This is a genomic window from Halosolutus amylolyticus (genome assembly GCF_023566055.1).
In the GTDB taxonomy this organism is placed as follows: Archaea; Halobacteriota; Halobacteria; order Halobacteriales; family Natrialbaceae; genus Halosolutus; species Halosolutus amylolyticus.
Map to the genome: position 1 here is coordinate 279,569 of NZ_JALIQP010000001.1, position 227,535 is coordinate 507,103.

The following is a 227,535-nucleotide window of genomic DNA, read 5'->3' on the forward strand; positions in this document are numbered from 1 at the left end:
TCGAGGATCGCGGTGAAGTCGGCCTCGGCGTCGGGGCTGATCTCCTCGGAGAGGGTGTCGCGAACGTCCGTGATCGGCGGCGTCCGGAGGTTGAACGCCTCGGCGTCCTCCCAGTGGGCTTCGTACGTCTCGTAGGTGTCGTCGACGAACCCGTCGTCGTCGGTGACGAGACCCCCGACGCGATCGCCCGCGTGGACGATGGCGACGACGCGATCGTCGGTGACGAGCAGGGAGTTCTCGGGTGCTTCGTCGAGGGTACGGAGTGCAAGCGATTCCGCCGAGATGAGGTCGGCGGCGTTCGACGCGACGATAAAGTCGTCCATGACGTCTTTGAGCGTGCGTTCGTCGGCGAGCATGTGAACCGATGGGAGGTCGCCGTCGAAGTCCGTGGCTACCGAGACGAACTCTTCGATCGCGTCCCGTGACGGGTTGACCATGTACACGTCTCCGGTCGCGTCCTCGAGAACCGACCCGAGGATATCGTCAATCTGGTGGTTGAGTAAATTCGAAGTCATGCCTATACAGAAGTAAACGCGACCGTCTTACTTATTTTTGGTGGCCGTTTGCACACGACAACTTCTCGTCTCGCCCTCAAAGCGGTAATTTTTGTCCCAAAAACAATCAGAGATCCAACCGTAGGGACGGGTACACGTGGACAGTCGTCACGCCAATAGCGGTGCGAATCGGTACAGGTGACACGCCAACGATAGTTAATTTCACCCGGATAATGATATTCGAGATGATGCCAATAGCTAAATACAGTCGATTTGTTAGTACAGGATCGTATGGGTGCTAGACACAATCGACTGTGGTGGGTACTGCGCGATGCCGTCGACCGGTTTGGAACGGATCGAATACGATCGTGTTCGGTGCAGGCAAAGCGTGTCAGTACGTACGGCGGACCGTAGGTCTCAGACGGTCTGCTGGAACGACGTACCGGCGCGACCGAAGGACGGCTTCGCGGTCGCGGCGAAACTGAGTTACAGCAGTCCGTATCAGCGTCCGAACGAGCGAGCGAGCTGTTTGGACCAGTAGACGTCGCCGTTGTAGATCACTGACGATTCCGATTCTTTGAGCAAGGTCGCGAGTTCCGGTTCCGTGAGCCGGAAGTTCGACTCGGTCCCACAGAGATAGGCGTACTCGTTGTCCTCGGTGTGTGGGAAGTAGTACGAACCGGTGACGCGCGTCGAGTAACAGTCGAACGTGACGAGATACTCCTCGTCGGCCGTCTCGATCGGGTCGATCCGGACGGTGGTCGGCGTCCGGAGTTCACCCTGCGTGAGCGAGTGGGTCCCGTCACCGACGACCGCGTAATCTTTCCCCATCATGATGCGCCTGCGCGCGAGCCGCATCGCGCGTTCGATACTGAACCCGTGGACGAGGAGTTTGGCGAACGTCGACCCGACCTTGATGGCGTGATCGTTGAGCACTTTCCTGAACGTCACCGCGCCCGCGACACTGCCCTTCTCGATCAGGTTCATCCCCTCGTAGAACGAACCACAGGCGTTCAGGAAGAACGTCTGGACGTTACACGTCGAGAGACTCGACGCCGAGAGGTAGCCGTCGGGACAGCGCAGCCCTCCGGTTTCGCAGTGGCCGATGTAGTGGACGAAGTCGTGCTCGTCCTCGAAGACACGGGCGAGTTCGGCCGTCTCGAGCGACTCCGCGACGGTCACGTCCATCGTCAACTCCTCGGAGCGCCGCCGATAGATCTCGGCGACGTGATCGTGCTCGCCGGCCATCTCCGGATCGTTCAGCACGACGCAGATCGAGGTCGAGTCGCTCGATCGCTCCAGGTAGTCGAGCCGGTTCCGGTAGGCCTCGGGTGCGGACTTGAAGACGTCGATCGGAACGCCGTCCGCGAGCCAGCCGTGGACGCGGCCGTGGCGGAGTTCGGGTTTGACGATGTCGACCGAGGCGACCTGGCCCGCGCTGGCACGGTCCCCGGTGGTCGATTCGGCACCCCGATAGAAGTCCTCGAGCGATCGTTCGACCAGTTCCTTGCCCTCCAGTTCGGACGTCCGCGGGAGGTAGATCAGGCTCATCCGATCGAGCAGGAACGGGAGCGTCTCGACGCTGTCGGCGGTCGGCCTGACGTACGTCGAGCAGTGCCACTCCGGCATCCGGTGGTCGATCGCCGCGAAGGGTACCTCGAGGTACGTCGCGAGTCGTTCCTGCGGAGACGCCTCGTATAGCGCCGTCGCGTCGAGGTCGAGGGCCTCGAGCAGGCCCAGTTCCGACAGGGAGGTCCCGTACGGGCCCGCGTTCCGGATCAGGCAGTCGAGGAAGAACGTCTTCCGGAGCAGCCGTTCGACGTCGCGCTCGAGATCCGGCATCGGGGCCAGTTCCGTCTCGACCGCGACGTCGGGGAGGCGGAGTCGCGCCCTTTCGCAGTCGTCGGCGACCCGCACCGCGGCCTGGAGGTAGTACGCAACCGGCGCGGTGACGAACATCGACTCGTATTCGGGCGGGACGACGAGTTCGATCCCGGTGTCGGGCGTGTCCGAGCGGATGCAGTCGCTGATCTCGAGGTCCGTCCCCCGTTCGATCAGCGGCGGATGGCCGCGGAGCGTCGGATAGGTGCGGTCCGGGCCGTCGGTCTTGTGCGAGGAGGCGAGGTGCGTGATGGCGGCGGCCACGCCCGCGGGGGAGTCCGGGACCGTCATCGTCCCGGCCGGGAACTCGTGGCGACTGCGAAAGCCGAGGATCGTTCGGCTTCGATCGGGAAACGAGACGACGGTCGACTCGAAGTCGTCGGTCTTCTCGATCGTCGCCGCACCGGAAAAGCGGAGGTACGTCTTGATCTCGGTGTCGACGTCGACCACGTACTGGCCGGGTGGGAGCGAGAGCGGTTCGCCGCCCGGATCGAGTTCGTACCGTTCCGACGATCCGAGGGCGAAGGCGTAGACGACGGCGTGTGGAAAGCGGAGTTCGTCCGTCGTGACGACCACCGTTTCGTCGACGGGACGAGGCATATCCGGGCTCTGCCCGGCGGCGACGTGGTCGGCACCGCGAACCGACAGTTCTGCGTTGTCTGCGTCCGTCACGCGGAGGACATCGTCGCCGACCTCCCACTCTATCATTCGGTACGCTGAATGTAACTCCGACCAGTTAGATGTATCGGGTAGTGGTAAAAAACAGCTTTCAACCCACTGAACGTGGCACCAGCGGCGTCTCCTCGGACGGGCGAGTTGTGGCTCGACTTGCCGAAGACAAGTACACTTATACAGTCGCCAGCCGCCACATCGGACATGGAACACGAGCACGTCCGGGACGTCGATCCCGCCGTCGCAGACGCTCTCGAGGGAGAGGTAGATCGCCAGCGAAACTCCTTGCAGATGATCGCCAGCGAGAACCACGCCAGCCGCGCCGTCATCGACGCCCAGGGAAGCGCGCTGACGAACAAGTACGCCGAGGGGTATCCCGGTTCGCGCTACTACGGCGGCTGCGAGTACGCCGACGAGGTCGAACAACTCGCGATCGATCGCGCGAAAGAACTGTTCGGTGCCGAGCACGTCAACGTCCAGCCCCACTCGGGCACCCAGGCCAACCAGGCCGTCTACTTCGCGATGCTCGAACCGGGCGACAAGATCCTCTCGCTGGACCTGACCCACGGCGGCCACCTCAGTCACGGCCACCCCGCGAACTTCGTGGGGCAGCTCTACGACGTCGAGCAGTACGAGGTCGACCCCGAGACGGGCTACCTCGACTACGAGGGACTGGCCGAGCACGCCGAGGAGTTCGAACCCGACGTCATCGTCTCGGGCTACTCCGCGTACCCGCGCGAAATCGAGTGGGAGCGCATCCAGGACGCCGCCGACAGCGTCGGTGCGCTCCACCTCGCGGACATCGCCCACATCACGGGCCTGGTCGCCGCCGGCGTTCACCCCTCGCCCGTGGGCATCGCCGACTTCGTCACCGGTTCGACCCACAAGACGATTCGGGCCGGTCGCGGCGGCATCGTGATGACCAGCGAGGAGTACGCCGACGATATCGACTCGGCGGTCTTCCCCGGCGGGCAGGGCGGTCCGCTCATGCACAACGTCGCCGGCAAGGCCGTCGGCTTCAAGGAGGCCCTCGAACCCGAATTCGAGGACTACGCCGAACAGACCGTCGCGAACGCGACGGCGCTGGGCGAACGGCTCTCGGAAAACGGCTTCTCGCTCGTCTCTGAGGGAACGGACAACCACCTCGTGCTCGTCGACCTGCGCGAGAGCCACCCCGACACCTCTGGCGGCGACGCCGAGGAAGCGCTCGAGGACGCCGGCATCGTTCTCAACGGGAACACGGTCCCCGGCGAGACCCGATCGGCCTTCGACCCCAGCGGCATCCGGGCCGGCACGCCCGCGCTCACGACCCGCGGCTTCGACGAGGACGACTGCCGGGAGGTCGCCGACCTCATCACGCGCGTCGTCGACGCCCCCGAGGACGAGTCCGTCGTCGAGGCAGTCCGCGAGGACGTCCAGGCGCTGTGTGACGAGAACCCGCTGTACGAGTAGCCCAGCGGACGTGTTTCCCTCCCCCTGTCAATCGCTGGCCGGGCTTCTCCGCCGTCGCAACCGCAACCCGACGTTCAGGATCGCGTACCTTTTTGTGCCGATTCGTGGTATCGTTTGACATGGCTGGTGAGACAGCGACGGCGATGTACCGGCACAGGACCGACGCGGTTTCGACGACCGTCGGCGAGGGGCCGCCGATCGTCTTCGCACACGGCACGCTGATGGATCGGACGATGTTCGATCCGCAACTCGACGCGCTCTCCGACGGCTATCGCGCGACGGCGTACGATCTTCGGGCCCGGACCGATCGGTACGCGCCGGGGTACGACCTCTGGGATCTCGCGGACGACTGCGCCGCAGTACTGGACGGACTCGGACACGATAGCGCCGTCCTCGCCGGGATGTCGATGGGCGGGTTCATGGGCCTGCGGTTCGCGCTCGCCTACCCCGATCGGGTCGACGGCCTCGTACTCATCGACTCGATGGCGGCGCCGCACGAACCGCAGGAACGGGAGACCTACGGCGCGCTGGTCGACCCGCTCGAGGGCTCCCGGACGGGCGTCTCCGAGGCGCTGGCCGAGGGCGTGACCCAGTACCTCTTCGGCGAGACGACGCGTGAAGAAACCCCCGAACTCGTCGCGGAGTGGGTTCGACGCTGGCAGACGTATCCGGGCGATGCGGTCTACCACGAACTCCACTCCTGGCTCTCGCGGCCCGATCTCAGCGATCGACTCGCCGAGATCGACGTCCCGGTTCTGATCGTCCACGGCGAGGAGGACCCGTCGATCGATCCCTCGCGCGCCGAACCGATGCTGGAGGAACTGCCGGACGCCCGGATGGAACTGATCCCCGGGGCGGGACACACTTCGAACCTCGAACGGCCGGAACCCGTCAACGAGGCGATCCGATCGTTCCTCGACGAACACCACTGACCCCCCGACTATAACCCACGATCGTGCATATTATCCGGCGTTCGTCGTCGGAAGTGAGCACGAATCCGAGAGTTAATTAGTCTCGCGGCCGCCGTCTCGAGTATGACCGAGATCATCGACGGCAACGCCGTCGCGAGCGAGATCCGTGACGACCTGACAGGCGCGATCGAGACCCTCGCGGACGCTGGCGCACGGCCGGGCCTGGCGACGGTGCTGATGGGCGACGATCCCGCCAGCCAGACCTACGTGAACATGAAACAGCGCGACTGCGAGGAGGTCGGGATCGAGAGCCACCACGTCGACGTCGACGGCGACGCGCCGCCCGAGGACCTGTACGACGCGATCGCGGCCCTCAACGACGATCCCGCGGTCCACGGCTACATCGTCCAGGCCCCCGTCCCTGACCACGTCGACTACCGCGACGTGATCCGGCGCGTGGACCCGATCAAGGACGTCGACGGCTTCCATCCCGAGAACGTCGGCCGCCTCGTCACCGGCGACGCCCGCTTTCGCCCCTGTACGCCCCACGGCGTCCAGAAACTGTTCGAGGCCTACGACGTCGATACCGAGGGGAAAGACGTGACGATCGTCGGCCGATCGGACATCGTCGGCAAGCCGCTCGCGAACCTGCTGATCCAGAAGGCCGAGGACGGGAACGCGACCGTGACGGTCTGTCACTCCCGGACGGTGGACCTCGCGGCGAAGACGCGCGCGGCGGACGTCGTCGTCGCCGCCGCTGGCGTCCCGGAACTGATCGACGGGTCGATGATCTCGGAGGGAACTGTCGTGATCGACGTCGGCGTCAACCGCGTCGAGGCCGACACCGAGAAGGGGTACGAACTCGTCGGCGACGTCGAGTTCGAGAGCGCGAAGGGGAAGGCGAGTGCGATCACCCCCGTCCCCGGCGGCGTCGGCCCGATGACTCGTGCGATGTTGCTCTACAACACGGTCAAGGCCGCGAGCCTGCAGGAGGACGTCGCCGTCGACCTGCCCTGAGTACTCGCCCCATCCGCATCTCGTTGCTCCACTCTCGGTTCGATCGCCGTTCCCGTTCGCTTCTGCCGTCGGTTCATACGGTTTACTGTACGTCAGTTTCGGCGCAACCGCGATCCGGGCGGCGGTTGCGCCGGTACATCGTTACAGCAATCCGTATCACTCGAGAGTCCCGAATTCGAGGCCGTCCAGCCGATCCTGGGCCTGCGCGAACGCGAGTTCGTCCCCGCGGAGGCCGTTCGCAAGGTCCCGCGTCGCCTCGATCAGTCGCTCGGCCAGCCGGGGATCGACGTCGCCGTCGAGCATCCGGATGCGCTTTGCGTGCTCGCCGAGCGTCTCGAGAGCCCCTCGTTCGGCGGTCGTGAGCGATCGGTCCTCGGCCCACGTTCGCACGTCACCGCGATACTCCTGTACCGCGGTCGCGTACGCGAGCCCGCGCGGTGCACGAATCGTGGCCGGGACCTCCTGGTGTGGTGGCCGCTCGCCGTCGTCAGCGTCGCGCAACAGCGAGAGGAAGTACAGTTCCTCGCGTTCCTCGAGACGGATGTCCCGTTCCAGCACGTCGGCGACGTGAAGCAGTTCGGACGCGGCGAGGTAGGTGTCGTCGAGGTCGCGAAGGTCCCCGGCGTTGACGAAGCCGCGACGGCGGACGTAGTCGCGACACGCCTCGCGGGCGCGCTCCGCGAGGTCGTCGGTGGGGACGTCGTCGATGGCGTTCCGGACCGACGTGAGGTCGAACTCGACCTGCAGGTCGGTGTGTTCGGTCCGCTCGTCGATGCCGACGCTCCGGAGGCTGCCACAGGCCGGACAGCCGACGCTCCCGGTCTCGTAGTAGGACCATCGCGTGCCACACTCCTTGCACTCGCGCTCCCCCCGAATCTTCATGCGCGGGGCTACGTGCGGGACGGCAAAAGTCCCACCGGAGTTGCGCGACCGACTCCCGCTATCGGGGTCGATCGTGGCTCGTACCTTCGAGTTCGAGGGACGGATCGCGACCGATGACGGTCACGGTCGTTCGAACGAATCGCAATAGGTGATTAACGGGTAGCAGTTGCAGGCCACAGTCCAACCAGCGAGACCGTACACACATCGAATATGTCCCATCGAAGACTCGATCGACGGACGTTCGTCACTGCAGCAGGTACCGCGAGCGCGCTCGTACTCGCCGGTTGTGCGGACGATACGGAAGGAAACGGCGGTCCCGGAGAAGATGAAAACGGCGAGGAACCGGGCGCAGACAACGAGACGGGAGACGAGAACGAAACGGAGGACGGGGAGGACGAGACGTACACGTTGACGGTGACGGTCGAGGACAGCGAGGAAGAACCCGTCGAAGGAGCGACCGTCCGACTCGAGGAGAGCGGCATGATGGCGGATGACGAGGAGACGGACGGCAACGAGACCGAGAACGGGAACGAATCCGACGACGGCGGCATGGACGACAACGAGTCGGACGACGGCGGCATGGACGACAACGAGACGGACGACGGAGAAGACGACGAGATGGCCGCCGGCGAGATGGAGGACGAAACCGACGAAAACGGCGAAGTCGAGTTCGAGGAACTCGAAGACGGCGAGTACACCGTTACCGCCGAAAACGAGGGCGAGGAGGCCGAGGACGACGTCGAGATCGACGGCGACGACGAGGAGGTCACGTTGACGCTCGGCGAAGCGGCCGACGGCGAGAACGGCAACGAGACGAACGACAGCGATAGCTGAGCACGGCAGCGCCGATCGAGACCGGGGCGGCACCGTCACGATCGGAATCCGTTGGACGCCGGGTCGGTTCCGGTTTCGATACGGGGTCGTCTCGATACGGAGAGCCGTGCCCGTTCGGCACCAGGACCACCCGCTGACGGCGTAGGTAGAGCGCGATGTTCACGGTCGGCGAACCGTTGTCGCTGGGAAAACCTCGACTTACGAGTGAAACGGACGCCGACGGTCGCCGCGGCCTCACCGCAGGCCCACCAATGAGCGACTACCGGGTCGTTCCGGCAACCGTTTTTTGCCCCGCGAGCGATACGATCGAGTATGCGCGACGAAGACGAAATCCGCGAGCAGTACGAGTTCCTCAAGGAACACCTCGAGAGCGACGAGATGCGCCACGACGGCGTCGAACAGATGTTTACCTACTACAAGCGGGCGATCGGCTGGGTGCTCGAAGAGGAACACATCTGACGGCCGACGACCCCGTCGCCCGGGCCGATCGAGCCACGTGTCGATACATTTAAGTACTGCCAGCAAAATCTATCACGTGACGCTTCGCTTGGAGGGCCGAAGCGTCAGCGGGGACCAATTCAGGGCGGCAAGCGATCGCGTGACACTTTTCCGTCACGCGATCTGCTTTCCTGTTTACTGCGCTGTTGACGTCCGAGCGATTGCACCGTCTTCGTGAGGTTCACGACCCGACGAGGCCACCGCATACGCGCGCTAATAGATAAACATACCGATATGAAATCAACGTACTGTAAACATGACCACGGTGTTATGTGTATATGCAAGGGTGATCCGTCACGGCTGTTATCATTTGCACTCGGCCGAAACGGCCCTTGTCGATAGTAATAACACAGTTTCGATCGAAACAACCCGATAGCCTTATTAAAATTCGACAGTAAGTACGATTGGTACTTTCCCAATGTACGACCTGACAGGATTCCAGCGGGACTTGCTCTACGTCATCGCTGGCGAGGAGGAACCCCACGGACTGGCGATCAAGGAGGAACTCGAACAGTACTACGAGAAGGAGATCCACCACGGGCGACTCTACCCCAACCTCGACACGCTCGTCGACAAGGGACTCGTCGAGAAGGGCCGACGCGATCGTCGAACGAACTTCTACACGCTCACCCGCCGCGGACGACGCGAACTCGAGGCGCGTCGCGAGTGGGAGTCACAGTACGTAGACCTGTAAGGCGTGATCGCGTCACGAACGCGGATCGTCCTCGTGGATCGGGCCGTCGAGGCGTCGTGAGCGGTGCGGACGGGGTGTGCTCCGAGACGTAACTGCTGTAACTGCTGGTTCTGTGCACGCGGTGTGGCGGGGATGGGCCGAATCGACTGCCGGTCTGCAGTGGAATCTGCAAGCCAGTCCGCTATCGGTCCACCAGTCCTTCAACGTGACATGACGCCCGCGATTCGCGGCGCCGTACCGTTCGTCCGAGGGGTCGTGGCCGGGATCCAGGAGAAGAACGTCCCGTTCATGGCCGCCAGCATCGCTTACCAGGCGTTCATATCGCTGATCCCGTTGCTCGTGCTCGTGTTCTTTCTCGTCTCGATCGTCGGCGACGAGCAACTCGCGACCGAAGTCGGGGCCGCGACGGAGGGCTTTCTCCCCGAGAGCGGGCAACTCCTGCTCGAGAACGCGATCGAGGACTCGCCCGCGACCGCTGGCTCGTCGATCATCGGGCTGGTCGTCGTCCTGTGGGGGTCGCTGAAAATTTTTCGGGGCCTCGACACCGCGTTCTCGGAGATCTACGGCTCGACGGCGGAGAACTCGTTCGTCGATCAACTCAGGGATGCGCTGATCGCGTTCGGCGCGATCGGGATCGCACTGCTGGCCGCCGGCGGGGCGAGCGTCGTGTTCGCGTTCTTCCCCGACAGTCTCTTCGTGGGATTCCTGAACCCGATCCTGCTCGTCGTCGGCCTCACGCTCGCGTTCCTGCCGATGTACTACCGCTTCCCCGACGTCGACCTCTCGGTCCGAGAGGTGCTCCCCGGCGTCGTCGTCGCGGCCGTCGGCTGGGCGATCCTCCAGTCGCTGTTCCAGGTGTACGTCTCGTTCGCCAGCGACTCGGAGTCGGCCGGTCCGGTCGGCGCGATCCTGCTGGTGCTGACGTGGCTGTACTTCGGGGGCCTGATCCTGCTCTCAGGGGCGGTCGTCAACGCGACGTACGCCGGCCGGATAGACCTCGACGACGCCGATACCGGGACCGGCACCATCGACTCCGCCGATCGGGAGCCGTCGGCCGCGTCGATCGACCGGGAACGCGATCGACTCGCCGAGCGGGCCACGGACCTCACGCGGGAACGGAACAAACTGCGCCAGGACCTGGCGGCCCAGCGCGACCGGCGGTACGAACTCGAGGACCGCGTCGATCGACTCGAACGGACGACGCGCGAACTCGAACAGGAGAACGAGGCCCTTCGGCAGCGGCTCGAAACCCGTCGCGATCCACCGTGGAAGCGATCGGTCCGCGCGGTACTGGGCCGAATCGGGGTCCTTCGCGTCGGGACGATCGAAACGCGGTCCGAGTAGCGCGAAGCGTCGCTCCCGAGGAGCGATCGACGTGCGGGCGGAGGCGCTGCGACCCGGCGGGATCGGGAGTCGGGACACCTTAGTAACTCGCCGTCACAGCCTGTATCGTGTCGTATCCGGTACGGGCCGCTCGCCAGCGGATCGAAGACGAGCACGCGGCGGTCGTCGCGGGGATCGACCACTGTGCGGACCAGGTCGCCGCCCCGTGGGATACTGCTCGAACGACCGATCCCAGCCGGGTCGCCGACTCGCTCGGCAGCGCCCTCGAGACGACCGGACTGCTCGAGCGACTCACGGTCGTGCTCGCCGACGCGGTCGACGCGACCGGCCACGACCTCCAGGCACGGCCCGTCCCGGGACCGCCGTACGTCGTCGTAACGAGTCGCGGACCCGTGCTCCGGGCCACGATCGAACCCGGCAGGCTGGTGATCCGGTTCGACGTCTTCGAGGTCGTGCGCGACCCGGGGCCGGCCTATCACCGTCTCGACGGGATTGCCGTGGACGTAGCCCTCGAGTGACGTTTAGTTCGAGCGGCGTGCGGCGACGGATTCACGTGTCGGGACCGTGTGACCGATCGGCATGGTTTTTTGTCGCGGGGCAACCACTGTGAGCCGATGCATCCACGCGCAGCCAGTTTCGCCGAGCAGGCACGCGAGGCGCACGGGTTCGATCCGGCGGTCGAGGAGTTCACAGAGGGGACCAAAACGGCGGCGGACGCGGCCGACGCGATCGGTTGCGACGTCGGCCAGATCGCCAGTTCGCTCGCGTTCGACGTCGACGGCTCGCTCGTCGTCGCGGTGACCAGCGGCGCGAACCGGGTCAGCGAGGGCGCGCTCGGCGAGCACTTCGGGACGACGGCGGATGCCGTCTCGATGGCCGATCCCGATCGAATCAGCCAGACGCTTGGCTGGTCGATCGGCGGCGTCCCGCCCTTCTGCCACGAGGAATCGGTGCCGGTGATCATGGACGAGACGCTACTCGGCTACGATACCGTCTGGGCAGCCGCCGGGACGCCGGAGGCCGTGTTCCCGATCGATCCCGAGACGCTACGCGAGTACGCCGGCGCGACGCCTATTTCAGTGACAGCCTGACGTCCTCCCAGGGCTAACGCCGTAGATTTTCGCCCCGCTGTAAGACCGACGCTTCGGCGTGTTGCTAACGGCTCGTGCGCACTCGCCCAGATACTATTATCTCTAACTCTATCGTTGGCCAGATTTAATAATATCGTTAGTTCTATTAGTAACTGATCGCAAGAGGCTGTCGTACCCATGACCGAAGACACGCACTCCGCATCCCGTCGAAAGTTGCTCGCAACGTCCGGATCGATCGCGCTGCTCGGCGTCGCCGGCTGTCTCGGCGACGACGAGGACAGTGCCAACGACGACGACGATCACGACGACGACCACGGACACGACGACCACGACGAAGACCACGATCACCTCGAGATCGAAACGTTCGACGTCGTCGATCGGAACACCGGTGAGGTCGTCGTCGACGTCCACGGCGATCACTGGCACGGCGATCCGCTACTCGTTCCGCTCGGCGACCACCGCTCGTTCGAGGCGCACGTCGAGGACGATCACGGCGACGAAATCGTGTTCGGCGACGACGAAGAGTACACGCTCGACGTGCGACTGGTCGACGGTGCCCAGGAGATCGTCGAACTGGAATCCCACGGCAACCATCTCGACATCACTGGCGCGGAAGCGGGCCGGACGGAGATCGTCTTCCAGCTCCGGCACGGCGATCACGCCGACTGGGAGTCGCCGATGCTCGAAACGGAAGTGGTCGAAGATATCGACGATCACGACCACGACGAGGACCACGATCACGACCACGACGAGGACCACGATCACGACCACTGATCTGGCGACGACACTGGCGACGTAGACGGCAGGCCTCCGGTGCTGACACCGTCGAGTGACCGTCAGTGAGGGCGAGGGCGTACCGCACGGATCGTCGCCCGCGATTTCCGGTGAGTCGCGCACCGGCACGGCGGGCTTCCGGACGTGCCGCTGGACGGCACGCTCGAAATCGAGGGCGTGTTCGAAGCCGACGCGGACCCGATCGGGCATCTCGTCCCGACCGTTCCCGAGGGACTAGTAACTGCCCGCCGTTATTCGGCCACTTATTGTTAACCTGGACAACCCCTACGGTCATGAGTTAATAAAATTGGTGGGGAGGATAATAGCACTTTTAGTCGGTCGGCCGTAGATACGGGTATGAAGCTAACACGGCGATCGGTGCTCCAGGGGAGTGCCGGCGCGCTCGCTGCGGGTGGATTCGCTGGCTGTCTCGACGACGTCGCGCAGGGAGCCGACGGCGTCGAATCGGGGTACGCGGCCTTCTTCACGCTCTGGGACTGGACGCAGCAGGTAAGCGGAGACGCGGCCGACTTCGAGAACCCGGTTCCGACGGGGAACATGGGTCACGGCTGGGAGCCGGAGGGGGACCTCGTCACGGACATCGCCGCGACTGACGCGTTCGTCTATCCCGACACGCCGGAGTTCTCGTGGACCCAGGACGTGGCAGCGACGCTGGAAGCCGATTACGACACCGTCGCGGTGATCGACGTGCTCGACGGACTCGAGGGCGAGATGCTCGAGTGGGATCACGATCCGGCCCACGACGACCACGAGGACGGCGGGCACGATGAACACGACGACCACGACCACGAGGAGGAAGACCACCACGAGGACGACGGCCACGACCACGAGGAGGAAGACCACCACGAGGAGGAAGACCACCACGAGGACGACGGCCACGACCACGAGGAGGAAGACAACCACGAGGACGACGGCCACGACGACCACGACCACGGCGGCAACTACGACCCGCACGTCTGGGTCGACCCGGTCCTCGCCCAGGACCTCGTGGCGAACATCGCGGACGGACTGGCCGAAGCAGATCCCGACAACGCAGACACGTTCGAGGACAATGCGGCCACCTACACCGATCGGCTCGCGGACCTCGACCAGCAGTTCCAGACCCTCGTCGACGACGCCGAACGGGACGTCGCGGTCCTCGCGGGTCACGACTCCTACACGTATCTCGAGGACCGGTACGGGTTCGAACTGCACTCGCCGAAAGGCGTCTCGCCGCAGGACGAACCGACGCCCGCCGAAATCTCCGAGACGATCGACCTCATCGACGAGGAGGGGATCGACACGATCCTCTACGACCCCTTCGAGTCGTCCGGCGCGGACGACCTTCCGACCCTCGCGGCGACGATCCTCGAGGACAGCGATGCGACCGATGCGATGCCGGTCTCGCCTGCCGCGGGGACCCTCGCGGAGTGGGCCGACGACGACTGGGGGTACGTCGAACAAATGCAAGAGATAAACGTCCCGGCGTTCAGAGAAGCACTTGGAGCACAGTGACCGCAGTCGTTACCATCGATGACGTAACGTTCGCCTACGGCGAGCAGCCTGCAGTCCGGGACGTCTCGCTGATCGTCGAGGAAGGCGACTTCCTCGGGCTGATCGGCCCCAACGGGTCGGGCAAGACGACCCTCCTGCACCTCATGCTCGGCCTGCAACGCCCCGACAGCGGCTCGATCGAACTGTTCGGCGAGCCGGTCACCGAGTTCGACGAGGGCGAGCGAATCGGTTACGTCTCACAGCAGGCGACCAGCCGCGGCGGGACGATGCCGGTGACCGTCCGCGAGGTCGTCACCATGGGCCGGTTCGCCCACGCGGGCCACGGGCGACTGACCGACGAGGACCGCGCGATCGTCGACGACGCGCTCGAAACCGTCGGCATTACCGAGCTGGCCGATCGCCGGGTCAACCAGCTCTCGGGCGGTCAGCGCCAGCGGGCGTACATCGCCCGTGCGCTCGCCTCCGAGGCGGACCTGCTCGCGCTCGACGAACCGACCGTCGGCGTCGACGCCGAGTCGCGGGACGCCTTCTACCAGTTGCTGGAGTCGCTCAACGAGTCCGGGATCACGATCATCCTGATCGAACACGACATCGGCGTCGTCACCGACCGGGCGAACCGGATCGCCTGTATCAACACCGAACTGTACCACCACGGCGACACCGAATCGTTCGTCGAGAGCGACGCGCTGGCCGAGGCCTACGGCTCGACCGGACAGGTCGTCCACCACCACCACTGACATGCGCCGGAACACGAAACGCCGGATCGAACTCGTCGGAATCGGCCTCACCGGGCTGCTTGCGGCCCTGATGCTCGCCTTCCTCGTCCTCGACTACCTGCGAGCGTATCCGTACGCGTCCGCGCTGTACGAGCAGTTTCGCCTCGCCGGCCTGATGCTGGATTCGGCCCTCGGGACGAACGTCTTCTACCATCCGTTCATGTGGCGATCGCTCGCGACCGGCGTGTTAGTCGGTATCGTCGCGCCGCTCGTCGGAACCTACCTCGTCCACCGCGAGATGGCGCTCATCGGCGAGACGCTCGCCCACACGGCCTTCGCCGGCGTCGCGATCGGTCTCCTGTTCAGTTCGACGACCGGCTGGGGCGGCTCCCTGCTGCTCTCCGCGCTCGTGGTCGGGATCCTCGGCGCGCTCGGCGTCCAGTGGCTCGCCGAACGGACCGACACCTACGGCGACGTGCCGATCGCGATCATGCTCACCGGGAGCTTCGCCGTCGGAACGCTCATCATCAGCTACGGCCGCGGGCTGACGGGGATCAACATCAGGGGCTTCCTCTTCGGGAACCTCTCCGTCGTCACGCCGGCCGGCGCGCGGATGATGGCCGTTCTCAGCGTCCTGGTCGTCGCCGTCGTCCTCGCGACTTACAAGCAACTCCTGTTCATTACGTTCGACGAGCAGGCGGCCCGCGTCGCCCGCCTCGACGTCACCTGGTACAACACGCTACTGATCGTGATGACGGCCGTCGTCGTCGTCGGCGCGATGCAGATCCTCGGCGTCATCCTCGTCGCCGCGATGCTCGTCGTCCCCGTCGCCGCCGCGACCCAGATCGCCGGGAGCTTCCGCGAGACGCTGTTGCTCTCGATCCTGTTCGGCCAGCTCTCGATCGTCGGCGGCTTCGCCATCGCGATCTCCCAGAGTCTTCCCGCCGGCGGCTCGATCGTCGTCGTCGCGATCGGGTTCTACCTGCTCGCGATCCTGGCATCCGGTCGCTCGGCGGCGGCGATCTCGACGCACTAGCCCGGGTCGATCGTCCCCAGTCGGTAGGAACAGGGCGCACGTTTAACACCTTTCTCGGCCAATTTCCACCCGATGGGACGGTTATCCGAACTCTTTGCACCCGAGACCGTCGCCGTAGTCGGGGCGACAGATCGCGAGGGCGCCGTCGGCCGGGCGATCCTGGAGAACCTGCAGGACGACTTCGGCGGCGAGGTCGTCCCGGTCAACCCCGCCCGCGACGAGGTGCTCGGTCTCGAGTGTTATTCGGACGTGACGAGTGCACCGCCGATCGACCTCGCGGTGGTCGTGGTACCACCCGACGTCGTGATCGAGACACTGCGCGAACTCGGCGAGACCGGCACCGAGAACGCCGTCGTGATCACCGCCGGCTTCTCCGAGACGGGCGGCGAGGGGGCCGAACGCGAGCGACGGCTCCGTGAGGTCGCCGCCGAGTACGACCTCAACGTGGTCGGTCCCAACAGCCTGGGGATCATGTCGACCCCCGCCGACATGAACGCGACCTTCGGCCCCGAGAACGCCCTGGACGGGTCGATCTCCTTTATGAGCCAGTCGGGCGCGTTCATCACGGCCGTCCTCGACTGGGCCAACGAGCAGGGGATCGGCTTCCAGGACGTCGTCTCGCTGGGCAACAAGACGGTTCTGGACGAGACCGATTTCGTCCGCGAGTGGGGCGACGACCCCGAGACCGACGTCATCATCGGCTATCTCGAGGGGATCGACGACGGCCACGAGTTCGTTCGTGCCGCCCGCGAGGTCACCGACGACACGCCGATCGTCCTCGTCAAGTCCGGCCGGACGGACGCGGGCGCGCAGGCGGCCTCCTCGCACACCGGTGCGATCGCCGGGAGCGAGCGCGCCTACGAGACCGGCCTCGAACAGGCCGGCGTGATCCGGGCCCGATCGGTCCAGGAACTGTTCGACTACGCGCGGGCGCTCTCGGGGCTCCCACAACCGGATTCGAACGGCGTCGCCGTCGTCACCAACGCGGGCGGACCGGGGGTCCTGACCACCGACGCGATCGGCGACTCCTCGCTCTCGATGGCCGACTTCGCCGACGAGACGGTCGACGCGCTCGCGGAGGCGATGCCCGACGAGGCCAACGTCTACAACCCGATCGACGCGATCGGCGACGCCGACGTCGAGCGGTTCGGCGAGGCGCTGGACGTCGCGCTCGCCGATCCCAACGTCGGCAGCGCGGTCGTCGTCAGCGCGCCGACAGCGGTGCTCGAGTACGACGACCTCGCCGAAACCGTCATCGAGAAGCGCGAGGCCCACGGGAAACCCGTCGTCACCTGCCTCATGGGCGGCCAGCGCGCCCGCGCCGCCGAGGAGGTGCTTCGGGACGGCGGCATCCCGAACTACTTCGATCCCGCGCGTGCGGTAGCCGGACTGGACGCGCTGGCCCGGTATCGCGACGTGCGCGAGCGGACGATCGACGACCCCACCGAGTTCGACGTCGATCGGGAGCGGGCCCGCGAAATCCTCGGCCGGGCGGCCGAGCGCGACACGAACCGCCTCGGCGTGGAGTCGATGGATCTCCTCGACGCCTACGGCATCCCGACGCCGGCCGGCGAGATCGTCGACGATCCCGATCGCGCCCGCGAGGTGGCCGCGGGAATCGACGGCGACGTCGTCATGAAGATCGTCAGCCCGGACATCTCCCACAAGTCCGACATCGGCGGCGTGAAAGTCGGCGTCTCGGAAGCGGACGTGTACGACGCCTACGAGGACCTCGTCGCGCGGGCGCGCAATTACCAGCCCGACGCGACGATCCTCGGCGTCCAGGTCCAGGAGATGCTCGACCTCGAGGCGTCGACCGAGACGATCGTCGGCATGAACCGCGACCCGCAGTTCGGGCCGCTACTGCTGTTCGGACTCGGCGGCATCTTCGTCGAAATCCTGGAGGACACCTCGGTCCGCGTCGCACCGATCGGCGAGGACGAGGCCCGGGCGATGGTCGACGAGATCCAGTCGGCTCCGCTGTTGCGCGGCGCCCGGGGCCGTGAACCGGCCGACGTCGATGCGATCGTCGAGACGGTCCAGCGGCTCTCGCAGCTGGTGACCGACTTCCCCGCGATCCTCGAGATGGACATCAACCCGCTCGTCGCGGGGCCGGACGGCGTACAGGCGATCGACCTCAGACTCACTGTCGACACGGAGGAACTATGACCGACCCAGACACCACCGACGACGCCCAGACCGACGGACAGCACGACGACAGCGCGACCGACGACCCCGACGCCGTCATGATCAGTTCGCTCGAGGAGAGCACCGGCAAGACCGCGATCACGCTGGCCCTGGCTCGCCTCGCGGCGGCCGACGGCGACAGCGTCGGCTACATGAAGCCGAAGGGGACGCGACTGGAGAGCAACGTCGGCAAGACGCTGGACGAGGACCCCCTGCTCGCCCGCGACCTCCTCGACCTCGACGCCGAGATGCACGACCTCGAGCCCGTCGTCTACTCGCCGACGTTCGTCGAACAGGCGATCCGCGGCCGCGAGGATCCCGACGACCTGCGGGATCGAGTGAAAGAGGCCTTCGAGACCGTCGCCGCGGGCCACGATCGACTCTTCGTCGAGGGGGGCGGCCGGTACGACATCGGCGGCATCGTCGACCTCACCGACGCAGACATCGCGGACGCGCTCGACGCCCGCGTCCTGCTCGTCGCTCCCTTCGAGGTTCCCGGCGACGTCGACGACCTCCTCGCCGCCGTGCGGACGTTCGGCGATCGACTCGACGGCGTGATCTTCAACGACGTCCCCGACGCGGCCTACGATCAACTCGAGACCGACGTCGTCCCGTTCCTCGAGGGGCGCGGCGTCTCGGTGTACGGCGTGCTCCCGAACGAGCGGGCGCTGTCGGGCGTCACGGTCGCCGAACTCGCGGACGAACTCGGTGCCAGACGGCTCGTCGAGGCCGGCGACGACGCCTACGTCGAGCGGTTCTCCGTCGGTGCGATGGGCGCGGACAGCGCCCTGCGTCACTTCCGCCGGACGAAGGACGCGGCGGTCATCACCGGCGGCGATCGCGCGGAGATTCACGCGGCCGCACTCGAAGCGCCCGGCGTTCGCTGTCTCATCCTGACCGGTGGGCACCGACCGTCCGGCGCGATCGTCGGCCAGGCGACCGAGAAGGGCGTCCCGATCCTGTCCGTCCAGACGGACACGCTCACGACCGTCGAACGGGCCGAAGACGTCGTCCGCAGCGGCCGTACCCGGGACGAAGAGACGGTCGATCGGATGGAACAGTTGCTGACCGATCACGCCGCAGTGGACTCGATCCTCGAGCGCGATCGCTCGTAGCCGCTGTACCGCGGTCCAGACCGGACCAATGCGTCGGCCGATGCTGTCCGGGAGGGCTGGAGGGTCGCCTCGGCGGCGGATCGACGCAGTGGCCGCTCGACGCGGCGATCGACGGTCGAGGACGATCGACCGGTGGTCGTATCGATGCGACTGGCGTAGCGGTACTGGATCTCGAACGGCACCAAATAGCTCCCCCGGAACGTCCGATCCGGGCAAATCGGCCGTCCGGGGTCGCGCCGGTTGTCAGAGGCACCCCGGCACTCGATCCGTTCACCCCCCAGTCCTATACCCTCATTCGTCGAAACGATTTCTACCGGATGAGTAATCATATATAATTCTTTCCTACATTTAAGTATTCTACCGCCGAACGGGGACGGACGCCGATGCCCGCTCCGCCCCGCGATCTCCGGTTAGACGGTCGGTTCGGGACGGCGAATAGTGCGCTCGCACGATCGGCCGGTCACGGGTCGGGACGACATTCTGGCCAAGAATTATTTACATCATCGTTACATGAGTGCCGACAATGGGTACCGAGGGGGATGAGCGGGCAGTACTCGAGACGCTTCATCGGCGGCACGCGCTGTTGCAGCGACTCGCTTCCGAACCGGCGCGCCCGCCCGGTCTCGCCGACGACCTCGGGTCGGCACGATCGACGATCGAGCGAGGGCTGGCGGAACTCGAGGCAGTCGACCTGATCGAGCGCGTCGACGGGCAGTACCGGACGACGCTGGCTGGCGAACTCGCGCTCGCGGAGTTCGACCGCCTCGTCGATCGGGTCGGGGACGTCGCCGGAGCGCGGTCGCTCCTCGGTTCGCTGCCGGCCGACGCGACGATCGACCCACAGTTCATCGACGGTGCGATCCTCGCCCTGGCGGATCGAGACGGCAGGGGACCGATCGGCGTCGAGACGGGACGGGTCGACACCCTCCAGGTCCACCCGGCAACGGCGCTCGATCGGGTTCTTGGGGCCGGGGCCCACCACCGCGTCTACGTGCCGTCGCTCGACACCGCGCTCGTACAGACCTGCGCCGAGTCGATCCGTTCGGGGTCGACGGCCACGGCGATGCTGTCGAGCGACGCCGTCGAGGGCCTGCTCGCCGACGCACGGGACGCGACCGCCGACGCGATCGCGACCGGGCGACTGCGACTCTTCGAGACGACGATCGAACTGCCCTACGCCCTCGTCGTCGTCGAGTTCGAGGACGGCGGCGCGGCTCAGCTCCCGTTCGACCACGATCGCGATACCGACGCCATCGCGATGCTCGTCGTCTGCGAGAACGGGTCGCTCTGTGGGTTCGTCACGAACGACGACGCGGCCGCGCTCGAGTGGGCCACCAGGAAACTCGCGTCCATCAGAGCGACCGCGAACGAACTGGCACTCACGGATCGTACCTGACGGCCGCCGGGACGGTACCGTTCGAACGGCGTGACTGTCACGTCTGACCAAGAACTAAGAGTCAGGCGCGCGTGGGCCCTGATATGGACGACACACCCCAGGAAATCACCTCCCTCGTCGGTCGTGAGGTCTACTCGAACAACGGCGTCTTCGTCGGCGAAGTCGAGGATCTTCGCCTGAACGTCGACGGTCGAACGGTCACGGGGCTCGCACTCGGCAGCCTCAACACGGAACTGTTCTCGGACGAAGCACGGAGTGGACAGGGCGTCATCGTGCCCTACCGCTGGGTCCGATCGGTCGGCGACGTCATCCTGATCAACGACGTCGTCGAACGCGTCCGCGAACCGGACGAGGAAGAGAGCGAACTCGTCGCCTAACTGCCGTTCGATCCTTCCGTCCCCTCGACGCCCATCGCGTCGAACAGCGTCCGCTTGACGGCTTCTTCGGTCAGTTCCAGGAGCGTATCCCGCGTGTCCTCCGAGATCTCGATCCCGGTGAAAATGCCCAGCGGGATCTCCGCGCTGGCCTGGGTCGAGTGGCCCGCGGTCTCGCCGATCTCGCCGTAAGCGTCGTCGAGCACCTTCCCAATGTTGATGCGGATGTCCTTCGATCGCCCGGCGAGGAAGATCGTCTCGTCGGCGATACCGAACACCGCCGTCGTCGTGACGCCCTCGAGATTGAGCAGGTGGCTCGCGGCCTGGGTCAGCGCCTCGCGATCGCGGACGAAGCCCGCGTTGGAGACGAGGTGGCTCCCCTGGACGTCCCGGTTGGCGATCGCTTCGGCGAGCACGTCCAGCGTCTCGGGGGACATCGACGGCGACTCGACCTGCTCTAGCGTGTCGTGGTTCGCGAACGGGTAGAGATACGCCGCGGCGGTGAGGTCGGCGGGTGTCGTGTCGCGTTTGAAATCCAGCGTCTCCGCGCGGATGCCATAGAGGAGGGCCGTCGCGACCTCCTCGGAGACGTTCATGTCGAACTCCTGGATGTACTTCGTCATGATCGTCGACGTCGAGGACATGTTCGGCCGGATGTCGACGAACTCGGACTCGTACTCCTCGTCCGGTTCGTGGTGGTCGATGACGATGTCGATCGGGAGATCCATCTCGGTCGACGTCGCGTGATCGACGAGCGCGACGGTGTCGTAGATCGATCGATCCTCGACCTCGTCCCACTGGACCAGGTCGATTCCCAGGAGGTTGACGAACGCGCGATTCTCCTGGTGGCCGACGTCACCGAGGTAGATGATGTCCGACTCGATCCCGAGGTGGTCGGCGACCGCCTGCAACGCCGCGGCGCTGGCGATCGAGTCCGGATCCGGACTGTCCTGGGTGACGATCGCCAGTCGCGTTCCCGTCTCCTCTAGCAACTGGGCGAGTTTCCCCGCGTTGTACTCGAGTTCCCCCGACTCGAGCGCCCGCAGGGCCGACTCGGCGATGACCGACGACGGGTTGATGACGATGTCCGCGCCCAGTTCCTCGAGTTCGTCCCCCGAGACGGGATCGCTCGCGCGCGCGACGACGAACTGGGTCCCGTTCTGCGTCCGGATGTTCTCGACGGCGTGTTTGTTGGCCTCCACGTCGGACGCGAGAATCAGGACGACGTCGCGATCGGCGACGAGGTCGGCGGCCTCGGGTTCCTGGATGTCCGCCGTCCGCGCGTCCAGATCCTGGTCCCGGAGCGATTCCACGCGACTCTCGTCCCGATCGACGATCAGGACGTCTTTCCCCTGTTCGACGAGTTCCTCCGCGACGGCGTAGCCGACGCTCCCACAGCCCAGAATAGCGTAGTCAGAGATCGACGAGATCGTAACCCCCGTACTCATTGACAGAGTGGTCGGACCGGCCGCACTTAACGCTCCCGAAGATTGGTACGTTTCGAGACCGATCGCCGATCGTGGGGGTTTGTCCCGCCCTGTCACGCCGTCTGCCAAGGGAAACGTATTTCAATCCACATCCGAAAGTCGGTAGTACAGGGCCGGTAGCTCAGTCCGGCAGAGCGTCTGACTCTTAATCAGACGGTCGCGTGTTCAAATCGCGCCCGGCCCGCTTTTGCCACGAGCAAATCCGCGAGTGGCAAAACGGCCCCGCGATTTGAAGTAGACCAGAAAGGCGCAGCGGAGCGAGCATTTCTGGGCGTAGTTCATAATCGCGCCCGGCCCGCTTTTGCACCGAGCAATCACGTGAGGAGCAAAGCGGCTAGCGTGATTTGAGCTAGCTGAGTCGCAGCCCGCACAGCCGAACGGAGTGAGGCGAGCAGGAACGTCTTCCCGTAGTCACAATCACTCCCGGCCTGTTTTTTCCGCGCAAGCTCGCGAGTAGCATACCGGTCACGAGCGTCGTGATTCGTCTGTGCGCCTGGGCGGAAACGAGTGCACGCGTGACAGTGCACGGGGCAGAGACGGCACGTGATACGCGGGTGTGTGTTACGAGGATACACGCTCGGACGCGACCTGCACGTCACGTCGAACGGGAACATCGTTCGAGTGAACTGAATCGACTCGCACACCGGTTCGAGAAGTGGTGATGCCGGGGCGTTCCTTTACAGATCGGTATCCGCAGAGTGGCTCTTCCATCCAGTAATCCTCCAGATTCGTTCACCACCCTCGCGGATGTAAACGTCCCCATTTCCCACCCTGCGTCGGGTAAGACCACGATGCGATACTCACCGTTCAGCTGCTCAACATCCGACTGGATTTTAGGAATCGCATAGTGAATCAACGGATATGGACTTCACCACCGTTCAGGGCGATATTGCGAACCAGGAGGCCGACGCCCTCGTGAACGCAGCGGGTACCAGTCTCCGAATGGGAAGCGGCGTTGCCGGTTCGTTGCGTCGAAACGCAAACGGGCCGATCAACCAGGAAGCGATGGAGAAGGGACCGGTCGAACTCGGCGACGTCGCCGTGACCGACGCCTACGATCTCGATGCCGACTACGTCATTCACGCAGCCGCAATGCCACACTACGGTGATGGCCGTGCGACCGACGAGAGCATCCGAACCGCGACGCGACAGTCGCTCCAGAAAGCCGACGAATTGAGCTGTGAATCGATCGTGATGCCGGTCCTCGGCACCGGTGCCGCCGGATTCGACTTCCGCGACGGAGCCCAACTCGTCTGTGAAGCGGTCTGGAACTACGAACCGTCGTCGGTAACCGACGCTCGCGTGATCGCGTATTCCCAGCGAGAACACGACGAACTCGAATCGATCGCTGACGAGATTCGATCGACGTCGAAAGAGTCATAGAATCGTCCAGGCATCCCGTGCGGCCGCTCCACTTCGTCCCGTCCCGGGAACGGTCACGACTGTGAGACGACCCAGCACGATCGCGATCAGGGAGACACCGAACGGTGCCTGCCACGAGAGAGTCCCCAACGCACTGTCGACCAGCGGTCAGGCCGCCGACGGTATTAACACTGCTTCGCGTTCCGAGCGCGCGATCCATCCGCTGGCACTCGTAGAGGTAGTAGATGAGCGCCGTGATGGCGGTGTGAAGGCCACACCGCCACCCAGGACCGCCCACGTGGCAAAGCGCCTCTAGAAGACGGATCCGAGAACCGCCCACGAGACGAGCAACGAACGAATCGATACACAGCCCGGCCCCGCGTCACCAGTCGCGTACAGGGACAACCGACGGCGAAGACGGGCGGCGAGGACCGATCTCGTCGAGGAGTGCGCCCGCTTAGGCTGACGAGAACGATGAGTGCGCCGTGGTCGTGATGATGCGGCCGGCACGCGACTTCGAGACTCGACTGGATCGCCGACACGATCGGTCCGAGGATGGCCCCGGCCAATCACCGTCGGCGTCGCCGAAGTCAGGATGGCCCACAGTGTTGCACGCGTCTCCGACGACTCCGTCATCTGGCCGCACTCACGAGGGAACCGACGACACGGTTGTGGTTCTCACCAGTCGCTGTGGTGCATCTGAATATGAATAGGAGCGGCGAATCGAATTTCCCAGAGGATCTCTCACTCCAGTACTGATCGACACGCAGGCGAGCTTATCTGCCGTGTTCGGAATGGGTACGGGAGGGACCTCGCCGCTGTGGCCGCTGTAATGCCGATCGGCGGAATCGAACCGCCGTCAGACCACGATCGGTTGCGTTCGGCTGCTGAATGAAGTATGAGTGGTGGCGGCGAATCGAGTTTCCCAGAGGGTCTCCCACTCCAGTACTCACCGAAACGCAGGCGGGCTTATCTTCCGTGTTCGGGATGGGTACGGGAGGAACCCCGCCGCTGTGGCCGCCTTAACGCCGATTCACGGAATCGAACCGTGATCATGCCAATATCGGTGGCGTAAGACCGTTATGTACGTGTAGTCCAGTTAGCGCCCGGACCCGTTCTCGAATCACGGATCCAATGCGATGTAGTATGAGTGTGTGGCTCGATCGGTTAGTGCTCGCGGGCTCAACACCTCGTTGCCTCGGTGCGTACACCCCGAGTCTATCGAACTCGTCTTCTACGAGTGATCTCGGTGGTTCCTCTTTTCCAGGTGGGTTTCGAGCTTAGATGCGTTCAGCTCTTACCCCGTGGTGCGTAGCTGCCCGGCACGTGCTCTTTCGAACAGCCGGTACACCAGTGGCACCCATTCGTAGTTCCTCTCGTACTATACGAACGTTCCCGTCAGGAACCGTAACACCCCCAATAGATAGCAGCCGACCTGTCTCACGACGGTCTAAACCCAGCTCACGACCTCCTTTAATAGGCGAACAACCTCACCCTTGCCCGCTTCTGCACGGGCAGGATGGAGGGAACCGACATCGAGGTAGCAAGCCACCCGGTCGATATGTGCTCTTGCGGGTGACGACTCTGTTATCCCTAAGGTAGCTTTTCTGTCAGCAATTGCCCGCATCAAGCAGGCTAATTGGTTCGCTAGACCACGCTTTCGCGTCAGCGTCCGTCGTTGTGCCGGACACTGTCAGACTTCCTTGTGCTCTTGCGCTCTATCCCGAGTCTCCGACTCGGGTGAGGAAATCTTGGGGCGCGCCCGATATCTTTTCAGGCGCGTACCGCCCCAGTCAAACTGCCCGGCTACCAGTGTCCTCCGCCAGGAGTGAGAGTCGCAGTCACCATCGGGTAGTATTTCAATGCTGCCTCGGTGGCCCGCTGGCGCGGGTACCTGTGTAGCGGCTCCTACCTATGCTGCACAATGGCGACCACGTCTCAGTGACAGCCTGCAGTAAAGCTCTATAGGGTCTTCGCTTCCCCTTGGGGGTCTCCAGACTCCGCACTGGAACGTACAGTTCACCGGGCCCAACGTTGGGACAGTGGCGCTCTCGTTGATCCATTCATGCAAGCCGCTACTGAAGCGGCAAGGTACTACGCTACCTTAAGAGGGTCATAGTTACCCCCGCCGTTAACGGGTCCTTCGTCCCCTTGTAAGGGGTGTTCAGATACCCGCACTGGGCAGGATTCAGTGACCGTACGAGTCCTTGCGGATTTGCGGTCACCTATGTTGTTACTAGACAGTCGGAGCGCCCGAGTCACTGCGACCTGCCCCTTTGCGGGGCAGGCATCCCTTATTGCGAACGTACGGGACTAACTTGCCGAATTCCCTAACGTCGGTTACTCCCGACAGACCTTGGCTTTCGCCGCCACGAGTACCTGTGTCGGATCTCGGTACGGACAGTGTGCTCACCTTTTCACGGGCTCTAGGTTGACCTGACTTGCGCGATCCCGCCATTCGAACGCTTCGTGCCATTACGGCTTCCACGCTCTTCGACGGTTCGACCGGGCGAAAGCCCGGCTCAGGCGGCCCCAAAGCGTCGGCTTTGAGTGCACACTGGCATAGGAATATTAACCTATTTCCCTGTTGTCACACTCGAATTGCGGTGTGACTTAGGACCGGCTAACCCTCAGCTGATCAGCATTGCTGAGGAACCCTTACTCGTTCGGCCGTCGGGGTTCTAACCCGACTAACGCTGCTACTATGACCAGGATTTTCGTTTCTGAACGGTCCACACGACCTCTCGGCCGTGCTTCCACCCGAACAGAACGCCAACCTACGGGATCATCCTTTCACGGATGCCGCCAGGTCTCGGTGGTGGATTTGAGCCCCGATCATTTTCAGCGCGCCGAACCTCGGCCGGTAAGCTGTTACGCTTTTCTTAGAGGGTAGCTGCTTCTAAGCTCACCTCCCGGCTGTCTAGGGCTCGGCACCACTTTCGATCGCACTTAATCCACACTTGGGGACCTTAACCCAGCTCTGGGTTGTCTCCCTCACGGTACACAGGCTTACCCCGCGCACCGGACTCCCTGCGTCGAACGGCGTTCGTAAGTTCGGAGTTGGACAGGGGGGCGCACTCCTCTCGGAGTGCGGTCCCCCAATCCGTCGCTCTACCTCACGAACTACCTCGGCAGAGGTGATGCTTCGACATCTTTCGGTTGGAACCAGCTGTTTCCGGACTCGATGGGCCTTTCACCCCTAGACGTAGATCACGAGAGGGTATTGTAGGACACCAACTCTAACAGGCCTCCACGTGCCTTTCGGCACGCTTCACCTTGTCCACGCCTAGATCGTCCGGTTTCGGGTAATGCCCGTTTGACTCCCCGCGCTTGAACACGGCGGCCCTCGTCGTAAGACTGCGGCCATGTCGGTTTCCCTGCGCCTTCCCGGATAATCCGGTTAGACTCGTCAAACAGGCATACTCCCTGGTTCGTTTTTCAAAACGTACGACGGAACACCGGCTTCCCGTGCGTTCTACTACAGGTTCGCACCTGATTCGTTTTGCACGGGACCTTGTGTGCCCCGTCGCTCCATCGCCAACTGATTTCACGCCCTATTGCACCTCCCTTCTTGGGGTGCTTTTCAGCGTTCGCTCACGCTACTTGTTCGCTATCGGTCTCGAGGAGTGTTTAGTCTTCGCGGTCGATGCCCGCGGAATTCTCGAGGGATATCCAACCCCCGATACTCTGGAGCTGACGCACAGCGTACTCGTCGACGGTACGGGACTGTCACCCTGTTTCGTGCTCTGTTCCAAGAGACTTCGCGTCGAGTTTCGGCTGATGAGAGTCAGTCCGAACACCACATTGCCCGTGAAGGCTTCGGTTTGGACTGCGTCGCGTTCATTCGCCATTACTAACGACATCGCGTTTGCTTTCTTTTCCTGTCGATACTAAGATGTTTCAATTCTCGACGTTCCCCATTGCGCGAAGCAATTGCGGTGGGGATTCCCATTCGGAGATCCTGAGTTCTTCGCCTCCGTGCGGCTCCCTCAGGCTTTTCGCAGCTTGGCACGTCCTTCTTCAGCTCTCGAGCCGAGCGATCCACCAGCTGGCACAGTAGCCACGTTCATCGGATCGGCGATTGCGCAATGCAATCACGTAGTGACCCGGGAACGGGTCCAGTGGACGCCTGGACTACACGTACACACGGTCTCATCTGCAGGCCTGTAGACAGCAGGCCTGCATTAACCCTTCCCACCCACGCTTGCGCGGGATGGTGCATCGGTTATGTTCGGATTAGATCGAAATCGTCTGCCCCACTTAAGGGGCACGATTCGATCCGCTCCGAGACATGGACCCACAGGGATTCGAACCCTGGGCATCCTCCTTGCAAAGGAGGCACTCTACCACTGAGCTATGGGCCCACCCCTGCTGGAGTGACCAGCAGGGAGCAAACGTTAGCCTCGACAGTTCAAAGGTGCCCGATCGGCCGTGCGTGGTCGATCGAACGTGTGGGCCACTCGCTGTGACCGCAAATCGCGAAGGTGGGTCAGGCGCGTCGGCCTGATCCCGGTCTGTGGAGGTGATCCAGCCGCAGATTCCCCTACGGCTACCTTGTTACGACTTAAGCCCCCTTGCGGAGCCCAGATTCGACCGACGTTGCGTCGGCCTCATCCGGACCCCACTCGGGTGCTTTGACGGGCGGTGTGTGCAAGGAGCAGGGACGTATTCACCGCGCCCTTCTGAGGCGCGATTACTACCGAATCCAGCTTCATGCGGGTGAGTTTCAACCCGCAATCCGAACTACGACCGAGTTTCGGAGATTAGCGCCCCCTCTCGGGGTTGCATCCCACTGTCTCGGCCATTGTAGCCCGCGTGTCGCCCAGCACATTCGGGGCATACTGACCTACCGTTGCCCATTCCTTCCTCCAGTTTGGCACTGGCAGTCCTCCTAATGTACCCATCGACCACAAGGGTCATGCTGGCAATTAGGAGTGTGGGTCTCGCTCGTTGCCTGACTTAACAGGACGCCTCACGGTACGAGCTGACGGCGGCCATGCACCTCCTCTCAGTGGCTCCAGTAAGCTCATCAAACTGACCTTCACTGCACACTGTCGGTGCTGGTGAGATGTCCGGCGTTGAGTCCAATTAAACCGCAGGCTCCTCCGGTTGTAGTGCTCCCCCGCCAATTCCTTTAAGTTTCATCCTTGCGGACGTACTTCCCAGGCGGTCTGCTTCACGGCTTCCCTACGGCACAACACAGGCTCGTAGCCTGTGTCACACCTAGCAGACATCGTTTACAGCTCGGACTACCCGGGTATCTAATCCGGTTCGTGACCCGAGCTTTCGTCCCTCACCGTCGGATCCGTCTTCCAGAGGCGCTTTCGCCACCGGTGGTCCGTCCAGGATTACGGGATTTCACTCCTACCCCGGACGTACCCCTCTGGTCTTCCGGTCCCAAGCCAGTCAGTTTCCACCGGACGCCTCCCCGTTGGGCGGGGAGATTTCCCGACGGACTTGACTGGCCAGCTACGGACGCTTTAGGCCCAATAATAGCGGTCATCACTCGTGCTGCCGGTATTACCGCGGCGGCTGGCACCGGTCTTGCCCAGCACTTATTCGTACACCACCTTACGGTGTACAAAAGCGAGGACTATATGCCCTCGCACCTGGAGTCCCCTTATCGCACTGGCGTGCAGTGTAAAGGTTTCGCGCCTGCTGCGCCCCGTAGGGCCCGGTATCTTGTCTCAGATACCGTCTCCGGGCTCTTGCTCTCACAACCCGTACCGATTACTGGCACGGTGGGCCGTTACCCCACCGTCTACCTAATCGGCCGCAGCCACATCCTACAGCGCCGGGGCGTTTCGAGCTCTCCGCAGTTCCAGCGTGAGAGCCGTATGCACTATTAGCCTCAGTTTCCCGAGGTTATCGTGCTCTGTAGGGTAGTTTGGCCACGTGTTACTGAGCTATCTGCTACGAGTCTGAACTCGTGCAACTAGCATGGCTAAATCGGACTCCAATAGCAATGACCTCCGGCAGGATCAACCGGAATGCTATATTACTCCCAGTCCAAGACTGGGAGGGTCTGTTGGCGGTGAATGTTCGTACACACTCACACAGTTGGGTCCACACGTTCGATGACACAGATCGCGGACCGATCGGGCGTCACCGAACTGTCGAGGCTAACATCAGATCCCATCTGTACGGCGGACCGCAGGGGTAGGATCCTCATTTCCTTCGGATCTAAACGTAGGCCGTCTGGGGTACATAACCCCTTCGAACCTCGTTCGATCCGAGCGACGGAACGCGTCGAGCGTCCCGCCGTTCACATCACATCCGAATCCCCTCGTATACTTAAGGGCAACGGATCGTTTCCGCGCCGGAAATCGCATCCGGCGAGGACGTTCGCGATCCAGTCTGAGTGCCCAGGCACGTATAAGGGCAACGGATCGTCGTAACCGGCTGCGCCGGCCACGAGCACGATCCGAATCGAACGCCCGTACACGAATAAGACCGTCGGATCGAACCGACGATCGGAACGAGGGTGGATGCAGTGCCTGCCTCCGCGCTGGGACACAGCCGGAGGGAACGTGGCGGCGTGCGCCACGTCGTTCGCATTAGTTTCGAACGCCCGGTTCGCATATAAGGCCGTCGAACGAGAGCCGCATCGGAATCCGGTACCATGAGACGGTTTTGCACTGGACAGTCACCCGAGTGATACTTATAAAGAAACCAGTAACTCGACGAATCAGTACGATGGAAGTCGACGCAGGCACGGAGTATCACGCGGGCGGAGGTCGGCCGGTCATTCCGCCCTCGCAGACACGGTCGGGCCGAATGATACCCGCGCGGTTCGCACTCGGGCGTGCACGCGCAAGAAGGCTTCGTGTCGACTGGGCCCAGAGGGGCTCGGGTTCGACCGATAGCGTGTCACGGGCGACGATCGGCCCGAACTGGTTCGGGGACGGGTCGAGACACCGGCAATCGGCACTTCGCATCGATGCCGATAAACCGTGTGCGTCACAAGGGGCAGATGAATGGTCCGGGACCCGATCGGTGCGGAGTCGATGCCGCCAGCGGAAGAGATCTGCGCTGCGCTCGACGATCCCGATTGCCGTGAGATTATCCGGAATCTCGAGGAACCAATGACGGCTTCAGAGCTCACTTCCCGGTGTGAGATCCCACAGTCGACGCTGTATCGAAAGCTCGAGTTGCTGACCGACGCGACGTTGCTCGAGGAGTCGACCGAGATCAGGCGCGACGGTCATCACGCGAGCAAGTACTCGGTCGCGTTCGACGAGATCACGCTGGTACTCGACGAGGACCGATCGCTCGCGGTAGAGATCGAACGGCCCGCCCGGACGGCCGACGAGCGCCTCGCCGAGCTGTGGTCGGAGGTGCGCAAGGAGACATGAGCCCGCACCCGAGCGGGACGGCCGAAACGGCGCTCGCGCTGGCAATCGTCAAGACGCTCGTGCTCGTGGTCGGCAGCGTCATCACCTTCTTCGCGTTCAAGGCCTACCGCCGCACGCGACAGCGTGCGCTCGGATATCTCGCGGCCGGGTTCGGAATCGTAACCCTCGGGCTCGTTCTGGCGGGGATGCTCTACGAAGTGCTCGGCGTTCCCCTCCCGATGGGCGTCCTGCTGGAGAGTCTCCTCGTCCTGATCGGCTTCCTGGTGATCGCCTATTCGCTGTACGTCCAGTAGCCCTCGCAGTCAGCGTCGTCCGTGACCGCAGCGAACTCGTTCTATCGCTCTTCGGAGACGGAACGAGATCCCCCCGAGGGGTGGGCGTACCGTACTGCCAGAAAAGCGAGACGGGCTATCGATCGGCCGTCCAGGGTCGGCGATCGATCGGGAACGGAGGTCAGCGGTTCAGCGTGTGGATCGCGTGTCCGAGCGCGTTCTCGGCGGCCTCCATTACCGACTCCGACAGCGTCGGGTGGGTGTGGACGGTCGCCGCGACGTCCTCGACGGTCGCGCCGAGTTCGATCGCCAGTCCGAGTTCGGCGATCAGTTCCGATGCCTCGGGCCCGACGATCTGGGCACCGAGGACGTACCCCTCGGACTCGTCGGCGACGATCTTGACGAAGCCGTCTGCGTCGCCGGTCGTCAGCGCACGACCGCTGGCCCGGAAGGGGAACTTCCCGACGATCGTCTCGAAGCCGGCATCCGCGGCCTCGGACTCGGTCATCCCGGCGGTAGCGATCTCGGGATCGGTGAAGATCGCGGCGGGCATCGCCTGGTAGTCGATCGCCGCGGGTTCGCCGGCGATCACTTCAGCGGCGACCTGTCCCTCCATGCTCCCCTTGTGGGCGAGCATCGGTTCGCCCGCGACGTCGCCGACCGCGAAGACGTGGTCCACGTTCGTGCGCGCGCGCGAATCGGTTTCGATGAAGCCCCGATCGTCGGTTTCGACGCCGACCGCCTCGAGATCGAGCGTGTCCGAGACCGGTTCGCGGCCGACGGCGACGAGGACGTGCTCGGCGTCGAGTTCGAGCGGTTCCGCTTCGACGGCTTCAGCCTGCCCACCGTCTGCCGCGGCCTGCTCGGCGGGCTCTGCTTCGACGCGGATCCCGTCGCCGTGGTCGTACCACTCCGAGGCGGTGTAGCCGAAGTGGAACTCGATCCCGAGGTCAGTCGCTCGCTGCTTGACGGGCCGTTTGAGATCGTCGTCGTAGCCCGGGAGGATGCCGTCGAGCATCTCGATGACGGTCACGTCGGTCCCGAGTTTGGCGAAGACGCTCGCCAGTTCCATCCCGATGTAGCCGGCCCCGACGACGACCAGCGAGTCGGGCACCGAGTCGAGCGCGAGGGCCTGCTTCGAGTCGAGTACGGGTTCGTCGCCGTACTCGAAGCCGGGGATCTCGATCGGGCGCGAGCCGGTCGCGACGATCGCGTGCTCGAACTCGATGCTCTCCGAGCCCTGGCCCTCGCCGCTGTGGGAGATGCGGGCGGTGTTCTCGCCGTCGAAGGTGGCAGTTCCCTCCAGCAGGTTGACGCCGTTCGCCTTGCAGAGCTTCTCGACCCCGCCGGTGAGCTGGTCGACGACGCCGTCTTTCCAGTCGACCATCTTCGCGAGGTCGACGGCGGGATCGGCGTGGATCCCCATCTCTTCCGCGTTGCCGGCCTCGTGGGCGACGTCGGTCGCGGTGATCAGCGCCTTCGAGGGGATACAGCCGTGGTTCAGGCAGGCCCCGCCGTAGGCGTCCTTTTCGACGAGCGTTACGTCCAGATCGAGCTGTCCGGCACGGATCGCGGCCACGTAGCCGGCGGGGCCGGCCCCGATGACCAGCACGTCCGTTCCGGTGGTGACGTCTCCGACGACCATCAGTTCGCCCCCGCTCTCGTAGTCTTCGTAATCGTACTCATATTCGTACTCGTAGGTTGGTCTTCCATCACTCGAGCAATAGCAGTTCGGGGTTCTCGAGGTACTCCATCACGGTGTTCGTAAACTGTGCGCCGACCGCGCCGTCGATCAGCCGGTGATCGAACGACAGCGACAGGGTCAGCACCGATCGCGGCTCGATCGTCTCCTCGCCGTTCCGTTCGACGACGCGCGGCTTGCGCTTGATCTCGCCGACCGCGAGGATGCCCGACTCGGGGTAGTTCAGGATCGGCGTCGCGTACTCGCCGCCGATGCCGCCGACGTTCGTGATCGTGAACGTCGACCCCCGGAGTTCGTCGGGGCTGATCGATCGCTCGCGAGCCTTCTGGACGAGTTCGTTCATCTCCGAGGACAGTTGCAGGAGGCCCTTCCGATCGGCGTCCTCGAGGACCGGTACCATCAGTCCGACGTCGGTCGCGGTGGCGACTCCGATGTTGTAGTAGTCGCGGTAGACGACCTCCTCGTTTTCGTCGTCGATAACCGCGTTCATCTCGGGGTACTCCTTCAGGGCCGCGACGACGGCCTTCATGATGAACGGCATGTAGGTCAGCCGGATACCCTGGTCCTCCGCGCGGGACTTGAGCCGATCGCGGGCCTCGACGAGTGCCGTCACGTCCACCTCGTCGTGGTGGGTGACGTGGGGCGCGGTGTACTTCGACTCGACCATCGCGTCGGCGATCGTCTTGCGGACGCCGCGGAACGGTTCGCGCCGTTCCCGCTCGCCGGGGGCGAACTCGGTCCCCTTCTCGGCGTCGCCGACCGGTTCGCCGGCCTCGATCGCCTCTCGATCGGCCTTTTGAGCCTGCCGCTGGGCCTCGGCGTACTCTTTCACCGCTTCCGGCGTGACGAACGCCTCGCCGTCGCGCTCCTCGTCGGTCGGGACGGCGTCGATGTCGACGCCCTCCTCCTCGGCGAGGCGTCGAGTCGCGGGCGCGGCCAGGGTTTTGTCCCGATCGGCCGACTCGATCCCTGCTGGCGGGGCCTGGATCCGCTGAGCGCTACCCGCGGTACCGGTCGCTGTGCCGCCGGACTCGGTCGCGGACGTGTCCACGGTCGATTCGGATTCCGCCGTCGCGCCGTCGTCCGGCGCGGCGGTCTCCGTACCGGCCGCGACTGTACCGCCGCTCGCTGCGGCCTCGACGTCCGCCGCGGTGATCCGACCGCCGGGGCCGCTCCCCTCGATCGTCGAGAGGTCGATTCCCTCCTCGCGGGCCATCCGACGCACGCGCGGGGGTGCGAAGACGCGATCGTCGGGCGTTTCGACCTCGGCGGTCTCCGCGCCGGGATCGCCGGCGACGTCGCCCTCGTCGGTGGCCTCGACGTCCTCGTCGACGGCGGGTTCGGCCGCGGCTTCGTCCGCACCGCCTTCGGCCTCGCCCTCGACGTCGAACGTGACGAACACGTCGCCGACGGGGATCACGTCGCCTTCCTCGTAGTGCAACTCTTTGACGGACCCGTTGACCGGTGCGGGAACCTCCACGAGGGCCTTGTCGGTCTCGACCTCGGCGATCGGCTGATCTTCGCTGACCTCGTCGCCCGGCGCGACGAGCCACGAGACCAGTTCGCCCTCTGCGACGCCCTCACCGACGTCGGGGAGTTTGAACTCGCGGACCATGTTAGAACTCCACGGCGTTCCGGATGCCGTCCTCGACCCGCGCGGCCTCGGGCAGGTAGTAGTCCTCGAGCGCGTACAGCGGGAACGGCGTGTCGAAGCCGGTGATGCGCTCGATCGGTGCCTCCTGGTGGAGCAGAGCGTTCTCCTGGATCGTCGCGGTGATCTCTCCAGCCAGTCCGCCCGTCTTCGGGGCCTCGTGGACGACCGCCGCGCGGCCGGTCTTCTTGAACGACTCGACGATGGTGTCCTCGTCCAGCGGCGAGAGCGTTCGCAGGTCGACGACCTCGACGTCGATCTCGCCCGCGAGGTTCTCCGCGGCCTCGATGGTCGGCCGGGTCATCGCGCCCCACGTGAACACCGAGATGTCCGACCCCTCACGGCGGACGGCGGCCTCGCCGATCGGCACCTCGTAGGGTTCGTCGGGCACCTCCTCGCGGAACGCGCGGTAGATGAGTTTCGGTTCGAGGAAGACCACCGGATCCGGCGATCGGATCGCGCTCGTAAGCAACCCCTTCGTGTCGTACGGCGTGGAGGGGATGACGACCTTGAGCCCGGGCTGGTGGACAAACATCGCCTCCGAGGACTCGGAGTGGTGTTCGGGCGCGCGGATCCCGCCGCCGTAGGGGGCCCGGACGACCAGCGGACACGTGTATCGCCCGCGCGAGCGCGTCCGCAGGCGCGCGGCGTGAGAGACGATCTGGTCGAACGCCGGGTAGATAAAGCCCAGGAACTGGATCTCGGGCACGGGGCGCATCCCGTAGGCGGCCATTCCGATCGCGGTCCCGACGATGCCCGACTCGGCCAGCGGCGTGTCGATCACGCGGTTCTCGCCGAACTCGTCGTACAGTCCCTCGGTGGCGCGGAAGACGCCGCCGTTCTTCCCGACGTCCTCGCCCATGACGACGACGTCGTCGTCGCGTTCCATCTCGCTGTGCAATCCGTCGCGTACCGCCTGTACCAGGGTGAGATTTTCCGATTCTGCAGCCATGTTAGCCCTCCAGTAGCGCGTCGTCTCCGTGGCGTTCGCGTACCGATTCGAACCACTCGAGCTGTTCCTGTAATCGTTTGGGCATGCCGTCGTAGACGTGCGCGAAGATTTCCTCGGGGTCAGGTCGTTCGACGGACTCCGCCTCGTCGATCGCCTCGGCGACCTCGTCCCGGATCCGCCCCTCGATCGCGTCGACGCGCTCGTCGTCCAGGAGTCCGTGATTCCGCAGGAACGTCTCCATCCGCGGGATCGGGTCCTTCTGTTTCCAGCGCTCGACCTCCTCGTCGTCGCGGTAGACCGAGGGGTCGTCCGCCGTCGTGTGCGCGCCAAAGCGGTACTGGACGGCCTCGATCAGCGTCGGTCGAGTCGCGCTGCCGGGCGAGTCGTCCTCGAACGCATCCGGGTTCTTGGCCTTCTCGACGGCGTCGCGGGTGACCTTGTACACCGCGAGCGGGTCCATCCCGTCGACCTGGACGCCCTCGAAGCCGTAGGCGGTGGCCTTCTGGGCGATCGTCTCGCTGGCCGTCTGGCGCTCCCGCGGGACGGAGATGGCCCACTGATTGTTGTTACAGAAGAACACGTTCGGCGTGTCGAAGACGCCGGCAAAGTTCAGCCCCTCGTGGAAGTCGCCCTCGGACGTCGCGCCGTCGCCGAAGTAGCAGAGGAACGCCTTCTCCTCGTCGCGGAGTTTCGAGGCCCAGGCCGCGCCCGTCGCGTGCGGGATCTGGGTCGCGATCGGGACGGCGACGGTGAAGATGTTGGCCTCGGGGGGGATCTGGTTGCCCTGCTCGTGGCCCATCCAGTACAGCAGGGTCCGCTTGAGCGACATGCCGCGAACGAGGGAGACGCCGTGTTCGCGGTAACTGGGGAAGAGCCAGTCTTCCTGGTCCAGCGCGTGGGCGCTGCCGATCTGGGACCCTTCCTGGCCGGACAGCGGCGGATACGTTCCCATCCGCCCCTGTCGCTGGAGGCTGACCGCCCGCTCGTCGAAGTGGCGTGCCAGGCGCATCTGCTCGTACATCTCGACGAGTTCGTCGTCCGCCAGGTCGGGGACGTCGGCACCGTCGAGAACCCGGCCGGTGTCGTCGAGGATCTGTACTCGCTCTCGGGGGTCGCGCTGTATCGTACTCACGGGTATACCCACCTGCACATACCCAAACGAATTATCGCTCGCGTTAAAGGATTTTCGTAAATAGTTTACTATCAAAGAGATTCTTGCGGCGCATACTGGGAGGTGTCCGATGATACGACCTCGAATAGCTCGTTCGTCAGATAATACGGTCTCCGAGAACGAGTTCTCGGAATGTTCGTGAACTAATTATCGGAATAGTGGACGCACGGTCGATCACTCGGGGCGTACAGGCCACCGATACCGCCAGCAACGCCGGCCAGCGTGTAGAGACGATGGCGTGCTCGATCCGGGACCGTCGATAGTCAGCCGTTACCGGATCGGATCCGACGCCGACGCCGGAAGCCACTCCGGGACACCGGCGACGACGGGAGACGCTACTCGGGAACGCCGGTCGCCGCGGATCCGGCGTGGCCGTCGCCACGCGCGTCCGCTCTGGCCTCCTCGACGCTCTTCCCCTCGCGGAGCACGGCGTCGACGAACAACTCCCCGGCCTTGTACGACGATCGAACCATCGGCCCGCTCGCACAGTACAGGAACCCTAACTCCTCCTCGGCGACCCGTCGCCACGTCTCGTACTTGTCCGGGTGGTCGTACCGCTGTACCTCCAGGTGGGATCGCGACGGGCGGAGGTACTGGCCGAGCGTGACGATGTCGACCCCCCGCTCGCGACAGTCGGCCAGCGTCTGGTAGACCTCGTGGTCGTACTCGCCGTGACCGAGCATGATCGAGGTCTTGGTGTAGATGTCCGACTCGCGATCGACCTGTTCGAGCACCGACAGCGACTGTTCGTAGCCCGCGCGCCGATCGCGGACGGGGAACTGCAGGCGCTCGACGGTCTCGACGTTGTGTGCGATCACGTCCGGATCCGCGTCGATGATCTTCCGGACGAGTCGTTCCTCACCCTGGAAGTCCGGGATGAGTACTTCCACGAGGATGCCGGGGTGGCGATCCTTGATCTCCCGGATCGTCTCGGCGAAGTGGCCCGCACCCTGGTCGGGCAGGTCGTCCCGATCGACGCTCGTCAGGACCACGTAGTCGAGGCCGATCTCGGCGATGGCCTCGGCGACGTTCGCGGGTTCGTCGGGGTCCAGCGGTTCCATCCCGCCGGTCTCGACGTCACAGAAGTTACAGGCGCGCGAACAGCGATCGCCCATCAGCATGAACGTGGCCGTCCCGCCCTCGCCGTCGCCGGTCCCCGCGCCACCGGACCAGCACTCGCCGAGGTTCGGACAGTTCGCCTCCTCGCAGACGGTGTGGAGGTTCCGCTCCCGGAGCGTCTCGCGGATGCCGGTGAATTCCCGGCCCGACGGTGGCCGCATTTTCAGCCAGTCGGGCTTGCGGGCGGTGTTCATACCCGAAAATGGCCGCCGAAGGTGAAAAACCATTGTGATCGGCGGGTCGATGCGAACGGTCACGCAGAAGTCGTCTGAACAGTTCAGCCACCGGAATACTTGCGTGAACAGTTCGAACGGCAGGAAGATTTATTTAATGTGTTTATGTTGACGTAGTAGTAGATGCTCGATCTCGATCGCGACGAGATCACGGGCGGCCCCATTCCGAAGACCCTCGTGATCCTGGCCGTACCGTTGCTCGTACAGAACCTCGTCCAGGTCCTCCAGCAGGTTATCGACACGCTCTGGCTCGGTCGCCACAGTCTGGAAGCGGTCGCCGCGGTCGGGTTGACGTTCCCGGTCGTGGGCCTGGTGACCGCGATCGCGGTTGGAGCCGGCGTCGGCACCCAGGTCCTCGTCTCCCAGCGCGTCGGCGCCGACGAACTCGCACTCGGCCGCCGGGCCGCGGTCAACGGCGCCGTCGTCGGTCTCGTCGGCGGCACGATCGTCGGACTGGCGGTCTGGGCGCTCGCCGGGCGAATCGTGGGCATCTTCGGCGCGCCCGACCTCGTCACCGAGTACGCCACCGCCTACCTCGCGACGATCGCGCTCGCGGTCCCCGTCCTGAGCGCGAGCGAGGCGATCGAGTCGAGTTTCATCGGCTGGGGCGACACGCGGGCCGCCCTGTACATCAACGTCCTGGCGATCGCGGTGAACCTCGTGCTCGACCCGTTCCTGATCTTCGGCTGGTGGCTGTTTCCCGAACTCGGCGTCGCGGGGGCCGCGGCGGCGACTGGCATCGGCTACGGCGTCGGGATCGGGCTCGGGATCGGCATGGCACTGCGGGGCCGCAGCGGGTTCGCTCTCTTGCGAACGGACGTCGACCTCCACCTCGACGACTGCCGCGAGATCGTCGACGTCGGCTGGCCGACCGCCGGCCAGTACGTCTCGAGCCAGTCCGCACGCGTCGGGATGGTCTGGCTCGTCGCTCTCGTCGGCGGCGCGGCGGGGCTGGCGGCGTACACGATCGGTGCCCGGGTCGCGACCATCTCGTTCGTCCCCGCGATCGGGCTCCAGCAGGCCGCCCAGAGCATGATCGGCCAGAACCTCGGGGCGGAACGCCCCCTCCGGGCGCGGCGAACGACGTGGACCGGCGTCGCCATCGCGAGCGTCGGACTCACGGTCGTCGGCGCGATACAGTGGGCGATTCCCGGCGCGCTGTCGGCTGCCTTCGTCCCCGACGCGACGCCGGCGGAACTCGCGGTCGCGGCGGAGTACCTGCGAATCCTCGCGTACGGCTACTGGGCGATCGGCGCGACATACCTCCTGCAGGCGGGGTTCAACGGCGCGCGGCGGACGCGAACGAGCCTGGTCGCCACGCTGTTGCAGTACTGGGTCGTCCGGATCCCGGTCGCCGCGGGCGCGGCGTTCCTCCTGAACATGGGCGTGACCGGCGTCTTCTGGGCCGTCACCCTCTCGAACGTCGCGGCGGCGATCGGGCTGGGGGCCTACTACTGGTCCGAGACGACGACCGGGATGAACGAACGCGCCGCGAAGACCGCCGCCGCGGAGGGTGCCGAGGCCGCGGACTGAGCCGACCCGCGGCATCGTCTTCGCGTGCGTCCCCGCTCGTCCACTCGTTCCGCCCGATCGTCGACAACTGACGCGCTGCAACAGTTTTACGGCGACGAACGGAATAGCAGGGGCCCATGGCCTCGACGACCGCGGACTGGCTCCACCTCTCGGACGACGAGGCGATCGTCTGGGAGCGTCGCCCGCACCCGATCGCGATGGGGAGCGGCCTCCCGATCGGGATCGGACTCGCGGTGCTCGGCGTTCTCCTGGCCGGCTGGGGCGCGATCGCGGGGATCGACCTCCTGACGCTGGCCGGAATCCTCGTCGCGTTCGCCGGTACCGCGCTGGTCCTCGCCCGCTACGTCGTCTGGACGAACACGCGCTACGTCATCACGTCCGACGAACTGTACAAGAAACGCGGCGTCGTCTCGCGCGACGTCACCCAGTTTCGCCTCGACCGGGTCCAGAACACCAGCCTGCAACAGCCCCCGCTCGGCCGCCTGCTGGGCTACGGCGACCTGACGGTCTACACCGCCGGCTCCGGCGAACCGGAACTGACGTTCGAGCGGGTCCCGAATCCCGATCGGGCCGCGAGCCACCTCAACGAGCAACTCGGCCGATCGTCCGCGAACAGGGACCAGACGACCGTCTGACGCCGAGTCCCGGGATCCGACGCCGATCCGACACTGCCCGACTCCGATTTTCAGCGTCCGAACTCGATCCCGGTACGTGATCGCGTCCCGATTCCGGTGTGAATGACAAGGCCCATTACGGGGAGTGTGGTCCGTCTCCGACACGATGGCACAACAGTCACTGTCGACGACGGGTCGCGCGCGATCGAACACCGCGAGCGTCGCGGCCAGTGCCGGGACCGGCGTCCTCGCCGCCGCGATCGGCTACCTCCTCACGTACGTCCTGATCGCCGGCGAGGTCGCCGAGGAGTTCGGCGACGGCATCGCCGAGTGGAAAGCCGTCGCCTGGTACTTCTACAACGCGCACATGGTCGACGTCGAGGCCAGCGGTGCGATCGGGGGCCTCGGCGGGACGGACACCGTCGACTTCATCGCCCAGTCGAGCAGTACGAGCGCCACGGTGCTGTACCTCGTGCCGCCGCTCGTGCTCGTCGGCGTCGGAGCGATCCTCGCCTACCAGTGGGACGTTCGCGACCTCGGCGCGGCCGTCGTCGCCGGCGCGCCGGTCGCGATCGGCTACGCCGTGGTCGCGGGTCTCGGCGCGATCGTGGCCGAGTCGAGCGCCGAGCGAACCTTCTTCGGCATCGAGGCGAGCGGGTCGATCGCGCCCGACCTCGTGCCCGCGATCGTGCTGGCCGGAATTCTCTACCCGCTCGTGTTCGCGACCGCGGGGGCAGTCCTGGTGGCGATCGTCCGATCGCGGTGATCGAGTTACGAGGACCTCCCGACCCACGACTCGAAGGAAACGCCTTTGACCGGTCGCTTCCCGTGTCCGTACGATGGAGGTCGCCGAGGTTCTCCCCGAGTTCGCCGACGCCTTCGCCTTCGAGGAGTTCAACCGGATGCAACGCGAGGCCCTGCCGGCCTTGCTCGAATCGGACGAGAACGTGGTCGCGAGCGCCCCGACCGCCTCGGGCAAGACCGCGCTCGCGGAACTGGCGATCTGCAAGGCGCTCGCCGACGGCGGCACCGCGCTCTTTATCGCGCCGTTGCGAGCCCTGACCAACGAGAAGGAAGACGACTGGGACCGCTTCGAGGACCTGGACTACTCGGTCTACGTCGTCACCGGCGAACGGGATCTGAACCCGCGGCGCGCGCGTCACGCGGACATCCTCGTGATGACCCCCGAGAAACTCGACTCGGCGACGCGCAAGCACGATTCGCGCCGGTACGACTTCGTCACCGACGTCGACGTCTGCGTCATCGACGAGGTGCACCTGCTCGACGCCGATCGGCGCGGGTCGGTGCTCGAGGTGACGATTTCCCGCCTGCGACGGCTCTGTGATCCCCGCATCGTGGCGCTGTCGGCGACGATGCCGAACGTGGACGACGTGGCGGCGTGGCTCGACGCTCCCGCGGAGACGACCTTCGAGTTCGGCGAGGAGTACCGGCCCGTCGACCTCAACGCGGGCGTCAAGACCTACACGCACGGCGAGAACACCTTCGCCGACAAGTACCGCCGGCTCTACCGGGCGTTAGACCTCGCTGAGCCACACCTCCGGGAGGACGGCCAGACGCTCGTGTTCGTCTCCTCCCGACAGGACACCGTGCAGGCCGCCAAGAAGGCCAGGGACGAGATCGCCGAACGCGACCTCGAGATCGGCCCGCGCGGCGATTACGACTTCCACGCCGAGTCCAAGGACAAACTCGAGAACGACACGCTCCGGAAGTCCGTCCTCGACGGCGTCGCGTTTCACCACGCGGGCCTCTCGAAGAACGATCGCGACCTCGTCGAGGAGTGGTTCAAAGAGGGACGGATCGAACTCCTGTTCTCGACCTCGACGCTCGCGTGGGGCGTCAACCTCCCGGCGCGCTGCGTCGTGATCCGGGACACGAAACTCCACGACCCGCTCGAGGGCGAGGTCGACATGAGCCCGCTGGACGTGCTCCAGATGCTCGGACGCGCGGGCCGGCCGGGCTACGACGACGTCGGCTACGGCTGGGTCGTCTGCGACACAGCGGAGGCCGACAAGTACCGCCGCCTCCTCCGGGACGGCAAGGAGATCGAGTCCCGCCTCGCGGAGAGCCTCGAGACCCACCTCAACGCCGAAATCGCGATGGGGACCATTACCGACCTGGAGGACGTGATGGACTGGCTCGAGACGACCTTCTACTACGTGCGAGGCCAGTCCAGGCCCGAGGAGTACGACTTCCCGAACCTCCGCGGGCGCGTCCGCGACTGTCTCGAGGACCTCGTCGATCGCGGCTTCGTCGAGATGGACGACGCCGACCTTTCGATCGAGGCCACGGCGCGAGGGATGCTGACCTCGAAGTACTACCTGCGTCTCGAGACGGCCGCGCGGTTCGCGGACCTCTGCGATCGGGTTGGAGAAGACGGGGCGACACTCGAGACGGGAGACATCCTCGAAGCGGTCGCGACCGCCCAGGAGTTCGACTCCGTCTCCGCCCGCCAGTCCGAACGCGACGCGATCGACGCGGTGCTGGTCGGCCACGACACCGGCGACCTCGACGCGGGCGATCGGAAGGTGCTTGCGATCCTCCGGAGCGGGGCCAACGGCTCGGTCCCCCCGGAACTGCGAAGCGACGCGTGGGTGATCCGCCGGAACGCGACGCGACTCGTCTCGGCGCTCGGCGCGTTCCTCGATCGGTTCGCGGGCCCGCACGCGGCGAACCTCGCCCGGCGGGTCGAGGCCCGCATCGAGAACGGCGTCGCCGAAGACGCGGTCGGACTGGTCGCGATCGACGGCGTCGCCGCCGGCCGGGCGAGCAAACTCTCGAAAGAGGGGCTGTCGACCCCCGGCGACGTCGTGGCGGCGGGCGTCGAGGGCCTCGTCGACGCCGGCCTCTCGGACGGCGTCGCCGAAGGCGTCTGCGAGAGCGCCCAGTCGCTCCCCGCGATCGACCTCGAGTGGGGGCAGTTCCCCGACGCGATCGAGACCGGTGAGAACGAGGTCCGCGAGGTCACCGTCAAGAACGTCGGCGAAGCCGCCCGCGCCGGGATCCGGGTGACAGTCAACGGCGTCGAGATGACGAGCACGAACACCTACCTCCGCGACACCGAGACCGTCCCGGTCGGCGTCTTCGGGGCGGACGCGGACGTACTCGAGTTCACCGTGAACGTCGCCTTCCCCGAGGAACCGCTCGTCCCGATCGCGGAGACGCGGACGGTCCGGGTCGAGTGAGTATCCACCGCGCGATCGAACCTCACCGCGCGATTGGTCCGGCCACGAACCGTTTTGACGACGGCCCTCCTACGTTCGCCTGGGTGCTACTATGGACCGAAACGTCGGCGGTATCGACCGTCAGGGGCGGATCATCGTCGGTGCACTGGCTACGATCGCCGGACTCGCCGCGCTCGCGGGCTACTGGACCGTCGGACTCGTCGGGGGCGCGCTGGCGCTCGCGATCGGGGTGATCCTCCTCGCGACCGGGACGACCCAGAAGTGTCCGATCAACGAGGCCGCCGGGATCGACACGACCGAAAAATAAAGCGGCCGGCCGTGAGCGACCGAGAACACATACGGACTGCTGTACATCAGTTCCGACGCAACCGCGACCCGTCTGCGGTTGCGCCGGTACCTCGGTACAGCAATCCGTATCAGCCGGCCAGCCGAAGCACTTCCTCGCGGAGTTCCGCCGCGTCGTCGACGACCACGTCGGCCGGCGAGAGATCGATGTCGCCGTGGGCGTCGATCCGGTAGGCGACGACGATCGTTCCCGCTCGCGCGGCCGCCTCGATCCCGTTTTCGGAGTCTTCGACGACGACGCACTCCTCGGTCGGGATCCCGACCTCGCTCGCGGCGTACTCGAAGACGTCGGGCGCGGGTTTGCTCGCGGCCTCGATCTCGTCGGCGCTGATGACCTCGTCGAACGCGCCTGCGAGATCGAACCGATCGAGCACCAGGCCGATCCAGTCGTGGGGCGAGGAGGAGACCAGCGCCGTGGGAACGTCCCGATCGTCCAGTTCCGCGAGCAGGTCGTGGAGGCCGTCGAGGGAGTCGACGTGCTCGGTGTAGAGCGTCTCCGCGAAGGCTTCGAACCGATCGATCCACTCCTCGCGCGTGATCGCCGTCTCGTACTCCTCGTCGAGGTAGTCGTAAATTTCGCGGAAGTTCATCCCGCTCACCTCCGCGAGGTCGACGTCCGCGTCCGGAACCGCGACCGGGAGCAGTTCCTCGCGTTCGAACTCGACCCAGTAGTCCTCGCTGTCGACGAGCACGCCGTCCATATCGAACAACACGGCAGTCATGTGGTGCGGACTATTCGCCCCGATCGGATAGCCGTTTGGCCCTCCGGGCGGTCGATTGTCGACCCGACTTATCCGAAGACCCCGCCACGGCGCTCGTGTTCCATCTCCGTCTCGACTGCCGAGGCGATGTCGTCGCCGAACTCCCGTTCGAGCAGCCACAGCGCCAGATCGATCCCGGCGGTGACGCCGCCGGCCGTGAGCACATCGCTGTCGTCCGCGTGCCCGCTGGCACGCGCTGGACTGGCGGCGGTAGCCGCCCCGTCGACGACGCGTTCCTCGACCACGTTCGCCGCGTACGCCTCGAGATCGTCGAGAGCGACCTGGTGCGTCGTCGCCGGCCGACCCTCCAGCAGGCCCGCCTCGGCGAGGATCATCGCGCCGGTACAGACCGACGCGATCGTCGCCCCGTTCGCGTAGCGCTCGTCGACTGCGTCCGGCAGGACGCCGTCCTCGACGACGGCCCGGACGCCCTCGTTCGCGGTCGTCCATCCGCCGCCCGGCACGATCAGCAGGTCCGGGTCCCCGAGCGTGCCGTCGGGTTCCACCCGTAGCTGGTGGCTCGCCGTCACCAGGTCGGTCTCCTCGAGCGTGACCAGTCGGACGTCGATCGACGCGCCGGCGTGGGCGCCGTTCTCGAGCACCTCGTAGGGACCGATCGCGTCGAGTTCGTCGAAGCCGTCGAACAGGACGATTTCCGCCGTGATATCGACCATGTTCGCCTATTGGTCGATCGAGGAATACGTGTTTCGTAGCGTGTGCAACGGATCGGGGAGGCCGCTCGCCCGTCGATACGAGCGCGCTGGCCGATCGACCACCTCGTCCGGCCGCTCGATCAGAACGCGCTGTCCGGGTGCTCCCACTCCTCGTAGTACTCGCGCTGGCGATCGGTGAGGTCGTCGACGTCGACGTCTAACGTCTCGAGTTTCCGGTTGGCGACCGCGCGATCGAGACGATCGGGCATCGCGTACAGGCCCGGCGCGAGTTTCTCGCCGCGGCCCTCTGCGAGCATGTCGCGCGCGGCTTCGAACATCATCGCGAACGTCGTGTCCATCACTTCGGCGGGATGGCCGCTGCTGTGCGGCCCGGTAAGGTTGACGAGTCGCCCCTCCGCGAGCAGGTTGATCCGGCGCCCGTCGGCCATGTGGTAGCGAGTGACGCCGTCGCGAGGTTCGGTGACGCGATCGGCGGCGTCCTCGAGGGCCGCGACGGCGATCTCGACGTCGAAGTGGCCGGCGTTCGCGAGGATGACGCCGTCCTGGAGTTCGTCGAAGTGGTCCTCGCGGACGACGTCGCGGTTCCCCGTCGACGTGATGACGTAGTCGGCCTCCGAGGCGGCCTCGGCCATGCTGGCGATCCGGTGGCCGTCCATGTGCGCTTCGAGGGCCTTCCGCGGGTCGACCTCTGTGACGATCGTCTGCGCGCCCATCCCGCGGGCCTTACGTGCGATGCCGCGGCCACAGTAGCCGTAGCCGCCGACGACGACGGTCTTGCCCGAGAGCATCGTGTTGGTCGTGATCATCACGTTCGACAGCGAGGACTCGCCGGTGCCGTGGACGTTGTCGAAGAAGTGTTTCATCGGCGTGTCGTTGACGCCGTAGACCGGGAACTCGAGGACGTCCTCGTCTTCCATAGCCTCGAGGCGGGTGATCCCGGCCGTGGTCTGCTCGCCGCCGCCGATCACCTGCCGGGCGACGTCTGGGTGGTCCGCGTGGACCTTCGCGATCAGCTCGCAGCCGTCGTCGAGGATGAAGTCGGGTTCGGCCTCCAGCAGTCGGTGCTGGCCGTCGGCCCACTCCTCCTCGGTCATGCCGGCTTCGACGAACGTCTCGACGCCGTCCTGGTCGCGAAGGGCGTCCACCACCTCGCCCTTGGTGCTGTAGGGTTCGCTCCCGGTGACGAGAACCTCGGCCCCCGCGTCGCGCAGAGTCTCGATTAGCACGCCCGTCTTCTGCTCGAGGTGGGAGGCCAGCGCGACGCTGTACCCCGAGAGCGGCTGTTCCTCGCCGTACTCGTCGGCGAGCGATCGCAGGATGGGCGTGTAGTCGCGCGTCCAGGCGAGCGGGTCGGTCTGGTCTGACATACCGTGGTCAACGTCGTTGCACCATCATAAATCCCGCTGACGGTCAGCACGATCGACCGAGGGCACGCCGACGAGGCGAGACACTCAGACGGTCCCGTACCCCTGCAGTCGGAGCCAAACCGACGCGGCCGCGACCGCGAGACCGAGGACGACGACCAGCCAGTCGGCCGTCCCGAACGGCTGCCTGTTGTAGAACGATCGCTCGCCGCGGGTGTCGAAGCCGCGCGCCTCGAGCGCCATCGCCTGCGTCTGGACGTTCCGGATCGCGGTCATGAACACCGGGATCAGGAGCGGGACGTAGCTCCGGAGCAGGGTGATCGGGTTACGTCCGCCGACCTCGTGGCCGCGTGCGGCCTGGGCCTGTCGCACCGTGTTGGCCGACCCAAGGAACGTCGGGAACAGCCGTAAGGCGGTGCCGACGGCGAAACAGAACGCGTACGGGATGCCGATCGATCGCATCCCCGCGACGATCTCCTCGTTTGAGGTCGTGGTCACGAACAGCAGCCCGCCCACGATGAACGCCGCGATCCGTTGGGATCGGCCGAGCGCGAACAGCACCTCCCGTTCGGTGATCGACCCGAGCGGCGTCGAGAGCAACACGTCCCCGCCGGGGTCGGTGAACGCCGGCCAGACGGCGAAGCCGACGAGGAACAGCGCGACCACGATGAACGAGAGGCGTTTGAAGTTCGGCCAGCCGCCGACCGCGACGAGCGCGACGAACGAGGCCGCGAGCGGGACGAACACCCACAGCGGGTCGCCGAAGGCGTAGGCCGCCACGAACACGCCCAGGAGCAGTCCCATCTTCGAACGCGCGTTCAGGCGGTGGAGGAACGTGTCGCGATCGACGTACAGCGACGGCGAGGAACTCACGCGCGTTCACCTCCGGTGGCGTCGTCAGTGTCACCGTCGGCGTTTCTCGCGCCGTCGGTATCGTCGTCGTCGCAGTCACCGTCATCGCGTCCGCCGTCGGCGCGACTGTCGGCGTCCGACGCGTCCCCGCTCGCCACCGATCCGGTGGAGCGAGCCGTTTCGGTCTCGGACGCCTGCCCGCCGCCGAGTCCCGCGACGACTTCGTCGACCGAGAGGGCGGGCAGCGCGTCGTCCTGGCCCGTTTCGGTCGCCAGCCGGTTCGAGAGCGCCACCGACTGCGGCGGTTCGAGTTCCCACCGTTCGAGGAGCGACTCGTCGGCGAACAGTTCCCGCGTCGGTCGATCGAAGACCTTCTCGCCGTCAGCCATCACGACCGTCCGCGGCGCGTAGCGGGCGACGGTGTGCATGCTGTGGGTGACCATCACGACGGTCACCCCCGCCTCCCGGTTGAGGCGGGCGACGAGATCCATGAACCGATCGCGCTGGGTCGCGTCGAGGCCAGTCGTCGGCTCGTCGAAGACGATCGCGTCGGGGTCGGTCGCGAGGATCGACGCCAGCGCGACCCGCTGGCGCTGCCCTTTCGAGAGGGCGAACGGGTCCGCGTCCTCCAGCCCGTCGAGTTCGACCGTCTCGATGGCGTCTTCGATCGCCCGATCGAGTTCTTCGCCCTCCATGCCGAAGTTCTCGGGGCCGAACGCGACCTCTTCGCGGACGGTGTCGGCGAAGATCTGGTGGTCGGGGTTCTGGAAGACGTAGCCGACCGAGCGGCCGACCTCGCTCATCGAGCGGTCCGAAACCTCCTCCCCGCGCCAGCGCGCGCTCCCCGCGTCGGGTTCGAGCAGTCCGTTCAGGTGCTTCGCAAGGGTCGTCTTCCCGCTGCCGTTGTGACCGACGATCGCGACGACCTCTCGCTCGTTGACCGTGAGGTCGACGTTGTCGACCGCCCGCACCGTCTCCCGATCGGTCTCGTACTCGTGGACGATGCCCTCGAGTTCGAACAGCGGTTCGCCGGTGTCGCGTCCGGTGTCGGCCGGTGCGCCGGGGAGCGCCGCGTCGCGACGCGCGGGCGGCGTCCAGGTGAGGCCGCGATCGAGGACGGCGTCGGCGGCCTCCTCGGGGTACAGCGGCAGGTCCTCACGGACCCAGCCGAGTCGATCGAACACCTCGACGACCGGCGGCACGGCAACGCGTGCGTTCCGGAGCGCCTCGACGTCGGTGAACACGTCGCGGGCCGGCCCCTCGCGATACACGCGACCGGCGCGAAGCAGGACGGCCCGGTCGGCCAGTAGCGCCTCCTCGATCTCGTGGGTGACCAGCACGATCGTCTCCGGGCCAGGCCACCCCTCGGGGGCGCTCGCTCCGTCGGCGTCCGCGAGCGAGCGGATCACCGACAGCGTGTCGTGACTCCCCGCCGGATCGAGGTCGCTGGTCGGTTCGTCGAGCAACAGCAGGTCGGGGTGGTTCGCGACGACGCCGGCGAAGACGAGGCGCTGTTTCTGTCCGCCCGAGAGCGCGTCCGGCGGGCGTCTGCGCGCGAGATCGTCGAGTCCCGCGATCTCGAGCGCGTGATCGGCCCGGGGGTCGATATCGGCCGGTGGGATCGCGAGGTTTTCGGGACCGAAGGCGACCTCGCTCTGGACGCTCGTCCCGAACAGTTGTGCCTCGTAATCCTGGAGAACCATCCCGACGTCGGCGGCCATCTCCGGCACGCGAGCGGCGGTCGCGTCCCGACCGAGGACATTCACGTCGCCCGCGAACGACCCGGTGATGAAGTTCGGAATGATCGAGTTGAACGTCCGCAACAGCGTCGACTTGCCGCCGCCGCTGGCGCCCATCACCACGGTGAACGCTCCGGCGGGAACGTCGAGGTCGAGACCGCGAAGGACGGCGCCGCCGCGCTCGTCCGGGTCGTAGTCCTCGACGTCGGCGAACGAGTCCGCCGGCGGCAGATCGAGGCCGCGCTCGTAGGCGAAGACGACGTCCCGCAGAACCGCCGCGTCCTCGTCGGTCGAGTCAGTGTCCATGATATCGAATACAGGTGGATTATAGGTTAAAACAGCGTGGTTAGTCGATCAGTTCGGAGAGTCGCTCGCCGGAGATTGAGGTCAGTCCGAGGAAGATCAAGAACGCGATCGCGCCGAGGGCGATCTGGACGGTCGCGCCGCCCTCGCCGAACGTCGCCCCCTGATCGGCGGCGAACGGGACGTCCTGGACGCCCATCGAGATAGCGATTCCGACGACGACCCAGGCGATCGCGATCGTCAGCAGTCCGAGCGCGGCCGTCTGGGCCTGTCCCGTACCAGTGTCCGGCAGATCCTCGTCGTGGAGCAGATCGGTGTAGAGTAGCCCCATCCGCTTGATGCGCGGGTACGTCAGGTACAGCAGCGGCGGTCCGAGCACGACCGTCGCGAGCGTGTTGTTCAGGAAGATCAGCGTCCCGAGCACCGAGAAGGGGAAGAGTCCGAGCACCTCGAGTCCCCAGGCGATGATCGCCGCACACGCCGCCGAGGCCGCGACGGCGACGGCGACGAACTCGACGAGCTGGCGACCGGCGTTCTCGCGGAAGTCGGGTTCGACGCCGCTCGAGAGGGGACCGAGGTTCCCCCAGAGCTTGTAGCCGAGCATGCCGAAGAAGAAGTTTCCGATGAAGCCGAACAGGCTCCCCGGACCGAACGTACCGGCGAAGATGTCGTTGATCAGGTTCCCGATCGCCGACCCCCAGGCCGCCGCCGGACCGAACATGAGGCCAAAGATCACCGGAATGACGTTTCCGGGACGAACCGCCGTGATCCCCGGGACGAGCACTAACCCGGCGAAGGGAATCAGCAGTGCGGCGTACACTGCCGCCACGACCGCTACTAACATGATCATCCGCGTGTCCCGCCACATCGTGACAAGTTCTCGCATTGCCTTACAAAGCTCAGAACTACCACTTAAACGTACCTATTATGAAAGTTACAAATCTGTCGAATCGGGCGAGAGTAAACCGCTCGGCGCGGGTTCCCAGGGGCAGGAACAGGGGGTCCGTCACGAAACGCACTTGGAGACGAGGTCGACGAGTTCCGCGCGCAGATCGACGGTCACGGCACCGACGAACCAGTCCTCGCCGGTCGCCGTCCGGAGTCCGCTCTCGGCCGCGAAGAGTTCCCCCAGAAGCTGTTCTTCCCGATCGGGCCGATAGGAGACGACGCCGTCCAGTCGTCCCCGGGCGAGGAGCCCCCAGTGAACCGTCGGGCTCCAGCTCTCGAGGCGGCGCTTGCAGCGGTCCTCAATCGCGCGGTTGATCGCGTCGGAGACCGCACGCCGATCGGGCTGGCGTTTCACGTCGTGGCCGATGACCGAGACGACCGTGGCGGTCGCGGGATCGGCGTCGCGGTCGGCGCTGACCGGGTGGCCGTTGTACCTGACGCCCTCGCCGCGCCGTCCCACGTACAGGTCGTCGAGCATCGGTACGTAGGCGACGCCCAGAACCGGTTCGTCGTCGGCGAGGACCGTCACCGCCGAGGCGAACGACGGCAGTCCGGATTCGAAGTTGTTCGTTCCGTCGAGCGGGTCGACGACCCACTCGTACGCGCCGTTCCCCTCGTGAACGCCCGACTCCTCGGCGTCGATCCGGTGGTCGGGAAACGCCGATCGGACGACCGCGAGCATGCGCTCTTCCGCGCCCGTATCGGCGCTCGACTTCACGTCGTGTGCGGACCGATCGGCGGACGTCTGCCCGGTCCGGTAGATCTCCCGCAGGTACCGCCCGCCGACGGTACAGGCTTCGATCGCGGTTCCCTCGATCGCGGAGAGTGTCGACTCCATAGGTCGAGTCGTTGATCGGTACGTCGCCTTGAACGTTTCTTTCGACAGGTAGAAATCGTGTCATTCTTCGGGCGACCGATTCTCGAACGGATATGGACGAACAACAGCGACAGGTCGCCGACTTCGTCGAGGCGCACGGACTCGAGACCCCGCCCGCGTACAGGCTCCTCGATCTCGTCTCGGAGGTCGGCGAACTCGCGAAGGACGCGAACGAGTCGACCGACTACGGGAGCACGCCCGAGACGGTCTCGATCGAACCGGACGAGATCGGCGACGCGCTGTTCGCCCTGCTGGCGATCGCCGACGCGCTCGAGATCGACGCCGAGGAGGCGCTCGAGACGGCCATGGCGAAGTACGACGCCAGAATGGACGAGCGCGACACCCCGGGATCGGGGACCTAATGCCGGGAGCGGGGGCCTGAAGTGGGAGCGGGGGCCTGAAGTCGGGAGCGGAACCGCGCGGTCAGGGTGCCGGATCGCCGTCGACGTCGAGCACCGTCGCCGCCGCCTCGCGAACGGGCGCGAGGTCGTCGGGCGGGGCGTACACCCCGAGCCGCCAGATCTCGCGCGCGCAGGCGTCGAGACCGGCGACGAGCGACGATCGCTCCTCGAGTCGGCGCGGCTCCCCGTCGACGACGACCGTCGCCCGCGACTCGGGCGAAGACGGGTCGCCCGGGCTGTCGAGGATCACCGCCGACGGATCGACGCCCGCCTCGCCCGCGATCTCGCGCTCGAGGTCGCGCGTGCGATCGTACCCGATCTCGACGAACCGATCGGGGACGGCCCCCCGCCTGGCCCACAGCGCCCGCTTGTAGAGCGATCGATCGCGGAGGCGACGCGCCAGGTCGCTCGTCGGTTCGTAGTCGGCGAGCGTCGCCAGCAGTTCCTCGTCGGTCAGCCTCGCGAAGTTCTCGGGAGCGACCTCCCCGTCGGCGAGGAGGCGTTCGCTCGCCCGATCGAGCATCGAACCGGCGATCCGTGAGACGTGGTGGCGGTAGACGGTCGCGTTCATCAGCGTCCGGGCGATCAGCGCGCTCTCGGCGGTCGCGACGTTGCCGTCGGCCAGCGCGAGGTCGCCGTCGACGATCCGGAAGGCACGCACCAGCCGCGCGTGGTCGATCGTTCCGTAGGGGACGCCGGTGTGGTGGGCGTCCCGCACGAGGTAGTCCATCCGATCGACGTCGAGCGCGCCGGAGACGAGATCGCCGAGTGGGCCGCGACCGTCGACCGTCGCGGCGACGGCCGCGGGATCGAGCCCCTGTTCCTCCAGGACCGCCCCGAGTTCCGTTGCCGCGAGCAGCCACTCGATCTCGTCGTGGTGGCGACCCAGGTGGCGCTCGATCGCGGCCTCGGTCTGGTGACCGAACGGGCCGTGCCCGACGTCGTGGACCAGCGCCGCGGCGCGGAGGCGATCGGCGAGCGCCGAGTCGAGGTCGAGCTGGTCGACCGCGTTCGAGGCGAGGTGGTAGACGCCGAGACTGTGTTCGAACCGGGTGTGGTTCGCGGAGGGGTAGACGAGCTGGACGGTACTCAGTTGCCGGACGTAGCGGAGCCGCTGCATCGGCGCGGTGTCCAGCAGCGCCTCCGCGACGGGGCCGAGTTCGATGTAGTCGTGGACGCTGTCCTTGATCGTCGTCATGGACGATACACTCGTGAGTGGGGCCTTAGCCGCGGTGGTCTCCGGCGAACGCGAGCGTGGGCCGACGACGCGCGGTCTCGCCGGTGGCTACAGCACCGATCGATCGATCTGGTCGTAGGTGGCCTCGAGCGTGCCCGAGTTGTCGATCACGACGTGGTCGCGTTCGATCGGGTCGAAGGTCCGTTTGAGTTGCAGGTACTGGTCGAACGCGGCGTCGCTGACGGAGTCGGTCCGGTTCTCGATGCGATCCCTGACGACGTCGACGTCGCAGGTCACGCGCACGAACTGCACTGCGGCGTCCGCTTCGCGGGCGGTCGCGGCCGCCCGATCGCGAAACCGTTTCGCGCGGAACGTCGCGTCGAGGACGACGTCCGAGCCCGATTCGAGGGCGTCCCGTGCGCACGCGAGAAGTTCCTCGTAGGTCGTGTCGGTCTCCTCGTCGGTGTAGTCCGGGTCCGGGAACAGCCGTTTTCGAACCTCGTCGCTGCGGTATCGGTCCGCCGGCAGTCGCTCTGCAGTGTAGGCGGACGCGGCGGATTTTCCCACCCCCGGGAGGCCACAGTAGACGATCAGCGTTGGACGGTGCACGGTCTCTCATGGCGGGGACCGGTACTAAATCGAACCGGTTCCGGAGTCCGTCGGAACCGGCCTCCCGAACTCTCTGAACGCCGTCGTCGCCGGCGTGCCGTCCTCACCGGAGCCCCAGCGTCCGTGCCCGCTCCCGGAATAGGTCCGAATCGGCCACGTTCGACTCGAGCGCGTCCGGATCGTACTCGAGCGGCGGCGACTCGTGGTCGCTCTCGGGCAGGTGAACCGACAGTTCGTGCCGGCCGACGGCCGAATCCGCCGCGTCGACCACCGTCAGGTCCGCGGCCGTCACCTCGACGTCGAGTGCGTCCCGGACCGCCCGGGCGAGTCGCTTCTCGGCGTGGGTGTAGCCGGGGAGACTCCGCTTTACCGGCGCAGGCACGTCCGAGAGGTACGCTTCCGGGGCATCGTGGAGCAAGCCCCAGCGCTGGGCGGCCCGACTGCCCCCGCGCGCCTCGACCTCGCGGCTCACGTGCACCGAGTGGCGTGCGACGCTGTAGAAGCGCGTTCCCTGGCCGGTGAAGCGGCTGAGGTTCGACAGCGCGTGGGCGACGTCGTCCAGGTCGATCGCCGCCGGATCGGGATCGAGCGGCGTAATCGTCTCGCCCGATATCGTATCGATCGCGCCGTGGCCGCCGTTCGCGGCCGCGAGGAGGTCCTGTAACTCCCCCGCGACGGATTCGAACCGGGCCCGGAACTCGTCGTCGCTCCCGTCGGCCGCGTGGAGGTCCTGTCGCAACGCTCCCAGTTCCGTCTGGAGGTCGCCGATCCGGCGGGAGAGGGGCCCGACGTCGTCGTCCGGTTCGACCATACTGGTCGTCAGCGGAGACACTCAATAAATGTGTTCCGTCGTCCGGAACCTCGACGTCACCTGGTCGGTCGCAGCCGGTCACACCACCGTCCGCGGGTTTAAGTACCAAACCGCGGCCAGACGTCCCATGATCGACGACGCGATTCGCGTGCTCGCCGGTGACTGCACCGTGATCACGGACGGAACCGATCGCGAGGAGTATCGCGGCCGGGTGACCACGATCGTCAAACCCGACAACACCGTGCTGGTCCACGACGTCGACGGCTACCAGCCCGTCGCGTGGCTCACCCGCGCCGACGCGATATCCAGCGATCGCGCCGACGGCTTCACCCTCGTGGCGACGAAGGACACCCAGACCCTCCGGATCGCCGCCCACGAACAGGACGGGTTCGCCCACTACCCGAGTTCGGCCGCCGGCACCCCTGTCGGCACCTGTCCGGCGTGTGACGGCGCGCTCGTGCGATCGTCCGGCGTCCACTGCGTCGGCTGTGGCGACCGGTACGGCGTTCCGTCGGACGCGACGATCCGGGACGAGCGCTGTGACTGCGACTGCGGGCTCCCGAAGATGCGCGTCGAGCGCGGCCTCGCCTTCACCGTCTGTCTCGATCGCGACTGCGAGTCGCTCGACGACGCCGTCCGCGAGGCGTTCGATCGGGAGTGGGCCTGTCCCGAATCGGGCTGTGACGGCGACCTCCGGGTCCTCCGCCGCGGCGGCCTGATCGCCGGCTGCGAGCACTATCCCGACTGCGACACCGGCTTCGCGATTCCAGCCGGTATCGTCGACGGCGAGTGCGCCTGCGGCCTCCCGACGTTCGAAACGCCGAACGGGACACGCTGTCTCGACGCCACCTGCGAACGGGTGATCGAGGGATCGATCGGGGCCGCGGGTGACGACTGAGCCTCAACTGGACACCCGCCGGACCGGTACCGATCGTCCACCGGACTGAGCCGCTCGTCCAACCCACCGCGGGCGGGAATGAAAGGGGCTGGCACGATCGACGAACCCCGACGATGTAAGGACCGCAGGAGCGAAGCGACGAGGACCGCAGCGAGTCGCGGGAGTCGATTCGTGCCAGGGGCTTTCAGGATGGGCCACCTCGGTTCGATCACGCTCGAATCGGGCTCACGTGGGACTCGATCCGCAGTCACTTAGTGCCCGACGGCAAAGCCACTGGTATGTCACTCGAGGGGCGGTTCGACGAGGACGACGGCGTCGTCCGCGTGGGCGACAATGCACGCCAGCGGTTCTACGATTCCCGGGGCTACGGCTACCCGCTGGAGGGCAACGAGATCGCCCTCGCACCCGTCGAGGCGGCCCACCTGCTCTTTCGCGGCGACCTCGCGGCGATCGTCGACGGCGACGATCGGCTGGACTTCCAGTCGTTCGTCGCCCGCGAACCCGGGACGGACTTCGGGGTCCGGTTTCTGGTCTACGCGGATCTCCGATCGCGGGGCTTTTACCTCTCGCCGGCGGCGGAACCGTGGGTCGCGAATCCCCCGGACGCCGACTTCGCCGTCTTCCCGCGCGGGAAGGGGCCGACCGACGGCGAGATCGAGTACCCGCTTCGGGTGCTCGGCGAACGAACCGACGTGCCCGCGAGCGCGCTCTCGGCGGGCGTCCTCGCCGTCGTCGACGAAGAGAGCGAGATTACCTACTTCGAGGTGGGCCGGCGCGACCCCTCGGGGGACTCCGCGACCGCGCTCCCCGAGCGCTGTGAGGCCGCCCTGCTCGCGGATCGGGTCGTCGTCTGGGAGCCGCCGCTGGCCCTGTACGAGGAGACGTTCTACGGCCAGCCGCTCGAGGGCCGAGAGTACGATCGGCCGACGCTCCAGTGTTCCCTGCTCGAGGCGACCTACCTCGCCGAGCAGGGTGCGATCGACCTCGACCCGGCGACGGTGCGCGAGCGGGGGCGCGACGTCGAGGGCGAGCGATTCGATCGCCGCCTGCGCGTCTACACCGAACTGCGCGAGCGCGGGGTCGTCCCCAAGACGGGGTACAAGTTCGGCGCGGACTTCCGGACCTACGCGACCGTCGACTCGGTCGACGACCTCGGACACTCGGAACTGCTCGTTCGCGTCCATCCCGCCGACGCCGTCTTCGAGCCGCGCGATCTGGCGCTCGACGTCCGCCTCGCCCACGGCGTCCGGAAGACGATGGTCTTCGCGCTCGTGGGCGACGACGGGATCGAGTGGTGGTCGATCGAACGCGTGACGCCCTGAGTGTGACGGCCGATCGGTCGTCGCGAGGGCGTGCACTGATTCCTCGCGCCCCGCGACGAATCGGAACCGCGGGCGAAGGCGAAGGCTTTTGCGCTCCGGCGCGCCAAAACGCACCTGATGACCGGAGACGACCCACTCGAGGAGTCCGAGTCAGGGGAACCGATGACCGACGGCGGGGCCGCAGGCGCAGACGACGTCGCGCTGGATCCCTGGGGTTCCTCGAGCGTCTCCGACTACCGCAAACTGTTCGAGGAGTTCGGCATCGAGGAGTTCGACGAGGTTCTCGAGGCGGTGCCGAACCCTCACTACCTGATGCGACGGGGCGTGATCTTCGGCCACCGCGACTACCGGCCGATCGCCGAGGCGCTGCGGAACGACGAACCAGCCGCCGTTCTCTCCGGGTTCATGCCCACTGGCGACCCCCACATCGGCCACAAACTCGTCTTCGACGAGATCATCTGGCACCAGCAACAGGGGGCCGACGCCTACGCGCTGATCGCCGACCTGGAGGCAAACTCCGCCCGCGGGATGACGTGGGAGGAGATCGACGAGCACGCGCGGAACTACCTGCTCTCCCTGCTCGCGCTCGGGTTCGACCCCGACGAGGGCGAACTCTACCGCCAGTCGACCAATCGGGAGGTACAGGACCTCGCGTTCGAACTCGGCGCGGAGGCCAACTTCTCGGAACTCGAGTCGATCTACGGCTTCGACGGCGAGACCGACGTCTCGCACATGCAGTCGGTCGTCACGCAGATGGCCGACATCCTCTACCCGCAACTCGACGAGCCCAAACCCACCGTGATCCCCGTCGGCCCGGACCAGGACCCCCACGTCCGACTGGCTCGCGACCTCGCCGAGCGGATGCGCTTTTTCAAGGTGAGCGAGGCCTACGCGAGCTTCGAACTCGAACCCGAGGAGCGCGCGCTGGTCGCCAACGTCTACGATCGGCTCGATCCCGCCGAGTTCGACGACGACACCCTGCGGTGTGTCCACGTCGCCGAGGCGATCGAAGAGACGCCGCTCGAGGACCTAGACGTCGGCGCGGACGTCCTGGGCGCGGTCCTGACGAAACTCGAGGAGGCCGGCATGGAGCCCGTTCGTCCCAGAACGCGCTTCTTCGATCGGCGGGCGACCGACGAGGCGTTCGACGCGCTGATCGACGCGATCGAGGGCGAGAAGCGCGTCTACGAGAGCCACGTCGACGCCTTCGACCTGGACGTCGCCGCGGCGGAGGAACTCGCCCGCGAGGTCGAGGTCGAGAACGGCGGCTACGGCTTCCAGCCCCCGTCGTCGATCTACCACCGGTTCATGACCGGGCTGACCGGCGGGAAGATGTCCTCGTCGATCCCGGCGAGTCACATCTCGTTGCTCGACGATCCCGAGGACGGCTACGACAAGGTGAAAGCCGCGACGACCGGCGGCCGCGAAACCGCCGAAGAGCAACGCGAGAAAGGGGGCCGCGCGGACGAGTGTCCCGTCTACGAACTGTACGCCTACCTGCTGTCCGGCGACGACGACGAGTTCGCGAAACGCGTCTACGACGAGTGCGTCGGCGGCGAGCGCCTCTGTGGCGACTGCAAGGAACAGGCCGCCCAGCTCATGCGGGAGTTCCTCGAGGAGCACCAGGAGAAGCGCGAGGAGGTCGCGGACCTGCTCGAGGACGCCGACATCGAACTCGAGTCCCCGCGCCGGCGGTAACCGGTTCCGGGAGTCGCAGTCCGAGGGTTATTCGGCCGTATTCGATGCATATTTTTGACACCACCGGGGGAAATTATATCCCGTATCTGTCCGAAGACTTGGCCGATGAGTCCGGGCCGATCGGGTGAGCCGTCTCGCGAGCTACTCCGCTGTGCCGACGTTCTCGGCGCGTTCGGCGTGACGGCAGCGGAGGTTCGGGCGTTCGCCGCCCGGGCCGGATCGACGCCCGGACGTGACGATTCGAGCGCCGAGCGTGCGGACTCGCTCGAGACGGTTCTCGCGGCGCTCCTCGCCGACGCCGACGATCGGACGGCGCTGGTGCGTCGACTGATCTGCCGGAGCGACCGTGGCTTCTCCTGTCCGGCGCGGTACGACCACGACGCCCTCGAGGAAGCGCTCGCGGGGGTGTTCGAGAGCGTCGACTGGCTGTTCGAACTGCTGGAGACGCGGGACGGACTCCTCCTCACCGCGGCGGATCCGGTGCGGCGGCGACGCGAGCGAACCATGAGCTATCCGGCGACGCCGCTCGGAACGAACAACCTGCCGGCAGTCCTGTACGCGATCAACGAGGCCATCCTCCGCGGAACGGACGCCCGCATCCTCCTGTTGTCCACGGAGGCCGATCGCTGGCGGGCGGCGTTGATCCGCGAAGACGACCTCGATCGGCTCCAGCGCCGGTACGGCCGCCACATCGGGGTGTTCGATCGGCCGCTGCGCCCGGCAGACGACCTCGCGGCGTACGTTCCCGACGCCAGCGCCGACGCGGACGAGGTGAGCACCGACGGCCCGTGGCCGGCGTGGGCCCACGACGGGGCCGGAGCGGGAGCGGGTCCCGGCCAGTCCGCGTCCGAGTCCGGCGACGGGAACGGTGCGACCGGCGTTCCGGCCGCCGAAGACGCGGGAGCGCGTGACGACGGAGCGCGGACCGGGAGCGACGGCGGTGAGGCGACGGTCGACGCGAACGCGGTAGAACGACTCATCGAGGAGGCCGAACCGGACGGCCCGGACCGCATCGACGCCGGACGGGCGACGGCGGAACGGGGCCGATCGGGCGACGCGAGCGAGAGCCACCCGGACGACGCGGACGACGGCCGATCGGCCGCACAGGAAACCACGGTGGACGCCACGAGATCGATCGACGGGTTCGAACTCAGCGGTTCGTCGGCCGTGTCACGGGTTCCCGGTGCGGCGGGCGATCGGGACGAGGCATCCGAGGACGGAACCGACGGCCGTGAATCCGCCAGGGAAACCGACGTCTCGACTGCCGACTCCCGGACCACGACCACCGACGGGTGGTCGCTGTCCGGGACGACGACGACCGCGCGCGTCTCGAACGACGCGTTCGGGACGGACGACGTGCCACAGTCCGAGGACGATCGCTACCGGGCGCTCGGGGCGGCGCTGACCACGGGTCGAGACGTCTCGGTCAAGGGGTTGCTCGAGGACGACGAGTTCCTGCCGTCGTTGCCCGCCGCCGAACCCGAGGAGACGCGGCTCACGTTCGAGGACTCGTTCGACCCGGACGCGGTCGAAGAGGCGAAAGCCGTCGCCGAGGAGTCCGGGTTCGTCTGGGTCGAATCCGGGTCGATGGAAACGACGCGGATTTCGAACGGGTAACCGGGATCCGACGCCGACGCCGACGGCCCTGTCACGAACCCGCAAGGTTTTTGCCCCGATCGCGTCATCGATCGCGTATGGCATCCGAATCCCGCGTTCGTGTCGGTGTCGTTCACCAGCTACCGCACAGGCGTTCGGGATTCGGCTTCTTTTTCGCCCGGTAATCCGGGCCGGTGGACCCGGCGACGGCCACACCGGCCGTCACCGGCGAAACCGACCGCGACAGGATCGCTGGCGCGGGGACGCGTTGTTCGATCGATCGGCGATCGATCGTCCGTCGCGCGCACGACGGGACCGTCCCCAGGCGCGTGCCAGCGGCGACCGGAGTCGGAACCGCTAACTGACCCACCCACGGCAATTCAGGTAAGCGAATGCAACTTCCCGAATCACAGGTCGCGGTCGTCGAGGCCGCGAGCGCAGACGAGGCAACGTCCGTCGACGCCCTCGCTGCGGCGACCGAACTCCCACCGGAGACCGTCACCGGGGCGGTCTTCGAACTGGAAGAGGAGGGACTGGTCGCCGTCGACGAGCGGGTCGACGAAACGATCGCACTGACCGACGAAGGCCGCGAGTACGCCGACACCGACCTTCCGGAGATCCGGCTGTACGAGGCCGCACTCGAGGCCGGGGCCGACGCCGATCCCGTCTCGATGGGACGGGTCATCGGCGCGTCCGGACTCGAAGGCCCACAGGTCGACATCGCGCTCTCGAACTACGCGCGGAAGGGGTACGGCGCGATCGAGGGCGGCGAGATCACTGCCGATCCCGACGCCGATCCGTCGGCTGACGCGGAGGCGAACGCGCTCGACGCGCTCGCCGGGAGCGAGGAGACGCCGATCGACGGGGTCGAGATCGACGACGACACGTTAGACCAGCTAGAGCGGCGCGGCCTGCTCGATCGATCCGAGACGACGGTCCGCGAGGTGACCCTGACCGAACGGGCCATCACCGAACTGATGGCCGGCATCGAGACCGCGGAGACGGTCGGCCAGGTTACCCCGGAACTGCTGACCAGCGGCGAGTGGCAGGACGTGGAGTTCGCCGAGTACAACGTCGAGGCCGACGCCGAGCGGTTCGAGGGCGGCAAGGTCCACATCCTGCGCCAGACGGCAGAACGCGTCAAGGACGTCCTCGTCGGCATGGGCTTCCAGGAGATGGAGGGGCCACACGTCGACGCCGACTTCTGGATCAACGATTGCCTGTTCATGCCCCAGGACCACCCTGCGCGAACCCACTGGGACCGGTTCGCTCTCGAACAGCCGACCCACATCGACGAGTTGCCCGCGGATCTGGTCGAGCGCGTCGAGCGCGCACACCGGGAGGGCGTCGGCGACGACGGCGAGGGGTATCACTCGCCGTGGGACGAGGACTTCGCGCGTGCGCTCGCGCTACGCGGGCACACGACCTCGCTGTCGACCCGCTATCTCTCGGGCGAGCAGATCGGCGAGATCGAGCCCCCGGCGCGGTTCTTCAGCGTCGAGAAGGTCTACCGGAACGACACGCTCGATCCGACCCACCTGCTCGAGTTCTTCCAGATCGAGGGGTGGGTGATGGCCGAGGATCTCTCGGTGCGGGACCTGATGGGGACCTTCGAGGAGTTCTACGCCCAGTTCGGGATCACGGACATCGAGTTCAAGCCCCACTACAACCCCTACACGGAGCCGAGTTTCGAGCTGTTCGGCACCCACCCGACGACGGGCGAGCTCGTCGAGATCGGGAACTCGGGCATCTTCCGCGAGGAGATGCTCGAACCGCTGGGCGTCGAGTGTGACGTGATGGCGTGGGGGCTCGCCCTGGAGCGCCTGCTCATGCTGATGTACGGCTTCGAGGACATCCGCGACATCCACGGCACGCTCTGTGACCTGGAACTGCTGCGGGATACGGAGGTGACCTACTGATGCCAACCGTCGACATCGACCCCGACGAACTGCGCACGTTGACCGGCCGGGAGGAGAAGAGCGACGACGAACTGAAGACGGACCTGTTCGGCCTCGGACTCGAGTTCGAGGGGCGCACCGAGGACGGGGCGTTCGAACTCGAGTTCGCGCCCGATCGGCTCGATCGGCTCTCCGTCGAGGGCGTGGCCCGGTCGATGCGGTACCACTACGGCGATTCTCGCGGCGTCCACGTCCCGTCGACGAATTCGGCGGAGTGGACGATCGAGGTCGACGACTCGGTCCCCGACGAGCGACCGTACGTCACGGGGGCGGTGATCCGGGACGTCGACCTGGACGAGGACGGCCTCGACTCGCTCATCCAGTTGCAGGAGAAACTCCACGCGACCATGGGTCGCAAGCGCGCGAAGGGTGCGATCGGGATCCACGACCTGACGATGCTGAAAGGGGCCGCGGCGTCCGACGGAAACCCGACCATCCGGTACGTCGGCGTCGACCCCGAGGAGGACACGTTCGTCCCGCTCGACGCGGATCGGGAGATGACCCCCGCACAGGTGCTCGACGAGCACCAGACGGGCCAGACCTACGCCGATCTCGTGAGCGGGTACGATCGCTACCCCGCGATCTACGACGATCTGGGGCTGTTCTCGTTCCCGCCCGTCATCAACGGCCGCCGGACCGAGGTCTCGACCGACTCCCGGGACCTGTTCGTCGAGATGACCGGCACCGACCAGTGGACGATCGACAAGATGCTGACCATCGTCTGCTACGCGCTCGCGGCCCGCGGGGCGACGATCGAGGACGTCGTAGTCGAATACCCCGACCGGGACCTCGTCCGGCCGGACCTCTCGACCAAGACCAAGACCGTCGCCCACGATCGCGTCGAGACCATCCTCGGGATCGACCTCGATCCCGACGAGGTGGTCGATCTGGCGGAGCGATCGGGTCTCGAAGCCGAAACGGACGAGAACGACGACGGCGACCTCGTCTACGAGGTGACGCTCCCGCCGTACCGCGTCGACGTACTCCACCCGCTGGACGTCATCGACGACCTCGGTCGGGCCTACGGCTTCAACGACCTCGAACCGAAGTACCCCGACGTCGGCACCGTCGGCGGCCGCCACGAGCGATCGCGACTCGAGGACGCCGCCCGCACGCAACTCGTCGGCCTCGGCTTCGAGGACCTGCTGAACTTCCACATGATCAGCGCGGACGAGAACTACGATCGGCTCGAGATTTCGCCCGGCGAGGACGTCTACGGCGCCGGCGAGGCCGCGACGATCAAAGAGCCCTACAGCGAGGACTACACCATGCTCCGGACGTGGGTGCTCCCCTCCCTGTTGATGGTACTGGAGAACAACACCCACCGGGCCTACCCGCAGGACCTCGCGGAGATCGGCTTCACCGCTGAAGTCGACGAGAGCGAAAATACGGGGGTCGCCGAGGGGCGACACGTGGGCGCGGTCCTCGCGAGCCACGACGCCGGGTACGAGGACGCCAAGGCGCGCCTACAGGCGCTCGCCCGGAACTTCGACGTCGATCTCGAGACGCCGCCGATCGAGCACCCGACCTTCATTTCGGGTCGAACGGCGAGCGTCGTCGTCGACGGCGAGGAGGTGGGGCTCATCGGCGAGGTCCACCCGAAGGTGCTCGTCGAACACGACCTCGAGGTGCCGGTCGCGGCGTTCGAGTTCGATCTCGACGCGCTCCGGTAGCTCAGAAGCTGTTTCGGATCGTCGCCTCGCTTTCGTCGATCGTCAGCAATTCGAGCGGGCCCGAACCGTTCCCTTCGGCGGATGTATCCTCTATGGTGACCGTCTCCGCACCGAGACTGAACCCGTACGACGAATTGTCGTCCGCGGTGACGTTCGTGATCGTGTGTTCGTCGTCGCCACCCGTATCCTGAGCGACGACACCGGACCCGTCCGTCGATCCGGTGATCGTCGAATCGCTGACCGACACCGTCTGCCCGCGGACGTCGCCGCCTTCGACGAGGAGCTGGTGGCCTCCGTTCTGGAGGAGGTCGACGTTCTCGACCTCGACCGTCTCCCCGCCGACGACGTGAACCCCACGGCCGTACTCGCTGTTGAACCAGCCCGTATTCCGCACAGTCTGTTCGACCACACTATCGCTGATCGTTACGGACCCGTCGCTGGAACTCTCGATCGAGAGTCCGCTCGTCGTGGCCCCGTTTTCCCGCAGGTCGACGCCCGAGACCTCCACGGTCTCGGCGACGATCTCGATACCGTGGTTCGAGTTGTCGACGGCCTCGACGTTTGCGACGGTCACCGTATCGTCCCCTCTCGTCCCGGTGATCTCGAGTCCGCTCCCGCTCGAGTTCTCGACGATGGAGGAGTCGCGGACCGACACCGTCTGCCCGCGGGCGTCGCCACCCTCGACGAGGAGCTGGTGACCGCCGTTCTGGAGGAGGTCGACGTTCTCGACCTCGACCGTCTCCCCGCCGACGACGTGAACGCCGCGGCCGTAATCGCTGCTGGACCAGCCAGTGTTGCGTTCCGTCTGTTCGATCGTGCTATCGCTGATCGTCACGGACCCGTCGCCGGAACTCTCGATCGAGAGCCCGCTCGTCGTGGCGCCGTTTTTCCGCAGGTCGACGCCCGAGACCGTCACGGTCTCGGCGGCGATCTCGATGCCGTGATCCGAGTTGTCGGTGGCCTCGAGGTTCGCGACAGTCACCGCATCGTCACCCCTGGTGCCGGCGATCGAGAGGCCACTCCCGCCCGTGTTCTCGATGACGGTCGAATCGGTTACCTCCACCGTCTGTCCGCGGACGTCGCCGCCTTCCACGAGGACCCCGGTGGCGCCGTTTTGCAGCGCCTCCACGCGCTCGAGCACGATCGATTTTCCGCTGGTAACCGAGAGGCCGCCCTCATCGGAGCGGACGAACGTCCCGTCCGTGACCGTCACGTTGCCGTCGCTGGACGATTCGATCCTGGCCGGACCCCCGTTATCTTCGAGCGCGACTCCTTCGAGCGAGACGATATCGCCGGAAAGATCGAGCGGGAATCCCGAGTTGTTGGACAGCACGACGTCGGTGACGGTTATCTCGGCGACGTCGGTTTCGGTAACGATTCCGCCGGTCGCGTAATCGACGATTTCGAATCCCTCGATCCGCACGCCGGACGCCGCTACCGTGAACCCCGCCTCGCCACCGGCAGCGATCCCGTCGAGGAACGCCCCGTCCGGAGCGACCAGCGTCAGTTCCTTGTCGACGGTGACGGCCTCTCCGTACGTCGCCGGTCGGACCTCGACGGTTCCCCCCGGTTCGCTCTCGTCGATCGCGTCCTGGATCGAGTCCTCGGGTTCGACGACGAGCGTCTCCTCTCCGTTCTCCCGCTCACCTTCTTCCGTTTCAGCGTCCGTGTCGGACGCTTCGGCTTGCGGTTCGTTTCCTTCGGATTGCTCGTCCGAGTCCGAACAACCCGCGAGACAGAGCGTCGTCATCGATCCGACTCCGGCGAGTACCCCTCTTCGTCTCATACAAAGCGTGTTGTTGTCCCAAATATTATAAGTCAGTTCTGGCCGAATATGGACCGAAGACCCCATTACATATACCTCTGCAAACACATCAATCATAGATTGTTTGTCGCACGAAATCGGCCGACAGAGCGAATCGCGACGCCGAAGGGGCGAGGGTGATCGCGTTCGGCGGGAAGTCGCGCCTCGCGGGGCAGAAAATCGATCGAACCTGTCGTCCGATCACCGTCGAGCATCCGGACCGTCCGCGCCCGGCCGATCGCCGCCGCTACGACTTCGTGACCTCTGATCTACCTGGACCGGGAATCGCTCGAATGTGGCAGTTAAAACTCGTGTTCGACCTCTTCCTCGTCGGCCTTCTGGATGATGATCTTGCCGTCTCGGACCCGGACGAAGACCTCGTCGCCGATATCCATGCCCGCGACTGCGAGTTCGTCCTCGTGGAGGTTCAGGTGCACGTTGTGGTAGTTGCCGTCTTCGTCTTTCGCACCGCTTGGACTCAGCTTCTTTTTCCGTACCATCGCGGGATTCTATGACGAACTTCGCCGTAGGATGTACTTAAGTGTTTTCGACGGCGCGACGTTCGCAATCGGTTCACTCGGCCCGATCGATCGGACCGAGTCGAGACGGGGAGCCAGCGAGCAGAACGAGCGGGCGGAAAAGTGAGCGAGACCCCACACTGTGGAGTTACTGCAGAGAAATGGCGGGTCGAATACACTTAAAGATACCGGCGCAGTCGGTCGGTTTTGGGGGATATCTTTATGTCGGACCGTGTGCTGAATTGGCATGGAGGCGAAACCATGGTACGTGAAGACGGTAAACGGAACTTTGCACTGCGCGAGTCGGACGGCGAAGAGTCGAGCGTCTTTTCCGGAAACACGCCGCGGCAGGCCGCCCTCAAGGCGGCCCGGCGACTCGACCCCGGATCCAGCGAATCGGACGCCGATCGGGTCGAACTCCGGCTTCGAGAGAAGGGGACCGACAAGGTACACATCTACGACGGCTGGGCGTGGGAGGAGACCGCTCCCGACGACAAGCCCGACTGGATGCCGAGCGAGATCACGGAGGCAAACGTCTCGAAGAAGGGGATTGAACACCTGGACGAGTAACGGGCAGTGACGGCGTTTTCTCCCGATCGGCGGCCTCCGGGGACGACTGGCGAGTAACGTGCCACCGCACAGCGACGGTCGCGTCGAGCGACGGCTCCCCGCGGAAATCGAACCGCGATCGGCGAATCCGCAAGCGGTGACCGCTACCGGGACCTCGAGGACGAACAGGTCAGTGACTCGACGGGCTTTTGCCCCCATCCCTGCTACCCGTACGCGATGACTGTAGTCACGCTCGGTCCCGAAGGGACCTACTCACACCGGGCGGCGAGCGCGCTCGCCGACCGGGACGCGATCGAGTTCCGCCAGTCGGTGACCGCGATCGTCGACGCCGTCGCGAGCGAGGACCACGATCGGGGCGTGATCCCGATCGAGAACAGCATCGAGGGAAGCGTCACGGAGAGCCTGGACGCCCTCGCCGAGTACGACGTCGCCGTCGTCAGGGAGATCGTCACCCCGATTCGCCACGCCCTGCTCGCCCAGGGCCCCGGGTTCGACACGATCGCCAGTCACTCCCAGGCGCTGGCCCAGTGTCGCTCCTACCTCGAACGGGAGTATCCGGACGTCACGCTAGAGGCGGTCGCCAGCACGGCCCAGGGCGTCGAGTATGCCCGCGAGGACCCCTCCATGGCCGGGATCGGCCATCCAGCGAACGCCGATAACGGGACCACCCTCGAGGTGCTGGCCGAGGACATCCAGGACCAGGACTCGAACGCGACCCGCTTCTTCGCGGTCGCCCCCGCCGAGGAGCGATCGAAAGGCGGCGGCAAGACCTCGCTGGTCGTCTACCCGAACGCGAACTACCCCGGCCTCCTGCTGGAACTCCTCGAACCGTTCGCCGACCGGGACATCAACCTGACCCGCGTCGAGTCGCGACCCAGCGGCCAGCGTCTGGGCGACTACGTCTTCCACATCGATATCGAGGCGGGACTGTACGAGGCCCGGACGAACGAGGCGATCGCGGACATCGAGACGATCGCCGAGAACGGCTGGGTCCGGAAACTCGGCTCGTACGATACCGAACACGTCGTCGAGTGATACGGTTTACTGTACGTCATTTCCGGCGCAACCGCGATCCGGGCGGCGGTTGCGCCAGTACATCGGTACAGCAATCCGTATGAGACGCGGCTACGCGGAGGGGTGCGCGGACAGCGGGCCACACAACAGTTTTCAGCGTCCACGCGGGAGGGACGCGTATGGTACTCGAGGACGGCGCGGCGGCCCCGACCGTGACGGCACCGAACCAGGACGGCGAGACGATCGAACTGGCGTTCGAAGCGCCGACGGTGCTGTACTTCTACCCGAAAGACGACACGCCGGGCTGTACGATCGAGGCGACCCAGTTCCAGCGCGAGCGCGAGACCTACCGCGAGGCCGGCGTGGACGTCTACGGCGTCTCGACGGACGACGTCGACTCCCACCGATCGTTCTGCGAGTCCGAAGGACTGGAGTTCGACCTGCTGGCCGATCCCGACGGCGAGGTCGCCGACGCGTTCGACGTCGAACGGCGGGACAGCGGCGTGACCGCGCGAACGACGTTCGTCCTCGCCGACGGCGAGGTACAGGCCGTCTACGAGGGCGTCGATCCCGACGGTCACGCGCGCAACGTCCTCCTGGACGCGCTCGACGACGGACTCGTCACCCTGCCGGAGTGATAGGTATGAACCGATCGGGTCCCCCGTCGAGGCGGTCGCAGCCGGATCGCGATCAGACGATCGGGCCGTCCCGTCGTTCTGTTGTCCTATTGCGGGCAGAATTTATCCCACTCGAGAGCGTACCGGGAGGTATGCGAGGAAATCCGTTCGACGAAATCGAGGAGATGCTCGACCGCGTCAGTCGACAGGTAGAGGAGGGGATGACGAGCGGCGGCCTCCAGGTCCCGGGCTCGGTGCCGGTCGACGTCGCCGATACCGACGAGGAGTACGTCGTGACGGCCGATCTCCCCGGGTACGACACCGACGACATCGACCTGACGCTGTCGGAGGGAACGTTGCGACTCGAGGCGAACCGGGCCGAAGAGGCGGAGTACGCCGAGGGGCGATACCTCCGGCGCGAGCGGACGCGCACGTCGGCGAGTCGACGGATCCGTCTCCCCGAACCGGTCGAGGAAGACTCGGTGTCGGCCGGCTACGAGGACGGCGTTCTCACCGTGCGACTGCCGAAAGTCGGCGGCGGCGAGGGCTCGAAAGCGATCGACATCGAGTGAGGCGGACAGCAATCCGTACGAGCGGCCCGTTTCGATCGGGCGGGATCGCTAGCGATCCGAAAGCAGACGTTCGATCGCGTGAGCCGCCTCCTCGAACGCGGTGACGTCCATGCTGTCGGCGGTGAGGAGGACGCCGACGTTCCCGACGAGTTTCCTGACCACGAAGCCGTCCTCGTGGAAGCGAACGGTGAACTCGTACTGGCCGATGCCCCTGTCGCCGTCCGCGATCGAGAGCGACGAGCGAACGGGTGCTTCGGCGAAACCGACGAGTTCGAAGTCGACGAGCTGTGATTTGACGCCGCGGCTGTCGGTCGGCGAGTCGTAGAGATCCTGGCGGACGTACAGGACGTCGAATTCCGAGGGCGTGAAGTAGACGACAGATCGGAGCGTATCGCCGAGACTCGTCCGGGATGCAGTGACGAGGCTGTCGGCGAGGTCGTCGGTGACGTCGGTGGTGTAGGAGGAAGTCATGCATACGTCAGGAGGTGCCCGACAGTATCAACGGTATCGGTGGGTCCAACGGGGCGGTTTGGTCGTCGAAACCGCCGACCGGCGGTGGCGAGGGCGTGGCGAGAACGGCGGCATCGATCGCCGGCAGGGAAGTGGACGAGCGTCGGAGAAGCGGCCGTTCCGGAGTTCGGGAGCGATCGAGGCGGCGGGAAAGGTTCGAGATAGTAAGCTATAGGGCGGTCTCGACTCCAACAATAGGTATTCAAATGAGTGACGCGGGATACGACCACGCAGCGGTCGAACGGCGATGGCAGGAGGCGTGGGACGAGGCGAACGTCTACCGGACGCCCGACGACGTCGAGGACCCGACGTACGTCCTCGGGATGTACCCGTACCCGTCGGGCAAACTCCACATGGGCCACGTCCGGAACTACACGATCACCGACGCCTACGCCCGGTTCAGACGAATGCGCGGCGACGAGGTGCTCCACCCGATGGGGTGGGACGCGTTCGGCCTCCCCGCGGAGAACGCGGCCAAGGAGCGCGACACCAACCCGCGGGACTGGACGTTCGACTGCATCGAGACGATGCGCGACCAGATGGACGCGATGGGCTTTGGCTACGACTGGGAGCGCGAGATCACCACCTGCACCCCAGAGTACTACCGGTGGAACCAGTGGCTCTTCTCCCGGTTCCACGACGAGGGGCTGGTCGAGCGCCGCGACGCCGAGGTCAACTGGTGTCCCGAGTGCGAGACCGTGCTGGCCGACGAGCAGGTCGAGGGCGAGGCCGAACTCTGCTGGCGGTGTGACACGCCCGTCGAGACGCGCGAACTCGAGCAGTGGTTCCTGCAGATCACCGAGTACGCGGACGAATTGCTGGAAGCGATCGACGACCTGGAGGGGTGGCCCAACTCCGTTCGGCAGATGCAGCGCAACTGGATCGGCCGCCAGTACGGCACGGAACTCGAGTTTCACGTGGACGGCTACGGCGAGGTCGAAGCCTTCACCACCCGCGTCGACACCATCTACGGCGCGACCTTCTTCGCGCTCGCGCCGGACCACCCGATCAGCGAGGAACTCGCGGCGGAAGACGAGGAGATCCGTCACTTCGTCGAGCACGAGGCCGACCCCGAGGGCGACGAGCCAAACGGGATCGAGACGGACCTGACCGCGACCAACCCCGCGACGGGTGAGGACCTCCCCGTCTTCGTCGCCGACTTCGTCCTCTCGGACGTCGGCACCGGCGCGCTGATGGGCGTCCCCGGCCACGACGATCGGGACCACGCCTTCGCGTCGAAGATGGGCGTCGACATCGAGCCGGTCATCGCACCCGAGCCCGAGGACTGGGACGGCGAGACGGTTCCCGACACGCCGGACGTGAGCGAGGCGGCCTACACCGAGGACGGCGTCCTGGTCAACTCCGGCGACTACTCGGGACTGGACAGCGAAACGGGCCGCGATCAACTGACCGAAGACATCGAGAGCGCGTCGAAGGCGAAACAGTACCAGCTTCGCGACTGGGGGATCTCCCGTCAGCGCTACTGGGGGACGCCGATCCCGGTCGTCCACTGTGACGACTGCGGTCCCGTCGTGGTCCCCGAGGAAGACCTGCCGGTCGAACTCCCCGAGTTCATCAACACCACCGGGAACCCGCTGGACGCCGCCGAGGAGTGGAAGCAAACGACGTGTCCGGACTGCGGCGGCGACGCGACCCGCGAGACCGACACGATGGACACCTTCGTCGACTCCTCGTGGTACTTCCTGCGGTACGTCTCGCCCGACCTGGACGAGGCGCCGTTCGACCTGGACCGTGCCAACGACTGGATGCCGGTCGACCAGTACGTCGGCGGCATCGAGCACGCCGTGATGCACCTCCTCTATTCGCGGTTCTTCACGAAGGTGCTGGCCGACCACGAGGGCCTGGAGCACCGCGAACCCTTCACGAACCTGCTGGCCCAGGGGATGGTCCAGCTCGAGGGCGAGAAGATGTCCAAGTCCAAGGGCAACGTCGTCTCGCCCCAGCGGATCGTCGAGGAGTACGGCGCGGACACCGCCCGGCTGTTCATGATGCAGGCGGCCCAGCCCGAGCGCGACTTCGACTGGAGCGAGGAGGGCGTCCGATCGACCTACGCCTTCCTCGGCCGCCTGACCGAACTGGTCGAGGACGTCGCGGCGAACGGCGCCGACGGCCCGGACGACGCCGTCGCCAGCTACGTCGACGCGGAGATCGACGCGACGATCGCGATCGCGACCGACGAGTACGACGACCTGACGTTCAACAAGGCGCTGCGGGAGACCCAGTCCCTGACCCGGACGCTCCGCCAGTACGCCGAGCACGCCGACCCGCACGCCGAGACGTTCGAGCGCGGGCTGTCGGCGGTCGTCCGACTGCTGGCCCCCGTCGCGCCCCACGTCGCCGAGGAACTGTACGAGACGCTCGGCCACGACGAGTTCGTCGTCGACGCCGCGTGGCCGACCGCCCAGGTCGATCGCGACCACGTCGAGAAGCGCCGCCGACTGGTCGAGAACACCCGCGAGGACGTCCGCGACATCGTCGAGGTGGCCGGCATCGACGACCCCAGAGAGATCGAGGTCGTCGTCGCGCCCGAGTGGAAGTACGATGCCCTCGAGATCGCGATCGAGAGCGACGCCGACAACCTGATCGGCGAACTCATGGGAGAGTCGCACATCCGCGAGCAGGGCGACGCCGCGGCCGACTACGGCCAGGACCTGCAGGCCGAGCGCGAAGCCCTCGAAACGACCCTCGGTCCCGACGCGGAGCACGCGGCGCTGGAGTCGGCTGCCTGGCTGCTCGAGCGCGAGTTCGACGCGCCGGTCCGGGTTCGACGCGCCGACGAGGTCGACGACTCGGTGCTGAAAAACGCCGAACCCGGACGGCCGGCGATCGAGATCGAGGACTGATACGGTTTACTGTACGTCATTTCCGGCGCAACCGTGATCCGGGCGGCGGTTGCGCCGGTACATCGGTACAGCAATCCGTATGATACGGTCCTTGTGATTCGTTACCAGTGATCGCCCGACCGGGGCGACGATCACCGGTAACACGTTACAACGATCCGTACGAGAAGGTCGGTCGGACCCCGACGCCTCGAGACGGCCACCGATCGGTCGAGACGTCCACCGAAACTGAGACGTGCGAACTCCTGTCTGCCGGTGAGTCGCCCCCGGGACCGTTCCGACCCGCGATCGCACCGATTCGTCACCGCCCCGAAGAGAGTCATCGGCCGCGACAGTCGTCGTAGTGCTTTATCCCGCTTCCCGTCGTACGACGGAACTCACCCCCGATCGCACGGATGACTCCCCAACGAACGCGGACGGACCCACTTCGATGGACGTTCTCGGACCGAGATGCGCCGCCGACAGCCCCGCACGTCGTCTCGATGACCTGGCGAGACGGCCTGTTTCTCCACTGGCCGGTCGCGCCCGACGACGTTCGGCCACACGTCCCCGACGAGTTGACCGTAGAGACCAGGGACGGGGAGGCGTGGCTCAGCGTCCTTCCCTTCGTGCTCACGAACGTCGGGGTGCGCGGTTCGCCGCCGATCACGCGGCTCGCGTTTCCCGAACTCAACGTCAGGACCTACGTCCGGTACCGGGGCGATCCGGGCCTGTACTTCTTCAGTATCGACGTCGGGAGCGCGTTCGTCGCCGCGGCCACCGGCCGCGCGACCAGACTCCCGGTCCACTACGCGCGGATGCGGGTGAGCAGCGGGGGAACCAACGAGGACGAGGTCGTGTTCTCGAGCGATCGCAACGCGACGCCGACCGACGTGGGGCCGCTGTCGAGAGACGGACCGCTGGCTCGCTTTTCGGCGACCTACAGCCCGGACGGCGACAGCTTCACGGCCGAAGAGGGATCGCTCGCGTACTGGCTCTCGGAACGGCGTCGCTTCTACGCGCCGGGCAACGGCGGCGTGCTGACGGGCGAGATCGCCCACGATCCGTGGCCGCTCCAGCCGGCCGAGGTGACGATCCACGAGAACACGATGTTCGCGGCGAACGACCTGCCGATGCCGACCGCGGAGCCGCAGGCTTACTTCTGTGACGGCCACCGCATGACCGGATCGATCCTGCGCCGACTCCGATCGGACTGATCGTGGTCGTCGATCGTGCTACTGGCCGTCGGTCTCGATCATCCCGAACGCGTAGCCGTCGTCGCTCTCCGTGGCGTTCTCGTAGGCGACGTGGGCGGCGGCGACGTCCTGGATTGCGAGCCCGGTCGAGTCGAAGACCGTGACGCCCGTCCCGTCCGTTCGGCCCTCGAGGTCGCCGACGACCAGCTGGCCGATCTCGCCGTAGATGTCGTCGTCCGACAGGACGCCCTCGCCATAGGGGACGTTGACCTCGCCCGAGTGGGTACACTGCTCGTGGTCGTCGATGACGATCGTCGCCTCGAGCAGGAGGTCGTCCGCGAGTTCGTGCTTCCCCTCGGCGTCGGCGCCGATCGCGTTGACGTGCGTGCGCTCGCCGACGTCCTCGGGGCCGACGATCGGCTCCTCGACGGGCGTGACGGTCGAGAGGACGTCGCAGTGGCCGGCCTCCGAGATGGAGCCAGCGCGGACGTCGAACCGATCGCCGAAGGTCTCGACGAACCGCTCGACGCGCTCCTCGTCGAGGTCGCTGACGACGACCTCCTCGATCGGTCGCACCTCGCTGATCGCCTCGAGCTGGGTGTACGACTGGACCCCGGCGCCGACGATGCCGAGGCTCGTAGCGTCCTCGACGGCGAGGTAGTCGGTGGCGACCGCGGCCGCGGCACCGGTCCGTTTCATCGTGAGCGCCGTCCCGTCCATGATCGCGAGCGGGAAGGCGGTCTCGGGATCGGAGTAGATCATCGTCCCCAGGACCGTCGGGAGACCGTGGTCGTCGGGGTTGTCCGGGTGGACGTTGACCCACTTGACGCCCGCGGCGTCCCACTCGCCGGTGTCCAGGTACGACGGCATCGATCGGAAGTCCCCGTTGTACTGGGGGAGGTCGATGTAGGACTTGGGTGGCATCTGTGCGTTCCCGCGTTCGTAGGCCTCGAAGGCTTCCTCGATCGCGGGGACGACGTCTGCCATCCGCGCGTTCTCGTCGACCTCGCCGCTGTCCAACAGAAGCGTGTTCATGTCGGCGAATATTGCGGGAAGCTACTTAGTTCAATTGAGTTGTGCTCCGACGGGCGATCCGGTCGCCGGGTCGCGTCCGACCGCTCGATTGACAGTCAGTCGTGCCGATCGTTACTCTAGGCATCACGGTCTGGCGATGACGAAGCCCAGGAATAGAGGTCGACGCTGGTGCCTGTACTCGATCGAATACGCGGCGCTCGAAGCGGGATCGGGGTTGGGCTATGACGAAAGAGAATATGGGTCGATACGAGACCGCGATCGAGCGGTTCGAACGGCAAGACCTCCCACCGCGAGGGCCGCAGGCCGGACTGGATCGTCAGCCGGTGAACCGTGGCCCGCATTTCGTGTCGGCGAGTGAGCGATTCGAAGAACCCGAGCGGTGCGCGGTTCGAAGCGAGCGAAGCGAGTGAGAACCGCGGGATTGGGAACGGGGAACGAAGTGATCCGTGAGCGACGCCGTTCACCGAGCGCGTCGCCCCGCGACGCGCTCGGGCCGACGATCGACCCGTAGGGGAGGGAGGAGGCTTTTATACTAAATTTTGCCGAGGGCCGGCGAAGCCGGCCCGCAGAGCAAAATTTAGTTTTACATCATGCCGCCCATGCCACCGCCCATGCCGCCCATGCCGCCGCCCATTCCGCCTGGGCCGCCGGCGGGCATGTCCTCGTCATCGTCGTCGTCGGAGACCGCGAGGTCGCCGGCGGCGATGACGTCGTCGATGCGAAGCAGCATGACTGCGGCTTCGGTAGCGGACTCGATCGCCTGGGTCTTCACGCGAAGCGGCTCGTAGACGCCCTCGGCGTCCATGTCGATCGTGTCGCCGGTGTAGGCGTCGAGCCCGGCCGCCGAGTCGCCGGCGTCGTGGTCGGCGCGGAGTTCGACGAGCGAGTCGATGGGGTCGAGTCCGGCGTTCTCGGCCAGCGTGCGCGGGATGACCTCGAGCGCGTCCGCGAAGGCCTCGACGGCCAGCTGTTCGCGGCCGCCGACGGAGTCGGCGTAGTCACGCAGGGCCAGCGAGAGGTTGACCTCTGGTGCGCCGCCGCCCGCGAGGACCTTGCCGTCCTCGAGGGTCGTGCGGACGACGCCCAGCGAGTCCTCGATCGCGCGATCGACTTCGTCGATGACGTGCTCGGTGCCGCCACGGAGGATGAGGGTGACGGCCTTGGCGTCGTCGACGTCCTCGACGAAGATGCGCTGGTCGCCGGCGATCTCCTTCTGGGCAACGCTCCCGGCGAAGCCGAGGTCGTCCTCGCTCAGGTCGTCGACGTTCGAGACGGGGCGCGCACCCGTCGCGCGGGCCAGCTGGGACTGGTCGCTGGACTTGACGCGCCGGACGGCGATGATGCCTTCCTGTGCGAGGTAGTGCTGGGCCATGTCGTCGATGCCGCCGTCGACGAAGACGACGTCCGCGCCGGCGTCGGCGATCTTGTCGACCATCTCGCGGAGCTGGCGCTCCTCCTGTTCGAGGAACTGCTCGAGCTGGTCGGGGTCGGTGACGTTGACCTCGGCGTCGATCTCCGTCTCCTTGATCTCTAAGTCGCCGTCGACGATCGCCACGTTGGCGTCCTCGGCGAAGTAGGGCATGTTCTCCGAGACACGCTCCTTGTCGACGATGACGCCCTCGACGAGTTCGGAGTTCTCGATCGAGCCGCCGACGACCTTCTCGACTTTGATGTTGTCGGTGTCGACCTCGCCGTCGTCGGCGACGGACTGGACGGCCTCGACGACGAGTCCGGCGAGCAGGTCACGGGAGCTCTCCGCGCCCTTGCCGGTCATCGCGGTGGCGGCGATCTGTTCGAGGACCTCGTCGTCGTCCTCCTCGACGTCGATCGCGATCTCTTCGAGGGCCTCGGTGGCCTCTTCGGCGGCCTGTCGGTACCCCTGGGCGAGGGTGGTCGCGTGAATGTCCTGGTCGAGGAGGTCTTCGGCCTGGCTGAGGAGTTCGCCGGCGATGACGACGGCGCTGGTGGTACCGTCGCCGACCTCGTCCTCCTGAGTCTCGGCGACTTCGACGATCATGTCGGCCGCGGGGTGGTCGATGTCCATCTCCGAGAGGAGCGTGACGCCGTCGTTCGTGACGACGACGTTGCCCGTCGAGTCGACGAGCATCTTGTCCATCCCCTTCGGTCCCAGCGTGGTCCGTACGGACTCGGCGACGGCCTTGCCGGCCTGTACGTTCATCGACTGCGCGTCTTTGCCGGACGTCCGCTGGCTTTCCTCCGAGAGAACGATGAGGGGCTGGTTGCCCATCTGCTGTTGTGCCATAGTCAGCCGAAGGATTGATTGTTATTCTATATAAAATTTCCGGTATCGCACCCCTCAGAGGGGGTGAATCGACCGGGGCTGTACCGTCGTTCGAAAACGATCGACGGTTATTTAAGAAGAGATTCGTGCCGAGCGGCAGTTCCGGCCGGTACTGGCAGTTCCGACCGGTACTTATCGATCGTCCGCGTCCGCGCGACGCCGGGACAACAGGTAGGAGATGGTCCCGAAGCCCGCGAGCGCGCCGAGCACACCCGGTGCCGGGATCCCGTCGGACCCACCGGGGTCGTCGATCGGGTCGTCGTTCGTCAGGGGAAACGCGTCGGCCTCGAGGGCGTACAGCGTCTCGTCCCAGCTTCCGGCGTAGACGATCCCGTTCGCCGTCGTCGTCGGCGATCGAACCGTGTCCCCGGTCTCGAACGTCCACGCCACCTCGCCCGCCTCGGCGTCGATCGCGTACAGGGAGTCGCCGCTGCTCACGATCACGGTGTCGTCGACCAGCGCGGGCGCGGTCAGCACGGAGCCGCTGGTGTCGACGGACCACTGCTCGGTTCCCTCTGCCGCGTCGAGTGCGTAGACGGTGTCGCTGTAGGTTCCCACGTAGACGGTGTCCTCGACGACGGTCGGGGAACCGACCGTGTTGTCGGCGGCAAACGTCCACACCTCCTCGCCGGTCTCGGCCTCGAGGGCGTACAGCGTCTCGTCCGACGCGCCGACGTAGACGACAGCGTCGTGGATCGCCGGGGTCGTACTGATCGACTCCTCGGTGTCGACGGCCCACGCCTCGTCGCCGGTTTCGGCCTCGAGGGCGTATATCGTTCCGTCGCGGCTCCCGAAATACACGATCCCGCCGGCCGCGATCGGCGACCCGCTCACCGAGTCGCCGGTTTCGAACGTCCACTCGTTCTTGCCGCTCGCTGCGTCGATCGCGTGGAGGGCGTCGTCGCGGCTGCCGACGTAAACGATCCCGTCGGCCACCGCCGGTGACGACCGGACGGCCAGTCCGGTCGAGTAGGACCACCGTTCGTCGCCGCCGTCGGCGTCGATCGCGTACACAGTGCCGTCGTTACAGCCGACGTAGACGGTTCCGTCGACCACCGTCGGGGAGGATCCGTTCCTGGTGCCGGTCTCGAACGACCACGTCTCCTCGCCCGATTCGGCGTCGATCGCGTAGACGTGCCCGTCGTTGCTCGGAACGTACACACTGCCGTCGGCGACGTCCGGGGCAGCCTCGATCGCGTCACCGGCGTCGAACGTCCACACCGTGCCGTCGGACGACTGCGCGACGGCCGTTCCCGCCGTCACCGAGCCGCTTCCGACGGCGAACGCCCCGCCGAACAGAAGTCTCGAGAGAAACCCTCGTCGATCGAACTGGCTCATCGTTCTAGTACGATACTCGTTAGGAGAAAAACACGTCGATATCCATGAACGTCTCCGGGTGCGTGAGGTCGGGTCATCCCGGACGAGTACGGGGATCGGGTCGACTCGGATGGGGAGGACGACTCGGACGAACTCGCGACTCAGGACGAACCGGACGAACCGGACGAACCGGGGAACCGGTGGTACTCCATCCCCTGGTGTTTCATCTCGTTGTGTTTCTCCTCGAGGAAGGAGTAGACCGCGCCGTGTGGCGCCCCGTCCAGTAGCATCTCGGCCGCGCTGCGGACGGCGTCGACCTGCGGCGGCGTCCCGATGATCCCGAGGGTCGTCCCGTAGATGACGACCGACGCCCCGGAGAGTTCCTCCATGAGTTCGCGGGTCCGGCCGCCCTCGCCGATGAGTCGGCCCTTCTGGCGTTTCATGTCGTTCTTGTTGCGGGAAGCCGCGTCGATATCGACGACGTCGAACAGCATCATGTCGTCCTCGAGCAGCCGGAGCGCCTCCTCGGGCGCGAAGCCGCGACCGATCGCACGGACGATCTCGGGCCCTTTGAGGCCGCGAACGGGGTCGCCGACGGTTTCGACGGCGACGGAGCCGTTCTCCGAGTCGATGTCGAGTCGGACCTCGGCTTCCGACTCGATCTCGCGCATCGTCTCGCCGCCCTCGCCGATGAGAACGCCGATGCGGTCCTGCGGAATCTTCACGTGTTGCATACGCCTCAGTATTCGCTCGCCGAGGTTAAGGCCTTGGTCCGCCGGTGACGGGTGGTAGCGGCTCCCACTTCGGACGGCGTTCGCGATCCGCAATCGGGACCACGCGTACGGATCGTATCACTCCACGACCGATCGGAACCGCACCGTCTCCGAGAGCGTGTCGACGATCGCGACCGTCCGATCCTCCTCGGAGCCGGGTAGGACGTGCGCGCCGGGGTTGAGCACCGTCGTCCGGCCCACTTCCGAGAGTTCTCGGTCGTGGTGGTGCCCGTAGCAGACGAAGTCGTACGTCTCGCCGGCGGCGATCGCCTCGACCTCCGCTTTCTGCTCCCCGTGGAGGACGGCGAAGGAGAGGCCGTCGAACTCGAGATCGGCGAACCGGCCGTGGAGTTCGCTCTCGCCGCCCAGCGACTCGAACGCCGACTGCAGGTTGGCGACGTCGCCGTCGTTGTTCCCCAGCACGCCGTGAAGTTCGAACGCGCCGAAGTACGGAACCATCAGCGGCGCGACGAAGTCGCCGCAGTGGACGACGACCTCGACGCCCTCCGCCTCGAAAATCTCGGTTGCGCGCTCGATCGCCGCGACGTTGTCGTGCGTATCGGAGACGATACCGATGTTCATACGGGTATGCGCGAGGGGAATCGTAAAGAGCGTTGGGCCGATCGGCACCTAGCCAGCGTAGGAACTCTCGCCGACGACCTCGCGGAACTCGCCGCGGCCCGTCGCGTCGGTCTCGTCAAACGACGTCACCGCGACCCGGACCCGCCTGCCGACGTGGTCGGGATCGACGCCCTCGACGTAGAGTCGCGTATCGCCGACGTGCACGATCCCGACGCCGTCGCCGTCGTACTCGCTGAGGAAGACGTTCACCTCGGTGCCGGGCTCCAGCGAGGGGGTCGTCGATCGGAACGACCACCCGCGGAAGTACTTCCCGAGGAGGCTCATACGCGAGCCACCTCCTCGGACTCGCGATCGATGAGATACTCGCGGCCGAATCCGGTGAGCGCCGCGAAGACGAACACCGCCACCAGGAGCCAGCCGTGGAAGACGAACGGGACGACGTCGATCGGGTTGACCACCAGCGAGGCGTCGAACCAGTCGTACGTGTCCGGCAGGTTCTGCATCTCCGAAAAGCCCACCAGCACCCCGCCCGACCACGGGAAGATGTAGCCGAGCGCGGCCGTCTGGGCGTCCAGGATGTTCGCGCGCCGGTAGCCGTTGATGTTGAAGCGCTCGCCGACCTTCGAGATGTAGGGACCGATCGCCACCTCGGCGGCGGTGTTGATCGTGATCGTCGCGTTGATGAGCGCGGCCGAGCCGACCATCGTGAGTTCGGCGTTGCGGACGTTCGTCGCGAGGTTCTCGAGCGACCAGTCCAGCACCGCCTGGAACGCGCCGCCGCGGATCATGATCTGGGCGGCTGCGATGATGAACAGCACGAGGATCGACAGCGTAAAGAACCCGGCCGCACCCTCGACGAGGCTGCCGCCGACGGTCGGATCCTCGGGGACGATCTCGACGATCGGCAGGGTCGAGAGCTGATCCGCCGCGGGGGCGTCCGCTGGGGCCTCGAAACGGACGATCGCGCTCACGGGCGCGAGCCCGAACAGGAGGTTCGCCACCACGGCGACGACGATCCCCCACGAGATCGCCTCCACGATGTGGCGACCGGCGACCGCCGTCACGATGACGATCCCCATCGAGAGCAGGTGGACGAGGCCGAGCGGATCGCTCTCCGCGACGAAGAGCTGCCTGGCCTCGGCACCGTTGGTGATCTCCGCACCGGGGAGGATCGAACTGGCGACGACGTAGCCGACGAACGCGAGCACCGCGGCGACAATCGCGTACTTGAACCGGGAGGCGACGACGCCCCCGATGTCCGAGTCCTGCGTGACGGCGCTGACGATCGTCGTGTCGCTGACCGGTGCGAGGTTGTCGCCGAAGATCGCGCCCGAGAGGATCGCCCCGAACAGCAACACGGGGTTGGCCCCCAGGAGCACGCCCGCGGGGAAGAACAGCGCGACGAACGCGATCGTCGTCCCGTACCCCGTCCCGATACCGGTCGCCAGGAGCGCCGCCAGCACGAACGTGATCGCCGGGAACAGCGCCGCGCCGACGCCGGTGAGGTCGGCCAGCCAGACCAGCCCCTCGACGAAGCCGCCGGTCTGCATCGTCTGGGCGAACATCCCCGCCCAGACCCAGGCGACGATCGCCGTCACCGCGACCGGCTGGGTCATCCCCTCGAAGATCGTGTTCGCGTAGCTCTTCCAGGACCCTCTCGCGAAGAACATCCCGAGGATGAGCCCCAGGAGGATCCCGAGAACGAGCCCCTCTTCGCTCGAGATACGCAACAGCGCCGTCTGGACGATCGCCCAGACGACGAAGAACACGATCGGGAACGCGCTCATTCCGCGCCCGCCGTAGAACGTGAGGTCCGTTTCGTCCGGTTCAGTGTCGAACTCGTCGGTCGGTCCTGTGCCAGGTGTACCCATTCGTCTTCCCTCGCTAGAACCCGTCACCGGGGTCGTATTTCAAGCTAATCATGAAAATCGAACTGTAACGTGCCCGCGCTGGGACTAATCAGGGATTAGCCGCCGCTCCGTAGTCGTAAGCGCCGGTTTCGATCGATCACGCCCGATCGGATGCGGGGATCCCGGCTCGATCGAGCGCCCGCCGTCGCTCGTCGTCGGTCAGCCGATAGGGTTCGAGTTCGGCCTCGAGCGGCCCCAGTGCCGCGCGCCGCCGCTGGTGGTCGGCGAGGAAGGCCGTGATCCGATCGATCGTCAGGTCCTTCAAATCGCCGCTGAGCAACTCGCCCGCGCGGTAGTCGGCGGCGATGCGTGCGAGACGCTCGTCGTCGGGTTCGAAGAAGAATCGCAGGTACTGGAAGGGGACGTCGACGGTCGGATCGCCGCCGTGCTCGCGGTGCGCCGCGAGCGTCGCGCGTCCGCCCGTGTACGCGTGAGTACGGATCGTCTCCGTGATGGTCTCGGGATCGGCCGTGAGTTCGATCGACGGCGCGTCGCCGGAGGAACTCATTTTCCCCGGCCCGTCGAGGCTCGGGAGGAATCGGCCGAGCAGGGCCCCCGGCTTGTCGACGGGAAGCGCTTCCTTCGCGGCGACGTCACGGCAGACCCGGACGTGGGGGTCCTGGTCGACGGCGATCGGGACGAGCGTCGGCTGGCGACCGGCGACGAGTTGCGGTAACAGGAGGTGCGTCGCCTGTACGGCCGGGTAGAACTGCAGGCCGACGGTGTCCTGCTCCCCGTAGACGGCCTCGACGGTCGCCGGCGTGAGGAACCTGGCGAGCCGAACGGCAATCGGGTAGATCACGTCCGCGTCGGCCGTGTCGATCACGATCCGCGTCCGTTCGGGGTCGAAGCCGACGGCGAGGACGTCCCGCAGGTTGTCGCGCGTGTGCTCGCCGATCGACTCGAACGACTGGTCCTTCGCGAGGTACTTCTCGTCGTCCGAAAGCGGAACGTAGACCGTTGCACCCGTCTCCTGCTGGAACCGCTTCGCGAGATACAGCGGGAGGACGTGGCCGAGATGCATGGGACCGGAGGGGCCCCTGCCGGTGACGATCGCGTGGGATGCGCCCGACTCGGCGGCCTCGAGGTAGCGATCGACGTCCCGGCCGGCGTAGAAGATCCGCCGGCGGAGCATCGGATGATCGGGGAACCGTCGGCTCTGTTCGTCTGTGAGCGGGTCAGCCCCGAAACGCTCGAGGAGTTTCTCGTAGTCGATCTCGCCGTCGACGGCGTAGGGCGTGACGGTGAAATCGTCGGCGTCGGCGTTCGAGTCGGATGTCGGGTCGGTGCTGTCGGGTGTGTCGGTGGGCTCTGGCATTCGATTTCGGAGGGTCGACTGCGGCGGCTGGAAGGCGATTCGAGTCCGAAAACGAGCGGAGGGAGCGATCGCCGCCGTGAGCGCCGGGTTAGGCCGCGTCGCCCGTCGCAGCGACACTGTCCGCTCTCGAGGGACCCTGCCAGCGCCACGGGCACTCGAGAGCGGACGTCATCGGGCGAACGTCGGTTCGGCTCGATAAAGAGTGTTTTGCCCCGTTCGAGCGCGACTACGGCTCGCCCGCTCGATCGCGGAGAAACTCCCGCGTGAGCGCGCCGACCTCGGAGCGGAACTCGTCCATCTCAGCGCCGTTCCCGCCGTGGTAGAGCCGTCGGTGAGCCTCCCTGAGGATATCCTCGAGGACGCGATCGTACAGCGTCTCGAACGCTACGGGCCGGCCCTGGTCCTCGAGTTTCGCTGCGAGTTTCTCGAGCCGATCACGGGTCGCGTACCTCGCTGCCAGTTCCTCGGCCGACGCGTCGACCGGGGACGGTTCGTCGGCATCCTCGGCATCGGGGTGGAGAAGCTTCGCGCGCTGGCCCCGTTTGTTGCGAATCACGACGCCTTCGGCGGGGCCGTCGTACCACGCCGACTGCGGGACCGTGTACGAGTCGGGGTCGAAGTCCCGGGCGCGGCGCTCTCGTTCGAGGACGTTCACCGACTCGAGACCGATCCCGTCGAAAATCGCGTCGACGGCGTCTGGCGGGCGGAACGCCTCCGCGTCGGCCGACCAGACGTCGAAGCCGAGAAACGACGGGATCCGATCCCACTCGTAGGCGATCGTCTGGTAGTGGGTCGCCGCCCCGAAGAAGACGACGTCCTCGACGTCGTCGACGGCGTTCCGGAGCGCCTCGCGGTCGAGGGTTTCGCGAACGTGGCGAACGGCGTGCTGGTACGGCTCGGGCACGTCGTCGTCGTAGACGCGGGTTCGATCGCCGAACTGGACGAGTCCCGACTCCCGAAGCTGGAAGCGGAGGTGTGCCCCGTCGATCTTCTCGAGGAGCCACAGATGCCCTTCGAAGAGGTCGTCCGGAGCAGCGTCGACCGGCGGGACGATCGGGTACTCCTTCATCGTCACTCGCGCGACGGATCCGGCTCGGGGCTCGTCACGAACTCGAGCAGTTCGTCGGCGTCGGCGTCGAGCCCCTGCCGGGAGAAGAAACTCGCGACGTTCCGGCAGTCCCGTTCCAGGAAGCCGCGGCTGTTCGGATGATGGACCGTGACCGCCTGCCCGAGGTCGATCACCACGAGCTGGCCCTCGTGGAAGACGACGTTGTACTCGCTCAGGTCGCCGTGGACGATCCCCGCCGCGTAGAGCCGGCGCATGTACTCGCGCATGACCTCGTAGGCCGTCTGCGGGTTCTCGACGTGGACCTCGCCGAGTCGCTTCGCGCGGCCGTCGTCGTTGCCGATGTACTCCATGACCAGGACGTTGCGCTCCGACGCGATCGGTTCGGGTACCCGAACCCCGGCCTGCCTGGCCCGCTCTAAGTTCGCCAGTTCCTTCTTCGTCCAGGCGAGGACGACGTCTTTCTTCTTGCCGCCCAGGCCCTCGAAGCGCGGGTCGCCCTCGAGGTAGTCGCGCATCTGCCGGAAGTTCGAGGCGTTGATCCGGTAGACCTTGACCGCGACCTCGCGGTCGTCGCCCAGCGCGTGGTAGACGTTGGCCTCCTTGCCCGTCGACAGCGGCCCGCCGAAGGCCTCGACGTAGCCGTCCTGGACGAGTTTGTACAGCGCCGCGAAGGTCGCGTCGTCGAACACCGACTGCTCGACCTTGAACTGGTCGGCGTCCTTGATCCGTTCCTCGAACTGTTCGAACTCCCGATCGCGCTTGCGGGCGATCCGGTCGGCCTCGGTATCCGAGACGTCGATCTCCTCCCACTCGTCGCCCGGCGTGTCGACCTCCTCGAGGTCGACCAGTCCGAATTCCGTTCCCTCTCCCATCTACTCGATCCTAGGCGTCCCAACGGGTAAAGTACCGGGTCCGGCCGGCGAGTCGCACCGGTCACTGCGACGTAGAGTATCGAATGGAGACATATTTATATTGCTGTAGAAAACACGGGACACGCTTTCATGGTACTGGATTTCACCCCGAAAACGTACGACGAAATCCCCCCGGACAAGCGACCGTCACTGGGGGAGGCGCTCGTTCCGATTGCGGGGATGATACTGTTCCTTTCGGTCGGGATGATCTGGCTGGAAATGGACCCGCAGATGCCGCTGCTGTGGGGGATCGCCTTCGCGGGGCTACTCGGGTGGTACTACTTCGGCTACACCTGGGACCAACTCTACGACGGGATCGGTCGGAGTATCCTCACGGGGCTACAGGCCATTCTCATCCTGTTCGTCATCTACATGCTCATCTCGGCGTGGATCGACTCCGGGACGATCCCGACGCTCATGTATTACGGGCTGGAGTTCCTGTCGCCGCAGATCTTCCTCCCGTTTACCGTCGTCCTCTCGGCGATCGTCGCCTTCGCGATCGGGTCGTCCTGGACGACGGCCGGGACGCTCGGCGTCGCGATGATCGGGATCGGCTCCGGGCTCGGGATTCCGGAGGCGATGACGGCCGGGGCCGTGCTGTCGGGGGCCTACACCGGCGACAAGAACTCGCCGCTCTCGGACACCACGAACCTCGCCGCTGCGGTGACGAACACGGAACTGATGGACCACATCCGGGCGATGCGCCCCGGCACCCTGATCGCGTTCGGGATTTCGCTCGTGCTGTTCGTCTTCCTGGGTCTGAGCGCGAGCGGGACGGTTCCCGTCGATCGCGTCGCCGAGATCCAAAACGGACTCGCGAGTAGCTACGTGATCTCGCCGATTACGTTCCTCCCACTGGTCATCACGTTCGCGCTCGCGTTCTACGGGTTTCCGGCGTTGCCGTCGCTCGGGGCCGGCATCTTCGCCGGCGTCGGGGTCAGTATTGCGGTCCAGGGGGTCGGCTTCGCCGCCGCCTGGGAAACCGTCCACAACGGAACGAGCCCCGAAACCGGTGTCGACCTCACGAACGAACTGCTCGCGAGCGGCGGCCTCTCGGGCTCCGTGTGGGTCGTGTCGATCGTCGTCGCCGCGCTGGCGCTGGGCGGGATCCTGCAGGAAACCGGCGTGCTGGCAGCGATCGCGTACCACATCGGACGGGCCGTCAGTAGCGTCGCGGGCCTGACGGCCGGAACGGCCGCGGGAACGATCGCGATGAACTTCCTTGCCGCGGAGCAGTACATGGCGATCGTCGTTCCCGGCATGACCCTGCAGAACCTGTACGACGAGTACGACCTCGAGAGCCGAAACCTCTCTCGAGCGGTCGAAGCGTCCGGGACGACGACGTCGGCGTTCGTCCCCTGGGGATCGGGCGGCGTCTTCATGGCCTCGGCGCTCGGCGTGCCGGTGATCGAGTACGCCCCGTACTACTTCTTCGGGATCCTTTCGCCGCTGGTACTGATCGTGATGGGCGCGACCGGGTGGCGGATCTTCTACAAGGAGCACCCTGCGGAAGAATCGGCACCGGAGACGGCCACGACGCCGTCCGTCGACTGAGATCACCTGCCTCGGCCGGCCGCTCGAGAGCGAGGTCGGCGACTGTTCTTTGACGTCGCTCCTCCGCCCGCTCCAGTCACGGACCCCGCCTAGACTTATTTCCGTGCTCGTGGTGGGCCACATCATGAGTGATGCTAGCACGACAGACGACGTCGAACCGGACCACGACCACGAACACCACCACGACCACGAGGGACCCGGCTATTCGACGCCCCAGGCCGCCATCGAGGAGAGCGAGCGGGAGAAACTGGCGTACGTAATGAGTCTCTATGTCGGCACCGACGTCGACGAACCGGACTTCGTGGCCGTCGTCGACCTCGATCCCGAGTCGGACACGTACTGCGATATCGTCGATCGGATCGAGATGCCCAATCGCGGGGACGAACTCCACCACTTCGGGTGGAACGCCTGTTCCTCGTCGTGTCACGTCGAGGGGCTAGAGCGGCGCCACCTGATCGTCCCCGGTCAGCGGTCCTCGCGGCTCCACGTGATCGACACGAAAGACCGCCGGAACCCCGAACTGGTCGAGGTGATCGAACCCGAGGAGGTCTTCGAGTACGACCTCTCGGCTCCGCACACGGTCCACTGTGTTCCGGACGGGAAGATCCTGATCAGCATGCTCGGCGACGCCGACGGCGAACTGCCGGGTGGCTTCCTCGAGTTGAACGACGACTTCGAGATCGAGGGCCGGTGGGAGCCGCCGGGCGAGATCGAGATGAACTACGATTACTGGTACCAGCCCCGCCAGAACGTGATGGTCTCGACCGAGTGGGCCGCCCCCAAAACGTACTACCCCGGATTCGACCTCGACGACGTCGAGAACGGCGAGTACGGCCAGCGAATCCACTTCTGGGACTGGGAGAACGGCACCGTCGAGCAGACGATCGACCTCGGCGAGGAGGGATTGATCCCGCTCGAAGTCCGATTCCTCCACACGCCGGAATCGACCCACGGGTTCGTCGGAGCCGCCCTGTCGTCGAATATCTTCCACTTCTGGCGGGAGGAGAGCGCGGCGCCACGCGCCGCGGATGAGGCGAGCGGCGACGAGCCGCGAGCCAGCGGCGAGTACCGCGTCGAGAAGGCGATCGACTTCGAGAGTCGCGAGCACGACGACTGGGACATGCCCGTTCCCGGGCTCACGACCGACATCCTGCTCTCGATGGACGATCGGTACCTGTTCGGTTCGAACTGGCTCCACGGCGAGGTCTGGATGTACGACGTCTCGGATCCCGCGAACCCGCGACGAGCCGACACCCTCTCAGTCGGCGGCACCTTCGGCGAGGTGCAGGAAGTACAGGGTCGCGAGCTGGCCGCCGGCCCGCAGATGCTCCAGCTCTCGCTCGACGGCGAACGGCTCTACTTCACGACGTCGCTGTTCTCGTCGTGGGACGACCAGTTCTATCCCGAGGAAGCCGAGCGGGGATCGGTCATGCTGAAAGCCGACGTCGATCCACGCAACGGGACGATGACCCTCGACGAAGACTTCCTCGTCGACTGGGGCGAGTGCCCGGCGGGTCCGGCCCGCGCCCACGAAATCCGCTGGCCCGACGGCGACTGCACGAGCGACGTCTGGCAGTGAGCCCGGCGATGGCTCGCTACGACGTCACTCTCGACCGGGTCGGCGGCCCGACACGGACGATCGAGGTCGACGAAGACGAGACGGTACTCGAGGCCTCACGGCGGAGTGGGATCCCGTTACCGTACGGGTGTCGGACCGGCGCGTGCGGTACCTGCGTGGGTCGGTTGCTGGCGATCGAGGGGGCGGAGAGCGGTGGCGGCGCAACCGACGCGGATGGAGCGCCGATCGACGTCGCGGACGCGTTCGCGTACCGACGCGAACCGCGAGCGCTGAAACCCCGCCATCGGAACGACGGCTACGTCCTCCTGTGTATCGCCAGGCCCCGGGCGAACAGTCGAGTCGCCGTCGGCTCGCGGGTACAGACGGAACTGGTCGACAACCCCTGGAAGTGACGGCGGAGGGAAAAGCGGCGATCGGTTCGGGCGCGTACAGTCTTTTCTCTCCGTCCACCGTAGAAGGCGGTATGGGCGCGGAGAACGCGGACGCACGACCGCGAACGGGGACCGAGCGATGACCAGCCACGACGTGACGCTGGAGTGGCCGGACGGCCGAAGCGACACCGTGACGGTCGAGCCCCGGGAGACGGTACTCGAGGCGGCCCTGCGGGAAGGGATTCGCTTACCGTACGACTGTCGGGAGGGGACCTGTACGACCTGCGTGGGTCGACTGCTCGCGGTCGACGGGGACGATTCTGCCGCCGGTGGCGGAGGCGGGTCGGACGCCGACGACGCGAAATCCAGCGACCGCAGATCGATCGACGCCGCGACGGCGTTCGACTACCGACGCCCGCCGGCGGCGCTGACGGAGCGAGAGCACGCGGACGGCTACGTCCTGCTGTGTATCGCCCTGGCACAAGCGGACTGTCGCGTCGCGGTCGGGCCGCGGATTCGCGCCGAAATCGGCGACAGCCCGTGGGGATGATACTTCTCCCGGCGCGATCGTCGGGGTTTCTCGCGTTGCGTCTCGGTTCGGGAGACCGCCGGGAGAAGCGAGTACAATACTGTTAACGGGGCGGCACCGTAACGTTCGACCAACGAATGTCTCTCGCCGACGAGAACGCGGACGAAACGAACCCGTACCTCCGCGATCCGCCGACCGACTTCGACCCGGTCGAGGACCTCTCGGAGGACGAGGCCCGCGAGCAGGTCGCACTCCTCCGCGAGGCCATCCGCGAGCACGATCGCCGCTACTACGTCGAGAACGATCCGATCATCGCCGATCGGACCTACGACGCGCTCTTTACCCGCTTGCAGGACCTCGAGGACGAGTTCGGTCTCGCGCACCCGGACAGCCCCACGCGAAGCGTCGGCGGCGAACCGATCGAGGAGTTCGAGACCGCCGAACACGTCGCGCCGATGCTCTCGATCGACGCGAGCGGCGATCCCGACGACGTCCGGGAGTTCGACGAGCGCGTCCGGCGCGAGTTGCGCGAACGCGGGGGTGCGAGCGCCGACGAGCACGCGGCCGAGGTCGACTACGTCTGCGAACCCAAGTTCGACGGCGTCTCGATGGAGTTCGTCTACGAGGACGGGAGTCTCGAGCGGGCCGTCACCCGCGGGGACGGCCGCGAGGGCGACGACGTGACGCACAACGCGCGGACGATCGGCTCCGTTCCCCACCGGCTCCACGGCGACTACCCGGAGTTCCTCGCCGTTCGCGGGGAGGTCTACATGCCGAAAGACGCGTTCCAGGAGCACAACCGCGAGCGGATCGAACGCGGCGAGGAGCCCTTCGCGAACCCGCGCAACGCGACGGCGGGAACGATCCGCCAGCTCGATCCCTCGATCGTGGCCGAGCGGCCGCTCGACGTCTTCTTCTTCGACGTGCTCGACGCGAGCGACCTCGAGGACAGCCACCGGGCGGAACTCGAGCGCTTCCCCGACTGGGGGCTGCGGGTGAACGATCGCGTCGCCGTCGTCGACGACGTCACGGGAGCCATCGACTACCGCGACCGCATGCTCGACGCACGCGACGACCTGCCCTACGAGATCGACGGCGTCGTCATCAAGGTCGACGACCGCGAGGCGCGCGAGGAACTCGGGCGGACGGCCCGCCACGATCGCTGGGCCTACGCGTACAAGTTCCCCGCCCGATCGGAAGTGACGACGATCGCCGACGTGGCGGTCCAGATCGGGCGAACGGGGCGGGTGACGCCGGTGGCCCTGCTCGATCCGGTCGACGTCGGCGGCGTCACCGTCTCGCGGGCGAGCCTCCACAACCCCGAGGAGATCGCGGCGAAAAACGTCAACGTGGGCGACACCGTGCGCGTTCAGCGCGCGGGCGACGTCATCCCCTACGTCGCGGAGGTCGTCGAGAAGGGGAGCGACGGCCACTACGAACTCCCGGACCGCTGTCCCGTCTGTGACAGCCCGATCGAGCGCGACGGTCCGATGGCCTTTTGCACGGGTGGATTAGCCTGCGACGCCCAGCTGCGGCGATCGATCGAGTACTACGCGAGCGACGACGGCCTCGATCTCGAGGGGCTGGGAGAGAAGAGCGTCCGCCAGCTGGTCGATTCCGGACTCGTCGGATCGGTCGCGGACCTCTACGAACTCGATCGGGAGGCCCTCACGGAACTCGACGGGTGGGGCGAGACGAGCGCAGAGAATCTGCTGGCGGAGATCGATGAAAGCCGCGAACCACCGCTGGCCGACTTCCTCTCCGCACTGGGTATCCCCCACGTCGGGCCGGCGACGGCCCGCGAACTCGCGCGTGAATTCGGGACGTTCGAGGCGTTCCGCGAGGCCGCCGTGGCCGACCCCGATCGGCTCGAGGGAGTCGACGAAATCGGCGAGACCGTCGCCGAGCAGATTCACGACTTCTTCACCAGCGAGGCCAACGCCGAGGCGGTCGACGCCATCCTCGAACACGTCTCTCCGCGGGAGACCGACGTCGAAGCGGGCGGAGACGAACTCGACGGGCTGACCTTCGTCTTCACCGGGTCGCTCGAGGGCGTTACGCGTAGCGAGGCCCAGGCGACCGTCGAAGCACACGGCGCCAACGCGACGGGAAGCGTCTCGGGCAACACGGACTACCTCGTCGTGGGGGAGAACCCGGGCGCGACGAAGCGCGAGGACGCCGAAGCGAACGACGTCCCGATCGTCGACGAAAACGAATTCCGTGAGCTACTCGCGGCCCGCGGGATCGACCTCGAGTAGGCGGCGCACCCGACGCGAGTGACGGTCAGCCGAGGCGGCTGCCGATCACGACGATCGCGATCGCCGCGGCGACGACGCCCAGGGTCGTCGGAACGAGTTGTCCGCCGCCCCACTCCCAGCCGAAGACCTGGGTACCGACGATCGCGATGAGCGCAACCGCGACCCCGATCGCGGTGACGATCGGGGACGAGTTCCGTCCGAGGGAATATAGCATATGAGTAACGTAATCGCGACAAAAGATAATCCTTCGGGCGATCACGCCGGTCCCGGGTCGCAGGTGCCGAAAGCGGGAGCCAGGCGTCCACCTACCTGACGCGAACGAGCCGATCGCACCAGCACTCCGGACACCCCGACTCGTTCGTATCGGCGGTACAGCCGCAGTTCGCGCATTTGAATACCGGCGTCTGGCGGAGTCGGTACAGCCGTCCGAGGTACGTCTCGAGGGATTTCACGTCGATCCGTAGCCGTGCCAGCTACGATGCCGGCCACGCAGGAACCCGGTATAAGTTTCGTGGCTAGTATTGGTTTTCACACAATAGATGCGCAGACAGTATCCAGCTGTTCGAGGTGCAAGGAACCGATATTCTCGGCGTACTGGGCACAGAACTGGATACTTCTTTCAGTTCAGACAACTCATGCGGTCGAACGGCGATCGACAGGTCCGATAAGATCGACACGTCCGATCCGATAACGCACCGATCGACGACTTCACACTTTGGGAACCGGATATAGACCCACAAATTAGAGATATAAACATATTTTTAGTTGTTATAAATATTCGGTAAGATCTCAAAACCACAAATTCCCATACTTATTAGCCGCTATAACCATATTTCATCCGCAAATACTCACATTTCCACCCGGTCCACACCCCATATCAATAACACTATAGATATAGAAACAGTAGTTTAGTTTTATGTTCTCGGGAGATTCTTGGAGATATCATTCACGCGATGGTAGCTCGATGGAGTCGGCAATAGCGGGAGTCGAGCGAGACACGGTGTGTGAAGTCCCGGTCTCGAGGAGACGGTGAGGCCAGCACGGACAGGAAGTCACCGAAGATCGAGTTGATCTTCGACGAGTTCGTGGAAGTGATGAACAGCGTGTTCGTTCGGTCCGAACCGGCCCTGCTGAAGCGCGCCCGATCGAACCCCCTCGTGTTGCCGTTCCACGAGTTCGAAATCCTCTCGCTGCAACTGGAGACTCCGTTCGACGATTTCGGATCGCTCGTCAGTGAGTTCGTCGTCTTCGAAGTAGTAGTGGGCGGTCAGGCGCGTCGTTTCCGGCCCGCGAGGATCGATCCGATAGACGGCACAGCCTCGCCCCTCCTCGTAGATATTGATCGTCGTATTCGGCCAGAGGAAGTAGAATCTGGACTCCCCGACGACGGATCCCTCGTCGTCCGTGATCGGCCCGTACTGGGTCGAGTGATACTCGCCGACCTCGACCGTGTACTCGTCCATGTCGACGGCCCGAACGAAGTCGGGATGGTTCGAGTGGCAGTGATCGCACTCGAGATAGTTACTGACCATGATCTTCCAGTTGCACTCGAGGTCCGTCTCCCGCCGCTGTGCGAGCCGAAGCGCGCCGACCCCTCGATCGGCCAGTTCTCCAGGAATCCGACCTACGAGCTCGTCGAACGGGGTCGGATCTGATGCAACGTTCACGAACACGAACGGACCGAGCGTGTCGACCGCCAGCGAGTGGAGACTGTTTTCACAGCTGTCCGGCCCATCGACCGCCGCATCGTCGAGGTCGGGATTGCGAACGGCCGTCGAGAACGCCTTCGGAGCCGTGCAGAACTCGCCATTCGTGTCGAACGTCCAGTTGTGGTACGGGCACATGATACGCTCGGTCCTGCCCGTACCGTCGAGCATGCGGCTGCCACGGTGCGGACAGACGTTGTAGAACGCCCGAATCGACCCATCCTCGGCACGAATGACGAGGACGGGCCGGCCCGCGATCTCCGCCGTGAAATAGTCGCCTGAACTGGAAATTGCGCGTCGGCTGCCAGCGTACTGCCAGCTATCGGCGAAAATCGTCGATCGTTCGCGATCGAAGACGTCCTCGTCGACGTGGACGAACGTTGGAAGCGTGTACGTATTGCCGCCGTCGTCACTGAGCGGGACTGTATCGGACTCTTCCCATCGTGCCATACACCGACACACATGCAACTGTCTCATAATAGTTTCGTCGCCACAGCCACGACGGACGGCCCGAGCACCCGGATCGACAGTCGTGCATTCGGGGCTTGTCGGTCCAGACACTACGTCACCCGTTCCGACAGGAACGGCGTGTGCCATCGTCGTTCCCTCGAACTGCCCTCCCGCAGAAGCATCGTGTAACGGATCGCCACCACGTCGATATCGACGACTCGTCGCGCGCCACGGCATTCGCTCGCGAGCGAGCCGAAATGACGGTTCGTACTCGTCGATACTGGCCACTCAACGGCCTAATACAATATAAGATATACCAGGGCCCTCCAGGGAAACCGGCCGAATCGTTTCGTAATACGACTCTTTTTTAAGGAGTAATGGTTGGCGCCAGCCAACATGATAGTAACTACCACACGGACGACGGCACCAATTCTATACATTAGTACTAATGTAAAAGCATGACGGGCGAGCGGTATCGTACCCGGTTGGACGACAGCCCACGGTAGCCTACTCACTGGAGCGGATGGTACGTCCCGTTTCCACATAGCATACTTTTATAACTATTGGGTGTCGCGTCGCGGATCGGTCGACGGAGCTCGAGACGATCGAACGTCACGGGACGGGATTCCCGTCGAGCACAGCACCGCAGGGCCGCCCCGTGTTCGAACGCCGGCCGGGACACTCGAAAACGCGTTCGGGTCCGGAACGGACCCGCCGGTATCGCCGTCGGAATGGGAGAGAGGCGATCGACCGGCAGTTGGGCGGTTGGTTCCGACGGGATGACAGTGGACGGGTGGTTCGACGGGGATCGATCCCGTTCGATATTTCGAGACTGAACGGGAACGATTCGGTTCGGAGGAAGCGACTACCGGAGTCAGCGGCCGTTTCGATATGGGAAACCATTATATTGGTAGCCGTCCCATCGGGGATAACGCATGTCCGAAAACGGGGCTCACGAATCGGTCAAGACGACCGAACGATCACTCGACGTCGTCCGTGTCGTGCAGGAACGGGGAGGGGTACGGATCAGCGATATCGTCGAGGAGTTCGACATGGCCAAAAGCACGGCGTACAAGCACCTGCGAACGCTCGAGTCTCGCGGATACCTCGTCAAGGAGGGCGAGCAGTACCACATCGGCCTCAAGTTCATGAACCGCGGGGAGTACGCGAGAACGCGGAAACCCGCGTATCGAATCGCCGAGGACATCGTCGACGATCTCGCCGATCGAACCGAGCACGAGGTCGACTTCCTCGTCGAGAACGATGGCCGGAGTATCGCCGTGCACTTTTCGTACGATCCGACGAACCCGTTCCAGGACATGAACGCCGATCCGACGAACAAGCACTGGCGAAAGGGGACGTACTACCACCTGCACTGTATCGCCGCTGGCAAAGCGATTCTGGCCCACCTCCCCCGCGAGGCGGTCGAGGCGATCATCGAGCAGTGGGGGCTCCCCGCCCGGACGGAACGGACGATCACCGACCCCGACGAGTTGTTCGCCGAACTCGAGACGATCCGGGAGCAGGGATACGCGTACTCGGAAGGCGAGTACACGGACGGAATGGCGGCGATCGCGATGCCGGTCATCGAACCGACGGGCGAGCTACTCGGGGGACTCGCCGTGAACGGACCTACCTACAGTCTGCAGAACCCGGACCGGCGGGCGGAGTTGCAATCGACGCTCGAGGAGGTCGTCACCGCGTTCGAAACCAGACTCGAGAACATCGAGTGGCCCGACCCGTTCGAACAGGGGACGATGTCCTGAGCCGTATCGAAACCGGTGACCGCCGCCCGAGGGAAACATTTGTATCGGATCCCACAGTTCGTTGGGAACGAATGACAGTCGACGAGGGGCCACCAGCAGGGTATCGGACGAGCAGGTCGACTACCAGCGAGCCGAATATATACGCGCACGGGTGACCCGATGGTCGAACCACCGACGAGAGAGCAACTGTGGACGTTCGCCGCCGAGTATCACGCGTTCCCGTCGAGCGACGAACTGGATGCGTATCGAACGATCATCGAGGAGTGGACGGCGGACGTCGATCGGCTCGAGGAGTGTGCCGAGGAGTACGCGGTCACGCCCGAGACGGAACGTGCGGCGACTCGAGACGACGTCGACACCCGACGAGCCGACGACCCCGCAAACGCGTTCGTCCGCAGGTTTCGCATCGGGGGAAACGATGGACCACTGGCCGGGTACGAGGTCGGGATCAAGGACAACCTCGCGATCGGCGGCGTCGAGATGACGTGCGGATCGAGCGCGTTCGAAGGATACACTCCCAGCAGGGATGCGGTGGTCGTCGAACGAGTCCTGGATTCGGGTGCGACCGTAACTGGGACGCTGAACCTCGAGGCGATGGCGTTCTCGGGCAGCGGTGAACTCTCCGATTTCGGCCCTGTTCCTAACCCGTACGACGACGACTACCTCGCTGGCGGGTCCTCGAGCGGATGTGCCGCCGCCGTCGTCGAGGGACTGGTAGACGTCGGGATCGGCACCGACCAGAGCGGTTCGGTTCGCGTTCCGGCGTCCTGGTCGGGGTGTGTCGGCCTCAAACCGACGTTCGGACTCGTCCCCTACACCGGCGGAGTGAGCCTCGAACCGACCGTCGACCACGTCGGACCGCTGGCGAACTCGGTTGCCGACTGCGCGCTCGTTCTCGACGCCGTCGCGGGCGCGCATTCGTCCGACTCCCGCCAGTCGAACCCGCCGTCGGTTCGGGTGACCGACGGCTACTCGAACGACGGTCCGTTGACGATCGGCGTCCTCGAGGAGGGGTTCGGATTCGAACCCGGCGACGAGGCGGTCGACGAACGAGTCCGATCGGTGCTCGCGGAACTCGATCGGTGCGGACACGACGTCGAAAGCGTATCGGTGCCGTTACACGAAGACGGCTACGCCGTGTACAACGGCGTCGTGCTCGAAGCGTTCGCCGCACTCGTTCGCGACGAAGGAGTCGGCTACTATCGCCGGGGTTCGTACGACGCCGAATTCGCCGAGTACTTCGGAGCCGTGCGCCGAGCGCGCATGGGGGCGTTTCCGTCGGCGATGGTACTGACGCTGGCCTTCGGTCGCTACCTGGCGACGGAGCACCGTGGACGGTACCACGCCCTGGCCCAGCGGCTTCGGCGGGAACTGTCGGCCCAGTACGAGGCCGTGCTGGCGGACGTCGACGTGCTCGCGATGCCGACGACGCCCCAGACCGCTCACGAGCGCCGTCCAGGAGCATCGCTGGCGGAACGAATAGCGCGGTCGACGAAAATGTTCCAGAACACGGCCCCGTTCAATCTCACCGGTCATCCCGCCGTGTCCGTCCCGTGCGGGTTCGTGGACGGACTCCCGGTCGGACTGATGGTCGTCGGGGACCGGTTCGCGGACGCGACGGTGCTCCGTGCCGCACGAGCGATCGAAACCCTGCGCGACGAGTGACGACCGTCCTCCCGATCGAACGGGCCCGCGTTACTTCCCCTGCCACTCCGGCGTCCGATCGTCACCGAACGCTGCCGTCGCCTCGCGGTGATCAGCGGTCGCCAACAGGGGCTGATAGGCCTGTAATTCGTACTCGAGACCCTGCGAGAGCGGCGCGTTCCGGGTACTGTTGAACACGTCTTTCATCGCGCGAATCGCGAGCGGGGGTTTCGACGCGAGCGTGTCGACGAACGCCGTGACCTCGTCGTCGAGGACGTCGGCGGCCATCGACTCGCGGATCAACCCGTCGTCGGCAGCCGTCCGCGCGTCGATCCGGTTCCCCGTCATGCAAAGTTCCATCGCGCGCTCGCGGCCGACGAGCGGGAGGAGCCGCTGTGTTCCTCCCCCCGACGGAAACAGCCCGATGTCGACCTCGGGGAAGCCGAACTCGCTCCGATCGCTCGCGAGGCGAAAGTCACAGGCCAGCGCGAGTTCGAGGCCGCCCCCGAGACAGTAGCCGTCGATCTTCGCGACGACGGGAACGTCGTACGTCTCGAGCGCCGCCGTCGCGGCCCGCCAGGCGCGTTCCTCAACGGGATAGGTCTTCTCCTCGAACAGGTGAACGTCGTAGCCGGCGGAGAACGAGCGATCGCCGACCCCCTCCATCACGAGTGCACGAACCGCGACGCCGTCCGCTTCGTCGTCGAGTCGGCGGCAGTGTTCGACGGCGGCTTCGATCTCTTCGAGCATCTCGTCGGTCAGGGCGTTCAGCTTGTCGGGTCTGTCGAGAACGATCGTCGCGACGCCGCGTGCGTCGTCGTACTGCAGTCGGATCGCTCCGAACGCTGGTGCATCCATACAGGAGAAGTACTTCCACAGGTGATTAATAATGTTTGGGAGGGTGTAGCGAACCGGTCGCTAGCCAACCGGAGACCGCTCGAACACCCCGGTACGTTTATGTCGCCACTTCGTCGAATTCAGTGTGTGGTATTCGCAAGCGCTTCCGGTTCGGTTCGAGTGGGTTCCGTTCGTCTGCGGCGTCAGGAGCAGCGATCGACGCGGCAATGGGGCCGGTGGAGAGCATGATACCGTCCGATCCGGTACTGAGCACGATACCGTCCGATCCGGTACCGAGCACGATATCGTCCGATCCGATGCTCGGGGTCGTACTGTCTCTCGTCGGAACGCTCGCGTGGGCCGGTCACTACCTGTTCATTCGCATCGGGATGAAGAAGGGGTCGGTCATGGGCGCGATACTCGTCGCCTGTCTCGCGAACGTCGTCATCGTCGTCCCGATCGGCGTCGGCTACCACTATCCCGATTTCGGACTGACGCCGGGAGCCGTTGCGGCGTTCGCACTCGCCGGCCTGTGCAGCGGGCTGCTGGGGCGGATCTTCCAGTACAAGAGCACCGAACTCATCGGAGCGAGCCGGACCTCGCCGGTCGTCGCCGCCTCGGGGCTGGTGTCGGTGGTGCTCGCAGTCGCGTTTCTCCGCGAATCGCTGACGCTTCCACACCTCGTCGGGATTCTACTGATCGTCGTCGGCGTGGCTCTCGTTTCCTGGGAGACCGCCGCCGATCGGACGGGCGACGCGACGCCGTCACGGGACTCCGCGCTGTTGTTCGTGTTTCCGCTCCTCGCCGCGGCGTTTTTCGGCATCGAACCGGTGCTCGTGTCGATCGGGCTCGCGCAGGGGACGCCGCTGTTGATCGGCATGAGTATCGCGATCGTCGCGTCCGGGATCGGATTCGTCGGCTACTCCTGGTGGAGACCGGCCGCAGTTCTCCGGCGAAGCGTCCGCAGTCCCGCACTATCGTGGTACGTCGCCGGCGCCGTCGCCGGGACCGTCTCGTACCTGGCGTACTTCGGTGCGCTTGCGGTCGCACCCGTGGTCGTCGTGATGCCGATCTTCCAGAGCGTCCCGCTGGTCGTGGTCGTCCTCTCGGTACTGTTCATGCCCGCGTACCTCGAACGCGTCACCTGGCGGGTGGCGGGTGCCGCCACGGTCGTCGTCGTCGGTGCGACGCTGGTGTCGCTGTCGGCGTGATCGCGAGCAACCGTCTGACCACGTGTCTCGTGGGGGAAGATTAAATATGGTGAACTACAATCCTGAGGTATACGATACACAATGACTAGGGTAGAGATTCGAGACCTCCGGAAGGAGTTCGGAAGCCTCGTCGCGGTCGACGACGTCTCCCTGACCGTCAAATCGGGGGAGTTACTCTGTTTGCTCGGGCCGAGCGGCTGCGGGAAGTCGACGACGCTCAGGATGCTCTCCGGGCTCGAGACGCCGACGTCCGGGACGATCGAACTCGGCGAGGAGGACGTGACGAACCAGCCGCCGTACCAGCGCGATTCCTCGATGGTCTTCCAGAGCTGGGCGCTGTTCCCGTACAAGACGGTCCTCGAGAACGTCGCGTTCGGACTGAAGATGAAAGGCGCTGACAAGCAAGAGCGCCGCGAGAAGGCCCGCGAAACCCTCGAGTTGATGCAGATCGAGGAGTTCGCGGATTCGGTTCCCACGGATCTGAGCGGCGGCCAGCAACAGCGGGTCGCACTCGCGCGATCGCTGGCGCTCAATCCGAAGCTGCTCCTGCTCGACGAGCCGCTGTCGAACCTCGACAAGCGGCTCAAAGAGCAGATGCAGATCGAACTGAAGAACATCCACGACCGGTTCGACAAGACGATGGTCCACGTCACCCACGACCAGAACGAGGCCTTTACCCTCGCCGATCGGATCGGTATCATGAACGAGGGGCGACTCGTCCAGGTCGGTCCGCCGCGAGAAGTCTACAACAATCCGGCGAACCGGTTCGTCGAGGAGTTCCTCGGCGAAACGAACTTCGTCACCGGGACTGCCTCCGCCCCGACCGAAACCGCCGATCCAGCCACCGTCGACGTGGAGTCTGCACCGGCGCTGTCGATCGACGTCGACACCGACGGGATCGACGACGGGGACGACCTCTCGGTGTCGCTCCGTCCGGAGGCCGTCTCGCTCGAGACGCCGGCCCAGGACGACGAGCAGACGGTTCGAGCCGACGGAACCGGTGACAGACAACACGTCACCGGGACGGTCGAGAACATCATCTACCGAGGCTCGACCGTCCGGTACTACATCGACGTCGACGGCGTCGAACTGTTCGCCGAGCAGAGCGTCGGTGACGCGGAACAGTTCGAAGAACAGGATACCGTCCAACTGTCGTGGGACCGATCCGATCTGCTCTGTTTCGACGGCTCTGGCGCGACCCTCTCTTCGTAACCGGTGCAACGGCCGACTCGAACGACACGAGTGTGAGGCCACACGGTCCAGGCGTGTGGCAATGGACGCCGACGGCTGCACGGAAACGGACCGGCACGACGTGAGAACCGACACCGACAGCGCGATTCCGGTCGTGGCGAGCGTCGCCGGTGGATATATATAGGATAACTATTGAATGGTAACATCATGCACGGGGAAGACGAACCAGCTACTGAGTCGAACAGCGTCAGCACCGGAGCCGCGTCGAAAACCGACCGTACCTCGACCGATCGGATCGGACGACGAGGATTTCTGGCAGCGTCGGGAGCGGGAAGCGTCGCGGCCTTCGCGGGCTGTCTCACCGGCGGCGGCGATGGGAGCGGCGGAGACGAGACGCTTCGCGTCGCCGCCTGGAGCGGATCGTACACCGATCGGTTCGACGAGGCCGTGGCGAAACCGTTCGAGGAAGAAACCGGAATGACCGTCGAGGTGTTGCCCCGGTGGAGCGAGATCATCTCGCAGATCCGCGCCGCACCCGCCGACGATCCGCCGTACGACGTGACGGTGACCGACGGCTTCTTCTACCACGAAGGCCGGTCCGACGACCTCTTCGAACCGGTTCGGTACGACAACGTCCCCAATATCGACGAGGTGTTCCCGTACCTCCGCGAGTTCAGGACCGACGAGTACGGCGTGCCGGTGGACGGGGACCCGACGTCGCTCGCGTACCTCACCGAGGCCGTCTCCGAGTTCTCCGGCTGGTCGGACCTGACGGAGATTTCCGGTCTCACCATGGAGGGAGGCTTCTACGTGTACCCGTTGCAGGTCGGGGCGCTGATGGCGGACGAGTACGAGGGCGACGGCGAACTGTACGACGAGAGCACGCACGACATCGTGTTCGAGAACCTCCGCGAACTCGACGTCGCCCGGTGGTACGACTCCGGGGCCGACGCCTGGGAGTTCATGCGACAGGGGATCGCCGACGCCGCCCAGTACTACGGCTACCAGACCGCCTACGACGCCCGGGAGGAACAGGACCTCGACCTGGAAGTCACGATCCCCGACGAGACCGGCGGCTTCTTCAACCACTACTGCGTCGTCCGCGGGACGAGCAACCGTGACATGGCCGAAGAGTTCCTGAACCACATGCTCGACGCGGAGGTCCAGACGAACTGGTCCGAGATCAGCGGCGAAGTGCGATCGAACCAGAACACCGAGTATCCCGACGACGTCGAGGAGATGATCCCGACGACCGAGGAGGAACTCAAGAACGTCTCCTTCCCGGACTGGGAACAGCTCAGCGAGTTCTCGGGAGACCTCAGCGAACGGTTCGAAGAGCTCAAGCGCGAAACTGGCGAATAACGTCGAACCAGCAGATGAGTTCCAGAGACGAGGTCGTCGATCTCGCGGCTGCGCTCGTCGGACAGCCGAGCGAAAATCCCCCGGGTAACGAGGCGCCCGTCGCGACGGTTCTCGAGGAGCGGTTCCGATCGTCGCCGATCGATTACGAGGTGACCGTGACCGACGTCGAGCCCGGACGGCCGAACGTCGTCGCCCGGGCGGGCGATCCGGACGGCGGCTCCGTGCTCCTGACGGGCCATACCGACGTCGTTCCGGCCTCGCGCGACGACTGGAACGGAGACCCGTTCGAGCCCCGGATCGTCGACGATCGGCTGATCGGACGCGGCACCGCCGATATGAAAGGGGCGATCGCGGCGCAGATCGTCGCCGCGGAAGCGTACGCCGCGGACGATCCGGCTGGCGAGGTCGTCCTCGCGTTCGCCGTGGACGAAGAACGAGATGGGGCGGGAACGAACGCACTCGTCGACGCGGGGATCGACGCCGACGTTGCGATCCTCGGCGAGCCAACGGAACTCGACGTCTGTACGGCCCAGAAGGGATCCGTGTGGTATCGTATCGAAATCCGCGGCGAGCGCGCACACGCGGGGACGCCGGACCGCGCCACCAGCGCGGCGACCGGACTGGGACGGCTCCTCGGCGCGATCGACGATCTCGACGCGGATCGACGCGAGAACACCGCCCACGACCTGCTGTCGCCCGAGACGGTGACGGTCACGGAAGTAGAAAGCGGCAGCGCACCGAACGTCGTACCCGGAGAGGCAGTCGTCACGGTGGACTGGCGGCTCCTCCCGGGCGAGAACGGGACGGGCGATCCCGATTCGGTGTTGTCGGACTTTCTGTCTGCGGTCGCATCCGCGCGCGGGCTCGACGTCACGTTCGAACGCATCGCGAGCGGGCGGCCGGCGGAGGTCGACCCCGAAACGAAACCGGTTAGGGTACTCCGGCGGGCCGCGACCGAGATCACCGATCGAGGGGCCGTCGGCGGGTTCGACGCCTGGACCGACCTTCCGGTGCTCGCGATCGACGGGTCGATCCCGACCGTCCTGTTCGGCCCCGGAAGCATCACCGACGCGCACACGGTCGAGGAATCAGTCCCGATCTCGGAACTGCACGACGCGGCTCGCGTCTACCGGTCGTTCCTCGATCGGTGGCTGGGCTGAGCATCGCCGCCCGGGACCATCGTGAACCGGATCGAAACACCACGAAATGAGACGAATGATACAGATCTCACAAGCTTTATACAGGTTCGAAGAATCGCTATCGTCAATGGTACGAAAGCACATGGCAAACAGTTGCCGTTCGCCGGCTGGAATCGCACGCCGCGGCGGCCCGACCGACGGAGGGGCGGCATGAGCACGGCCGATCGGAGGCTGCTTGGTCGGCTCGAAGCGAGAATCAGACGGTCGAACAACAGTTCGATGCTCCTGTTGCTGCCGTTGCTCGCCTTCGAGCTGGTGTTTTTCGTCGTCCCGGTGTTGTACCTGCTGCGGATCAGCCTCTACGAGCAAAGCGAGAGCGGCGCCTACACCGAGGGGACCTGGACCCTCTCGTCGTACGTCGAGATCCTGACTTCCGGCTACGTCCACGAGCTGATGCTCTTTACGTTCAAGTTCGCGGTCGTCACGACGGTCGTGACCGTCGCGGCGGCCATCGTCTACGCCTACGCGATCTGGCGGTCACAGGGCCTGGTCCGGACCGCGCTCCTGTTCGGCGTCGTCCTGCCGTTGCTGACTACGCTGGTCGTCCGCCTGTACGCCTGGGTCGTCCTGCTCGCACCCGACGGCACGATCAACGATTTCCTGCTGGCGACGTCGATCGTCTCGGACCCGGCGACGCTGATGAACAACACTTTCGGCGTCGTCGTCGGGCAGACCTACATCGCGTTTCCCTACGCCGTGCTGGCGATTTTCAGCGTCCTCTCGGCGATGGACTGGGAGATCGTCGAGGCCGCCCGTGACCTCGGGGCCAGCCGTCCCCGATCGGTCCTCGAGGTCGTGATCCCGCAGATGGTGCCGGGCATCGTCGTCGCGACGGTCATCACGTTCGCGTGGGCAGTCGGTGCCTACGCCGCGCCGTCGTTGCTCGGTTCGGCGGGCGAAACCACGTTCGCGATGCACGTCGACCACCTGATGCTCACCCAGTTCAACTGGCCCGCCGCGAGCGCGCTCGCGCTGATCATTCTCGCGCTCGTCCTCGCGAGCGTCGTCTTGCTGTTTGCGGTCCTCGACCGCTGGGGAGGTGACGTCGACTATGCGTAACAGAGAAGTCGCCGAAATCTGGACGTTCAGGGCCATTTACGCGGCCATGTTCGCAGTGATGCTGGCTCCGCTGGCGATCGTCGTCAGCACGTCGTTCTCGAACGCCGGTTACATCGCGTTCCCACCGGACGAGCTCTCGATGCGCTGGTACGGCGAGTTCGCGTCCGACACGGAGTGGCTCCGGGCGATCGAGAACAGCCTCATCATCGGCGTCGGCACGATGATCTTCTCGCTGTTCCTGGGAACGACCGCGGCGTTCGCGATCCAGGGGACGAACAGCCGGTGGGCCGACTACGTCGTGCCGATCGTCCTCCTGCCCCTGTTGATCCCGGCAGTCGTGATCGCGGTCGCCTTGCTGATGTTCCTCAGCCGATTCGACCTGCAACAGTCGTACGCGGGGATCATCCTCGCCCACTCGCTGTGGGCAACGCCGCTCGTGTTTTTCATCATGCAGGCGGTGTTCTCGCGGTTCGACTGGGAACTCAAGGACGCGGCGATGGACCTCGGAGCGGGCCCGACCCGGACGTTCGCCGAGGTGATTCTGCCGGGCGTGAAACACGGCATCGTGGCGTCGGCGCTCGTCGCGTTCGTCATCAGCTTCCAGGAGTTCATCATGGCGCTGTTCCTCTCGGGCTATGCCACCCAGACGATCCCGGTGCTCGCGTGGGTCACCCTCCGACAGGTGCTGAACCCGCTGATCAGCGTCGTCTCCACCCTGATGATCGCCGCCGTCATCGTCCTGCTGATCCCCGCGAGCCTCGCGCTCGGGTTCGAACGGCTCTCGAAACAGCTCTGAGCGCCGTGATCGCCGCCGGCGATCGATCGTCACGCCATTCGACACGTATTTTACGCGCCACTTCCACAGACGTGGTATGTCTCCCCAGCGCACGGTGCGAGTCGTCCACCTCGATCCGGACGGGTTCGCGGACCTGTCGGTCGAACGCGAGTTGTTCGAGTCCGAACTCGACGCGGTCTCGTTCGAGACGATCGACTGTTCCGGGCCGGCGATTTCGACCCGGGTCGAGGAGGCCGACGTCCTCCTGACCCACTACGCGACGGTTCCGGCCGAGGCAATGAACGCGACCGACTGCTCCGTGATCGGTCGCTACGCGACCGGCGTCGACGGAATCGACGTCGAGGCGGCGACCGAGCGCGGCGTCGCCGTAACGAACGTCCCGACGTACTGCGACGAGGAGGTCGGCGAGCACATCGTTACGCTCGCGCTCGCGATCCTTCGAGGGCTCCCGGCGTACACGGCCGCGACCCGCGAGGGAGCGTGGGACTGGCGCGACGCGACGCCGGTCCGGACCGCCGCCGATTCGACGTTCGGCTGTTTCGCGTTCGGGCGAAAGGCACGCGCGGCGGTCCGCCGTGCGGACGCGCTCGGGTTCGACGTGATCGCCCACGATCCGTACCTCTCGGACGAGGAGATACGGGACGGAGGAGCCACTCCGGTTTCGTTCGACGACCTGCTCGCTCGCTCGGACGTGCTCTCGCTCAACGCACCGCTGACCGACGAAACGGAGGGACTGTTCGACGCCGAGGTCTTCGCCCGGATGCGGGAGGACGCAATCCTCATCAACACCTCCCGCGGCCGGATCGTCGACGAGGAGGGGCTGATCGACGCCCTGGAAACCGGCCCGCTGTACGGTGCGGGCCTCGACGTACTGGCCAGCGAACCGCCGCGCGAGACCAACCCGCTGCTCGATCGAGACGACGTCGTCGTCACGCCCCACGCCGCCTGGTACTCCGACGGAGCGCTCGATCGGGTTCGGCGGCGCGGGACCCTGAACGCGATCGCGGCCTGGCGAAGCGAGACCGTCGACGGCGTCGTCAATCCAGCGGCGCTCCGGTGACGGCGCCCGACGGTATGTCAGACTTGCTTCACAATCTATAACACGGACCGCTCGGACTGTGGGATATGGCAGCTAGCCCACCACCCGAGGAGATACACCTCTCACAGCGGCCGGTACTCACCGACGGGCCGCCGGGACAGCGATCGCGGGACCTGCTCGCCCGGCAGGCGGACCTCGAGGCGAACACCGTCACGTACCCGAAGTCCCTCCCGATCGCGTTCGAGCGGGCGAAGGGCGCGACGATCGAGGACGTCGACGGGAACGTCTTCCTCGATTTCTTCGGTGGAATCGGCGTCGCGAACGTGGGCCACGCGAACCCCTACGTCGTGGACAGCGTCCAGGAACAGGTCGCGTCGCTCGCGCACACGATCGACTTCCCGACCGAAGCCCGCATCGAGTTCATGGAAGCGCTCGATGCGATCGCTCCGGGAGACCTCTCCGGAAACTGCCGGATCGCCTTCGGCGGGCCGACGGGAACGAACGCGATCGAAGCCTCGATCAAACTCGCCAAGTACAATACCGGAAACGACGCGCTCGTGGGATTTCGCGGCGGCTACCACGGCGGAACAGCCGGCTCGCTCAGCCTCTCGGCGTGGTCGGACTACAAGAGCGACTACGCGCCGATGCTCCCCGACGTCGTCCACCTCCCGTACCCGTACCCGTTCCGGCAGGGGACGTCCCCGGAGGACGCTGTCGAGAACGCGCTGTCGGAAGTACGATCGGTCGTCGAGGGGAGCCGAAGCGGCATTCCGGATCCGGCGGGGATCTGGGTCGAACCGGTGCAGGGGTCGGGCGGCGTCGTCACGCCGCCGGACGGCTTCCTCTCGGGACTCGAAGCGATCGCCCGCGAGAACGACCTCCTGCTCGTCGTCGACGAGATCCAGACCGGTATGGGCCGGACCGGCGAGTGGTTCGGCTGCGACCGGCACGGCGTGACGCCCGACGCGGTGACCGTCGGCAAGGCAGTCGGTGGGATCGGCCTCCCTCTCTCGGCGACGATCTACGACGACTCCCTCGACACGTGGGGGCCGAGCGCCCACGCGGGGACGTTCCGGGGTCACGTCCCGGCGATGGTCGCGGGGACGCGCGCGATGGAGTACATCCGCGAGTACGACCTCCTCGATCGGGCGACCGTCCTCGGGGACTACCTCCAGGACCGACTTCGCGAGGCGGGGGCTGGGAGCCCGTTCCTGGGCGAGGTTCGCGGGCGGGGGCTCCTCGTGGGTGCCGAGTTCGTCGACGCCGACGGCGACCCGTTCCCGTCGTTCGTCGCGGACGTCCAGCGGTACTGCCTCGATCGCGGGGTGATCGTCTGGACCGGCGGCGTCGAGGGGAGCGTCCTCCGCCTGCTGCCGCCGCTCGTACTGACGGACGAACAGGCCAGCGCCGGGATGGACGTCGTCGCCGACGCGATCGACGCGACGACCGCGGCGTACGCCGATCCGTAGAGACGCGAACCATTAACACACACCCATCCGTACCGTTTCACCACTCACCGCATATGACAGACGATAGCTACACAGGAAGCGACCTCTTCGTCGACGCACTGACCGAGTACGGCGTGACGCACGTGTTCGGAAACCCCGGAACGACCGAGTTGCCGCTCATGCGATCGATCGGCGACGCCGACCTCGAGTACGTCCTCGGGCTTCACGAGGACGTCGCGGTCGGGATGGCCGCCGGCTACGCGAGCACGCGCCGCTATCACGCCCACCACGAGGACGTGATGCCCGTCGGGGTCGTCAACCTCCACGTCGCCCCGGGACTCGCCCACGGCCTCGGAAACGTTCAGAACGCCGCGTGGTCCGGCGCGCCGCTCGTCGTGACCGCGGGCGCACACAGTACGGACTTCCAGCACGAGGAACCGATCCTCTCGGGCGACCTCGCGGACATGGCCGACGAGTACACGAAGTGGAGCGCCGAGGTGCAGGACGTCTCGGCGCTGCCGACGATGCTCCGACGGGCGTTCCGTGTCGCGCTCACGCCGCCGACCGGCCCCGTGTTTCTCGGCCTCCCGATGGACGTGATGATGGCCGAAACGGACGGCTCGCCCGAGCGCCTGGGTTCGATCCCGACCGCCGGGCGCGGGGATCCCGACCAGCTCGAGGCGGCCGCACGGGCGCTCGAAACGGCCGACGAGCCGGTACTCGTCCTGGGCGACCACGTCGCCCGATCGGGGATCGACTCGATCGAGGCGGCGACCGCCCTCGCCGAGGCGACCGGCGCGGCCGTCTACAGCGAGATGCTCACCTGCGAGATCAACTACCCGCCCGAGCACGACCAGTGGGTGTCGTTCGTCTCGCCCGGCGCGGACATGGCTCGCGACGTGTTCGATACGGACACGCTGGTGTTCGTCGGCTGTTCGACGAACACCCCCTACATCCCCTACGACGAGGAGTACGTGCCGGGCGACGCGACCTGCATTCACGTCAACGCCGACGCCTGGGAGGTCGGCAAGAACCATCCCGCGGACGTGGCCGTTCTGGGCGATCCCGGCGACGTGATGACCGAACTCGCGTCGATCGTCGACGTCCCGGCGGCGGAACGCGAGCGCCGGCAGAAGGCGATTCCCGCCCGGTGCGAGGCGGCGCGCGAGTGGCTGTTCGCCGAACGCGACGACCGGTCGGACGGGAGCATCTCCAAGGCTGCGCTCGCGGACGCATTGTGCGAGGTCGTCCCCGAGGGGTACGTCGTCAACGAGAGCAACACGAGCAAGTACCCGCTGATCACCCGGTGGTCGCTCGGACCCGAGCAGTTCATCTCGAACAAAAACGGTGGGCTCGGCTACGGGCTGCCGGCGACCGTCGGGGCCGCCGTCGCGATGTCACAGCGCGACGACGACCGGCCGGTCGTGGGCTTCGTCGGCGACGGCTCGTATCTCTACTACCCGCAGGCGATGTACAGTGCCGCCCGGTACGACCTCGATCTCACGGTCGTCGTCCCGGACAACCGGAACTACCGGATTCTCAAGGACGGTATGCTGACCATCTACGGCGGCACCGACGAGGACCACGAGTACGTCGGGATGGACTTCGAGCCTGGCGTCGACCTCGTGGCGAACGCCGAGAGCCACGGCGCCCGCGGGCTGGGCGTGAGCGATCGATCCGAACTCGAATCCACGCTCGCGGACGCGGTCGACGACGACGGCCCGGTCGTGGTCGACGTGGCGATCCACGACTGAACGATCGTCGCCGGTGAACTGGCAGTCGGAGTGGCGAACGGAAGCCGACGATCGAGAGCGCGGCGACGAACGGGTGCTGGGCTGTCAGTACGCGCCGAGGTGTTCGATCGTCGAGGCCATCAGGTCGCCGTCGGCCGATCGCGGGAAGAAGAGAACGATCTCGTCGGCGGGCGAGTCGGCGAACGCCTGGAGCTGGTCGTGGGCCTCGTCTGGCGTGCCGGCGATCGCCGTTTCCGCGATGACGTCGTCGCTGACCGTTTCGGCGGCCGCCCCGGGACCGTCGCTGTGCCAGGCGTCCCGGATGGCATCCGCGTTCTCCTCGAAGCCGGCGTCCGACAGCGTCCGGTGGTAGAACTCGCCCATCGCCCCGACGTAGAACGCGATGTGATGTCTGACCGCATCGCGGGCGGCCTGCCCGTCCTCGCTGATCGCGGCGACCGTGTTCACGGACACCGTGAGATCGTCGGGGTCGCGATCGCGCGACGCTGCGCTGTCGACGAACTCCTCGTAGAGCGCCGCGATTCGCGGCCGGGGGACGAAGATCGGCATCCAGCCGTCCGCGACGGCCCCGCTCATGCGCACGTTCGACGGACCGATCGCGCCGACATAGATCGGGACGTCCCCGGTCGCCCTGTCCGCACGGAACCGGAACCCGTCGAGCTGGAAGTCGTCCCCGTCGTGGGAAACGGTCTCTCCCGAGAGCACGTTCTCGATCACGCTGATCGTCTCGGCTGTGCGCCCGATTGGCCGATCGAAGTCGGCGCCGTGCCAGTTCTCGATGACGGCTGGACCGCTCGTGCCGAGTCCCATGACGAACCGATCGTCCGTCGCCTCCGCGACCGTCGCGGCCGCCTGACCGAGGAGCGCCGGCGATCGGGTGTAGACGGGAACGATCCCGGTCCCGAGCGTCACCTCGTCGGTCAACTGTGCGAGTTCACCGAGGATCGTGAACGCCTCCCAGCCCCACGTCTCGCCGATCCAGACGGAGTCGAGCCCGTGTTCCTCGGCGGCCTCTGCGTACGATCGCATCCGATCGTATTCGAGATCGCTGATGTTGATTCCGACCCTCACGCCCGGGCACCTCCGTTGACGCGAGCGATCGGTGAACGGGGCTGTCGGTACTGCCGCTGATCCGCATTGCTAACTCGACCCATACGCATGGGGTTGCGGCAGGTTCAATTATAGTTTGTGGAACCGCACCTCCCGGGACCCTCGTTCTCGGCGACGGCTGGGACGGCGGTGGCGATCGGACCGAAACCGACCGGCAATTATAATTGAACGTACTCGGAATAGGTGTGTATGCGGTTGACTGACAACCAGCGGTTTATCCAGAGACGAGTCCGCGACTTCGCCGAGCAAGAGATCGAACCGGTCGCCGTCGAGTACGAACGCGACGGAACGTTCCCGTGGGACATCATCGACGAGGCGGCCGAGATGGATCTGCTCGCGCCCGGGTTCGCCGAAGAACACGGCGGTGCGGAGATGGATCTGGTCACCGAACTGCTCGTCAACGAGGAGCTCCACCGGGCCGATCCCGGTATCGCGGAGACGGTGACGGCGGTCACGTTCGGCTGTGAGTCGATACTCGAGTACGGAACCGACGAACAGATCGAGGAGTACGTCGTTCCCGCGACCCGCGGCGAGAAGATCAGCGCCGTCGGCATGACGGAACCGGAGGCGGGGTCCGACTTCGCACACATCCAGGCGACCGCCGAACGGGACGGCGACGAGTACGTCCTCAACGGCAACAAGGTGTTCATCTCGAACGGCAGCGTCGCGGATTTCGTCGTCGTCTACGCCAGGACGAGCGACCCCGAAAAGGCCCACCGCGGCATTTCGACGTTCGTCGTCGAGGCGGACGCGGACGGCTTCGAGGCGACGCCGATGGACGGCTTCCTCGGTCCGGCGACGACCGATCTCGGGCAGCTCTTCATGAACGACGTCCGGGTACCCGCCGACGCCCGTCTCGGGCCCGAGGGAGAGGGATTCTACCAGGCGATGGCGTTCCTCGACGAGGGCCGACTGAACGTGGCCGCCGCGTCGATCGGCGCGGCCCGCGGTGCGCTCGACCTGCTCACCGACTACGTCTCCGAGCGGCGCCAGTTCGGCGAACCGATCGCCTCGAACCAGTCCGTCCGGCACCGCGTCGCCGACCTTCGGACGCGGATCGAGGGCGCCCGATCGTTCATCTACGATACCGCCAGGGAATTCGAGAACGACGGGGAATTCGACACCGAGCGCGCCGCGATGGCGAAGCTCATGGCGACGACGATACTCGAGGACGTGGCCAGCGAAGCCGTACAGTTACACGGCGGGTACGGCTGTTTCGACGAGTACCGGGTCGAGACGTTCTTCCGGTTCTCGAAGATCCCACAGATCTACGAGGGAACGAACGAGATGCTGCGCGAGGTCATCGCCGACGCGACGTTCGAGTGAGCCCTATCGAACCGATGAGTCGAATCGTCGTCGGTAGCGACAGCGTTCCGCTGGATCGTCGATCCCGTTCGGGTCGCCCCCGGAAGGGACGGAAATCGGACACGCCAGCACCTACCGGACGCGCGATTCACCTCACGAGATCAACATATGTATCAACGCTTATAATGTATACGACACCAGACACAGGAAAAGACGATGAATTTCGTTAGCTACGTGTGCCTCCGTTCCCAGGGGCACCCGTCGGCGGTAGCCGTCCGTTCCGGATCGGAGTCCTGGACGTACGGTGAACTGCTGGACGACGTTCGGACGGCCGCCAACGTACTCGCGGACCACGGTGTCGAGGACGGGTCCCGGGTCGGACTCATGCTCCACAACCGGTACGAGTTCGTCGTCGGAACGCTCGCGACGCTCGCCAGACGGGCGATCGTTGTCCCGATCAATCCCGACTACAAGCGACACGAACTCGGTCACATTCTCGGACAGTCCACACCCGAGGTCGTTCTCGGCACCGCGAGCGCGTACGAACACGCGGCCGACGAACTCCCGGTCGGAACCGACTGGTTCGACGTCGGCGATCGGAACTCCGATCGGACGGGGTTCTGGGACGCAATGGCCACAGCCGCCGACGAGTATCGGATCCCGAAGACGCTCGATTCCAAACGCGCGTTCCTGCTGTACACGTCGGGAACGACGGGGCAGCCGAAAGGCGTGGTTCACACCCACGACAATTTCATCGCGGTCTCGGACGCGTGTGCGATCTCCTACGAGGTGACCCCGGGGGACGGCTTCCTCGCCGCGATGCCGATGTATCACTGTACCGGGATGAGCGTTCTCGGAACGACCTTGAAGTACGGTGGCGAGCTGGTCCTCGTCTCCGAGTGGGACCCCGAACGAACCCTCCGTGCGATCGACGAGTACGACGTGAACGTCTTCTCGGGCGTCCCGACCATGTACCAGGACTGGCTGAACGTCGACGACGGGATCGATACCGGGTCGATGCACACGGCGGTCATCGGCGGCGCGGGAACGACGGCGGAACTCATTCGTCGCTCGGAAGCGTTGCTCGATTGCCCCGTACTGAACGGATACGGGATGACCGAGAGCTTCATCGCCGGCATCTGGGAGCGACGGAACGACGAACGGCGACTGCCCAGCGTCGGCCGAACCACGGACAGGCTCGTCGAGGTCAGGGTCGTCGATCCCGACTCCGGGGACGACCAGCCGCCGGGCGAACCGGGCGAACTCCTCATCCGCGGACGCCCGATGATGGAGGAGTACTTCGACGAACCCGAGAAGACTGCCGCCGCGTTCGACGACGACGGCTGGTTCCATACCGGCGACTGGGCCCGGATCGACGCCGACGACTACCTGTACATCGTCGATCGCATGGATTACACGATCCTCTGTGGCGGCCACAACGTGTATCCACAGGAAATCGAGGGGGTGATCGAGTCGCTCGACGGCGTCGACAGCGCCGTCGTCGTCGGCCGGGAGGACGACCGAAAGGGGGCGAAACCGATCGCGCTCGTCACGGACAACGGCGATCCCCCGAGTGCCGACGAGATCAAGACCTACTGTCTCGAAAACCTGGCACCGTACAAACACCCGCGCGAAGTACAGTTCGTCGACGAACTCCCGCGCAACGACGTCGGGAAAGTCGATCGAGACGCGTCGGCGAACCTGCTCCCGTCGAGTCGCTCGTGAGACAGTGCAGAGACCAGCGGCGTAGTCCGTGCCGCCCACAATAGTATACAAAGCGATATTTTCCGCTATGAACAAATATGTTGTTTGTATTGACTATAATATGTAGTTGGAAGAATATCTGTCCGATTTCCAGTACGAGTCCCCATATGGGTTCGTTTCTTTCCCCTCTGCGGCCGTACATCGGCTCAAATCCAGGGTTTGTCCACTATTTCCCCATACACGAAAGACGATAGAAACGGAACCGGTCCCGCGGAGAGCGACGGGGCCCACGTAGATCGATAATTAGCTATAGGAGCACCCATATACCAGAAAACCCGGGATTCGAGTTCTAGATGCGGCCAGGCGGGGCAAGATAATAAACAATGTATGAGTTCTGTAAGAGAGAGAGAGAATCAAAACGCCGGGATAGCAGGGACAGGCGGCTCCGTAGCGAGCAACACGGAGAGCGGATCGAAACCGACAGCAGCGAGTCCGCTGGCACGCTGTCCAATCGCACGCGGAACCGGTCCCGGTGACCGGGAGTCGGAAGACTGCTCCGGGAGGCGATCATGGGGGGAGCCGATCGGCGATCGCCGCGAGCGCCTCGCGACCCTGCACCTCGTCCGCGAGTTCGGGCACGATCGTGACCGCGAGATCGGGGACGGTCGCCCGGATCTCGCCGACGCGGCGCTCGTGACGCTCCCGCCGGGACCGACAGCGCGAACAGCCCTCCGTCGGGTCCTCGAAGACCCGGTTGACGACGAGGCGATCGATCGGGATCTCGGCCTCGCGGAGCCGGTCGACGAGTCGCTCCGTCTCGGCGATCGCCATCCGTTCGGGATGGGTGACGACGCGAAACGCGGTGCGCTCGGGATCGCGGAGGATTTCGCGGGCGCGCTCGAGGCGGTCCTGGAATCGGACGAGGTCGTCCTCGTCGCGATCGGGGCCGGTCATCACGGACATCGGGCCGAGGACGGCGCTGCGGGCCGCCGTGCCGATCCGGCGAACCTGCCCGCGGAGCGATCGGGTCGTCTCGAGCGCAAGCCCCATCACCTCGGGGGTGTCGAACAGCCGGAGCGTGTGGCCCGTCGGCGCGGTGTCGAAGACGACGACGTCCCATGCGCCCGAGTCGACGTACTCCACGAGCAAGTCGAGGGCCGCGAGTTCGTCGCTCCCTGCGGGCGCACCCGCGGCGAAGATCCGTTCGACCTCTGCCTCGTCGAGCCTGATGCCCGCACTGCGCAGATCGGCTGCGAGCGCTCGCGCCAGCGTTTCGTATCGCTCCGTACGGGTCTCGGGGTCGATCTCGACGGCCCACAGGCTCCCCGATTCGCCGGCTCCGCGATCGGCGTCGGTTTCGCCGCTAACACCGTCGATCGCCGTCGGCTCCGGCCCGATCGCGGTCCCGAACGAGTCTGCCAGGGAGTGGGCCGGATCGGTCGAGACGACGAGGGTATCCCGACCCTCGTCGGCGAGTCGGAGTCCGGTCGCCGCCGCGCAGGTCGTTTTCCCGACGCCGCCTTTCCCGCCGTAGAAGATGCAGTCGGTCACAGCGCCAGTACCACGGACCGGTACCTAAACGTCTCGTCGAACTGGCCGGGCGGGCGCGCGTGTGATCGGATCGCCATCCACCCGAAGAACGGACCGAACCGACGAAAAACCGGATCGGCGGAGTTCAGAGGTCGACCTTGTCGAACCGGTAGAGCGCGACCGCGATCGGAACGACGATCCAGAACAGCAGGACGACGAGCGAGAACCAGTCCTGCATGTAGAAGGGGACGTTACCGCCGAACGCCTCCTCGACCGATCGGATGGCGTCGGGGTTTCGCTCGGCGACCGAGGTGGCAAGCGTCAGGACGTTCCGGTAGGCGACGCCGGGATCGAAGCTGTTGAACAGGAAGAACACGTCGTGTGGCCGGGTCAACTCGACCGTCTCGCCGCCGAGACCGGTGGTCGTGTACTCGGTTCCGGGGAGGTAATCGAGTCGGACCAGCAGGTTGGCCACGCCGAGTACGGTCTCCCAGACGATGTAGAAGAGGACGAAGACGCCGAACGCGAACGCGCCGGCGACGGTCGTCGAGCGGGCGAACGACGAGATGGCGACGGCGATGCTGGTGTAGGCGACGCCGTAGAGGATCGAGACCAGGAGCAAGCCGACGTAGTCGACGACGTCGAACCCGCCGAACAGGACGGCGACGATGGCCGCCGCCAGGAGGAAGCCGGTGACGAGCGAAACGGACAGCACGCCCGCTCTGCCGATGAGTTTGCCGAGCAACACGTCCTTCCGGGAGTGGGGCAGGGAGAGCAAGACCTTGATGCTCCCGGACTCGCGTTCGCCCGCGATCGCCTTCCAGCCCAGGACAAGCGCGATCAGGGGGATGACGAGGCGCGTGACGCTGTGGGTAAGGCTGATGAGTCCCTCCGTCGTCGCCCCAGCCTGGGCGAGGTCGGCCCCGGTGTACCACAGGATCGCCGTGGGAATCACCAGGATCATGAAGAAGAACATGCTCAGACCCATGAACAGCCACGATCGAACCGCGTCCTGGAAGTCCTTCTTCGCGATCGCGCGGATGCTGTCGGGGTCGATCGAACTCGACGGCGTCGTGGTCGCTCGCGACCCGCCGGCGGTCTCCGTGCTCATGCTTGCACCCCCGTGGTGTAGGACTGGAAGACGTCGTCGAGCGACGCTTCGGTCGTCGAGAAGTCCTCGACCTCGATCCCGTGGTCTTCGAGCGTCGAGAGGACGGCGGTCTTCGATCCGTCGACCTGGACGGCGATCGTCGGCGGATTCTCGCTCTCGACGGCGGCGTCGCTCACGTCCGGGAGCGAGCGCACCGCGTGTAGCGCGTCGTCGTCGATCCGATCGACGGTGACCCGCAGCGCTTCCCCGCCGCTGACGGAGTCGCGAAGTCCTTCGACGGAGTCGACGGCGACCATCTCGCCCTCGCGGAGAATGCCGACGCGGTCACAGACCGCCTCGACCTGCTCCATGATGTGACTCGAGAAGAAGACGGTCGCGCCGCGCTCGTTCTCCTCGCGGACGATCTCGCGCATCTCGCGGGCCCCGTTGGGGTCGAGTCCGGTGGAGGGCTCGTCCAGGATCAGCAGGTCGGGTTCGCCGACGAGCGCCATCGCCAGCATGAGCCGCTGGGACATCCCTTTCGAGTAGCCGCCGGCTTTCTTGTCGATCGCGTCGGCCAGGTCGACCCGTTCGAGGAGGGCTTCGGGGTCGTCGTCGACGCCTTTCGACTCGATCGCGAACTCGAGGTGCTGGCGGCCGGTGAGCCGATTGTAGGCCTGGTAGCCTTCGGGGAGGACGCCGGTCCTCGAGCGGATCTCGCGGCTGTGTGCCTGCGCGTCGAGGCCGAGGACCTGGACCTGCCCGGCGGTCGGACGGACGAAATCCAGCAGGACGTTGATCGTCGTCGACTTGCCAGCCCCGTTGGGACCGAGGAAGCCGAACACCTCGCCCTCCTCGACGTCGAACGAGAGGTCGTCGAGGGCGAGGGTCTGACCGTAAGATTTGGTCAGGTTGTCGACTGTGATTGCGGGCATAGCTGTCTGTGTTGACACACCGTTTGCCGATAAGGTTTGTCACTTGCAGCCAATGATATACCCCAGAATTATGGGGGAATTAGTGGTTATGGGGGAATTAGTGTTCAGTTTTCAGATCGGATCGTCCGGATCGTACCGCTCTGCTGTCCGTTCGACCTCCGACGCGTACCGTTCGCGGGTCTCCGCGTCCGGAACGGGTTCGAGGTCGGCTTCGGGAATCTCGGTCGCCGCCGTGACCGTCGGTCCGGTCCGGAGCGACGTCGAGGACCGCTGGCGTTGCTGGTAGCGCGACCCATCCGGCGTCGCGTAGACGATCGTCACGAAGTCGCGGTCGCCGAACTCGCGTTCGACGAGCCAGCACCGTACCGTCGAGTCACTCATACCCGGGCCTTGCGGATCGAGGACCGAGAATGTACCGTGTCGGCTCCGCCACCCCGAGAAAGCACCGCCAAACTTTGAGGATCGGCGAGCGAGGGCGAGACGATGGAGTGGACGGACCACGTCGATCAGTTGCTCCTCGACGGCGAGCGCGAGCGCGAGCGGATCGAACTCGAGTCGGCGATCGTCGTCGTCACGACCCACCGCGTCCTCGCGTTCACCCCCGGACGCGACGGGGCGGACTTCCGGGTCGTCGATCGACCGAACGTCCGGAACGTGACGGTCGACGACGACGGGAGCCGCCGGACCGCCGGCTGGACGCTCGCCTCCGGCATCCTCGGTATCGGGTTGCTCGTGACGTCCACGGTCGTCGATCCGGGCAGGATCGTCGGCGACGTCGACGGCGACGGCCCGGTCTCGGGCGTCGTCGAGACCGCGTTCCAGGTCGCCGAGACGGTGTTGACGGGCGTCGAACTCGCACTGTTCGGCGGCGGCCTCCTCCTGCTCGCACTCAGCCTGCTCTTTGGCCTGCGATACGGCCACTCGCGATCGCGCCGACTGGTGCTCCGGATCGCCGGCGACGACGACCTCGACCTGCCGGTCACGGACGCCGATCTCGAGGCGGGCGCGGTTCCGGCGCTCGAGGCCGCGATCGGGCCGGAGTCGACCGAGAGCGGTCCCGTGGACGGGCCGAACGAGGGTGGCGGGACACCCGACCCCGATCGGGACGGTGGGATCGACCGCAGGGACGGGGCGACCCGGTGACGTCAGGCTGAAAGCCGCTCGCTTCGTAGGGCCGCCGATGAACGCAGACGGGGTTCGCGAACGGGCGCGATCGGTACCGCGTGAGCCCGGCGTCTACCAGTTCCAGGAGGGCGAGACCACGCTGTACGTCGGGAAAGCCGTCGACCTCCGGAACCGCATCGGGTCCTACGCCGATCCGCGAAGCGCGCGTATCCGCCGGATGGTCGATCGCGCCGACGGGATCGAGATCGCCGTAACCGACACGGAGACGCAGGCGCTGTTGCTCGAGGCGAACCTCATCAAGCGCCACCAGCCCCGGTACAACGTCCGGCTGAAGGACGACAAGTCGTATCCGATGGTGCAGTTGACCGACCACGAGGCCCCGCGGATCGAGATCACCCGCGACCCGGCGGAGTCGGCGACCGTCTTCGGCCCGTACACGAACAAGGGGCAGGTCGAGACCGTCGTGAAGGCCTTGCGCGAAACGTACGGCGTCCGTGGCTGCTCGGACCACAAGTACGCGGGACGCGATCGGCCCTGCCTCGACTACGAGATGGGGCTCTGTACCGCGCCCTGTACCCGCGAGATCGACCTCGAGAGTTACGGCGAAGACGTCACCGCGGTCGAGCGGTTCTTCGAGGGCGAAACCGGGATCCTCGCCGATCCGCTCCGCCGGGAGATGGAGGCCGCCGCCGAGGACCGGAACTTCGAGCGCGCGGCGAACCTGCGCGATCGACTGGAGACCGTCGAGGCGTTCCACGGCGCTGGCGGCGAGGCGGTCCAGTCTGTCGGCGACGAGCGGGCCGTCGACGTGCTCGGGGTCGCGATCGAGGGCGAGGACGCGACCGTCGCCCGTCTGCGCGCCGAGAACGGCAAACTGGTCGATCGCGATCGCCACACGATGGACGCGCCGGGGGCCGCCGGATTCCCAGCAGGACATGCCGACGAGGGCGGCGAGGGCGTCCCCGCCGTGCTCGCGGCCTTTATCGTTCAGTACTACGCCGAGCGCGACCTGCCCGACGCGTTGCTCCTCCCCGAGCGCCACGGGGACGACGAGGTCGCGGCGTGGCTCGACGCCGAGGGCGTCGCCGTCCGGGTTCCGGGCGCGGGCCGCGAGGCGAAACTGGTCGAACTCGCGCTCAAGAACGCCCGCCGCAACGTCGGCGGACGCGACGAGTGTGGGATGCTCGCGGACGCGATCGGGATCGACGCCGCCCGGCGGATCGAGGGGTTCGACGTGAGCCACGCTCAGGGCAAGTCGGCGGTCGGGAGCAACGTCACGTTCGTCGAGGGGAGCGCCGAGAAAGCGGACTATCGCCGGAAGAAGCTCCCCGATCGGAACGACGACTACGACAACATGCGAGCGCTCGTCGCGTGGCGCGCCGCTCGCGCGGTCGAGGGCCGCGACGATCGACCCGACCCCGACCTGCTGGTGATCGACGGCGGCGAGGGCCAACTCGGGGCCGCCCGCGACGCGCTCGCTGAAGCGGGATGGGACGTCCCCGCGATCGCGCTGGCGAAGGCCGAAGAGCGCGTGATCGCGCCGGATCGGGAGTACTCGTGGCCGTCGGATGCGCCGCACCTCCACCTCCTCCAGCGGGTGCGCGACGAGGCCCACCGCTTCGCGGTCCAGTACCACCAGACGATCCGCGACGAGGTGACGACCGTCCTCGACGACGTGCCGGGCGTCGGCCCCGAGACGCGCAAGCAGTTGCTCGGCCGGTTCGGCAGCGTCGAGAACGTCCGCGAAGCCTCGATCGAGGACCTCCGGAGCGTCGAGGGCATCGGCGAGAAAACGGCCGAGACGATCCAATCGAGGCTGTAACGAGCGCAACGATCGGGTCTCGACTGTGAACCGACCGGAGCGATCGCGTCGTGGCCGGAGAGACACGACGCGATCGGGGAGACGGCCGTTGCGAGCGCAAGGACAGTGATATACTCGACACCACTCTATGCCACACCATGGCAAACGGCGACGACGAACTCGACGACCTGCTCGACGAACTCGACACACAGGGCGACCTCGAGACGTCCCAGCAGGTCCTCTCGATCCGGACGGAGAGCCGCCGGTACGACAAGCCGGTGACGATCGTCGAGGGGTTCGATCTCCCGACGGACGAGATCAAATCGATCGCCTCGGACCTGAAGTCCTCGATGGGAACCGGCGGCACGGTCGACGAGGACCGGATCGAACTCCAGGGCGACCATCGCGATCGGGTGCCGGACCTGCTTCGCGATCGGGGATTCGACGTCCGCGAGTGACCGATCGGGATTCGACGGATTCGGCCCGACGAACGACCCGAAATCAACTGCTCGCGAAGAATTCGCGGTTGACGAACGACTTTGTACTCGCACTATCAATGACCGGATATGAAGATCCGATCGGCGACCCCGGAGGACTTCGAGGCGATCAGAGCGGTCGCACGCGAGACGTGGCACGACACCTACGACGAACTCGACGCCGAGACGATCGAGTACACCGTCGAGAACTGGTACACCGACGACTCGATGCCGCTCGAGGCACCCGGGACGGTCGTGCTCGTGGCCGAGACCGAGGCCGACGGCTCGGCGAGTAGCCGGACACAGTCCGACGGCGACGTCGTCGGCTTCACCCACGCCGTCGTCCAGGGTGAGCAGGCCGATATCCTCCGGATGTACGTCCATCCGGACCACCAGGGCGAGGGCGTCGGGTCCGCCCTCCACGAGCGGTTGCTCGCGGCGATCGAGGGGGACGACGTCGATCGCGTCCGATCGTTCGACTTCTCGTTCAACGACGTCAGCAGAGCGTTCTACGAGGGGCTCGGCTTCGAAAAGACCGGCGAGGACGAGGTCGAGATCGACGGCGAGTTCTACCCCGAAGCGGTCTACACGCTCGAACGCTAGCCCTGGGCGTCGATGGCGGTGGGCTGTCGCGCCGTCCCTACCGAGTATGGTGGAACCACTTTGGTATTCGATACCGTAGCGACGGGTATGGAACTCCGACCAGCCTCGATGGCCGATCGCGAGGCGATCCGCGAGGTCGCGCGAGCCACCTGGCACGACACCTACGACGAACTCGACGCGGAGACGATCGACGAGACGATCGACGACTGGTACGGCGACGAGGCCCTCGAGCAGGCGCTGGAACAGGCCGGGACCGCGTTCCTCGTCGCGGAGAGCGCGGAGCATCGCTCCGCGAGTAGCCGGGCGGAGTCCGGCGGAGACGGGGAGATCGTAGGCTTCACCCACGGCGTCGTCCAGGGCGACGAGGGCGACGTCCTCCGGATGGCCGTTCACCCGGACCACCAGGAGGAAGGCATCGGGACGGAGTTACACGAACGGCTCCGGGAGGACCTGCAGGACTTCAACATGGAGCGGATGCGGGCGATCGACCTCGCCTCGAACGAGGGCGGACAGCGGTTCTACGAGAAACAGGGTTTCGAGCAGACTGGCGAGGGAGAGGTCGAAATGGGCGGCAAACAGCGCCGGGAAGTGGTCTACACGCTGGAGCTGTAGGCGGCTCCCCGGGAACGATCGCTGGCGCGGGGCCAGCGTGCGGCGAGAACTGTCGTGCGGACCGGGGCCGCACTCACCCCCGGTGTGCGATCCCGATATTGAGGTCGCCGTTCGAGCAGGCCAGCCGGGTGAGCCGTCCCGTGAACCACAGCGTCTGCCGGCCGCCCGGGGGCACGGCGATCGTCTCGGTCGAGGGAAGCCCCGCCGTGCTCGCGACGTACCGATCGGGCGAGACGCGTCCCGTGACGCTGACCAGTACCTGTCCGCCGCCCGTCGGGCACGCCTCGACCGTGACCGCGCCGTCCGACCAGTCGTCCGGCGTCAGTGCCGCGTCGCTACAGCCCCGCGTCTCGACCCGGCCGTCCTCCTGGCGAGCGGCGCCGGGGTTCGAGAGGGCCGCCGCTCCCGCCAGCGCTCCGATCGCACCCAGTACCGTCCGCCGCAACGGGCTCGTTCCGTCGGGTTCCTCGCCGCCGTCGGTGGTCGCCTCGTCGAGTATGCTCATTGCCAGCATACAGCACGCCGTACTCGCCGCTAGACAAAGAATCGTATTCGGATTCGACGAACCGGTTTCGCGTCGAACGAAACGTGGCGCGAGCCCCGAGAGCGAGGCCACGCCCGAACCGGAACGCGGGGAGCGAGCGGGCCGAAAAACCTGGTTCGCGAGGGGTACATGAAGGAACTTGCAAATTCACCGGACGGAAGCAAGTGGTTCGCACGCATCTGTTAGTGAAGAACTCCCATCATGGCCACGAAATCGCCGAGTGAGGCGGACATTCTCCGTCCGATCAGGCACACGTCGACGAAGTATTACGCGCTGGTCGCCGTCGCCGGACTGCTGTTCGGGCTCTTCCTGATCGGGTGGGGGTACCAGCTCGCGCGAGGGCTCGTGGTCACCGACCTCTCGGACTGGGGCACCGGGGGTGGCGTGACCTGGGGGCTGTACATCGGCGCGTTCATCTGGTGGGTCGGCATCGCTCACGGCGGGATCATCCTCTCGGCCGCCGTTCGGCTCCTCGGGATGGACCGGTACATGCCGGTCGCCCGCCTCGCCGAACTGCTGACGCTGGGCGGGCTCTCGGCCGCGGGCTTTTACATCATCATCCACCTGGGCCGACCCGATCGGATGGTCACCAGCGTCCTGGGCCACTACCACATTACGGTGCACGGCTCGCCGCTGGTGTGGGACGTTACCGTCATCACTGCCTACTTCGTTCTGACCGCGACGTATCTGGCGCTGACCGTCCGCTACGACGTCACGCGCCTGCGCGGAGACCTGCCGGACCGGCTGGGACCGATCTACAGGGGACTGACGCTGGGCTACACCGAGAAAGAAGACGAGATCGTCCAGCGGATGGTCTGGTGGCTCGCGCTGGCGATCATCATCATGGCCCCGCTCTTGCTCCACGGTGGCGTCATTCCGTGGCTGTTCGCGGTGCTCCCGACGTATCCGACGTGGTACGGCGGCGTGCAGGGACCGCAGTTCCTCACGATCGCGCTGACCTCGGCGATCAGCGGCGTGATTCTCCTCTCGTACGGCTTCCGCTGGAGCTACGACTGGGACCACATCATCACCGACGACATCTTCCGCGGCCTGTTGCTGTGGCTCGGCTTTTTCTGCCTGCTGTTCCTCTGGCTCCAGCTTCAGCAGAACGTCACCGGGCTGTTCAAGCCGCCGGTCGACGTGGGCCACGCGGCGGAAGCTCGGCTCGGGAACCCAATCTACCAGACCTCGATGTTGCTGGTCTTTACGGTGCTCGCGTACATCTTCGCACAGACGCTCCGACCGACCCTCTTTACGAAGAAACGAGCCGTCGCCGCCGGGATCCTGGTGCTTACCGCGACGGTCATGGAGAAGATCCTCTTCGTCGTCGAGGGCTTTCTCCATCCGACGTTCGACATCTACGAGGCGACGCCCGGCGAGTACTTCCCGAGCCTCATCGAGATCATGTCGCTCGTCGGGACGATCGCCATGGTGACGCTGTTCTTCGCGCTCGTCGCGAAGGTCGTCCCCGTAGTGGAACTGCACGCGATCGAACACCTGCGGGACGACCACGAGGAGTGACGGCCGATCGGGCTATTCGAACGCCACGAGTCGACCGGTGTCCGTCCCGACGACGACCACGTCCCCGGCGACCGCGGGACCCGACGCGAACTCGCCGTCGAGCGAGCGCGACCACCGTTCGTCGCCGCGATCGCGATCGATCGCCTGCAGCACCGGGCCGCCGCTCGTGACGTAGACGGCGTCGTCGGTGATCGCGGGTGCGGAAACGGGTCGTCGCCCGACGTCGACGTTCCAGTGGGTGCCGCTCTCGCGACGCCGCATCGCCGCGAGCCGCCCACCGGTCGAGCCCACGAAGTACGCGTCCGCCGTGGCCGCCGGCGAGGAGAGGACGTGGCCGGCGAAGCCGAACCCGCCGCGCTCGCCGCCGGCGTGATCGTAGATCGTGACCTGTAACGACGGGGCCGCGACGTGCTCGCCGGCGACGGTCGGTGGCTGCATTCGCGCCCCCTCGTGGCTCCACCGCTCGGTCCCGGTCGCCCGATCGAGCGCGTAGAGCCGCCCGTCGAGCACCGACGTATCCTCAGCACCCACGTAGACGAGGTCGTCGGTCACGGCCGGGTAGTCCACGACGTCGACCGCGGGATCGGGGTCGAACGTCCACCGCACGTCGCCCGACGACGCGTCGACGGCGCGGCAGACCGGGTCCTCGCGCGTGCCGACGTAGACGGTTCCCCCGGCGGCAGTCGGCCCCGACACCGGACCCGGGAGTGCGGTCGTCCACCGTTCCGTCCCGTCCTCGCGATCGAGTGCGACCAGCGACCCCGATTCGGTCCCGAGGACGAGTCGATCGCCAACGACGCACGGACACTGCGACTGCCCGCCGTCCTCGTCGACCGTCGTCGACCACTGCTCGTCGCCCGACGCGACGTCGATCGCGTGGACCGTCCCCGCATCAGAACACGCGTAGACCGTCCCGTCGACGATCGCGACCTGGTCGGTGACCGCACCGGGAAGCGACGCGTCCCAGCGCTCGGTCGGCTCCGTCGTCGGTGCGTCCACCGGCCCGGCGACCCCGGTGTTCCCGGGCGAACCCTGGAACGACGGCCAGCCGAGGGACGTCGAGTCGGCGGCCCCATCGTCGTCCTCGTCGTCGGCGGGTCCGTCATCGGCGGCATCACCCTCGCCGGTCCCGTCCGGATCGTCGTCTCCACCGAGCGCGCTCAAACAACCCGCTCCGACGGCCGATATCACCACGCCACCTGCGCACAGGACTGTTCGCCGCGAGCGATCCATAGCCGATGATGTCAGCACGATCTCAAAAACGTACCTATCAACGCCGGTGAACGGATCGGGGCACGTGGACCGATCGGATATCGGCCGCGAGGTATCGACCGCGTCGACTCCCTGACCGCGGTCGATGAGCCACCGCGTGACGCCCGGTCGCGAGTCAGAACTCCTCGGTCGGCGGCGCGATCCCCTCGTCCTCGCCGTCGTCGAAGTCGAACTCCTCGCGGACTTCCCGGATCCGATCGCGGATGTCGGCCGCCAGCTCGAATTCGAGGTTGCTCGCGGCCTCCTGCATTCGCCCCTCGAGTTCGTCGATGTAGCGGGCGGCCTCGTCCTCGTCCGCGAGTTCCCGGCCGGAGACCTCGCTCGTGTCGGTCTTCGACCCGGGCAGGTTCGTCTCGCCGACCTCTTTCTCGATCGTCGTGGGTTCGAGGCCGTGTTCCTCGTTGTACTCCTGCTGGATCTCGCGGCGGCGCTGGGTTTCCTCGATCGCCGACTCCATGGCGTTCGAGGGCTCGTCGGCGTAGAGGACGACCTCGCCGTTGACGTTGCGAGCGGCCCGCCCCATCGTCTGGACGAGCGTCGTCTCGCTCCGCAGGAACCCCTCCTGGTCGGCGTCTAAGATCGCGACGAGAGAGACCTCGGGGATGTCCAGCCCCTCCCGCAGGAGGTTGATCCCGACGAGAACGTCGATCTCGCCCAGACGGAGCGAGCGGATGATCTCGTGGCGCTCCAGGGTGTCGGTCTCGTCGTGCATGTACGCGACGTCGACGCCCGACTCCTCCAGATACTCGGTCAGGTCTTCGGCCATCCGCTTCGTGAGGGTGGTGACGAGAGTGCGCTCGTCGCGATCGATGCGTGCGTCGATACGATCCATGAGGTCGTCGACCTGGCCGCTGGCGGGCGAGACCTCGACCTTCGGGTCGACGAGGTGGGTCGGACGGACGATCTGTTCGACGATCTGCTCGCTCTCCTCGTGTTCGTAATCGCCCGGCGTGGCGCTGACGTAGAGGGTCTGGTCGGTCTTCTCCTCGAACTCCTCGAAGGTGAGCGGCCGGTTGTCGTAGGCGGTCGGCAGCCGGAACCCGTTCTCGACCAGCGAGTCCTTGCGGGACTTGTCGCCGGCGTACTGGCCCCGGATCTGGGGGATCGTCTGGTGGGACTCGTCGACCACGGCGAGGAAGTCCTCCGGGAAGTAGTCGAGCAGGGTGTAGGGCGCTTCGCCCGACTCACGATCGGAGAGGTAGACGGAGTAGTTCTCGATCCCCGAACAGTAGCCCGTCTCCTGCATCATCTCGAGGTCGAAGGTGGTTCGCTCCTCGATACGCTGGGCGGCGATCATGTCGCCCGTGCGTTCGAAGTACGAGATGCGCGAGTCGAGGTCGTCCCGGATCTCGTCCATCGCCTGCTCGAGTTTCGGCTCCGGGATGGAGTAGTGCTCCGCGGGGTGGACGAGGACCGCCTGTTGCTCGCCCTGGGTCTTCCCCTCGAGCGGGTCGACCTTGACCATCCGATCGATCTCGTCGCCCCACAGTTCCACGCGAACCGCGTACCGGCCGTACATCGGATAGATCTCGATCGTGTCGCCCCGGACCCGGAACGTGCCCTGCGTGAAGTCGACGTCGTTGCGCTCGTAGTTCAGGTCCACGAGCTGGGCGAGCAGGTCGTCGCGGCCGATCTCCTCGCCGACCTCGAGGCGCAAGGACATGTCGACGTAGTTGCGCGGGTCACCGAGGCCGTAGATCGCGGACACGGAGGCGACGACGATCACGTCCTCGCGAGTCAGCAGGGAGCGGGTCGCGGAGTGGCGAAGCCGATCGATCTCGTCGTTGATCGAGGCGTCCTTGTCGATGTAGGTGTCGGTCTGCTCGACGTAGGCCTCGGGCTGGTAGTAGTCGTAGTAGGAGACGAAGTACTCGACGGCGTTCTCGGGGAAGAGGTTCCGGAACTCCTCGTACAACTGGGCCGCCAGCGTCTTGTTGTGGGCGATCACCAGCGTCGGCTTCTGGATCTCCTCGATCAGCCACGAGACCGTGTTGGTCTTCCCGGAGCCGGTTACCCCGAGCAGGGTCTGTTTGTCCATCCCCGATCGGAACCCGTCGGCCAGTTGCTCGATCGCCTCGGGCTGGTCGCCCGCCGGGTCGAAGGGGGCGTCGACCTCGAAGGGGCGATCGACGTCGGGACGGTCCGGCTGGAGAGGACCTCGACTCTCGCTCATTGTCGGGTTCAGGAGGTCGAGCCACTTTACCCGCTCGCATGCGGCACGCGCCTCGCGAGTCGCCGGACCGATCGACGCCGACGCCGCCGACGGCCATCGGTCGGCACGGACGAAAAATACGAATCCTCGATCGGGACGCGGTGTCCGATCGGCCGGGGCTATAGTAGCAACTGAAATGATTCACACACTGATCGCAACGCCGTCCTGCAATCAGGTGTGCATTGACTTTCAGTTGCTACTATACGTCTCGTCGGCCGTCGGCCCGTCGACCGCGAACTGGACGGTGAAGTCGCGATCGGTCGTGCCCTCCGGCGGTTCGAGGTAGCCGATCGCGTAGCCGGTGTAGGCCACGCCCCGTTCGAGCGTGACGTCGAAGGTGGCGACGACCGTCTCCGGATCGCCGGCCGGCCGGACCGAGAGGGTGTAGTCACCGGCCGGCACCGGCACGTAGTCGGTCGATTCGGTGAACGAGACGTCCTCGAAGAGCGGCTCGTCGCCGGCGTAGACGTCGACGCTGGGGGCGTCCGGGGAGAAGTGCGCGACCCGCGCGAGGGCCGACCCGGCGTCCAGCAGGACCGCAGGCTGGAACGTCCCCGCGCCGAGTTCGCCGATCGCGGCGACCGTGTAGAACGCCGCGCCGAACGTCACGTCGTCGTCGAACGCGACCGTCCCCGGATCGCCGGCCGCCGTGATTTTGACCCGGTACGTCCCCGGTTCGATCTCCAGGTACGGCGAGACGTCACCGTAGGCGACGTTCGCGAGCACCCGATTCCCGTCGACGTAGACGTCGACGTTCGGGGCGTCCGGGGAGAAGTGCGCGACCCGGACGGCGCCACCGGGTACGTCGTCCGGTTTCTCGTCCCCCTTGCGCTTTTTCTCGGGTTTCTGTCGATCGTCGTCGTCGTGTTCGCCCACGGCGAGTACGGGTCCGCTCGCCGCGGTCAGCCCACCGGCGATCCCCATCGTCTTGAGCGCCGCGCGTCGTGATACTGGCATGATGCGATCGTGTGGGAGGATCGAACAGAAATATAACCGGCAGTCAGTACTGCGACTAGTTCCGACGTTTCCGTCCCGCGATTTCGAACTATGACCAGCCTGCGATCGGAAGCGGCGTCGTACACTGCTCGTGCGATCGAAAGTATCCGCCTACAGCGTCCGCGCGATCGACGCCGGGTTCCCACGCCGTCTGCGTTTCGCGCGTCGTCTCTCGCCCCGCGTCGCACGTAGTGCGATCGTACGGACGCGTACGCCGCCCGTTCCGAGCGCCGATCGATCGGACGTGGCTCGTGCCCGGCCAACCGTTATGGGCGGCGACGGGGTAGGCCGGGATATGACGGACCACCTCCAGCAGGCCCGCGACGACCTCGAAGAAGCCGCCAAGAGCGCCGACGACGACGTGCGCGGCGACATCCGCGAGACCACCGACGCGTTCGCCGACTACGTGATGAGCGACACCCAACCGGATCACGCCCTCCTCGACGAACGGCTCAACACCCTCCGGCAGGTCAGCCAGCAGGCGGACGGCAACACCGAAACCAAGGTCGAGTCGGCCATCGACACGATCGAGGACTACCGCGAGACGATCGATCAGGCCTGACGGGTCTCGCGACGAACGCGACCGACGAGAATCGGAATCGATCGCGGTCGAATCGCTCTCACTCGAGCCGGTCGAGCACGGCGTCCCGGTCGTAGGCCAGCGAGAGCGATCGGGAGCGGCCGCGGCCGTCGACGTCCGCGTAGTCGGCCGCGATCAGCCCCAGTTGATCGAGTTTGTTGACGATCTCGGAGTAGCGGGTGTAGCCGAGGTCGGTCCGCTCGTGGAACTCCTCGTAGACGTCGCCGGCCTGGTCGCCGTCGTTGTTGGCGACGACCTCGAGCAAGGCCCGTTCGGTGTCGGTCAAATTCGAGAGACTGCGGGAGAGCGAGATGTACTTCGACTTCTCGTAAGCTTCCTCGACGTCCTCCATCTCGACGGTGCGACTCGCGCGCATCTCGGCGTTGAGGCCGGCCCGGCGCAGGAGGTCGATCCCGACCCGAAGGTCGCCGCTCTCGGCGGTCAACTCGGCCACGCGCTCGAGCGTCTCGCGGGAGATAACGCCGTCGTGGAAGCCCCGTTTGACACGTTCGTCGAGGATGTCGACGATCTCTGGCTGGTCGTAGACCGGGAAGTAGACGTCCTCGGGCCGGAAGACGCTCTGGACGCGGGAGTCCAGTTCCTCGATGACCTCGAGTGCAGGGTCCGAGGAGACGACGATGACGCCGATCTTCGCGCCCGGATACTCCTCGTGGGCCCGGAGCAGGGAGTAGAGCGTATCGGAGGCCTCGTTCTCGTAGAAGAGGTAGTTGACGTCGTCGAGCGCGACGACGAGCACCCGGTCCTCCTCGACGAGTTTCTCGGCGATCTGGCCGAACAGTTTCTTGAACGAGATCCCCGACGACGGCGGTTCGTAGTCGAACGTCCCCTCGAACAGCCGCGAGAACACGGAGTAGCGGGTCGCGTTGACCTGGCAGTTGACCCGGATTGTCCGGACGTCGCTGGTCTGGGCACCGACCTCGTCGAACAGTTTCTGGATCGCCGTCGTCTTCCCCGTCCCCGGCGGGCCCCGAACCATGACGTTCAGCGGTCGCGACCCACGCACCGCCGGCCGGAGCGCGTACGTCAGGCTCCGGGTCTGCTCCTCGCGGTGTTTGAACGTCTCGGGAACGTAGTCGATTTCGAAGACGTGCTCGTTTCTGAACACGGATTCGTCCCACGACAACATCCCCTCGTCGGGGCCGTCTGTCATCACTTTCACCACGCTGTCGAAGCTACTTAGTTGTTCGCAGGATTACGGGTGGAAACTCGAGTCCCCGATCCCGTCGATCCGAATCGGCCCGTCCCACGCTCAGGCGGCCTCGATCCGCTCCGTTCCGCGATCGATGTCGGCCGGATCGATCCGCCCGCGGTGACTCAGCCGGGCGTGGGCCCGGACCAGGCGTTCGACCTCGTCGCTACTGCTCGATCGGAGCACGAACTGGCAGCTTCCCAGGGGGCACTCGAAGCGGTATGGCATGACGTAGCAGAGGCGCGGAGCGGAGGTACGTATTGTACTTGCACAATCTTGTCGGTCATACGGCGTCAGGTCGCGATGGCCACCCACGGCGATCGCGTTCTCGATCGCGATTCCGGTCGCAGTTCTCCTGCAGGCGAGCGCCGAACACACCTGCGAAAGCGCCGTACTCGCGGTCACCCCGTTAGCCGACCGACGTCACGGCTTCCGATTGCCGCGATGGGCGATCGTTCGGCCAGCCAGTCGCTGGAGCAGGCCTCGGATCCGGGCGAGCGTCGGAGCGAGGATCGGGTTCGCGGTCACGGCGACGTAGGCCGGCAGGGGATCGTACCGGCCTGTTTCGAGGGAGTGAAGCGCCGCCGCGGTCACCCGGTGGTTCCCGTCGGCGACGAACCACGGAGTCGCACCGCGGCGGGTCCGGACGACCAGCGGATCGAACTGCGTTCCGGCAGCGAGGTCGTCGCAGTACGTCCGGATCGCCCCGACGTCGATCCCCGCTGATTCGAGCGGGCCGACCCCGTCCTCGTGAAGGCGTTCGGCCACGCCGAACAGGGTACCGTCCGTCGAGACGGCGCGCCACAGGAGGTCGTCCGGCCCGCCCACTGGACGGAGGTCGACGAATCGGTCCCGATCGATCGTGAGTCGGTACCACCGGATCGGCCGCTCGCGCCAGACGAACGCCGCCGCACCCGGTTTCGCCGCGAGGAGCGCGTCGCGCACCGCCGACGAGTCCGTCGGGACCGCTCCCGGATCGACCTCGGCAGTGCCGCGATCGGCCTCTCGCACGAGCCAGTTCCGGAGCACGCGCTCCTCGGGGACCCGCTCAGGCATCCGTCCCTCCGGCGACGACCGCAGTCGAGTCGGTGCCGCTCGCGGCGTGGGTTCGAGTCACGAGCCGATACTCCGGACGGGATCTATGGGGAGGAATGGCATATATTTGCGGACGGAACCGCTCCCCGCTCGGAACCGGTCAGTTCCAGTAACTGTCCGGCAGTCATCGCCCACGAACTATACCGTTCGACGTGGTACGGGGGGAAGTGACCGTGACCGAAACGCAGGTTACACTGATCCAGATCGACAACTACGGGCCGTGGACGGTGGCGCCGGAACCGAAACGGGAGGCCGACCTGCAGATGCTCCAGTCCCGCCTGTACGCGGACCTCTCACAACTCGTCGGTCATCACGACGGCTACGTGTTCTCCACGCGATACGACAACATGATCGCCGTCACGAACGGCCTCGACCTGGCGGAACACCGGCGCATCCAGGATGCCGTCCGCAACCGCTATCCCGTGACGGTGAGCCTCGGCGTCGCCACGGGTGCCTCCCCGCGGGACGCGATCGGCGAGGCGACCGCGACCCTCCAGGCGGCCGGGAGCGCCCAGGACGGAGAGCGAACCGAAATCCTGCGCGGCGATCCGCTGCGCGAGGGAGGGGCCGTCCAGATCGCCCACTTCGACGTCAACGACGCGACCGGGCGGTACACCGACGAACTCGACGCCTTCGAAGTGTTCCGGCGCATCGACCGGGGGTACACGACGCTCCTCGAGTACATGTACGACAGTCACGACTCGCTGTCGTTTTTCATCGGCGGCGACAACGTCATCTCGGTAACCGCCGACCTCGATCGGCCGGCGTTCGAGGAGGCGATCGATCACGTCGCGGAGACCGCGGGGATCGACCTCAAGGTCGGCGTCGGTCGCGGTCGGACGGCCGGGGACGCCGGGATGGTGGCCAAGGAGGCGCTCGAACGCTGCCGAGAGCACGGAACCCGCGTCGAGATCGGTGCCGGTGAGCGAACGGAGGGGACGTAACCCGATGCCGGCCCAGTCGGTGTACTTCACGGGCCCACGCGAGGTCGAGGTCCGAGAGACGACAGTGCCCAACCCGGGCCCGAACGAGGTCAAGGTAGCGGCGACGGTCTCCGCCATCAGCTCCGGGACGGAACTGTTACTCTACCGGGGCGAGATGAACCCCCAGATCGACGCTGACGAGACGCTCGACGCACTCTCCGGATCGTTTTCCTATCCGTTTCCGTACGGGTACGCGATCGTCGGGACGGTGACCGCCGTCGGCGCGGACGTGGACCCGGCGTGGCGCGACCGGACGGTGCTCGCGTTCCACCCCCACGCAAGCGAGTTCGTCGTCGGGGTCGACGAGGTGTGCGTCGTGCCGGCCGACGTTTCGCCGGCGGAGGCGGCGATTCTGCCGAACGTCGAAACGGCGGTCAACCTGCTCCTCGACGGGGACCCCCGCATCGGCGAGCGGGCGATCGTGTTCGGTCAGGGCGTCGTGGGGCTGTTGACGACGGCACTGCTGGCCGAGACGCCGCTTTCGTCGCTCGTAACCGTGGACTGCTACGAGAAGCGACGACGGCTCTCGGCGGCGTTCGGAGCCGATCGGTGTCTCGATCCCGACGAAGACGACCCGGTCGCGGCGGTCCGCGAACCTGCGGGACCGCCCGAGCGTCCGGACTCGCCGTCCGGTCGGACCGAACGGGACGCACCACCGCGTCGAGCGGACCTGACCTACGAACTCTCGGGCGATCCGGCGGCGCTCGACGTCGCCATCGACGCGACCGGATACGGGGGCCGCGTCGTCGTCGGGTCGTGGTACGGGACCAGGACGGCCGAACTGTCGCTCGACGGGCGATTCCACCGGAGCCGAATCCGCCTGATCAGCAGCCAGGTGAGTACCATCGCGCCGGAACGGCGGGGACGCTGGACCGTCGCGCGTCGGCTGGCGACCGCGTGGCGGCGACTGGAGGACGTCGCGACCGATCGGCTGGTGACCCACCGCGTCCCGGTCGGGGACGCCCCGAGGGCCTACGCACTGCTGGACGAGCGCCCGGACGAGACGGTCCAGGTGCTGTTGACGTACTGACCTCCTGCGACCCGGCACTCCCGTCGTTCGAAACCCACCCCAGGTTTTAGTTCGCACACGTGGTCCAAGGGGTATGTACACGGTGACGGTCACCCGCGACTTCGTCGCTCAACACTGGCTCACGGTCCCCGATCCCGGCCCCGAGGGGGACCTCCACTCCCACCACCTGACGGTGGAGGTCCAGGTGGAGGGAGAACGGCTCGGGGAGTACGGCTATCTCGTCGACATCGACGACCTCAAGGCGGTCGTGGACGGCCTGGTCGACCGGTACCGGGACGCGACGCTCAACGATCTTCCGGAGTTCGAGGGGCTCAACCCCAGCGTGGAGCACTTCTCGCGGTTCTTCGCCGATCGAGTCGTGGACGGGATCGAGACCGACCGTCTCGACGGCGTCGAGGTGACGATGTGGGAAGAGGACGCGGCGGCCGCCTCCTACGCTACGACCGTCTGAGTCGATGCGGCTGGGGTTAGTCGTCTACGACGGCCTCGAGCGCACGTCCGGCGGCTACCGCTACGATCGACGGCTCGTGACGGGACTTCGCGATCGGGGCCACGAGGTCACACTCGTTACGATCCCGAGGGACGGGTACGGGGCGAACCTGTTCGACAACGTCTCCAGAGAGGTCGCCGCCGACCTGGCCGCCCTCGACGTCGACGTGCTGTTGCAGGACGAACTCTGTCACCCGTCGCTCGTCCGGCACAACCGGCGACACGACGACGACGTGCCGATCGTCTCGATCGTCCATCACCTCCGGTGCCGGGAGCCGCGGGCGGCGTGGCGGAACGCGCTCGTCAGGCCGATCGAGCGGCGCTACCTCGAGACGGTCGACGCCTTCGTCTACAACAGCGAGACCACCCGGGAGACCGTCGAGGCGCTCGTCGGCCCGACGAGGGGCGTCGTCGCACCGCCCGGTGGGGACCACGTCGATCCGGGAGTCACGCGAGCGCAGATCCGCGCCCGTGCCCACGAACCGGGGCCGCTCGAGGTCGTCTTCGTGGGGACGCTCGTCGAGCGGAAGGGGCTCCACACGCTGCTCCGGGGGCTGGCCGCCCGGCCCGCCGACGAGTGGACCCTGACCGTCGTCGGCGACCCGACGATCGATCCGGGCTACGCCCGGCGGATCGACCGGCTGGTCGACGCGCTGGGCGTCGAGGAGTCGGTGACGGTCGCGGGCCGAGTGACCGATTCGGCGCTGTCGTCGATCCTCGGGGACGGGCACCTCCTCGCCGTGCCCTCCGGCTACGAGGGGTTCGGCATCGTCTACCTCGAGGGAATGGGGTTCGGCATGCCGGCACTCGCCTCGACCGCCGGCGGCGCGGGCGAGGTCGTCACCGACGGGGAGACGGGGGTGTTGATTCCGCCGGGTAAACCGCGGGCCGTGTCCGAGGCGGTGGGCTCTCTCGCGGCCGATCGCGAGCGCCTCGCCGAGATGGGAGTTGCCGCCCGGGACGCCTACGAGGCCCACCCCACCTGGAGCGAGATGGTCGATCGCGTCGCGTCGTTTACGACCGGTCTCCGCGAGGTCGCGGGACCGTCGCCGTGACGACCGGAGTTAACCCGCCAGGGGTTGACGGGCCAGTAGAGGCGTGACCGAACCAGATCACTACTCGTTCCGTCGATACCTCGACGCCAAGCGAACCGTCGACCGACGCGCCCGGGACCGGCGCGTCGCGGACGCGTTTCGCCGCGCGCTCGAGGGGGTCGACGAGCCCGTCGAACTCTGCGAAGTCGGGGCCGGGACGGGCGCGATGGTCGAGACGATTTTCGAGTGGACGGCCGACACCGAGGTCCGGTACACGGCCATCGACGCCGACCCGACCCTGGTCGAGGCCGCCGCGGAGGGCGTCGCCGATCGCGCGACGGACCGGGGCTACAGCCTGGATCGGTCGGATCGGACGGGACGGCCGGGTGAGACGGTACGCATCGATCGCGACGGGGTGGCGTTCGAGGTCGAGTTCCGCGCCGCCGACGCACTTGCCCATCTCGCGGACCACGACGATACGTACGACGCCGTCGTCGCCCAGGCGTTCCTCGATCTCACGGACGTGCGAGCGGCGCTGGAGGCAGTCACCGGCGGGCTCCGATCGGGCGGGGTCGCCTACTTCCCCATCACGTTCGACGGGGTGACGGCGCTGTTGCCGCCGGTCGATCCCGAACTCGAGGACCGGATCGAGCGGCGGTTTCACCGTCGGATGGACACGACCGAGAAGGTCGGCGGTGAGACGGGTGACAGCACTGCCGGCCGTCACCTCCTCACTGCGATACCGGCGACCGGCGGCCGGGTCGTCGCGGCGGGCGGCTCCGACTGGGTGGTCCGACCGATCGATGGCGGGTACGAGGCCGACGAGGCGTACTTCCTCCATCACATCGTCGACACGATCGAGTCCGCGCTCGCGGCCGACGGGACGATCGAGGCCGAACGGGTTCGCGCGTGGGCGGCGAGCCGCCACGAACAGGTCGCGACCGCGGACCTCGTCTACCTCGCCCACCAGCTAGACGTCCTCGCCCGGTGGCCGGGGTCGACGTAGCAGTCCGAATCGCGCCGGCGTCGAAGCTTCAGGTCCGGAGACGGGGACGAGGACAAGGACCCCGACCAGCTATACGGCTCTCGAAATCGTAGCTCGGGCTATGCACTGGACCCGACGACGCGACCTGGAGGGCGGGAAGGAACTGGGCGTCTGGCTCCTCGTCGACGACGACGGCGCGGTCGAGGAGGAACTGTACGTCGAGACCCACGAGTATCGCGGTGGCGGGTTCGACGTCTACACCGCAACCCCCGACGGGGAGTGGACACAGAAAGGCGAGTTCGAAGCCGTCGAGGCCGCCTTCGAGCGGGCGCTCGACGTGATCGAAGCGAGTCCGCACCCGCTTTCGGGGCCGCGACCGGAGTGACGACGTCCCGGACCTCGCGACCGAGTCGGTCGATCGACGGCAGACCGACGGCGAGTGGGGCCGAGCACGCGCTCGAACCCATTGGGGGCGCGTGGTCACCGGCGAGAGGACGCGATCGGAGTCGGACGACCACGCGCCCGACCTACTCGAACTTCTCGAGCAGGCGATCGTAGAAGAGCGCCTCGCTTTCGCCGGCGAGTTTCTCGACGATCAGTTCCGGGGTCGATCGCGCGAGATGCTCCTTGACGGGCGATCGATTCACCTCGAGTTCGCCGTCCACGAGCCCTACCGCTTCGATCCCGTCGACGGTGACGTCGTAGTCGGCCATCTCGCGGATCTCGCCGGCGAGGTGCGAGACGAACACCGCCGTCGCCCCGTTCTCCGAGAGCGCCTCGAGGATACCCGCGATGATCTTCGCGCTGGCTCCGGGTTCGGTGATGCTCTCGAGTTCGTCCACGAGGACGAGCGAGCCCTCGCCACCCTGGGCGAGATCGGCGAACTCCCGGACTGTCGACTCGAACGCCCCCGCGTCCAGCGTCCCCTGGGTCTTGGCGTGGTAGTGCAGGTCGTCGAACCGCCGGAGGCGAACGTCGTCGGCGGGCACCGGCAGGCCCATGTGTGCGAGCACGACGACGCTCGCGACCAGGTCCAGCGTCGAGGTCTTGCCGCCGCTGTTGACCCCCGAGAGGAGCGCGACGCCCGACACCCCGTAGTCGACCGGATCGATCGCCGCGAGCGGTTCGTCCAGCAGCGGCGAGCGCCCGCCCTCGATCGCAAAGCCCGCGGGGTCACCCGTGGCACCGGTGGGCTCCCAGACGAACTCGGGCATCGCACACTCGTACTCGCGGGCGAAGCGGGCGATCGCGAGTTCGACGTCGAGTTCGAGCGCGTCCCGAACGAGTTGTCGGGCCCCCTCGCGCTGGTCGGCGAGGTCGGCCGCGAGGTCCCGTTTGAGACGACCGGCGCGGCGCTCCTTCGCGGCGGTGAGTTCCTCGCGGAGGCGGCCGATCGCGTCCTCGTCGCGCTCGACCGGAAACGTCGGTTCGTCGCCGAACGCGCGCCGGGCGATCTCGGCCTCGCCCTGGTCGAGGTCGAGCGCCTCGATCAGGTGCTCGCGGGCGGCCGCGACCGCCGCGGCGTACTCGTCGGCCAGTTCCCGCGACAGCAGGGAGTCGACGCCCGCGCCCCGTTCGACCAGCGAGAGGAGGTCGGAGCCCTCGATCGTGACGTCCTTCTCGCGGATGGCCTCCCGGAGCCGATCGTTGGCGACGCTCTCGGCGGTCCCGGCCGCCGCGTCCAGGTCGTCGACCGCCGTCGTCAGCCGATCGAGTTCCTCGTCGCCCGCGACCGTCCCGTCCTCGGCGAGTCGCGAGAGGCCGTCCGCCAGCGCGTCGACGTCGCAGGCCGGGTCGAGGTCGGCCGCGCGGTGGACCGCGATCGCCGCCCGCAGGCGGTCCCGGTTCCGCGCGAAAAAGGCGAGCGGACGCTCGGGAACGACCTCCGCGGGGGTCTCGAGTGCGTCGGGCCGGACCTGCACGTCACCCTCGACGGTGACACCGGCGAACGACTCGTCGAGCGCGATCACCGTCGAGTAGCCGCGCGCGAGTTCGGCCAGCCCCTGTGCGTCCTCGACGACCTCGACGGAGAGTTCCGGGATCGCCGCCCGGGCCTCGCTGTAGCGCTCGGCGTCGGTCGTCGCCAGACAGCGCTCCCGGACCCGGACGTCGCCCGGCGTCGCGAGCGGTTCGACCCCCTCGAGCGCGTCGAGGACGGCCTCGTCGTACTCGATATCGATCGCGTCGGCCGCGAAGGCCTGTACCTCCTCGATGCGCGATCGGCTCGGACTCGGGTAGATCGTTTCCAGCCGCTGGGCCGCGTAGTCGGTGACGGTCCACTCTTTGAGCAGGCCCAGCACCTCGCGGTAGACCTCGCGGGCGCGATCGGTCGCCAGGAAGCCGCCGGGGTCGTCGTGCTCGCGGCGAATCGCGCCGCGGGCGATGCGGGCCGCCCGCCCCTGCGTGATCCCGGGTGCCTCCGCGATCCGCGCGACGTCGCCCGATCGCAGCGCTCGTTCGGGTTCGTCGAGTTCCGACAGCGCCCGGGCGGTCTTCTCGCCGACGCCCGGGATCGACTCGAGGTCCATTGCTCTCGACCGGGCTATTCCATCGAAGCGAGAAAAAGCTCCCGCCCGTTTTTTCGGCGTGGCGTGGTACTACCACCCATGACAGTCGGCGCCCGCGAGTACCACGAACGGACGAAACACTCGCCGAGAAGCGTTCGCGAGGGAAGCCACGGCCTGAACTTCGACAACAAGCCGCGGCCGTACAAGGAGTACGTGGACCTGCCGGCGCGGCCGCTCGCCGATCGGCTCCGCCCGCCCCAGCAGCCCGCACTCGCGGCGATCGCGGAGTCGACGCCGGACGGCGAGGTACCGAGAGCCGACGAGCTCGACCCCGATCGGACTCACAATCCGGATCTCGAGACGGTGACGACGCTCTGTTACTACGCCGCGGGGATCACGAAGTCGATCGATCGGCGCGGCCGGAGCCTGCTGTTCCGGGCCGCGGCGACGACCGGGGCGCTGTACCACGTCGATCTCTACGTGGTCTGTGGCGACCTCGGCGAGGGAGACGACCCCGCTGACGGCCCGACACTCGAGGCCGGCGTCTACCACTTCGATCCGCGCACGTTGTCGCTGGACGTGCTCCGCGAGGGCGACTACCGGGGTGTCCTCGCCGCGGCCGCGGGCGACGACGGCGTCGCGCACGCCCCGTTCTCGATCGTCACCTCCTCGACGTGGTGGCGAAACGCCTGGAAGTACGAGGAACGAACCTTTCGCCACGCCTTCTGGGACTCGGGGACGACGATCGCGAACCTGCTCGCGGTCGCCCACGCGCTCGACTACCGGGCCGAGGTCGTCACCGCCTTCGCGGACCGGCCCGTGGCGGAACTCCTCGGTCTTCACACCGAACGGGAAGCGCCGCTGGAGATCGTTCCGATCGGCGAGGGCGCGCCGGCGCTCCTGGCCGGCGTGACGGAACCCGAACCGATCGATCCCGAGATCGAGCCCCTGTCGCCGACCGAGCGGGAGTTCCCGCTGATCCACGAGGCGTGGGCCGCCGGCACCCTCGCGGACGGAGACGAGGCCGACTCGTGGCGCACCGATCGGCCGGCAGGCCCGATCGGAACCCGGGACCCGGGCGATGGCGAGCGGATCCACCTCGATCCGGTCGACCACGAGACGGCGTCGAGCCGACCGCTTTGCCGGACGATCGAGCGTCGCGGCTCCTGTCGCGAGTACGATCGCGAGCCGATCAGCGTCCGCAAACTGTCGACGGTGCTCGATCGGGCCGTTCGCGGGGTGCCGATGGACGTGCGCCGCGAGGACGAGCGAAACGAGTCCGCAGATGAGCGAGCGAGCGATCCGCCCCTCTCGTTCGTCGATCCATACCTGATCGTCAATGGGGTGGAGGGCCTCGACCCCGGGTCCTATCACTATCACCCCGCCGATGCCGAACTCGAGCGACTGCAACGGGGCGAGTTCCGCAGCGAGGCAGGTCACCTCGCGCTCGACCAGCGACTGGGTGCCGACGCCGCGGTCTGTCTGTACTTCCTGACCGATGTCGACGAAATCGTCGACGCCCTGGGCGATCGGGGCTACCGGGCGGCCCAACTCGAGGCGTCGCTGACCGCCGGTCGGCTGTACCTGGCGACCTACGCCCACCGCGATCTCGGCGGAACGGGGCTGACGTTCTACGACGACGTCGTCACCGACTTCTTCGCGCCGCGAGCGGCCGGACAGACGCCGACGTTCCTCTACACGATCGGTCGACCGGCCTGAAGGCGTGGCTGGCGGGACTCACCCCGCTCGATCGCCGTCGAGGCGCCAGGTGAAGATCGCTCGAAGGACGACGACGAGACTGTTTCGCTCGCCGGCACCCCAGATCGCCGTCTCGTCGATCGCCGTCTCGTCCGCGTGCCCGTCCACGAGCGCGCTGACGAGCGCCGTCTCCTGGTCGGTAATCAACAGGCTTCCGGCGGGCGTGTCTTCCCACTCCCAGAGCGTGTCGAACAGGTCGGCCGACGGCACCGTCTCCTGGATACGCCCCTGGACGTCGTCGGAGATGCCCGCCAGATGGATCTCGACCCCGCGATCGGCGGCGGTCTCGAGCCGCTCGAGGTGTTCCTCGGTGAGCAACTCGTCGATGGTCATGTAGACGATCTGTTCCTCGGCGTCGGCGATGAACTCGTCGATGCGCGAGGACACCGCCTCCCGACCGGTGACCGTCCAGACGCCGAACTGTTCGCGCTGGGGCTGGGCTGACCCGATCGCCTCCAGACACTCCGCGAGTTCGGTAATGGTGTTCTCACGTTCGACGTTGAGCGTGCGGACGATCGTCTCCTCCGAGACCACCGTGAATTTTCGCGGCGTCGTGTGCTGGATGTCGATTAGCCCCCGTTCGTGGAGTCGATCGGCCGCCTCGTACACGCGAGTCCGGGGGACGTTGTTGACGCGGGTGATGTCCTGGGCGGTCCCCGTCCCGAGTTGAAAGAGATTGATCAGCGTCTGGGCTTCGTACTGGGAGAGTCCGAGTTCCTGGAACCGGTCGAGTGCCTTGGCTTCGGCCTGCTCTTCGTCGAACGACACCATACGAGAGCCGACGACGGAGAGCCGGAAAAAGCCCCCACCAGCCGACGGAGGCCGCTCGGGAGGACAGACGCGGCCGGCACCTGCTCACGGACTGGCATTCCGGGTACCGAGACGCCCGCGCGATCCCCTTGCGCGCTCCGGCGGGCCCGTTATCCCGTCGGCGGGCTAACGACGGGTATGGGATTCACGAAACTCCTCCGCTCGAAAGCGACCCGATCGCTGACGGTCGTCTCGGTACTCAAGGACGCGAAGACCGCGCTCGATCGCGGAAATCGAACGCGCGCGATCGCGTTGCTCGGCGTCGCGGTCCTCGCCTGGAAGTGGACGGTGGTCGGCCTCGCCGCGCAGGGCGTCGTCAAACTGCTCCGGGCCGGTCGGGGCGGGTCGTCGGCCTCGAAGCCGGCGTAGACGACTGATCGGCGGGAGTCGGCGCTGGTCACCCTAGTCGCCGAAATCCGCGTCGTCGACGTGCTCGTTGGCCAGGTCGTCGATCAGATCCTCGACCTCGTCGGCTTTCTCGTCGTCCAGGTACTCGACCGCGCCGACGCCGCGGCCGCCGCTTTTGGCCGTTCTAAGCGCGTTCTCGTTCAGGTTCCCGTCGGGATCGACCACGGGGAGTTTGAGGTCGGTGAAGTTCTCCGGCGGGAACCCCGACGCCGAGAGGATGAAGTGGTCCGCCACCTCGCCCAGGTCATTGGTACTGAAGTCCTCGAGTTGCGGGTCGTCCCACTCCTCGGTGGTCGTCCCCGAGAACTCGGGGTCGTGCATCTCGTAGTCCGTCATCGCCGGCGCTACGATCGGCCGACCGATCGGCGAGATCCTTGCAGATTCAGGATACCGAGACCGATCTAACGAACGGCTACGCGAAGTCGTCGACGAGCGGGAACGTCGCCAACTGCGCCGCCGAGAGCAACACCCGGTCCTTCTCGTAGCCGTGGGCGATCGACTCGACCATCCCGTCGCCGTCCGTTAGCGGGACGAACCGGACGATCGTCCCTCGCTCGTCGATTTCGAGCACGAGAAGCCCGTGCGGGAACGACGAGACCGCCGGCACGGTGAGTTCCGTCACGCCGTCGGCGCGCTCGATCGCGGGGAAGTGGAGGTGACCGGTAACGACCAGCGCGACGTCGTGACTCGCGAGGAGTTCGACCAGCGGTTCGGGGTTCGAGAAGCCGGGGACCTCGCCCGCGACCGGCAACTCCGCACGGTATCGCTCGTAGAGGTCGCCCGTCGCCGGGAGGTTGTGGTGGACGACGACGATCGACGCGTCGGCGTCGGCGTCGGTCAGCGCCTCGTCGAGCCACATCAGCTGTTCGGCGTCGATCCGTCCGTCCCACGTCTCCGCGGGCGAACCGGGGGTCGCGGCGTGGCTGTCGAGGCCGAACACGACGAGTTCGCCGAACTGAATCCAGAACGGGAGGCCGCCCGGCGTGTACCGGTCTTCGAACGACCGAATCGACAGCGACTCGCGGTCGTCGAACGTCGTCGGGTAGTCGTGGTTGCCCGGTACCGCGACCACGGGCGGATCGAAGGCAGCGAGGTCGTCGAACAGGTCGAACTCCGCGGGCACGCCGTTGCGCGTCAGGTCGCCCGCGACGACCACCCCGTCGACGTCCCGCTCGTTCACGGCCGCGACGGCGCCGCGCAGGTGCCGTTCCGTGCGGTGAAATACCTTCCACGTCCCGGTCGCGTCCGTCGCGAGGTGGACGTCCGACAGGACCGCGAGCCGTGTCGGCTCGGTCGCCCTCGGCCGATCGAGACGGGCGAGCGGTTGTCCGGAGTGCGGTCGAGCGATCATCGGTCGATCGGACGGGACGGAGGCGGGTAATCCTCACCCCGTCGCTCGCGGCGTCTATCCCCGACGTCAAATACCGCAGGCGGCTGCAGGCCCGGCCGATTCGGCGAAACGCGTCCGAATTGTGACAACGGAGACGGACGCAAGATTTTCACCGACCGACTCGATCGAATCGCCGGGAAAGGACCCGAATCGCCGAGCAGATCCCGTTCGAAGAACGCGAGCAATGAACACGAGCCTCGAAGTCGAGTACTGGGTGATCGATCGAGACGGCGACCTCACGTCGCCGGGCGACCTCACCGACGTCTCCGAGCGGACGGTCGAGGAGTTCGTCGAACCGGTTGTCGAACTGAAGACGCCGCCCTGCGAGTCGATCGAGGAGCTCCGGCGACGGTTCCTCGAAGAACTCGACGACGTCCTCTCGCGGGCCGACGAGGTGGACAAACGACTCGCTCCGCTGGGAACGCCGATCAACTGCGACGGGATCACGCGCCGACCCGGCGAACGGGGCCGAATCCAGAAGCAGGTCGTCGGGTCGGACTTCGACTGTGCGAAGCACTGCGCGGGAACCCACGTCCACGTGGAGAAGCGAAACGTCACGGACCAGCTCAACACGCTCATCGCGCTGGATCCGGCGCTCGCGCTCGTCAACTCGTCGCCGTACGTCCAGGGCAATCGCGTCGCAAACGGTGCACGCGCCTACTGGTACCGGAAGGAGGGGTATCGACGGTACCCGAAACACGGCCAGCTCTGGGCCTACGTCGAGAACGTCGGCGAGTGGCACCGCCGCCTCGAACACCGCTTCGAGGAGTTCAAGACGGCGGCGACCGAGGCCGGCGTCGACGAGGCGGCGATCGAGGAACACTTCTCGCCCGACGACGTCGTCTGGACGCCGATCCGGCTCCGGGACTCGATGCCGACCGTCGAGTGGCGATCGCCCGACGCCGCGCTCCCGAGTCAACTGCTTCGACTGACCCGGGAACTCCGGGCCGTGATGGAACAACTCCACCACACCAACGTGCAGATCGAGAACCGGACCGGTGACGCGCCCGGCCACGTCTCGAGCGAGGGCATCTCGCTCCCCGAGTTCGACGTCACCTGTGACCTCGCGGAGGCCGCGATCCACGCCGGCCTCGAGAACGACCGCGTCGCCGCCTACCTCGATCGGATGGGATTCTCGGTCGGTGACTACCACCCGATCACGACGCGGATCGACGGCCGCCAGTACGTCACCAGGAGCGACGCCCGCGACCTGCGACTCGAGTACGCGAGCGCGCTCGAAGCCGACGTCGACGCCCTCCTGGGCGCGATCGAACCCTGAACGCTGGTCCCGTGACCAGTCGGCCGCGCCCCGACCACCAGGCCGGTCAGACGACGCCAGTGACGAACGCCAGTCCCATCCCGACGAGGACGACTGCCGTCAGCGTCGGCAGGTAGGGCGTGTAGCGCTCGATCCGATCGCGGTGGCGTTCGTAGCCCGCGATCAACAGTAGCGTCGGCACGACGATCGCGACGATCACCGCAAGCGAGTAGAGGAGCATCAACTCGAGACAGCGATCGGTCCCGGCACCACCACAGATCGCCAGGATCTGGACGGGTTCCTCGTGAGCGAACCCGAGCACGAGCGCCGTCGTCCCGAGCGCAACCAGACCGCGCTCGGCGTGTTGCTCGGTGAGATGCCGGTGCCCGCCGCCACCCGGCAACGCGGCGCGAATCCGATCGAGGGGACTCCGATCGTCGGTCCGATCGGTGTGGGCGTGGTGTTCGTGATCGTCGTGAGCGTGGTGTCCGGTGTGAGCGTGGTGTCCGGTGTGAGCGTGGTGTCCGGTGTGAGCGTGGTGTTCGTCGTGAGCGTGGTGTTCGTGATCGTCGTGAGCGTGGTGTTCGTGTCCGGCGTGTCCGTGATCGTGACCGCCGTCAGTGTGGCGGCCCACGTCGTGAGCGTGCGCGTGACCGCCGTGGTCGTCCAGTCCGTGTCCGTGACCGCCGTAGCGGTACTCGTGGATACCGAGCAGGATCAACAACACTCCGGCGACGCGGCCGAGCCACGGGCCGTCGGCGAAGTCGGCGAACGCGGTGAACCAGAAGTACGCCACGACGAGCACGACGCTACTGACGAGATGACCGATTCCGAGGATCAGCGCCGCGGAGACGCCGTACAGCCAGCGCCGTTGCCGATTGAGCGCGTAGGTCGCCGCGATCGGCCACCCGTGGTCCGGCAGGACCCCGTGGACGAAGCCAATCGCGACGACGCCGAGGACGACACCGAGTTCCATGTCGGATCGGCGTCGCTGCGGCGGTTTACAGGTTGTTATGATTCGATCCGGGGAGTCGTAATACGTCCACTAGGGATTGATAGATATGCCGTGAATAGTACTAGAACAACGGCTTCAACACCCGGATCGTTGTGAACTCAGTTCCCGTCCTTGTACTCGTACTCCGCCTCGGGATCCTCGACGCCCTCGGTTCGCGATCCGACCCAGGCACCCAGCGAGAGTCCGTAGACCAGATGCCCCGCGTGGAAGAGGGCGAGTTCGTCGCTGTCGAGTCGAATCCCGAGCAGTTCCTTCAGCATGAACTGGGAGCCGAACGCGGAGAGCACCATCCCGTAGACCGTCCCCCAGACGAGGCCCCGCTGTTCGGGTTCGATCGATCGTTCCGCGTCCTGGAGCGCGAACAGGCCGCCGAAGAGCGCCCCCGCCTGGATTCCGTACGCGAAGTGCAAGACGAGTCCGGCGATCGGATGGTCTTCGGGGTCCTCGCCGGTGACGTACTGGGACCAGAAGTTCGCCGACGGCGGCAGCGATCGCAAGATCGGCAGCCGGAACGCCGTCATGATGATCGTCGCGACGAACCCCGCCTGTAGCCCGCGAATCGCCGCGTAGGTCGCGTGTTCCAGCCGCGATTGCTGGGACATCGCCCGTGGGCCTTCCCGGGGTTCGGTCGTCGTTCGCAGCCGTCGGACGCGGTCTCGCAGAGACATCGCTTCGGAACGTGTACCACCGACGGCTCCTTAACCCCCCGGCGCGCGGTGTAATGCCGGGCCCCATCGATCGAGTCGACGACAACGCGCTTTTGCCCGTCCGGGACGAACGGGGGGCCATGACACGGGTCGAGGCGAAACTCGAGGCTGCCCGCGACGACCTCGCAACCCACGACGGGGTGCTGGTCGCGTTCTCCGGCGGGGTCGACTCCAGCGTGGTGGCCGCGATCGCCCACGACGCCCTCGGCGAGGACGCGGTCGCCTGCACCGCACAGAGCGAGACCCTCCCCGAGGCCGAACTCGCGGACGCGAAACGGGTCGCCGAGGAGATCGGCATCCGCCACGAAATCGTCGCCTTCTCCGAACTCGAGAGCGACGACTTCGTCGCGAACGACGACGATCGGTGCTATCACTGCCGGACGATGCGACTCGGCGAGATGCTCGAGACGGCCCGCGACCTCGGCGTCGAGACCGTCTGCGACGGAACCAACGCCGACGATCCGGGCGCGGGCCACCGGCCCGGCCTGCAGGCCGTCGACGAGTTGGACGTCTACTCGCCGCTTCTGGCCCACGAGATCACGAAGGAGGAGGTCCGGGCGATCGCCGACCACTACGGTCTCTCGGTCGCGGACAAACCCTCGATGGCCTGCCTCTCCTCGCGCATTCCCACCGGGCTGTCCGTCACCGAAGACCGACTCACGCGGGTCGAGCGGGCCGAAGCGCTGCTCCGGCAGTGGGGGTTCGACCAGTTCCGGGTCCGGGACCACGACGGCCTCGCGCGCATCGAGGTCTCGCCGGACGAACTCGATCGCGCGCTGGAACTGGAGTTCGTCGAGACCGTCCGCGCGGAACTCGCGGACCTCGGCTTCGACCACGTCACCCTCGACCTGCACGGCTACCGGACCGGGAGCGTCAGTCCCGAGGGCGAGAGCGAGACCCAGCACGAACACGCCCACGGGGACGAACGCGAGCACGAGACCGACCGGGATTCCGGGACCGGAGCCGGCGACCCCGTCGTCTCCGACGTCTTCGCGGCCGACTCGCGAACCGACGACTGATACGGTTTACTGTAAGTCAGTTCCGGCGCAACCGCCACCCGGATCGCGGTTGCGCCGGTAAATCGGTACAGCAATCCGTACGATACTGACGATCGCCTCCGCGGGCGACGGTTCGAGCGGCGACCCCGCGACGATTCCACACCGGCCCCGTCACGAACCCGAGGTCCTCGATCGTCCGAATATACCCAGGAGAGGAAGACGAACGTCCAGAATATAACCGACTTTTGCGTAGCGCGGTTACCGATAGTCGCGCTTCTGAACTCACGTCCGGTAATATTGCACAATGCGATACGGACGTAGCCGTTCCCCGGGTAGAGATGACCGATGGACGCCGACCTGCCGCCGAACTGGACGATCGAAGAGTGTCGGACCTACACCGCAGCCAGCAGCGATCGCGAACTGGAGTACCGGATCTACCGTCACGAGTCGGGCGACCTCCGGGTGAAGGTCGCCCCGGCCTCGCTCGACGGCGAAGAGCATCCCGGCTACGCGCTCACCGTGACGAGCTATCCCGGTCTCGAGTTCTCCGAGACGACTCGGGTCAGGACCGTCCTCCGGTTCGAACGCTGTGACCGGATCGCGGCCCAGTTCCTGGACCTGTTCTCGGCCTGTTACGACGGTCCGGGATCGCTCGAGGACGCCCTCGAGTACGCCGCCGATCGGACCCGAGAACATCGGTAACGAGCGACGCGTCGATCACAGTGGCCGACGGGTCGCGATCGCTGGAACCGATCGACGAGTCGAACCGGCGATCGGGTCCGAGACCGCCCGAAGAGCGCCGGCCGTCGTCACTCCCGCCCGACCCACTTCAGCACCAGGAGCGTCCCCTCGAACAGGAGGATCATCGTGATCGCGACGAGGATCGGTGCCATCCCCGTCGGGTCGAACGCGAACATGAACGCCAGCCCCGCGAAGGCCGCCCAGAAGTACAGTCGCTTCTGGGCCAGCCAGCGGCGGGTGGTCACGCCCATCATGATCGCGAGCATGATAAAGAGCGGAATCTGGAAGACGATCGCGAGAAAGCCCGTCAGCGTGATGATAAGGTTGAACGTCTCACCCAGTGCGTAGGCGATGCCCGCACTCCCCTCGGCGTAGTAGGTGAAGTACTGGAAGAGGATCGGCAACACGAGCAGGTACGAGAACAGCATCCCCAGCCCGGCGAGCACGACGCTCGTCGGGACGGCGGCGAGGTAGTACTTCCGCTCGTGGGGGTACAGCCCCGGCCGCATGAACAGGTAACACTCGTAGATGAACGCCGGCAGGGCGACCATGATCCCGAGCAACGCGGAGAGCTTGATCCGGGTCAGCCACAGCTCCAGCGGGTGGTAGACGTGCGGCGACGGCACCTCCTCGGTAGCGTACGGAAAGACGTTAAGCCAGATGTGCTCGATCGCCTGTGAGGCCCACAGCAGGCCGATGGCGGTCCCGGCCGCGCCGACGAGGAACACGACCGCGAGCCGGAGGACCATCTCCTCGATGTGATCGGCCAGCGGCATCTCCTCGTCGTCCGGGGGCGTCGAGATCCCGCCGACGTCGGTGTCGTCCGGATACCCCGGGCCGCCGGACCCGGGTTCGGGATGGTCACCGACGACGCCCTCGCCGTCGGTCCGGGCCTCGATCGACTCGTCGTCCGCGCTCGAGGCGGTGTCGTTGTCCGCAGTCCGCTCGTCTGCACTCTCGTCGTCGATCGCGTCGTCGTCTGCCGTGGACGCTTCGGGGGCGTCTGCCGAGTCGTCCGCGTCGTCGGAGAAGATCGACTCGTCAGTCCCGTCGTCCGCCGTGGACGACGGATCACCCTCGTCGGGGTCGGCGTCGTCCGCGTCGTCGAAAACGGAGTCGACGTCGTCCCCGAAAAACGAGTCGGTGTCGGATTCGTCGTCGCGTTCGGCAGGCTCGCTCGAGCGATCGGCGGGAGCTACCTGTGGCTCGTCGGACCCGTCACCGTCAGCCCTCTCGTCCGACTCGTCCGGCATCTATCGGGATATAGATAGGCCGCCGGTTATAGGCCTTTTTCTTACAGAGGCTGAGAAGGGTTGACAAGAGGCGGCTGGAATACTCGCGTCCCGCGCTCGGCAGCTCGCCCTACTCGAAAGGTTGATAACTGGATGTCAGTTACCAACGAGCAGTCAATGAGTTCTGCCGTCGACGAGGACACAGCCCGGGCCATCAACACCGGCCGGGAGACGCTCGGCGCACTGTTCTCGAGTGCGCAGACGCATCTCCAGAAGGTGTTCATCGTGTTCGTGATCGGATTTATCGGCTCCTTCTACGCCCTGCGCGTCTTCATCTGGGACTTCCTCGAGACGACGGCGAAAGCGGAGATGAGCCAGGAGGTCGCGGACGCGACCACGATCATCACCCGAACGCCGTTCGAGGTGATCCTGTTGCAGGCCAAGATCGGGATGCTCGTCGGGGTCGTCATCGCGATTCCGGCCCTGCTCTACTTCGCCAGGGATCCGCTCCGCCGCCGCGGCATCCAGTCGGCCGTTCCGATTTCCAAGTGGTACGTGGCCGGCCTCGTCGCGACCTCGCTCACCCTGTTCGTGATCGGCGTCACCTACGCCTACGCGATCTTCTTCCCCTATGCCTTCGACTTCCTCGGGGCCGTCGCCCACGACGCCGGCGTCACCCCGAGCTGGGGGATCACCGAGTTCACCGAGTTCATCGCCCTGCTGACCCTCTCGTTCGGTCTCGCGGCACAGCTCCCGCTTCTCATGAGCGTGCTGTCCTACACCGAGATCGTCTCCTACGAACTCTTCCGGGACAAGTGGCGACACGCGATCGTCGCCATCACGGTCTTCGGGGCGGCGTTCTCCCCGCCGGACCCGTTCACGCTGGTCATGTGGGCGCTGCCGCTCGTCGGCCTCTACGTCTTCAGCCTCGGACTGTCGAAGGTCGTCACCAACATGCGTCGCCGCGGGGCCGCCGAACTCGACACGGGAGCCGGGTTCGTGAAACGGCGGTTCCTCCAGTTCGTCGGCGCGCTGGCGATCGTCGGCGTCGGGACGGCCGCCTTCGTCAACCGGGACGGGTTCGACCGGCTGGAGGAGGCCGTCTATCCGATGTTGCCCGCCCCCTACCGGCCCGAGGGAACGTTCGGCCTCGAGTCGATCGCGGCCCAGCACGGACTGCTGGGTGACGCCGCCGTCGGGGCGATCGTCGCGGCCGCCGTCGGCTTCCTCGTACTGATCGGCTACACGCTGAAGGTGTTGCAGTCCCCGGTCTACCCCCGTGAGGGGGACCTCCGGAGCGCGGACGACCCCGACGACGTCGACTTCGAGACGCTCGCGGCCGACGACGTCGCGGAAGTGCCGGCGCAGGTCTTCCTCGCGATGGAGGAAGAGGAGGCCCTCGAGTACTCCCGGCAGGCGATGTACGACGACGACCGGGCGAAGGCGGAGGCGATCCTCGACCGGTTCGACTCGCTCGAAGACCAGCGGAATGGCGACGGAAGCGACGGAAGCACCGCGAGCGGGTCCGCCAAAAGCCCGTCCGGCAGTGGCGCGGCCGCCGAAGGCGGCGACGAGGAGGAGAGCCTCTTCCCGAGTACCGCCGCCGGGATGCTCGATCCGTTCACCGAGGAGGAGACCACCGAGGAGGACATCGGCGGCTACGCCTACGACCTGGCGTTCATCGTCGACAGCCTCACCTCGAAGACGATCTACATCGTCGGCGTGTTCATGGCCGTTCTCGCGGGCACGTTCCTGGCGATGTACCAGGGCGGGTTCGGGATCATCCTCGCCCAGTTCGTCGATCGCGTCCCCGACGAGGTGCTCGCCGAGGTCACGGACAGGGACGTCTCGGAGATCGCCGCCGCGGATTCGCCGGCCGAACTGACCGACCTCATCAACGAGATGGGGCTCGTCGTCGCGCTCCACCCCGTCGAGGTGCTGATCTTCATGGTGAAGGTAAGTACGATCCTCGCGTTCATCGCGGTCGTCCCGCTGATCTTCTACTGGGGCTGGCCGGCGGCCAGGGAACGGGGCCTCGTCCGCGGGGACCAGCGCGTCTTCCTCGTCTGGGGCGGGACGCTGTTCGCCGGCTTCGGCCTGGGACTGTTCCTCGGGTTCTACTGGGTCGCACCGGCGGTCATCTCGTATCTCATCACCGACGCCGTCCAGAACGGGATGGTCGTCACCTACCGGATCAACAGCTTCTCGTGGCTCGTGATCTACACGACCCTCGGGATCGGCTTCCTGTTCAACATCATCGTCACGATGGCGCTGTTCCACGTCGGCGGCATCGTCAACTACCGGACGATGCTCGATCGGTGGCGGCCGGTCGTCGTCGGCATCTTCACCGTCGCCGCCTTCGCCAGCCCGAAAGGCATCCTGACGATGCTGCTGGTGGCGATCCCGATCGCACTGACCTACCTGCTCGGCCTCGCCGTGCTGTACGTGCTCACGCTCGGCGGGCGACTCTTCGGCGGTGGCGGCGCAAGCGGTGCGGACCCCGAACCGGAGGCCGACGCCGGTGTGACTCCCGAGTGACGGAGGCGGTCCGACGATCGCCGTTCGTCGACGCCCGAGAAACGACGCTTAAGGCGTCCGCCTGCGAACGCCCCGCACATGCCCAAGATCAGCGTCGAAATCCCACAGGAGTTGCTCGAAGACCTGGACGACCACGTCGGGGACGACGGCAAGTTCGTCAACCGGAGCGACGCCATTCGCGCGTCGATCCGGAAGACGCTCGACATCTTGGACGAGATCGACGAGCGTCACGATCGACTCGAAACGGACGAATAGTGTTAGCGCTCGGCAAAAGCAACTAAATGAGTTCCGGTAAACGTCAGTGGTAATGACAGCCCCGGAACGCGATCAGCGTGACCGAACGTCCACCGAAACGATCGAACTACCGGCGACCGCGGCAACCCAGCGCGCGCTCCACGAGGCGATCGGTCATCTCTACGACGAACTCGCGGCGACCGGCAACGTGGACGCCGTGGAAGCGGGCCACGTTCCGGACGAGGTGTTCGAGGGTATCGAGGACCTCTACGTCGGGTCCGCAGAGGAGTCGATCGCGAGCGTCGAGATCAGGTACGAACTGATAGAGTAGGGGAGAGAACGATCGGCACGGACGGCGGCTGGCAACATCGACGCGCCGCCCGATCGGCGATCAGTCCCGATCGACGGGTTCTGCGAACCCGAAGTTGGGTTTGACGTCCTCGACGCGAACCCGGACGGTGTCGCCGGTCTCGGTGTCCGGAACGAACAGTCGGTAGCCGTCGATGGAGGCGATCCCGTCGCCCTCGCTACCGACGTCGACGATCTCGACGTCGAGTTCGTCGCCCGCCCGGACCGGGGCCGTGAGTCGGCCCTTCGCGACGAGGTAGATCTCGGACGACTCGTCGCGAGACGCCTTCGGGGCCGTCGCGCGAACGTACTGGAACTCGTCCTCGACGTCGGCCCGGAAGTCGTCGACGTCGGGGCCCTCGAAGACCTTCACGACGAAATTCCCGCCCGTATCGAGGAGTTCGAGCGCCGTCTCGAACGCCTGTCGCGCGAGGTGGAGCGATCGGGCCTGGTCGAGCGAGTACTCGCCGGACATGTTGGGAGCCATGTCTGAGATGACGGCGTCCACGGAACCGCCCGCAGCATCGACGACGCGCTCGCGCGTCTTCTCCTCGGTCATGTCCCCCCGGATCGTCTCGATCCGATCGTTCAGGGAGGAGTCGTCGAGGTCTTTGATCCGCTGGAGGTCGACGCCGATGACGGCCCCCTGTGGGCCGACCTTCTCGGCGGCGACCTGGAGCCAGCCGCCGGGTGCGGCACCGAGGTCGACGACGGTGTCGCCCCCGGAGATGACGTTCTCGAGGTCGTCCAGCTGTTTGAGCTTGTAGGCCGCCCGCGATCGGTACCCCTCCTGTTTCGCCCTGTTGTAGTAGTCGTCTCGTCGTGTCATAGAGACCTCACCGAATTCCGAGATACGTATCGGCCGAGAGTTGCCGACGAATTCGCGTTCATATCTGTTGTGACGCAGTCGAAGCGGAAAGGTACGTCGGAAACGCGGCTGGCTGCTTCGGAGACCAGCTCTGCAACGTGGGTTCGGGATCCGGCAACCGTTCCGATTCTCGTGGCGTCGTCCCGAAAAGTCGACTTTCGGTTCGAGGTGACCACCCGGTGCGTCAACGTATTACTCGAAGATGGGGACTGGTTCCCGTACAGCTATTCAAGAACTGGGGGAGTGAGTCCGGAACTCGGCCGGCTACAGTAGCTACTGGACGTCAGTACACACCGATCGTACAGCCCTCGTGCGATCGGGTGTGTAAATCGTTTCAGCTGTCACTACAGTAGGTCAGACAGGTCGGGAGGAGGAGTCGTAGTAGTCGTCTTTTCGAGCCACTTCGTGCCGGAGCGTAGTCGGCTGCGACGGATATAGTAGCCACTGAAAGTCAATGCACACCTGATCGCAGGACAGCTTTGCGATCAGTGTGTAAATCGTTTCAGTGGCTACTATAGGTGTAGTGGAGCGGCCGCCGCTCGAGCCGGTCCGGCGATGGGGCCGATCGAGGTGGTGTGATCGACCGGTTCCCGGATGTCGACCGAGTCTATAATAATATACCGTTCGGGATGAAGAAAACGAAATAACCGATCGAATTCGCCGTAACTGGTCGCGATGGCAGGGGTATATAGTCACGGATATCGGACTTACAAAGTTATTTGTATCTGAAATGGAATTCCCACGATATGCCTCGCAAAACAGGTGGACGACGCGTAACGCGACGAGACGTGCTGCAGTCGGGCAGTGCTGTCGGCCTCACCGCGATGGCCGCCGGCTGTCTGGGGGAGTCGGACGACGGGGACGGCAACGGCGGTGACGGGAGCGACGAGATCACGATGGTCCTCAACCCCGCGGAGTCGAGCGTCGACATCCAGGAACAGTACCGGCCACTGGCCGAGCACATCGAGTCGGAAGCCGACGTCTCGGTCGAACTCAAGCGAGCGGGCAGTTACGTGGCGACGCTACAGGACATTCGTAGCGATCGCGCCCACCTCGCGGACACGTCACCGTCGGCCGCCGTCGCGGCCCGCGACGCCGCCGACGTCGTCGGGATGCGCGTCCAGTACGGGGCCGCGCGGTACTTCTCGCTGATCACCACGACACCCGACAGCGGGATCGAGGAGTTGAGCGATCTCGAGGGGGAGACGATCGCGATGGGGTCGCAGCTCTCCGTGTCGGGGACGCTCGTCCCGATGACGATGCTCAAGGACGCCGGGCTCGACACCGGGTCGGCCCCGGACGGCGATCCGGTCGACTTCGAGGCCGAGCACTCGGATCACGATACGGCGCGCGAGCACCTGTTCAACCGGCCGGAGATCGTGGCGGCGACGACCGGCGCCTTCTCGACGGCGGGCCACGTGCCACAGGAACAGTTCGACGAACTCTCCGAGGACTTCGCGGAGATCTCCGCCGAGTACGAGAACGCCGGTACCGAAGACGAGGAACTGCAACTGCTGGCCGTCTCCGATCCCATCCCGCGCGCGCCGATCATGGCCCGATCGAACTGGGACGACCCGGTTCGCGAGGACGTCGAGGAGGCCATCCTCAACGCCGAACCGGAGGACCTCAGTCACGAGGAGGGGTACGAGGGCGAGGAACTCTGGTTCTCCAACGTCGTCGAGGGCTCCCACGAGGACTACGAACCCATCCAGCAGGTCCTCGACGAACTCGGACTCGAATTCGAAGACATTTCGTAATCGGCCTCGGGCTAGCTTTCACTATCTATGAGCCAGATAACTGTGGACGGGCTTACGAAAGAGTACGGCGACACCGTCGCGCTCGACGACGTCTCCTTCGAGATCGACTCGGGGGAGTTCGTCGTCGTGCTCGGCGTCTCCGGGTCCGGAAAGTCCACCCTGTTGCGATGTATCAACGGACTCACGGCCCCGACCGACGGCACCGTCGCGATCGACGGCGATCGGATCACGAGCCCCCGCGACGACGTGGCGATGATCTTCCAGCGACACAACATCATCGGCCAGATGAGCGCCTACTCGAACGCGCTCACGGGTTCGTTGAGTCGGAACGGGTTCGTCCGAAGTCTCCTTCGTCTCCAGAACCGCGACGAGAAACTCCGCGCGCTCGAGGCGCTCGAGACCGTCGGTCTCCTCGACGAGGCCCAGCAGAAAGCCCGTCAGATGAGCGGCGGCCAGCAACAGCGCGTCGGGATCGCCCGGGCGCTCGTCCAGCAGCCGAACGTCTTGCTCGCCGACGAACCGGTCGCGAGCCTCGACCCGGGGAGCGCCCAGCAGGTCATGAACTATCTCCGGGCCGCCGCCACGGATCGCGGCCTGACCGGGATGGTCAGTCTCCACCAGGTCAACCTCGCCCGGAAGTTCGGCCAGCGATTCATCGGCCTCCATGACGGGACGAAAGTGTTCGACGGCTACCGCGACGAACTCACGATCGACGCGATCGACGAGATCTACGGCGACATCGACACCGAGGGAATGGTCGTGGTGGCGGACGACGACGGGTCGTCCGCCGTCGACAACCAGGGGGCGGTCTGATGAGCGGGACCGCCGCAACGGATCCCGAATCGGGAGCCGACGCCGCCGACCGCGTCGTCGATCGACTGGAGCGCATCCGCCACTCCCGGCGCATCCAGGTCGTCGTTGCTACGGGGCTCGTCGTCACCGTCGCCATGCTCTTCGCCCAGGCGCTCAGCGCGGTCGGCTTCTTCAGCGAAAGCTACCAGTGGGACTTCTTCGCCGAATCGCTCCGGGACTTCTTCCCGATCACGCTGTACTTCACGGGGCTGCCGTTCGTCGAGGGAATCCCGTTCATCGACTACCGCCAGTACTGGGCGTTCATCAGCGATCGGAACCTCCTCTTCGATCCGGCGAGTTTCGATCAGTTCGTCGCGAACCCGATCGGCTTCGTCTTCGGAAGCGACCTCGGGATCTTCTCGCTCTTCGGCGAGGCGGGGATCACGCTTGCGATCGGGTTCGCCGGGACGATCCTCGGCTTCCCGCTCGCGTTACTGTTCGGCATCCTCGGCTCCGAGCGCGTGACGCCGTTCCCGTTCAACTTCCTGTTCCGGGGCACGATGTCGGCGATCCGGTCGATCCCGGCGCTCGTCTGGGCGCTGATCTACATCCCCCTGGCCGGACTGACGCCGCTCGCGGCCCTGCTCGCCGTCGGCACCGACACGGTCGGGAACCTCGGCCGCCTGTTCACCGACGAACTCGAGGAGATCGAGGACGGCCCGATCGAAGCGATGGAGACCACCGGCGCCAGTCGTCCGCAGGTCATCGTCTTCGGGATGCTGAGCCAGGTGCGGACCTCCTTTATCGCCTGGACGCTGTACATCTTCGAGATCAACGTCCGCATCGCCGTCTCCCTGGGAATCATCGGTGCCGGCGGACTCGGCGAGATCCTCGACATTCAGCAGGGGCTGTTCCAGTTCACCAACGCGATGGCGACGCTTCTGTGTATCTTCCTGCTGATCATCTCCGTCGAACTGTTCAGCCAGCGGATCCGATCGCGGCTCCGTGAGGACGACGACCCGATGGGCCTCGGCGAGTTGCTCCTCGGCCTGCCCCGGCGGCTGGTCGAGTCGCTCGCGCGCTGATCGGTGCCGTCCCGGGGACGCCGGTTCCACCGGGTCGGTTCGCTCCCTCCCGGCCCCGCCCGCGCGTAAAGGGTGGCTTTTTATGGCAACCGTCCGTACCCCGACGCATATGTTCAAGGCCATCGTGAGCGCGGAAACGCTCACCAGCGCGCTCGACTCGGTGAGTGTGCTGGTCGACGAGTGCAAGATCCACCTCGAGGAGGACGGCCTCGAAATCCGGGCCGTCGATCCCGCGAACGTCGGAATGGTCGACCTCTCGCTCGATGCGGCAGCGTTCGAATCCTACGACGCTGACGGCGGGCTGATCGGCGTCGACCTCTCCCGGCTCGAGGACATCGCGGGCATGGCCGAATCCGGCCAGCTGATCCAGCTCGAACTCGACGAGGAGACCCGGAAACTCCACATCCAGATCGACGGGCTCGAGTACACGCTCGCGCTGATCGACCCCGACTCCATCCGTCAGGAGCCGGACATTCCGGACCTGGACCTGCCCGCCGAGGTCATCCTCGAGGGCAAGGACGTCAACCGATCGGTGAAGGCGGCGGATATGGTCTCCGATCACATCGCGCTCGGCGTCGACGAGGGCGAGGAGTACTTCTACGTGGACGCGGAGGGCGACACCGACGACGTCCACCTCGAACTCACCGAAGCGGATCTGATCGACCTGCAGGTCGGCCCGGCCCACTCGCTGTTCTCGCTGGACTACCTCAAGGACATGAACAAGGCCATCCCGAGCGACACCGAGGTCACGCTCCACCTCGGCGAGGAGTTCCCCGTCAAGATCTACTTCGGCTTCGGGGACGGCCAGGGTCAGGTCACCTACATGCTGGCGCCACGTATCCAGAGCGACTGAGCGCGACCGGAGGCGCTCCGCTCGATCGGCCGGCGATATAAAAGCGCCACATGAAAACCACCCCTTCTACCAGTATCGCCGCGGTAGGGAACGTATGCCCTCCAGAGACGACGCCAGTCAGCGCGAGGACGCCTTCGTGACGACGTTCGATCCCGGTGCCGGCGAACGGGCGAGCAACACCGTCGTGACGGCAGTCGCATCGGTGACCGGCGACGAACCGGCCGATCTCTCGCCCCTCTACGACGTCGTGGAACCGGACGCGCTCGACGCCCTGTGTGCCCACGCCGATCGAACCGGCGGCGACTCCGGCCACCGGCTGTGGTTTCCCTACGAGGGGTTCGACGTCTGCGTCCACAGCGACGGCGAGGTGCGCATTCTCGAGACGCCGTCGACCGCGAGCGCGTAGTCCGACGGCGTGAAACCGGACGGCGCGAGCGCGGCCCCGCGCCGGTGGGTCAGGCGTGCTCGCGTCGATCGCTCACTCGTGTTCGGCCAGAAACGACAGCAGCGTCTCGTTGACGCGGTCTGCGTCCTCGATGAAGAAACAGTGTGACCCGCCTTCGACGAGTTCCAGCCGTGCGCCCGCGATCTTTTCGGCCAGGAGTTCGCCGTTTGCGACCGGGACCACCCGATCGTTCGTCCCGTGGCAGACGAGCGTGGGGATGCGGATGCCGTCCAGCCGATCGCTCACATCGAAGTTCAGGACGGCGGCGGTCTGGGCCTCGCGTGCGGGGTCGTTCGCGTCCTGTTCGAGTCGCCACTCGATGATCCGGTCCATCAGGTGCGGGTTCCGGTTCGTGAATCGGTCGTTGAAGGCCGGCCGCATCCGGTGGCGGAGCGTCTCGCGCTCGTTCGCGCCGGACGGGACGTCGAAGATCTGTTCCTGGGTCTCCTCGGGGACCGGGACGGCATCCGGCCCGCCGTGGGACGTACAGCAGAGGGTGAGCGTCTTCGTCCGCGAGTACTCGAGCGCGTACCGCTGGGCGATCATCCCGCCCATGCTCGCGCCGACGACGTGTGCGTCGTAGATCCCCGCGTCGTCGAGCACCGCCTCGAGGTCGGCGGCCAGGCCGCCGATCGAGTAGCCCGCGAGTTTGAGGAGTAGCGGCGTCCGGAGTTTGCCGGGAAGCCGTGGGAGAAGCGGCGGCAGACCCGCGTCCGATCGACCCGTCCCGCGGTTGTCCGGGGCGATCACGCCGTACTCGCCGGCGACGGCCTCCCGCTGCCAGCGCCACATCCACCGCCCGTACCCGAGCCCCTGCACGAAGACGACGGGCGTTCCGTCGCCGTCGTCGCGCTCGTAGTAGATCGACACGCCGTCTCGACTCGCCCGTGGCATACCTGGAGTGACGTGTCGGGTGCCCTTGAAATCGACCCTCCCGGCACGGACCAATCGGCGATTACGCTCGCGGCCCACCGCGGCCGGCGGCCGACGATCGTCCTCACGGGGTGGTAAGATCGATTTACCGCCGCCGCCGGGGCCGATCGACTCACGACAGTCGTTCAGGAGAGAAAGACAGTCACGTCGATCGAGGGACCCGGCAACCAGCACGTTTACCCTGCCGCAGTAATATCTCGTTACCGATGCAGCGACTGCACGCCCGGTACCCGTTCCTCGAGGCCGCCCGCGACGCCGTGGCGACGGAGGCCGTCGATCTGGCCACCGTCGTCGAGCAGGATCGGGCGGTCGTCGACCGCGCCCGCGAGCGCGTCGTCGCCTCGCTCGAGGACGGCGAGACCGGTGCTCCGCGCCGCGACGCACGCGTCGAACTGCTCTCCTATCCGGTGGCCCGGGTGCTCGTCTCGATGGTCGACGAGCGGGTCCTCGTCCGGAAGTACGCCCGCGCCGAGGCGGCGACGGCGTACGATCGGTTCACCGACGACCTGACGGACACGACGGAACTGAAAAGCGTCGATTCGACGGGACTCGACGTCGATTCACTGTTGGCCGAGTTCGACCTCCGGGACGACGTCAGGGAGACGGAAGACGGGTACCGCATCGACGTCGGAACCTACGTTCCGCTCGCGGCGGACCTCTGGGCGGACGAGTGGCGACTGGTCAACCGGGCACTGGCCGACGGCGAGGTGCCGGTCACGGAGTCGGAACTACTGACCCTCCTCCGGGAGGCGATCCGCGGTCGGATCGAGGACGGACTGCCGTTCGACGTCCCCGATACGATCGCGACGGCACTGGAAGCCGAGGCCGCCGAGATCCGCGAGGTGCTGGCCGATCTCGAGTTGACCCGCGAGATCGACACCGTCGTTCCCGACCTGTTCCCGCCGTGTATGAAGGCGCTGCTGGACCAGATTCAGAAGGGCGAGCACCTGCCCCACCACTCGCGCTTTGCGATCACTGCATTCCTGGCGAGTATCGGAATGAGCACGGACGAGATCGTCGAACTCTACCGCGTGAACTCCTCGTTCGGCGAGGAGATGACCCGCTACCAGACCGACCACATTCGCGGCGACACGTCGCCGACGGAGTACTCGCCACCCTCCTGTGCGACGATGCAGTCCTACGGCGACTGCGTGAACAAGGACGACCTCTGCGAGACGATTCCGCACCCGATGGCCTACTACGAGGAGCGGATCGACGACGCCGACGACGAGATCGAGGACTGGCGCGAGACCGACAGCGAGAGCGCCTCCGCCGGCGACTGATACGGTCCCCTGTACCGGTTTCCCGGTGCAACCGCAGGACGATCGCGACGCGAGCGGGGTTCACCGGTCGCTATCGGAGTCGACGAAACGAGAGTGAGAGTCGAAACCCTAGACCGCGCTCTGGCTGTCGGCATCCTCGTCCGGGTCGAGGTCGTCGTCGGGATCGTTCAGGACGTACGCCAGCCCGATCCCGACGGCGGTTAGCAGGAAGATGAAGCCGACGATCGCACCGACGAGCATCTCGCCGCCGTCGCTCGAGAGGCTTCCGTTGTCCCCGCCGTACATCGACCCGATACCGATCATGATCCCGATCATCAGGAAGACGGCGGTGACGGCCACGGCGATTTCGATGAGCTGCTCGCGCTCGACCATTGTACGTTGGATTTTGCTGGCCCGGTCAAAAGCGCTTCGAAGGGAGGCTCGCGGATATCGCACCGGAACCGATCGCGCTGGCTCGTGACGACGCGAATGCGGGGGCGGTCGACGCCGCGGCGCGCTCGGCCGCGATCGGGTATATAAAGCGACGGCTGGAGCATGCAGGCGCGGTCGTTATACCGATCGAATCCCTATGTGATTCGAATAGCCACCTGACCGCCAAACCGCCGGCAGGACCGCTGGAATCGCAGTTCGCGGCCCCGCGCCGGCCACCCTCGACGCACCCATGAAAACAACAGCGTCACCGAAAGCACCACTGCCAGTTCCGTCCAACGACCACCTCGAAGAGCGGTCGCGCCGCGCCCGCGTCGAACCGATGTCCGTGCTGGCGCTCGGCGACGGCCTCTACGAGATCGAATCGGCCAACGACCACACCTATCTCGTCGACCTCCCGGCTGGCCGGTGTACCTGCCCGGACCACGTCTTCCGGGGCGTCCGGTGCAAGCACATCCGCCGGGTCGCGATCGAGATCAACGAGGGGCGGACGCCGCCGCCGGGCCGGATCGCCGTCGAGTGTCACGACTGCGAGACCGCGGTGTTCGTCGACGAGGACCACGACGGGCCGGTCTACTGCGACGACCACGAGATCCGGCCGGGCGATCCCGTCGTCGATCGCGAGACGGGCGATCGACTCACCGTCGTCGACGTCTCCGTGCTCCGGGCCGACGCCGTCCGGATCCGGCCGGAGGGGACCACCGTCGCCGAGTACGGGACGAACGAGAACTACGACCCGGACGTTCCCGTCGTCGGGGCGATCTACCCGCACGCGACCGTGGCCCGGAACGGCGTCGTCCCCGAGTCGCTGAAGGTCTACGTCTTCCCGCGGACGCGTCTCGAGAAAGCGACGTAAGACGTGGGCCGGCCCCGGTGAACGGTCGAGAACGGACGAACCGTTGACTGTCTCCCGTTTTATTACCGATCGTGGACAATTATCACGGTATGCCATCCGGGATCGACTACGGCCAGTTCGAGGAGGGCCGCGGCGTCAACTACTGGGCCCTCGACCGCGCCCTCCAGCGCGAACTGGAGCGGATCTACACCGACGCGGAGTTCGACTGGGCCGAATCTCGATTGAGCGAGTTCGGCGAAATCGTCGGCCACACGATCGCCGACAACGCCGATTACGTCGACGACCACGGGCCGGAACTGGAACCGTACGACAAGCACGGCGACGTGCAAAACCACGTCCGCTACCCGGCCGAACAGATCGAGAACGAGCGACTGAGCTACGAGATGGGGATCGTGGCGGACGCCTTCGAGGCGCCGCCGGGACGCGACGAACCGATGCCCCTCTCGCACAATCTCGCGATGCAGTACCTGCTGTGCTACGCGGACCCCGGCTTCGACTGTCCCGTCGCGATGACTGCCGGCGCGGCGCTCGTCCTCGAGAAGTTCGACGACGGCTCGCTGTCGGCGTACTACGACGGACTGACCGCGCGCGAGTACGACGACGTGATCGAGGGCGCGATGTTCCTCACGGAAGAGCAGGGCGGCAGCGACGTGGGCGCGAACGAAACCCGCGCCGAGTGGGACGAGGAGGCGGAGTGCTGGCGGCTCACCGGCGAGAAGTGGTTCTGCTCGAACATCGACGCCGAGGGAACGCTCGCGCTCGCCCGGACCGAGGGCGCGCCGGATGGGACCGACGGGCTCTCGATGTTCCTCGTCCCGCACGGGGATCTGGCCGGCAGTCCCGTCACCAAGGGCGATCGGATCGAGGACGGTCCGCTCGCGCCCGACGAGGTCAACGACCAGCTCTACCGCCGCCTCAAGGACAAACTCGGTACGATCGCCGTCCCCACGGGCGAGGTCGAGTTCGACGGCGCGAAGGCCTATCTCGTCGGCGAAGAGGAGAACGGCTTCAAACAGATGACCGAGATGCTCAACTTAGAGCGGCTCTCGAACGCCGCGGCGTCCTGTGGCATCATGGGCCGGGTACTGCTCGAGAGCAAGATCTACGCCGCGAACCGCGAGGCCTTCGGCGACACGATCGACCAGTACCCGCTGATGCGCGAGGACCTCGTCGACATGACCGTCGATCACGAGGCCGCGCTGACGTACGTCCTCGAGGCCGCACGGCTCTTTTCGGAGCGCGAGCGGGCCGAGCGGAGCGCGGAGCCGCGCTCCGCGGAAACGGCGAGCGGTGAAACCGCGAGCGCGGGGGAGGACGCCGAGGACGAGTACCGACTGATGCGGCTGCTGATCCCGATCGCCAAGGCCCGCACGGCCCGGATGGCCGTCGACACGGCCTCCTACGGGATGGAGGTCCACGGCGGCAACGGCTACGTGAACGATTTCGTCACGAACCGGATGCTCCGTGACGCGCAGGTGCTCCCGATCTGGGAGGGCACCGAGAACATCCTCTCGCTGGACGTCCTGCGGGCCCTCGAACGCGAGGGGGCCCACGAACCGCTGCGCGAGGCGATCGAGGACCGTCTCGAGACGATTTCACACCCGGCGCTCGCCGAGGCCGCCGAGACGGTCGAGTCCGAGTACCACGACCTCGCGAGCGCGCTCGCGACGCTGGCCGGAGAGGACGGCGAGTACGCCCAGCTCTCGGCGAAACGGCTCGCCCACTACGTTTTCGACGTCTTCACCGCGGCCCTGTTGCTCGAGGAGGCCCAGGCGGACCTCGAAGACGGGAACGGGCGGATGGCGCTCGTCGCCCGGCGGTTCGTCGCAAACGAACTCGAGGCCCAGGACGCGCGGGGGATCACGAGCGGCGATCGGTTCGCACTCGAGGCGTTCGAGCCGATCGTCCGCCACGCGCCGGTCGACCCCGAGACCGTCTCCGAGACGGTGACGGCCGACGACTAGGTTCGGAGACGGACGTTCCGCCGACGAGCGCGCCGACGTGGAGACGACCGCCCGGCCACTTCGACATCGGGATCGACCACTTCCCGGCACTCATACGGTTTACTGTACGTCATTTCCGGCGCAACCGCCGTCCGGATCGCGGTTGCGCCGGGAAATCGGTACAGCAATCCGTCTCAGTCGATCAGTCGAAAGTCGTCTTCCCCGCAGGTGCAGCTCTGCGGTCGCCCGATCGGTTGGATGCGTCCGTCGGCCCACACGCGGGCCGCGAAGATCGATCCGCAGTGTTCGCACGCGGCTACTCGCCGCGAGTGAGCGCTCGAGTCGCCCATGCCTCGGTCGGCGGAAGGCCCGTCCGCCGGATATCGGCTGGGCCCAACTAGTTGGGTACGGACGCGATCGACGATCGAAACCGGTCGTCCTCACGATCGTGCGACGAGTTCCATCGGCATCCCGCCGTCCGGATGCGCGGTCAACGACCCCCGGAGGTCGATCGGGCCCGACTCGACCCGCCGCAGGCGGAACTCGCGGGCGGCGACCGCCGCGATGATCGGCGCCTCGAGCATCGTGAACCCCTTGCCGATGCAACTGCGCGGGCCGGCCCCGAACGGGAAGTAGGCGTAGGTAGGGTGGCTCGGGTCGGCCCAGCGATCGGGATCGAACCGGGTGGGGGCCTCGAAGTGGCGCGGATCGCGGTGGGTCGCCCACTGCGAGAGCAGGACCAGCGATCCCGCGGGGAGCCGGTACCCCGAGATTTCGACCGGCCGATCGACCTGGCGGAAGAGCGCGTACACCGGCGGGTAGAGCCGCATCGTCTCCCGGAGGACGTTCCGGAGCGTCGCGAGTTCTCGAACGTCGGCGGCCGTCAGGTCGGTCGGGTCGTCGATCGCCGCGAACAGGGCGTCGACCTCCTCGTGGACGCGCCGCTCGACGTCGGGGTGGTCCGAGAGGAGCGCCCACGCGTAGGTGAGCACCAGCGCCGTCGTGTCGTGGCCCGCGAGCAGCATCGTCAGGAGTTCGTCGCGGATCCCCTCGTCGTCGATCGCGCCGGCCTCGCGGGCCCGCAGGAGGAGCGCGAGCAGGTCCCGATCGGACTCGTCGATCCCCTCCCGCCGCCGTCGGTCGACGAACCCCTCGACGATGCGCTCGAGTTCGGCGATCGAGCGATCGAACTCGCGCTGGCCGGCCGTCGGCACCCAGTCCGGCACCAGGAGTCGACGCGGGTCGGGTTCGAACCGGCGGCCGATCGGCTCGAGGAGGCGACGAATCTGACGCGCCCGGCCGGGGTCGAGGTCGATCCCGAACATCGCGTCGACGATGATCTCGAGGGTGGTCCGGGTCATCTCCCACTCGAGGTCGCGCTCGTCGCCGTCGTCCCAGCGATCGACCATCGCGGTCGCTCGCTCGGCCATCAGCGGGGCCAGCGAGGCGACCCGATCGGGGGCGAACGCCGGGCCGGCGAGGGAGCGGCGCTCGCGCCACGTCTCGCCCTCGCTCAACAGCAGCCCCTCGCCGAGGAGGTCGCCCAGCGCGTCGATCTGAAACGACGGTTTCGAGAAGGCCGACTCGTCGGTCACCAGGACGCGTTCCACGGCGGCCGGCGACGTGAGCAAGACCGTCCGGTTCGGGCCGAGATCGAAGGCCGCGACGTCGCCGTAGGTGTCGCGCAACTCCGTTACGAACCGGAACGGGTCCTCGGCGTACCGGGGGAGGGAACCGGCGATCGGGACGCCGCGCGGGCCGGGCGGACGAGTGTGCGAGCTCATCACACGGGAGTAGGGCCGAATCGTAAAGAGGGTTTGGCCGCTCTCGGGGCGTAACGATCGGTTTCGGCGGTCTCGATCGGCGACGTGTCCGGCGGTGAGTTCGGCGGCGGTCTCGATCGATCGGAGCCGAACCCGGGTCCCGGGCTACTCGAGAATCCCGGCTGCCTCTTCGACGTCCATCACGCCCTGTTCGACCGCGTTCAGGACGCGGACGATCTCCTCGTCGGGGCCGGAGTCGGCCTCGTCGACCTCCGCGAGCGTGACCTTCTCGCTCTCGCCGACGAACTCGGGAAAGTCCGTCCCCTCCGCGATCGCGGTCTCCTTCTTGACCCGGTAGTTGCCGCCGTCGGTGACGTGGAGGTCGGCGGGGTGAAAGAAGTACCAGTCCTCCCGATCGAACCGGACGCCGATACGGGGTTTCGCGCCGAAGTTGCGGGCGAAGTAGGTCAGCGCCTCGACCTCCTCGCCGGTGAGGTAGATCGGATCGCCGGCGCTCGATTTCGCCTCGATCGCGTAGAACTGCTCGCCGTCGCCGGCCAGCACGTCGGGGAGTTCGCGGTCGGTCGCAGAGCCGCTCGCGGGCGCACGCATCACCGCGAAGCCGGCCCCGTCGAGTTCGTTGACGAGTTCCCGCTCGCGGCGGTCGCCCTTCGCCTGGGACATACCCGATCCTCACCGCCGGTGAATAATAAAGGAACGGACCCGACTACAGCGGGACGATTCCGGCGACCGCACCGAGCAGCGAGGGTGCCGTTTCGGCGCCCTCGATGTCGTACTCGAGGGCCAGATACAGCAGGCCGAACTGGAACGCGTTGAAGGCCGCGTGGGAGGCGATCGGCACGACGAGGTTGTCGGACCGGGCGTAGACGTAGCCGAAGATGACGGAGCCACCGAAGACGATCGAGAGCGAGACGAGCGTCGCGAGCGCCGACTCGGCGAAGACGACGTAGACGGGGAAGTGAACCAGCGCGAAGATCGCGCTGGCGACGCCGACCGCCTGGAGCCGCGTGAAGGCCTCGTAGAGGCGCTTCTGGACGATATTGCGAAAGAGGAACTCCTCCGCCGGCGCGTTGAAGAAGACGACGATGAGGATCATGATCAGGATCATCGTCTGGTCGTCGTCGATGAACTCGAGGACCTGGCTGTCGGCGGCCGGCAACGAGAGGACCTGCACGAGCAATCCGACGACGAAGTAGAAGACCAGACTGGCGACGATGCCACCGACGACGTACAGCCAGCCGCGCTTCGAGGGGAAGCGAACGTCGACGTACGACCAGCCCCGGCCGGTCGCCGCCAGGTAGAGCGCCCCGGCGAGGACGAACCCGAGGAAGTTCAGGATCATGAAGACGGTCCGGGCTTCGATCGTGGCGTTCGCCGGCGACTCGAGGAGGGCGGGATCGAGCAGGAACGCCGGGAGCGTCGTGAACTGGGAGGCGAGGATCCCGAGCGCCGCCAGTCCGATCGCGACGAGCGTCGAACGGATCGGTCCGTCCGTCCGTTGTTGTGGAGGAGTCTCCATGCTACGGGGTATGGACACTGGCTCCTTGTGCGTTCCTCTCCTGGACCGACCTACGTCGCTTCCGATCCCCGATCGCCGACGATCGAGTGGGCCTCGCTCCCGAACAGTTCGGCGAGCAGGCGTTGCTGGCCGATCCGGAGGTGACGATTGACCGTCGGCTGGGAGACGTCGAGCATCGCCGCGACCTCCTCGCCCGTCGACGTGCGCGGCCACTCGAAGAAGCCGGCGAAGTAGGCCGCCCTGAGCACCTCGAGCTGGCGATCGGTCAACGGGTCGAACAGCGAGGACACCAGTTCACCTCTGGTGTGCATCGCGCGCTCGACGTCGCGACGGCCGGCGAGTTCGACGCTCGGGTACGCCTGCGCGAGCATGTCGACGAACGTGCGGACCTCGGTCGTCCGCGAGACGTCGACGACGACCTCCAGGTCCGACCCATCCGCCGTGATCGATCGCGGACTCGCGCCGTGACGGAGCAGTCGCGAGACGAGTTCGGTCCCGGTAACCGTCGCCTCGAAGAGACACTGGTGGTCGGCCTCGGCGTCGGTATCGGCGTCAGCGTCCGCCCCGGAGACCAGCCGCCAGTCCGTCACGGTGACGAGGTCCTCGAGGACCGACTCGACCGCGGCCGATTCCGCCCCGTCGGTCGTGAAGAACAGGCGGGTCTCGTCGGCCGAGTGGGAGGCGACGCCCTCGTAGACGACGGTCGCGTCGGTCTCGCGGGCGATCCGCGCGAGGAAGGCGTCCGAGTCGTCGAACCGGAGCGTGAGTTCGAGGAGGACGTCGGCGTGCAGGGCGTGGCGCGTCTGGACGGCGGTGATCGAGTTGGCGATGTTCTCGCCGAGTTCCTCGAACACCGTCCGTTCGAGGTCGCCGAACGTGTCCGGCTCCGTGCCGTACACCGCGAGCACGCCGTAGGAGTACTCGTCGAACGAGATCGGGACGCAGAGACAGGACGCGAAGTCGCTGGCGAGTGCGGTCTTGCGCCACGGCTCGGCCTGTAGCTCGGCGACGACGTTCGAGACGACCGTCGATTCCTCGGCGAGCGCGGTCCGGACGGCCGGTTCCGGCCGCTCCGCGTCGGTCGCCAGCGAGACCGCGTCCAGGTACGCCTCCCCGTCGCCGTCCCACGCTCGCGGTTCGACCGCCGTCTCGCTGGCGTCGACGCCCCCGATCCACGCGAAGGCGATGTCGTCGGTGTCGACCAGCCGTTCGCAGACGGTCCGTTCGATCTCCCCGCGGCCGGTCGCCCGGACGAGCGACTGGTCGATCGAGCGGATGATCTCGTTGATCCCCATCTGGCGTTCGAGCCGTCGGTTCCGCGCCTCGAGTTCCGCGTCGCGATCGCGCAGGCTCGCCTCGCTCTCGAGGCGATCGAACGCGGCCTCGGTCGTCGCGACGAGCGTCTCGACCAGCCGTCGCGTCTCGTCGTCGATCGCCGACGGCTCGGCGACGAAGACGAACACGCCGTGGTCGCCGATCGGGACCAGCAACCCACCCGGAACGTCACTCCCGAACAGGGGCGAGCGATCGACGACCGAGACGTCGTCGAAGATCGTCTGCGTGCCGGTCACGAAGGTGTTCCAGAGCGCGGAGTCGTCGTCGCCGAGGGGAACCGGCGGCGTGCCGCCGCAGACCGCGGCGAATCCGTCGGTGAAGGCGGCCGGCTCGAACGCGTTCGCGTCCGCATCGAGGAGATAGACACCCACGCCGTGGACGTCGAGCACCTCTGCGGCCGTCTCGACGACGAGATCCGCGACCGCGGACTCCGACTCGGCCTGCAACAGCCCGCGTGCGGTCTCGTGGAGGGACTCGAGCGCGAGTTCGCGTCGCTTCCGGTCGGAGACGTCCTGTACCGAGCCTCGATACTTGCGGAGGGTCCCATCGTCGTCGTAGATGGGTTCGCCGATCGCCCGGACCCACCTGCTCTCGCCCGCGTCGGTTGCCAGCCGGGCCTCGAAATCGTACCCCATCTCGGACGCGATCGACGACTCGATCCGGTCGCGAACGAACGCACGATCCTCCGGGTGATACCCCTCGATCGCCAGTTCGAGGTCGGGAGTGACGTGACGAGGCACGTCGTGGAGACGATAGAGTTCCTCGGTCCAGGTCTCGGGCCGCTGGTCGTCCCGGACGTCCATCTCCCAGCCGCCGACTTCCGCCAGCCGCTGGACGCGCTCTAACAGGTCCGTTGCCCGCTCGAGTTCCTGCTCTCGCTCCTTGCGATCGGTGATGTCCTGGATCGATCCCCGGAGCGCGACGACCTCGCCGTCGTCGAACGCGCTCCCGGTACCGGTCGATCGACGGCCCTCGTCGTCCTCGAAGACCGGCTGAGCCATCGTGCGCATCCACCGCTCGCTCCCGTCGGCCCGGACCATCCGGACCTCGAGGTCGTACCCCTCGCCCTCCGTGATCGCCCGATCGACGGCCGAGACGACCCGCCGGCGATCGTCGGGGTGGTACCGTGCGAGCGCTTCCCGCAGATCGATCTCCGTGCCCGGCGCCTCGCCGAACAGGCGGTTGAGTTCGGCCGTGACCGAAAGCTCGTACGGCTCGGTCGTCAGGTCGAGTTCCCACCCGCCGATACCCGCGATCTGCTGGGCCTGTTCGAGCAGTTCCGTCGTTCGTTCGAGTTCTTGCTCGCGCGCCGTGCGATCGCTGATGTCGCGGACGACGCCGGCGGTACCGGCGAACGAGCCGTCGTCGGACGGCAACAGCGCCACGTGGTTCTCCGCCTCGATCGGCTCGCCCCCCTTCGTCGGCAACGCCATCTCGAACGTCCGGTACGGAGTGTCGGTCCGGAGCAGGTCGCGAACCAGTTCCTGGGCGTCTTCGAGATCACGCTGAGCCATGAACGTCGACACGTGTTCGCCGACGAGGTCGGACGGCTCGTACCCCGTCAGGGGTTCGATCGCGTCGTTGACGAACCGGAAGTACCCCTCCTCGTCGAGCGTGTAGACCGGGTCGCCGAGCGCCTGCACGATCGTCTCGTAGCGCTCGAGTTCGCGTTCGCTCTCGACTTGCTCGGTGATGTCGATGATCACACCCTCGAGACCCTCGAACGATCCGTCGCCGGCGTACATGCCACGCCCCTGTTCGCTCACCCACCGGCGCTCGCCGTCGGCCGTCTCGATCGGGTACGTTACCTGGAACGGCTCTCGAGCGGCGAGGGCCTCCTGGACCGTCTCCCAGAGGTCGTCCTGTCCCTCGAGAACGACGTCGGTCGCCCAGTTCACGTCGCCGTCGACCAGCGTCCCGGGATCGCAGCCGGTGAGCTCCGCACAGCCCTCGCTGACGAAGTCGAACGGCCAGTCGGGCTCGTTCCGGCAGCGGTAGACCATCCCGGGGATGTTGCTCATCAGCGTCGAGAGCTGGCGTTCGCGCTCGCGGAGTTCGCGCTCCCGTGCCTTCCGATCGCTAATGTCCCGGGCGATGCCTGCGATCACCGGCTTCCCCTCCGGATCCTCGAGCCCGGACGCGACGAACTCGTAGGGGATCGCCTCCCCGTTACTGGTGAACGCGTCGCACTCGAGACGCGTACTCCCGGTCTCCTGCGCCTCGGCGATCGCGTCGACGATCGCGTCCCGATCGTCGTCGGCGAAGAACTCCAGGGCGTGCATCGACGACAGTTCCGCCTCCGAGTAGCTCATCGCCTCGACGAACCGTTCGTTCCAGCGCTGCAGGCTCCCCCCGGCGTCGATGACGAAGAAGATGTCGTCGAGCGCGTCCAGCACGTCGTCGGTGTACTCCTGATAGCGCTCGAGCTGACGCTCGCGTTCGCGGAGGCGTCGTTCGGTCTCCGTGCGCTCGGTGACGTCCTGCTGGAACCCGACGAAGTGTGTGACCGCCCCCGCGTCGTTCTCGACCGGTGCGAGGGTCACCTGGTTCCAGAACGGCGTGCCGTCCTCCCGGTAGTTGCGCAGTTCGACCGACACCGGTTCCTCGGCGTCGACGGCCGCGTGCAGCCGCTCGACTGCCTCCGGGTCAGTTCCCTCGCCCTGGAGGAACCGACAGTTCCGGCCGAGATACTCGTCGGACGAGTAGCCGGTGATCCGTTCGAACGCGTCGTTGGCGTAGACGATCGGATTCTCCGGCTGCGTCGGATCGGTCATCGTGATCCCGATCGGAGCCGCCTCCAGCGCCCTGTCCGCCCGCCGGAGTACGCGCTCGTGCTCGCGGCGCTCGTAAAGGTGGGACACCCACCGCGCCAGGAGATCGGCGAACGTCTTCTCCGTCCGGGAGAACGATTCCTCGCGGGGCTCCTGGTCTACGAAACAGAGCGTCCCGTACGGATCGCCGTCGACCCGGATCTCGCTGCCGAGGTAACAGCTGATTCCCCACTCCTCGTGGGCCGGGTCGTCGGCGTGACCCCCCTCGGACGCGTGGGTGATCCCGATCGCGTCGTCGGTCCCGATCGTCCGCCGACAGAACGTCTTCGATAGCTCCGTTTCGATACCCTCCTCGACGAAGCCGGGTCCGACGGCGGTTTCGACCCGGTAGCGGCCGGTCGCCTCGTCGATGCGGGCGGTGAACCCGTTGTCCACGCCGAAGTGGTCACAGCCGAGTTCGAGCAACCGCTCGATCGTCGCCGTTCGACTCAGCGACCGGTCGGACACGATCCGGGAGAGTTCCTGCCTGGCGGCGTCGACGTCTTCGATCTCCCGTTCGCGTTCCGTCCGATCGGTGACGTCCCGGCCGGTGACGGCCGCGACGGGAGTCTCGTCGGGACCCCCGACCCGCTTCACGACGAACTCGTAGGGGACCGTCGCGTCGTCGTCCGCCTCGATCGACACCTCGACGCGCGCAGAACCGGTCTCGATCGCGGTGTCGATCGCGTCGCCGAGCCGATCGCGCTCGTCGGCGGGAACGAACGCGGTGATGGGACTCGAGTCGAGGTCGTCGTCCGCGGCACCCGTTACCCGGGAGAGAGCGCCGTTCCAGCGACGAAGCTCCCCGCCCCGCCCGACGAGGCAGAACACGTCGGCGACGCCGTCGAAGAGCGCGTCCGTGTACGTTCGCTCCCGATCGAGTTGCCCCTCGCGCTCGCGGAGGGTATCAGCGAGGTCCGCGACTGCCGCAGAGAGCCATCCGAGTTCGTCGGCCCGGTCGGTCGGGAGGGCCACGTCGTCCGCGCCGGCCGACAGCCGTTCGACCGCCGCCGCGAGGTCCGCGATCGGGTTCTCGGGCTCGTCCTGTCTCGTGAGCCCGACGATTCCGACCAGTTCCAGTCCCCCGAACGGGAGCCCGGAGACGCCGAGCCGTTCGAGCCCGATCCACTGGCCCGCGACGACGGCGACCGCGACGCCGATCGCCACGAGCCACAGTCGCCGGGCGGGAACGCCAGTCCGCACCGGCCACCGTGCCATCGTGTCACTCATGCCACCCGAGTCTACTGGCTGAACGCTCATTACAGTCGTGGATGTCACGATAGGACATACCACACAGCGGGCACGGAGTCCCCGGACCGCGTTCCCGTCCCTCTATCGGCGCAACCTTCTATACATATAGCCACTCCCCGCGAGCCGTCGCTATACAGATAATGGACATTCCAATACCAGTCGTGGTCGTAAGAGACGATGATGAACGGCTCCACCATGACACGAGAGTGCAACCGGACCAGCGTCCGCGTCGTCGAGGCCATCGCCGACGCGACGAACACGGACGTACTCGACCTGCAGCCCCCGCTGTACGACGCGATCGATCCGAGCGCGCTCGACCAGTTGGTCACGGGAGCGGAGTCCGTCTCCGTCCAATTCGACTACCAGGGGCACACGATCACGGTCCGCGGTGACGGCACCGTTGCGGTCGACGGTCGCGTCTACGACTGACGATGACGGACGGCAACCGACGCTCGACGACGGTCGGCACCGACTCCCGAAACGGGTTCGTTCGCGAGACCTACGAAGAGTACGACGTCGGCTCGATGCGGGTCGGCATGATCGCCGATCCGGAGAACGAACACGCCTGGATACAGTCCGACGTGACGGTTCCAGTCCACCCGTAACCGGGGCCGCCGCCCCCGACGCGCCGCCGTCCCCGTCCAGCGGCCGCGCCGACGCCGACCCCCGAAACGGAGCGGTCGATCGCACAGACCGGAGAACGCAGCCAGCCGACGAGGCCAGGGGTCGCCATCGTCGGCACCCACCGCGGAACCCACCCCGACGAACACAGCACCGACACATGGAACACCCCGACTGGAACTCGACGATCCCCGATCGAGCACCGTCCCTGACGTCGATCACCGTCCACTACGCCGGTGGCACGTCGGACGACGACCAGCCGGTTCGAACGAGCCTGGCCAGCAGTGACGTGGTCGAGGTTCGAACCGGACAGGACGCGAGCGGCGGTCTCGATGGACTCGAGGCGATCGACTGTGTCGTCGGCCACGCCGCGTCCGGCTCGACGACCGGCGTCTCCCTCTACGAGACGGTTCGCGAGCACGATCGCGAGTTGCCGGTCCTCCTCGTCACCGGCGCACAGCCGGACGACGTCGTCCCGGGACTCCGCTCGGACCCGTGGGTAGAAGTCGTCCGGCGAGACGCTGACGACGACCCCGTGCCGGTGCTGGAACGGCGGGTTCGCCGCCTCGTCGAGCATCGACAGCTCGTGCGGTTGTTGCGCCGGGGCATCGCCGCCGTCGAAACCGTCCACGACGGGACCGCGATCGTCGGCCCCGACGGAACCTTCGAGTACGTCAACCAGTCGTTCGCGACGCAGTACGGGTACAGCCCCGAGTCGCTCGTCGGGGCCGACTGGCAGACGGTGTACGCGGACGACGAGGTCGATCGGCTCGAACGGGAGGTCCTGCCGACGATCGAGGACGGCTGGCGGTGGACCGGCGGCTGCGTCGGCGAGCGGGCGAACGGAACGGCGTTCACCGCGAGAACCGGCGTTACCGGCCTCGATGACGGTAGTTTCGTGATCGGCGTCCACGAGACGAGTCGCGGACCCGGATCGAACCCGGACGTCCCGGAACCCGGTCGGTCCGAGTCCGGCAGTTCCGGCGGCTCTCGCAGTGCCGACGGTTCCGGCACCGCCGACGATTCGACCTGACGGACCGGCCGCTCGAGATCGGCGCGACGAGAAAGGGAGCCGCCAGTGTATCGGTCGAGCGAAACGACGGCCCGCGGATCGAGCGGCGCTACGTCCCGTGGTCCCAGCTATCCATGTAGTCGCGCTGGGTGTCCGTCAGCGAATCGAAGTCGACGCCCTCGGCCTCGAGTTTGATCTCGGCGATCTCCCGATCGAGTTCGTCCGGGACGTCGTGGACGCCAGCCGCGTACGCGTCGCCGTTCTCGACGAGTTCGCGGACGCAGGCGGCCTGCACGCCGAAACTCTGGTCCATGACCTCGACGGGGTGGCCCAGCGAGATGGGGGCGGCGAGGTTGACGAGGCGGCCCTCGGCGATCACGTTCAGCCGTCGGCCGTCTTCCATCTCGTAGGCCTCGACGCCGTCGCGGGCCTCGTAGCGATCGACCGCCAGGTCGTCGAGCGCGTCGAGGTCGATCTCGATGTCGAAGTGGCCGGCGTTGGCGAGCAGGACGCCGTCGTCCATCTTCTCGAAGTCCTCCTCGACGATGACGTCCCGGTTGCCCGTCGTCGTCAGGAAGACGTCGCCCACCTCGGCCGCTTCGGCCATCGGCATCACGTCGTAGCCCTCCATGTGGGCCTCGAGCGCGCGACGGGGCTCGACCTCGGTGACGATGACGTTCGCGTTCTGGCCCGCGGCCTTCTTCGCGACGCCCTTGCCGCAGTAGCCGTAGCCCGCGACGACGACGTTCTTGCCGGCCCACGAGAGGTTCGTGGTCATCGCGATCGAGGCCAGCGAGGACTCGCCGGTGCCGTGGACGTTGTCGAACAGCCGCTTCATGGGCGTGTCGTTGACCGCGAAGACGGGATAGTCAAGCGCCCCGTCCGCGTCCATCGCGCGCAGTCGGTGGACGCCGGTGGTCGTCTCCTCGGCCCCGCCGATGATCCCGTCGATCAGTTCGGGGTAGTCCTCGTGGATCGCGGCGACGAGGTCCATCCCGTCGTCGACGGTGATCGTCGGCTCGTGGGCGATGACGGCCTCGATCGCGGCGTAGTACTCCTCGTCGTCGACGCCGCGTTTCGCGTAGCTGGTAATCGACTCGTGAGCGTCCAGCGCCGCGCTCACGTCGTCGTGGGTCGAGAGCGGATTACAGCCCGTGACGGCCACTTCGGCGCCACCTTCCGCGAGCGTCTCGACGAGGATCGCGGTCTTGGCCTCGACGTGCATCGCCATCGCGATGCGTTCGCCCGCGAAAGGCTGGTTCGCGACGAACTCCTCGCGAACGGACTCGAGAATCGGCATGTGCTGGGCGGCCCAGTCCATCTTTCGGCGTCCCGCTTCTCGAGCGGACTCGGAATCGTCGAGTTGCTCGGTGATCGGGGGATACTCGCTCATGGGTCGACTGAGTGGGAGCGGGGCCAAAACGCTACCGAAGCGGACCCGCTCGATCCGCGCTCACGGGCGATCGACAGCAGTCGCTCGGCGTCGATCGCGCCTCTCGCAGAAAAATCGGTTCGACCGTGACGCGGCACCCGCGTTCGATCGCCGATCGATCGCGAGTGCCGCGATACTGTTCGAGAACGGCGACGGCCGTTCGAATGGGGGTGCCTCAGTGGTGGTGGGTGGGAGATACGTGCCGTCGACCGCTGTCGATCGCCTGGCTGCGTGATCGGTAGCTGGGTGGCAGTCAGTTACTGTCCGCCCGCGTGCGACGGCGGACCGCCACCGCCGCCGTTGCTCCCGGACGCCTCGTCGTCATCGTCGCTGTCTTCATCGTCGCCATCGTCCGAGTTGCCGGCGTGTTCCGGCGGCCCGCCGGCGTTACGATCGTCACCATCGTCAGGCCCGCCCGCGTGGGCCGGTGGCCCCTGCGTGTCGTCACTCGGCGGACCCGCGTGCCCCGGTGGGCCCGCGTGGTCGGGCGCGTTACCCGGGTTGTGTTCGACGACGAAGCTCGCGACTGCGAAGCCGATCGAGCCGTTCTCGTCGCTCTCGTTCTTGGTATCTTCGACGAACTGCGAGACGAGGTCACCGAAGCTCTCGCCCTCGTCGGTTTCGGTCTCGTCACCGTCGTCCGTCTCGTTTCCGTCGTCGGCGTCGTCACCGTCGTCCGTCTCGTTTCCGTCGTCGGCGTCGTCACCGTCGTCCGTCTCGTTTCCGTCTTCGACGTCGTCGCCGTCGTCCGTCTCGTTTCCGTCTTCGACGTCGTCGCCGTCGTCCGTCTCGTTTCCGTCTTCGACATCGTCACCGTCGTCCGTCTCGTTTCCGTCTTCGACGTCGTCGCCGTCGTCGGTCTCGTTCCCGTCGTCGACGTCGTCGCCGTCGACCTGCGTAATCGACACCGCGGGTTCGTCGGCGGCCGCACTCGCGGCGGCCATGCCCGGCAACGCGATCAGTGACAGGATCATAACGGTCGCCAGTGTTGCTGCGGATAGCCTGTTCATCACGATCGGGACATTCAGGGAGCCGTGAATAAACCCCGTCGGCAGTTCGGGAAGTTTGCGGGTCGTCGAAACTCCCTGAGAATAGTTTATAACGTTTATAGAGAATTTAGAGCGTTTAGATTTCGTTCACCGAGGTCGGCTAATCGGCCGACTCAGGACTCGGCCCGGTCCACCAGCGCCGCGGCTTCCTCGCGGGCCCGATCGCGAACCGCCGCTTCGTCGAGGGTCAGGACCTCGCGATCGCGCATGAGCACCCGGCCGTCACAGACGGTGTGACGGACGTCCGCGGCCGCGGCCGCGTAGGCAAGGTGACTCACGAGGTCGTGGGCGGGCGTCAGGTGCGGTTTCTCGAGGTCGATCACCGCGAGGTCGGCGGGCGCACCGGCCTCGAGACGGCCCGACTCGAGGCCGATCGCGTCGGCCGTCGCGCCGGTGAGCATGTCGACGACGGCCTCCGCGGGGACGGCGCTGGCGTCGTCGGCGGCGAGTTTGCCGAGCATGGCCGCGTCGCGGGCCTCGTCTAACATCGAGAGGTCGTTGTTCGAGGCCGCACCGTCCGTTCCGAGGCCGACGGTCACGCCGGCCTCGCGCATGCGTTCGACCGGTGCCATCCCGCTGGCCAGTTTCATGTTCGAGGCGGGACAGTGGATCACGCTCGTTCCCGCCTCGGCGAGCAGGCCGATCTCGCTCTCGTCTACGTGGACGCCGTGGGCGATGAAATCCTCCGGTTCGAGCATCCCCTTCTCGGCGGCGTAGGCCAGCGGCCGTACCCCGTGTTCCTCGACGATCGGCGTCACCTCGTCTTCGGTCTCGTTGGCGTGGTAGTGGAGCGGGACGCCGAGTTCGCGGGCCTCAGAGACGAACTCCGAGAGGTACTGCCCGTCGACCGTCGTCAGCGAGTGGGGCATAAATGCCGACGAGATCCGGCCGTCGGCCATCCCGTCGATCTCCTCGGCGACGGCGAGGCCCTCGCGAGCGTCTTCGCGCGCCTCGTCCTCGTCCTTGGCGACGGAGATCACGCCGTGACCGAGTCGGGCGCGCAGACCCGCCTCGTCGACGACGTCGGCGATCGTCGGGACGAAGAAGTACATGTCCGCGAACGCGGTCGTCCCCGATTTGATCATCTCGAGGACGCCGAGTTCGGTGCCGGCCCGGACCGAGTCGGCCGTCAACTCGGCCTCGACGGGCCAGATGTCCTCCCGGAGCCAGGCGTCGAGCGCCTTGTCGTCCGCGTAGCCACGCAGGAGCGTCATCGCGACGTGACAGTGGCCGTTGACGAACCCGGGCGTCACGAGCGACTCCGTCGCGTCGAGCGTCTCGTCGGCGTCGGCCCCGAGGTCGTCGCCGATCTCGAGGATCTCGCCGGCCGACCGATCGACCAGCACGTCCGCACGCGTCACCGTCGCGTCGGGTAGCAGTACCGTTCCACCAGTGATTGCCAGCGTCGTCATTACCGCTGCGTTCTCACCGGAATTCCTTATAGTATCGATCCATCGACGTCGGCGAGGAGGCCTCGTTCGGCGTCGGTGGAGACTCGATGCGTCGTCCGCAAAGGAAGTCGTCCGGCGACGCTCGAACGGCCGCCGCTTACGTCGCGTGGATCGATACCGATCCGATCGTGCCGAACCGGACCTCGATCACGTCCCCCGGTTCGAACGGGACCATCGGCGTCACCGAACCCGTCGAGACGAGGTCACCCTCGGCCAGGTGGGCGTCCCGGTCCGCGAGCATCCCCGCGAGCCAGCGGACTGCCGCAACGGGGGTCCCGAGGACGTCCGCTCCGATCCCCGTCGCCTCCAGGGTGCCGTTTTTCAGCACGTGCACTCCCTCGAACGCGAGGTCGATCTCGGTCGGATCGGTTGGGCAATCGCCGACGACCAGTCGACCGGCGAGCGCGTTGTCGGCGACGGCCTCGGGCGCCCGGACGTCCCACTCGTCGATGCGACAGTCGACCACCTCGATGACGGGAACGATCATCCTCGTCGCCGCGAGGACGTCGATCGGCGTCGCCGTCCCGTCGAGGTCCTCGCCGAGAACGAACGCGATTTCCGGTTCGACTCGCGGATCGATCAGCCCGTCGACGTCGAGTGGGCCGCCCGATCGGACGGTTTCGGCCGGGACGCGTCCGAAGATGGGTTCGTCGATGCCGAGTTCCTCCTGGACGCCCGGGGACGTACAGCCGACCTTGTACCCGATCGGGGGCCCCTCCTCGGGCTGGCGGCGATCGGTCACGCGTCGCTGTATCGCGTACCCGTCCGCGAGCGTCAGGTCGTGGGACCCGCGAAGGGAGCCGAGAGGGGTCCCGGACCGGTACGCCTCGAACAGGTCACCCGCGATGTCCGCACGGGTCTCCACGTCGAGTGACATACTGTCACTCTCGCACACCCGTCTATAAAGGTGGGCACGCGATCGGCCCGTCGCACCCGCATAGGTCGTCACGTTCGGCGCACCGAGCTACGGGCCATTCGCGGACGACTCCGTGACGTCCCGCGAGAGCGGGCGATAGTAGCCACTGAAAGTCAATGTGTCTGATCGCAGGACGGCTTTGCGATCAGTGCGTAAATCGATTCATACGGATTGCTGTAACTAGTTACCGTCGATCACCAGAACGGGGTCGGTGATCGGCGGTAATTGACTACAGCAGTCCGTATCAGCGGCTACTATAGAACCGATCGACGGGCGGTAGACCTATCCCCAGGCTGAACGATAAATCAGCCATGAGCGATCGCGGAAACGAACTCGAGGACGAGAGCCGACGACCGTTCGAGTCCGGAGCCGAGACGCGGACGGAACGGCCGAAGGGCCGCGACGATCGATCGGCCGCCGAGTCCGGAGACGGGACCGAGTCGATCCCGATCGACACGCCCGCAGAACCGGAGCCAGGAGCGGGATCGGACGCGACCAGTCCGGGACCGGATCGCGGACCGAACGCGATCCGCAACTGGACGGTCATCACGGCCGCCCTCGCGCTCGTCTCGGCGCTCACAGCCGTCGCCATCGTCGCGATTCACGGCGCCGCGATGCCCGCGCTCGGAGCGACCGCCCTCGGGGTCGGCTTCGCGGCGATCGCCGCGGTTTCCCGGACGACCGTCACCGACGCCGTCGGGGTACTCGCCGACGGGTGGGCCGAACACCGGCCGTACGTCTGGTTCGCGACGGGCCTGTTCGGGTTCGGGGCAATCGTCGGCGCTCTCCTCGTCGCGGCCGGGGTCGATCTGACGGAACTGCTGCTCGAGATGCTGCTGGAGGAGTTCGACGAGGAGGAACTCGCCGGCGGGATCGAACTCTCGGCGACGTTCTTCATCACCAACAACACGCCGCCGTTCCTGGCCGCGATCGGCGGCGCGCTCACGCTCGGGTTCGTGACCGCGGTCATCATGCTGTTCAACGGCGTCCTCATCGGAAACCTGGTGGTCGCGATCGGGCTGGAGACCGGCATCGGTCCCATCATCGCGCTGATCGTCCCCCACGGAATCTTCGAGTTGCCGGCGCTGTTCGTCGCCGCCGGCGTGGGCTTTCGGCTCCTCCACCGCGCCGGCCAGCGAATCGCCGGTACGCGTGATGCGCTGTTCACGCGGGCCTACCTCGTCCGGACCGGGGCGCTCGTCGTCTTCGGCTGGCTCCTGCTCGTGCTCGCGGCGTTCGTCGAGGCCTACCTGACGGTCCCGATCGCGGAACTGTTCTTCCCCGAGCAGGCCGGGTAGCGCTCCAACGAGCGGAAAATGAATGAAGAAGGGAGTTACCGGCGGAATCGATCGAACGGTCGCAGGACCGCGGGTCGGTACTCCTCGTGGGGATCGTACTTCGCGAACGCGAGACTGTTCGTCATCACGCTCACGCTCGAGGTGGCCATCGCCAGCCCCGCGAGCGCGGGGTTCAGGAGTCCGAGCGAGGCGATCGGGAGCAACGTCGTGTTGTAGACGAAGGCCCAGAACAGATTCTGGCGCACCTTCGAGAGCGTCGCCTCGGAGATGCGGATCGCCTTCAGCACGTCCGCGGGGTCGTCGCGCATCAGGGTCACGTCGGCGCTCTCGATCGCGACGTCGGTCCCGGAGCCGATCGCGACGCCGACCTGGGCGGCCGTGAGCGCGGGCGCGTCGTTGACGCCGTCGCCGACCATCATGGCTCGAGCGCCGTCTTCCTGCAGGGTCTCGACGTGGTCGGCCTTGTCCTCGGGCAACACTTCCGCGCGGACGTTGTCGGGGTCGATCCCCACCTGTTCGGCGACCGCCTTCGCGGTGCGTTCGTTGTCGCCGGTGAGCATCACGACCTCGGTGCCGCGTTCGCGCAGCGCCGCGACCGTCTCTTTCGCGCTCTGGCGGACCTCGTCGGCCACCGCGAGCGCGCCCAGCAGGTCGCCGTCCACGGCGACCGGCATCGCCGTCTTCCCGTCGCTCTCGAGTCGCGTCAGGGCCTCCTCCGCCGGTCCGGTGTCGATCCCTGCGTCCTCCAGCAGCTTCCGGCGGCCGATCAGGACGGTCCCGCGATCGGTCTCCGCGCGGATGCCGTGCCCGGGGACGTTCTCGAACTCGCTGACGTCGCCGATCTCGATGCCGCGTTCGGCGGCCCCGTCGACGATCGCCTCCGCGATCGGGTGTTCTGAGCCCGACTCGGCCGTCGCCGCCGCGCCGAGGAGGAACGACTCCAGCGGCTCCTCGCGCCCGGCGAGGATGCCACCGTCCGGTGCCGGCTCGCCGTCGCCACCGTCGGATTGCTCACCGCCGTCAGCGACTGCCCGGGAGTCGAACGTTACGACGTCCGTCAGCGTCATTTCGCCGTGGGTCAGCGTCCCTGTCTTGTCGAAGACGATCGTGTCGATGCCGCGGACCTGCTCCAGCACGTCGCCGCCCTTGAACAGGACGCCGTTGGTCGCGGCGAGCGTCGAACCGACCATCGTCGCGGCCGGCGTCGCCAGCCCGAGCGCACAGGGACAGGCGATCAGCAGGGCGGAGGCGAGCACGATCACCGAGAATTCCAGCAGCGGGACGCCAGTACCGCCGACCGTGGCGACCGCGGGGCCGCCCTGGACGGGGTCGAGCAGCGGGATCCAGCCCCCGAGCGCCGAGGAGACGCCGTACAGCGTCTCGGGGAAGAGGAACCACAGGATCGACCAGAAGATGGCGTTGACGATCACCGCGGGGACGAAGTACGCGCTCACTTTGTCGACCAGCCGCTGGATCTCCGGCTGGCGCGACTGGGCCTCCTTGACCCGATCGACGATCTGCTGAATGGCGGTCTCGGAGCCGACCTTCGTCGCCTCCACGAGGAGGACGCCGTTCTCGTTGATCGTCGAGCCGACGACCTCGTCGCCCTCGCCCTTCTCGACCGGGACGGACTCGCCGGTGAGCATGGACTCGTCGACCGCGCTCTGGCCGTCCACGACGACGCCGTCGGTCGGGATCTTCTCGCCCGGCCGGACTTTCATCACGTCGCCCGGTTCGACGTCTTCGAGAGGGACCTGCTTCTCCTCGCCACGGACGGCTTCGCCGTCCGTTCGAGACCCCTCCGGGGTCTCCCACTCGACGACAGTCGCTTCGTCGGCCTCCATCTCCAGGAGTTCGCGCAGGGCGCTACCCGCGCGGGCCTTCGATCGGACCTCGAGCCAGTTCCCCAGCGTGATGAACCAGAGGATGAAGGCGACGGCCTCGAAGTAGAGGCCGGCGCTCCCGACGAGGCCGACGAGTGCGGCCGTACTGTAGACGTAGCCCGCCGACGACCCCATGGCGACCAGCGTATCCATGTTCGCCCGCCGGTTGTGGGAAAACGCGCGGTAGGCACCGACGAGGAACTCCCTGCCGAGCGTGGCCATCAGGACCGTCGCGAGGACGAACTCGATCCAGCCGAGATCGATCCCGAACACGGCATGGGGCAGGTCCACGAGGCCGAACATCGCGAGCATGATCGGCACGAACGGGAGCGTCAGCAGACCGCCACCGATCACCAGTCGACGCTGCCGGCGCAGTTCCTTCTCGACGGCGCGCTCGCGCCCGCTCTCCCCGCTCTCCTCGTCTTCGTCGCGAACCGGTTCGTAGCCGGCCGACTCGATCGCGTCGTGGATCTCTGACAGCGAGACGTCGGCGGGATTGTACTCGACCCGGGCCTCGTCCGACGCAAAGTTCACGTCCGCCCGAAGCACCCCGGGCAGAGCCTCGACGGACTCGCTCACCGACTCCGAACAGGTCGCACACGACATCCCCATCACGGTGATCGTCTCCGCCGCCGCCGCGGCCTCGTAGCCGGCCGACTCGATCGCGTCGTAGATCTCGGCCAGCGAGACCGCGTCGGGGTCGTACTCGACAGTCCCTTCGTCGGTCGCGTAGTTCGCGTTCACCGACTCGACGCCCTCGAGAGCCGCCACGGCCTCCTCGACGCTCCCCGAACACGTCGAACAGGACATTCCCGTGATCTCGAGGTGTGCTTGTCTGGTGTTCATGTGTGGAGGGGTACGGGCTACACGTTCAAGCGGATTGTGACTTGGAAAGTGAAGTCACGAGGTCGGAACGTCTTAGAAATAAAAGTCTACCCTTCCGGAGCTCCACGTCCGCGAACGATGGTCGCCGGCTCTCGAACCGGGTTTTGCCGCGATCGATCGGCGGTATCGTGCCGCGTTCGGTCTTGCTATTCGAAACTGGCAGGGGGAGTTTCGTTCACGATCCAAACCGGTTCCCGAGCACCGGTGGAATCGATCGGGCGGCGCTCGCGGGCGACGCTGGGACCGAACCCCGTGGAATCTCGCCCGGATGAAAAGACAGTTCCCCGCTGACGCCGAACACCCGGCAAATGCGAATCGCCGTTCCCAACAAGGGCCGCCTGCACGAGCCGACGATCGACCTGCTAGAGCGGGCGGGGCTCCACCTCGAGAACGGTGCCGATCGGAAACTCTACGCCGACACCGTCGATCCCGACGTCTCGGTGCTGTTCGCCCGCGCGGCAGACATCCCCGAGTACGTCGCCGACGGCGCAGCCGAGATGGGTATCACCGGCTACGACCAGGTCCAGGAGGCTCGCGTCGACGACGTCGCGGAACTGCTCGACCTCGACTTTGGCCGCTGTCGACTCGTCCTCGCCGCACCCGAGGACGGCGACATCCGCGCTGTCGAGGACCTGGCGGGCAAGACCGTCGCCACCGAGTTCCCGAACATCACCCGCGACTTCTTCGCCGATACCGGCGTCGAGCCCGACATCGTCGAGGTCTCCGGCGCGACGGAGCTGACACCCCACGTCGAGATGGCCGACGCGATCGTCGACATCACGAGCACGGGGACGACGCTGAAGATGAACCGGCTGGCCGTCGTCGAGGAGGTCCTCCAGAGTTCGGTCCGCCTCTTCGCCCGCGAGGACGTCCTCGAGGACCCGAAAGTTCAGGAGGTCCGGACCGCACTCTCGTCGGTCAAACACGCCGAGGGCAAGCGGTACCTGATGATGAACGTCCCCGAGGACCGACTCGACGAGGTGCGCGCGGTCATCCCCGGCCTCGGCGGACCGACGATCATGGACATCGCCAACGGCGGCGAGGAGAAGCTGGCGGTCCACGCCGTCGTGGACGAACGCGACGTCTTCGAGACGATCACCGAGGTCAAGAAAGCGGGAGCGAGCGACATTCTCGTGACCGAGATCGAACGCCTGGTCGAGTGAGACGCGTCCGCCGCGTTCGGGACGTGGCCTGATCGATCGATCGCACCCGATCGCGGCGACACCGGAACCGGGACGACTACTCCGTCCGGGCCGCGGGGTGTTCGAGGAGGGCCTCGCCGTCGAGGATCGACTCGACCGCCGCGAAGTTCGCACCCGACGAGACGACGCCCTCGTTCCGATCGTACGTTACGATCCCGCGGGACTCGAGCGCCGGCAGGTGTGTCCGGTGAAGCGAGACGTGGACGCGCTGGCGGAGTTCGTGGAGCGTCGTCACGGCCGTCGCGTCGTACTCGGCGTCGGCGAGACACGCGACCAGCCGCTGGACTGTGATCGGCACGTCCGCAGTGTGCACGCACCGGACGATCGCGCGCCGTCGGTCGCTGTCCAGGACGCGCCGAAGGTCGTCCTGCGAGAGCGATCGGCGGCGAACCGGGCCGGTACTGCTGGAAATCGGCCGGTTCGAACCGGGGTGGGCTCCGTCGGAGTGGATCGTCATGGGCAGGTGAGACTCATCGTTTTCGACCGGATAAACGGGGTCGCTCGTTTCGACGATCACGGCCAGTTTCGACCATTATCGCCGGATTAAACGGATCTAAACACACCAGAATCCGGGCGGATCGACGGGAAGTCGGATACAGCGGACGCAGCTGCGACCGGCGTTGGGACTCGATTCGAGACGCTGGCGTCGAGCGGACGCGAAAAACACACGCCGAAAACCGTTTCTGCCGGTCAATCGGGGCGAACGGTTCGGACGGCAGTCCGGGCCGATCGAGTCGCCGACCGATCGACGGAACCGGACCCACCGCGAGCGCGGGCGACAGCGCTGGTGGCGTCGGTTCGGGCCCGTCGCGACCGAACGAAGCGACGCTTCGTTACTCGAGCAGGCCGAGGTCCTCGAGCCGCGAGACGATCTTGTCGACGGCGTGCTCGGCGTCTTCGGGCTTCTTCCCGCCGGTAATGACGAGTTTCCCGGAGCCAAAGAGCAGGGCCACTACTTCGGGTTCGTCGAGGCGATAGACCAGGCCGGGGAACTGCTCGGGTTCGTACTCGATGTTCTCCAGTCCGAGACCGATCGCGATCGCGTTCAGGTTGAGATTCCGGCCCAGGTCGGCCGAGGTGACGATGTTCTGGACGACGATTTCGGGATCCTCGTTGACCTGGATCTGGAGTTCGCGGAGTTTGTCGAAGACGATCCGCAGACTCTCGTGCACGTCGTCGGTGCTCTTGGCACCGGTACAGACGATCTTCCCCGATCGGAAGATCAGCGCGGCGGATTTGGGGTTCTGGGTACGGTAGACCAGCCCGGGGAACTGCTCGGGATCGTAGTCGGCCCCCTCGAGGTCCATCGCAACGCTCTGGAGGTCCAGTTCCTGTCCGATACCGGTCGACGCCACCACGTTTTCGATGTTTATGGTGTCCTTCGGGTCCGTCATAAGTCGCTTAAAAAGACGTATTTAAGGTTTATAAAGGTTAGTACCGCCACCTGATATATCCGGTTTATACGTCCGGTCGGCCTGTACGGGTACAGCGAAATTAACCCGACACACCGACTGAGACGGCCAGTCTCCAGTATCGGTGACGGGAAAACTTCGGGAAAGCGGTAGGCTCATACCCGATCCGCGGCGACGAACTGACGTGTACCTCCTCGAACTCGGCGGCGAGGACGACGCCTTCGCGGCCCACGAGGCCGCAAGCGCCGCGGCCGACGTCCGCCGGATCGCCCCCGGACTGGCCGTCGCGAACGCGATCGACCCGGCCCGCGTCCGTGGACTCGCCTACACGCACCGCGCGAACGACCTCCTCGGGCGGACCGACGCCAGTCTCGAGAGCGCCCGCGCGCTCCTCGAGACGGCGCCGATCGATCGCGAGGGGACAGTCGCGGTGCGCGCGACGGACGTCCACGGCTCGACCGGCGTCAGCACCGAACGGGCGGAACGCGAACTCGGACAGGTGCTGGTCGATCGCGGCTTCGGCGTCGACCTGGACGACCCCGACCACCTGCTACGCGCGACGTTCTCCGCGGGCCGCCTCGCCGATCCCGGAACGAACGCGGCCGACGAGACGGGCGACCTCCTGACGCCCGCCGACGGCGACGAACCGATCGGCGAGCGCGTCTCGGTCTGTGCGCTGGGCTGGCTCGCGTCCGAGAGCGTCCGCGACTTCGGCACCCGCGCGCCTACCGACAAACCGTTCTTCCAGCCCGGCAGCATGGACCCGCTTCTCGCGCGGGCGGTCACCAACGTCGCGGGTGCCCGTCCCGGCGCGACGATCCTCGATCCGATGTGCGGCACGGGCGGGGTGCTCGTCGAGGCCGGCCTCGTCGGCGCGGACGTGATCGGTACCGACGCCCAGCGGAAGATGGTCGGCGGGGCCAGCGAGAACCTGGCCCACTACCTCGATCGCGACGAGCCGTCGCCGATCGGCGTCGACCGGGGGACGTGGCAGATCGCCCGCGGCGACGCGACCCGCCTCCCGCTCGTCGACGATTCCGTCGACGGCGTCGTCTTCGACGCCCCCTACGGCCGCCAGTCGAAGATCGCGACCCACCGCCTCGAGGACCTCGTGGCGGGAGCGCTGTCCGAGACCCGCCGCGTCGCCGATCGCGCGGTCGTCGTGGCCGATCGATCGTGGGCCGGGGAAGCGAGAGCGGCCGGGTGGGAACTCGAGGCGGCGTTCGAACGCCGGGTGCACCGATCGCTGACGCGGTACGTGCTGGTGCTCGCGTAGGCATCAGTCGTCCTCGACGTCCTCGCGCTCGATCGCCTCGACCTCCCACTCGTCGTCAGGAATCTCCGCCACCAGTTCGATTTCGAGTAGTCCGTCGCCGAGAAGCGACGACACGCCGATCATCGTGCTCGCCGGGTAGTGGGGGCGCTCGAAGAACTCCGCGCGAACCTCGTGGAGCGCTGTTTGACTCTCCCGCGAGAGGACCTCGTCGAGGACGTACCAGCGCGACTCGACCACGTGGTTCATGCCACCGCCGAGAATGTCGAGCGCCTCTTCGAGGTCTTCGAGGATCCTTCGGGTCTGTTCTCGAAGGTCCCCCTCGGATACCGTGAGGCCCGAGAAGACGACGCGACGATACCCCTCGCGTTCGGTCGCGACGGCGTAGGACATTTGCGGCTCGCCGATCTCGTCGGAGTCGATCGTTCCCCACATCCCAGGGAGGAGAGCGGTCTTTTTCACCTCGGCATTATTGTCAGTTCGCCTGAGGTAATTTCGCATCGGGGTCGGAACGATACCGGGGTCAGTCCTCGGACTCGCTCGCTCGTTCCTGCAACCGCCTCCCCTCTTCGCTCTCGACGGTGAGTTCGGGCACCGGAACCGGCTTCCCGTCCCCGTCGATCGCGACGAACGTGAACGAGGATGCGGTCGTCTTCTCGGTCTCGCCCGTCCGGGGCTCCTCGCGCCAGGCCCGCAGGGCGACGTCGACGCTCGATCGCCCCGCATCGTAGACGTATGCCTCGACGAGCGCCGTGTCGCCGATCCGAATCGGTCGCTCGAAGTCGAGTTCGTTCACCCGGGCGGTGACGCAGGTCTCGCCGGCGAAGCGCATCGCCGACATGGCGCTCACCTCGTCGAGCCACTTCATGAGGTTCCCGCCGTGGAGCGTGTCGTTATTGTTCGCATTACCTCCGAACGTAACGGTTTACACGAATTCGCCCGAATCTCGGGCGAATTCGTTCAACGACTTACGTTCGAAGGTAGTGGTTCGGCTGGACGCGGAATCGATTCCGGATGTGCGTCTCCAGGACTGTCGGCATACAGCCACGTGGTCCTGCAGGAAGGAGTAGCTAGCGTCGGTCCGGATCAGGCTCAAGAGCGGCGACGATCGACCGATGGCCGTCACTGGTCGGGTCAGTGGCGGCGGGACGTGGCCCGACCGGCGATTCCCGCACCAGCCAGACTCGCGCCGATTCCGACGAGCCAGACGATACCGTCACTGGCAGCGCCGATAGTTCGGAGGCCGACAATCGCGACCACGCCGATCACCAGTGCGGCGATCGCGCCGCGCCAGAGCGGATCGATCACGATCGGGCCGAGTCGACGGAGCAGGAACTCACTCGCGAGGAGCGCGATCACGAGCGAGCCGATCGCGAGCGGCAGGTAGCCGATCCGTTCGAGAACGGGAGGACCGCCGATCGCGAGCACGAGAAGTGGCTGTATCGCAAGCGTCGCCCAGATCCGATCGCTCCAGCCGAGAGCCCCAGCACGCCGTTCGGCGACGGCTGCGATCACGGCGATCACCCTCACCTGGCCCCGGTCCCGGACCTGGCGTCCCGACCCAGTTCCGCCAGCAGGTGTGAGACGTGAACCCGATCGCTCGTCCCCTCGTGCATCTCGAACTCGACGTCGGCGGCGAGGCGATGTACGCGAGCCAGTTTCTCGCCCTGGTACCGCTTGCGGGCGACCGCGAGGATCAGGTCGAGCACCTCCTGCCCGTCGAGGCCCTCGTCGACGAGCAGGTCGTCGAGCGTGCTCCGGGCGTCGGTAAAGTCGCCCGCCTCGGCGTCGTCGAGCATTTCCTCGACCTCGTCGTCGAGGCCGACGTCGCCGATCGTCTCGTAGGCCGCGCTCATCGTCAGTTCGCCGGCGTCCTCGACGGTCGTCTGGGCGGCCAGGATCGCCTGCCGGAGGTTGCCGTTCGCGTAGCCCGCGACGAACTCGAGGCCGTCGGCGTCGTAGTCGACGTCCTCGGCCTCGACGATCCGCTCGAGGACGGCGACGGTCTCCTCGCTCGAGGGCGCACGCAGGGAGACGGGGAAACAGCGCGATCGGATCGGCGGAATGAGCTTCGTCGGCTGGCGGGTCGCGATGATAAACTGCGTCGTCCGGTGGTGTTGCTCCATGATCCGGCGCAGGGCCTGCTGAAAGTCCTCGCGGACGTCCTCGGCGTTGTCCAGCAGGATCGTCTTGTAGTCGCCCGAGACGGGCGCGTAGCTGGCGGACTCCTTGAGGACGTGGTTGATCATGTCCCGCTTGGACATCGACGATCGGCCGACGAGGAAGGAGGCGAACCGGGGATCGTTCTTGATCTCGGTTTTGGTCCGGCCGAAGAAGTCGGCGACGTTGATCTCGACCAGGTCGTTGTCGGGGTCACCGCCGGACGACGTCCGGCGTGCTTCCGAGTCGTCCGACGACTCGGAAACCCCGTGGGCCTCACGGGCCAGTGCGCGCGCCGCCGCCGTCTTGCCGCTCCCGGGCGGCCCCTGCAGAACCAGGTTGATCGGCTCCTCGACGGCTCGCTCCAGGTACTCGCGAGCGTCGTCCTGTGGCAACTCGGCCAGCTCCGGGGCGTAGGTGTCGGTCCACAGCGGCGCGTCCATCGCCAGCGGATACGAACGGGACGGGTAAGAATCGGTCGGTTAGTCGTCGCTCGTCTCGTTGCCCGCGTCCGTCTCCGCTCTCGCGTCCGCGATCGTAAACGTCGTCTCGACGGGTTCGTTCTCGTACTCGATCGGACTCGCCGCGTCGACCTCGCCCGGATCGCCCGCATAGAGAGTAGCCGTCAGTTCGGCGTCTTCGTCGACGGTGGCGTTCTCGTCGAACTCCGCCGTGACGTTCGCGTATTCGCCGGGATCGAGTCCCTCGCTGGTCCCGACCACCGTGTCGCCGTCCTCGATCGCGACGAATCCCTCCTCGGGGATCGCGACGTCGACGGTGACGCCGTCGTCGTCGGCGTCGACGACCGACACGCTCGGGTCGGTGTGGAACTCGAGGACGATATCCGCGAGGGCGCCGTCGCCGTCGGTGTAGACGCCGACCGTCCGCTCACCGGGTGACAGTCCGGTCGTGTCGAGCGAGAAGGTCACCTCGCGGCTCTCGCCGGCGTCGAGGTCCACCACCTGCCGTTCGATGACCCGGCCGTCGATCCGGATGTCGACGTTTTGCTGGGTAGCGAACTCGGTCGGGTTGCGGACCTCGGCGACGACCTCGATCGTCTCGTTCGTCGTCGCCTGAGCCGGCGCGTCGATCGATTCGACGAGGAACGAGTCGCTGAACGGTCCCCCGTCGTCCGCCGTCGTCACCGTCGCGGTGTCGCTCACCGGGAAGCCGTCCGCGAGATAGGGGCGGTCCTCCTCGCCGTCGGATTCCCCGTAGGTGTACGTCTCGTCGTCGTCGGTATCCCGGTGGACCGTCGCGGTCATCTGCCCGACCAGTTCGGGGCCGCCCTCCGCCCGTTCGATCGTGACGTTCTCGTGCGTGCCGCTCTCGAGATACTCCGAGACGACGAGGGGTTCCTCGCCGCCGTCCGTGATGACGACGAACCCGCCATCCGAGAGCGAGACCTCGGCGATCTCGACGCTCGTTCCGTTACCCTGCTGGTCCTCGAAGGTGATCGACGCCTCCGGATCCTCGTCGACGCCGAAGATCGCGGGTGCCTGTCCGACCACGATGCCCGCAGCGAGGACGACAAGGATCGCGATCAGGATCGCGACGATTCGCTTGAGCGTGCCGAACTGCAGTCTCGAACTCATTGTGAGGGGATGGCAACGCGTCGTTGCACCACAATTGGGCTGCCACCGTGATAAATGACGCTTTCCGTTCTGGCTGGTGAGAACCCACCCGACTGTGCCGGCCGACGTCGAGTGGGACTCGATCGAGCGCCGCCGGTGCCAGCCACCGCCGATCGAGCGCCGACGGCCCCTCGCGACCGGGACCGTGAGGAGCCAATCCGAAGGCGGTTTAGCCACCGCCCGTCGACACCCCAACGATGCCACTGCGCGTGACGTTCCTGGGGACGGCCGGAGCGGTTCCGACGACCGATCGGAACCCGAGCGGGATCTTCGTCAGTCGCGAGGGTGAGGGGTTGTTGTTCGACGCCGGCGAGGGAACGCAGCGCCAGATGATGCGCTTCGGAACCGGGTTCTCGATCTCGCAGCTCTTCGTCACGCACCTCCACGGCGATCACGTCCTGGGGATTCCGGGGCTGCTCCAGACGATGGACTTCAACGACCGCGAGGAGCCGCTGGCGATCCACACGCCCCACGGCACGCGCCGCCAGCTGAAGTCGTTCGTGAACGCCCTCGGCAACCGACCCTCGTTTCCCGTGCGGATCTCCGAGGTCGGCGACGGCGACATCGCCTACCGGGCCGACGAGTACGAGGTCCGGGCGTTCGAGACCGACCACGACACCCGATCGGTCGGCTACGCCCTCGTCGAGGACGACCGCAAGGGCCGGTTCGATCGCGAGCGCGCAGAGGAACTGGGGGTTCCGGTTGGCCCCAAATTCTCTACGCTCCACGAGGGCGAGTCCGTCGAACTCGAGGACGGCACCGTCGTCGACCCCGAACAGGTCGTCGGCGACCCCCGCCCCGGCCGATCGATCGTCTACACGGGCGACACCCGGCCGACCGCGGCGACGATCGAGGTCGCGGACGATCCCGACCTGTTGATCCACGACGCGACGTTCGCGGACGACCGGGCCGATCGGGCCGCGAAGACCGCTCACTCGACCGCGCGGCAGGCCGGCGAGATCGCGAATCGAGCGAACGCGAAGCGACTGGCCCTGATGCACGTCTCCTCGCGCTACGCCGGACACACCGCGGACCACGAGGAACAGGCCCGCGAGGTGTTCGACGGCGAGGTGTGCGTGCCCGACGACGGGGACGAGGTCGAGATTCCGTACCCCGACCACGGCGATTGACGTGGTGCCTCACCCTTCGTAGAGGAGGCGACGGAGTGAGCGCGCCTTACTCGTGACCGTACACCGGCACTGGCTCGTACGGCTCCTCGAGGTACTCCACGTCCGAATCCGACAGCGAGATGTCGAGCGCTTCGACGGCCTCTTCGAGGTGTTCGACGCTCGATGTGCCGACGATCGGCGCGGTGACGTTCTCGTTCTCGAAGTGCCACGCGAGCGCGATCTGGGCCATCGTCGCGTCGTACTCGGCGGCCAGTTCCTGAACCCGTTCGTTGATCGCCTCGCTCGCGGGGAACTCGTGGTAGGGAACGCCCGCGTTGTCGATCTCGTGGCCGGCCCGGGTCGTGGTCCGGAACTCCTCGTGGGGCCGCGCGAGGTAGCCCGCGCCCAGCGGACTCCACGGCATCGTACCGACATCGTATTTTCGACAGACCGGGTACATCTCGCGCTCCTCCTCCCGATACGCGAGGTGGTAGAGGTTCTGCATCGTCTCGAAGGGGGCAAGGCCCTCCCGCTCGCTCACCCGCCGAGCCTCGAGGAACTGGTGGGCCCACATCGAAGAGGCGCCGACGTGGCGGACCTGCCCGCGGCGAACCGCGTCGTCGAGCGCGCGCATCGTCGTCTCGATCGGCGTGTCGGGGTCCCAGCGGTGGATCTGGTAGAGGTCGAGGGTGTCCATCCCGAGCCGATCGAGCGAGGCCGACAGTTCCTGCTCGATCGTCTTCCGGGAGAGGCCGCTCGCGTTCCGGTGGTCCTCGGCCCCGGGGAAGCGGACCTTCGAGGCGACGACCAGCCGATCGCGATCGTAGTCAGCGAGGACGTCGCCGAGGATCTCCTCGCTCTCGCCCGCCGAGTAGACGTTCGCGGTATCGAAGAAGTTGATGCCGAGGTCGATCGCGCGTTCGATCAGTTCGCGGCTCTCGTCCGCGTCCAGCATCCAGTCCCGGCCGCTCCCGAAGCTCATACAGCCGAGACAGATCTTGCTGACCTCCATCCCGGTCGAACCGAGGGTCGTGTACTCCATGCGTCAGCCACGGCGACGGCGGTCCTAATACTCGGGGGCGACGGCAATTTGTCCAGCCGGTGGAACCCGGCAAGATCGTGTGAACCCGCGCCGGATTTATACCTGCTTCGCCCCTATGCCCGCCCGTGAGTACGCGAACGAGTGCGCTCGAGGCAGTCGTCTTCGGTGTCGACGTCCAGAGCGGTGACGTGCGCGGCGACGCACCCTCCTACGCGCTGGTCGTCTACGACGGCGAGGACGTCAGCCGCGACGTCGTCACACACCGGAAACTCCGGCGACTGATCGACGACGAGGAGCCGGCGATCGTCGCGACCGACAACATGTACGAGCTTGCGGCCGACAAGGACCAGCTGATCCACTTCCTGGGATCGCTCCCGACCGGCACGAAGCTCGTCCAGGTCACGGGTGCCGAACAGCCCGAGCCACTCTCGCGCGTCGCGAAACGGCACGGCATCCCCTACGGGAAAGAGCCGATGAAAGAGGCCGAAGCCGCGGCCCGACTGGCCGCCCACAGCGTCGGCCAGGAGGTCTCCGCGTTCACCGACACGACCGAGGTCAAGGTCTCACGAGGCCGCTCCACGGGGAAGGGCGGCTGGAGCGAGGACCGCTACACCCGGCGCATCCACGGCTCGGTCAAGAAACGTGCCCGCGAGGTCGAGTCCGAACTGGACGCGGCGAACCTCGCCTACGAGACGGACGTCCGGGAAGCCTACGGCGGCTACGCCAACGCCGTCTTCACCGTCGAGGCGAAGCCGAGCGACATCCCAGTCTCGCGGAGCCGATCGGGAGACGTCCGCGTCGAGATCGAGCGCGAGCGACGGGACGGCATCGAGTTCCGTCCGCTGGCAAAGCGCCGCGACCACGTCGTCGTCGGGATCGACCCCGGGACGACGACCGCGGTCGCGATCGTCTCGCTCGAAGGGGCGGTGCTCGACGTCTGGAGTTCGCGCACGAGCGACACCGCCGACGTGATCGAGTGGATCGTCGAGCGGGGCCGCCCGGTCATCGTCGCCGCCGACGTGACGCCGATGCCCGAGACGGTCGAGAAGTTCCGCCGGAGCTTCGACGCCGCGGGCTGGACGCCCGCGACGGACCTTCCGATCGACGAGAAACAGCACCGGACGCGCGAACACCCCTACGACGACGACCACCAGCGGGACGCGATGGCCGCCGCGCTGTTCGCCGTCGACGCCCACGAGGACCAGTTCGAGCGGATCGCGCGGAAACTCCCGCCGGGGGTCGATCGAGGCGAAGTCACCGCCCGGGTCGTCGCCGGCGAGGAGAGCGTCGAGGCCGTCCTCACCGATCTAGAGGACGACGAGACTGACGACGAGGACGCGACCGAACACGAACCCCGCGAACTCACCGCGGAGGAAAAGCGGATCAAGGACCTGAAACGACAGGTCGATCGGCTCCAGTCCCACGTCGAGACCCTCGAGGGTCGACTCGAGGAGCGAGACGACCGGATCGACGACCTCGAGCGGGAACTCGACGCCGCCCGCCGGGAAGAGCGCAAAGAGGTGCGCCGGAACCGCGAGGTGAACCGACTCGAGCGGAAGGCGAACCGGCTGGAGCGCGAGCGCGACGAGGCCCGCGAGGACGCCGACGCGCTCGAGAAGAAGGTCGATCGGATGAAGGCCCTCTGGAAGCTCGACCACTCGAACTTCAGCGACGTCTCCGCCGAGAAGGAGGGGCTCGTCCCCGTCAAGGTCGTCGAGAAGTTCACGAAAGGCGCGATCCGCGAGGCCGACGAACAGTACGGCATCGCGCCCGGCGACGTCGTCTACCTGCGCGACGCCAGCGGCGCCGGTCGATCGACGGCCGAACTGCTCGCGGGCTTCGAACCGCGCGTCATCCTGAAAGACGGCGGGCTCTCCGAGATCGCCGACGAGATCCTCTTCGACGAGGAGATCCCGGTCGGCCCCGCCGGCGACGTCGCCATGCAGGAGGTCGACGAACTCGCCGTCGCCCGCGAGGACGACGTCGAGGCCGTCGTCGACGACTGGCACGACCGGGCCGCCGCCCGCAAGCGCGATCGGAAACTGGAGATGGTCGATCGGCTCATCAGCGAGCACCGGGCGGGCGATAACGAGGCGTAGCTGGCCCGTTCGAACCGGTACGGTCCTATTCTGGAGTTTCCACCGGCGACAGGGCCTGCGGAACCGCCTCCACCGCGACCCCCTCAGTCAGCACCGCCGGCTCGTCGACCGGGCCGTGCCGAACAGCGCGTGCGCGATGAACCCGATCGCGACGACGCCGAGCACGACCAGCGAGCGTTCGATCGCGATCGGCGTCGCGGAGCCGATCAGCGAACCGAGCCGAGGCTCGCGGCGATACGGACCAGCACGAGATCTGAGTCGTGTAGCAAGAAGCCCGGACGAACACGAGGAGAGCGAATCGATCGGTTCCTCGGGTCGATCGGTCGCATCACAGCGTCATTACCGGTCGCGTCACATCATCCCCCAGGCACCGAGCACGTTCGAGATCAGCGCCTTCACGACGAGACCGAGGCCGGCGAGGACGAGCGCCATCCCGACCGCGACGATCGGATCCGCCCAGGCGATCAGGCCGATGCCGGCGACGACGATCAGCAGTCCGACGATTCCGAGCGGGCCGAGATTCCGTATCATGGTCAGGTCTGGATACCCGACAGAAATAAACGGCGTGGTTTTCCCCGTCGGAACCGGTCGCGACGACGTGTGGCGGTTAGGAAGAGATCAGTAAAGGGTTAAACCGATCGAACGACAACGTGGGGCCATGAGCGACGACGAGGGCGGTCGCAAGAACCTCCGAATGCCGGAGGACGACGAGGTCTTCGCGACCGTCACGGACATGCTCGGGGCGAATCGCGTCAAAGTACGGTGTGCCGACGGGAAAGAGCGCACAGCCCGGATCCCCGGGAAGATGCAAAAACGCATCTGGATCCGCGAGGACGACGTCGTGCTCGTCGAGCCGTGGGACTGGCAGGACGAGAAGGCGGACATCACCTGGCGCTACGAGAAGAGCGAAGCCGACCAGCTCCGCCGCGAAGGCCACATTCAGTAACTCGCTTCTACCGACGCGCGACGATTCTCGAGGAACCCGATCGAGAGCGCCGCGTAGTCGAATCGCGCGGCGCGCGGGCGGTTATCGACCCGTGAGGCGGATCCGGACGGTTCCGACGCCGGGGACGGCGAATTCGGTCATCCGCCCGTCCAGTCGGCGGCCGAGCGCGGGGCCGCCCGTTCGCACGAGGACGACGGCGGCGGCGAACGCGCTGACGACCGCCAGTGCGTGGACGGGGTAGCTGATCGCGACGAGCAGTGCCAGCGTGAGGACGACGACGATGAAGCCGCCGATGATCGGGCCGGAACCGGCTCTCGTTCGATACGCGGGACGATCGTGGTGTGGGTATCTGATCGGTGTCATGGATGGGACTGTCGTCCGGAACCGGGGACGACTGGTTTCGGATCGAAATACGTCCTCGACCTATATAACATTTCATGTATCTGGTAAGAATAGGCAAGTGCTACCACGACACAGTATAGGATCCGAACTCAGACGGCTCTTACACCCACGCAACCACTGACATGGCAATCGTTCTCAACACACCATCAGGATTATATAATTGGCTTGCAGTAACTCCCGGATGGCGTGAAGCACTGCCCGGACCGCGGACTGATGGCGGTCCGTTCGCGCGTGAAGAATTACGACGGGCGGCGGCCGAACACCGAAACGGGATCCACTGCCGCCAGTACTGCAGCGACGGCGACCGGACCTACAGACCGGCGACGTCCTCGATCGCGTCGGTCAGCGCCTTGATCGACTCGCGGTCGTGTTCGCCCATGTGGCCGATACGGAACGTCTGCTCGCCGAGTTGCGAGCCGTACCCGTTCGAGAAGACCATGTCGTACTCCTCGCTGACGGCCTCGATCGTTGCGGCGACGTCGATCCCCTGCGTGTTCTCGATACAGCTCACCGTCTGGGACTCGTAGCCCTCCTCGGGGAACATCTCGAAGTGCTCGCGGGCCCACTCGCGCGTGTACTCGGCCATCTCCCGGTGGCGCTGATCGCGCGCGTCGTGGCCTTCCTCGAGCATGTGCTTCATCTGCTTGCGGTAGGCCAGCATGATCGGAATCGCGGGCGTGGAGTGGGTCTGGCCCTTGCGCTCGTAGTAGTCGATCGTCCGCTGGAAGCCGCCGTACCACGACGCCGAGTCGTTCTCGAGTTCGCGCTCGTAGGCGTCGTCGCTGACGACGCACACCGCCAGCCCCGGCGGCATGGCGAAGGCCTTCTGCGTGGACGCGAAGATGACGTCGATGCCGTGTTCGTCGATGTCGACGTAGTCGCCGCCCAGCGCCGAGACGGCGTCGACGACGAAGTACGTGTCCGGGTACTCCGCGACGACGTCGCCGATCTCCTCTACGGGATTGCGGACGCCGGTCGAACTCTCGTTCATCACGGTCGCGACGACGTCGTAGTGCTTGTCGCTCGATTCGAGTTCAGCGCGGATGTCCTCGGGCTTGATCGCCTGCCCCCACTCGTACTCCAGGCGGTCGACGTCCTTGCCCAGTCGCTCGGCCACGTTGGCGTGGCGCTCGCTGAAGCTCCCGCAGGTCGGGACGAGGATGTTCTCGTCGACGAGGTTGAGCGTCGAGGCCTCCCAGAACTCGGTGCCCGACGCCGTGAGGATGACGACCTCGTTGTCGGTGCCGAGGAACTCCTTCGTGTCCTCGACGATCGTCGTGTAGAGGTCAGTCATCCGGTCCATCCGGTGGCCGAACATCGGTTGGCTCATCTCCTCGATGACGTCCTCGCGCACCTCGGTCGGGCCCGGAATGTACAGCGTCTTGTCGGGATAGTCGTCTCTGTATTCGCGTTTCTCGGTCACGGAATCCACCTGAGTATAGCGTACTGGGTCGCGAGACGGTATGGTACTTGTGAATGCCGCAGTTGAGAGAGACGGTGAGCGGCCGTCGGACCGCGTCAGTCCGCAGCGGGTGCGACGGGCGGCGATCGGCCTGTCTCGCGCCCGGTCTCGTAGACGTTGCCCCCGACGACGACGCCGTTCGCCGCGGTCGATCGCCGTCGCGGCCCGTAGCCGGCGATCGGGGTCGCGAGTCGCCAGAGCGTCGTCAGCTGACAGAGGGCGAAGCCGAGGACGATCAGCCCGAACCCGCCGATCGTCGCGAGCGTGATCGACTCGCCCAGCAGGGCCCACCCGACGAGCGACGCGACGACGGGCGTGGCGTAGTTGACGAGGCTGAGCTGGCTCGCGCCGACCCGCTCGAGCAGGACGAAGTACGCGAGGAAGCCGCCGGCCGTGGCGACGACCGACAGGTACGCGAGCGCGGTGATCGTCGCGGGCGTCCACGCCGCCGCAGTGATCGGCACGGTTTCGCCGGGGTGGGCGAAACTCAGCCCGTGCAGGAGGCCCCCACCGATGGCCATCGCCCACGTCTGGAGCGAGATCACCGGCAGCGTTGCCTGGATCCGCTCGGTCAGCACCGAGCCGAGCGCGAAGACGAACGCGGCCACGAACAACAGTGCGACGCCGACCACCTGGCCGCCGAGCGAGCCGCCGGAGACCGCGATGACGACGACCCCGACGAGGCCGAGGAGCAGGCCGACGACGGCCGGTGCGCGGAGCCGTTCCTGCGGGAGCAGGGCGATCGCGAGCGGCGGCGTCACGATCGGCGTCAGGCTGAGGACGATCGCCGAGACCGCACTCGAGACGTGCGACTGGCCGAGAAACAGCAGTCCGTAGTGGGCCCCGACCATCAGTCCGCCCGTGACGGCGATCGCGGTCACGTCACCGCGGGTCCGGGGCCGCCACTCGAGGCCGAGGACGGCGATGGCCCCCACGAACAGCAGGGTCGCGACGTCGAGTCGTAGCGCGGCAAAGAGGATCGGCGGCAACGTCGCCAGACCGACCTCGATCGCGCCGAAGGCGGTCCCCCAGGCGATCGCGAGCGCGACGAACAGCAGGAGATCTCGCTTCGCAGTCATTTCAATACGAAATGGGACTCGGACACTTGTATGTTGCCATCCGGCCGTAAGAGTGCCTCTCGGTGGCGAATTCGGAGATAAACGATAACAAATGACATAGTCGGCGGCACCCGTGCTAGTAAGTGACCAGACACTATGGTACGGTCCCGCAGACGGTAGGAGATGGGGCCACGTCGCGTCGGCGCACGGCGACGAAGAGCGGACGAGGCACGACGACGAGGACGGTGTCAGAGAGGCTCAGTCGGAACGGACGACGATCTCGCCCCGCATGGTCGTCTCGTGGGGCCGGCAGACGTACCGCCGCATGGCGTCGCTGGCCGTGAACTCGAGAACCGACTCGTCACCGTCGGGTTCGGTGACGATGTCGGTCTGCAGGTCGTCGACGACTTCGCCGTCGTCGTCGCGGATTTCGACGTTGTGAGGGGCGCCGTCGCCGTCCACCCACCCGATCGCGTACGGTTCGCCCTCCCGTAGGACGAGCGTCGGATTCTCGCGGTCCTCGATCTTCCTCGGTGCCTCGCCCACCCAGCCCGCGATTTCACCGACGAGTTCGACCCGCGTTCCGGGTGCGATCTCGAACTCGGGGGCGTCGTCCTCGGTCCCGTCGTCGTCGGTGGCGTCCTCGTCACCATCGGCGTCGTCGCTGAAGGACTCCGAACCGACCTCGATCGCCCCTCGCATGGTGTTCGCATGGGGGTCACAGTGGTAGCCTGCCAGTTCGTCCGTGGCGGTGAATTCGAGCGGTTCCGATTCGGCTTCGGGATCGCTGGTCAGTGGCGTGCGGAGGTCGTCGACGACCCGTCCGTCCGCATCGACGAGCTGGAGGTTGTGGGTCTGTCCGTCGCCCTGCACCCAGTCGAGTCTGTAGGTGTCCCCCGCCGCGAGGTCAAGTGTCGGGTTTTCCACGCCCACGATCGGGGCGGGTTCGACCCCGACCCAGCCACTGATCCGGGCCTCGAGCAGAATCTCCGTCGGATCGTCGGCGTCGGCCGCGTCCGCACCGTCGCTTTCGTCATCCTCGGCATCGGTCGCGTCGTCGGAGTCGTCTTCCTCGTCGTCACCGGTTCCGCCGGGATCGGTGTCGTCCGCCGGCGCGTCCGCATCGTACGAATCCAGACAGCCCGCAAGCAGGGCCGCCGACGCGGACGCGCCGGCTAACCGAATCGTGGCCCGACGTGACAGCTCGTTGTTCAGTCCCATACGATAACTGTTCTCCGGCGGACAATAAACGATCGGGTCGGGTAGCGATCGGTGCGACGACCGGCGACGTCGGCCGATCTCGGTCGACACATCGCGACGGTCACAGGAGTCCCCGGATCCGACCGCCGGGCGAACTGACCGGGGAAAGACACGCAAGACGATAGGCGGTCGGGAGAATAGCAGGTGTCGAGCAGTAATAAACAAAACGTGAAAGAGATCCGCTACGGCGTCGTCGGCGACGATGCCGAGTTACTGCATTTCGATGTCGCCGCGCATCCCGCTGGAAGCGTGAGGCTGGCACACGTACTCGACGATGTCGCTGCTGGCCTCGAAGTCGATCGTCTGGTCGTCGGGGGCCTCGTCGCTAGTCGTCTCCGTCGCCTCGATGGGGTCTCCGTTCTCGTCCCACAGCTCGATGTTGTGGCCCTGGCCGTCGCCCTCGTCCCAGCCGATCGTGTAGCTCTCGCCTTCCTGGAGCTGGAGCGTCGGGTTCTCCACGTCCTCAATCTCGGACGGGTTCTTGCCGTACCAGCTCAGCGAATCCGCGCGGAACATGATCTCCGTATCGGGATCGATCGCGTAGGGGCCCTCGCCACCGTCGCTGTCACTGTCGTCGTTCCCGTCGCCGTCGTCGCTGGAACAGCCTGCGACGAGTGCGGTTGCCGCCGTCGCGCCCGCAAGTTTCATCGTCTTCCGCCGCGAGATATTGCTGTCTCGTGTCATCAACGGTGAGTTGGGACTGAATACATAAAAATTAACACGCTCTACCGCCGCCTAGTGATGTATTCTCATGGCACAGGATTGCGGCAGAATTGGCCACAAGCCCGTCATATTGCCGGATCGTCGTGTTCGTCAACGAACCATTACTCCCAGTTAGGCATCATTTCCGCCGCCGGCCCCCAGCCTCTCGGGACGGTTCAGCGAGAGGCGCACGAACGCCGGCACCGCGACGACGGCGATCGCGATCTCCAGTCCGCCGACGACGAGGAAAGCGAGTTCGTACGAGTACGCGCCGGCGACGGTGCCGCCGACGAGAAAGCCGCCGAGGAAGCCGAGGCTGCCGGCGAGGTTGAACCCGGCCATCGCGACCCCGCGCTCGCTCTCGTCGGCGAGGTCGGTGACCAGCGCCATCGTCGCCGGGGCGACCAGCGCGCCCAGGACGCCTACGGCGACCATGGCGACGGCCGCAATCGGGACCGACGGCGCGGCACCGACCGCCAGGATGCCGGCCCCGTAACACAGCGACCCGACGACGATCGGGATCGTCCGGCCGATCCGATCGGAGAGCGCACCCATCGGGTACTGCAGGAGGGCGAAGGGGGCGAAAAAGCACGCGAGCAACAGGCCGGTCGCCGCCGCGTCGACGCCGAACGCCTCCTGGAAGTAGAGGGTGCCGACGAGCGCGAAGAACCCGGCCGTCAGCCGATCGACGAACCCGAACGCGTAGGGAATCGACAGGGTCGGCCGCCGTCGAACGCCCTCGACGAGCGCGCGAGCGGTCCGGCGCTCGCTCGGGGCGCGATCGTCGACGAGGGAGACCATGCCGCCGACACAGAGGAGCAGACCGCCGGCCACCACCAGCGGTGCGATCGGATCGAACTCGGTCAGTCGACCGCCGACGGGCGCGCCGAGGGCCGCCCCGAGACCGATCGCGATCCCGGCGGCCCCCATGTTGCGGCCGTGGCCCCCCTCGAGGTCCATCAGCATCGTCATCGTCAGCGAGAACGCGCCGATCGTCATCGCACCCTGCACGACTCGCAAGACGAGCACGCCCTCGAAGGGAACCGACCCGAGCGCGGGGGCGACGGCGAGAGCCGCGTAGCCGATCGCACCGGCCACCGATCCGGCGACGATGAACGGCAGTCGCCGGCCCGTCGCGTCGCTGGCGAGCCCCCAGACGCCGACGAACGCGACGTAGGCGGCGAATTCCGCGACCAGGAACCACATGCTCGCGTCGAGTGCCGTCTCGGCGAACGGCGACGTCGTCGCGTCCGCTCCCAGCGCCTCGACGAGCGTCGCCACGCCCGGATAGAGCAACACCTGCGAGAACAGCACCGCGAAGACGACGGCGGCGAGCACGACCCGATCGCGATCACTCGACTGCACGCGCTGGCGTTGGCGCTACGAGCCTATCAAACCGTCCGTCTCGGTCCGCCGGCGAGGACGGAAACGGGCGATCACGGCACCGCCGTGTCGGACGCGGTGTAGGGTGCCCGTCCGCTGACGTCGAACCCGGCGGCGACCGTCGTCCGATCGCGACGGGAGCGGTTCGCGCGTGCCGATCCGGATTCGATCGCCGGCGCATTTCGGTCGACCGGGGACGGCCACGAGAGAGAATGACAGCCACGACCAGCGGTTTTTGCCGTTACTGAGACGCATATGAACGTGGAGAAGTATGCACACTAAACATGAGCGACGACGAGAGCGACGGGCCCGACGCCGGACCGCCGGAGCCGGGAATCGGTACACGGAGCGTCCACGCCGGACAGAGCCCCGATCCGGAGACGGGCGCGGCGGCACCGCCGATCCACCAGACCACCTCGTACGTGTTCGAGGACGCAGACACCGCCGCGGCCCGCTACGCGCTCGAGGACGACGGCTACATCTACTCCCGGATCGCCAACCCGACCGTTACCACGCTCGAGGATCGGCTCGCCTCTCTCGAAGGAGGGGCGGGCGCGGTCGCGACGGGGAGCGGGATGGCCGCGCTCGATTCTGCAGTCCTGATCCTCGCCGAGGCGGGCGACAACGTGGTCTGTTCGACCGACACCTACGGTGGAACCACGGCCTACTTCTCGAAGACGGCGAGTCGGCGAAACATAGAGCCGCGGTTCGTCCCCACCCTCGAGTACGACGCCTACGAGGACGCGATCGACGCGGACACCGCCTTCGTCCACGTCGAGACGATCGGCAACCCGTCGCTGGTGACGCCGGACTTCGAGCGCGTCGCCGAGATCGCTCACGACAACGGGGTGCCGCTCGTGGTGGACAACACCTTCGCGACGCCGGCGCTCTGTCGCCCGCTAGAACACGGGGCCGACGTCGTCTGGGAGTCGACGACGAAGTGGCTCCACGGCTCCGGCACGACGGTCGGCGGCGTGCTCGTCGACGGCGGGTCGTTCCCGTGGGGCGAACACGGATACGACGAAATCGCCGGCCAGAACCACGCCTACCACGACGTCGACTTCTCCCGCGACTTCCCCGAGGCACCGTTCGCCGCGGCCGCCCGGTACCGATCGCTCCGGAGTCTCGGCAACCAGCAGTCGCCGTTCGACGCCTGGCAGACACTCCAGGGCATCGAGTCGCTTCCCCTGCGGGTCGAGAAACACTGCGAGAACGCGGCGATCGTCGCCGACTACCTCGCCGAACACGAGGCCGTCGCGTGGGTCACCCACCCGGGCCTCGAGAGCCACGAGACCCACGACAACGCCTCGCGGTACCTCTCGGACTACGGCGGGATGATCGCGTTCGGCCTCGAAAGCGGCTACGAAGGCGGCAAGACCTTCTGCGAGAGCGTCGAGGTCGCCCAGTTCCTCGCGAACATCGGCGACGCGAAGACGCTGGTGATCCACCCGGCGAGCACCACGCACGGCCAGCTCACCCCGGAAGAACGGGCGGAAGCGGGCGTGACGGACGACCTGATCCGGATGTCGGTCGGAATCGAGGACCCCGCGGACGTCCTGGCCGATCTGGACCAGGCGATCGAGACCGCGACGGGGATCAGCGACGGACCCGGAGGGGACGCATGACGACGAAGAACGTGATCGATCTCGGGGAGTTCCAGTTTCTCTCCGGCGAGTCGATCCCGACACTCGAGGTGGCCTACGAGACCTACGGCGAGTTCACCGGCGATAATGCAGTCCTCGTCTGTCACGCGCTGACCGGGAGCGCCCACGTCGCCCGGCGGCCGGACGCGGGCGGGGAGACGGCGGGTCAGGCCCGCGCCTGGTGGGGCGACGTCGTCGGCCCCGGGAAGGCGATCGACACGAGCGAGTACTTCGTGGTCTGTGCGAACAGCCCCGGTTCCTGCTACGGGACGACGGGTCCTGCCAGCGAGAATCCGGAGACGGGCGAACCGTACGGCACCGACTTCCCCCCGGTGACGGTCGGCGACTGGACCCGCGCCCAGCGACGGCTGCTCGACGAACTCGGCGTCGGTCGGCTCCACGCCGTCGTCGGCGGTAGCGTCGGCGGGATGAACGTCCTGGACTGGCTGCGCCGGTATCCCGACGACGTCGACCGCGCGGCCGCCGTCGCGACCGCGGCACGACTCGACGCGCAATGTCTCGCGCTCGACACGGTCGCCCGGCGCGCCATCACGAGCGATCCGAACTGGAACGGCGGCCACTACTACGGTGGCCCGGAACCCGAAGACGGCCTCGCCCGAGCGCGCCAGATCGGGCACATCATGTACCTCTCGAAGGAATCGATGGGGCGCAAGTTCGGCCGCCGCTCCGCGGGTCGCGAGGCGGTCCGCGAGGAGCCGCCGGATCCTGCGGCCGCGTTCTTCCCCTACCGCGAGGTAGAGTCGTACCTGGACTACCAGGCCGAGAAGTTCACCGATCGGTTCGACGCGAACAGCTACCTCTACATGACCCGGGCGATGGACGACTTCGACCTCTCGGCCGGCTACGAGTCGGACGCCGACGCGCTGGCGGCCTTCGAGGGGGAACTGCTCGTACTGTCGTTTACCGGCGACTGGCACTTCACCGTCGAGCAGGCCGAGGCGCTGGCCGAGGCCTGTCGGGAGACCGGCGTCGACGTCGCCCACCACGTCGTCGAGTCCGACCACGGTCACGACGCCTTCCTCGTCGAACCCGAGAAGGTCGGACCGCCGGTCTCGGACCTTCTCGAGACCGGTCTGGCCGGTCGCACGATCTCGGACACCGCCGGCGACGAGACCGACGAATCGGAATCGTTCGCACCGGTCCACACGAGCCTCTTTTCGGAGTGATATATCTTCACTGAAGAATGTGAGTAAATGATGGGTGGGCCAACAGATACATATAACAGGGGTATTCGGGGTGGTACCGTCCGATACTGGTCATTCAGTGCCGTAAATTATAATATCCTTCTATATGATGTGTCACCGATGGCAGAAGACAGCCAACTCGAATACGAGGAAGAACAGACCGACGGGCAGTCGGCCGAACGGCCGGCAGCAACGGCAGAGAGCGGGACTGACCTCCCGCTGAAGGAGGGTGCCGTGTTCGGTGCCGCCGCGTTCCTGCTCAGTTACGCCGTGACGTGGGCGATGACGGTAACGACGTTCGCGGCCAGCGCCGTCGACACGAGCGGTGACGTCCCGGGGACGTTCACCGTCGCGGGGTGGTCGCTACTGGCGAACCTCGGTAGTGCGGTCGAGATGGAAGGAGAACCCATCTCCATCGGTAGCGAACTGGGGGCCGCCAGTCCCGCCGGGTATTCGACGATGATCGTCCTCACGTTCCTCATCATCGTCGCTGCAGGCTTCGCGCTGGCTCGATACGAGGGTGCGGAGGATCTCGAATCCGCCGCCAAGTCGGCCGTGCTCGTCGTCCCCGGCTACCTCGTGCTCGCACTGCTCGTCGCCGTCGCGACCTCGTGGGAGAGCAACGCGAATATCGAGTTCGCCGTCGCCACGGGCGACGCGGTGCTCTACTCCGGAATCCTCTTTCCGGCACTGTTCGGCCTCATCGGTGGATTGCTCGCCGTCTGGCCGGCCCCCGTCGATCGGGTCATGGCACAGATCGACGGCTAACCGGATTCGGTGTTCCGGTTCGACTCGACCGATGCCGCACGTTCGCGTTCACCGCGGGTGATGTGGCGGAGACCAGTTCTCACCGAGCGGTTCGACGGGGCGAGCGTTCGCCTCAGTCAGTTTTCGTCGGAGAGGAGCCGAACCGCGAGATACAGCATACCGGCGGTGACGGCTCCACCGGCTACGATAGTTTCGACGTCGATACCGACGAACTGCTGACTAGCGGTGTCGTCTGCTTCGGGATCAGAGGTGCCGTCCGCACGAACGAGAACGACAGATCGCGTCTCGCCCCCGGCGTTGGCCGATTCAAGCGCGAACACGACAGTTTCGGTGTTCCGATTGGTCCCAGATAGTTCGAATTCGTGAGTCGCGGTATACGCTTCGGCACCGACGAGCGTCCCCACCGACTCGCCGCCCGACTGGCTCGCGATACCCGGGGAGGTCTCGATGCCGACTTCGACCCCCTCGCTCGGTTCGTCGCCGACGTTTTCGATACGGATCTCGATTTCGGCCGGTTGACCGGCCCGGATCGACGACGTATCGGTCAGTACGTCGATCGACCGAATTCTGACGCGGGGGCGGAGTTCGACGCCCTCACGAACCGATCGGGCGGCCGCTTCGGAATCGGCGAGGGTGGCATCAGCGTCTGTCAGTTCCGATTTTGCCGCGTCGATCTCAGCGGCGAGTTCTCGATCGGAGACGGACTCCGGATCGGCGACCAGCGCGGTGATCGTCGCCAGCGCCTTGGCACGGGTGAGTTGCGCAGAGAAGCCTGAAACGAGGTGATTCTGAAGGGTTTCGGTCGTGTCGATGTCGGGCTGGCCGGGTTCGTGATCCCTGGCGACGCTCGACCTTGCGAGTTCCGATCGCTCTCCTCCGGTGTCGCCCAGTTCGGATGCGAGATCGATCGCGATAGCCTCGGCATCGTCGTATCGTTGGTCGATCAACGCGTCTTCGAACGAATCAAGCAGGCGAGCCACGTCGGACATCTCAGTCACCCCCGGTGAGGTCGAACAATTGGCCTCTCGCGATCCCGGTCGTCGCCGTCGTCATCGGTGCGAGAACGGAGTAGTACGCTCCGGTACCGACGAGCAGATTCGAGACGTCGTAAAAAACACTCAGGAGGTCCTCGACGAACCCGATGAGACTCCAGATCAGGTCGAGAACGGCGCTCAAATCTCGTTCGTGCCAAACGTCGGCGAGGGCGGCCAGAATTCCGTCATCGTCGTTGACTAGCCCGTCGTCGACGGCGCTCATCGCCTCGCTCGCGATCGCCAGTCTGTCGTCGACCGTCCGGGAACCGTCGACGAACTGGCGGTTCGCGTCTTCCTCCGTTCCCGGTAGTCCGTCAGCCGCGACCGCATCTGCGTTGATCTGATACTGCAACTCCAGCAGGTTCGGACGATAGAAGATCGTCTCCGTTCTGAGCCGCTCGAGTTCGGCGACCGGAACAGTTACCGCGTCGATCGCGTCGCTGATTAGTTGTTTGATTCCGCCGTAGGTGATCGGTTCGGCCGGGTCGAGGGCCTGCTCGATCGCGTTGGTTTCCGCTTCCGCTAGCCGTTCGGCCTCCTGCCGGGGAGAGACGCCGTCGGAACCAGGCTCGCCGTCGCTGAAACAGAGATCGAGTGCCCTGGTGACCGCCTCCTTGACGAGGTCTGCGAGCTCGCCGACCAGAGTGAGCACTAGATCGTTAGTCGTGAAGTGTGCGGCAACCTTCTTGGCGAGTATCTTCGGGAGCGCGAGCAGCTGAATAACGGCTTTTACCCCGGCCCGCGCGGTCCGGTGAATGAGGTGGTAGTCCGAGAGTTCGCTGTACTCTCCCGGCCCGAGACCCGTGTTTGCGTCCTGAACGATGCGCTCTCCCCAGAGATGTCTGGTAACGCTCGCCGCCGCCGTTTCGAGATCGAGATCGCCAGCTTCGACGCCGGCTGTCAACTCCGTGAGGAGCGTGTCGGCTCGGTCCGCTTCCGTGAGGCTGATCGACGCGTCGTCGATCGTCCCGGCGAGTTCGCGTTTCGTCCGCTTGCGCCGACCGAAAGGGGTCAGCGTCAGTTCGATGTCGAACTCCTGCGTTTCGTTCGCCGCCACCGATAGCTCGTCTCTGAACCGTTCGAAATCGACGTCGTCGACGACGACTCTGTAGGTCGCGTTGCCGGGGAGATCGACGACGTACTCGCCGTCGGTATCGGGAGACACCGTCGATTGTACCTCACCCGTCGCCGCGTCGACGAATTCGACAGCCACCCCAGACACGTCGTTTCCTCCAGAATCAGTCACGACGCCGCTCACCGAAACGGGTTCGTCAGCCGGGTCCCCGAGTCCGATCGCCCACACCGACGGCGACACCCCGCCAGCGGTCGCATAGCCGCCCGCCGCGTACCCGCTACCGACCGGCCGGTGGACGTTGAATCGAGCATCTCCGCCACTCCCGTACATCTCCTCCCACTCGAGACCCCCAACGGCGTCGAGAGACAGGAGCCAGCCGCGATCGGTACCGCCCTCTTCGGTCCACCCCGCGACGGAGTACCCGTCGGGGCTCGCGGCGATCGAGAGGGCACCGTCGGACGTCCCCCCACCGTAAGTTCGCTCCCACTCGAGGGTGCCATCCTCGTCGACTTTCACCACCCACACGGTCGGGTCGTCTCGCGCCGGGGGCGTCGTCGTCCCGGCGAAGGCGAATCCGCCGTCGTCGATCTCGACGAGACCGTAGCCGATCCGACTGCCGGCCGCGCCGTACGTCCGACTCCACTCGAGGGCACCGTCATCCGAGACCACGCCGAGCCAGGCGCGGCCATCGTCGCCGTCCGCTGACGCGCGAGTGCCGACGAACGCGTACCGCCCCCGTGAGGCCGTGACGACGTCGTACAGTTCGCCCGGGCGATCGTCGTCGTACGTCTCCTCCCACTCCAGGCTTCCCGTCGTGTCGATCTTGAGCAGTCTACCGACACCGTCGCCGAACGCGCCGCCGAGGTAGTGCGTTCCGCCGGCGGCGACAACCCCGCCGTCGTCCGCCCGCGTGACGGCGTGGGCCGCATCGTTCGTTCCGGATCGGCCGAACGGCTCCAGCCACGCGAGGTCGCCGTCCGGATCGACCCGGCCGACGATAGTGTCCAGAGAGGTAGAGCCCTCCGACGCAGATCCGCCGCAGAAGAGGACGTCCCCCGTCTCGCTCGTGGTCGCACCGATCGCGGCGTCGTGTCCGTCGCCACCGATTCTCTCCGACCACACGGTCTCGCCGTCGCGATCGATCCGTCTTACGAGTACGTGCTGGGCCCCGCCGGAATCGGTTTCCTGTCCGACACAGATCACCTCGCCGTCGGCCGTCGTAACGACATCCTGAACCACGGCGTCGCCAGCGGCGTCGTCCGTCCACTGCCAGTTGAGCGATGGTGCCGAATCGCCGTTCGAGACGGCCGACGACCGCACCTTGGCCTGTTCGTCCTCAGTAGCGCTCGCAGAGTCGACGCCCGCCGTGACGTATCCCGCCAGCGGGAGGAGACCCGCCCCGGCGAGGCCCCGCAGGAGGTGCCGTCGATTCGGATTCATCGAATCGACACCCTCTTCCGGCGCCCGTCTACGCGGTACGATCGACGCTCGCACCGTAACGGGGCCGCCGTCATTTCTCCGCCTCCTCGTCGCGTTCGTCGGAGCGATCGGGCGCGGGTTCGGACGGTTCGGTCGCGGGATCCGACTCGTCCGCTTCGCGTTCGACCGTCTGCACCGCCGCATCGGCTGGCTCCTCGGTCTGCTCCTGATCGATCGCGTCGCTCGATCGATCGGGGTCGTCCGGCCCTCGGTCGGTTTCGGCGGCCGTTGCCGAATCGGTTTCGGCCGACGTCCCCGGATCGAGGCCCGACGACACGTCCGTGCGCTCGTCCTCGTCGTCCGATCGGAACAGCCAGGCCGCACCCGCCCCGAGTCCGCCCAAGATGGCCAGTTTGATCGGATCGTCGAATATCGAGCTACTCGCCGATCGTTTCTCGAACGGGCGGATCGGCTCGTCGACGACGGTGTCAATCTCGAACGTGTGGGGGAACGACCGTTCGAGTTGGGGATACTCGCCGCCGCTGACCACGGCCGTAACCTCGTAGGTCCCCGTCTCGGTCGGATGGTAGTAGTTCGAGTAGATCCCGTCGCCGCTGACGTCATCGGGGCCGCCTCCCTCGTCGTAGAGCGAAATCTTTTCGACGTCCTCTGGGTCGCCGTCGGGCGGCGTCACCTCGAGGTGGGCGTCCGCGCCCACGTACCGCCGGAATCCCTCCTCGACTTTCAGCTGGAACCGGACGTATCCCGTCTGCTCGTAGAGGTCGTGAGTGACGAACAGGTCGGCATCGACCGTCGAGGAGGCGTGGGCTCGAACCGTGGTAGTCTGTGGATCGTCAACCTGAACGACGTCGAGTTGGTAGTGCCACTCGCCGGTCGGCGGGTCCTCGATCGTCCAGACCTCGTAGGCGTCCCCGACACGGTGGCTGACCTCGCCAGACTCGGTCACCTCGTTCCCGTCCGGGTCCGTCACCGTCAACTGCATCTCACTGCCCTCGTAGGTGTTTGCGAACTGGACGTCGTTGCAGCTGCTGTCGACCGAGCAGTCGCCCTCCAGGGTATCGCCCTCGTCGACTTCCGCCTCCTGGGTGTCGATTTCCGAGCGTTGCTGGGAGTCGACCTCGAGTTCCCGGTAGAGGTCCCGGATAGCGCCCGGATCAGCACGGATTTCGGCTTTCGCGCCGGTCTGTGCCGCGATGTACTCGAGCTGTCGTTCGTCGATCGCCGTCCCCATTCCAAGCGTGTGCACTTCGATTCCGCGATTTCGCAGCTCTGGAAGCACTTCGTCGACGTACGGCGGTTCGTTCTCCTCTCCATCGGAGAGCAGCAGCATCGTCTTCGGCCCGGATTCGTCGACAATCGTCTCCATCCCGCGTCGCATTCCGGCGCCGATGCTCGTCCCGCCGCCGTCCCGCAGTTGATCGACCTCGGCCTGCATCGCTTCGCGGGATGTGTCGTCGACGACTGTCGTGTCCGTGACGACCGATGCGCTGTTGTCGAACTCGACGAGACTCACCCGGTGGCCGCCAACGATGAGATCGAAGAACTCGCGGAGACTGCTCTGTGCAGCCTCGAGACGACTCTTCTCTCCTCCGTCTTCCACCCAGCCCGTATCCCGTTCGCTCATGCTCCCCGACGTGTCGACGACCAGAGAGATGTTGACGGTGTCGACGATGTCGTCGTCCTCGTCGCCGTCGTCGTCCCACGAATAGTGCAACGTCTCGCCGACGAACACGTCGTGCGAGTCGCTCGTCAGTACGTGTTCCGTCGCCCGATCGTCGTCCGCCGGATCGGCCTGGGCCGTCTCGACGGAGCCGGCTTTCCAGACGAGCGACCCGCCTTTCGGACGCGGCAGATCGTCGTCGTACTCGACGTCGGTCGCGGCCGACGACAGCAGTGGCCGCGGGTGGTGTTGCAGTCCCGTAAACTCGGCTCGATCGCTCCCGCTCCAGTCGTCGTCCGGGGTCCGGAGCCGCTCGATCTCGTCGATCGAGTCGGCGAGTACGTACCCGCCGTCGGTGCCGGCGGTGAGTTCGCCGTCCGTCGAGCGCGTGTGTTCGACCGTTCCGGAGATCGCAACGGCGGTCCCCGGCTCGACGGAGTCGGACTCCGGAGCGAGCGCGAAGACGAAGGGGACGTGTCCGTACAGGTCGTAAAAGTCCCGGTCGGTCGTCACCGCCGAATCTCCACCGTCGACGATTCCGCCGTAGTAATCGCTGTGGATCCCCGTCACCCACAGGAGGTCGTACGACTCGAAGCGATCGGCCGGTACCGAGTCCACCGCCAGCGGCCAGGCGACTGCGGAAAACAGCTCCGAGAACGCATCCGAATCCGTATAATCGACGTCCTCCCAGTCGAACCGATCGCGCAAGACACCGTACTCCTCCGCGGACGTGGCTCGTTCGAGAACGTACCCCGGAACGGTCACGTCGGCGCCGACGACAGGTGCATTCTGGCTTCGCACCTGAACGAATCGGTCGACGATCCATGCGATCGATACGTCTGACGGTAACGCGTCGGTGTCCAGCGCATCGTACGACTGTGTCCTTCCCCCCTGTGCGGTCGCCCTCCCCTGTGCGGCCAGGCCCATCGTCGTGGCCCCCGCAACGAACTGCCGCCGCTTCATTTCATCTAACTATTAAAACATTCTGACTTTAACCTTCTGGCTACGTTTACTGTAAGGGAAAATGATATTTACGCACCGATGTGGTCGACGAAGGGAGCAAACCGCCCCGTTTCAACACCGGTTAGCCGCTCAACCCGTCCGTGACGCCGACAGCGATCCTAATCGGCAGTTCCGTAACGTGATGGATCGACGGCCACGTACTGTTCGACGACCAGACCGCTGGAACGACGCCGAGCGAGCCAGCGCTGGAGGTCGTGGGCGAACAGGGCGGGACTCTCGACGCGAGCGAGGCGGCCGGAGAGACCCTGCGGTGAGCGGACGAGCGCGATCAGGGCCCACATCGATCCGGCGGCGATCGCACCGGCGGCGGAGAAGGCCATCCCGAGCGAGAGGAAGGTCAGTCCGTAGACGAACCCGATCCCCATCGACGGCAGGCTCGTTCCGAGCGGGACGTTCGCCGTCGCGTCACGGAGCGTCGGTGCGAGAAAGACGATCGAGAGCCCACTTCCGAGCATGAAGACGAGATCTTGCCACATCATCAAAACTACTTACTCGGTCACGAGTTAATAACTCTCTCGGTCCGGGAGTGGGGGTATCAGCCGGATAGACCGCCGTAGAAGACAGTCTCGCGGGATTAGGACTGTTCGAGGATCCCCCGTTCGAGGAGCGTCTCGCGAACCTCGGCCATCGACGTCGCGACGACTTCACAGTGTGGTTCGACGGCCGGTTTCGGCTGGAACCCGATCGAGAGGCCGGCGACCTGCAACATCGGCAGGTCGTTGGCCCCGTCGCCGATCGCGACGGTCTCGGCCATGACGGCACCCACCTCGTCGGCCAGATTCGCGAGGGCGTCGTCCTTGGTCCCCTCGATCAGCGGCCCCTCGACGTCACCCGTGAGTTCCGTTCCGTCTTCGGTCATCGGCAACCGGTTCGAGACGATGTGATCGACGGCGACCCCCTCGCGCTCCAGGGCGGCGGCGACGCCGCGTTCGAACCCACCCGTCAGGATGGCCGTCGTAACGCCGGCCTCGTTCAACTCGGCGATCAGGTCGGCGGCACCCGGCCGGAGTTCGACCTCGTCGAACGCGGCCGCGGCCTCGTCCGCCGGCAGTCCCTCGAGCAGGGCCGCGCGCTCGCGGAGGCTCTCGGCGTAGCCGATCTCGTCGTTCATCGCGCGCTCGGTAATCTCGGTCATGTCATCGGCAACGTCGCAGCGATCGCCGAGCAACACGGTCATCTCGGAGTCGGAAAGCGTCCCGTCGAAGTCGAAAGCGACGACTGTCATCGCTCGCCGCTTGTCGCGCCCCGGATAAACCAGTTCAGGTTTCGGCCAGTGTGGCGCGCGATCGGGTTCGACTCGAAACGACGGGGCGACGGGGACGTGGGTTCGTCCATCCGCGATCGGTCGGGGAACACCGTACCGAAATGGTTACTTTCCGGGAGGCAGTGACCGAGGACATGTCATCGGAGTCGCACCTCGAGTACGACACGGGGCCGCCCCTCGACGACGAGTCGGACACCGAGAGCGGCAGCGATCGAACCGAAACGGACGCCGAACCGGAGTCGCCGGACGACGGGGAGACACGGCAGCCGTCGACGACCGTCTCACCCTGGGTAGCGGGGCTGTGTTCGGGTGCGGGTGCGTTCGCGATCGTCTTCGCCGTGATCTACCACCTCGTCGGATCGATGTTCGCCGCTGGCGCGTTCGCTCGCATGGAGGAAGAGCCCAGCCAGGTGGCGATCGCCGGACTCTCCACCCTCGGCAGTCACGGCGCGTCGATCGAACAGGGCGGTGAACAGATACAGTCCGGGTTCGCGACGTACACCGGGCTTACCTCCCACGTTACCACGCTGATCCCGATCATCGTGCTGGCGCTTTCCGGCTACCTCCTCGTCAGGTACGTCCGACTCGAGACCCGCGCCGAGGCGGGGCAGGTGATCGGATCGATGGGGGCGGCCTACGTCGCGCTGGCGATGGGGCTCGCACAGGTTGCCACGTGGACCCCCGAAGACGAACCGGTCGGCGCCACCGGCGATGCCAGCCAGATCGCCGTCCCGGTCGACGCCGGAACGGTCCTCACGCTCGCCGTCACCGTCTTCGTCTTCGCGGGGATCGGAGCCGCCATCGCCGCCCTTCCGCGGTGGCTCGAGCGCGATCGGGCATCCGCCGACGATTCCGACCCCGCCTGACGAAACCACGTCGCAAGCGAACCCGGACTCAGACGGATTACTCCTCGACCGGCGTCTTGACGATCGTCACCGGCCGCGAGGCCAGTCGCGCGACGCGATCGGTGACGCTGCCGAGCAGTCGGCGGTACTCGCCCGATCGCTCCTTCGAACCCATGACCAGCAGGTCGACGTCCCCGTCGGCGGCGTAGTCGAGGATCTCCTCGTGGGGCCGGCCGTGCCTGACGGCCACCGTGGGCTCGAGTCCCGCCTCCCGTGCGGCCTCCGCGGCGGCCTCGAGCGCGTCCTCGCCGACCTGTTCGAGCGCGGCCTCCAGTCCCTCGAACTCGTGGACGTACTCGTCGCCGGTGTAGGAACTGTAGACGTCGCTGTCGACGACGTACAGCAGGTGCAACTCGGCCTCGGCGTGCTCGGCGAGTGCGATCGCGTGTTCGGTCGCCAGTTCCGTTCCTTTCTCCGCGTCCGTCGGCAGGAGGATCCGATCGTACATACGAATATGTTCGCCGAGTAACCGGATAAATCCACGTCCCGCTCCCGTGACCTGGGAACGGGACCACCCGAGGACGGCCGGAAGTCGCCGTCATCGCAACGTCTTTTGCTCGAGCGTCACCAGTGGCGACAATGACAGTCCTGTCGCGGGAACGCCCGCCGATCGCGTTCCCGGTGGTGGCGTGACGAGCGCGACGGCCGAGGTCGTGGCGCTCGCGCTCCTCCCCGCGATCCTCTGGGGGTTCACGCCGATTTTCGACAAGCGCGGGATGGCCGCGGGCGGCGACTCCGTCCAGGCCTCGCTGGTGGTCGTGATCGTCGACTCGGCGATCTACTGGCTCGTCATCGCCGTCCTCCACGGCCGATCGGCGTTTGCCGGCCTCACGACGGAAGCGATCGCGATCTTCGGGTTCGCCGGCGTCGTCGGGACCGCGCTCGGCCGGATCACGATCTTCGTCGGCGTCGATCGGGTCGGCGCGAGCCTCAACAGCGCGATCCTCAGTTCGCGGCCGCTGTTCGCGACGCTGATCGCGCTCGTCTTTCTCGGCGAACCGCTGGGGCCGAGAACGGGCATCGGCATCGTCGTCCTCGTCGCCGGCCTGTCCCTGCTGACCGTCTCGAAGGGCGGCGACCTCGGCGGCTGGCAGCCCCGGGACCTGCTGTGGCCGATCGCCGCCGCGGCCACCTTCGCCGTGGCGAACGTCAGCCGACGGTACGGGATGACCGAGACGCCACTCTCGGCGCTCGAGGCCGTCGCGATCAACGAGACGGTAGGGCTGGTCGCGCTCGTCGCATTCGTGGTCGCCACCGACGGCCGCGACGTGCTCGAACGACCGCGAGCGTCCTACCGGTACTTCGCCGGCAGCGGACTCCTGACGACGGTCGCGATGCTCTCGCTGATGGCCGCGCTGGGCCTGGAGGCGGGTCGGATCGCGATCGTCGATCCGCTGGTCGCGACTGCGCCGCTGTTCACGTTGCTCTTCGCCGCGGTCCTGTTGCGCGACCTCGAACGGGTGACCCGCGGGGTCGTCGCGGGTGCCGTCCTGGTCGTCGTCGGCGTCGTCTTGATAACGCTCTAATCGCGAGGTCGTCCCACCCGACGACTACCGTCCCGTCCCGGCCCCGCCGCCGATCGCCAGATCGAGCACGCCGAGCGCAACGAGCGTCGGGTAGAGGACGACCGCCGAGTGGAAGCCGACCGAGGCGTCGAACGGTGCGCCGAAGTACAATCCGCCGACGAGGGCCGCCGCATACAGGGCGAACCGGCCCCTGCGCGCCCGCCAGTCAGTTCCGGAGACGGCAGGGAAGACGGCGACGCAGCCGGCGACGAGACCGGCGGCGACGACGGCGGGGAGAACCGGGCCGTCTGCGACCATGCCCGCGACGCCGGCGCCGTAGGTCCCGAGACCGACGACGGCGGAGAGGAAGACGGCACGACCGAGCAACAACCGGTATCCGCCACCGATCCCGAGCGTCACCGTCTCGATCCGCGGCCACTCCCGATCGCCGATCAGTTCGCGACGCCGGAGTCCGATCAACGTGGGCAGGAGCACCAGGACGACGATGCTGCCGATCACGTGGGAATCGCGGTGAACCGTCGACTGAAAGACGAACCAGAGCATCAGCACCGTCAGTATCAGCACCTGTGCGAGCCCGTAGTAGACGATCGCGTCGATCAACCGCTCGTCCGGGCCGGCGGGCTCCCGAAGACGACGGCGTTCGCTCCCCAGGGGATCGTGGGGCGACATGGACGATCGATACGGCAACTCGCGACTAAAGCGTTCGGAGAAATTGATTTCATCTCCGGACGCCGGTCTCGAGGGACTCGTCGACGACGACGGTCAGTTCGTCCTCCCCGGCCCGGACGGTCACCGCCACCCGCGTCGGATCGCGCTCGAGGACGGACGTTCGATCGCCGTCTACGGCGAACGGGAACTCCCAGGGAGGACGATCGGACGGGTCGATTCCGTGTCGATGAAGGAACGAGACGACGGGCGGAGCGACCACGAGCGTCTCCCCCACGGTCGGGTAGTACGCGCCGGAACAGTCCCGACAACGGACGGTGACGATCGGTTGATCCCGGTACCGCGAGAGGAACGAGTCGTCGGCCCCCGGAAGTGTAATCGTCGTCTCGAGTTCGCCGGCACACCAGGGACAGCGCCGGTTGCCGATCGAGAACAGGACGGCGCGAAACCGCTGGGCCGCCGCGTCGAGCAGCGCCTCCCTCGATCGAGCCCCGTCCGTTCGGCCCGGGACGTGGACCATCGCGAGACGGCAGTCGCAGTCGGGACAGTCGACGAAGAAGAGTTGCTCGTCCGTGTACCGCGCTCGCGCCGCCGTCCGACAGCGCGGACACGCCGCGTCTGTCTCGAACTCGCGGCGGGTCGGAGTCGACGAGAACGCGCCCGCGACGAGAAACCGATAGGCGAACTGGCCGAGCCAGTTCAACTGGTACCGGCCGTCGCAGTGGTCGACGAAGGTGCCGGTCAACTGGGAGAGATGGTAGGTGAACCGGCCCTTGTCGTCGACGCCGACGCGCTTTCGGAGCGTCGAATACTGCATCCCGTACGCGTCTCGGCGATCGATCGGGACGTATTCGAGGTCCTCGATCGACGCCGGCGCCGAGCCGAGCGTTCGGAGGATCTCGACGCGAACCTCGCTGGCGAGCGCGGAAAACGCCGACTGTGGGGTCAGCTCGTCGTCCGGTTCGTCGGCCATGGGGCGCTTTCGGACGGCACTGGTATTACTCTCCCGGCGTCGGCGATTCGCTCGTCGCAACGCGATCGGCCAGTCGACCCGATCGGAGGGGTCGATCCCGGGGCACGCACGGGGACGATCACCGCGGGAGGTAGTTTTTGCCGGCCGCGGCGACAACGGAAGGGTTTACCCCTTCCGCCCGATTGTCTCGCGCATGAAAGTGCTCGTCACGGACCCCATCGCCGACGCGGGTCTGGACGTACTGAGAGACGCCGGCCACGAGGTCGAAACGGGCTACGAACTCGAGGGCGAGGACCTCCTCGAGGCGGTCTCCGACGCGGGCGGACTGATCGTTCGCTCGGGAACCGAAGTCACCGCGGAGGTACTCGAGGCGGCCGAGGACCTCGTCATCGTGGGCCGCGCGGGGATCGGGGTCGACAACATCGACATCGACGCCGCGACGGACGAGGGCGTCATCGTCGCCAACGCCCCCGAGGGCAACGTGCGCGCGGCCGCCGAACACACCGTCGCGATGACGTTCGCGACCGCCCGATCGATCCCGCAGGCCCACATCCGCCTGAAGAACGGCGAGTGGGCGAAAAGCGAGTACCTCGGCGCGGAACTCGACGGGAAGACCCTGGGCGTCGTCGGCCTCGGCCGTGTCGGCCAGGAGGTCGCCAAGAAACTCGACTCGCTGGGGATGGACATCGTCGCGTTCGACCCCTACATCTCCGAGGAGCGCGCCGATCGGCTCGGCGCCGAACTCGTCGACTTCGAGCCGTGTCTCGAACGGGCCGACTTCCTGACGATCCACACGCCGCTGACCCCCGAGACGGAGGGGATGATCGGCGCGGCGGAGCTCAACCTGCTCGAGGGCGGCCACCTCGTCAACGTCGGCCGCGGCGGCATCGTCCAGGAGGACGCGCTCGCGGCGAAAGTCGAGGACGGCACCCTCGCCGGCGCGGCGCTGGACGTCTTCGCCGAGGAGCCGCTCCCGGCGGACTCGCCGCTGCTGGAGCACGACGACGTCATCGTCACGCCTCACCTCGGGGCGTCGACCGAAGCGGCCCAGGAGAACGTCGCTACCTCCACCGCAGAGCAGGTCAACGCCGCGCTGGCCGGCGAACCCGTCATGAACGCGCTGAACGCGCCCTCGATCGACGAGAGCGCGTTCCCGCGTCTCGAGCCGTACATCGAGATTTCCGAGACCGCGGGCAAGGTCGCCGCCCAGTTGCTCGAGGGCCGCATCGAGGACGTCGAGGTCACCTACGAGGGCGACATCGCCGACGAGGACGTCGAGTTCGTCACCGCGTCGGCGCTGAAAGGCGTCTTCGAACCGCTCGAATGGCAGGTCAACGCCGTCAACGCGCCCCAGATCGCCGAGGACCGCGGCGTCGACGTCACCGAGTCGAAGACCCGCCAGGCCGAGGACTTCCAGAGCCTCGTCTCGGTGACCGTCAGTAACGGCGACGACGAGGTCACCGTCGACGGTACCCTCTTCGCCGGCGACGACCCGCGAATCGTCCGCGTGGACGGCTACCGCGTCGACGCCATCCCCCACGGGAAGATGGTCGTCACGCGCAACACCGACGAACCCGGCGTCATCGGCCTCATCGGGAGCGTCATGGGCAAACACGGCGTCAACATCGCCGGCATGTTCAACGCCCGCGAGACGATCGGCGGCGAGGCACTGACCGTCTACAACGTCGACAGCCAGGTCCCCGACGAAGCGAAAGAAGAACTCGAAAGCGACGAGCGGATCATCGGCATCGACTACATCACGCTGAACGGTCAGGCGTAGGGCCGATCGGGTCGACGAGACGATCAAAATCCGTTTTGATTCTCCGGGCGAGCTAATACGCTACCGGCGAAAGTTGGCCGGTAATGGTAGTACTCGCCGCCTTCAGGGACGGCTGGACGGCCCTCCGGAAGAATCCGACGTTACTGCTCGCCGGGTTCGCCGTCGCGATCGTCAGCCGGCTCCAGCGAACCGGGACGCTGACCGATTCAGCCGTCGTCGACGGTCTCGCATCGATCACGTTCTTCGTCGCGTTTCCGTTCGTGACGGGCGGATTCATCGGGATGGCGCTCGAGGCCGTTCGCGAGTCGGAGACATCGATTCGACGATTCGTCCGGGCCGGGCGGGCCCACTACCGGCGGATGCTGGGCGCGACGGTGCTGTTCACCGCGGTCGCGATGGCGGTCGTCTTCGGTGGGCTCTCTATCGTGACGATCGGCGGCGTCGTGTGGCTGTTCAGCGTCGAGACCGTCGGCGAGACCGTCGCGTTCGCGACGATGGCGGGGTTCGTCGGCGCGTACCTCCTCACGATCGTGCTCGTGCTGACGTTCGTGCAGTTCTACGACGCGGCCGTCGTCGTCGAGGGCGCCGGGACGACGGGCGCGCTCTCGCGAAGCGTGGACGTCGTGCGGTCGAACCTCCCGGGCGCCCTCGTCTTCTCGGTACTCTGGCTGGTCCTCCTGAACACGGTCCTCCAGCCTAGCGCGATGGTCGAGGCGGTGGAATCGCTATCGATCGCCGCCACGGCCGCCGGGCCGGCCGATCCACGGGCCATCGCAGCCGGGACGGTCGCGATCGACCTGGGCGTCGCGCCGGCGATCGCACAGCCGATCGGCGTGGCGGTACCGGCCGTCACCGGGGCGTACCTCTACACCGTCTACACGGCGTTTTACGTCCGGCTCGTCGCCGAGATGGCCGACTCGAGCCCTGCCGCCGCGTCGACCGGCGTCTCCGGCTGAGAGCGTCTCGCGGCTGAACGGGACCCAACCGAATCCGGTTGCGAAACGTACACTTCGGTGGCCCGGAAAGATCACACCCCGAACGAAGTCGGACCTCGAACTCCATGACTCGACTACTGCCGACAGGAACGGACGCGTCGGTCCAGCGAACCGACGATCCAGTGGTACTGTGTCTCGACGACGACGCGACGAGGGAGGTGTTTGCAGCCCTCTCCTCCGAGACGGCCTACGAGATGTTCCAGCTGCTGACCGAGGAGCCAGCCACCCCGGCGACCGTCGCCGATCGACTCGACACCTCCATCCAGAACGTCCACTACCACCTCGAGAACCTGGCGGAGGCGGATCTGATCGAGGTCGCCGACACCTGCTACTCCGAGAAAGGACGGGAGATGAACGTATTCGTCGTCTCGGAAGATCCGACGCTGGTGGTGCTGGGGCCCAGCGACGATCGCGTCCACCTCAAGCGCGCGTTCAAGTCGCTCTCGTCGGTCATCGGACCGACGGCGATCCTGCTCGCGGTCGCCGACCTGTGGTCGCGCCTGCTCGGCTCCGAATGAGCGGGCGGTCGAACGCGGCCCGCCACGGCGACCCGACCGACGAGCGGACCGCCGCTGGCGTCCCATCGGTCAGGGTCCGGCAGGACGAGGACGGGTGTGGCTGTCTCGCCTGTCGAAACGTGACGATCGAGGCGGCCCGTCGATCGATCGTCGACGCGCTGGCCTGGAGCGGCCGGCTGTTCCGATCGCGGCCGTCGATTCCGCTGCTCGGCCTCGCACTCGTCGTGGCGAACCGGCTGCTGGAGAACGTCGTCCCGCTGTACGTTCCCCTCCCGCTCGTCGAGTTCCTCGAAGGGGTCGCCACGTTCGTGCTCCTCGTGGGGTTTCGCGCGTACGTCGCGACGATCGTCGCCGGCGAGGTGACCGGCGACCGGGTGACGCTCCGGGACGGCCTGCGTCACAGTCTCGCGCGGACCCCCGCACTGCTGGGACTCGGGGCGCTCGTCGTCGTCGGCCTCGTGTTCCTGCTGGGTCCCACAGTGATGGTGCCGATCGTGGTCGTGGCTGTCCCCGTGTTCGTCGACGCCGTCGATCCGGCGAGCGCGCTGGGGACGGTGCTCCTCGTGAGCGCCGTGCTCGCGGGCCTCCTGCCGATGCTCCTCGTTCTCGTCAGGTTCTGGTTCGCGATCGAAGCCTGTGCCGTCGGCGGCTACGGCCCGCTCGAATCCCTCCGGGTGAGCTGGACGATCACGACGACCGATCGCGCCAGGGTCCTGGTGCTGGCGCTCGCCGCGTTCGCCAGTACCGGCGTCGGCCACGCCGTCGGCTCCCTCCCCTGGACGATCGAGGCCACGGGTCCGGTCGGGCCGCTGTTCGACGCGCTCTCGGCGAGTCTCGGCGAACTGGTCACGGTCGCCTGGTTCGGCGCGTACGCACACCTGTACGTCCAGGCGGTCGTCCAGCAGTGAACGGGGAGCGAGTAGGGCCGCCATCGAACAGCGAGCAGTCGCGCCACCGTCGCCCGTTCGTCAGCGTGCTCACGATCGATCGCCGTCAGCCGACGATCGACACCTCGACGCTGGCCTCCTCGTCCGGAATGACGACGACGTAGTACGCGCCACCGCTGAGGCCCTCGACGGTGACGGTTTCGCCCGACTGGGTGTCGAGGCTCACCACGTGTCCGGCGTCCAGGCCGCGGAGGACCGCCGCCGCTGCCGTCCGGCCCCGATCGTTCCGGAGGGTCACGTCGATCGTCGCGTTGGCGTCGGCGTCGAACGAGACGACCGTCTCCTCCTCGACCGACTCGTCGACGACGGTCTCGTCCCCCAGACAGCCCGCGGTCGCGACTGCCGAGGCCGTCACGACCCCCAGGAACGACCGGCGGTTCATACCGGGGAATCGAAGGGATCCATGATAGTCTTGATGGCGATCACGTCTGACACGCGGCGACGGATGCGGGGCGCTCGGCTGCCAGTCCGTCCGAACTACGCCCGGTACTCGGCCATCACGAACGGGACCGAGCTCCCGAGCGGATCGTCGACGATCCGCTCCCAGACGATCTCGAAGCCGGCTGCCTCGAGCGACGCGCGGGTCCGCCGACGGCCGGGCGTGCTGAAGAACATCGATCGGCCGCTCCCGAGCCAGTCGCGCCGGACCGTCTCGTACCTCCCCGAACCGACCGTCGCGAGGAGCCGACCGCCCGGTCGAAGGACGCGCGCGAACTCCGCGTAGACCGCCGGATGCTCCGCGCGGGGGACGTGGAAGACGGCGTGGTACGCCGTGATCCCGTCGATCGAGTCCGCCGCGATCGGGAGGGCCGTCATCTCGCCCTGGACGAGGTGCGCGTCGGGGACGGTCGCCGCCGACAGCTCGAGCTGGCGACCGGAGATGTCGAGACCGATTCGCTCGACCCCGGTGAGATTCGCGAGCGTGCGCATCCCGTCGCCACAGCCGACGTCGAGGACGGTCGCGTCCGCGGGAAGCCCCGCGAGCAGGTCGTCGATCAGCGCGGCGTCTTCCCCGTCGGCACGGCGGTTCCTGGCGTAGTCGTCGGCGACGGCGTCCCACGCCCGCCGGAGTTCCTGTCGGTCCATGGGCGGGAGACGGGCCCGGAAGGGATGGCGCTGGTGCCAAACGAGCGGGGACGAACGGGTCGATCCGATCGATCGGGGTGGCCGTACGCTCTTGTCGCTCGGCCCCGTAGGGGGCCCGATGAAACCTCCCGAAACCTCGCGGCTCGCGGCCGTCATCGCGGACCTCCGTGACCGCGGCTACCGCTGTCCAGACCCGATCGACGTCGAAGCGCCGGTCGTGGCGACCGATGGCGACCACCCGGCGGACGGTCCGGACGTACCGCTGTCGATCGATCGCGTCCGGGAGGTCACGCCGCTGACGATCGCCAGCGGACTGGCGGACGCCGCCCACGCCGGTCGCGCGCCGGTTCTCGTCGTCGACGAGTGGGGTCTCGAGGACGCCCGGGCCGTCCTCGGCGAGCCGTTCCTGCTCCGCGGCCGGACGGATGGGCACCGCGAGTTCTACTCGATCCCGGACCGGATCCCGCTGGCCGACGGGCGGTACGCCTGCGTTCGGGCCGACGAGGAGCCGCAGTGGCGGGAGGACCCGTCGACTGCGGTGACCTCGGTCGATGACGGCCGCGAGGAGTCGCAGTGGCGGGAGGACGGCCCCGATCGGACGGGGACGGACGAACCTCGGCTACTGCTCGAGGCCGACGGGACGATCCAGGCCGTCCTGAACTCGCCCGAGGCGCTGACCTGCCCCCGGCCAGCGCCGGACGCGTTCCCCTACCGGTACGGGCGCGGCGCGGACAAGCGCATCCACGTCTTCGATCGGGACGGCGAGATCGGTCAGTACGCGGGTATCGCCGCGATGAGGGGGAACGCCTACCGGCCGGTTCCGCTGCCGCTGGTGCCCGAACACCACGTCAGGACGGGCGGTCGGCTGGCTCGCGGCGTGACGCTCGCGATCGTGACGGACGACGGTATCGCATACGAACGAGCCTGAGGCGGCCGTTTACGGGTGCTCCGGGAGGCGAGTGATCGGATCGACGAGTTAGGGCGCGCCCATCAGCACGAACCGGCTCTCGACGTCGCCGTTGTGGATCTGGTGGGTCGCGTCCGGCGGGATCCGGATCGCGTCGCCCTCGCGCATCTCGACCGATTCGTCTTCGACGGTGACGGTCGCCTCGCCCTCCATCAACAGGTAGACCTCTTCGTGGGCTTCCGCCTCGTGGTCGTGTTCTTTGCCTTCCCAGCCGGGCTCGCACTCGACGACGGTCACGCCCATGTTCTCGCAGTTCAGTTCGTCGCGGAGGAAGTGCATGCCGTGCCGGTCGTCGACGTCCCGGTAGTTCGTCTTCGTGTAGTCGGCCATCACGAATCCCTGCCCACGCAATATCGTATAAACCTTGACCCGAACGGCAGCGGGATCGATCGGGCGAGGGTCCGCGGCGGCAAAAGACCTATCGCCCGGACGGTCATGCGTTCGAACATGGACGACATCGCCGTCGAGTTCGGCGAGGACGGCCTGGTCCCCGCCATCGCACAGGACGCCGAGACTGGCGAGGTGCTGATGCTCGCGTACGTCTCCCCCGAGGCCCTCGAACGGACCCGCGAGACCGGCCGCGCACACTACTACTCCCGGAGCCGTGACGAGTTGTGGGAGAAGGGCGCGACGAGCGGCCACACGCAGGAAATCGAGGCGGTCCGTGTCGACTGCGACGCCGACACCCTGCTCTACCTGGTCGACCAGGAGGGCGGGGCGTGTCACACGGGCCACCGATCGTGTTTCTACCGGACGATCGAGGGGGAACACGTCGGCGAACAGGTGTTCGACCCGGACGCCGTCTACGAGGAGTAGGATGAGCGAGCGCGTCCACCGCGGATCGGCCGAGGAGGTTGATTCCACGGCGCTCGAGCGACTCGAATCGGCACGGGAGCGATTCGCCCGGGCCGAGGACGCGATCGAGGACGAGGGCGGCGACGCCGTCGCGGACGCCGCCGACGCCTACCGGGACGCGACGGACCTGCTCGAGGACTACGTCGATCGGGCGACCGGCACCGGCCGGGAGAACTTCAAGGCCTACATCGAACTCGAGGGGCAGTTCGCCACGCTCGTCGAGGATCTACCAGCGGACCTCGCGAGTCGGGCCGCGTTCGAGGACGCCCTCGAGGCGATCGACAAACGGCGGTTGAGCGAGTCCGACTTCGAGCGGGCTCACGACGCCCTCGAACCCGCAAAGCGGTACGCCGACCTCCTCGAGGAACGCGAGGCCGCCCGCGAGGCCCTCGCGGAGGCGCGCAAGGCGGCTGGCAGGCGGATCCGCGCGATCGGCGACGCGATCGGCGACCGCGAGCGGCTGCTGGAACTCGCCGACGCCGACCTCGACGCGCCGGTCGAGAACCTCCGGGAGCCGATCGAGACCTACAACGACGCGATCCGCGAAGCGTTCGTCGACTACCGCCAGTCGGCGTCGGCCAGGGAGGTGTTCGCGATGCTCGATCGGAGCCGGTGGTACCCCTTCGTCGAGTACGAGCAGCCCCCCGCGGACCTGCGCGCGTTCGTCGACGACGCGCCCGCCGGCGAGGAGACGATCCCGACCCTCCTGGAGTACGCCGACTACTCCCGGTCGAAGCTCTCCCACTACGTCGACGACGCCGATCGGCTCAAGCGGCGGGTGGCGACCCAGCAGACCTACCTCGAGGGGATCGACGCCGACCCGCTCGCGATCGAGTGGCCGCCCGGCCCGGCCGGCGTGCTCCGGCGGCGCACGCGGGAGTACCAGCCGTTCGTCGCCCGGGTCGCCAGCGAGGAAACCGTCGCGGCCCTGCGCGCGGTCCGACAGCGGACGCACGACCCCGACTACGATCGGCTCCAGACCGCCGCGCAGGCGGTCGAACAGCTGTCACCGGCAGAACGCGATCGGCTGGCCGACGGCCGGGTCGCCGAGGAACTCGAGGACCTCCGGGCCGAACGCGAGCGGCTGGAGGCGGCGCTCGAGACGGACGATCCGGTCTGAACGGCGCGACGGACTCGCCGATCCGAACCGCGAGCCGACACTGAAGACGACGGCGGTCGTACCCCCGGTATGACCAGCCACCTGCTCGTCCCGATGGACGACTCCGAACCGGCTCGATCGGCCCTGGAGTACGCTCTCGATCGGTTCCCGGACGACGAGATCACGGTCGTCCACGCCGTCGACGACCTCGAAGCGGGCTACGGCGGCCGCCCGCCCGCGGTCGGCGGCGAGGGGGCCGATAGAGATCCCGACTTCTTCGACGACGTCGAACGCATCGCGGCCGAGCGCGACAGGACGATCGAGACCCGGGTGATCGAGGGGCAGGCGGCCGACGCGATCCTCGCGTACGTCGACGAGGAAGCCGTCGACGGAATCGTCATGGGGAGCGAGGGCCGATCGGGCGTCTCGCGAGTGCTGCTCGGGAGCGTCGCCGAACAGGTCACGCGGCGGGCGGACGTCCCGGTAACGATCGTTCCCTGAGCGAACGAGGCCCCGTCCGGGAGAACCAGCGGGGTTTTCACGACCGTGGGACGACCGGCCAGCATGGACGATCGGACGGGGACCACGCTCCACACCGCCCTGTTGATCTCGACGACGGCCGGCCTCGCGTGGCTGTCCGGCCTGCCGATGCTGTTTCCGAGCCTCGGCCCCTCCGCGTTCGTCCTCGCGCTGTTCCAGGACGGCGACGCGACGTCCCCCAGGCGGGTGGTCGGCGGCCACGCGATCGGCGTCGCCGCCGGCCTGCTGGCCTATCACCTGCTCGCCGGCGGGGTGACGATGACGGCGACGACGCCGGCAGGATCGATCGAGGGCTTCCGCCTCGCCGCGAGCGGCGTCGTCGCGACGACGCTCACCGCGGCCGGGATGCTCGCGACGGACACCCGTCATCCGCCCGCCTGTGCGACGACCCTGATCGTCTCGCTCGGCCTGCTGTCGACGGTCGTGGAAGGCGCGCTGATCATCCTCGCAGTCGTCGTACTCGTCGTCACCCACCGGCTCCTGCTCGCGAGCGAGCGACTTGGGGCGCAGTACGGCGAGTCGTTCCGATCGTGAGACCGCCTACGCCCCGTCTATCCGCCGAACCGTTTCGGTTACTGCAACCGCAACAGTGAGCACACCGGACACAACGAGCAACGGGAATAACTGCGGAATGACAGCGACAAACGCAGTAAGCTGTACTGCAAATAACAACAAAATGATGTCTCGTTGCCGATCTCCCATCGATATTTGATCGATGGTTCCGAGAGAAAATAGTTCTGGTTTCAGAGTTCGGACAGCTCGAACGTACCGCATGAGTCCGGAAACGAACTGTATGTCAGCCCCCGTTACTTGGTCGTCTTGCGCGCTATCAGGCGTCGTCCTTCGCGTCCATCAGCGTCTCGTGCATGTCCGCCGCGAGATCGATCGCCCGCTCCTCGTCGCGGGCCTCGGCGTAGACCCGGACGAGCGGTTCGGTGCCGGAGGGACGTGCGAGGACCCACGCGTCGCCGAAGTCGAGTCGGTAGCCGTCCCGGGTGTTGAGTTCGGCGTCGGCCGCCTGCGCGTGGTTCGCGGCGGCGTCTAGCATCGCGTCGCGCTCGGCCGTCGACTCGTAGGCGACGTTGCGACGGACGTTCGCGTAGCCGTCGTAGGGGGCGACGATCTCGCTGACCGGCCGATCGGCGACCAGCCGGAGGAACCGGGCCGCCGTGAACGCGCCGTCCCGGGCGAGGCGGTAGCCGGGGAAGAAGATCCCGCCGTTGCCCTCGCCCGCGATCGGCACGCGATTGCCCTTCGTCTCGAGTTCCTCGATCCGGGTGATGATGTTCGTCGACCCGATCGGGGTGAGTTCGAGGTCGGCGCCGATCTCGTTCACGACGTCGACGAGGCGCTGGGAGACGTTGACCGCCGAGACCGTGGTGTCGCCGGGTTCGAGTTCGGCCGCTGCGAGCGCCGCGAGGGTGGCATCGCCCTCGACGTACTCACCGTCCTCGTCGAAGAAGATGGCTCGATCGGCGTCGCCGTCGTGGGCGATGCCGACGTCGGCGTCGGTCGCCCGGACGAGGCGGCCGAGATCGCCGAGGTTGTCCGGGACCGGTTCGGGGTTCCGCCCGGGGAAGTGGCCGTCGGGCTGGCCGTTGACGGTGACGACGCGACAGCCCAGTTCCCGGAAGAACTGCGGGCTGGTCAGCGCGCCCGCGCCGTGGCCGGGGTCCAGCGCGACGGTCAGGTCGGCGTCGGCGATCGGTTCGCGATCGACGGCCGCGAGCAGGTCCGCGACGTACTCGTTCGTGACGCCGTCGACCTCGCGGACCTGCCCCGTCTCGTCCCACGGCGCGACCGCGAACGATTCGGCGAGCAGCGTCTCCTCGATCGACTCCAGGTCGGAGACCGCGAGTTCGACCCCGTCGCTGCCGACCAGTTTGACCCCGTTGTACTGCGGCGGGTTGTGCGAGGCCGTGATCACCATCACGGGCACCCCCTCACGCTCGGCGTAGGCCTGTGCACCCGGCGTCGGGACGATCCCGAGGCGATCGATCGCCATCCCCGTACTCGCCAGCCCGCTCGCGGCCGCGTCGGCCAGCATTCGCCCCGTGTGGCGCGTATCACGCGCGACGGCGACTCGATCGACTCCCCAGGCCGTTCCCGCCGCCTTCGCGACGCGCAGGACGAACGCGGGCGTCAGCTCCTCGTTGGCGACGCCCCGCGTCCCGCTCGATCCGAAGACTTGCATCGGGTACTAGTCGGGACGGACTCCTCAAAGGGATTCCGACATCGACAGCACGTCAGTCGGGTGTCCTGCTGGGTAACGTCGGGCATCGATCGACCGATTCTGCTCGTCCGACGGAGGGCGGCAGACAGAACGCTTTCGGGCCGCGGTCCCGACGGTTCGGATATGCACTCCATCGAGGAAAAGCGCGTCTACGGCGATCGATCGGGCGCGGTCGAGGCCTACGTCGCGAGTTCGGTCGGCGTCGTTCGCGTGCGCGTCGCCGGCGACACGGTCGGCGAGTTCGGCCTCTGCGATCGCTGTGACGCACGCGACGTCGCCGCCACCCGGACGGGAACCAAGGCCGGGGTTGCGATCGCGACCGACGAGGACATCCGGGTGCTGGACGCGACGCCGGCGGCCGAATCCGCCGACGAACGGGCCGACGACCCGACGTTCGTCGACACCGGCTTCGGGCCGGCGGTCGCCGTCGGCTACGACGGGGAGACACTCCTGGCGGCCGACGCGAGCGGGCGGATCGCTCGCCGGGTCGGCGACGAGTGGACGACGCTCGCGGACGACGCCATCGAGACGGTCACGGCGATCGACGGCGACCTCGTCGGTACCGGATCGGGCGTCTACCGCGTCCGGGACGACGAACTCGATCACGCCGGCCTGACGGACGTCCGCGACGTCTCCGCGGCGGGCGTCCCCCTCGCGGCGACCGCCGACGGCCTCTACAAACTCGGCAACGGCTGGATGACGATCCGCGAGGGGTCGGTCGACGTCGTGGCGGCCGACCCGCGGTCCGATCGGAACCAGCTCGGCCGGGCCCACGCCGTCGCCGATCGGACCGTCTACGCGCACGATCCGGCCGACGGCGAGTGGCAGGCGATGGACGGGCCGGACGAGACCGTCGTCGGGATCGACTACGGCGAGACGGTCTACGCCGTCTCCGAACGGGGAACCTTCTACGCCGCGATCGACGGCGACGGCCCCGGAACGTGGCGATCGCAGACGATCGGCGTCGGCGACGTGACGGGAATCGCCGTCCCGGGAACGCGGTGACGGTCACGACCCCACTGCAGAGTGGCGCTCGCCGCGCTCTCGATGGGGCGGTATCCGCCGCGCTTCCGATAGACGGTATCGCCGAACTGTCGATGCGGCGAGGGGTGCCGAGCCACCGACACAGCGTCGCTCCGAGCAAGAGCAGTTAACTTCCCTGAATACATGAGTCGCGTACATGAGCGAGCTTCCGCGACGCCGATTGCTCGCCCTCGCGGGCACCGCGACCACCGCAGCGATCGCCGGCTGTACGGGGAGCGACGACGGCGACGAGGGTGACGAGGGGAACGAGAACGACGAAGACGAGGAGAACGCGAGCGACACCGAGGAGAACAGCGACGTCCGGGTCGGGGGGAC

General features: G+C 66.5%; 202 protein-coding genes, 2 tRNA genes, 4 rRNA genes and 1 pseudogene (2 of these 209 only partly in view). 111 read left to right on the forward strand and 98 right to left on the reverse strand.

Features of this window, described 5'->3' with window-relative positions; genetic code table 11:
- Together tbsP and MUN73_RS01415 are read right to left on the reverse strand one after the other, a co-directional pair.
- Positions 1 to 515, reverse strand: partial view of a transcriptional regulator TbsP gene (tbsP, locus tag MUN73_RS01410; RefSeq protein WP_250138668.1) — the 5' portion only. Its footprint begins 304 nt before the window's first position; 515 of the gene's 819 nt are visible here — the first part of the coding sequence; the start codon lies at positions 513 to 515; its stop codon lies beyond the left edge, outside the window.
- A 480-nt stretch (positions 516 to 995) separates the two neighbouring features.
- The gene (locus tag MUN73_RS01415; RefSeq protein ID WP_250138669.1) at positions 996 to 3,083 is read right to left on the reverse strand and encodes a hypothetical protein; all 2,088 of its coding nucleotides are present in this window, start codon (positions 3,081 to 3,083) and stop codon (positions 996 to 998) included.
- A 168-nt stretch (positions 3,084 to 3,251) separates the two neighbouring features.
- Between MUN73_RS01415 and glyA the strand changes: the two genes are divergently transcribed.
- The 3 genes from glyA to MUN73_RS01430 all read left to right on the forward strand — a co-directional run bounded on the left by glyA (position 3,252) and on the right by MUN73_RS01430 (position 6,427).
- Positions 3,252 to 4,499, forward strand: a complete 1,248-nt coding sequence (gene glyA / locus MUN73_RS01420; RefSeq protein WP_250138670.1) for a serine hydroxymethyltransferase — start codon at positions 3,252 to 3,254, stop codon at positions 4,497 to 4,499.
- A gap of 119 nt (positions 4,500 to 4,618) precedes the next feature.
- Positions 4,619 to 5,431, forward strand: a complete 813-nt coding sequence (locus MUN73_RS01425) for an alpha/beta fold hydrolase (protein WP_250138671.1) — start codon at positions 4,619 to 4,621, stop codon at positions 5,429 to 5,431.
- A gap of 102 nt (positions 5,432 to 5,533) precedes the next feature.
- The gene (locus MUN73_RS01430; protein WP_250138672.1) at positions 5,534 to 6,427 is read left to right on the forward strand and encodes a bifunctional methylenetetrahydrofolate dehydrogenase/methenyltetrahydrofolate cyclohydrolase; all 894 of its coding nucleotides are present in this window, start codon (positions 5,534 to 5,536) and stop codon (positions 6,425 to 6,427) included.
- A gap of 156 nt (positions 6,428 to 6,583) precedes the next feature.
- Here the strand turns inward: MUN73_RS01430 and MUN73_RS01435 are convergent, their stop codons facing one another.
- Entirely contained in the window at positions 6,584 to 7,309 is a 726-nt protein-coding gene (locus tag MUN73_RS01435; protein ID WP_250138673.1) for a DUF7117 family protein, read from the reverse strand.
- Between the two features lie 210 nt (positions 7,310 to 7,519).
- Between MUN73_RS01435 and MUN73_RS01440 the strand changes: the two genes are divergently transcribed.
- The 14 genes from MUN73_RS01440 (at position 7,520) to MUN73_RS01505 (ending at position 20,886) form a co-directional block, all read left to right on the forward strand.
- The gene (locus tag MUN73_RS01440) at positions 7,520 to 8,143 is read left to right on the forward strand and encodes a hypothetical protein (RefSeq protein WP_250138674.1); all 624 of its coding nucleotides are present in this window, start codon (positions 7,520 to 7,522) and stop codon (positions 8,141 to 8,143) included.
- Between the two features lie 312 nt (positions 8,144 to 8,455).
- Positions 8,456 to 8,602, forward strand: coding sequence for a hypothetical protein (locus MUN73_RS01445; RefSeq protein ID WP_250138675.1), 147 nt, complete (start codon positions 8,456 to 8,458; stop codon positions 8,600 to 8,602).
- Between the two features lie 457 nt (positions 8,603 to 9,059).
- The gene (locus MUN73_RS01450) at positions 9,060 to 9,335 is read left to right on the forward strand and encodes a PadR family transcriptional regulator (protein WP_247000255.1); all 276 of its coding nucleotides are present in this window, start codon (positions 9,060 to 9,062) and stop codon (positions 9,333 to 9,335) included.
- A gap of 210 nt (positions 9,336 to 9,545) precedes the next feature.
- Complete coding sequence (locus MUN73_RS01455; protein ID WP_250138676.1) at positions 9,546 to 10,679, forward strand: YhjD/YihY/BrkB family envelope integrity protein; 1,134 nt, start codon at positions 9,546 to 9,548, stop codon at positions 10,677 to 10,679.
- A 107-nt stretch (positions 10,680 to 10,786) separates the two neighbouring features.
- Positions 10,787 to 11,197, forward strand: a complete 411-nt coding sequence (locus MUN73_RS01460; RefSeq protein WP_250138677.1) for a DUF7988 family protein — start codon at positions 10,787 to 10,789, stop codon at positions 11,195 to 11,197.
- Positions 11,198 to 11,293: 96 nt separating this feature from the next.
- Complete coding sequence (locus tag MUN73_RS01465) at positions 11,294 to 11,770, forward strand: YbaK/EbsC family protein (protein WP_250138678.1); 477 nt, start codon at positions 11,294 to 11,296, stop codon at positions 11,768 to 11,770.
- A gap of 177 nt (positions 11,771 to 11,947) precedes the next feature.
- Positions 11,948 to 12,544 (forward strand): hypothetical protein, encoded by a 597-nt coding sequence (locus MUN73_RS01470; RefSeq protein ID WP_250138679.1) that lies wholly within the window; start codon positions 11,948 to 11,950, stop codon positions 12,542 to 12,544.
- Positions 12,545 to 12,901: 357 nt separating this feature from the next.
- Entirely contained in the window at positions 12,902 to 14,059 is a 1,158-nt protein-coding gene (locus tag MUN73_RS01475) for a metal ABC transporter substrate-binding protein (protein ID WP_250138680.1), read from the forward strand.
- A complete protein-coding gene (locus MUN73_RS01480) occupies positions 14,056 to 14,796 on the forward strand; it encodes a metal ABC transporter ATP-binding protein (protein ID WP_250138681.1) in 741 nt (246 codons plus the stop codon). Before MUN73_RS01475 ends, MUN73_RS01480 begins: the two co-directional genes overlap by 4 nt.
- 1 nt (position 14,797) lies before the next feature.
- Positions 14,798 to 15,811, forward strand: a complete 1,014-nt coding sequence (locus MUN73_RS01485) for a metal ABC transporter permease (RefSeq protein WP_250138682.1) — start codon at positions 14,798 to 14,800, stop codon at positions 15,809 to 15,811.
- Between the two features lie 72 nt (positions 15,812 to 15,883).
- Complete coding sequence (locus tag MUN73_RS01490) at positions 15,884 to 17,980, forward strand: acetate--CoA ligase family protein (RefSeq protein WP_250138683.1); 2,097 nt, start codon at positions 15,884 to 15,886, stop codon at positions 17,978 to 17,980.
- Positions 17,977 to 19,113 carry a phosphotransacetylase family protein gene (locus MUN73_RS01495; protein ID WP_250138684.1) on the forward strand — a complete coding sequence of 379 codons (1,137 nt, stop codon included), beginning with the start codon at positions 17,977 to 17,979 and terminating at the stop codon, positions 19,111 to 19,113. The genes MUN73_RS01490 and MUN73_RS01495 overlap by 4 nt, the downstream gene beginning before the upstream one ends.
- Positions 19,114 to 19,636: 523 nt before the next feature.
- Positions 19,637 to 20,509 carry a transcriptional regulator FilR1 domain-containing protein gene (locus MUN73_RS01500; protein ID WP_250138685.1) on the forward strand — a complete coding sequence of 291 codons (873 nt, stop codon included), beginning with the start codon at positions 19,637 to 19,639 and terminating at the stop codon, positions 20,507 to 20,509.
- 83 nt (positions 20,510 to 20,592) lie between these two features.
- Complete coding sequence (locus MUN73_RS01505) at positions 20,593 to 20,886, forward strand: PRC-barrel domain-containing protein (RefSeq protein ID WP_250138686.1); 294 nt, start codon at positions 20,593 to 20,595, stop codon at positions 20,884 to 20,886.
- Here the strand turns inward: MUN73_RS01505 and MUN73_RS01510 are convergent.
- Positions 20,883 to 22,331, reverse strand: a complete 1,449-nt coding sequence (locus MUN73_RS01510; RefSeq protein ID WP_250138687.1) for a DHH family phosphoesterase — start codon at positions 22,329 to 22,331, stop codon at positions 20,883 to 20,885. The genes MUN73_RS01505 and MUN73_RS01510 overlap by 4 nt on opposite strands.
- A 149-nt stretch (positions 22,332 to 22,480) precedes the next feature.
- Here MUN73_RS01510 and MUN73_RS01515 point away from each other — a divergent pair.
- Positions 22,481 to 22,554 (forward strand) — tRNA-Lys (locus MUN73_RS01515).
- A gap of 677 nt (positions 22,555 to 23,231) precedes the next feature.
- A complete protein-coding gene (locus MUN73_RS01520; protein ID WP_250138688.1) occupies positions 23,232 to 23,753 on the forward strand; it encodes a macro domain-containing protein in 522 nt (173 codons plus the stop codon).
- Positions 23,754 to 24,442: 689 nt separating this feature from the next.
- Here MUN73_RS01520 and rrf (MUN73_RS01525) read toward each other — a convergent pair.
- From rrf (MUN73_RS01525) to MUN73_RS01545, 5 genes are all read right to left on the reverse strand, one after another.
- Positions 24,443 to 24,564 (reverse strand): 5S ribosomal RNA (rrf, locus tag MUN73_RS01525).
- A 71-nt stretch (positions 24,565 to 24,635) separates the two neighbouring features.
- Positions 24,636 to 24,757 (reverse strand): 5S ribosomal RNA (rrf, locus tag MUN73_RS01530).
- A gap of 124 nt (positions 24,758 to 24,881) precedes the next feature.
- Positions 24,882 to 27,801: ribosomal RNA gene (locus MUN73_RS01535) — 23S ribosomal RNA — on the reverse strand.
- 223 nt (positions 27,802 to 28,024) lie between these two features.
- Positions 28,025 to 28,096: transfer RNA gene (locus MUN73_RS01540), tRNA-Ala, on the reverse strand.
- 153 nt (positions 28,097 to 28,249) lie between these two features.
- Positions 28,250 to 29,724, reverse strand: a 16S ribosomal RNA gene (locus MUN73_RS01545).
- The 16S, 23S and 5S rRNA genes sit together here with 1 tRNA gene alongside, the layout of an rRNA operon.
- Positions 29,725 to 30,709: 985 nt before the next feature.
- Here MUN73_RS01545 and MUN73_RS01550 point away from each other — a divergent pair.
- Together MUN73_RS01550 and MUN73_RS01555 are read left to right on the forward strand one after the other, a co-directional pair.
- Positions 30,710 to 31,087 (forward strand): winged helix-turn-helix domain-containing protein, encoded by a 378-nt coding sequence (locus MUN73_RS01550; RefSeq protein ID WP_250138689.1) that lies wholly within the window; start codon positions 30,710 to 30,712, stop codon positions 31,085 to 31,087.
- A complete protein-coding gene (locus MUN73_RS01555; RefSeq protein WP_250138690.1) occupies positions 31,084 to 31,380 on the forward strand; it encodes a DUF7521 family protein in 297 nt (98 codons plus the stop codon). The genes MUN73_RS01550 and MUN73_RS01555 overlap by 4 nt, the downstream gene beginning before the upstream one ends.
- A gap of 160 nt (positions 31,381 to 31,540) precedes the next feature.
- Here the strand turns inward: MUN73_RS01555 and lpdA are convergent, their stop codons facing one another.
- The 5 genes from lpdA to lipA all read right to left on the reverse strand — a co-directional run bounded on the left by lpdA (position 31,541) and on the right by lipA (position 38,148).
- Positions 31,541 to 33,004, reverse strand: coding sequence for a dihydrolipoyl dehydrogenase (gene lpdA / locus MUN73_RS01560; protein WP_250138691.1), 1,464 nt, complete (start codon positions 33,002 to 33,004; stop codon positions 31,541 to 31,543).
- 67 nt (positions 33,005 to 33,071) lie between these two features.
- Positions 33,072 to 34,676 carry a 2-oxo acid dehydrogenase subunit E2 gene (locus MUN73_RS01565; protein WP_250138692.1) on the reverse strand — a complete coding sequence of 535 codons (1,605 nt, stop codon included), beginning with the start codon at positions 34,674 to 34,676 and terminating at the stop codon, positions 33,072 to 33,074.
- A 1-nt stretch (position 34,677) separates the two neighbouring features.
- Positions 34,678 to 35,664: an alpha-ketoacid dehydrogenase subunit beta gene (locus MUN73_RS01570; protein WP_250138693.1), complete on the reverse strand. Its 987-nt coding sequence runs from the start codon at positions 35,662 to 35,664 to the stop codon at positions 34,678 to 34,680.
- Between the two features lies 1 nt (position 35,665).
- The gene (gene pdhA, locus MUN73_RS01575) at positions 35,666 to 36,796 is read right to left on the reverse strand and encodes a pyruvate dehydrogenase (acetyl-transferring) E1 component subunit alpha (RefSeq protein ID WP_250138694.1); all 1,131 of its coding nucleotides are present in this window, start codon (positions 36,794 to 36,796) and stop codon (positions 35,666 to 35,668) included.
- Positions 36,797 to 37,170: 374 nt separating this feature from the next.
- Positions 37,171 to 38,148, reverse strand: a complete 978-nt coding sequence (gene lipA, locus MUN73_RS01580; RefSeq protein WP_250138695.1) for a lipoyl synthase — start codon at positions 38,146 to 38,148, stop codon at positions 37,171 to 37,173.
- 162 nt (positions 38,149 to 38,310) lie between these two features.
- On the opposite strand from lipA, the gene MUN73_RS01585 reads away from it, so the two are divergent.
- From MUN73_RS01585 to MUN73_RS01605, 5 genes are all read left to right on the forward strand, one after another.
- The gene (locus MUN73_RS01585) at positions 38,311 to 39,720 is read left to right on the forward strand and encodes an MATE family efflux transporter (RefSeq protein ID WP_250138696.1); all 1,410 of its coding nucleotides are present in this window, start codon (positions 38,311 to 38,313) and stop codon (positions 39,718 to 39,720) included.
- A gap of 116 nt (positions 39,721 to 39,836) precedes the next feature.
- Positions 39,837 to 40,355, forward strand: a complete 519-nt coding sequence (locus tag MUN73_RS01590) for a PH domain-containing protein (protein ID WP_250138697.1) — start codon at positions 39,837 to 39,839, stop codon at positions 40,353 to 40,355.
- Between the two features lie 145 nt (positions 40,356 to 40,500).
- Positions 40,501 to 41,100 (forward strand): DUF7978 family protein, encoded by a 600-nt coding sequence (locus MUN73_RS01595; protein WP_250138698.1) that lies wholly within the window; start codon positions 40,501 to 40,503, stop codon positions 41,098 to 41,100.
- A 73-nt stretch (positions 41,101 to 41,173) separates the two neighbouring features.
- Positions 41,174 to 43,537 (forward strand): DEAD/DEAH box helicase, encoded by a 2,364-nt coding sequence (locus MUN73_RS01600; protein WP_250138699.1) that lies wholly within the window; start codon positions 41,174 to 41,176, stop codon positions 43,535 to 43,537.
- Positions 43,538 to 43,628: 91 nt separating this feature from the next.
- Positions 43,629 to 43,844, forward strand: coding sequence for a YgaP family membrane protein (locus MUN73_RS01605; protein WP_250138700.1), 216 nt, complete (start codon positions 43,629 to 43,631; stop codon positions 43,842 to 43,844).
- 109 nt (positions 43,845 to 43,953) lie between these two features.
- Here the strand turns inward: MUN73_RS01605 and MUN73_RS01610 are convergent, their stop codons facing one another.
- The 7 genes from MUN73_RS01610 to MUN73_RS01640 form a co-directional block, all read right to left on the reverse strand.
- Entirely contained in the window at positions 43,954 to 44,604 is a 651-nt protein-coding gene (locus MUN73_RS01610; RefSeq protein WP_250138701.1) for an HAD family hydrolase, read from the reverse strand.
- Positions 44,605 to 44,672: 68 nt separating this feature from the next.
- Positions 44,673 to 45,317: a DJ-1/PfpI family protein gene (locus MUN73_RS01615; RefSeq protein WP_250138702.1), complete on the reverse strand. Its 645-nt coding sequence runs from the start codon at positions 45,315 to 45,317 to the stop codon at positions 44,673 to 44,675.
- Positions 45,318 to 45,436: 119 nt separating this feature from the next.
- The gene (locus MUN73_RS01620; protein ID WP_250138703.1) at positions 45,437 to 46,684 is read right to left on the reverse strand and encodes an adenosylhomocysteinase; all 1,248 of its coding nucleotides are present in this window, start codon (positions 46,682 to 46,684) and stop codon (positions 45,437 to 45,439) included.
- Positions 46,685 to 46,768: 84 nt separating this feature from the next.
- The gene (locus MUN73_RS01625; protein WP_250138704.1) at positions 46,769 to 47,554 is read right to left on the reverse strand and encodes an energy-coupling factor transporter transmembrane component T family protein; all 786 of its coding nucleotides are present in this window, start codon (positions 47,552 to 47,554) and stop codon (positions 46,769 to 46,771) included.
- Positions 47,551 to 49,578: an ABC transporter ATP-binding protein gene (locus tag MUN73_RS01630; RefSeq protein ID WP_250138705.1), complete on the reverse strand. Its 2,028-nt coding sequence runs from the start codon at positions 49,576 to 49,578 to the stop codon at positions 47,551 to 47,553. Before MUN73_RS01630 ends, MUN73_RS01625 begins: the two co-directional genes overlap by 4 nt.
- Positions 49,579 to 49,618: 40 nt before the next feature.
- Positions 49,619 to 50,461, reverse strand: coding sequence for a QueT transporter family protein (locus MUN73_RS01635; RefSeq protein ID WP_250138706.1), 843 nt, complete (start codon positions 50,459 to 50,461; stop codon positions 49,619 to 49,621).
- A 120-nt stretch (positions 50,462 to 50,581) separates the two neighbouring features.
- The gene (locus MUN73_RS01640) at positions 50,582 to 51,361 is read right to left on the reverse strand and encodes an inositol monophosphatase family protein (RefSeq protein ID WP_250138707.1); all 780 of its coding nucleotides are present in this window, start codon (positions 51,359 to 51,361) and stop codon (positions 50,582 to 50,584) included.
- Positions 51,362 to 51,453: 92 nt separating this feature from the next.
- On the opposite strand from MUN73_RS01640, the gene MUN73_RS01645 reads away from it, so the two are divergent.
- Positions 51,454 to 51,762 carry a MazG nucleotide pyrophosphohydrolase domain-containing protein gene (locus tag MUN73_RS01645; protein WP_250138708.1) on the forward strand — a complete coding sequence of 103 codons (309 nt, stop codon included), beginning with the start codon at positions 51,454 to 51,456 and terminating at the stop codon, positions 51,760 to 51,762.
- Positions 51,763 to 51,823: 61 nt separating this feature from the next.
- Here MUN73_RS01645 and MUN73_RS01650 read toward each other — a convergent pair whose 3' ends face one another.
- The 3 genes from MUN73_RS01650 to MUN73_RS01660 form a co-directional block, all read right to left on the reverse strand.
- The gene (locus tag MUN73_RS01650; protein ID WP_250138709.1) at positions 51,824 to 52,999 is read right to left on the reverse strand and encodes an HD domain-containing protein; all 1,176 of its coding nucleotides are present in this window, start codon (positions 52,997 to 52,999) and stop codon (positions 51,824 to 51,826) included.
- A gap of 87 nt (positions 53,000 to 53,086) precedes the next feature.
- Complete coding sequence (locus tag MUN73_RS01655) at positions 53,087 to 53,587, reverse strand: P-loop nucleotide/nucleoside kinase family protein (RefSeq protein ID WP_250138710.1); 501 nt, start codon at positions 53,585 to 53,587, stop codon at positions 53,087 to 53,089.
- A 103-nt stretch (positions 53,588 to 53,690) separates the two neighbouring features.
- The gene (locus tag MUN73_RS01660) at positions 53,691 to 54,398 is read right to left on the reverse strand and encodes a hypothetical protein (RefSeq protein ID WP_250138711.1); all 708 of its coding nucleotides are present in this window, start codon (positions 54,396 to 54,398) and stop codon (positions 53,691 to 53,693) included.
- 127 nt (positions 54,399 to 54,525) lie between these two features.
- Here MUN73_RS01660 and MUN73_RS01665 point away from each other — a divergent pair, with 127 nt between their 5' ends.
- The 6 genes from MUN73_RS01665 (at position 54,526) to pheT (ending at position 63,543) form a co-directional block, all read left to right on the forward strand.
- Positions 54,526 to 55,296, forward strand: a complete 771-nt coding sequence (locus tag MUN73_RS01665; protein ID WP_250138712.1) for an endonuclease NucS — start codon at positions 54,526 to 54,528, stop codon at positions 55,294 to 55,296.
- A 278-nt stretch (positions 55,297 to 55,574) separates the two neighbouring features.
- Positions 55,575 to 56,618 carry a tRNA-intron lyase gene (gene endA / locus MUN73_RS01670; protein WP_250138713.1) on the forward strand — a complete coding sequence of 348 codons (1,044 nt, stop codon included), beginning with the start codon at positions 55,575 to 55,577 and terminating at the stop codon, positions 56,616 to 56,618.
- A 117-nt stretch (positions 56,619 to 56,735) separates the two neighbouring features.
- Positions 56,736 to 58,316: a tryptophan--tRNA ligase gene (locus tag MUN73_RS01675; protein ID WP_250138714.1), complete on the forward strand. Its 1,581-nt coding sequence runs from the start codon at positions 56,736 to 56,738 to the stop codon at positions 58,314 to 58,316.
- Positions 58,317 to 58,421: 105 nt separating this feature from the next.
- Positions 58,422 to 59,933 carry a hypothetical protein gene (locus MUN73_RS01680; RefSeq protein ID WP_250138715.1) on the forward strand — a complete coding sequence of 504 codons (1,512 nt, stop codon included), beginning with the start codon at positions 58,422 to 58,424 and terminating at the stop codon, positions 59,931 to 59,933.
- A 371-nt stretch (positions 59,934 to 60,304) separates the two neighbouring features.
- Positions 60,305 to 61,831 carry a phenylalanine--tRNA ligase subunit alpha gene (gene pheS / locus MUN73_RS01685; RefSeq protein ID WP_250138716.1) on the forward strand — a complete coding sequence of 509 codons (1,527 nt, stop codon included), beginning with the start codon at positions 60,305 to 60,307 and terminating at the stop codon, positions 61,829 to 61,831.
- Positions 61,831 to 63,543 carry a phenylalanine--tRNA ligase subunit beta gene (gene pheT, locus MUN73_RS01690; RefSeq protein WP_250138717.1) on the forward strand — a complete coding sequence of 571 codons (1,713 nt, stop codon included), beginning with the start codon at positions 61,831 to 61,833 and terminating at the stop codon, positions 63,541 to 63,543. The genes pheS and pheT overlap by 1 nt, the downstream gene beginning before the upstream one ends.
- Before the next feature lies 1 nt (position 63,544).
- Here pheT and MUN73_RS01695 read toward each other — a convergent pair whose 3' ends face one another.
- The gene (locus MUN73_RS01695; protein ID WP_250138718.1) at positions 63,545 to 65,293 is read right to left on the reverse strand and encodes a right-handed parallel beta-helix repeat-containing protein; all 1,749 of its coding nucleotides are present in this window, start codon (positions 65,291 to 65,293) and stop codon (positions 63,545 to 63,547) included.
- A 356-nt stretch (positions 65,294 to 65,649) separates the two neighbouring features.
- Positions 65,650 to 65,847, reverse strand: a complete 198-nt coding sequence (locus MUN73_RS01700) for a hypothetical protein (RefSeq protein ID WP_006674053.1) — start codon at positions 65,845 to 65,847, stop codon at positions 65,650 to 65,652.
- Between the two features lie 279 nt (positions 65,848 to 66,126).
- On the opposite strand from MUN73_RS01700, the gene MUN73_RS01705 reads away from it, so the two are divergent.
- The 4 genes from MUN73_RS01705 (at position 66,127) to MUN73_RS01720 (ending at position 68,638) form a co-directional block, all read left to right on the forward strand.
- Positions 66,127 to 66,435: a non-histone chromosomal MC1 family protein gene (locus MUN73_RS01705; protein WP_250138719.1), complete on the forward strand. Its 309-nt coding sequence runs from the start codon at positions 66,127 to 66,129 to the stop codon at positions 66,433 to 66,435.
- A 216-nt stretch (positions 66,436 to 66,651) separates the two neighbouring features.
- On the forward strand, positions 66,652 to 67,470 hold the full coding sequence (pheA, locus tag MUN73_RS01710; RefSeq protein ID WP_250138720.1) for a prephenate dehydratase: 819 nt from the start codon (positions 66,652 to 66,654) through the stop codon (positions 67,468 to 67,470).
- 158 nt (positions 67,471 to 67,628) lie between these two features.
- Positions 67,629 to 68,087 (forward strand): peroxiredoxin, encoded by a 459-nt coding sequence (locus MUN73_RS01715; RefSeq protein WP_250138721.1) that lies wholly within the window; start codon positions 67,629 to 67,631, stop codon positions 68,085 to 68,087.
- Between the two features lie 131 nt (positions 68,088 to 68,218).
- On the forward strand, positions 68,219 to 68,638 hold the full coding sequence (locus MUN73_RS01720; protein WP_250138722.1) for an Hsp20/alpha crystallin family protein: 420 nt from the start codon (positions 68,219 to 68,221) through the stop codon (positions 68,636 to 68,638).
- Positions 68,639 to 68,686: 48 nt separating this feature from the next.
- Here MUN73_RS01720 and MUN73_RS01725 read toward each other — a convergent pair whose 3' ends face one another.
- Positions 68,687 to 69,109, reverse strand: a complete 423-nt coding sequence (locus MUN73_RS01725; RefSeq protein ID WP_250138723.1) for a DUF7522 family protein — start codon at positions 69,107 to 69,109, stop codon at positions 68,687 to 68,689.
- A gap of 245 nt (positions 69,110 to 69,354) precedes the next feature.
- On the opposite strand from MUN73_RS01725, the gene leuS reads away from it, so the two are divergent.
- Together leuS and MUN73_RS01735 are read left to right on the forward strand one after the other, a co-directional pair.
- Positions 69,355 to 72,012, forward strand: coding sequence for a leucine--tRNA ligase (leuS, locus tag MUN73_RS01730; protein ID WP_250138724.1), 2,658 nt, complete (start codon positions 69,355 to 69,357; stop codon positions 72,010 to 72,012).
- Between the two features lie 392 nt (positions 72,013 to 72,404).
- A complete protein-coding gene (locus MUN73_RS01735; protein ID WP_250138725.1) occupies positions 72,405 to 73,205 on the forward strand; it encodes a YqjF family protein in 801 nt (266 codons plus the stop codon).
- Positions 73,206 to 73,223: 18 nt separating this feature from the next.
- On the opposite strand, the gene MUN73_RS01740 is transcribed toward MUN73_RS01735, so the two are convergent.
- The 10 genes from MUN73_RS01740 to rio1 all read right to left on the reverse strand — a co-directional run bounded on the left by MUN73_RS01740 (position 73,224) and on the right by rio1 (position 84,362).
- On the reverse strand, positions 73,224 to 74,219 hold the full coding sequence (locus tag MUN73_RS01740; protein ID WP_250138726.1) for an ornithine cyclodeaminase family protein: 996 nt from the start codon (positions 74,217 to 74,219) through the stop codon (positions 73,224 to 73,226).
- Between the two features lie 583 nt (positions 74,220 to 74,802).
- Positions 74,803 to 76,467, reverse strand: a complete 1,665-nt coding sequence (gene thsA, locus MUN73_RS01745) for a thermosome subunit alpha (protein WP_250139595.1) — start codon at positions 76,465 to 76,467, stop codon at positions 74,803 to 74,805.
- A 186-nt stretch (positions 76,468 to 76,653) separates the two neighbouring features.
- Positions 76,654 to 77,859, reverse strand: a complete 1,206-nt coding sequence (locus MUN73_RS01750) for an outer membrane protein assembly factor BamB family protein (protein ID WP_250138727.1) — start codon at positions 77,857 to 77,859, stop codon at positions 76,654 to 76,656.
- A 140-nt stretch (positions 77,860 to 77,999) separates the two neighbouring features.
- On the reverse strand, positions 78,000 to 78,572 hold the full coding sequence (locus tag MUN73_RS01755) for a KH domain-containing protein (RefSeq protein ID WP_250138728.1): 573 nt from the start codon (positions 78,570 to 78,572) through the stop codon (positions 78,000 to 78,002).
- A gap of 117 nt (positions 78,573 to 78,689) precedes the next feature.
- The gene (locus MUN73_RS01760; RefSeq protein ID WP_250138729.1) at positions 78,690 to 79,193 is read right to left on the reverse strand and encodes a metallophosphoesterase; all 504 of its coding nucleotides are present in this window, start codon (positions 79,191 to 79,193) and stop codon (positions 78,690 to 78,692) included.
- Positions 79,194 to 79,241: 48 nt separating this feature from the next.
- Positions 79,242 to 79,517, reverse strand: a complete 276-nt coding sequence (locus MUN73_RS01765; RefSeq protein WP_250138730.1) for a DUF7513 family protein — start codon at positions 79,515 to 79,517, stop codon at positions 79,242 to 79,244.
- Complete coding sequence (locus MUN73_RS01770) at positions 79,514 to 81,064, reverse strand: Na+/H+ antiporter NhaC family protein (protein WP_250138731.1); 1,551 nt, start codon at positions 81,062 to 81,064, stop codon at positions 79,514 to 79,516. Before MUN73_RS01770 ends, MUN73_RS01765 begins: the two co-directional genes overlap by 4 nt.
- A gap of 136 nt (positions 81,065 to 81,200) precedes the next feature.
- Entirely contained in the window at positions 81,201 to 82,421 is a 1,221-nt protein-coding gene (locus MUN73_RS01775; protein WP_250138732.1) for a tryptophan--tRNA ligase, read from the reverse strand.
- Between the two features lie 226 nt (positions 82,422 to 82,647).
- On the reverse strand, positions 82,648 to 83,490 hold the full coding sequence (locus tag MUN73_RS01780; protein WP_250138733.1) for an RNA ligase family protein: 843 nt from the start codon (positions 83,488 to 83,490) through the stop codon (positions 82,648 to 82,650).
- 2 nt (positions 83,491 to 83,492) lie between these two features.
- Positions 83,493 to 84,362 (reverse strand): serine/threonine-protein kinase Rio1, encoded by an 870-nt coding sequence (gene rio1, locus MUN73_RS01785; protein WP_250138734.1) that lies wholly within the window; start codon positions 84,360 to 84,362, stop codon positions 83,493 to 83,495.
- A 129-nt stretch (positions 84,363 to 84,491) separates the two neighbouring features.
- Here rio1 and arcD point away from each other — a divergent pair, with 129 nt between their 5' ends.
- The 5 genes from arcD to ligA all read left to right on the forward strand — a co-directional run bounded on the left by arcD (position 84,492) and on the right by ligA (position 90,692).
- Positions 84,492 to 85,955 carry an arginine/ornithine antiporter ArcD gene (gene arcD / locus MUN73_RS01790; RefSeq protein WP_250138735.1) on the forward strand — a complete coding sequence of 488 codons (1,464 nt, stop codon included), beginning with the start codon at positions 84,492 to 84,494 and terminating at the stop codon, positions 85,953 to 85,955.
- Between the two features lie 124 nt (positions 85,956 to 86,079).
- On the forward strand, positions 86,080 to 87,534 hold the full coding sequence (locus MUN73_RS01795; RefSeq protein ID WP_250138736.1) for a selenium-binding protein SBP56-related protein: 1,455 nt from the start codon (positions 86,080 to 86,082) through the stop codon (positions 87,532 to 87,534).
- 8 nt (positions 87,535 to 87,542) lie between these two features.
- The gene (locus MUN73_RS01800) at positions 87,543 to 87,926 is read left to right on the forward strand and encodes a 2Fe-2S iron-sulfur cluster-binding protein (RefSeq protein WP_250138737.1); all 384 of its coding nucleotides are present in this window, start codon (positions 87,543 to 87,545) and stop codon (positions 87,924 to 87,926) included.
- A gap of 118 nt (positions 87,927 to 88,044) precedes the next feature.
- Entirely contained in the window at positions 88,045 to 88,455 is a 411-nt protein-coding gene (locus MUN73_RS01805) for a 2Fe-2S iron-sulfur cluster-binding protein (protein WP_250138738.1), read from the forward strand.
- Between the two features lie 116 nt (positions 88,456 to 88,571).
- The gene (gene ligA, locus MUN73_RS01810; RefSeq protein WP_250138739.1) at positions 88,572 to 90,692 is read left to right on the forward strand and encodes an NAD-dependent DNA ligase LigA; all 2,121 of its coding nucleotides are present in this window, start codon (positions 88,572 to 88,574) and stop codon (positions 90,690 to 90,692) included.
- Positions 90,693 to 90,717: 25 nt separating this feature from the next.
- Here ligA and MUN73_RS01815 read toward each other — a convergent pair whose 3' ends face one another.
- A complete protein-coding gene (locus MUN73_RS01815; protein WP_250138740.1) occupies positions 90,718 to 90,906 on the reverse strand; it encodes a multidrug transporter in 189 nt (62 codons plus the stop codon).
- A gap of 838 nt (positions 90,907 to 91,744) precedes the next feature.
- Positions 91,745 to 92,848 carry an aromatic ring-hydroxylating oxygenase subunit alpha gene (locus tag MUN73_RS01820; RefSeq protein ID WP_250138741.1) on the reverse strand — a complete coding sequence of 368 codons (1,104 nt, stop codon included), beginning with the start codon at positions 92,846 to 92,848 and terminating at the stop codon, positions 91,745 to 91,747.
- A gap of 935 nt (positions 92,849 to 93,783) precedes the next feature.
- On the opposite strand from MUN73_RS01820, the gene MUN73_RS01825 reads away from it, so the two are divergent.
- Entirely contained in the window at positions 93,784 to 94,614 is an 831-nt protein-coding gene (locus tag MUN73_RS01825; RefSeq protein WP_250138742.1) for an IclR family transcriptional regulator, read from the forward strand.
- A 159-nt stretch (positions 94,615 to 94,773) separates the two neighbouring features.
- Positions 94,774 to 96,279 carry an amidase family protein gene (locus tag MUN73_RS01830; protein WP_250138743.1) on the forward strand — a complete coding sequence of 502 codons (1,506 nt, stop codon included), beginning with the start codon at positions 94,774 to 94,776 and terminating at the stop codon, positions 96,277 to 96,279.
- 30 nt (positions 96,280 to 96,309) lie between these two features.
- Here the strand turns inward: MUN73_RS01830 and MUN73_RS01835 are convergent, their stop codons facing one another.
- Complete coding sequence (locus MUN73_RS01835) at positions 96,310 to 97,116, reverse strand: enoyl-CoA hydratase/isomerase family protein (protein ID WP_250138744.1); 807 nt, start codon at positions 97,114 to 97,116, stop codon at positions 96,310 to 96,312.
- A 296-nt stretch (positions 97,117 to 97,412) separates the two neighbouring features.
- On the opposite strand from MUN73_RS01835, the gene MUN73_RS01840 reads away from it, so the two are divergent.
- From MUN73_RS01840 to MUN73_RS01880, 9 genes are all read left to right on the forward strand, one after another.
- Positions 97,413 to 98,306: a GRP family sugar transporter gene (locus MUN73_RS01840; RefSeq protein WP_250138745.1), complete on the forward strand. Its 894-nt coding sequence runs from the start codon at positions 97,413 to 97,415 to the stop codon at positions 98,304 to 98,306.
- 81 nt (positions 98,307 to 98,387) lie between these two features.
- Positions 98,388 to 99,518: an ABC transporter ATP-binding protein gene (locus tag MUN73_RS01845; protein WP_250138746.1), complete on the forward strand. Its 1,131-nt coding sequence runs from the start codon at positions 98,388 to 98,390 to the stop codon at positions 99,516 to 99,518.
- Between the two features lie 186 nt (positions 99,519 to 99,704).
- Entirely contained in the window at positions 99,705 to 100,859 is a 1,155-nt protein-coding gene (locus MUN73_RS01850) for an ABC transporter substrate-binding protein (protein ID WP_250138747.1), read from the forward strand.
- Positions 100,860 to 100,873: 14 nt separating this feature from the next.
- Positions 100,874 to 102,019, forward strand: coding sequence for a M20 family metallopeptidase (locus tag MUN73_RS01855; protein WP_250138748.1), 1,146 nt, complete (start codon positions 100,874 to 100,876; stop codon positions 102,017 to 102,019).
- 189 nt (positions 102,020 to 102,208) lie between these two features.
- Positions 102,209 to 103,117, forward strand: a complete 909-nt coding sequence (locus MUN73_RS01860; RefSeq protein WP_250138749.1) for an ABC transporter permease — start codon at positions 102,209 to 102,211, stop codon at positions 103,115 to 103,117.
- Positions 103,110 to 103,913, forward strand: a complete 804-nt coding sequence (locus MUN73_RS01865; protein WP_250138750.1) for an ABC transporter permease — start codon at positions 103,110 to 103,112, stop codon at positions 103,911 to 103,913. The genes MUN73_RS01860 and MUN73_RS01865 overlap by 8 nt, the downstream gene beginning before the upstream one ends.
- A gap of 76 nt (positions 103,914 to 103,989) precedes the next feature.
- Positions 103,990 to 104,973 carry a C-terminal binding protein gene (locus tag MUN73_RS01870; protein WP_250138751.1) on the forward strand — a complete coding sequence of 328 codons (984 nt, stop codon included), beginning with the start codon at positions 103,990 to 103,992 and terminating at the stop codon, positions 104,971 to 104,973.
- Between the two features lie 65 nt (positions 104,974 to 105,038).
- Entirely contained in the window at positions 105,039 to 106,421 is a 1,383-nt protein-coding gene (locus MUN73_RS01875) for an aspartate aminotransferase family protein (protein WP_250138752.1), read from the forward strand.
- A gap of 53 nt (positions 106,422 to 106,474) precedes the next feature.
- Positions 106,475 to 108,154, forward strand: coding sequence for a thiamine pyrophosphate-binding protein (locus tag MUN73_RS01880; protein WP_250138753.1), 1,680 nt, complete (start codon positions 106,475 to 106,477; stop codon positions 108,152 to 108,154).
- Between the two features lie 84 nt (positions 108,155 to 108,238).
- Here MUN73_RS01880 and MUN73_RS01885 read toward each other — a convergent pair whose 3' ends face one another.
- A complete protein-coding gene (locus MUN73_RS01885; RefSeq protein WP_250138754.1) occupies positions 108,239 to 109,225 on the reverse strand; it encodes an LLM class flavin-dependent oxidoreductase in 987 nt (328 codons plus the stop codon).
- 228 nt (positions 109,226 to 109,453) lie between these two features.
- Here MUN73_RS01885 and MUN73_RS01890 point away from each other — a divergent pair, with 228 nt between their 5' ends.
- Positions 109,454 to 110,590: an acyl-CoA dehydrogenase family protein gene (locus MUN73_RS01890; RefSeq protein ID WP_250138755.1), complete on the forward strand. Its 1,137-nt coding sequence runs from the start codon at positions 109,454 to 109,456 to the stop codon at positions 110,588 to 110,590.
- A gap of 195 nt (positions 110,591 to 110,785) precedes the next feature.
- Positions 110,786 to 112,294 (forward strand): class I adenylate-forming enzyme family protein, encoded by a 1,509-nt coding sequence (locus tag MUN73_RS01895; protein WP_250138756.1) that lies wholly within the window; start codon positions 110,786 to 110,788, stop codon positions 112,292 to 112,294.
- 546 nt (positions 112,295 to 112,840) lie between these two features.
- On the opposite strand, the gene MUN73_RS01900 is transcribed toward MUN73_RS01895, so the two are convergent.
- From MUN73_RS01900 to MUN73_RS01915, 4 genes are all read right to left on the reverse strand, one after another.
- Entirely contained in the window at positions 112,841 to 113,824 is a 984-nt protein-coding gene (locus MUN73_RS01900; RefSeq protein ID WP_250138757.1) for an ArsA family ATPase, read from the reverse strand.
- Between the two features lie 124 nt (positions 113,825 to 113,948).
- The gene (locus MUN73_RS01905) at positions 113,949 to 114,914 is read right to left on the reverse strand and encodes an ABC transporter permease (protein ID WP_250138758.1); all 966 of its coding nucleotides are present in this window, start codon (positions 114,912 to 114,914) and stop codon (positions 113,949 to 113,951) included.
- The gene (locus MUN73_RS01910) at positions 114,911 to 115,828 is read right to left on the reverse strand and encodes an ABC transporter ATP-binding protein (RefSeq protein WP_250138759.1); all 918 of its coding nucleotides are present in this window, start codon (positions 115,826 to 115,828) and stop codon (positions 114,911 to 114,913) included. Before MUN73_RS01910 ends, MUN73_RS01905 begins: the two co-directional genes overlap by 4 nt.
- A gap of 111 nt (positions 115,829 to 115,939) precedes the next feature.
- A complete protein-coding gene (locus MUN73_RS01915) occupies positions 115,940 to 116,209 on the reverse strand; it encodes a DUF7967 family protein (protein ID WP_250138760.1) in 270 nt (89 codons plus the stop codon).
- A gap of 102 nt (positions 116,210 to 116,311) precedes the next feature.
- Between MUN73_RS01915 and MUN73_RS01920 the strand changes: the two genes are divergently transcribed.
- The 5 genes from MUN73_RS01920 (at position 116,312) to MUN73_RS01940 (ending at position 120,445) form a co-directional block, all read left to right on the forward strand.
- Positions 116,312 to 116,971: a hypothetical protein gene (locus MUN73_RS01920; RefSeq protein ID WP_250138761.1), complete on the forward strand. Its 660-nt coding sequence runs from the start codon at positions 116,312 to 116,314 to the stop codon at positions 116,969 to 116,971.
- A gap of 37 nt (positions 116,972 to 117,008) precedes the next feature.
- Positions 117,009 to 118,775: an excinuclease ABC subunit C gene (locus tag MUN73_RS01925; protein WP_250138762.1), complete on the forward strand. Its 1,767-nt coding sequence runs from the start codon at positions 117,009 to 117,011 to the stop codon at positions 118,773 to 118,775.
- Positions 118,776 to 118,912: 137 nt separating this feature from the next.
- Positions 118,913 to 119,212 carry an SUI1 family translation initiation factor gene (locus MUN73_RS01930; protein WP_250138763.1) on the forward strand — a complete coding sequence of 100 codons (300 nt, stop codon included), beginning with the start codon at positions 118,913 to 118,915 and terminating at the stop codon, positions 119,210 to 119,212.
- A gap of 108 nt (positions 119,213 to 119,320) precedes the next feature.
- Positions 119,321 to 119,833, forward strand: coding sequence for a GNAT family N-acetyltransferase (locus MUN73_RS01935; RefSeq protein ID WP_250138764.1), 513 nt, complete (start codon positions 119,321 to 119,323; stop codon positions 119,831 to 119,833).
- Between the two features lie 87 nt (positions 119,834 to 119,920).
- The gene (locus MUN73_RS01940) at positions 119,921 to 120,445 is read left to right on the forward strand and encodes a GNAT family N-acetyltransferase (protein WP_250138765.1); all 525 of its coding nucleotides are present in this window, start codon (positions 119,921 to 119,923) and stop codon (positions 120,443 to 120,445) included.
- Between the two features lie 73 nt (positions 120,446 to 120,518).
- On the opposite strand, the gene MUN73_RS01945 is transcribed toward MUN73_RS01940, so the two are convergent.
- Positions 120,519 to 120,950: a hypothetical protein gene (locus tag MUN73_RS01945; RefSeq protein ID WP_250138766.1), complete on the reverse strand. Its 432-nt coding sequence runs from the start codon at positions 120,948 to 120,950 to the stop codon at positions 120,519 to 120,521.
- A 240-nt stretch (positions 120,951 to 121,190) separates the two neighbouring features.
- Here MUN73_RS01945 and nrfD point away from each other — a divergent pair, with 240 nt between their 5' ends.
- Entirely contained in the window at positions 121,191 to 122,510 is a 1,320-nt protein-coding gene (gene nrfD / locus MUN73_RS01950; RefSeq protein ID WP_250138767.1) for an NrfD/PsrC family molybdoenzyme membrane anchor subunit, read from the forward strand.
- A 12-nt stretch (positions 122,511 to 122,522) separates the two neighbouring features.
- Here the strand turns inward: nrfD and MUN73_RS01955 are convergent, their stop codons facing one another.
- The 3 genes from MUN73_RS01955 to MUN73_RS01965 form a co-directional block, all read right to left on the reverse strand.
- A complete protein-coding gene (locus tag MUN73_RS01955) occupies positions 122,523 to 123,701 on the reverse strand; it encodes an outer membrane protein assembly factor BamB family protein (RefSeq protein WP_250138768.1) in 1,179 nt (392 codons plus the stop codon).
- Positions 123,702 to 123,897: 196 nt separating this feature from the next.
- Positions 123,898 to 125,955: an excinuclease ABC subunit UvrB gene (uvrB, locus tag MUN73_RS01960; protein ID WP_250138769.1), complete on the reverse strand. Its 2,058-nt coding sequence runs from the start codon at positions 125,953 to 125,955 to the stop codon at positions 123,898 to 123,900.
- A 228-nt stretch (positions 125,956 to 126,183) separates the two neighbouring features.
- On the reverse strand, positions 126,184 to 126,918 hold the full coding sequence (locus MUN73_RS01965) for a DUF4397 domain-containing protein (protein ID WP_250139596.1): 735 nt from the start codon (positions 126,916 to 126,918) through the stop codon (positions 126,184 to 126,186).
- A gap of 367 nt (positions 126,919 to 127,285) precedes the next feature.
- Here MUN73_RS01965 and MUN73_RS01970 point away from each other — a divergent pair, with 367 nt between their 5' ends.
- Positions 127,286 to 127,552, forward strand: a complete 267-nt coding sequence (locus MUN73_RS01970; protein WP_250138770.1) for a DUF7553 family protein — start codon at positions 127,286 to 127,288, stop codon at positions 127,550 to 127,552.
- Between the two features lie 58 nt (positions 127,553 to 127,610).
- Here MUN73_RS01970 and MUN73_RS01975 read toward each other — a convergent pair whose 3' ends face one another.
- The 3 genes from MUN73_RS01975 to MUN73_RS01985 form a co-directional block, all read right to left on the reverse strand.
- The gene (locus MUN73_RS01975) at positions 127,611 to 128,741 is read right to left on the reverse strand and encodes an ORC1-type DNA replication protein (protein ID WP_250138771.1); all 1,131 of its coding nucleotides are present in this window, start codon (positions 128,739 to 128,741) and stop codon (positions 127,611 to 127,613) included.
- A 99-nt stretch (positions 128,742 to 128,840) separates the two neighbouring features.
- Positions 128,841 to 129,008, reverse strand: coding sequence for a DUF1059 domain-containing protein (locus MUN73_RS01980; RefSeq protein ID WP_250138772.1), 168 nt, complete (start codon positions 129,006 to 129,008; stop codon positions 128,841 to 128,843).
- Positions 129,009 to 129,203: 195 nt separating this feature from the next.
- Complete coding sequence (locus MUN73_RS01985) at positions 129,204 to 129,836, reverse strand: hypothetical protein (RefSeq protein ID WP_250138773.1); 633 nt, start codon at positions 129,834 to 129,836, stop codon at positions 129,204 to 129,206.
- Between the two features lie 212 nt (positions 129,837 to 130,048).
- Between MUN73_RS01985 and MUN73_RS01990 the strand changes: the two genes are divergently transcribed.
- From MUN73_RS01990 to MUN73_RS02015, 6 genes are all read left to right on the forward strand, one after another.
- The gene (locus MUN73_RS01990) at positions 130,049 to 130,819 is read left to right on the forward strand and encodes a GTP cyclohydrolase IIa (protein ID WP_250139597.1); all 771 of its coding nucleotides are present in this window, start codon (positions 130,049 to 130,051) and stop codon (positions 130,817 to 130,819) included.
- A 4-nt stretch (positions 130,820 to 130,823) separates the two neighbouring features.
- On the forward strand, positions 130,824 to 131,888 hold the full coding sequence (locus MUN73_RS01995; RefSeq protein ID WP_250139598.1) for a zinc-binding dehydrogenase: 1,065 nt from the start codon (positions 130,824 to 130,826) through the stop codon (positions 131,886 to 131,888).
- A gap of 73 nt (positions 131,889 to 131,961) precedes the next feature.
- On the forward strand, positions 131,962 to 132,339 hold the full coding sequence (locus MUN73_RS02000) for a 6-pyruvoyl trahydropterin synthase family protein (protein WP_250138774.1): 378 nt from the start codon (positions 131,962 to 131,964) through the stop codon (positions 132,337 to 132,339).
- A gap of 4 nt (positions 132,340 to 132,343) precedes the next feature.
- Positions 132,344 to 133,432 carry a glycosyltransferase family 4 protein gene (locus tag MUN73_RS02005; RefSeq protein WP_250138775.1) on the forward strand — a complete coding sequence of 363 codons (1,089 nt, stop codon included), beginning with the start codon at positions 132,344 to 132,346 and terminating at the stop codon, positions 133,430 to 133,432.
- 43 nt (positions 133,433 to 133,475) lie between these two features.
- The gene (locus tag MUN73_RS02010) at positions 133,476 to 134,417 is read left to right on the forward strand and encodes a class I SAM-dependent methyltransferase (RefSeq protein WP_250138776.1); all 942 of its coding nucleotides are present in this window, start codon (positions 133,476 to 133,478) and stop codon (positions 134,415 to 134,417) included.
- Positions 134,418 to 134,517: 100 nt separating this feature from the next.
- Entirely contained in the window at positions 134,518 to 134,781 is a 264-nt protein-coding gene (locus MUN73_RS02015; RefSeq protein ID WP_250138777.1) for a hypothetical protein, read from the forward strand.
- Positions 134,782 to 134,923: 142 nt separating this feature from the next.
- On the opposite strand, the gene MUN73_RS02020 is transcribed toward MUN73_RS02015, so the two are convergent.
- Positions 134,924 to 136,924 carry a MutS-related protein gene (locus MUN73_RS02020; protein WP_250138778.1) on the reverse strand — a complete coding sequence of 667 codons (2,001 nt, stop codon included), beginning with the start codon at positions 136,922 to 136,924 and terminating at the stop codon, positions 134,924 to 134,926.
- 78 nt (positions 136,925 to 137,002) lie between these two features.
- Here MUN73_RS02020 and MUN73_RS02025 point away from each other — a divergent pair, with 78 nt between their 5' ends.
- Positions 137,003 to 138,622, forward strand: coding sequence for a SagB/ThcOx family dehydrogenase (locus MUN73_RS02025; RefSeq protein WP_250138779.1), 1,620 nt, complete (start codon positions 137,003 to 137,005; stop codon positions 138,620 to 138,622).
- A gap of 18 nt (positions 138,623 to 138,640) precedes the next feature.
- Here MUN73_RS02025 and MUN73_RS02030 read toward each other — a convergent pair whose 3' ends face one another.
- Positions 138,641 to 139,432, reverse strand: a complete 792-nt coding sequence (locus tag MUN73_RS02030) for a TrmB family transcriptional regulator (protein WP_250138780.1) — start codon at positions 139,430 to 139,432, stop codon at positions 138,641 to 138,643.
- A gap of 177 nt (positions 139,433 to 139,609) precedes the next feature.
- Between MUN73_RS02030 and MUN73_RS02035 the strand changes: the two genes are divergently transcribed.
- Entirely contained in the window at positions 139,610 to 139,840 is a 231-nt protein-coding gene (locus MUN73_RS02035; protein WP_250138781.1) for a hypothetical protein, read from the forward strand.
- 33 nt (positions 139,841 to 139,873) lie between these two features.
- Here the strand turns inward: MUN73_RS02035 and MUN73_RS02040 are convergent, their stop codons facing one another.
- Together MUN73_RS02040 and MUN73_RS02045 are read right to left on the reverse strand one after the other, a co-directional pair.
- Positions 139,874 to 140,215: a hypothetical protein gene (locus tag MUN73_RS02040; protein WP_250138782.1), complete on the reverse strand. Its 342-nt coding sequence runs from the start codon at positions 140,213 to 140,215 to the stop codon at positions 139,874 to 139,876.
- A 76-nt stretch (positions 140,216 to 140,291) separates the two neighbouring features.
- The gene (locus MUN73_RS02045; protein ID WP_250138783.1) at positions 140,292 to 141,230 is read right to left on the reverse strand and encodes a metallophosphoesterase family protein; all 939 of its coding nucleotides are present in this window, start codon (positions 141,228 to 141,230) and stop codon (positions 140,292 to 140,294) included.
- Positions 141,231 to 141,453: 223 nt separating this feature from the next.
- Between MUN73_RS02045 and MUN73_RS02050 the strand changes: the two genes are divergently transcribed.
- Positions 141,454 to 142,548 (forward strand): glutamate-cysteine ligase family protein, encoded by a 1,095-nt coding sequence (locus MUN73_RS02050; protein ID WP_250138784.1) that lies wholly within the window; start codon positions 141,454 to 141,456, stop codon positions 142,546 to 142,548.
- A gap of 46 nt (positions 142,549 to 142,594) precedes the next feature.
- Here MUN73_RS02050 and MUN73_RS02055 read toward each other — a convergent pair whose 3' ends face one another.
- Both MUN73_RS02055 and MUN73_RS02060 read right to left on the reverse strand, forming a co-directional pair.
- Entirely contained in the window at positions 142,595 to 143,503 is a 909-nt protein-coding gene (locus MUN73_RS02055; RefSeq protein WP_250138785.1) for an ABC transporter permease, read from the reverse strand.
- A gap of 137 nt (positions 143,504 to 143,640) precedes the next feature.
- On the reverse strand, positions 143,641 to 144,210 hold the full coding sequence (locus MUN73_RS02060) for a DUF6789 family protein (RefSeq protein WP_250138786.1): 570 nt from the start codon (positions 144,208 to 144,210) through the stop codon (positions 143,641 to 143,643).
- A 119-nt stretch (positions 144,211 to 144,329) separates the two neighbouring features.
- On the opposite strand from MUN73_RS02060, the gene larE reads away from it, so the two are divergent.
- Positions 144,330 to 145,268, forward strand: coding sequence for an ATP-dependent sacrificial sulfur transferase LarE (gene larE / locus MUN73_RS02065; protein ID WP_250138787.1), 939 nt, complete (start codon positions 144,330 to 144,332; stop codon positions 145,266 to 145,268).
- A gap of 324 nt (positions 145,269 to 145,592) precedes the next feature.
- Positions 145,593 to 145,949 carry a hypothetical protein gene (locus tag MUN73_RS02070; protein ID WP_250138788.1) on the forward strand — a complete coding sequence of 119 codons (357 nt, stop codon included), beginning with the start codon at positions 145,593 to 145,595 and terminating at the stop codon, positions 145,947 to 145,949.
- A gap of 107 nt (positions 145,950 to 146,056) precedes the next feature.
- On the opposite strand, the gene tatC is transcribed toward MUN73_RS02070, so the two are convergent.
- The gene (gene tatC / locus MUN73_RS02075; protein ID WP_250138789.1) at positions 146,057 to 147,241 is read right to left on the reverse strand and encodes a twin-arginine translocase subunit TatC; all 1,185 of its coding nucleotides are present in this window, start codon (positions 147,239 to 147,241) and stop codon (positions 146,057 to 146,059) included.
- A 156-nt stretch (positions 147,242 to 147,397) separates the two neighbouring features.
- Between tatC and MUN73_RS02080 the strand changes: the two genes are divergently transcribed.
- From MUN73_RS02080 to MUN73_RS02090, 3 genes are all read left to right on the forward strand, one after another.
- Positions 147,398 to 149,758: a twin-arginine translocase subunit TatC gene (locus MUN73_RS02080; RefSeq protein WP_250138790.1), complete on the forward strand. Its 2,361-nt coding sequence runs from the start codon at positions 147,398 to 147,400 to the stop codon at positions 149,756 to 149,758.
- A 78-nt stretch (positions 149,759 to 149,836) separates the two neighbouring features.
- Complete coding sequence (locus tag MUN73_RS02085) at positions 149,837 to 150,013, forward strand: ribbon-helix-helix domain-containing protein (protein WP_250138791.1); 177 nt, start codon at positions 149,837 to 149,839, stop codon at positions 150,011 to 150,013.
- A gap of 52 nt (positions 150,014 to 150,065) precedes the next feature.
- On the forward strand, positions 150,066 to 150,323 hold the full coding sequence (locus tag MUN73_RS02090) for a hypothetical protein (RefSeq protein ID WP_250138792.1): 258 nt from the start codon (positions 150,066 to 150,068) through the stop codon (positions 150,321 to 150,323).
- A 60-nt stretch (positions 150,324 to 150,383) separates the two neighbouring features.
- Here MUN73_RS02090 and MUN73_RS02095 read toward each other — a convergent pair whose 3' ends face one another.
- Positions 150,384 to 151,169: a 23S rRNA (uridine(2552)-2'-O)-methyltransferase gene (locus tag MUN73_RS02095; RefSeq protein WP_250138793.1), complete on the reverse strand. Its 786-nt coding sequence runs from the start codon at positions 151,167 to 151,169 to the stop codon at positions 150,384 to 150,386.
- A 785-nt stretch (positions 151,170 to 151,954) separates the two neighbouring features.
- On the opposite strand from MUN73_RS02095, the gene MUN73_RS02100 reads away from it, so the two are divergent.
- The 5 genes from MUN73_RS02100 to MUN73_RS02120 all read left to right on the forward strand — a co-directional run bounded on the left by MUN73_RS02100 (position 151,955) and on the right by MUN73_RS02120 (position 156,101).
- Positions 151,955 to 152,965, forward strand: a complete 1,011-nt coding sequence (locus tag MUN73_RS02100) for a PhnD/SsuA/transferrin family substrate-binding protein (protein ID WP_250138794.1) — start codon at positions 151,955 to 151,957, stop codon at positions 152,963 to 152,965.
- A 27-nt stretch (positions 152,966 to 152,992) separates the two neighbouring features.
- Complete coding sequence (locus tag MUN73_RS02105) at positions 152,993 to 153,778, forward strand: phosphonate ABC transporter ATP-binding protein (protein WP_250138795.1); 786 nt, start codon at positions 152,993 to 152,995, stop codon at positions 153,776 to 153,778.
- Entirely contained in the window at positions 153,778 to 154,842 is a 1,065-nt protein-coding gene (gene phnE, locus MUN73_RS02110; protein WP_250138796.1) for a phosphonate ABC transporter, permease protein PhnE, read from the forward strand. The genes MUN73_RS02105 and phnE overlap by 1 nt, the downstream gene beginning before the upstream one ends.
- 109 nt (positions 154,843 to 154,951) lie before the next feature.
- Positions 154,952 to 155,695, forward strand: coding sequence for a DNA polymerase sliding clamp (locus MUN73_RS02115; protein ID WP_250138797.1), 744 nt, complete (start codon positions 154,952 to 154,954; stop codon positions 155,693 to 155,695).
- Positions 155,696 to 155,789: 94 nt separating this feature from the next.
- Positions 155,790 to 156,101, forward strand: coding sequence for a HalOD1 output domain-containing protein (locus MUN73_RS02120; protein WP_250138798.1), 312 nt, complete (start codon positions 155,790 to 155,792; stop codon positions 156,099 to 156,101).
- Positions 156,102 to 156,173: 72 nt separating this feature from the next.
- Here the strand turns inward: MUN73_RS02120 and MUN73_RS02125 are convergent, their stop codons facing one another.
- Positions 156,174 to 157,034 (reverse strand): alpha/beta fold hydrolase, encoded by an 861-nt coding sequence (locus MUN73_RS02125; RefSeq protein ID WP_250138799.1) that lies wholly within the window; start codon positions 157,032 to 157,034, stop codon positions 156,174 to 156,176.
- 245 nt (positions 157,035 to 157,279) lie between these two features.
- Here MUN73_RS02125 and priL point away from each other — a divergent pair, with 245 nt between their 5' ends.
- Positions 157,280 to 158,356 carry a DNA primase regulatory subunit PriL gene (gene priL / locus MUN73_RS02130; RefSeq protein ID WP_250138800.1) on the forward strand — a complete coding sequence of 359 codons (1,077 nt, stop codon included), beginning with the start codon at positions 157,280 to 157,282 and terminating at the stop codon, positions 158,354 to 158,356.
- Positions 158,357 to 158,464: 108 nt separating this feature from the next.
- On the opposite strand, the gene MUN73_RS02135 is transcribed toward priL, so the two are convergent.
- The gene (locus tag MUN73_RS02135) at positions 158,465 to 158,728 is read right to left on the reverse strand and encodes a DUF7472 family protein (protein WP_250138801.1); all 264 of its coding nucleotides are present in this window, start codon (positions 158,726 to 158,728) and stop codon (positions 158,465 to 158,467) included.
- Between the two features lie 289 nt (positions 158,729 to 159,017).
- On the opposite strand from MUN73_RS02135, the gene MUN73_RS02140 reads away from it, so the two are divergent.
- Together MUN73_RS02140 and MUN73_RS02145 are read left to right on the forward strand one after the other, a co-directional pair.
- Entirely contained in the window at positions 159,018 to 159,641 is a 624-nt protein-coding gene (locus MUN73_RS02140) for an SWIM zinc finger family protein (RefSeq protein WP_250138802.1), read from the forward strand.
- Between the two features lie 89 nt (positions 159,642 to 159,730).
- Positions 159,731 to 161,605, forward strand: a complete 1,875-nt coding sequence (locus MUN73_RS02145) for an acyl-CoA dehydrogenase family protein (RefSeq protein WP_250138803.1) — start codon at positions 159,731 to 159,733, stop codon at positions 161,603 to 161,605.
- A gap of 419 nt (positions 161,606 to 162,024) precedes the next feature.
- Here MUN73_RS02145 and MUN73_RS02150 read toward each other — a convergent pair whose 3' ends face one another.
- From MUN73_RS02150 to MUN73_RS02165, 4 genes are all read right to left on the reverse strand, one after another.
- The gene (locus tag MUN73_RS02150) at positions 162,025 to 163,368 is read right to left on the reverse strand and encodes a cytochrome P450 (RefSeq protein ID WP_250138804.1); all 1,344 of its coding nucleotides are present in this window, start codon (positions 163,366 to 163,368) and stop codon (positions 162,025 to 162,027) included.
- 144 nt (positions 163,369 to 163,512) lie between these two features.
- On the reverse strand, positions 163,513 to 164,031 hold the full coding sequence (hjc, locus tag MUN73_RS02155; protein ID WP_250138805.1) for a Holliday junction resolvase Hjc: 519 nt from the start codon (positions 164,029 to 164,031) through the stop codon (positions 163,513 to 163,515).
- Between the two features lie 43 nt (positions 164,032 to 164,074).
- Positions 164,075 to 164,887, reverse strand: a complete 813-nt coding sequence (locus MUN73_RS02160) for a CPBP family intramembrane glutamic endopeptidase (protein ID WP_250138806.1) — start codon at positions 164,885 to 164,887, stop codon at positions 164,075 to 164,077.
- Positions 164,888 to 164,937: 50 nt separating this feature from the next.
- Positions 164,938 to 170,262, reverse strand: a complete 5,325-nt coding sequence (locus tag MUN73_RS02165) for a PAS domain S-box protein (RefSeq protein ID WP_250138807.1) — start codon at positions 170,260 to 170,262, stop codon at positions 164,938 to 164,940.
- 216 nt (positions 170,263 to 170,478) lie between these two features.
- Between MUN73_RS02165 and MUN73_RS02170 the strand changes: the two genes are divergently transcribed.
- From MUN73_RS02170 to MUN73_RS02180, 3 genes are all read left to right on the forward strand, one after another.
- Entirely contained in the window at positions 170,479 to 170,712 is a 234-nt protein-coding gene (locus tag MUN73_RS02170; RefSeq protein WP_250138808.1) for a HalOD1 output domain-containing protein, read from the forward strand.
- A gap of 2 nt (positions 170,713 to 170,714) precedes the next feature.
- A complete protein-coding gene (locus MUN73_RS02175) occupies positions 170,715 to 170,888 on the forward strand; it encodes a hypothetical protein (protein ID WP_250138809.1) in 174 nt (57 codons plus the stop codon).
- Between the two features lie 176 nt (positions 170,889 to 171,064).
- Positions 171,065 to 171,937 carry a PAS domain S-box protein gene (locus MUN73_RS02180; protein WP_250138810.1) on the forward strand — a complete coding sequence of 291 codons (873 nt, stop codon included), beginning with the start codon at positions 171,065 to 171,067 and terminating at the stop codon, positions 171,935 to 171,937.
- Between the two features lie 88 nt (positions 171,938 to 172,025).
- Here MUN73_RS02180 and MUN73_RS02185 read toward each other — a convergent pair whose 3' ends face one another.
- From MUN73_RS02185 to MUN73_RS02200, 4 genes are all read right to left on the reverse strand, one after another.
- Positions 172,026 to 173,309: an adenosylhomocysteinase gene (locus MUN73_RS02185; protein ID WP_250138811.1), complete on the reverse strand. Its 1,284-nt coding sequence runs from the start codon at positions 173,307 to 173,309 to the stop codon at positions 172,026 to 172,028.
- A gap of 296 nt (positions 173,310 to 173,605) precedes the next feature.
- Entirely contained in the window at positions 173,606 to 174,322 is a 717-nt protein-coding gene (locus MUN73_RS02190) for a hypothetical protein (RefSeq protein ID WP_250138812.1), read from the reverse strand.
- Positions 174,323 to 174,510: 188 nt separating this feature from the next.
- Positions 174,511 to 175,809, reverse strand: coding sequence for an amidohydrolase (locus MUN73_RS02195; RefSeq protein ID WP_250138813.1), 1,299 nt, complete (start codon positions 175,807 to 175,809; stop codon positions 174,511 to 174,513).
- Between the two features lie 136 nt (positions 175,810 to 175,945).
- On the reverse strand, positions 175,946 to 176,725 hold the full coding sequence (locus tag MUN73_RS02200) for a 2-keto-4-pentenoate hydratase (RefSeq protein WP_250138814.1): 780 nt from the start codon (positions 176,723 to 176,725) through the stop codon (positions 175,946 to 175,948).
- Positions 176,726 to 177,075: 350 nt separating this feature from the next.
- On the opposite strand from MUN73_RS02200, the gene MUN73_RS02205 reads away from it, so the two are divergent.
- Positions 177,076 to 178,062: a stage II sporulation protein M gene (locus MUN73_RS02205; protein WP_250138815.1), complete on the forward strand. Its 987-nt coding sequence runs from the start codon at positions 177,076 to 177,078 to the stop codon at positions 178,060 to 178,062.
- A 35-nt stretch (positions 178,063 to 178,097) separates the two neighbouring features.
- Here MUN73_RS02205 and MUN73_RS02210 read toward each other — a convergent pair whose 3' ends face one another.
- Positions 178,098 to 180,791 (reverse strand): heavy metal translocating P-type ATPase, encoded by a 2,694-nt coding sequence (locus tag MUN73_RS02210; protein ID WP_250138816.1) that lies wholly within the window; start codon positions 180,789 to 180,791, stop codon positions 178,098 to 178,100.
- A gap of 347 nt (positions 180,792 to 181,138) precedes the next feature.
- On the opposite strand from MUN73_RS02210, the gene hisG reads away from it, so the two are divergent.
- Positions 181,139 to 181,993, forward strand: coding sequence for an ATP phosphoribosyltransferase (gene hisG, locus MUN73_RS02215; protein ID WP_250138817.1), 855 nt, complete (start codon positions 181,139 to 181,141; stop codon positions 181,991 to 181,993).
- A gap of 76 nt (positions 181,994 to 182,069) precedes the next feature.
- On the opposite strand, the gene MUN73_RS02220 is transcribed toward hisG, so the two are convergent.
- Together MUN73_RS02220 and MUN73_RS02225 are read right to left on the reverse strand one after the other, a co-directional pair.
- Positions 182,070 to 182,489, reverse strand: a complete 420-nt coding sequence (locus MUN73_RS02220; RefSeq protein WP_250138818.1) for a DUF7344 domain-containing protein — start codon at positions 182,487 to 182,489, stop codon at positions 182,070 to 182,072.
- A gap of 376 nt (positions 182,490 to 182,865) precedes the next feature.
- Positions 182,866 to 183,426 carry a TATA-box-binding protein gene (locus tag MUN73_RS02225; protein ID WP_006671604.1) on the reverse strand — a complete coding sequence of 187 codons (561 nt, stop codon included), beginning with the start codon at positions 183,424 to 183,426 and terminating at the stop codon, positions 182,866 to 182,868.
- 202 nt (positions 183,427 to 183,628) lie between these two features.
- On the opposite strand from MUN73_RS02225, the gene MUN73_RS02230 reads away from it, so the two are divergent.
- Positions 183,629 to 184,720, forward strand: a complete 1,092-nt coding sequence (locus MUN73_RS02230; protein WP_250138819.1) for a methyltransferase domain-containing protein — start codon at positions 183,629 to 183,631, stop codon at positions 184,718 to 184,720.
- Between the two features lie 3 nt (positions 184,721 to 184,723).
- On the opposite strand, the gene MUN73_RS02235 is transcribed toward MUN73_RS02230, so the two are convergent.
- The 5 genes and pseudogenes from MUN73_RS02235 to MUN73_RS02255 all read right to left on the reverse strand — a co-directional run bounded on the left by MUN73_RS02235 (position 184,724) and on the right by MUN73_RS02255 (position 188,472).
- The gene (locus MUN73_RS02235; protein WP_250138820.1) at positions 184,724 to 185,179 is read right to left on the reverse strand and encodes a RidA family protein; all 456 of its coding nucleotides are present in this window, start codon (positions 185,177 to 185,179) and stop codon (positions 184,724 to 184,726) included.
- Positions 185,180 to 185,240: 61 nt separating this feature from the next.
- A pseudogene (locus tag MUN73_RS02240) lies at positions 185,241 to 185,757 on the reverse strand (acyl-CoA thioesterase).
- Between the two features lie 94 nt (positions 185,758 to 185,851).
- The gene (locus MUN73_RS02245; RefSeq protein WP_250138821.1) at positions 185,852 to 186,232 is read right to left on the reverse strand and encodes a hypothetical protein; all 381 of its coding nucleotides are present in this window, start codon (positions 186,230 to 186,232) and stop codon (positions 185,852 to 185,854) included.
- A gap of 11 nt (positions 186,233 to 186,243) precedes the next feature.
- Positions 186,244 to 187,320 (reverse strand): AAA family ATPase, encoded by a 1,077-nt coding sequence (locus tag MUN73_RS02250; protein WP_250138822.1) that lies wholly within the window; start codon positions 187,318 to 187,320, stop codon positions 186,244 to 186,246.
- A 39-nt stretch (positions 187,321 to 187,359) separates the two neighbouring features.
- On the reverse strand, positions 187,360 to 188,472 hold the full coding sequence (locus MUN73_RS02255) for a DUF7282 domain-containing protein (protein WP_250138823.1): 1,113 nt from the start codon (positions 188,470 to 188,472) through the stop codon (positions 187,360 to 187,362).
- A 236-nt stretch (positions 188,473 to 188,708) separates the two neighbouring features.
- Here MUN73_RS02255 and rnz point away from each other — a divergent pair, with 236 nt between their 5' ends.
- Positions 188,709 to 189,641: a ribonuclease Z gene (gene rnz, locus MUN73_RS02260; protein ID WP_250138824.1), complete on the forward strand. Its 933-nt coding sequence runs from the start codon at positions 188,709 to 188,711 to the stop codon at positions 189,639 to 189,641.
- Positions 189,642 to 189,687: 46 nt separating this feature from the next.
- Here rnz and MUN73_RS02265 read toward each other — a convergent pair whose 3' ends face one another.
- Positions 189,688 to 190,662: an aldo/keto reductase gene (locus MUN73_RS02265; protein ID WP_250138825.1), complete on the reverse strand. Its 975-nt coding sequence runs from the start codon at positions 190,660 to 190,662 to the stop codon at positions 189,688 to 189,690.
- A 125-nt stretch (positions 190,663 to 190,787) separates the two neighbouring features.
- On the opposite strand from MUN73_RS02265, the gene MUN73_RS02270 reads away from it, so the two are divergent.
- A complete protein-coding gene (locus tag MUN73_RS02270) occupies positions 190,788 to 192,761 on the forward strand; it encodes a DUF460 domain-containing protein (protein ID WP_250138826.1) in 1,974 nt (657 codons plus the stop codon).
- 351 nt (positions 192,762 to 193,112) lie between these two features.
- Here MUN73_RS02270 and MUN73_RS02275 read toward each other — a convergent pair whose 3' ends face one another.
- A complete protein-coding gene (locus MUN73_RS02275; protein WP_250138827.1) occupies positions 193,113 to 193,292 on the reverse strand; it encodes a DUF7470 family protein in 180 nt (59 codons plus the stop codon).
- 127 nt (positions 193,293 to 193,419) lie between these two features.
- Between MUN73_RS02275 and eif1A the strand changes: the two genes are divergently transcribed.
- Complete coding sequence (eif1A, locus tag MUN73_RS02280) at positions 193,420 to 193,707, forward strand: translation initiation factor eIF-1A (RefSeq protein ID WP_250138828.1); 288 nt, start codon at positions 193,420 to 193,422, stop codon at positions 193,705 to 193,707.
- Between the two features lie 81 nt (positions 193,708 to 193,788).
- Here eif1A and MUN73_RS02285 read toward each other — a convergent pair whose 3' ends face one another.
- The 6 genes from MUN73_RS02285 to MUN73_RS02310 all read right to left on the reverse strand — a co-directional run bounded on the left by MUN73_RS02285 (position 193,789) and on the right by MUN73_RS02310 (position 199,956).
- Positions 193,789 to 194,070: a hypothetical protein gene (locus MUN73_RS02285; RefSeq protein WP_250138829.1), complete on the reverse strand. Its 282-nt coding sequence runs from the start codon at positions 194,068 to 194,070 to the stop codon at positions 193,789 to 193,791.
- 349 nt (positions 194,071 to 194,419) lie between these two features.
- On the reverse strand, positions 194,420 to 195,532 hold the full coding sequence (locus tag MUN73_RS02290; RefSeq protein WP_250138830.1) for a pyridoxal-phosphate-dependent aminotransferase family protein: 1,113 nt from the start codon (positions 195,530 to 195,532) through the stop codon (positions 194,420 to 194,422).
- Positions 195,533 to 195,627: 95 nt separating this feature from the next.
- Positions 195,628 to 196,650: a DMT family transporter gene (locus MUN73_RS02295; protein WP_250138831.1), complete on the reverse strand. Its 1,023-nt coding sequence runs from the start codon at positions 196,648 to 196,650 to the stop codon at positions 195,628 to 195,630.
- 237 nt (positions 196,651 to 196,887) lie between these two features.
- Complete coding sequence (locus MUN73_RS02300) at positions 196,888 to 197,850, reverse strand: plastocyanin/azurin family copper-binding protein (protein ID WP_250138832.1); 963 nt, start codon at positions 197,848 to 197,850, stop codon at positions 196,888 to 196,890.
- A gap of 249 nt (positions 197,851 to 198,099) precedes the next feature.
- A complete protein-coding gene (locus MUN73_RS02305) occupies positions 198,100 to 198,573 on the reverse strand; it encodes a plastocyanin/azurin family copper-binding protein (protein ID WP_250138833.1) in 474 nt (157 codons plus the stop codon).
- 150 nt (positions 198,574 to 198,723) lie between these two features.
- Complete coding sequence (locus MUN73_RS02310) at positions 198,724 to 199,956, reverse strand: MFS transporter (protein WP_250138834.1); 1,233 nt, start codon at positions 199,954 to 199,956, stop codon at positions 198,724 to 198,726.
- Between the two features lie 302 nt (positions 199,957 to 200,258).
- On the opposite strand from MUN73_RS02310, the gene MUN73_RS02315 reads away from it, so the two are divergent.
- The 3 genes from MUN73_RS02315 to MUN73_RS02325 all read left to right on the forward strand — a co-directional run bounded on the left by MUN73_RS02315 (position 200,259) and on the right by MUN73_RS02325 (position 203,590).
- On the forward strand, positions 200,259 to 201,599 hold the full coding sequence (locus MUN73_RS02315) for an O-acetylhomoserine aminocarboxypropyltransferase/cysteine synthase family protein (RefSeq protein WP_250138835.1): 1,341 nt from the start codon (positions 200,259 to 200,261) through the stop codon (positions 201,597 to 201,599).
- Entirely contained in the window at positions 201,596 to 202,804 is a 1,209-nt protein-coding gene (gene metX / locus MUN73_RS02320) for a homoserine O-acetyltransferase MetX (RefSeq protein ID WP_250138836.1), read from the forward strand. Before MUN73_RS02315 ends, metX begins: the two co-directional genes overlap by 4 nt.
- A 138-nt stretch (positions 202,805 to 202,942) precedes the next feature.
- Complete coding sequence (locus tag MUN73_RS02325) at positions 202,943 to 203,590, forward strand: DUF7978 family protein (RefSeq protein WP_250138837.1); 648 nt, start codon at positions 202,943 to 202,945, stop codon at positions 203,588 to 203,590.
- A 116-nt stretch (positions 203,591 to 203,706) separates the two neighbouring features.
- Here MUN73_RS02325 and MUN73_RS02330 read toward each other — a convergent pair whose 3' ends face one another.
- From MUN73_RS02330 to serB, 5 genes are all read right to left on the reverse strand, one after another.
- A complete protein-coding gene (locus MUN73_RS02330) occupies positions 203,707 to 204,579 on the reverse strand; it encodes a COG1361 family protein (RefSeq protein ID WP_250138838.1) in 873 nt (290 codons plus the stop codon).
- Between the two features lies 1 nt (position 204,580).
- Entirely contained in the window at positions 204,581 to 207,139 is a 2,559-nt protein-coding gene (locus MUN73_RS02335; RefSeq protein ID WP_250138839.1) for a carboxypeptidase-like regulatory domain-containing protein, read from the reverse strand.
- 70 nt (positions 207,140 to 207,209) lie between these two features.
- Entirely contained in the window at positions 207,210 to 209,762 is a 2,553-nt protein-coding gene (locus MUN73_RS02340; RefSeq protein WP_250138840.1) for a VWA domain-containing protein, read from the reverse strand.
- A gap of 158 nt (positions 209,763 to 209,920) precedes the next feature.
- Positions 209,921 to 210,301: a hypothetical protein gene (locus MUN73_RS02345; RefSeq protein WP_250138841.1), complete on the reverse strand. Its 381-nt coding sequence runs from the start codon at positions 210,299 to 210,301 to the stop codon at positions 209,921 to 209,923.
- A gap of 95 nt (positions 210,302 to 210,396) precedes the next feature.
- Positions 210,397 to 211,047 (reverse strand): phosphoserine phosphatase SerB, encoded by a 651-nt coding sequence (gene serB / locus MUN73_RS02350; protein WP_250138842.1) that lies wholly within the window; start codon positions 211,045 to 211,047, stop codon positions 210,397 to 210,399.
- 173 nt (positions 211,048 to 211,220) lie between these two features.
- Between serB and MUN73_RS02355 the strand changes: the two genes are divergently transcribed.
- Positions 211,221 to 211,952: a DUF7978 family protein gene (locus MUN73_RS02355; RefSeq protein ID WP_250138843.1), complete on the forward strand. Its 732-nt coding sequence runs from the start codon at positions 211,221 to 211,223 to the stop codon at positions 211,950 to 211,952.
- Between the two features lie 37 nt (positions 211,953 to 211,989).
- Here MUN73_RS02355 and MUN73_RS02360 read toward each other — a convergent pair whose 3' ends face one another.
- Positions 211,990 to 212,439, reverse strand: coding sequence for a universal stress protein (locus MUN73_RS02360; protein ID WP_250138844.1), 450 nt, complete (start codon positions 212,437 to 212,439; stop codon positions 211,990 to 211,992).
- Between the two features lie 181 nt (positions 212,440 to 212,620).
- On the opposite strand from MUN73_RS02360, the gene MUN73_RS02365 reads away from it, so the two are divergent.
- Entirely contained in the window at positions 212,621 to 213,517 is an 897-nt protein-coding gene (locus MUN73_RS02365; protein WP_250138845.1) for an EamA family transporter, read from the forward strand.
- A 24-nt stretch (positions 213,518 to 213,541) separates the two neighbouring features.
- Here MUN73_RS02365 and MUN73_RS02370 read toward each other — a convergent pair whose 3' ends face one another.
- Positions 213,542 to 214,186: a DUF8215 family protein gene (locus MUN73_RS02370; protein WP_250138846.1), complete on the reverse strand. Its 645-nt coding sequence runs from the start codon at positions 214,184 to 214,186 to the stop codon at positions 213,542 to 213,544.
- A gap of 49 nt (positions 214,187 to 214,235) precedes the next feature.
- The gene (locus MUN73_RS02375) at positions 214,236 to 215,156 is read right to left on the reverse strand and encodes a DUF7351 domain-containing protein (protein ID WP_250138847.1); all 921 of its coding nucleotides are present in this window, start codon (positions 215,154 to 215,156) and stop codon (positions 214,236 to 214,238) included.
- A gap of 193 nt (positions 215,157 to 215,349) precedes the next feature.
- Between MUN73_RS02375 and serA the strand changes: the two genes are divergently transcribed.
- The 4 genes from serA to MUN73_RS02395 all read left to right on the forward strand — a co-directional run bounded on the left by serA (position 215,350) and on the right by MUN73_RS02395 (position 219,357).
- Positions 215,350 to 216,936, forward strand: a complete 1,587-nt coding sequence (gene serA / locus MUN73_RS02380) for a phosphoglycerate dehydrogenase (protein ID WP_250138848.1) — start codon at positions 215,350 to 215,352, stop codon at positions 216,934 to 216,936.
- Positions 216,937 to 217,019: 83 nt separating this feature from the next.
- The gene (locus tag MUN73_RS02385; RefSeq protein ID WP_250138849.1) at positions 217,020 to 217,892 is read left to right on the forward strand and encodes a DUF7847 domain-containing protein; all 873 of its coding nucleotides are present in this window, start codon (positions 217,020 to 217,022) and stop codon (positions 217,890 to 217,892) included.
- A gap of 104 nt (positions 217,893 to 217,996) precedes the next feature.
- The gene (locus tag MUN73_RS02390; RefSeq protein ID WP_250138850.1) at positions 217,997 to 218,449 is read left to right on the forward strand and encodes an ArsR/SmtB family transcription factor; all 453 of its coding nucleotides are present in this window, start codon (positions 217,997 to 217,999) and stop codon (positions 218,447 to 218,449) included.
- Positions 218,446 to 219,357 carry a DUF7847 domain-containing protein gene (locus MUN73_RS02395; RefSeq protein ID WP_250138851.1) on the forward strand — a complete coding sequence of 304 codons (912 nt, stop codon included), beginning with the start codon at positions 218,446 to 218,448 and terminating at the stop codon, positions 219,355 to 219,357. Before MUN73_RS02390 ends, MUN73_RS02395 begins: the two co-directional genes overlap by 4 nt.
- Before the next feature lie 85 nt (positions 219,358 to 219,442).
- Here MUN73_RS02395 and MUN73_RS02400 read toward each other — a convergent pair whose 3' ends face one another.
- Together MUN73_RS02400 and MUN73_RS02405 are read right to left on the reverse strand one after the other, a co-directional pair.
- Entirely contained in the window at positions 219,443 to 219,778 is a 336-nt protein-coding gene (locus MUN73_RS02400) for a hypothetical protein (protein WP_250138852.1), read from the reverse strand.
- A 95-nt stretch (positions 219,779 to 219,873) separates the two neighbouring features.
- A complete protein-coding gene (locus MUN73_RS02405; protein WP_250138853.1) occupies positions 219,874 to 220,482 on the reverse strand; it encodes a class I SAM-dependent methyltransferase in 609 nt (202 codons plus the stop codon).
- A 118-nt stretch (positions 220,483 to 220,600) separates the two neighbouring features.
- Between MUN73_RS02405 and MUN73_RS02410 the strand changes: the two genes are divergently transcribed.
- Entirely contained in the window at positions 220,601 to 221,410 is an 810-nt protein-coding gene (locus tag MUN73_RS02410; RefSeq protein ID WP_250138854.1) for a hypothetical protein, read from the forward strand.
- Between the two features lie 48 nt (positions 221,411 to 221,458).
- On the opposite strand, the gene MUN73_RS02415 is transcribed toward MUN73_RS02410, so the two are convergent.
- A complete protein-coding gene (locus tag MUN73_RS02415; RefSeq protein ID WP_250138855.1) occupies positions 221,459 to 221,779 on the reverse strand; it encodes a cupin domain-containing protein in 321 nt (106 codons plus the stop codon).
- A gap of 117 nt (positions 221,780 to 221,896) precedes the next feature.
- Between MUN73_RS02415 and hisI the strand changes: the two genes are divergently transcribed.
- From hisI to MUN73_RS02435, 4 genes are all read left to right on the forward strand, one after another.
- Positions 221,897 to 222,265 carry a phosphoribosyl-AMP cyclohydrolase gene (gene hisI / locus MUN73_RS02420; protein WP_250138856.1) on the forward strand — a complete coding sequence of 123 codons (369 nt, stop codon included), beginning with the start codon at positions 221,897 to 221,899 and terminating at the stop codon, positions 222,263 to 222,265.
- A 1-nt stretch (position 222,266) separates the two neighbouring features.
- The gene (locus tag MUN73_RS02425; protein ID WP_250138857.1) at positions 222,267 to 223,424 is read left to right on the forward strand and encodes a DUF7118 family protein; all 1,158 of its coding nucleotides are present in this window, start codon (positions 222,267 to 222,269) and stop codon (positions 223,422 to 223,424) included.
- A 69-nt stretch (positions 223,425 to 223,493) separates the two neighbouring features.
- A complete protein-coding gene (locus MUN73_RS02430) occupies positions 223,494 to 223,904 on the forward strand; it encodes a universal stress protein (RefSeq protein ID WP_250138858.1) in 411 nt (136 codons plus the stop codon).
- Between the two features lie 63 nt (positions 223,905 to 223,967).
- Positions 223,968 to 224,477 (forward strand): HPP family protein, encoded by a 510-nt coding sequence (locus tag MUN73_RS02435; RefSeq protein ID WP_250138859.1) that lies wholly within the window; start codon positions 223,968 to 223,970, stop codon positions 224,475 to 224,477.
- Positions 224,478 to 224,772: 295 nt separating this feature from the next.
- Here MUN73_RS02435 and glmM read toward each other — a convergent pair whose 3' ends face one another.
- Entirely contained in the window at positions 224,773 to 226,137 is a 1,365-nt protein-coding gene (glmM, locus tag MUN73_RS02440; protein WP_250138860.1) for a phosphoglucosamine mutase, read from the reverse strand.
- A gap of 162 nt (positions 226,138 to 226,299) precedes the next feature.
- Here glmM and MUN73_RS02445 point away from each other — a divergent pair, with 162 nt between their 5' ends.
- On the forward strand, positions 226,300 to 227,181 hold the full coding sequence (locus tag MUN73_RS02445; protein WP_250138861.1) for an HVO_0234 family beta-propeller protein: 882 nt from the start codon (positions 226,300 to 226,302) through the stop codon (positions 227,179 to 227,181).
- Between the two features lie 175 nt (positions 227,182 to 227,356).
- Positions 227,357 to 227,535, forward strand: the beginning of a protein-coding gene (locus tag MUN73_RS02450) for a hypothetical protein (protein ID WP_250138862.1). 346 nt of this gene lie beyond the right edge of the window; only the first 179 of its 525 coding nucleotides appear in the window; the start codon lies at positions 227,357 to 227,359; the stop codon falls past the right edge of the window.

Excerpts from the sequence above, each read along its gene's own strand:
- MUN73_RS01415 (WP_250138669.1), bottom strand. The coding sequence starts at position 3,083 with ATGATAGAGTGGGAGGTCGGCGACGATGTCCTCCGCGTGACGGACGCA.
- glyA (WP_250138670.1), top strand. The coding sequence starts at position 3,252 with ATGGAACACGAGCACGTCCGGGACGTCGATCCCGCCGTCGCAGACGCT.
- MUN73_RS01425 (WP_250138671.1), top strand. The coding sequence starts at position 4,619 with ATGGCTGGTGAGACAGCGACGGCGATGTACCGGCACAGGACCGACGCG.
- MUN73_RS01430 (WP_250138672.1), top strand. The coding sequence starts at position 5,534 with ATGACCGAGATCATCGACGGCAACGCCGTCGCGAGCGAGATCCGTGAC.
- MUN73_RS01435 (WP_250138673.1), bottom strand. The coding sequence starts at position 7,309 with ATGAAGATTCGGGGGGAGCGCGAGTGCAAGGAGTGTGGCACGCGATGG.
- MUN73_RS01440 (WP_250138674.1), top strand. The coding sequence starts at position 7,520 with ATGTCCCATCGAAGACTCGATCGACGGACGTTCGTCACTGCAGCAGGT.
- MUN73_RS01445 (WP_250138675.1), top strand. The coding sequence starts at position 8,456 with ATGCGCGACGAAGACGAAATCCGCGAGCAGTACGAGTTCCTCAAGGAA.
- MUN73_RS01450 (WP_247000255.1), top strand. The coding sequence starts at position 9,060 with ATGTACGACCTGACAGGATTCCAGCGGGACTTGCTCTACGTCATCGCT.
- MUN73_RS01455 (WP_250138676.1), top strand. The coding sequence starts at position 9,546 with ATGACGCCCGCGATTCGCGGCGCCGTACCGTTCGTCCGAGGGGTCGTG.
- MUN73_RS01465 (WP_250138678.1), top strand. The coding sequence starts at position 11,294 with ATGCATCCACGCGCAGCCAGTTTCGCCGAGCAGGCACGCGAGGCGCAC.
- MUN73_RS01470 (WP_250138679.1), top strand. The coding sequence starts at position 11,948 with ATGACCGAAGACACGCACTCCGCATCCCGTCGAAAGTTGCTCGCAACG.
- MUN73_RS01475 (WP_250138680.1), top strand. The coding sequence starts at position 12,902 with ATGAAGCTAACACGGCGATCGGTGCTCCAGGGGAGTGCCGGCGCGCTC.
- MUN73_RS01485 (WP_250138682.1), top strand. The coding sequence starts at position 14,798 with ATGCGCCGGAACACGAAACGCCGGATCGAACTCGTCGGAATCGGCCTC.
- MUN73_RS01490 (WP_250138683.1), top strand. The coding sequence starts at position 15,884 with ATGGGACGGTTATCCGAACTCTTTGCACCCGAGACCGTCGCCGTAGTC.
- MUN73_RS01495 (WP_250138684.1), top strand. The coding sequence starts at position 17,977 with ATGACCGACCCAGACACCACCGACGACGCCCAGACCGACGGACAGCAC.
- MUN73_RS01500 (WP_250138685.1), top strand. The coding sequence starts at position 19,637 with ATGGGTACCGAGGGGGATGAGCGGGCAGTACTCGAGACGCTTCATCGG.
- MUN73_RS01505 (WP_250138686.1), top strand. The coding sequence starts at position 20,593 with ATGGACGACACACCCCAGGAAATCACCTCCCTCGTCGGTCGTGAGGTC.
- MUN73_RS01510 (WP_250138687.1), bottom strand. The coding sequence starts at position 22,331 with ATGAGTACGGGGGTTACGATCTCGTCGATCTCTGACTACGCTATTCTG.
- MUN73_RS01520 (WP_250138688.1), top strand. The coding sequence starts at position 23,232 with ATGGACTTCACCACCGTTCAGGGCGATATTGCGAACCAGGAGGCCGAC.
- MUN73_RS01550 (WP_250138689.1), top strand. The coding sequence starts at position 30,710 with ATGGTCCGGGACCCGATCGGTGCGGAGTCGATGCCGCCAGCGGAAGAG.
- MUN73_RS01555 (WP_250138690.1), top strand. The coding sequence starts at position 31,084 with ATGAGCCCGCACCCGAGCGGGACGGCCGAAACGGCGCTCGCGCTGGCA.
- lpdA (WP_250138691.1), bottom strand. The coding sequence starts at position 33,004 with ATGGTCGTCGGAGACGTCACCACCGGAACGGACGTGCTGGTCATCGGG.
- MUN73_RS01565 (WP_250138692.1), bottom strand. The coding sequence starts at position 34,676 with ATGGTCCGCGAGTTCAAACTCCCCGACGTCGGTGAGGGCGTCGCAGAG.
- MUN73_RS01570 (WP_250138693.1), bottom strand. The coding sequence starts at position 35,664 with ATGGCTGCAGAATCGGAAAATCTCACCCTGGTACAGGCGGTACGCGAC.
- lipA (WP_250138695.1), bottom strand. The coding sequence starts at position 38,148 with ATGAACACCGCCCGCAAGCCCGACTGGCTGAAAATGCGGCCACCGTCG.
- MUN73_RS01585 (WP_250138696.1), top strand. The coding sequence starts at position 38,311 with ATGCTCGATCTCGATCGCGACGAGATCACGGGCGGCCCCATTCCGAAG.
- MUN73_RS01590 (WP_250138697.1), top strand. The coding sequence starts at position 39,837 with ATGGCCTCGACGACCGCGGACTGGCTCCACCTCTCGGACGACGAGGCG.
- MUN73_RS01595 (WP_250138698.1), top strand. The coding sequence starts at position 40,501 with ATGGCACAACAGTCACTGTCGACGACGGGTCGCGCGCGATCGAACACC.
- MUN73_RS01600 (WP_250138699.1), top strand. The coding sequence starts at position 41,174 with ATGGAGGTCGCCGAGGTTCTCCCCGAGTTCGCCGACGCCTTCGCCTTC.
- MUN73_RS01605 (WP_250138700.1), top strand. The coding sequence starts at position 43,629 with ATGGACCGAAACGTCGGCGGTATCGACCGTCAGGGGCGGATCATCGTC.
- MUN73_RS01610 (WP_250138701.1), bottom strand. The coding sequence starts at position 44,604 with ATGACTGCCGTGTTGTTCGATATGGACGGCGTGCTCGTCGACAGCGAG.
- MUN73_RS01615 (WP_250138702.1), bottom strand. The coding sequence starts at position 45,317 with ATGGTCGATATCACGGCGGAAATCGTCCTGTTCGACGGCTTCGACGAA.
- MUN73_RS01620 (WP_250138703.1), bottom strand. The coding sequence starts at position 46,684 with ATGTCAGACCAGACCGACCCGCTCGCCTGGACGCGCGACTACACGCCC.
- MUN73_RS01630 (WP_250138705.1), bottom strand. The coding sequence starts at position 49,578 with ATGGACACTGACTCGACCGACGAGGACGCGGCGGTTCTGCGGGACGTC.
- MUN73_RS01635 (WP_250138706.1), bottom strand. The coding sequence starts at position 50,461 with ATGCGAGAACTTGTCACGATGTGGCGGGACACGCGGATGATCATGTTA.
- MUN73_RS01640 (WP_250138707.1), bottom strand. The coding sequence starts at position 51,361 with ATGGAGTCGACACTCTCCGCGATCGAGGGAACCGCGATCGAAGCCTGT.
- MUN73_RS01645 (WP_250138708.1), top strand. The coding sequence starts at position 51,454 with ATGGACGAACAACAGCGACAGGTCGCCGACTTCGTCGAGGCGCACGGA.
- MUN73_RS01650 (WP_250138709.1), bottom strand. The coding sequence starts at position 52,999 with ATGACGACGATCAAGGACAGCGTCCACGACTACATCGAACTCGGCCCC.
- MUN73_RS01660 (WP_250138711.1), bottom strand. The coding sequence starts at position 54,398 with ATGGTCGAACCGGACGACGACGTCGGGCCCCTCTCCCGCCGGATCGGC.
- MUN73_RS01665 (WP_250138712.1), top strand. The coding sequence starts at position 54,526 with ATGATCGACGACGCGATTCGCGTGCTCGCCGGTGACTGCACCGTGATC.
- endA (WP_250138713.1), top strand. The coding sequence starts at position 55,575 with ATGTCACTCGAGGGGCGGTTCGACGAGGACGACGGCGTCGTCCGCGTG.
- MUN73_RS01675 (WP_250138714.1), top strand. The coding sequence starts at position 56,736 with ATGACCGGAGACGACCCACTCGAGGAGTCCGAGTCAGGGGAACCGATG.
- MUN73_RS01680 (WP_250138715.1), top strand. The coding sequence starts at position 58,422 with ATGAGTCCGGGCCGATCGGGTGAGCCGTCTCGCGAGCTACTCCGCTGT.
- pheS (WP_250138716.1), top strand. The coding sequence starts at position 60,305 with ATGCAACTTCCCGAATCACAGGTCGCGGTCGTCGAGGCCGCGAGCGCA.
- pheT (WP_250138717.1), top strand. The coding sequence starts at position 61,831 with ATGCCAACCGTCGACATCGACCCCGACGAACTGCGCACGTTGACCGGC.
- MUN73_RS01695 (WP_250138718.1), bottom strand. The coding sequence starts at position 65,293 with ATGACGACGCTCTGTCTCGCGGGTTGTTCGGACTCGGACGAGCAATCC.
- MUN73_RS01700 (WP_006674053.1), bottom strand. The coding sequence starts at position 65,847 with ATGGTACGGAAAAAGAAGCTGAGTCCAAGCGGTGCGAAAGACGAAGAC.
- MUN73_RS01705 (WP_250138719.1), top strand. The coding sequence starts at position 66,127 with ATGGTACGTGAAGACGGTAAACGGAACTTTGCACTGCGCGAGTCGGAC.
- pheA (WP_250138720.1), top strand. The coding sequence starts at position 66,652 with ATGACTGTAGTCACGCTCGGTCCCGAAGGGACCTACTCACACCGGGCG.
- MUN73_RS01715 (WP_250138721.1), top strand. The coding sequence starts at position 67,629 with ATGGTACTCGAGGACGGCGCGGCGGCCCCGACCGTGACGGCACCGAAC.
- MUN73_RS01720 (WP_250138722.1), top strand. The coding sequence starts at position 68,219 with ATGCGAGGAAATCCGTTCGACGAAATCGAGGAGATGCTCGACCGCGTC.
- MUN73_RS01725 (WP_250138723.1), bottom strand. The coding sequence starts at position 69,109 with ATGACTTCCTCCTACACCACCGACGTCACCGACGACCTCGCCGACAGC.
- leuS (WP_250138724.1), top strand. The coding sequence starts at position 69,355 with ATGAGTGACGCGGGATACGACCACGCAGCGGTCGAACGGCGATGGCAG.
- MUN73_RS01735 (WP_250138725.1), top strand. The coding sequence starts at position 72,405 with ATGACTCCCCAACGAACGCGGACGGACCCACTTCGATGGACGTTCTCG.
- MUN73_RS01740 (WP_250138726.1), bottom strand. The coding sequence starts at position 74,219 with ATGAACACGCTTCTGTTGGACAGCGGCGAGGTCGACGAGAACGCGCGG.
- thsA (WP_250139595.1), bottom strand. The coding sequence starts at position 76,467 with ATGGGCAACCAGCCCCTCATCGTTCTCTCGGAGGAAAGCCAGCGGACG.
- MUN73_RS01750 (WP_250138727.1), bottom strand. The coding sequence starts at position 77,859 with ATGAGCCAGTTCGATCGACGAGGGTTTCTCTCGAGACTTCTGTTCGGC.
- MUN73_RS01755 (WP_250138728.1), bottom strand. The coding sequence starts at position 78,572 with ATGCAACACGTGAAGATTCCGCAGGACCGCATCGGCGTTCTCATCGGC.
- MUN73_RS01760 (WP_250138729.1), bottom strand. The coding sequence starts at position 79,193 with ATGAACATCGGTATCGTCTCCGATACGCACGACAACGTCGCGGCGATC.
- MUN73_RS01765 (WP_250138730.1), bottom strand. The coding sequence starts at position 79,517 with ATGAGCCTCCTCGGGAAGTACTTCCGCGGGTGGTCGTTCCGATCGACG.
- MUN73_RS01770 (WP_250138731.1), bottom strand. The coding sequence starts at position 81,064 with ATGGGTACACCTGGCACAGGACCGACCGACGAGTTCGACACTGAACCG.
- MUN73_RS01775 (WP_250138732.1), bottom strand. The coding sequence starts at position 82,421 with ATGCCAGAGCCCACCGACACACCCGACAGCACCGACCCGACATCCGAC.
- MUN73_RS01780 (WP_250138733.1), bottom strand. The coding sequence starts at position 83,490 with ATGAAGGAGTACCCGATCGTCCCGCCGGTCGACGCTGCTCCGGACGAC.
- rio1 (WP_250138734.1), bottom strand. The coding sequence starts at position 84,362 with ATGGGAGAGGGAACGGAATTCGGACTGGTCGACCTCGAGGAGGTCGAC.
- arcD (WP_250138735.1), top strand. The coding sequence starts at position 84,492 with ATGGTACTGGATTTCACCCCGAAAACGTACGACGAAATCCCCCCGGAC.
- MUN73_RS01795 (WP_250138736.1), top strand. The coding sequence starts at position 86,080 with ATGAGTGATGCTAGCACGACAGACGACGTCGAACCGGACCACGACCAC.
- MUN73_RS01800 (WP_250138737.1), top strand. The coding sequence starts at position 87,543 with ATGGCTCGCTACGACGTCACTCTCGACCGGGTCGGCGGCCCGACACGG.
- MUN73_RS01805 (WP_250138738.1), top strand. The coding sequence starts at position 88,045 with ATGACCAGCCACGACGTGACGCTGGAGTGGCCGGACGGCCGAAGCGAC.
- ligA (WP_250138739.1), top strand. The coding sequence starts at position 88,572 with ATGTCTCTCGCCGACGAGAACGCGGACGAAACGAACCCGTACCTCCGC.
- MUN73_RS01815 (WP_250138740.1), bottom strand. The coding sequence starts at position 90,906 with ATGCTATATTCCCTCGGACGGAACTCGTCCCCGATCGTCACCGCGATC.
- MUN73_RS01820 (WP_250138741.1), bottom strand. The coding sequence starts at position 92,848 with ATGGCACGATGGGAAGAGTCCGATACAGTCCCGCTCAGTGACGACGGC.
- MUN73_RS01825 (WP_250138742.1), top strand. The coding sequence starts at position 93,784 with ATGTCCGAAAACGGGGCTCACGAATCGGTCAAGACGACCGAACGATCA.
- MUN73_RS01830 (WP_250138743.1), top strand. The coding sequence starts at position 94,774 with ATGGTCGAACCACCGACGAGAGAGCAACTGTGGACGTTCGCCGCCGAG.
- MUN73_RS01835 (WP_250138744.1), bottom strand. The coding sequence starts at position 97,116 with ATGGATGCACCAGCGTTCGGAGCGATCCGACTGCAGTACGACGACGCA.
- MUN73_RS01840 (WP_250138745.1), top strand. The coding sequence starts at position 97,413 with ATGCTCGGGGTCGTACTGTCTCTCGTCGGAACGCTCGCGTGGGCCGGT.
- MUN73_RS01845 (WP_250138746.1), top strand. The coding sequence starts at position 98,388 with ATGACTAGGGTAGAGATTCGAGACCTCCGGAAGGAGTTCGGAAGCCTC.
- MUN73_RS01850 (WP_250138747.1), top strand. The coding sequence starts at position 99,705 with ATGCACGGGGAAGACGAACCAGCTACTGAGTCGAACAGCGTCAGCACC.
- MUN73_RS01855 (WP_250138748.1), top strand. The coding sequence starts at position 100,874 with ATGAGTTCCAGAGACGAGGTCGTCGATCTCGCGGCTGCGCTCGTCGGA.
- MUN73_RS01860 (WP_250138749.1), top strand. The coding sequence starts at position 102,209 with ATGAGCACGGCCGATCGGAGGCTGCTTGGTCGGCTCGAAGCGAGAATC.
- MUN73_RS01865 (WP_250138750.1), top strand. The coding sequence starts at position 103,110 with ATGCGTAACAGAGAAGTCGCCGAAATCTGGACGTTCAGGGCCATTTAC.
- MUN73_RS01870 (WP_250138751.1), top strand. The coding sequence starts at position 103,990 with ATGTCTCCCCAGCGCACGGTGCGAGTCGTCCACCTCGATCCGGACGGG.
- MUN73_RS01875 (WP_250138752.1), top strand. The coding sequence starts at position 105,039 with ATGGCAGCTAGCCCACCACCCGAGGAGATACACCTCTCACAGCGGCCG.
- MUN73_RS01880 (WP_250138753.1), top strand. The coding sequence starts at position 106,475 with ATGACAGACGATAGCTACACAGGAAGCGACCTCTTCGTCGACGCACTG.
- MUN73_RS01890 (WP_250138755.1), top strand. The coding sequence starts at position 109,454 with ATGCGGTTGACTGACAACCAGCGGTTTATCCAGAGACGAGTCCGCGAC.
- MUN73_RS01895 (WP_250138756.1), top strand. The coding sequence starts at position 110,786 with ATGAATTTCGTTAGCTACGTGTGCCTCCGTTCCCAGGGGCACCCGTCG.
- MUN73_RS01905 (WP_250138758.1), bottom strand. The coding sequence starts at position 114,914 with ATGAGCACGGAGACCGCCGGCGGGTCGCGAGCGACCACGACGCCGTCG.
- MUN73_RS01910 (WP_250138759.1), bottom strand. The coding sequence starts at position 115,828 with ATGCCCGCAATCACAGTCGACAACCTGACCAAATCTTACGGTCAGACC.
- MUN73_RS01915 (WP_250138760.1), bottom strand. The coding sequence starts at position 116,209 with ATGAGTGACTCGACGGTACGGTGCTGGCTCGTCGAACGCGAGTTCGGC.
- MUN73_RS01920 (WP_250138761.1), top strand. The coding sequence starts at position 116,312 with ATGGAGTGGACGGACCACGTCGATCAGTTGCTCCTCGACGGCGAGCGC.
- MUN73_RS01925 (WP_250138762.1), top strand. The coding sequence starts at position 117,009 with ATGAACGCAGACGGGGTTCGCGAACGGGCGCGATCGGTACCGCGTGAG.
- MUN73_RS01930 (WP_250138763.1), top strand. The coding sequence starts at position 118,913 with ATGGCAAACGGCGACGACGAACTCGACGACCTGCTCGACGAACTCGAC.
- MUN73_RS01935 (WP_250138764.1), top strand. The coding sequence starts at position 119,321 with ATGAAGATCCGATCGGCGACCCCGGAGGACTTCGAGGCGATCAGAGCG.
- MUN73_RS01940 (WP_250138765.1), top strand. The coding sequence starts at position 119,921 with ATGGAACTCCGACCAGCCTCGATGGCCGATCGCGAGGCGATCCGCGAG.
- MUN73_RS01945 (WP_250138766.1), bottom strand. The coding sequence starts at position 120,950 with ATGAGCATACTCGACGAGGCGACCACCGACGGCGGCGAGGAACCCGAC.
- nrfD (WP_250138767.1), top strand. The coding sequence starts at position 121,191 with ATGGCCACGAAATCGCCGAGTGAGGCGGACATTCTCCGTCCGATCAGG.
- uvrB (WP_250138769.1), bottom strand. The coding sequence starts at position 125,955 with ATGAGCGAGAGTCGAGGTCCTCTCCAGCCGGACCGTCCCGACGTCGAT.
- MUN73_RS01965 (WP_250139596.1), bottom strand. The coding sequence starts at position 126,918 with ATGGGGATCGCCGGTGGGCTGACCGCGGCGAGCGGACCCGTACTCGCC.
- MUN73_RS01970 (WP_250138770.1), top strand. The coding sequence starts at position 127,286 with ATGACGGACCACCTCCAGCAGGCCCGCGACGACCTCGAAGAAGCCGCC.
- MUN73_RS01975 (WP_250138771.1), bottom strand. The coding sequence starts at position 128,741 with ATGACAGACGGCCCCGACGAGGGGATGTTGTCGTGGGACGAATCCGTG.
- MUN73_RS01980 (WP_250138772.1), bottom strand. The coding sequence starts at position 129,008 with ATGCCATACCGCTTCGAGTGCCCCCTGGGAAGCTGCCAGTTCGTGCTC.
- MUN73_RS01985 (WP_250138773.1), bottom strand. The coding sequence starts at position 129,836 with ATGCCTGAGCGGGTCCCCGAGGAGCGCGTGCTCCGGAACTGGCTCGTG.
- MUN73_RS01995 (WP_250139598.1), top strand. The coding sequence starts at position 130,824 with ATGCCGGCCCAGTCGGTGTACTTCACGGGCCCACGCGAGGTCGAGGTC.
- MUN73_RS02000 (WP_250138774.1), top strand. The coding sequence starts at position 131,962 with ATGTACACGGTGACGGTCACCCGCGACTTCGTCGCTCAACACTGGCTC.
- MUN73_RS02005 (WP_250138775.1), top strand. The coding sequence starts at position 132,344 with ATGCGGCTGGGGTTAGTCGTCTACGACGGCCTCGAGCGCACGTCCGGC.
- MUN73_RS02015 (WP_250138777.1), top strand. The coding sequence starts at position 134,518 with ATGCACTGGACCCGACGACGCGACCTGGAGGGCGGGAAGGAACTGGGC.
- MUN73_RS02020 (WP_250138778.1), bottom strand. The coding sequence starts at position 136,924 with ATGGACCTCGAGTCGATCCCGGGCGTCGGCGAGAAGACCGCCCGGGCG.
- MUN73_RS02025 (WP_250138779.1), top strand. The coding sequence starts at position 137,003 with ATGACAGTCGGCGCCCGCGAGTACCACGAACGGACGAAACACTCGCCG.
- MUN73_RS02030 (WP_250138780.1), bottom strand. The coding sequence starts at position 139,432 with ATGGTGTCGTTCGACGAAGAGCAGGCCGAAGCCAAGGCACTCGACCGG.
- MUN73_RS02035 (WP_250138781.1), top strand. The coding sequence starts at position 139,610 with ATGGGATTCACGAAACTCCTCCGCTCGAAAGCGACCCGATCGCTGACG.
- MUN73_RS02040 (WP_250138782.1), bottom strand. The coding sequence starts at position 140,215 with ATGACGGACTACGAGATGCACGACCCCGAGTTCTCGGGGACGACCACC.
- MUN73_RS02045 (WP_250138783.1), bottom strand. The coding sequence starts at position 141,230 with ATGATCGCTCGACCGCACTCCGGACAACCGCTCGCCCGTCTCGATCGG.
- MUN73_RS02050 (WP_250138784.1), top strand. The coding sequence starts at position 141,454 with ATGAACACGAGCCTCGAAGTCGAGTACTGGGTGATCGATCGAGACGGC.
- MUN73_RS02055 (WP_250138785.1), bottom strand. The coding sequence starts at position 143,503 with ATGGAACTCGGTGTCGTCCTCGGCGTCGTCGCGATTGGCTTCGTCCAC.
- MUN73_RS02060 (WP_250138786.1), bottom strand. The coding sequence starts at position 144,210 with ATGTCTCTGCGAGACCGCGTCCGACGGCTGCGAACGACGACCGAACCC.
- larE (WP_250138787.1), top strand. The coding sequence starts at position 144,330 with ATGACACGGGTCGAGGCGAAACTCGAGGCTGCCCGCGACGACCTCGCA.
- MUN73_RS02070 (WP_250138788.1), top strand. The coding sequence starts at position 145,593 with ATGGACGCCGACCTGCCGCCGAACTGGACGATCGAAGAGTGTCGGACC.
- tatC (WP_250138789.1), bottom strand. The coding sequence starts at position 147,241 with ATGCCGGACGAGTCGGACGAGAGGGCTGACGGTGACGGGTCCGACGAG.
- MUN73_RS02080 (WP_250138790.1), top strand. The coding sequence starts at position 147,398 with ATGAGTTCTGCCGTCGACGAGGACACAGCCCGGGCCATCAACACCGGC.
- MUN73_RS02085 (WP_250138791.1), top strand. The coding sequence starts at position 149,837 with ATGCCCAAGATCAGCGTCGAAATCCCACAGGAGTTGCTCGAAGACCTG.
- MUN73_RS02090 (WP_250138792.1), top strand. The coding sequence starts at position 150,066 with ATGACAGCCCCGGAACGCGATCAGCGTGACCGAACGTCCACCGAAACG.
- MUN73_RS02095 (WP_250138793.1), bottom strand. The coding sequence starts at position 151,169 with ATGACACGACGAGACGACTACTACAACAGGGCGAAACAGGAGGGGTAC.
- MUN73_RS02100 (WP_250138794.1), top strand. The coding sequence starts at position 151,955 with ATGCCTCGCAAAACAGGTGGACGACGCGTAACGCGACGAGACGTGCTG.
- MUN73_RS02105 (WP_250138795.1), top strand. The coding sequence starts at position 152,993 with ATGAGCCAGATAACTGTGGACGGGCTTACGAAAGAGTACGGCGACACC.
- phnE (WP_250138796.1), top strand. The coding sequence starts at position 153,778 with ATGAGCGGGACCGCCGCAACGGATCCCGAATCGGGAGCCGACGCCGCC.
- MUN73_RS02115 (WP_250138797.1), top strand. The coding sequence starts at position 154,952 with ATGTTCAAGGCCATCGTGAGCGCGGAAACGCTCACCAGCGCGCTCGAC.
- MUN73_RS02120 (WP_250138798.1), top strand. The coding sequence starts at position 155,790 with ATGCCCTCCAGAGACGACGCCAGTCAGCGCGAGGACGCCTTCGTGACG.
- MUN73_RS02125 (WP_250138799.1), bottom strand. The coding sequence starts at position 157,034 with ATGCCACGGGCGAGTCGAGACGGCGTGTCGATCTACTACGAGCGCGAC.
- priL (WP_250138800.1), top strand. The coding sequence starts at position 157,280 with ATGCAGCGACTGCACGCCCGGTACCCGTTCCTCGAGGCCGCCCGCGAC.
- MUN73_RS02135 (WP_250138801.1), bottom strand. The coding sequence starts at position 158,728 with ATGGTCGAGCGCGAGCAGCTCATCGAAATCGCCGTGGCCGTCACCGCC.
- MUN73_RS02140 (WP_250138802.1), top strand. The coding sequence starts at position 159,018 with ATGAAAACAACAGCGTCACCGAAAGCACCACTGCCAGTTCCGTCCAAC.
- MUN73_RS02145 (WP_250138803.1), top strand. The coding sequence starts at position 159,731 with ATGCCATCCGGGATCGACTACGGCCAGTTCGAGGAGGGCCGCGGCGTC.
- MUN73_RS02150 (WP_250138804.1), bottom strand. The coding sequence starts at position 163,368 with ATGAGCTCGCACACTCGTCCGCCCGGCCCGCGCGGCGTCCCGATCGCC.
- hjc (WP_250138805.1), bottom strand. The coding sequence starts at position 164,031 with ATGTCCCAGGCGAAGGGCGACCGCCGCGAGCGGGAACTCGTCAACGAA.
- MUN73_RS02160 (WP_250138806.1), bottom strand. The coding sequence starts at position 164,887 with ATGGAGACTCCTCCACAACAACGGACGGACGGACCGATCCGTTCGACG.
- MUN73_RS02165 (WP_250138807.1), bottom strand. The coding sequence starts at position 170,262 with ATGAGTGACACGATGGCACGGTGGCCGGTGCGGACTGGCGTTCCCGCC.
- MUN73_RS02170 (WP_250138808.1), top strand. The coding sequence starts at position 170,479 with ATGACACGAGAGTGCAACCGGACCAGCGTCCGCGTCGTCGAGGCCATC.
- MUN73_RS02175 (WP_250138809.1), top strand. The coding sequence starts at position 170,715 with ATGACGGACGGCAACCGACGCTCGACGACGGTCGGCACCGACTCCCGA.
- MUN73_RS02180 (WP_250138810.1), top strand. The coding sequence starts at position 171,065 with ATGGAACACCCCGACTGGAACTCGACGATCCCCGATCGAGCACCGTCC.
- MUN73_RS02185 (WP_250138811.1), bottom strand. The coding sequence starts at position 173,309 with ATGAGCGAGTATCCCCCGATCACCGAGCAACTCGACGATTCCGAGTCC.
- MUN73_RS02190 (WP_250138812.1), bottom strand. The coding sequence starts at position 174,322 with ATGATCCTGTCACTGATCGCGTTGCCGGGCATGGCCGCCGCGAGTGCG.
- MUN73_RS02195 (WP_250138813.1), bottom strand. The coding sequence starts at position 175,809 with ATGACGACGCTGGCAATCACTGGTGGAACGGTACTGCTACCCGACGCG.
- MUN73_RS02200 (WP_250138814.1), bottom strand. The coding sequence starts at position 176,725 with ATGTCACTCGACGTGGAGACCCGTGCGGACATCGCGGGTGACCTGTTC.
- MUN73_RS02205 (WP_250138815.1), top strand. The coding sequence starts at position 177,076 with ATGAGCGATCGCGGAAACGAACTCGAGGACGAGAGCCGACGACCGTTC.
- MUN73_RS02210 (WP_250138816.1), bottom strand. The coding sequence starts at position 180,791 with ATGAACACCAGACAAGCACACCTCGAGATCACGGGAATGTCCTGTTCG.
- hisG (WP_250138817.1), top strand. The coding sequence starts at position 181,139 with ATGCGAATCGCCGTTCCCAACAAGGGCCGCCTGCACGAGCCGACGATC.
- MUN73_RS02220 (WP_250138818.1), bottom strand. The coding sequence starts at position 182,489 with ATGACGATCCACTCCGACGGAGCCCACCCCGGTTCGAACCGGCCGATT.
- MUN73_RS02225 (WP_006671604.1), bottom strand. The coding sequence starts at position 183,426 with ATGACGGACCCGAAGGACACCATAAACATCGAAAACGTGGTGGCGTCG.
- MUN73_RS02250 (WP_250138822.1), bottom strand. The coding sequence starts at position 187,320 with ATGGACGCGCCGCTGTGGACCGACACCTACGCCCCGGAGCTGGCCGAG.
- MUN73_RS02255 (WP_250138823.1), bottom strand. The coding sequence starts at position 188,472 with ATGAGTTCGAGACTGCAGTTCGGCACGCTCAAGCGAATCGTCGCGATC.
- rnz (WP_250138824.1), top strand. The coding sequence starts at position 188,709 with ATGCCACTGCGCGTGACGTTCCTGGGGACGGCCGGAGCGGTTCCGACG.
- MUN73_RS02265 (WP_250138825.1), bottom strand. The coding sequence starts at position 190,662 with ATGGAGTACACGACCCTCGGTTCGACCGGGATGGAGGTCAGCAAGATC.
- MUN73_RS02275 (WP_250138827.1), bottom strand. The coding sequence starts at position 193,292 with ATGATACGGAATCTCGGCCCGCTCGGAATCGTCGGACTGCTGATCGTC.
- eif1A (WP_250138828.1), top strand. The coding sequence starts at position 193,420 with ATGAGCGACGACGAGGGCGGTCGCAAGAACCTCCGAATGCCGGAGGAC.
- MUN73_RS02285 (WP_250138829.1), bottom strand. The coding sequence starts at position 194,070 with ATGACACCGATCAGATACCCACACCACGATCGTCCCGCGTATCGAACG.
- MUN73_RS02295 (WP_250138831.1), bottom strand. The coding sequence starts at position 196,650 with ATGACTGCGAAGCGAGATCTCCTGCTGTTCGTCGCGCTCGCGATCGCC.
- MUN73_RS02300 (WP_250138832.1), bottom strand. The coding sequence starts at position 197,850 with ATGGGACTGAACAACGAGCTGTCACGTCGGGCCACGATTCGGTTAGCC.
- MUN73_RS02305 (WP_250138833.1), bottom strand. The coding sequence starts at position 198,573 with ATGACACGAGACAGCAATATCTCGCGGCGGAAGACGATGAAACTTGCG.
- MUN73_RS02315 (WP_250138835.1), top strand. The coding sequence starts at position 200,259 with ATGAGCGACGACGAGAGCGACGGGCCCGACGCCGGACCGCCGGAGCCG.
- metX (WP_250138836.1), top strand. The coding sequence starts at position 201,596 with ATGACGACGAAGAACGTGATCGATCTCGGGGAGTTCCAGTTTCTCTCC.
- MUN73_RS02325 (WP_250138837.1), top strand. The coding sequence starts at position 202,943 with ATGGCAGAAGACAGCCAACTCGAATACGAGGAAGAACAGACCGACGGG.
- MUN73_RS02330 (WP_250138838.1), bottom strand. The coding sequence starts at position 204,579 with ATGTCCGACGTGGCTCGCCTGCTTGATTCGTTCGAAGACGCGTTGATC.
- MUN73_RS02335 (WP_250138839.1), bottom strand. The coding sequence starts at position 207,139 with ATGAATCCGAATCGACGGCACCTCCTGCGGGGCCTCGCCGGGGCGGGT.
- MUN73_RS02340 (WP_250138840.1), bottom strand. The coding sequence starts at position 209,762 with ATGAAGCGGCGGCAGTTCGTTGCGGGGGCCACGACGATGGGCCTGGCC.
- MUN73_RS02345 (WP_250138841.1), bottom strand. The coding sequence starts at position 210,301 with ATGATGTGGCAAGATCTCGTCTTCATGCTCGGAAGTGGGCTCTCGATC.
- serB (WP_250138842.1), bottom strand. The coding sequence starts at position 211,047 with ATGACAGTCGTCGCTTTCGACTTCGACGGGACGCTTTCCGACTCCGAG.
- MUN73_RS02355 (WP_250138843.1), top strand. The coding sequence starts at position 211,221 with ATGTCATCGGAGTCGCACCTCGAGTACGACACGGGGCCGCCCCTCGAC.
- MUN73_RS02360 (WP_250138844.1), bottom strand. The coding sequence starts at position 212,439 with ATGTACGATCGGATCCTCCTGCCGACGGACGCGGAGAAAGGAACGGAA.
- MUN73_RS02370 (WP_250138846.1), bottom strand. The coding sequence starts at position 214,186 with ATGTCGCCCCACGATCCCCTGGGGAGCGAACGCCGTCGTCTTCGGGAG.
- MUN73_RS02375 (WP_250138847.1), bottom strand. The coding sequence starts at position 215,156 with ATGGCCGACGAACCGGACGACGAGCTGACCCCACAGTCGGCGTTTTCC.
- serA (WP_250138848.1), top strand. The coding sequence starts at position 215,350 with ATGAAAGTGCTCGTCACGGACCCCATCGCCGACGCGGGTCTGGACGTA.
- MUN73_RS02385 (WP_250138849.1), top strand. The coding sequence starts at position 217,020 with ATGGTAGTACTCGCCGCCTTCAGGGACGGCTGGACGGCCCTCCGGAAG.
- MUN73_RS02390 (WP_250138850.1), top strand. The coding sequence starts at position 217,997 with ATGACTCGACTACTGCCGACAGGAACGGACGCGTCGGTCCAGCGAACC.
- MUN73_RS02395 (WP_250138851.1), top strand. The coding sequence starts at position 218,446 with ATGAGCGGGCGGTCGAACGCGGCCCGCCACGGCGACCCGACCGACGAG.
- MUN73_RS02400 (WP_250138852.1), bottom strand. The coding sequence starts at position 219,778 with ATGAACCGCCGGTCGTTCCTGGGGGTCGTGACGGCCTCGGCAGTCGCG.
- MUN73_RS02405 (WP_250138853.1), bottom strand. The coding sequence starts at position 220,482 with ATGGACCGACAGGAACTCCGGCGGGCGTGGGACGCCGTCGCCGACGAC.
- MUN73_RS02410 (WP_250138854.1), top strand. The coding sequence starts at position 220,601 with ATGAAACCTCCCGAAACCTCGCGGCTCGCGGCCGTCATCGCGGACCTC.
- MUN73_RS02415 (WP_250138855.1), bottom strand. The coding sequence starts at position 221,779 with ATGGCCGACTACACGAAGACGAACTACCGGGACGTCGACGACCGGCAC.
- hisI (WP_250138856.1), top strand. The coding sequence starts at position 221,897 with ATGGACGACATCGCCGTCGAGTTCGGCGAGGACGGCCTGGTCCCCGCC.
- MUN73_RS02425 (WP_250138857.1), top strand. The coding sequence starts at position 222,267 with ATGAGCGAGCGCGTCCACCGCGGATCGGCCGAGGAGGTTGATTCCACG.
- MUN73_RS02430 (WP_250138858.1), top strand. The coding sequence starts at position 223,494 with ATGACCAGCCACCTGCTCGTCCCGATGGACGACTCCGAACCGGCTCGA.
- MUN73_RS02435 (WP_250138859.1), top strand. The coding sequence starts at position 223,968 with ATGGACGATCGGACGGGGACCACGCTCCACACCGCCCTGTTGATCTCG.
- glmM (WP_250138860.1), bottom strand. The coding sequence starts at position 226,137 with ATGCAAGTCTTCGGATCGAGCGGGACGCGGGGCGTCGCCAACGAGGAG.
- MUN73_RS02445 (WP_250138861.1), top strand. The coding sequence starts at position 226,300 with ATGCACTCCATCGAGGAAAAGCGCGTCTACGGCGATCGATCGGGCGCG.